The sequence below is a fragment of the Microbacterium sp. MYb54 genome, assembly GCF_002979515.1.
Taxonomy (GTDB): domain Bacteria; phylum Actinomycetota; class Actinomycetes; order Actinomycetales; family Microbacteriaceae; genus Microbacterium.
This window is the reverse complement of record NZ_PCPA01000001.1, coordinates 1-228425: the sequence shown is the minus strand read 5'-3', so window position 1 is coordinate 228425 and position 228425 is coordinate 1. Positions and strand designations below refer to the sequence as shown.

Annotated in this window: 210 protein-coding genes, 3 tRNA genes and 1 other RNA gene (1 of these 214 running past the window's edge); 71 read left to right on the top strand and 143 right to left on the bottom strand. The window is 67.4% G+C overall.

Annotated elements, in window-relative coordinates; translation table 11 throughout:
• Positions 1-2394: the 5' portion of a tetratricopeptide repeat protein gene (locus tag CQ040_RS01055; RefSeq protein ID WP_105525487.1), read on the bottom strand. It extends 108 nt beyond the left edge of the window; the window shows 2394 of its 2502 coding nt (coding positions 1-2394); the start codon lies at positions 2392-2394; its stop codon lies off the left edge, out of view.
• Between the two features lie 141 nt (positions 2395-2535).
• On the opposite strand from CQ040_RS01055, the gene CQ040_RS01050 reads away from it, so the two are divergent.
• From CQ040_RS01050 to CQ040_RS20950, 3 genes are read left to right on the top strand one after another with little or no spacing between them, the layout of a single operon-like run.
• Entirely contained in the window at positions 2536-3033 is a 498-nt protein-coding gene (locus tag CQ040_RS01050; protein WP_105525488.1) for a hypothetical protein, read from the top strand.
• 9 nt (positions 3034-3042) lie between these two features.
• Complete coding sequence (locus CQ040_RS01045; protein WP_258131198.1) at positions 3043-3699, top strand: hypothetical protein; 657 nt, start codon at positions 3043-3045, stop codon at positions 3697-3699.
• Positions 3648-4043 (top strand): hypothetical protein, encoded by a 396-nt coding sequence (locus CQ040_RS20950; protein WP_258131199.1) that lies wholly within the window; start codon positions 3648-3650, stop codon positions 4041-4043. Before CQ040_RS01045 ends, CQ040_RS20950 begins: the two co-directional genes overlap by 52 nt.
• On the opposite strand, the gene CQ040_RS01040 is transcribed toward CQ040_RS20950, so the two are convergent.
• The 3 genes from CQ040_RS01040 to CQ040_RS01030 form a co-directional block, all read right to left on the bottom strand.
• The gene (locus CQ040_RS01040; RefSeq protein ID WP_105525489.1) at positions 4009-5022 is read right to left on the bottom strand and encodes a DNA topoisomerase IB; all 1014 of its coding nucleotides are present in this window, start codon (positions 5020-5022) and stop codon (positions 4009-4011) included. The genes CQ040_RS20950 and CQ040_RS01040 overlap by 35 nt on opposite strands.
• Before the next feature lie 87 nt (positions 5023-5109).
• On the bottom strand, positions 5110-5610 hold the full coding sequence (locus CQ040_RS01035) for a hypothetical protein (protein ID WP_028502722.1): 501 nt from the start codon (positions 5608-5610) through the stop codon (positions 5110-5112).
• Positions 5611-5619: 9 nt separating this feature from the next.
• Positions 5620-6894, bottom strand: a complete 1275-nt coding sequence (locus CQ040_RS01030; RefSeq protein ID WP_105525490.1) for an MFS transporter — start codon at positions 6892-6894, stop codon at positions 5620-5622.
• A gap of 93 nt (positions 6895-6987) precedes the next feature.
• Here CQ040_RS01030 and CQ040_RS01025 point away from each other — a divergent pair, with 93 nt between their 5' ends.
• Entirely contained in the window at positions 6988-7827 is an 840-nt protein-coding gene (locus tag CQ040_RS01025; RefSeq protein ID WP_105525491.1) for a hypothetical protein, read from the top strand.
• Between the two features lie 39 nt (positions 7828-7866).
• On the opposite strand, the gene CQ040_RS01020 is transcribed toward CQ040_RS01025, so the two are convergent.
• The 4 genes from CQ040_RS01020 to CQ040_RS01005 all read right to left on the bottom strand — a co-directional run bounded on the left by CQ040_RS01020 (position 7867) and on the right by CQ040_RS01005 (position 14169).
• Positions 7867-11226, bottom strand: a complete 3360-nt coding sequence (locus tag CQ040_RS01020; RefSeq protein WP_105525492.1) for an ATP-binding protein — start codon at positions 11224-11226, stop codon at positions 7867-7869.
• The gene (locus CQ040_RS01015) at positions 11223-11885 is read right to left on the bottom strand and encodes a DUF4194 domain-containing protein (RefSeq protein ID WP_105525493.1); all 663 of its coding nucleotides are present in this window, start codon (positions 11883-11885) and stop codon (positions 11223-11225) included. The genes CQ040_RS01020 and CQ040_RS01015 overlap by 4 nt, the downstream gene beginning before the upstream one ends.
• Positions 11878-13341, bottom strand: coding sequence for a DUF3375 domain-containing protein (locus tag CQ040_RS01010; RefSeq protein ID WP_105525494.1), 1464 nt, complete (start codon positions 13339-13341; stop codon positions 11878-11880). Before CQ040_RS01010 ends, CQ040_RS01015 begins: the two co-directional genes overlap by 8 nt.
• Before the next feature lie 72 nt (positions 13342-13413).
• Entirely contained in the window at positions 13414-14169 is a 756-nt protein-coding gene (locus CQ040_RS01005; protein ID WP_258131200.1) for a GntR family transcriptional regulator, read from the bottom strand.
• Between the two features lie 166 nt (positions 14170-14335).
• Between CQ040_RS01005 and CQ040_RS01000 the strand changes: the two genes are divergently transcribed.
• Together CQ040_RS01000 and CQ040_RS00995 are read left to right on the top strand one after the other, a co-directional pair.
• Entirely contained in the window at positions 14336-15025 is a 690-nt protein-coding gene (locus CQ040_RS01000) for an HAD family phosphatase (protein ID WP_105525496.1), read from the top strand.
• Positions 15026-15078: 53 nt separating this feature from the next.
• Positions 15079-18132 carry a LamG-like jellyroll fold domain-containing protein gene (locus CQ040_RS00995; protein WP_258131201.1) on the top strand — a complete coding sequence of 1018 codons (3054 nt, stop codon included), beginning with the start codon at positions 15079-15081 and terminating at the stop codon, positions 18130-18132.
• Between the two features lie 134 nt (positions 18133-18266).
• Here the strand turns inward: CQ040_RS00995 and CQ040_RS00990 are convergent, their stop codons facing one another.
• A complete protein-coding gene (locus CQ040_RS00990) occupies positions 18267-18878 on the bottom strand; it encodes a TetR/AcrR family transcriptional regulator (protein ID WP_105525497.1) in 612 nt (203 codons plus the stop codon).
• A gap of 113 nt (positions 18879-18991) precedes the next feature.
• Here CQ040_RS00990 and pdhA point away from each other — a divergent pair, with 113 nt between their 5' ends.
• Genes pdhA through CQ040_RS00975 form a run of 3 tightly spaced genes read left to right on the top strand, consistent with a single transcriptional unit; the run spans position 18992 to position 22312 of the window.
• Positions 18992-20101 carry a pyruvate dehydrogenase (acetyl-transferring) E1 component subunit alpha gene (gene pdhA, locus CQ040_RS00985; protein ID WP_105525498.1) on the top strand — a complete coding sequence of 370 codons (1110 nt, stop codon included), beginning with the start codon at positions 18992-18994 and terminating at the stop codon, positions 20099-20101.
• Positions 20098-21090 (top strand): alpha-ketoacid dehydrogenase subunit beta, encoded by a 993-nt coding sequence (locus CQ040_RS00980; protein ID WP_105525499.1) that lies wholly within the window; start codon positions 20098-20100, stop codon positions 21088-21090. Before pdhA ends, CQ040_RS00980 begins: the two co-directional genes overlap by 4 nt.
• A gap of 16 nt (positions 21091-21106) precedes the next feature.
• Positions 21107-22312, top strand: a complete 1206-nt coding sequence (locus tag CQ040_RS00975; RefSeq protein ID WP_105525674.1) for a dihydrolipoamide acetyltransferase family protein — start codon at positions 21107-21109, stop codon at positions 22310-22312.
• 104 nt (positions 22313-22416) lie between these two features.
• Here the strand turns inward: CQ040_RS00975 and CQ040_RS00970 are convergent.
• From CQ040_RS00970 to CQ040_RS00930, 9 genes are all read right to left on the bottom strand, one after another.
• A tRNA-Gln gene (locus tag CQ040_RS00970) sits at positions 22417-22488 on the bottom strand.
• Between the two features lie 99 nt (positions 22489-22587).
• Positions 22588-24093: a glutamate--tRNA ligase gene (gene gltX, locus CQ040_RS00965; protein WP_105525500.1), complete on the bottom strand. Its 1506-nt coding sequence runs from the start codon at positions 24091-24093 to the stop codon at positions 22588-22590.
• Between the two features lie 86 nt (positions 24094-24179).
• Complete coding sequence (locus CQ040_RS00960) at positions 24180-24740, bottom strand: hypothetical protein (RefSeq protein ID WP_105525501.1); 561 nt, start codon at positions 24738-24740, stop codon at positions 24180-24182.
• Between the two features lie 42 nt (positions 24741-24782).
• Complete coding sequence (locus tag CQ040_RS00955; RefSeq protein WP_105525502.1) at positions 24783-25559, bottom strand: class I SAM-dependent methyltransferase; 777 nt, start codon at positions 25557-25559, stop codon at positions 24783-24785.
• On the bottom strand, positions 25556-26815 hold the full coding sequence (locus CQ040_RS00950; protein WP_105525503.1) for an MFS transporter: 1260 nt from the start codon (positions 26813-26815) through the stop codon (positions 25556-25558). Before CQ040_RS00950 ends, CQ040_RS00955 begins: the two co-directional genes overlap by 4 nt.
• Positions 26812-27588, bottom strand: a complete 777-nt coding sequence (locus CQ040_RS00945; protein WP_028502742.1) for a fumarylacetoacetate hydrolase family protein — start codon at positions 27586-27588, stop codon at positions 26812-26814. Before CQ040_RS00945 ends, CQ040_RS00950 begins: the two co-directional genes overlap by 4 nt.
• Positions 27589-27704: 116 nt before the next feature.
• Positions 27705-28805, bottom strand: a complete 1101-nt coding sequence (locus CQ040_RS00940; RefSeq protein ID WP_028502743.1) for a branched-chain amino acid aminotransferase — start codon at positions 28803-28805, stop codon at positions 27705-27707.
• A gap of 60 nt (positions 28806-28865) precedes the next feature.
• On the bottom strand, positions 28866-29909 hold the full coding sequence (locus CQ040_RS00935; RefSeq protein ID WP_105525504.1) for a 3-isopropylmalate dehydrogenase: 1044 nt from the start codon (positions 29907-29909) through the stop codon (positions 28866-28868).
• A gap of 82 nt (positions 29910-29991) precedes the next feature.
• On the bottom strand, positions 29992-31527 hold the full coding sequence (locus tag CQ040_RS00930) for an MFS transporter (protein WP_105525505.1): 1536 nt from the start codon (positions 31525-31527) through the stop codon (positions 29992-29994).
• A 96-nt stretch (positions 31528-31623) separates the two neighbouring features.
• On the opposite strand from CQ040_RS00930, the gene CQ040_RS00925 reads away from it, so the two are divergent.
• Complete coding sequence (locus CQ040_RS00925; protein WP_028502746.1) at positions 31624-32166, top strand: TetR/AcrR family transcriptional regulator; 543 nt, start codon at positions 31624-31626, stop codon at positions 32164-32166.
• A 63-nt stretch (positions 32167-32229) separates the two neighbouring features.
• Here CQ040_RS00925 and serA read toward each other — a convergent pair whose 3' ends face one another.
• The 3 genes from serA to CQ040_RS00910 all read right to left on the bottom strand — a co-directional run bounded on the left by serA (position 32230) and on the right by CQ040_RS00910 (position 34754).
• Positions 32230-33834: a phosphoglycerate dehydrogenase gene (gene serA, locus CQ040_RS00920; protein WP_105525506.1), complete on the bottom strand. Its 1605-nt coding sequence runs from the start codon at positions 33832-33834 to the stop codon at positions 32230-32232.
• 123 nt (positions 33835-33957) lie between these two features.
• Complete coding sequence (locus CQ040_RS00915; RefSeq protein ID WP_105525507.1) at positions 33958-34293, bottom strand: hypothetical protein; 336 nt, start codon at positions 34291-34293, stop codon at positions 33958-33960.
• The gene (locus CQ040_RS00910) at positions 34290-34754 is read right to left on the bottom strand and encodes a hypothetical protein (protein ID WP_181156688.1); all 465 of its coding nucleotides are present in this window, start codon (positions 34752-34754) and stop codon (positions 34290-34292) included. Before CQ040_RS00910 ends, CQ040_RS00915 begins: the two co-directional genes overlap by 4 nt.
• An 84-nt stretch (positions 34755-34838) precedes the next feature.
• Here CQ040_RS00910 and CQ040_RS00905 point away from each other — a divergent pair, with 84 nt between their 5' ends.
• Positions 34839-35792 carry a hypothetical protein gene (locus CQ040_RS00905; protein WP_105525509.1) on the top strand — a complete coding sequence of 318 codons (954 nt, stop codon included), beginning with the start codon at positions 34839-34841 and terminating at the stop codon, positions 35790-35792.
• A 13-nt stretch (positions 35793-35805) separates the two neighbouring features.
• On the opposite strand, the gene CQ040_RS00900 is transcribed toward CQ040_RS00905, so the two are convergent.
• Positions 35806-36468 (bottom strand): GntR family transcriptional regulator, encoded by a 663-nt coding sequence (locus CQ040_RS00900; protein WP_105525510.1) that lies wholly within the window; start codon positions 36466-36468, stop codon positions 35806-35808.
• 73 nt (positions 36469-36541) lie between these two features.
• Between CQ040_RS00900 and CQ040_RS00895 the strand changes: the two genes are divergently transcribed.
• Complete coding sequence (locus tag CQ040_RS00895) at positions 36542-39376, top strand: FAD-binding and (Fe-S)-binding domain-containing protein (protein ID WP_105525511.1); 2835 nt, start codon at positions 36542-36544, stop codon at positions 39374-39376.
• Between the two features lie 74 nt (positions 39377-39450).
• Here the strand turns inward: CQ040_RS00895 and CQ040_RS00890 are convergent, their stop codons facing one another.
• From CQ040_RS00890 to CQ040_RS00865, 6 genes are all read right to left on the bottom strand, one after another.
• On the bottom strand, positions 39451-40791 hold the full coding sequence (locus CQ040_RS00890; RefSeq protein WP_105525512.1) for an alpha-L-fucosidase: 1341 nt from the start codon (positions 40789-40791) through the stop codon (positions 39451-39453).
• Complete coding sequence (locus tag CQ040_RS00885) at positions 40788-42332, bottom strand: M81 family metallopeptidase (protein WP_308736898.1); 1545 nt, start codon at positions 42330-42332, stop codon at positions 40788-40790. Before CQ040_RS00885 ends, CQ040_RS00890 begins: the two co-directional genes overlap by 4 nt.
• Positions 42333-42398: 66 nt before the next feature.
• Positions 42399-43373, bottom strand: coding sequence for an ROK family protein (locus CQ040_RS00880; RefSeq protein WP_105525514.1), 975 nt, complete (start codon positions 43371-43373; stop codon positions 42399-42401).
• 2 nt (positions 43374-43375) lie between these two features.
• Complete coding sequence (locus CQ040_RS00875; protein WP_028502756.1) at positions 43376-44284, bottom strand: carbohydrate ABC transporter permease; 909 nt, start codon at positions 44282-44284, stop codon at positions 43376-43378.
• The gene (locus tag CQ040_RS00870; RefSeq protein WP_105525515.1) at positions 44274-45179 is read right to left on the bottom strand and encodes a carbohydrate ABC transporter permease; all 906 of its coding nucleotides are present in this window, start codon (positions 45177-45179) and stop codon (positions 44274-44276) included. The genes CQ040_RS00875 and CQ040_RS00870 overlap by 11 nt, the downstream gene beginning before the upstream one ends.
• A gap of 50 nt (positions 45180-45229) precedes the next feature.
• A complete protein-coding gene (locus CQ040_RS00865) occupies positions 45230-46489 on the bottom strand; it encodes an ABC transporter substrate-binding protein (RefSeq protein ID WP_258131203.1) in 1260 nt (419 codons plus the stop codon).
• 201 nt (positions 46490-46690) lie between these two features.
• Here CQ040_RS00865 and CQ040_RS00860 point away from each other — a divergent pair, with 201 nt between their 5' ends.
• The gene (locus tag CQ040_RS00860) at positions 46691-47842 is read left to right on the top strand and encodes an ROK family transcriptional regulator (RefSeq protein WP_105525516.1); all 1152 of its coding nucleotides are present in this window, start codon (positions 46691-46693) and stop codon (positions 47840-47842) included.
• Between the two features lie 19 nt (positions 47843-47861).
• On the opposite strand, the gene CQ040_RS00855 is transcribed toward CQ040_RS00860, so the two are convergent.
• From CQ040_RS00855 to CQ040_RS00820, 8 genes are all read right to left on the bottom strand, one after another.
• Entirely contained in the window at positions 47862-49136 is a 1275-nt protein-coding gene (locus CQ040_RS00855) for an alpha-L-fucosidase (RefSeq protein WP_181156690.1), read from the bottom strand.
• 94 nt (positions 49137-49230) lie between these two features.
• Entirely contained in the window at positions 49231-50259 is a 1029-nt protein-coding gene (gene ilvC, locus CQ040_RS00850; protein ID WP_036274380.1) for a ketol-acid reductoisomerase, read from the bottom strand.
• A 79-nt stretch (positions 50260-50338) separates the two neighbouring features.
• Entirely contained in the window at positions 50339-50848 is a 510-nt protein-coding gene (gene ilvN / locus CQ040_RS00845) for an acetolactate synthase small subunit (RefSeq protein WP_017830816.1), read from the bottom strand.
• A gap of 3 nt (positions 50849-50851) precedes the next feature.
• A complete protein-coding gene (locus tag CQ040_RS00840) occupies positions 50852-52654 on the bottom strand; it encodes an acetolactate synthase large subunit (RefSeq protein ID WP_105525518.1) in 1803 nt (600 codons plus the stop codon).
• Between the two features lie 51 nt (positions 52655-52705).
• Complete coding sequence (ilvD, locus tag CQ040_RS00835; protein WP_028502763.1) at positions 52706-54424, bottom strand: dihydroxy-acid dehydratase; 1719 nt, start codon at positions 54422-54424, stop codon at positions 52706-52708.
• A gap of 9 nt (positions 54425-54433) precedes the next feature.
• Positions 54434-55231 carry a trehalose-phosphatase gene (gene otsB / locus CQ040_RS00830; RefSeq protein WP_105525519.1) on the bottom strand — a complete coding sequence of 266 codons (798 nt, stop codon included), beginning with the start codon at positions 55229-55231 and terminating at the stop codon, positions 54434-54436.
• A 52-nt stretch (positions 55232-55283) separates the two neighbouring features.
• Positions 55284-56690, bottom strand: coding sequence for a trehalose-6-phosphate synthase (locus tag CQ040_RS00825; RefSeq protein ID WP_105525520.1), 1407 nt, complete (start codon positions 56688-56690; stop codon positions 55284-55286).
• Positions 56691-56755: 65 nt separating this feature from the next.
• Positions 56756-58012, bottom strand: a complete 1257-nt coding sequence (locus tag CQ040_RS00820) for an MFS transporter (RefSeq protein WP_105525521.1) — start codon at positions 58010-58012, stop codon at positions 56756-56758.
• A 209-nt stretch (positions 58013-58221) separates the two neighbouring features.
• Here CQ040_RS00820 and CQ040_RS00815 point away from each other — a divergent pair, with 209 nt between their 5' ends.
• Positions 58222-59427 carry a PLP-dependent aminotransferase family protein gene (locus CQ040_RS00815; protein WP_258131204.1) on the top strand — a complete coding sequence of 402 codons (1206 nt, stop codon included), beginning with the start codon at positions 58222-58224 and terminating at the stop codon, positions 59425-59427.
• Positions 59428-59436: 9 nt separating this feature from the next.
• Positions 59437-59736, top strand: a complete 300-nt coding sequence (locus tag CQ040_RS00810; protein WP_105525523.1) for a hypothetical protein — start codon at positions 59437-59439, stop codon at positions 59734-59736.
• A 12-nt stretch (positions 59737-59748) separates the two neighbouring features.
• On the opposite strand, the gene CQ040_RS00805 is transcribed toward CQ040_RS00810, so the two are convergent.
• From CQ040_RS00805 to CQ040_RS00795, 3 genes are read right to left on the bottom strand one after another with little or no spacing between them, the layout of a single operon-like run.
• Entirely contained in the window at positions 59749-60933 is a 1185-nt protein-coding gene (locus CQ040_RS00805; RefSeq protein WP_105525676.1) for an acetyl-CoA C-acetyltransferase, read from the bottom strand.
• A complete protein-coding gene (locus CQ040_RS00800; RefSeq protein ID WP_181156692.1) occupies positions 60926-61594 on the bottom strand; it encodes a 3-oxoacid CoA-transferase subunit B in 669 nt (222 codons plus the stop codon). The genes CQ040_RS00805 and CQ040_RS00800 overlap by 8 nt, the downstream gene beginning before the upstream one ends.
• Position 61595: 1 nt before the next feature.
• Positions 61596-62369: a CoA transferase subunit A gene (locus CQ040_RS00795; protein ID WP_105525678.1), complete on the bottom strand. Its 774-nt coding sequence runs from the start codon at positions 62367-62369 to the stop codon at positions 61596-61598.
• A gap of 104 nt (positions 62370-62473) precedes the next feature.
• On the opposite strand from CQ040_RS00795, the gene CQ040_RS00790 reads away from it, so the two are divergent.
• The 4 genes from CQ040_RS00790 to CQ040_RS00775 all read left to right on the top strand — a co-directional run bounded on the left by CQ040_RS00790 (position 62474) and on the right by CQ040_RS00775 (position 65523).
• Positions 62474-63262, top strand: coding sequence for an IclR family transcriptional regulator (locus tag CQ040_RS00790; RefSeq protein ID WP_105525524.1), 789 nt, complete (start codon positions 62474-62476; stop codon positions 63260-63262).
• A 37-nt stretch (positions 63263-63299) separates the two neighbouring features.
• Positions 63300-63737: a MarR family winged helix-turn-helix transcriptional regulator gene (locus CQ040_RS00785; protein ID WP_105525525.1), complete on the top strand. Its 438-nt coding sequence runs from the start codon at positions 63300-63302 to the stop codon at positions 63735-63737.
• Entirely contained in the window at positions 63734-64963 is a 1230-nt protein-coding gene (locus tag CQ040_RS00780; RefSeq protein ID WP_105525526.1) for an MFS transporter, read from the top strand. Before CQ040_RS00785 ends, CQ040_RS00780 begins: the two co-directional genes overlap by 4 nt.
• 77 nt (positions 64964-65040) lie before the next feature.
• Positions 65041-65523 carry a YbaK/EbsC family protein gene (locus CQ040_RS00775; RefSeq protein WP_105525527.1) on the top strand — a complete coding sequence of 161 codons (483 nt, stop codon included), beginning with the start codon at positions 65041-65043 and terminating at the stop codon, positions 65521-65523.
• A 101-nt stretch (positions 65524-65624) separates the two neighbouring features.
• Here the strand turns inward: CQ040_RS00775 and CQ040_RS00770 are convergent, their stop codons facing one another.
• Complete coding sequence (locus CQ040_RS00770) at positions 65625-67166, bottom strand: Ig-like domain-containing protein (protein ID WP_146113840.1); 1542 nt, start codon at positions 67164-67166, stop codon at positions 65625-65627.
• A 299-nt stretch (positions 67167-67465) separates the two neighbouring features.
• Positions 67466-67538, bottom strand: a tRNA-Lys gene (locus CQ040_RS00765).
• Between the two features lie 156 nt (positions 67539-67694).
• Between CQ040_RS00765 and CQ040_RS00760 the strand changes: the two genes are divergently transcribed.
• Together CQ040_RS00760 and CQ040_RS20945 are read left to right on the top strand one after the other, a co-directional pair.
• Positions 67695-68486, top strand: a complete 792-nt coding sequence (locus tag CQ040_RS00760) for an inositol monophosphatase family protein (protein WP_105525529.1) — start codon at positions 67695-67697, stop codon at positions 68484-68486.
• A gap of 230 nt (positions 68487-68716) precedes the next feature.
• The gene (locus CQ040_RS20945; RefSeq protein WP_258131205.1) at positions 68717-69076 is read left to right on the top strand and encodes a hypothetical protein; all 360 of its coding nucleotides are present in this window, start codon (positions 68717-68719) and stop codon (positions 69074-69076) included.
• Positions 69077-69274: 198 nt separating this feature from the next.
• Here the strand turns inward: CQ040_RS20945 and CQ040_RS00750 are convergent, their stop codons facing one another.
• Entirely contained in the window at positions 69275-72145 is a 2871-nt protein-coding gene (locus CQ040_RS00750) for an HAD-IC family P-type ATPase (RefSeq protein ID WP_105525531.1), read from the bottom strand.
• A 383-nt stretch (positions 72146-72528) separates the two neighbouring features.
• On the opposite strand from CQ040_RS00750, the gene CQ040_RS00745 reads away from it, so the two are divergent.
• Positions 72529-73266: a M23 family metallopeptidase gene (locus tag CQ040_RS00745; protein ID WP_181156693.1), complete on the top strand. Its 738-nt coding sequence runs from the start codon at positions 72529-72531 to the stop codon at positions 73264-73266.
• A gap of 235 nt (positions 73267-73501) precedes the next feature.
• Here the strand turns inward: CQ040_RS00745 and ssrA are convergent.
• Positions 73502-73871: a transfer-messenger RNA gene (gene ssrA / locus CQ040_RS00740) on the bottom strand.
• Positions 73872-74012: 141 nt separating this feature from the next.
• Here ssrA and CQ040_RS00735 point away from each other — a divergent pair.
• Positions 74013-74678 carry an SIMPL domain-containing protein gene (locus CQ040_RS00735; RefSeq protein WP_105525533.1) on the top strand — a complete coding sequence of 222 codons (666 nt, stop codon included), beginning with the start codon at positions 74013-74015 and terminating at the stop codon, positions 74676-74678.
• Between the two features lie 6 nt (positions 74679-74684).
• Here the strand turns inward: CQ040_RS00735 and hflX are convergent, their stop codons facing one another.
• A complete protein-coding gene (gene hflX, locus CQ040_RS00730) occupies positions 74685-76196 on the bottom strand; it encodes a GTPase HflX (RefSeq protein ID WP_105525534.1) in 1512 nt (503 codons plus the stop codon).
• Between the two features lie 68 nt (positions 76197-76264).
• On the opposite strand from hflX, the gene CQ040_RS00725 reads away from it, so the two are divergent.
• The gene (locus tag CQ040_RS00725) at positions 76265-76906 is read left to right on the top strand and encodes a class I SAM-dependent methyltransferase (RefSeq protein WP_105525535.1); all 642 of its coding nucleotides are present in this window, start codon (positions 76265-76267) and stop codon (positions 76904-76906) included.
• A gap of 20 nt (positions 76907-76926) precedes the next feature.
• On the opposite strand, the gene dapF is transcribed toward CQ040_RS00725, so the two are convergent.
• The 14 genes from dapF to dapA form a co-directional block, all read right to left on the bottom strand.
• Positions 76927-77799: a diaminopimelate epimerase gene (dapF, locus tag CQ040_RS00720; protein WP_105525536.1), complete on the bottom strand. Its 873-nt coding sequence runs from the start codon at positions 77797-77799 to the stop codon at positions 76927-76929.
• A 30-nt stretch (positions 77800-77829) separates the two neighbouring features.
• Entirely contained in the window at positions 77830-78357 is a 528-nt protein-coding gene (locus tag CQ040_RS00715) for a dihydrofolate reductase family protein (protein WP_105525537.1), read from the bottom strand.
• Between the two features lie 37 nt (positions 78358-78394).
• Entirely contained in the window at positions 78395-79306 is a 912-nt protein-coding gene (gene miaA / locus CQ040_RS00710) for a tRNA (adenosine(37)-N6)-dimethylallyltransferase MiaA (protein ID WP_105525538.1), read from the bottom strand.
• On the bottom strand, positions 79303-80850 hold the full coding sequence (gene miaB / locus CQ040_RS00705; RefSeq protein WP_105525539.1) for a tRNA (N6-isopentenyl adenosine(37)-C2)-methylthiotransferase MiaB: 1548 nt from the start codon (positions 80848-80850) through the stop codon (positions 79303-79305). The genes miaA and miaB overlap by 4 nt, the downstream gene beginning before the upstream one ends.
• A gap of 50 nt (positions 80851-80900) precedes the next feature.
• Positions 80901-81449: a regulatory protein RecX gene (locus tag CQ040_RS20940; RefSeq protein WP_258131206.1), complete on the bottom strand. Its 549-nt coding sequence runs from the start codon at positions 81447-81449 to the stop codon at positions 80901-80903.
• A 323-nt stretch (positions 81450-81772) separates the two neighbouring features.
• Positions 81773-82822, bottom strand: a complete 1050-nt coding sequence (gene recA / locus CQ040_RS00695; RefSeq protein ID WP_105525541.1) for a recombinase RecA — start codon at positions 82820-82822, stop codon at positions 81773-81775.
• Between the two features lie 271 nt (positions 82823-83093).
• On the bottom strand, positions 83094-83318 hold the full coding sequence (locus tag CQ040_RS00690) for a DUF3046 domain-containing protein (RefSeq protein WP_105525542.1): 225 nt from the start codon (positions 83316-83318) through the stop codon (positions 83094-83096).
• Positions 83319-83336: 18 nt separating this feature from the next.
• Positions 83337-83645 (bottom strand): helix-turn-helix domain-containing protein, encoded by a 309-nt coding sequence (locus tag CQ040_RS00685; protein ID WP_017830901.1) that lies wholly within the window; start codon positions 83643-83645, stop codon positions 83337-83339.
• A gap of 141 nt (positions 83646-83786) precedes the next feature.
• Positions 83787-84272: a CinA family protein gene (locus tag CQ040_RS00680; protein ID WP_105525543.1), complete on the bottom strand. Its 486-nt coding sequence runs from the start codon at positions 84270-84272 to the stop codon at positions 83787-83789.
• Positions 84269-84844 (bottom strand): CDP-diacylglycerol--glycerol-3-phosphate 3-phosphatidyltransferase, encoded by a 576-nt coding sequence (pgsA, locus tag CQ040_RS00675; RefSeq protein ID WP_105525544.1) that lies wholly within the window; start codon positions 84842-84844, stop codon positions 84269-84271. The genes CQ040_RS00680 and pgsA overlap by 4 nt, the downstream gene beginning before the upstream one ends.
• On the bottom strand, positions 84844-87549 hold the full coding sequence (locus CQ040_RS00670) for a DNA translocase FtsK (protein ID WP_105525545.1): 2706 nt from the start codon (positions 87547-87549) through the stop codon (positions 84844-84846). Before CQ040_RS00670 ends, pgsA begins: the two co-directional genes overlap by 1 nt.
• Positions 87550-87622: 73 nt before the next feature.
• Positions 87623-88117 (bottom strand): GNAT family N-acetyltransferase, encoded by a 495-nt coding sequence (locus CQ040_RS00665; RefSeq protein WP_105525546.1) that lies wholly within the window; start codon positions 88115-88117, stop codon positions 87623-87625.
• 72 nt (positions 88118-88189) lie between these two features.
• Positions 88190-89866 (bottom strand): ribonuclease J, encoded by a 1677-nt coding sequence (locus CQ040_RS00660; RefSeq protein ID WP_105525547.1) that lies wholly within the window; start codon positions 89864-89866, stop codon positions 88190-88192.
• Positions 89867-89919: 53 nt separating this feature from the next.
• Positions 89920-90897, bottom strand: a complete 978-nt coding sequence (dapA, locus tag CQ040_RS00655) for a 4-hydroxy-tetrahydrodipicolinate synthase (RefSeq protein ID WP_029259018.1) — start codon at positions 90895-90897, stop codon at positions 89920-89922.
• 114 nt (positions 90898-91011) lie between these two features.
• Between dapA and CQ040_RS00650 the strand changes: the two genes are divergently transcribed.
• The gene (locus CQ040_RS00650; RefSeq protein ID WP_105525548.1) at positions 91012-91563 is read left to right on the top strand and encodes an NUDIX domain-containing protein; all 552 of its coding nucleotides are present in this window, start codon (positions 91012-91014) and stop codon (positions 91561-91563) included.
• Between the two features lie 9 nt (positions 91564-91572).
• Here the strand turns inward: CQ040_RS00650 and CQ040_RS00645 are convergent, their stop codons facing one another.
• Genes CQ040_RS00645 through CQ040_RS00635 form a run of 3 tightly spaced genes read right to left on the bottom strand, consistent with a single transcriptional unit; the run spans position 91573 to position 93616 of the window.
• On the bottom strand, positions 91573-92334 hold the full coding sequence (locus CQ040_RS00645) for an SDR family oxidoreductase (RefSeq protein ID WP_105525549.1): 762 nt from the start codon (positions 92332-92334) through the stop codon (positions 91573-91575).
• Positions 92334-92810 carry a dihydrofolate reductase gene (locus CQ040_RS00640; protein WP_105525550.1) on the bottom strand — a complete coding sequence of 159 codons (477 nt, stop codon included), beginning with the start codon at positions 92808-92810 and terminating at the stop codon, positions 92334-92336. Before CQ040_RS00640 ends, CQ040_RS00645 begins: the two co-directional genes overlap by 1 nt.
• Positions 92807-93616 (bottom strand): thymidylate synthase, encoded by an 810-nt coding sequence (locus CQ040_RS00635; RefSeq protein ID WP_028502812.1) that lies wholly within the window; start codon positions 93614-93616, stop codon positions 92807-92809. The genes CQ040_RS00640 and CQ040_RS00635 overlap by 4 nt, the downstream gene beginning before the upstream one ends.
• Positions 93617-93733: 117 nt before the next feature.
• On the opposite strand from CQ040_RS00635, the gene CQ040_RS00630 reads away from it, so the two are divergent.
• The 3 genes from CQ040_RS00630 (at position 93734) to CQ040_RS00620 (ending at position 95251) form a co-directional block, all read left to right on the top strand.
• Positions 93734-94144 carry a thioredoxin family protein gene (locus CQ040_RS00630; RefSeq protein WP_105525551.1) on the top strand — a complete coding sequence of 137 codons (411 nt, stop codon included), beginning with the start codon at positions 93734-93736 and terminating at the stop codon, positions 94142-94144.
• Positions 94145-94165: 21 nt separating this feature from the next.
• Positions 94166-94744 carry a DUF4395 domain-containing protein gene (locus CQ040_RS00625; RefSeq protein ID WP_105525552.1) on the top strand — a complete coding sequence of 193 codons (579 nt, stop codon included), beginning with the start codon at positions 94166-94168 and terminating at the stop codon, positions 94742-94744.
• A gap of 81 nt (positions 94745-94825) precedes the next feature.
• Positions 94826-95251, top strand: a complete 426-nt coding sequence (locus tag CQ040_RS00620; RefSeq protein ID WP_105525553.1) for an OsmC family peroxiredoxin — start codon at positions 94826-94828, stop codon at positions 95249-95251.
• 15 nt (positions 95252-95266) lie between these two features.
• Here the strand turns inward: CQ040_RS00620 and CQ040_RS00615 are convergent, their stop codons facing one another.
• On the bottom strand, positions 95267-95701 hold the full coding sequence (locus tag CQ040_RS00615; protein WP_105525554.1) for a hypothetical protein: 435 nt from the start codon (positions 95699-95701) through the stop codon (positions 95267-95269).
• A complete protein-coding gene (dapB, locus tag CQ040_RS00610) occupies positions 95701-96441 on the bottom strand; it encodes a 4-hydroxy-tetrahydrodipicolinate reductase (protein WP_105525555.1) in 741 nt (246 codons plus the stop codon). Before dapB ends, CQ040_RS00615 begins: the two co-directional genes overlap by 1 nt.
• Before the next feature lie 243 nt (positions 96442-96684).
• Here dapB and CQ040_RS00605 point away from each other — a divergent pair, with 243 nt between their 5' ends.
• Positions 96685-97611, top strand: coding sequence for a patatin-like phospholipase family protein (locus CQ040_RS00605; protein WP_105525556.1), 927 nt, complete (start codon positions 96685-96687; stop codon positions 97609-97611).
• Position 97612: 1 nt separating this feature from the next.
• Here CQ040_RS00605 and CQ040_RS00600 read toward each other — a convergent pair whose 3' ends face one another.
• The 3 genes from CQ040_RS00600 to CQ040_RS00590 all read right to left on the bottom strand — a co-directional run bounded on the left by CQ040_RS00600 (position 97613) and on the right by CQ040_RS00590 (position 101809).
• Positions 97613-98215: a histidine phosphatase family protein gene (locus tag CQ040_RS00600; protein ID WP_105525557.1), complete on the bottom strand. Its 603-nt coding sequence runs from the start codon at positions 98213-98215 to the stop codon at positions 97613-97615.
• A 69-nt stretch (positions 98216-98284) separates the two neighbouring features.
• Positions 98285-99313: an aldo/keto reductase gene (locus CQ040_RS00595; protein ID WP_105525558.1), complete on the bottom strand. Its 1029-nt coding sequence runs from the start codon at positions 99311-99313 to the stop codon at positions 98285-98287.
• Between the two features lie 219 nt (positions 99314-99532).
• Positions 99533-101809, bottom strand: coding sequence for a polyribonucleotide nucleotidyltransferase (locus CQ040_RS00590; RefSeq protein ID WP_105525559.1), 2277 nt, complete (start codon positions 101807-101809; stop codon positions 99533-99535).
• Positions 101810-102168: 359 nt separating this feature from the next.
• Between CQ040_RS00590 and CQ040_RS00585 the strand changes: the two genes are divergently transcribed.
• The gene (locus tag CQ040_RS00585) at positions 102169-103479 is read left to right on the top strand and encodes a UDP-glucose/GDP-mannose dehydrogenase family protein (protein ID WP_105525679.1); all 1311 of its coding nucleotides are present in this window, start codon (positions 102169-102171) and stop codon (positions 103477-103479) included.
• Between the two features lie 19 nt (positions 103480-103498).
• On the opposite strand, the gene CQ040_RS00580 is transcribed toward CQ040_RS00585, so the two are convergent.
• Positions 103499-105439 (bottom strand): GDSL-type esterase/lipase family protein, encoded by a 1941-nt coding sequence (locus CQ040_RS00580; RefSeq protein WP_105525560.1) that lies wholly within the window; start codon positions 105437-105439, stop codon positions 103499-103501.
• Between the two features lie 140 nt (positions 105440-105579).
• On the opposite strand from CQ040_RS00580, the gene CQ040_RS00575 reads away from it, so the two are divergent.
• Together CQ040_RS00575 and CQ040_RS20605 are read left to right on the top strand one after the other, a co-directional pair.
• The gene (locus CQ040_RS00575) at positions 105580-106164 is read left to right on the top strand and encodes a DedA family protein (protein WP_105525561.1); all 585 of its coding nucleotides are present in this window, start codon (positions 105580-105582) and stop codon (positions 106162-106164) included.
• 31 nt (positions 106165-106195) lie between these two features.
• On the top strand, positions 106196-106372 hold the full coding sequence (locus CQ040_RS20605) for a DUF5302 domain-containing protein (RefSeq protein ID WP_181156407.1): 177 nt from the start codon (positions 106196-106198) through the stop codon (positions 106370-106372).
• Positions 106373-106432: 60 nt separating this feature from the next.
• Here the strand turns inward: CQ040_RS20605 and CQ040_RS00570 are convergent, their stop codons facing one another.
• Entirely contained in the window at positions 106433-107872 is a 1440-nt protein-coding gene (locus tag CQ040_RS00570) for a cation:dicarboxylate symporter family transporter (protein ID WP_028502824.1), read from the bottom strand.
• A 146-nt stretch (positions 107873-108018) separates the two neighbouring features.
• Between CQ040_RS00570 and CQ040_RS21165 the strand changes: the two genes are divergently transcribed.
• Together CQ040_RS21165 and CQ040_RS00560 are read left to right on the top strand one after the other, a co-directional pair.
• Positions 108019-109302: an ATP-binding protein gene (locus CQ040_RS21165; protein WP_105525562.1), complete on the top strand. Its 1284-nt coding sequence runs from the start codon at positions 108019-108021 to the stop codon at positions 109300-109302.
• Positions 109299-109988, top strand: a complete 690-nt coding sequence (locus tag CQ040_RS00560; RefSeq protein WP_105525563.1) for a response regulator — start codon at positions 109299-109301, stop codon at positions 109986-109988. The genes CQ040_RS21165 and CQ040_RS00560 overlap by 4 nt, the downstream gene beginning before the upstream one ends.
• A gap of 3 nt (positions 109989-109991) precedes the next feature.
• Here the strand turns inward: CQ040_RS00560 and CQ040_RS00555 are convergent, their stop codons facing one another.
• From CQ040_RS00555 to CQ040_RS00545, 3 genes are read right to left on the bottom strand one after another with little or no spacing between them, the layout of a single operon-like run.
• Positions 109992-111344, bottom strand: coding sequence for an FAD-binding oxidoreductase (locus CQ040_RS00555; RefSeq protein ID WP_146113841.1), 1353 nt, complete (start codon positions 111342-111344; stop codon positions 109992-109994).
• A gap of 51 nt (positions 111345-111395) precedes the next feature.
• Complete coding sequence (locus CQ040_RS00550) at positions 111396-112040, bottom strand: FMN reductase (RefSeq protein ID WP_105525565.1); 645 nt, start codon at positions 112038-112040, stop codon at positions 111396-111398.
• A gap of 1 nt (position 112041) precedes the next feature.
• The gene (locus CQ040_RS00545) at positions 112042-113268 is read right to left on the bottom strand and encodes an LLM class flavin-dependent oxidoreductase (RefSeq protein WP_105525566.1); all 1227 of its coding nucleotides are present in this window, start codon (positions 113266-113268) and stop codon (positions 112042-112044) included.
• A 111-nt stretch (positions 113269-113379) separates the two neighbouring features.
• On the opposite strand from CQ040_RS00545, the gene CQ040_RS00540 reads away from it, so the two are divergent.
• Together CQ040_RS00540 and CQ040_RS00535 are read left to right on the top strand one after the other, a co-directional pair.
• On the top strand, positions 113380-114510 hold the full coding sequence (locus tag CQ040_RS00540) for an acyltransferase family protein (RefSeq protein WP_105525567.1): 1131 nt from the start codon (positions 113380-113382) through the stop codon (positions 114508-114510).
• Between the two features lie 22 nt (positions 114511-114532).
• The gene (locus CQ040_RS00535; RefSeq protein WP_105525568.1) at positions 114533-115408 is read left to right on the top strand and encodes a serine hydrolase; all 876 of its coding nucleotides are present in this window, start codon (positions 114533-114535) and stop codon (positions 115406-115408) included.
• Between the two features lie 4 nt (positions 115409-115412).
• On the opposite strand, the gene efeB is transcribed toward CQ040_RS00535, so the two are convergent.
• The 3 genes from efeB to efeU form a co-directional block, all read right to left on the bottom strand.
• Complete coding sequence (gene efeB / locus CQ040_RS00530; protein WP_105525569.1) at positions 115413-116675, bottom strand: iron uptake transporter deferrochelatase/peroxidase subunit; 1263 nt, start codon at positions 116673-116675, stop codon at positions 115413-115415.
• Positions 116676-116755: 80 nt separating this feature from the next.
• The gene (gene efeO, locus CQ040_RS00525) at positions 116756-117988 is read right to left on the bottom strand and encodes an iron uptake system protein EfeO (protein WP_105525570.1); all 1233 of its coding nucleotides are present in this window, start codon (positions 117986-117988) and stop codon (positions 116756-116758) included.
• Positions 117985-118929 (bottom strand): iron uptake transporter permease EfeU, encoded by a 945-nt coding sequence (gene efeU, locus CQ040_RS00520; RefSeq protein ID WP_105525571.1) that lies wholly within the window; start codon positions 118927-118929, stop codon positions 117985-117987. The genes efeO and efeU overlap by 4 nt, the downstream gene beginning before the upstream one ends.
• A gap of 150 nt (positions 118930-119079) precedes the next feature.
• On the opposite strand from efeU, the gene CQ040_RS00515 reads away from it, so the two are divergent.
• Positions 119080-120084 (top strand): isopenicillin N synthase family oxygenase, encoded by a 1005-nt coding sequence (locus tag CQ040_RS00515; RefSeq protein WP_105525572.1) that lies wholly within the window; start codon positions 119080-119082, stop codon positions 120082-120084.
• Positions 120085-120090: 6 nt separating this feature from the next.
• Here CQ040_RS00515 and CQ040_RS00510 read toward each other — a convergent pair whose 3' ends face one another.
• The 3 genes from CQ040_RS00510 to rpsO form a co-directional block, all read right to left on the bottom strand.
• On the bottom strand, positions 120091-120420 hold the full coding sequence (locus tag CQ040_RS00510) for a transcriptional regulator (protein ID WP_105525573.1): 330 nt from the start codon (positions 120418-120420) through the stop codon (positions 120091-120093).
• On the bottom strand, positions 120413-121282 hold the full coding sequence (locus tag CQ040_RS00505) for a hypothetical protein (RefSeq protein WP_105525574.1): 870 nt from the start codon (positions 121280-121282) through the stop codon (positions 120413-120415). The genes CQ040_RS00510 and CQ040_RS00505 overlap by 8 nt, the downstream gene beginning before the upstream one ends.
• A gap of 155 nt (positions 121283-121437) precedes the next feature.
• Complete coding sequence (rpsO, locus tag CQ040_RS00500) at positions 121438-121707, bottom strand: 30S ribosomal protein S15 (protein ID WP_017830938.1); 270 nt, start codon at positions 121705-121707, stop codon at positions 121438-121440.
• Positions 121708-121893: 186 nt separating this feature from the next.
• On the opposite strand from rpsO, the gene CQ040_RS00495 reads away from it, so the two are divergent.
• On the top strand, positions 121894-123186 hold the full coding sequence (locus CQ040_RS00495; RefSeq protein WP_105525575.1) for an MFS transporter: 1293 nt from the start codon (positions 121894-121896) through the stop codon (positions 123184-123186).
• Positions 123187-123220: 34 nt separating this feature from the next.
• On the opposite strand, the gene CQ040_RS00490 is transcribed toward CQ040_RS00495, so the two are convergent.
• The 4 genes from CQ040_RS00490 to CQ040_RS00475 form a co-directional block, all read right to left on the bottom strand.
• On the bottom strand, positions 123221-123775 hold the full coding sequence (locus CQ040_RS00490; protein ID WP_028502838.1) for a YceI family protein: 555 nt from the start codon (positions 123773-123775) through the stop codon (positions 123221-123223).
• Between the two features lie 183 nt (positions 123776-123958).
• Positions 123959-124324, bottom strand: a complete 366-nt coding sequence (locus tag CQ040_RS00485; protein WP_028502839.1) for an FKBP-type peptidyl-prolyl cis-trans isomerase — start codon at positions 124322-124324, stop codon at positions 123959-123961.
• Positions 124325-124543: 219 nt separating this feature from the next.
• Positions 124544-125224 (bottom strand): alpha/beta hydrolase, encoded by a 681-nt coding sequence (locus CQ040_RS00480; RefSeq protein WP_105525576.1) that lies wholly within the window; start codon positions 125222-125224, stop codon positions 124544-124546.
• A gap of 46 nt (positions 125225-125270) precedes the next feature.
• On the bottom strand, positions 125271-126416 hold the full coding sequence (locus CQ040_RS00475) for a PrsW family intramembrane metalloprotease (protein ID WP_308736897.1): 1146 nt from the start codon (positions 126414-126416) through the stop codon (positions 125271-125273).
• A 230-nt stretch (positions 126417-126646) separates the two neighbouring features.
• Here CQ040_RS00475 and CQ040_RS00470 point away from each other — a divergent pair, with 230 nt between their 5' ends.
• On the top strand, positions 126647-127516 hold the full coding sequence (locus CQ040_RS00470) for a fumarylacetoacetate hydrolase family protein (RefSeq protein WP_105525578.1): 870 nt from the start codon (positions 126647-126649) through the stop codon (positions 127514-127516).
• 67 nt (positions 127517-127583) lie between these two features.
• On the opposite strand, the gene CQ040_RS00465 is transcribed toward CQ040_RS00470, so the two are convergent.
• The 4 genes from CQ040_RS00465 to CQ040_RS00450 form a co-directional block, all read right to left on the bottom strand.
• Complete coding sequence (locus tag CQ040_RS00465) at positions 127584-129044, bottom strand: aspartate ammonia-lyase (RefSeq protein ID WP_105525579.1); 1461 nt, start codon at positions 129042-129044, stop codon at positions 127584-127586.
• A 63-nt stretch (positions 129045-129107) separates the two neighbouring features.
• Entirely contained in the window at positions 129108-130028 is a 921-nt protein-coding gene (locus CQ040_RS00460; protein ID WP_105525580.1) for a phosphodiesterase, read from the bottom strand.
• A 59-nt stretch (positions 130029-130087) separates the two neighbouring features.
• Entirely contained in the window at positions 130088-130423 is a 336-nt protein-coding gene (locus tag CQ040_RS00455; RefSeq protein ID WP_105525581.1) for a peptidase, read from the bottom strand.
• The gene (locus tag CQ040_RS00450) at positions 130420-131799 is read right to left on the bottom strand and encodes an inorganic phosphate transporter (RefSeq protein ID WP_105525680.1); all 1380 of its coding nucleotides are present in this window, start codon (positions 131797-131799) and stop codon (positions 130420-130422) included. Before CQ040_RS00450 ends, CQ040_RS00455 begins: the two co-directional genes overlap by 4 nt.
• A 156-nt stretch (positions 131800-131955) precedes the next feature.
• Between CQ040_RS00450 and CQ040_RS00445 the strand changes: the two genes are divergently transcribed.
• Positions 131956-134055 carry a S9 family peptidase gene (locus CQ040_RS00445; RefSeq protein ID WP_105525582.1) on the top strand — a complete coding sequence of 700 codons (2100 nt, stop codon included), beginning with the start codon at positions 131956-131958 and terminating at the stop codon, positions 134053-134055.
• A 92-nt stretch (positions 134056-134147) separates the two neighbouring features.
• Here the strand turns inward: CQ040_RS00445 and CQ040_RS00440 are convergent, their stop codons facing one another.
• The 7 genes from CQ040_RS00440 to CQ040_RS00410 all read right to left on the bottom strand — a co-directional run bounded on the left by CQ040_RS00440 (position 134148) and on the right by CQ040_RS00410 (position 141163).
• Positions 134148-135176, bottom strand: a complete 1029-nt coding sequence (locus CQ040_RS00440) for a 6-phosphofructokinase (protein WP_028502848.1) — start codon at positions 135174-135176, stop codon at positions 134148-134150.
• 203 nt (positions 135177-135379) lie between these two features.
• Complete coding sequence (locus tag CQ040_RS00435; protein ID WP_105525583.1) at positions 135380-137524, bottom strand: DEAD/DEAH box helicase; 2145 nt, start codon at positions 137522-137524, stop codon at positions 135380-135382.
• A 240-nt stretch (positions 137525-137764) separates the two neighbouring features.
• Positions 137765-138715: a bifunctional riboflavin kinase/FAD synthetase gene (locus tag CQ040_RS00430; protein ID WP_105525584.1), complete on the bottom strand. Its 951-nt coding sequence runs from the start codon at positions 138713-138715 to the stop codon at positions 137765-137767.
• Positions 138712-139149 (bottom strand): hypothetical protein, encoded by a 438-nt coding sequence (locus tag CQ040_RS00425; protein ID WP_258131208.1) that lies wholly within the window; start codon positions 139147-139149, stop codon positions 138712-138714. The genes CQ040_RS00430 and CQ040_RS00425 overlap by 4 nt, the downstream gene beginning before the upstream one ends.
• Positions 139150-139206: 57 nt before the next feature.
• Positions 139207-139575, bottom strand: coding sequence for a hypothetical protein (locus CQ040_RS00420; RefSeq protein WP_105525586.1), 369 nt, complete (start codon positions 139573-139575; stop codon positions 139207-139209).
• On the bottom strand, positions 139572-140465 hold the full coding sequence (gene truB, locus CQ040_RS00415; protein WP_105525587.1) for a tRNA pseudouridine(55) synthase TruB: 894 nt from the start codon (positions 140463-140465) through the stop codon (positions 139572-139574). The genes CQ040_RS00420 and truB overlap by 4 nt, the downstream gene beginning before the upstream one ends.
• 44 nt (positions 140466-140509) lie before the next feature.
• Positions 140510-141163: a hypothetical protein gene (locus CQ040_RS00410; RefSeq protein ID WP_105525588.1), complete on the bottom strand. Its 654-nt coding sequence runs from the start codon at positions 141161-141163 to the stop codon at positions 140510-140512.
• Positions 141164-141209: 46 nt separating this feature from the next.
• Between CQ040_RS00410 and CQ040_RS00405 the strand changes: the two genes are divergently transcribed.
• Positions 141210-142106 carry an adenine glycosylase gene (locus CQ040_RS00405; protein WP_105525589.1) on the top strand — a complete coding sequence of 299 codons (897 nt, stop codon included), beginning with the start codon at positions 141210-141212 and terminating at the stop codon, positions 142104-142106.
• Between the two features lie 8 nt (positions 142107-142114).
• Here CQ040_RS00405 and CQ040_RS00400 read toward each other — a convergent pair whose 3' ends face one another.
• The 5 genes from CQ040_RS00400 to nusA form a co-directional block, all read right to left on the bottom strand.
• The gene (locus CQ040_RS00400; RefSeq protein ID WP_105525590.1) at positions 142115-144268 is read right to left on the bottom strand and encodes a helix-turn-helix transcriptional regulator; all 2154 of its coding nucleotides are present in this window, start codon (positions 144266-144268) and stop codon (positions 142115-142117) included.
• An 87-nt stretch (positions 144269-144355) separates the two neighbouring features.
• Positions 144356-144781 carry a 30S ribosome-binding factor RbfA gene (gene rbfA / locus CQ040_RS00395; RefSeq protein WP_028502856.1) on the bottom strand — a complete coding sequence of 142 codons (426 nt, stop codon included), beginning with the start codon at positions 144779-144781 and terminating at the stop codon, positions 144356-144358.
• Between the two features lie 93 nt (positions 144782-144874).
• The gene (gene infB, locus CQ040_RS00390; RefSeq protein ID WP_028502857.1) at positions 144875-147649 is read right to left on the bottom strand and encodes a translation initiation factor IF-2; all 2775 of its coding nucleotides are present in this window, start codon (positions 147647-147649) and stop codon (positions 144875-144877) included.
• A 94-nt stretch (positions 147650-147743) separates the two neighbouring features.
• Positions 147744-147998, bottom strand: a complete 255-nt coding sequence (locus CQ040_RS00385; RefSeq protein WP_081663123.1) for a YlxR family protein — start codon at positions 147996-147998, stop codon at positions 147744-147746.
• A 61-nt stretch (positions 147999-148059) separates the two neighbouring features.
• Positions 148060-149043, bottom strand: a complete 984-nt coding sequence (nusA, locus tag CQ040_RS00380) for a transcription termination factor NusA (RefSeq protein ID WP_028502858.1) — start codon at positions 149041-149043, stop codon at positions 148060-148062.
• A 130-nt stretch (positions 149044-149173) separates the two neighbouring features.
• Here nusA and CQ040_RS00375 point away from each other — a divergent pair, with 130 nt between their 5' ends.
• Positions 149174-150529, top strand: coding sequence for an FAD-dependent oxidoreductase (locus CQ040_RS00375; protein ID WP_105525591.1), 1356 nt, complete (start codon positions 149174-149176; stop codon positions 150527-150529).
• Here the strand turns inward: CQ040_RS00375 and CQ040_RS00370 are convergent.
• Entirely contained in the window at positions 150498-151538 is a 1041-nt protein-coding gene (locus tag CQ040_RS00370) for a TIGR00730 family Rossman fold protein (RefSeq protein ID WP_105525592.1), read from the bottom strand. The two genes, CQ040_RS00375 and CQ040_RS00370, sit on opposite strands and share 32 nt — an antisense overlap.
• 127 nt (positions 151539-151665) lie before the next feature.
• Between CQ040_RS00370 and CQ040_RS00365 the strand changes: the two genes are divergently transcribed.
• Entirely contained in the window at positions 151666-152169 is a 504-nt protein-coding gene (locus CQ040_RS00365; protein WP_105525593.1) for a pyridoxamine 5'-phosphate oxidase family protein, read from the top strand.
• Positions 152170-152187: 18 nt separating this feature from the next.
• On the opposite strand, the gene CQ040_RS00360 is transcribed toward CQ040_RS00365, so the two are convergent.
• Entirely contained in the window at positions 152188-153945 is a 1758-nt protein-coding gene (locus tag CQ040_RS00360) for a proline--tRNA ligase (RefSeq protein ID WP_105525594.1), read from the bottom strand.
• Between the two features lie 41 nt (positions 153946-153986).
• A complete protein-coding gene (locus CQ040_RS00355) occupies positions 153987-154757 on the bottom strand; it encodes an isocitrate lyase/phosphoenolpyruvate mutase family protein (RefSeq protein ID WP_105525595.1) in 771 nt (256 codons plus the stop codon).
• 80 nt (positions 154758-154837) lie between these two features.
• Here CQ040_RS00355 and CQ040_RS00350 point away from each other — a divergent pair, with 80 nt between their 5' ends.
• Positions 154838-156253 (top strand): RNB domain-containing ribonuclease, encoded by a 1416-nt coding sequence (locus CQ040_RS00350; RefSeq protein WP_105525596.1) that lies wholly within the window; start codon positions 154838-154840, stop codon positions 156251-156253.
• 50 nt (positions 156254-156303) lie between these two features.
• Here CQ040_RS00350 and CQ040_RS00345 read toward each other — a convergent pair whose 3' ends face one another.
• From CQ040_RS00345 to ispG, 3 genes are all read right to left on the bottom strand, one after another.
• Entirely contained in the window at positions 156304-157170 is an 867-nt protein-coding gene (locus CQ040_RS00345) for a hypothetical protein (RefSeq protein WP_105525597.1), read from the bottom strand.
• A 62-nt stretch (positions 157171-157232) separates the two neighbouring features.
• The gene (locus CQ040_RS00340; protein ID WP_105525598.1) at positions 157233-157565 is read right to left on the bottom strand and encodes a nuclear transport factor 2 family protein; all 333 of its coding nucleotides are present in this window, start codon (positions 157563-157565) and stop codon (positions 157233-157235) included.
• 16 nt (positions 157566-157581) lie between these two features.
• Positions 157582-158733: a flavodoxin-dependent (E)-4-hydroxy-3-methylbut-2-enyl-diphosphate synthase gene (gene ispG / locus CQ040_RS00335; protein WP_181156406.1), complete on the bottom strand. Its 1152-nt coding sequence runs from the start codon at positions 158731-158733 to the stop codon at positions 157582-157584.
• Between the two features lie 60 nt (positions 158734-158793).
• On the opposite strand from ispG, the gene CQ040_RS00330 reads away from it, so the two are divergent.
• Together CQ040_RS00330 and CQ040_RS00325 are read left to right on the top strand one after the other, a co-directional pair.
• Positions 158794-159420 carry a pyroglutamyl-peptidase I gene (locus CQ040_RS00330; RefSeq protein WP_181156901.1) on the top strand — a complete coding sequence of 209 codons (627 nt, stop codon included), beginning with the start codon at positions 158794-158796 and terminating at the stop codon, positions 159418-159420.
• Positions 159421-159592: 172 nt separating this feature from the next.
• Entirely contained in the window at positions 159593-161476 is a 1884-nt protein-coding gene (locus tag CQ040_RS00325) for a chorismate-binding protein (protein WP_105525599.1), read from the top strand.
• Positions 161477-161541: 65 nt separating this feature from the next.
• Here CQ040_RS00325 and CQ040_RS00320 read toward each other — a convergent pair whose 3' ends face one another.
• On the bottom strand, positions 161542-162855 hold the full coding sequence (locus CQ040_RS00320; RefSeq protein WP_105525600.1) for an RIP metalloprotease: 1314 nt from the start codon (positions 162853-162855) through the stop codon (positions 161542-161544).
• A 65-nt stretch (positions 162856-162920) separates the two neighbouring features.
• Here CQ040_RS00320 and CQ040_RS00315 point away from each other — a divergent pair, with 65 nt between their 5' ends.
• The 3 genes from CQ040_RS00315 (at position 162921) to CQ040_RS00305 (ending at position 166013) form a co-directional block, all read left to right on the top strand.
• Positions 162921-163502, top strand: coding sequence for a hypothetical protein (locus tag CQ040_RS00315; RefSeq protein ID WP_105525682.1), 582 nt, complete (start codon positions 162921-162923; stop codon positions 163500-163502).
• 100 nt (positions 163503-163602) lie between these two features.
• Positions 163603-164295 (top strand): YcnI family protein, encoded by a 693-nt coding sequence (locus CQ040_RS00310; RefSeq protein WP_105525601.1) that lies wholly within the window; start codon positions 163603-163605, stop codon positions 164293-164295.
• A 95-nt stretch (positions 164296-164390) separates the two neighbouring features.
• Positions 164391-166013 carry a Mur ligase family protein gene (locus tag CQ040_RS00305; protein WP_181156903.1) on the top strand — a complete coding sequence of 541 codons (1623 nt, stop codon included), beginning with the start codon at positions 164391-164393 and terminating at the stop codon, positions 166011-166013.
• Positions 166014-166052: 39 nt separating this feature from the next.
• Here the strand turns inward: CQ040_RS00305 and dxr are convergent, their stop codons facing one another.
• Positions 166053-167135, bottom strand: a complete 1083-nt coding sequence (gene dxr / locus CQ040_RS00300; RefSeq protein WP_105525603.1) for a 1-deoxy-D-xylulose-5-phosphate reductoisomerase — start codon at positions 167133-167135, stop codon at positions 166053-166055.
• A gap of 36 nt (positions 167136-167171) precedes the next feature.
• Positions 167172-168134, bottom strand: a complete 963-nt coding sequence (locus tag CQ040_RS00295) for an FKBP-type peptidyl-prolyl cis-trans isomerase (RefSeq protein WP_105525604.1) — start codon at positions 168132-168134, stop codon at positions 167172-167174.
• 123 nt (positions 168135-168257) lie between these two features.
• Here CQ040_RS00295 and CQ040_RS00290 point away from each other — a divergent pair, with 123 nt between their 5' ends.
• On the top strand, positions 168258-169055 hold the full coding sequence (locus CQ040_RS00290) for a 1-acyl-sn-glycerol-3-phosphate acyltransferase (protein ID WP_028502876.1): 798 nt from the start codon (positions 168258-168260) through the stop codon (positions 169053-169055).
• Between the two features lie 14 nt (positions 169056-169069).
• On the opposite strand, the gene CQ040_RS00285 is transcribed toward CQ040_RS00290, so the two are convergent.
• The gene (locus CQ040_RS00285) at positions 169070-169564 is read right to left on the bottom strand and encodes an OsmC family protein (RefSeq protein ID WP_028502877.1); all 495 of its coding nucleotides are present in this window, start codon (positions 169562-169564) and stop codon (positions 169070-169072) included.
• A 67-nt stretch (positions 169565-169631) separates the two neighbouring features.
• On the opposite strand from CQ040_RS00285, the gene CQ040_RS00280 reads away from it, so the two are divergent.
• On the top strand, positions 169632-170627 hold the full coding sequence (locus CQ040_RS00280; RefSeq protein ID WP_028502878.1) for an asparaginase: 996 nt from the start codon (positions 169632-169634) through the stop codon (positions 170625-170627).
• Between the two features lie 34 nt (positions 170628-170661).
• On the opposite strand, the gene CQ040_RS00275 is transcribed toward CQ040_RS00280, so the two are convergent.
• The 17 genes from CQ040_RS00275 to prmC form a co-directional block, all read right to left on the bottom strand.
• Positions 170662-173334, bottom strand: coding sequence for an FtsK/SpoIIIE domain-containing protein (locus CQ040_RS00275; RefSeq protein ID WP_105525605.1), 2673 nt, complete (start codon positions 173332-173334; stop codon positions 170662-170664).
• Between the two features lie 125 nt (positions 173335-173459).
• Positions 173460-174257: a PP2C family serine/threonine-protein phosphatase gene (locus tag CQ040_RS00270; protein ID WP_105525606.1), complete on the bottom strand. Its 798-nt coding sequence runs from the start codon at positions 174255-174257 to the stop codon at positions 173460-173462.
• 81 nt (positions 174258-174338) lie between these two features.
• Positions 174339-175322, bottom strand: a complete 984-nt coding sequence (locus CQ040_RS00265) for an aldo/keto reductase (protein ID WP_105525607.1) — start codon at positions 175320-175322, stop codon at positions 174339-174341.
• 89 nt (positions 175323-175411) lie between these two features.
• Complete coding sequence (locus CQ040_RS20600; RefSeq protein ID WP_181156905.1) at positions 175412-176197, bottom strand: large exoprotein; 786 nt, start codon at positions 176195-176197, stop codon at positions 175412-175414.
• Between the two features lie 113 nt (positions 176198-176310).
• Positions 176311-177057 carry a YaaA family protein gene (locus CQ040_RS00255; RefSeq protein ID WP_105525608.1) on the bottom strand — a complete coding sequence of 249 codons (747 nt, stop codon included), beginning with the start codon at positions 177055-177057 and terminating at the stop codon, positions 176311-176313.
• Between the two features lie 77 nt (positions 177058-177134).
• Positions 177135-177395 (bottom strand): F0F1 ATP synthase subunit epsilon, encoded by a 261-nt coding sequence (locus CQ040_RS00250; protein WP_017830988.1) that lies wholly within the window; start codon positions 177393-177395, stop codon positions 177135-177137.
• Between the two features lie 2 nt (positions 177396-177397).
• A complete protein-coding gene (atpD, locus tag CQ040_RS00245) occupies positions 177398-178852 on the bottom strand; it encodes a F0F1 ATP synthase subunit beta (RefSeq protein WP_017830989.1) in 1455 nt (484 codons plus the stop codon).
• A 21-nt stretch (positions 178853-178873) separates the two neighbouring features.
• Complete coding sequence (locus tag CQ040_RS00240; RefSeq protein ID WP_105525609.1) at positions 178874-179770, bottom strand: F0F1 ATP synthase subunit gamma; 897 nt, start codon at positions 179768-179770, stop codon at positions 178874-178876.
• A gap of 19 nt (positions 179771-179789) precedes the next feature.
• Positions 179790-181430, bottom strand: coding sequence for a F0F1 ATP synthase subunit alpha (gene atpA / locus CQ040_RS00235; protein WP_105525610.1), 1641 nt, complete (start codon positions 181428-181430; stop codon positions 179790-179792).
• 47 nt (positions 181431-181477) lie between these two features.
• Entirely contained in the window at positions 181478-182269 is a 792-nt protein-coding gene (locus CQ040_RS00230) for a F0F1 ATP synthase subunit delta (protein ID WP_105525611.1), read from the bottom strand.
• Positions 182269-182823 (bottom strand): F0F1 ATP synthase subunit B, encoded by a 555-nt coding sequence (locus CQ040_RS00225; RefSeq protein ID WP_105525612.1) that lies wholly within the window; start codon positions 182821-182823, stop codon positions 182269-182271. The genes CQ040_RS00230 and CQ040_RS00225 overlap by 1 nt, the downstream gene beginning before the upstream one ends.
• Positions 182824-182850: 27 nt before the next feature.
• Complete coding sequence (atpE, locus tag CQ040_RS00220; RefSeq protein WP_105525613.1) at positions 182851-183087, bottom strand: ATP synthase F0 subunit C; 237 nt, start codon at positions 183085-183087, stop codon at positions 182851-182853.
• A gap of 43 nt (positions 183088-183130) precedes the next feature.
• Entirely contained in the window at positions 183131-183823 is a 693-nt protein-coding gene (atpB, locus tag CQ040_RS00215) for a F0F1 ATP synthase subunit A (protein WP_258131209.1), read from the bottom strand.
• 237 nt (positions 183824-184060) lie between these two features.
• A complete protein-coding gene (locus tag CQ040_RS00210) occupies positions 184061-184579 on the bottom strand; it encodes a hypothetical protein (protein ID WP_105525615.1) in 519 nt (172 codons plus the stop codon).
• Positions 184579-185748, bottom strand: a complete 1170-nt coding sequence (locus tag CQ040_RS00205; RefSeq protein WP_105525616.1) for an MraY family glycosyltransferase — start codon at positions 185746-185748, stop codon at positions 184579-184581. The genes CQ040_RS00210 and CQ040_RS00205 overlap by 1 nt, the downstream gene beginning before the upstream one ends.
• A complete protein-coding gene (locus tag CQ040_RS00200; RefSeq protein ID WP_105525617.1) occupies positions 185745-186470 on the bottom strand; it encodes an L-threonylcarbamoyladenylate synthase in 726 nt (241 codons plus the stop codon). Before CQ040_RS00200 ends, CQ040_RS00205 begins: the two co-directional genes overlap by 4 nt.
• Before the next feature lie 52 nt (positions 186471-186522).
• Positions 186523-187383 carry a peptide chain release factor N(5)-glutamine methyltransferase gene (prmC, locus tag CQ040_RS00195; RefSeq protein WP_105525618.1) on the bottom strand — a complete coding sequence of 287 codons (861 nt, stop codon included), beginning with the start codon at positions 187381-187383 and terminating at the stop codon, positions 186523-186525.
• Between the two features lie 100 nt (positions 187384-187483).
• Here prmC and cysK point away from each other — a divergent pair, with 100 nt between their 5' ends.
• Together cysK and epsC are read left to right on the top strand one after the other, a co-directional pair.
• Positions 187484-188422 carry a cysteine synthase A gene (cysK, locus tag CQ040_RS00190; RefSeq protein WP_105525619.1) on the top strand — a complete coding sequence of 313 codons (939 nt, stop codon included), beginning with the start codon at positions 187484-187486 and terminating at the stop codon, positions 188420-188422.
• Positions 188423-188430: 8 nt separating this feature from the next.
• Positions 188431-189003: a serine O-acetyltransferase EpsC gene (epsC, locus tag CQ040_RS00185; protein WP_105525620.1), complete on the top strand. Its 573-nt coding sequence runs from the start codon at positions 188431-188433 to the stop codon at positions 189001-189003.
• A 19-nt stretch (positions 189004-189022) separates the two neighbouring features.
• Here epsC and CQ040_RS00180 read toward each other — a convergent pair whose 3' ends face one another.
• The gene (locus CQ040_RS00180; RefSeq protein ID WP_181156906.1) at positions 189023-189430 is read right to left on the bottom strand and encodes a phage holin family protein; all 408 of its coding nucleotides are present in this window, start codon (positions 189428-189430) and stop codon (positions 189023-189025) included.
• Between the two features lie 31 nt (positions 189431-189461).
• The gene (locus CQ040_RS00175; protein WP_105525621.1) at positions 189462-191006 is read right to left on the bottom strand and encodes a CitMHS family transporter; all 1545 of its coding nucleotides are present in this window, start codon (positions 191004-191006) and stop codon (positions 189462-189464) included.
• 156 nt (positions 191007-191162) lie between these two features.
• Between CQ040_RS00175 and CQ040_RS00170 the strand changes: the two genes are divergently transcribed.
• Together CQ040_RS00170 and CQ040_RS00165 are read left to right on the top strand one after the other, a co-directional pair.
• Positions 191163-192809 carry a sensor histidine kinase gene (locus CQ040_RS00170; protein ID WP_258131221.1) on the top strand — a complete coding sequence of 549 codons (1647 nt, stop codon included), beginning with the start codon at positions 191163-191165 and terminating at the stop codon, positions 192807-192809.
• Positions 192806-193459, top strand: coding sequence for a response regulator (locus CQ040_RS00165; RefSeq protein ID WP_105525623.1), 654 nt, complete (start codon positions 192806-192808; stop codon positions 193457-193459). Before CQ040_RS00170 ends, CQ040_RS00165 begins: the two co-directional genes overlap by 4 nt.
• A 21-nt stretch (positions 193460-193480) precedes the next feature.
• On the opposite strand, the gene prfA is transcribed toward CQ040_RS00165, so the two are convergent.
• The 5 genes from prfA to lysA all read right to left on the bottom strand — a co-directional run bounded on the left by prfA (position 193481) and on the right by lysA (position 200357).
• A complete protein-coding gene (prfA, locus tag CQ040_RS00160; protein WP_028502899.1) occupies positions 193481-194560 on the bottom strand; it encodes a peptide chain release factor 1 in 1080 nt (359 codons plus the stop codon).
• Between the two features lie 9 nt (positions 194561-194569).
• Positions 194570-196504, bottom strand: coding sequence for a transcription termination factor Rho (gene rho, locus CQ040_RS00155; protein ID WP_258131210.1), 1935 nt, complete (start codon positions 196502-196504; stop codon positions 194570-194572).
• A gap of 143 nt (positions 196505-196647) precedes the next feature.
• Positions 196648-197610 carry a homoserine kinase gene (thrB, locus tag CQ040_RS00150; protein ID WP_105525625.1) on the bottom strand — a complete coding sequence of 321 codons (963 nt, stop codon included), beginning with the start codon at positions 197608-197610 and terminating at the stop codon, positions 196648-196650.
• Between the two features lie 2 nt (positions 197611-197612).
• Complete coding sequence (locus CQ040_RS00145) at positions 197613-198917, bottom strand: homoserine dehydrogenase (RefSeq protein WP_105525626.1); 1305 nt, start codon at positions 198915-198917, stop codon at positions 197613-197615.
• 21 nt (positions 198918-198938) lie between these two features.
• On the bottom strand, positions 198939-200357 hold the full coding sequence (lysA, locus tag CQ040_RS00140) for a diaminopimelate decarboxylase (RefSeq protein ID WP_105525627.1): 1419 nt from the start codon (positions 200355-200357) through the stop codon (positions 198939-198941).
• A 147-nt stretch (positions 200358-200504) separates the two neighbouring features.
• Here lysA and CQ040_RS00135 point away from each other — a divergent pair, with 147 nt between their 5' ends.
• From CQ040_RS00135 to CQ040_RS00120, 4 genes are read left to right on the top strand one after another with little or no spacing between them, the layout of a single operon-like run.
• Positions 200505-201551, top strand: a complete 1047-nt coding sequence (locus tag CQ040_RS00135; RefSeq protein ID WP_105525628.1) for a YihY/virulence factor BrkB family protein — start codon at positions 200505-200507, stop codon at positions 201549-201551.
• 56 nt (positions 201552-201607) lie between these two features.
• On the top strand, positions 201608-202510 hold the full coding sequence (locus CQ040_RS00130; protein WP_105525629.1) for an alpha/beta fold hydrolase: 903 nt from the start codon (positions 201608-201610) through the stop codon (positions 202508-202510).
• A complete protein-coding gene (locus CQ040_RS00125; RefSeq protein ID WP_105525630.1) occupies positions 202488-203069 on the top strand; it encodes a TetR/AcrR family transcriptional regulator in 582 nt (193 codons plus the stop codon). Before CQ040_RS00130 ends, CQ040_RS00125 begins: the two co-directional genes overlap by 23 nt.
• A gap of 2 nt (positions 203070-203071) precedes the next feature.
• Positions 203072-203824 carry an alpha/beta fold hydrolase gene (locus CQ040_RS00120; RefSeq protein WP_105525631.1) on the top strand — a complete coding sequence of 251 codons (753 nt, stop codon included), beginning with the start codon at positions 203072-203074 and terminating at the stop codon, positions 203822-203824.
• A gap of 15 nt (positions 203825-203839) precedes the next feature.
• Here the strand turns inward: CQ040_RS00120 and CQ040_RS00115 are convergent, their stop codons facing one another.
• Complete coding sequence (locus CQ040_RS00115; RefSeq protein ID WP_105525632.1) at positions 203840-204688, bottom strand: DUF2993 domain-containing protein; 849 nt, start codon at positions 204686-204688, stop codon at positions 203840-203842.
• A 40-nt stretch (positions 204689-204728) separates the two neighbouring features.
• The gene (gene argS, locus CQ040_RS00110; RefSeq protein WP_105525633.1) at positions 204729-206393 is read right to left on the bottom strand and encodes an arginine--tRNA ligase; all 1665 of its coding nucleotides are present in this window, start codon (positions 206391-206393) and stop codon (positions 204729-204731) included.
• Between the two features lie 92 nt (positions 206394-206485).
• Here argS and CQ040_RS00105 point away from each other — a divergent pair, with 92 nt between their 5' ends.
• Together CQ040_RS00105 and CQ040_RS00100 are read left to right on the top strand one after the other, a co-directional pair.
• A complete protein-coding gene (locus CQ040_RS00105; protein ID WP_258131211.1) occupies positions 206486-207301 on the top strand; it encodes an SGNH/GDSL hydrolase family protein in 816 nt (271 codons plus the stop codon).
• A gap of 16 nt (positions 207302-207317) precedes the next feature.
• A tRNA-Arg gene (locus CQ040_RS00100) sits at positions 207318-207390 on the top strand.
• Between the two features lie 131 nt (positions 207391-207521).
• Here CQ040_RS00100 and CQ040_RS00095 read toward each other — a convergent pair.
• Entirely contained in the window at positions 207522-209261 is a 1740-nt protein-coding gene (locus CQ040_RS00095; RefSeq protein WP_105525635.1) for a CocE/NonD family hydrolase, read from the bottom strand.
• A 119-nt stretch (positions 209262-209380) separates the two neighbouring features.
• Here CQ040_RS00095 and CQ040_RS00090 point away from each other — a divergent pair, with 119 nt between their 5' ends.
• The 4 genes from CQ040_RS00090 (at position 209381) to nhaA (ending at position 212785) form a co-directional block, all read left to right on the top strand.
• On the top strand, positions 209381-210007 hold the full coding sequence (locus CQ040_RS00090) for a TetR family transcriptional regulator (protein WP_105525636.1): 627 nt from the start codon (positions 209381-209383) through the stop codon (positions 210005-210007).
• Positions 210008-210058: 51 nt separating this feature from the next.
• Positions 210059-211162, top strand: coding sequence for a magnesium and cobalt transport protein CorA (locus CQ040_RS00085; RefSeq protein WP_105525637.1), 1104 nt, complete (start codon positions 210059-210061; stop codon positions 211160-211162).
• 44 nt (positions 211163-211206) lie between these two features.
• Complete coding sequence (locus CQ040_RS20595) at positions 211207-211380, top strand: hypothetical protein (protein WP_181156908.1); 174 nt, start codon at positions 211207-211209, stop codon at positions 211378-211380.
• 67 nt (positions 211381-211447) lie between these two features.
• Positions 211448-212785, top strand: coding sequence for a Na+/H+ antiporter NhaA (gene nhaA, locus CQ040_RS00080; protein WP_258131212.1), 1338 nt, complete (start codon positions 211448-211450; stop codon positions 212783-212785).
• Between the two features lie 29 nt (positions 212786-212814).
• Here nhaA and CQ040_RS00075 read toward each other — a convergent pair whose 3' ends face one another.
• The 3 genes from CQ040_RS00075 to CQ040_RS00065 are packed head-to-tail and all read right to left on the bottom strand — an operon-like array spanning position 212815 to position 216157.
• Positions 212815-214221 carry a hypothetical protein gene (locus CQ040_RS00075; protein ID WP_105525638.1) on the bottom strand — a complete coding sequence of 469 codons (1407 nt, stop codon included), beginning with the start codon at positions 214219-214221 and terminating at the stop codon, positions 212815-212817.
• A complete protein-coding gene (locus CQ040_RS00070) occupies positions 214218-215282 on the bottom strand; it encodes an NAD(P)-dependent oxidoreductase (protein ID WP_105525639.1) in 1065 nt (354 codons plus the stop codon). The genes CQ040_RS00075 and CQ040_RS00070 overlap by 4 nt, the downstream gene beginning before the upstream one ends.
• Positions 215279-216157, bottom strand: a complete 879-nt coding sequence (locus tag CQ040_RS00065) for an MTAP family purine nucleoside phosphorylase (protein WP_105525640.1) — start codon at positions 216155-216157, stop codon at positions 215279-215281. Before CQ040_RS00065 ends, CQ040_RS00070 begins: the two co-directional genes overlap by 4 nt.
• 129 nt (positions 216158-216286) lie before the next feature.
• Here CQ040_RS00065 and CQ040_RS00060 point away from each other — a divergent pair, with 129 nt between their 5' ends.
• Together CQ040_RS00060 and CQ040_RS00055 are read left to right on the top strand one after the other, a co-directional pair.
• Positions 216287-217594, top strand: a complete 1308-nt coding sequence (locus CQ040_RS00060) for a molybdopterin-dependent oxidoreductase (protein ID WP_105525641.1) — start codon at positions 216287-216289, stop codon at positions 217592-217594.
• Positions 217594-217824, top strand: coding sequence for a hypothetical protein (locus CQ040_RS00055; RefSeq protein WP_105525642.1), 231 nt, complete (start codon positions 217594-217596; stop codon positions 217822-217824). Before CQ040_RS00060 ends, CQ040_RS00055 begins: the two co-directional genes overlap by 1 nt.
• Here the strand turns inward: CQ040_RS00055 and CQ040_RS00050 are convergent.
• From CQ040_RS00050 to CQ040_RS00040, 3 genes are read right to left on the bottom strand one after another with little or no spacing between them, the layout of a single operon-like run.
• Complete coding sequence (locus tag CQ040_RS00050) at positions 217786-218454, bottom strand: bifunctional 2-polyprenyl-6-hydroxyphenol methylase/3-demethylubiquinol 3-O-methyltransferase UbiG (protein ID WP_105525643.1); 669 nt, start codon at positions 218452-218454, stop codon at positions 217786-217788. The two genes, CQ040_RS00055 and CQ040_RS00050, sit on opposite strands and share 39 nt — an antisense overlap.
• Complete coding sequence (locus CQ040_RS00045; protein WP_105525644.1) at positions 218451-219146, bottom strand: DUF2064 domain-containing protein; 696 nt, start codon at positions 219144-219146, stop codon at positions 218451-218453. Before CQ040_RS00045 ends, CQ040_RS00050 begins: the two co-directional genes overlap by 4 nt.
• Positions 219143-219805 (bottom strand): glycosyltransferase family 2 protein, encoded by a 663-nt coding sequence (locus CQ040_RS00040; RefSeq protein WP_105525645.1) that lies wholly within the window; start codon positions 219803-219805, stop codon positions 219143-219145. The genes CQ040_RS00045 and CQ040_RS00040 overlap by 4 nt, the downstream gene beginning before the upstream one ends.
• 120 nt (positions 219806-219925) lie before the next feature.
• Between CQ040_RS00040 and CQ040_RS00035 the strand changes: the two genes are divergently transcribed.
• On the top strand, positions 219926-220645 hold the full coding sequence (locus CQ040_RS00035) for a response regulator transcription factor (protein ID WP_105525646.1): 720 nt from the start codon (positions 219926-219928) through the stop codon (positions 220643-220645).
• Complete coding sequence (locus CQ040_RS00030; RefSeq protein ID WP_258131213.1) at positions 220645-221793, top strand: cell wall metabolism sensor histidine kinase WalK; 1149 nt, start codon at positions 220645-220647, stop codon at positions 221791-221793. The genes CQ040_RS00035 and CQ040_RS00030 overlap by 1 nt, the downstream gene beginning before the upstream one ends.
• A gap of 42 nt (positions 221794-221835) precedes the next feature.
• Here CQ040_RS00030 and CQ040_RS00025 read toward each other — a convergent pair whose 3' ends face one another.
• The 3 genes from CQ040_RS00025 to CQ040_RS00015 form a co-directional block, all read right to left on the bottom strand.
• Positions 221836-223206, bottom strand: a complete 1371-nt coding sequence (locus CQ040_RS00025; protein WP_105525685.1) for a glutamate decarboxylase — start codon at positions 223204-223206, stop codon at positions 221836-221838.
• Between the two features lie 196 nt (positions 223207-223402).
• Positions 223403-224740, bottom strand: coding sequence for a DUF1254 domain-containing protein (locus CQ040_RS00020; protein WP_105525647.1), 1338 nt, complete (start codon positions 224738-224740; stop codon positions 223403-223405).
• 97 nt (positions 224741-224837) lie between these two features.
• Complete coding sequence (locus tag CQ040_RS00015) at positions 224838-226136, bottom strand: ion channel protein (RefSeq protein WP_105525648.1); 1299 nt, start codon at positions 226134-226136, stop codon at positions 224838-224840.
• 253 nt (positions 226137-226389) lie between these two features.
• Here CQ040_RS00015 and CQ040_RS00010 point away from each other — a divergent pair, with 253 nt between their 5' ends.
• Complete coding sequence (locus CQ040_RS00010; RefSeq protein ID WP_028502914.1) at positions 226390-226884, top strand: DUF1269 domain-containing protein; 495 nt, start codon at positions 226390-226392, stop codon at positions 226882-226884.
• Between the two features lie 124 nt (positions 226885-227008).
• Positions 227009-228400, top strand: a complete 1392-nt coding sequence (locus CQ040_RS00005; protein WP_105525649.1) for a DUF1254 domain-containing protein — start codon at positions 227009-227011, stop codon at positions 228398-228400.
• Positions 228401-228425 lie beyond the last annotated feature (25 nt).

Here is a 228425-nt window from a genome sequence, read left to right as displayed (position 1 = left end):
GATCGCATCGCTTCGTGCCACCTCGGCACGGTCGCCGGTCGCCTCCGCGATGCTCCGGGCCTCCTGCGCGTGCTGCTGAGCCTCCTGCAGGAACGCAGCCGCATCGTCTGCGTCCATAGCGGCTGCAGACACCAGGATCTCGGCCAGCGAATTCGCAGCCTCCGTCGCGATCAGCGGCGATCCCGCACGCTCCGCCTCCCGAAGGATTCGTTCGGCGCAGGCTCTCGCCCTCGCGAACTCCCCCGTCCTTCCGTCGATGCGTGCGTCGAGCAGCTCGAGGTCGGCGGACGTCGCGAACTCCCCTGCGATCTGCAGGGTCTGCATCGCGATCGCACACAGCTCACGAGCATGCACGTCGTCGCCCCGTGCTTCTGCGACGAGGGCGAGCGTGCGCCGAACGAAAGGCAGCGACTCGCCACCAGACTCCGCCAACAGCTCCTGCAGCTCCGCCTCCGCATCGTCGAGGCGCCCGACTGCGAGGAGTAGTAGCGGCCGGTTGCCCCGGATGACAGCCACGTTCAGCTCGTCGCCCTCTGCTCGCGCCATCGACAGGGCGATGGCGTAGCGCTCGAGCGCCTCCGGGTACCGGGCGAGGATGCGAAGGGTGTCAGCGTGGTTCCCGGTCGCGCGCCCCTCGATGACCCGGTCGCCCGCGGCTCGCGCGTGTGCGATCGCGCGCTCATACGATTCCAGGGCTTCATCCAGGTGACTCATCCAGCGCTGGACATTTCCGATCTGGTTCCAGGTGCGGGCCAGCGAGGCGCCTGTGGCTATCCGTCGCACACGATGCAGCGTGATCAGCGCCTCGTCCAGGCGCCCGAGCTTCTCTGCGCAATGCGCGACGCCGAGAGCGATGTCCGGCAGGAGGTCGAGGCCCTTCCCTCGCGCGGCGAGGTCGTGCAATCGCAGGGACTCGTTCCAGAGCGACCAGCGCGAGAGTGCGGAGTGAGCCTCGATCGCAAGCTGCTCCGCCGCGGAGTCGAGGCCGTGCTCGCGAGCTGCCGTCGCGACCGCGAGCACTGTCGACACCTCACGAGCAGCGTAGTCGGGGTCGTCGCCGATGCGGGCGAGCACCGCATCCGCAGACCTTCCCACGAATCCTCTGCGGGCAGACGAAGGTCGCAGCGACCGGGAGCGCTCCGCGGCGAACGCGAAGACGGTGTCGTGCATCCGCACGCGTCCGTCGCGCAGCTCGATCAGGTGGCGGGCGTTCAGCCGGCGCAGGTTCCGCGCGGCAGCCGATCCACCCGCGGCGACGAGCACGCTCTCGTCGACATCCCGATCGAGCAGCGCAGCATCCGCGAGCAGGTCCGCCTCACCGTTGGGCAGCGACCGCGTCGCCGCTTCGAGCACAGGACGGATACGCGCATCCCGAGGCTCGCGTTCGAAACGCGACGCGAGGTCCTGGAAGGACCAGCCCTCGTGCTCCTGCACGATTCCGGCCAGCATCACGAGGTCGAGAGGAAGACCCCCGCCGACGGCGACGATGCGTCGGAGCGCGTCCGTGCGCACGGCGAACTCTTCGGCGGTTTCGGAGGTGGAGGCTGTGCGGGGTGCGTGGGCTGTCTCGACGCTGCCGGACGAAGCGTCGCCGGCGGACAGGAGGCTGCGAAGGAGGCGCAGTGCATCATCACTCGCCATCGGAGGGACGACGATCCTCACCATGCGCGCATCCGCCGACGGTACTCGCTGCTCCAGGTCGGCGAGGTCCACGCGCGACGTGACGATGAAGCGCACACCGGGAACCAGCAGAGCGGCCAGACGCCGAGGATCCCCCGCGTCCTCGATGATCACGGTCATGCCATGTGCGACGTTCTGCAACCGCTCGCGCAGGCGGGGCAACTCGTACGGAAGCGAGCGAACGCCGAGCGCACCCAGCATTCGCCGCAGGATGTCGATCGGGTCGGCCTGCGGACGGTCCGGATCGGACTCGCGCAAGTGCACCGTGAGCACCGGCGCCGACCCCGACAGCGCCGATGCGAGGGTCGTCTTGCCCGCACCCGGCAGGCCGGTGAGGATGAGTACGTCGGCGTCAGGAACGGCGGCGAGCAGGTCTTCACGCCCGGTCTCCGCACCAGGAGTGTTCCGACGACCGAGAGTCACCTCGATATGCACTCCCGATCTCTCGCCGCTGAGCACGCGGGCGCTCTCGCGCCAACGGTCGGCCTCGGCCTCGTCGCCGCCGAGGACCCGCACGATGTCACCGATGAGACGATCGTCTACCCGTCGTCGACCGGGGCGGAAGCAATCGTAGACGGTCACCTTCGGCGGCTCTGCGCCGTCGCGCACGCGGCCTATCCGACGCGCGATCTCGGCGTACGACGGAGATCCCGCATTCGAGCGCATCCCTCCGAGCCCCAGGCAGAGCTCGTCGAGGGTGCGCGGGCCGGGCATGAGTCGAGCCTATGGCACCCGATCACAGCAATGAATGCGGGACCGTTCGGGCTCGTTCGGGCTCGGACGGGCTCACGCTGCAGGCACCTAGGCTCACTCGACGGAGAGGCCGCCCGACCTCCCGGACAAGGAGAGACACCCATGACGTCACGCGCCGAGATCGCCGCGAAACTCGACGACTTCTCATTCCAGAAGGTCAACTTCGGCGGGTTCCTGATGAACAAGCGCGCCAAGAACTCCCATGCCCTGTGGACCCGCGCCTCCGACAAGGGGGTCACCGAGCTGACGTTGCTCACCACGAGGGACTACGGCGAAGGCAACGTGTACGACGTCGCGGCCTTCACAATCGATGGGACCGTCCCCGCAGACATCCTCTCGGAACTCCGGGAGCAGGCGGACGCCCTCGCCGACCGCGTCAACCTGCGCGCGCATGGCTATGTGTACACCTGCCTCGAGCCCTGGGATGGAGGGGACGCCATCTGGATCTCGAAGAAGCCCGAGTTCCGAGCACTGAGCCGCCCCGAGCAGGGCATCTACGTCATCCCGATCCAGCGGCTGACCAGCACGGGCGTGCCGCGATGGCTCGCGTGGGTCCGGGACGCCGGCCAGCTGAACATCGCCATCGTGTACAAGCCCTGACCTGTGCCGATGCTGTCGGAGAACACGACCGCCCCGCATGCTGGGGAGCGCATGCGGGGCGGCGTGCTCCTCGTCGCCGCATCCGTGACGTTCCTCGGGATCGCGGGCCTCCTGGCCTTCTACCTGTTGCCGGTGGGATTCGGCCTGACAGGCCCCGCCCTCGGACTCGCCCAGGTGGGTGCGATACTCCTCGGAGCGGCGCTGGTCATCTCCTCGACGATCACCGTCCGCCGACATCTTCGGCGGCGCGCCGCTCTCATCTCCGTCGCCGAGGCACTCGGCTGGGCATACCGAGCGGACATCGGCGATCGCATATGGGGCGGCTCCATCGACGAGCAGATCGATCGCGGAAGCCGCACGGCCAGGGATCATCTCGATGCCTTGCAGTGCGATCTCCCCTTCGACAGCGTCGAGCGCACCTTCGTCGTCGGCGATCGCGAGGGCGCGACGATGCACACCGTGCGAGCAGTCCGGATACCGCTGCCTTCCGAGGCTCCGCGGATCACGCTCCGTTCCGGCGCGGCGGCGGAGCGCTCAGCGTGCTCCCCCGCCGTCCGAACGGCAGATCCCGGCTCCGGCTGGAGGGCGACTTCAGCGACGTCTTCGATGTCTCGGTGCCGACCGGCTACGAGACCGACGCGCTCTACGTGCTCACGCCCGACCTGATGGTCATTCTCCTCGACGAAAGCGCCGACCTCGATCTGGAGATCGTCGACAGCACCCTGCACGTGTACTTCTCAGCCGTCGACCTGACCGACGAGGCAGAGTTGCGCAGCTTCATCGCCGTGATCGCCGCGCTCTACGACCGCTTCGGTCGTCGCACCCTGTTGTACCGCGACGAGGCTGCTGAGCCTCTCGACCCTGCGACCTACCGCCGCGATGGCGACACGCTTGCCGATCGAGCGCGTCGGGTCGACACCCGCGTGCGGTGGTGGCCGGTGGTCGCCGCGGTGGCCACGCCACTCGTCCCGATGCTCATCGCCGTCGTCTGGCTGCAGCTCGCCGGCTGACCTTCCGCGAGATCTCCGGGCCACCGAGAAGCCGACGGATGGCCGTCTCCGGTGTGACGGTCAGATCGAGCGTGCGTCCGCGGGCATACTGGCCGAAGACACGCGGGTCTATGTAGCTACCGCGAGCGACCGCGGTCGTGTTGCCGAGCGCCGTCGCCGCCGCCTGCACGGCCAAGCGCTCGGCCTGGCTCCGGTGGTTGCGACTGTCGAGCTCGCCGATCCGAGCTAGAGCGTCGGCGGCGATGATCGTCCCGTGCAACGTTCGGAAGTCCTTCGCCGTGAACGATGCGCCCGTGACCTCTCCCAGATACGTGTTGACCTCCACCGGGGTGATGCGCACCCGCCGACGACCCCGGCGATAGGCGAGGAGGAATGCTCCGGACTTTCCTGCGGCGAAGTCTGCAAGTGCTTCGGCGAGTGCCGCGTCTGTGATCTCGATCGACGCCGTGCGGCCGCTCTTGGCGGGGAACGACAACGCCAGCTCATCGCCCTCCACCCGCACGTCCCGCCGTCGAAGGGTCGTGAGACCGCGACTGCCGTGCCGCACCAGATACCGCTCCGACCCGATGCGGAGCGCCGCGTCGTCGAGAAGGCGGAAGGCGATGGCGAGGGCGCGCTCCTTCGTCTGCCCCTCCTGGGCGAGTGCACGAGTGACCTGAGCCCTGGCGCGGGGAAGGGCCGCTGCGAGATCGAGTGCCCGCACGAACTTTCGACGATCACGGGACACCCGCCACAGTGGATGGTAAAGGTACTGCTTGCGCCCCGCACCGTCGATGCCCACGGCCTGGATGTGCGCGAGCGGATCCGCCGCGATCCACACATCGTGCCAGGCGGGAGGGATCACGAGGTCGTGGATCCGCTCCTGATCAGCCTCGGGTGCGGCGATCCCCTCCGGATCGACATAGCGGAAGCCCGACCCCGATCGCACGCGCCGGAAGCCCGGATCCTGCCCCGGAACTACCCGGATGAGTCTTGCCATCGTGCTGCCTCCCTCGACTGTCTTCGAAAGAGGATGCCCGGCCGCGAAGATCAGTGGAAGGGAGTGGCGCCACGGGGTACCGGCGTGCTATTCCCCGTCGGGCTCAGCGCGGGGCGCCGCGAAGGTGCTGCGCATGTGGTCGCTCGTCAGGAAGTCGGCGATGCCGATCATGATCAGGCTGAACACGATCTGCTCCGACACCATCCACAGCGGATAGAGGCCGGGGATCGCGGCCATGACGAGCGTGATGACGGGGAAGATCTGTGCGAAGAGCCGCAGACGCTGATAAGCCCACCGCCACCCGCGTTGCGCGCGCCAGGCGAAGTAGAACAGCGTGGCGGTCATCGCGAGCACGACCAGTGTGCGCATCCAGACGGCGAACGAGACCGACTCACCGTCGACCGCCAGCACCAGAGCGACGACGACGGCACCGACCCCGATGATCAGCTCGACCACGAGGAGCCAGAGGATCCAGGTGAATGCGCGGACGGTCTTGGGGTGCCTGCGGTCGGCCTCACTGATCGCGACACCCGCCTGCCGCCCGCCTGCGATCCGGTCGAGCCGTAAGAAGAGAGACTCCAATGCCATGCTCGGAGCCTATTGCGTGCGCACCGCGCCGTCCTCCCCCGTTCGATGGATGTCGGTCACACCGTTGGCGTGAGGGGTGACGACCCGCTCGAGCGCGATCGCGAGCACGCCGACGGCCAGACTGCCCGCGATCATGAGGCCGATGAACCAGGCGTCCAGTCCTCCGCCCAGCATGACACCCGCAACCAGTGGCCCCAGGATCGCACCGCCCTGGAAGGCCGCGGAGTTGATCGCGTTGTACCGGCCTCGCGTACGGTCCGAAGCGAGGTCGTTGTAGATCGCGGGGACAGTGGGCTGCAGCATCGTCTCGCCGAACGCGAAGACCCCCATATAGGCGATCACGCCGACGGCTGCGGCCAGGGTGCCCGGCAGGAAGCCCGTCGCCCCGAGCAGCACCCACGACAACGCCCAGATGAGAGCCATCACCTGCATGACTCTCGTTCGCCGCTTGCCGGAGATGAGCCTGAGGACGGCGAACTGCAAGAGCACGATCACGGCGGTGTTCACGGCGAACGAGAGGCCGACGACCTGCGTCGAGACCTCGGACACCTGCCGAGCGAAAGCCGGGAAGCCGGCCTCCATCTGCCCGTACCCGATGAACACCGACAAGAACGTGAGAAGGGTCAGCCACAACACGGCCGGGCGACGCAGGATCTCCCGGTAGCCGCCGACAGGAGGAGCATCGGCCTCGGCCTCGTGCTGGGTTCGCACGTGCCGAAGCGGGCCGAGCACCAGCGCCAACGGGATCAGACCGCTCGCGGCGTCGATCAGGAAGATCGTCGTGAAGGTCGTGGGATCCGTCACGTCGACGAAGAATCCGCCGATCACCCCGCCGACGCCGATGCCGAGGTTGACCAGAGCGAAGTTGACGCCGAAGTACTGCTGACGCACCTCACCCTCCACCACGGTGGCGATGAGGGCGTTGAACCCGGGCCAGGAGACACCGAAGTTGACGCCGATGAGCATGACGGCGACAGCGGCGACAGCGGGGTGTGTGGCGAAAGCGAGGAGCGTGCACCCGGCGATCATGGACAGCAGTCCGACGATGAGCACCCGCCGCGCGCCGAAGCGGTCGATGAGCGTTCCGCCCGGACCCGTCACGATCAGGCCGGTGATCGCGATGAGACTCATCAGCGCCCCCGAGACGCCGAGGTCGAAGCCGCGCACCTCGTGGAAGTAGATGATCGTGAAGGGCAGGGTCATGCCCCGCCCGAGCGTCTGGATCGCGACCGTCGACAGCAGCCAGCGCCCCTCGGTGGGCAGGGCGTTCCAGAAGCTCTTCATACCGATCACCTCGACATTCTTCCGGACGCCGCGGACATCGCAGGACCGGATACGGATTGTCCGACGACCCGGGTATCTGCCATCATCGCGAGCATGGCCCTGTCATTCGAAGAATTCCGTTCGTCGCTGCTCGACGCCGACTCCCGGCAGGGACTGGGCATCCAGCTCACGGATGCCGAAGCGCAGCAGGTCGCAGCCGACCAGCAGGCCACCCAGAGCTGGTACGAGTACTGGCTCGCAGTGACTGCGCAGCCAGCCCCTCCGACAGGCGTGTTCCCGGCTCCGGACGCCCTCGCAACCGCGGAGACGATGCCGCTCGGCGGACACGACTTCGCGCAGACGGCCGCCTTCGCCTCCGCTCCCCCGGCCTACGGCGGCACGCCACCAGGACCTGCACCGTACGCCGCCGCCGCCGGCGCCCCCGGCGCCCCGCAGAAGAAGAGTCGAGTCGGGCTCTGGGTGACTCTGTCGATCGTGGGAGCGCTGCTGCTGATCGCCGTCATCGTCGTGATCGTCGCGTTCACCACCGCCCGGCACTGGACGAAGGTCGATTCTCCGGAGAAGCCCGAGACGTTCCACAGCGAAGAATACGAGACCGGCCTCTACCTCGTGACGGACGACGGCGTGAGCCCGTGCGTCGTCGATCAGGACTGGGGCGACTGCATCGACGCGATGGAGGCCCAGTACGCGGGAGCCTGCGCCGGCGTCGAGCTCGTCCCTGCAGCGGCGACGCTCTGCGGTCAGCATCGCGCCGAGATCGACCGCATGCGCGCGGAGGACTCCGAAGGCTCGGTCGTCGCCTCACTCGGCGACTTCGGCCACCTCACACGCACGCCCGAGACCGCGACGCGACAGGTCTCGAACAACGACTACGAAGCCGCCGTCATGCACGAGGCCGTCTGCTACCTCGGGTTCCTCGGGGAGTGTGAGTAGCGGCGCGGAAGAGACCCCTCGACGCGAGCGGCCTCGCTTTCAGGCCGCCGTGTCGGGCAGGCCGACCTTCGCCTTCGCCCAGGAGCGCCCGCGGGTGTCCTTGAGGATGTCGTACTCGACGTCGACGTGCGGCTCGATCGCGCTGTACTTGTCGTTCGGCGCACCGATGACGAGCTGGAAGCCGAGCCCTCTCCAGGCGCCGATCGCGCGCTTGGTGAAGTGGGCATCCGCCTTGATCAGCGCCTCATCCATGAAGACCGGCGCATAGCGCGGGCGCGCGGCACCCGCATCCCCGAGCTGGTACCGAAGGGCTGCGCCCACGATGAACGCGACGAGCTCCTGCGACTCCCCTCCGGACTTCTCTCCGATGTGGTCGTAGAGCGCGACGTGCTCACGCGTCGCGGCGGTGACCCGCTCCGCGCTCACCCGCACGTGGTTGCGCACGTCGATGAGTTCGGCGAAGTCAGGGGCCGACCGCCGCATCCGTCCGATGAGGCGGCTCATCTTGCGGTAGACGGTTTCCCGTTCCGCATCGGTCGATGCCGCGTCGATCAGTCCCCGGACCTCGCGAAGCTCGCGGCGGAATCGCTTGCGTGCCTCGCTCTGGTTCTCGCGCGGGGTGATCTGGAGACGATGATCGTCGTCGTAGAACGGCAGCTCCTCCATGATCCGGTTGATGGGATCGATACGATCCTTGATCTCGCGCAGAGAACGGCTGAGCGTCGAATCGAGACTCGTCAGATCATTCCCTGACAGCTTGAGCAGGCTGTCGCGCCACTCGATCTCCAGCTCGTGCAGGCCGTTGGTCTGAAGCGCTGCCAGAATGCTCTCGAACTCCCCGACCGATGCGTCAGGATCCGGGAGGATCGTGAGGTTGTCCCAGCGCTCGAGGAACCCGGACATCAGTCGCCGCATGCTCTCGCGCTGCTGCTCGTGCGCCTCGGCGGCCTCGCGACGATCCTCGTGAAGACGCTGCGCCGCAGTCCGCAGAGCGGTGTCCAGATGTGCCAGTCGCTGAGACGCGAACGGGGTGTCCCCCGTCTCGGAGTGCAGGAACCGACCGTCCAGGAACGACGCATGCCCGTCCCCCAGCGCCACTCCGGATGCCGACGCTGAATCGATCACGGTCTGACACGTGTCGACGTCGTCGGTGACCTGTCCCCAGTGCTCCTGTGTCTGGGCGAGCTCATTGCTCAGACGCGCCTCCTCGTCGCGGAGCCTCCCTGCACGAGACCTCAGGTCTTCGGCTTGACGCTTGAGCTGAGCGATCTCGGGACTGGCCGTCGTGACCTCTGCCTCGACGGCGAGCCAGCGTTCTCGCTCGGCCTCCACCGCGGCGACATCGATCTGCTCCCAGGTGAGGTCTTCGACCTTCGCGAAGGCGGTCGACCGCGCCTCGATGCGGTCGAGGGCGGACTCGGCAGCCTGGGCGGAGGAGGCGCACTCCTCGTAGCGGTCGGCCAGCTGCAGCAGCTGATCGTCGATCTCACGCAGCCGACGGTCGTTCGTGAAGCCCAGCACATTGGCACGGCCCTGCCCGCCGTGGGCGCCTCGGCTCCCCTGAGACATCTGACCGCTGATGGTGAGGGCCTTCTGGTGCTCGCCCAGCTGCGATGACGAGTCCACGCAGACATAGCCGAAGCGATCCTGGAGCCGCTGCTGAAGCCAGCCGGTGAAGGGGGTCGGCAGATAATCGAGCCGAGCCGGGAGTGTCTTCGGGTCGGCGTTACGAGCTTCAGGGAGCCCCGTGTGCACGCCCTCGTAGTTCAACCGTTCCGGTGTGCGGATGGAGTTGATGGCGGTGCGGAACGACGAAAGGTGCTCGGCGTCGATCAGGAGCGTCCTGGCGAATCCCCCGAGCGCCAGGTTGAAGGCCTCGCGCCAGGGCTCGAACTCCGTCCGCAGCTCGATGAGCTCGCCGACGAACGGAAGATCCGACGGGTCGAGTCCGACTGCCCCCGCGAGCATGGAGCGCGATTCGTCGAGGTGCGCGGGGATGCTGCCGCGCACGCGGCTGGTCCGCTCGCGCTCGTCGCGCAGCCGCCGGATCTCGGCCTCGGCTGTCCTCCGCGCCGTCTCGGCATCGGCGAAGGCTGCACGCGCGTCACGGATGTCGGACTTCGGAGACGAGCCCCGAGCGCCGGACACGAAGGCCTCGAACTGCGCGGCAGTGTCAACGTTCTCCCCGAGATCCCGGACGATCGTGTCGAACTTCGCCCGTTCCCGAATGACATCCTCCACACGACGCTCGGCCACCCGGAGCTCACGCTGCGCCGTCTCGAGGCGGTCGCCGCCGGACTGCCGCAGCACATCGAGAAGCCCCTCGCGCTCGACATCGGCGGCATCGACGAGCGCACGCTTCTCGCGCACGGCGAGGCTCAGCGCACGGGAGCGTTCCCCCAGCTCCCCCTCGACGTCGCGCAGCAGATCCAGACGCCGCTGCGCGTTCCAGAGCGCGGCGAGCGAGGCGGGATCGGTGAACACCCCGACCTCGTCGATGACGCGCACGCGCTCGGCGGCCGACGCGATGCGGTCTTTGATACCTCGGATCGGCTCGAGTGCACTCACCTGCTGCTTCGCGGTGAGCATCCTCGTGCGCGTGCTCTCGAGCTCGTCGAAATGCGCCACGACGGCGTCAGCCGTCGCCATGGTCTCCGGCTCTTCCAGCACGAGCTTCTTGTACAGATCGTCGACCGTCGTGATCTGCTGCCCCGCCTGGATCCTGGCCAGAAGGCTAATCGCCTTGGCACCGGAACCTGCCGCCCCGATTCCGAGCACCGCCTGCAGCCGCGCCGAGAACTCACGGTCGGTGGCGAGGGTCTCAAGGCCCGTCGCCCGCACCGACGCATCGGAGAGCCGCTGCGTCGCCGCCTTCTCCAGCAGCCCCAGGTCGAAGGGCCCGCTCACGGTCGCCCGAACCCGAACCGTGTCTTCCAGGACGCGCGCATCCGCCGGGATGTACCACGCCCGCACCGCAGTGAACCGCGACCCGTCATGATCGAGCCACGTCGTCGCGATCGCACTCCAGGTGTCTTCGCCGTCTCCGCGGAGCACGCGCAGCTTCGTGCCCTCCTCTGTGCGGGACTCGTCGATCTTCCCGCGCCCGTAGGAGAGGATGTTCCGCTGCTCGTCGCCGCGAGGTCGTCCCGTCACCCCACCGTTGGATGCACCGTTGAACGGCGTCGTATGCGGCATCATCAGGGCGATGTATGCATCCATGAGGGTGGACTTGCCGGAACCCGAGCCACCGCAGAGCAGAGTCGCGTCGGGTGAGAAGCGCACGCGGTGGGGGCCTCCGTCATATCCGCCCCAGTTGATCAGCTGCAGTTCCTCCGCCACCCACTGCTGTCCCCGAGAACCCGCCGGGATGAGTCCGAAGAGCGTGTCGACCATCGTCATCGTTCCACCACTTCCTGCGACCGCAGCCAATCGCGGAGCTCTTTCAGGGTCTCCGCACTGAGGACGACCTCGACGAGCGCGCTGATCCGATAGCGCCCGCTGGTCTCCTCCTGGACGATGCCCTCGCGGTCCAACCGATCCATCGCGTTGCGGATCGCCTTCTGCTGCCGTGCTGTGCCGCCGTCGACGTCGGTGAAGTAGCTCAGCACGGTCTGCTCGAGATCTTCGATGTCGATGCGCACGGATGCCTCACCCGCCGCGGACTCGCGCTGATAGACGGTGCGCAAGTGCACGAGCACCAGGGTCTCGGCACGCGTGTACGGGGCGTCCTTGAGTAGAACCGGCATGTCGATCTCGTCGGAGCGGAGTTGCTGCTTGTAGGCGAACCCACGACCGTGGTCGACGACCAGGCGCAGGTACAGGTCGTTCAAGCGAGACTCGATCACCTGCTGATGGTCGAGCAGGAGGGTCCATTCCCGACGGTTGCGTTCCGCAGCGATGAAACGACGTTGGAGGATGTGCGCCAGCAGACGCCGGATCTCGGGGTCCAGCGTGCCGCGGTCACCCGCGAAGTGCTCCTCGATGTCGTCTTCCATCGGGACCGGGGCGATGAAGGCATCATCGGCCGGCGCTTCCGTCACGAGGCTCTCTTCAGGCATGTGCTTCTTCCTTCGGGTTGCGTGCCGTGACGGCTCCGAACGCGAAACGTCGCGTCGAGCCGTCCGGGCGCAGCGCTTCGACCACCGACACCGCATCGCTCTCGGTCATGCCGTTGCGGTGGGCGATCTCGAGCAGTCCGACGAGGTCGACGGGGCGACGGGTGTCGTCGGCACCCTCCGCGAACGCGGCGGCGAGGTCGAACTCCGGACCGAGACCTGCAACGTACTCCTCGAGCTCGGCGTAGCGCGGACCACCCCATGCGCGGGAATCGACGTCGGCGAACTCGACGTCGCCGGCATCTGCCAGAGGAGCGGGGACGGCAGGCGGGCGGATGCTGCTGACGGTCTGTCTGAGGTGACCCAGATCGACGAGCGGGAGGCTGCGCACCGGTGCAGCGCTCGCCCCCGCGCCGTCCCAGACGTGCAGCGCGGCGATGACGTCGCGAAGAAGGTCGTCGATCTGACGGTCCCGCAGCGGATCATGCGTCTTCACCTGGCCGGTGATGACGTGCGACGCCCGCCGTTGCGCGGCCAGGACCTCCTCCACGCCGAGTTCCACCCGACGCCCGATGGCGTCGAGCTCGGCGCGCTGAGTGCTGTCGAGCATGCGGGCGAACGGCTTGCGGAGCAGGCCGTGCAGCTGATCGGTGAGCGCGTCGATGCGATCCGGGTCGCCGATCAGCCGGAGGGCGCCGGCGAAGGCACGCCCTTCCGGAGTCGAGTTCATGACATCCTGCGCGCGCTGCAGATATTCGCGGAGCACCTCGCCGGTCGGCCGCTCGTCGCGCCGCAGATGGGCGACGACGTCGCGCTGCATGAGCTTGAGCGACTCGGCGACCCGGGTGAAGTCGGCCGGGAGCTCACGCGCCAGATGCAGCACGTTCTCGGCTTCTTCGAAGAGCTCCTCGTCGTCCAGCGGGTCGGCCCGCCCCGACTCCTCGATCCGGTCGATCTCGGCGTCGAGGACGGCGCGCTCCTCGCGGAGACGTGCGAGTCGCCGGACCGGATCGGCCTCGGCACTGTCCGCCAGGTGTTCCACGGCTTCGAGAAGCGTGCGCACCCGCGAGTTGGAGACACGCGTGCGACCGCCGCCGGTGCGACCCGCGATCTCCAGCGCCTCCACAGCATGCGCGGACAGCCGGTACACCTCGACGTCCTCGTCGATCTGCTGCACCAGCCAGCCCAGCCGGACCCAGTTCCTGGCGACGTCGCGGCCCGTGCCTGCCGGAACACGACGGTCGTCTTCGTCGTACCCCGCGCCGCGCAGCTCGTCGAGGATCTCGGAGAGCTCGGCCTGGGCATCGGCGATCGGGATGGATGCGCGGTCGGCCGTGAACAGGAGCGAAAGCGATGCGACGACGAAGGGCGCGAACCGACCGTGGAGCAGATCGAGGGTCGGAGTGCTGAATGCGGTGACAGCGCGGGAGAATGCCGCTTCAGCTCGTGTTCCTGTCACGTATTCACATTACTCGGCACCCTCGACTTCGTCGGACGCGACGCGGGCCGACGGCGCAGCCCGACCGAGCGCCTACCGCGAGAACTCGGTACGCGTGAGCGGAGAGCTCTCTCGCGATGCCGTGACCAGAAACGTCACGGTATCCGGCAGGTAGCGGTCCTCGCCGTACTCGATCGGCTCGCCCCCAGGGGCGTAACTCACCCGCCGCACCCGCAGCAGCGGGCTCGCACGACGGACTCCGAGCAGGTCGGCGTCGGCGCTGGAGACGGAGACGGCGTCGATGGCGTGCTCGGCGAACGCAGTCACCACCCCGAAGTCACGGGTCAGCGCGTCGACGACAGAGGCTTCGTCATCGGCGATCGCAGCGACCTGATCGGCGATCCAGTGGGGATAGCACGTGCGCTCCAGCATCACATCGCGCCCGTCGATACTGCGCGTCCTGGTCACGCGGAGTACCCGCGCCCTGGGGCTCACCCACAGTCGACGGGCCTCGGCCGCTGTCGCCTCGCCGAACTCCTTGCGACGCACTCGCCCGCCGGGCTTCATCCCTTTGGAGCGGGCCCACTGGGCGAACGACCGCAGCTCCTCGAACGACTGGCTCTGACGGCCCGAACGGACGATCCACCCCGTGCCTTGAACCGGGGACACCAGCCCTCGGTCCTCGAGCCCCGCGAGTGCGCGGCGCACGGTCCCGCGGGTAGATCCGTAGTGCAGACCCAGCTTCGTCTCGGAGGGGAGACTCGACCCGGGCACGAACTCCCCGTCGATGATCCTGGTCATCAGATCGCTCATGATCTCGCGGTGTGAGCGCGCGGTCGCCGGTGGCACGGTCTCACACTAGGCGAGCCGCACGGCCTCTGAACGCGCGAACAGGACAGCAGTTCACAGTTGTCCCGCGTGTCGCCTCCGGGAGCAGCGATCGTTCAGTGGTCGTTCATCTGCGCGCCGCACTCCGCACACCGAGGGGCGGGGTAATCGTCGAGTGAACCCCTCGATGACCTTCTCCCACCGCCACGTCGCAGAGTGGCCCTCCGCAGTGCTCTTCGACCTCGACGGCACGCTCGTCGACAGCGAAAGCGTGTGGCTCGACACGATTCGTTCCCGGCTGGAGCGCGTCGGTGCACCGGTCTCGCCGACCCAGCTCGCCGACTTCGAGGGGCTCTCGAGCATCGACGCCGCGCGCATTCTGATCGCGGCCGGGGGGCTGTCCGCTCACGCGACGGAGGTCGCCACCGAGCTCGAAGACCACACGATCGGCACCTTCGCCGGTCGCCTGCGCTGGATCCGGGGCGCAGAGGAGGCGCTCGGTGGCTTGCGTCGGGAGGGCGTCCCGCTCGCCCTGGTCACGAGCTCGTCCCGCCGCTGGGTCGCCGCGGTCGAGGAGAGCGTGCACCTCGGTGCCTTCGACGCAGTGGTCACCGCCGATGATGTCCGGCACACGAAGCCTCACCCGGAGCCCTACCAGCGGGCGGTCGGCCTACTCGGCGTCGACCCCAGCGACTGCCTCGTGTTCGAGGACTCGACGGTCGGGGCCCATGCCGCCCTCGCCGCCGGCTGCCGAGTGGTGCAGGTGCGACCTGACGAGCACGGTGTGACCGGTACGACCGACCGGATCCCCGACCTCGGTCGTGTGACGGCGCCGTGGATCGCCTCCCTGCTGACCCGCGAACCCGCACTCCCCTGACCTCTCCCGCAGCCCACCCCGTACGAACCCGACCACCCACGTGAGGAATCCCCATGTCGACCACTGAGCATCCGATGAAGACGCGCTCTCGTCCCGAGGCGACGCTGCGTCGTGCGCTGGGCGGAGGGGTGATCGCGGCGACGACCGCATTCGCCCTGCTCGTTCCCGCCCTCCCGGCAGCGGCTATCGTGCCGACGGCTCCACCCGCCGCAGAGCCGATGACCCAGCAGCGCATCGATGCAGCGAACGATGCGTACAACGGCGTGGACGCGAAACTCGAGTTCATCACGATGTCCGACACCGAGCTCGGCGGCGCCGCCACTGCCGACAAGACCTCGGAGCAGGTCGCCTATGAGGGAGCGAAGCCGCATTTCCAGGCGATCCGGTCCTGGGCGGCCGCGAAGGGCTTCGACCCCAGCGTCGTCGTCGACAACGGCGACGTCGTCGGCGCGAACGATCCCGAGTACTCCGCCCACCTGGCGGGCGACAGCGAGAAGGTCGCAGGCTGGTATCGCGCGGTCGAGCGGGTCATGCGCGAGAGCTTCCCCGAGTCGCAGGTGCTGCTCACCCAGGGCAACCACGACATCGCCGATCTGATGGGCAAGACGTTCGAGTCCGCGCGGGCGGATGCCCCCGCCGGTGCGCCGGAGTGGTTCTACCCGAACGCCGACACTGCATACGTGAGCAACTTCCACACGACGATCGAGGGCATCGACTTCATCGGCCTCGACTACAACGGCACGAGCACGTTCGGCTACGGCGGGCAGCGCACCGGATATCAGGCCTTCCTCACCAGCACGCTGCAGGGCATCGCCGCGAAGCCCGACTACGACCCCGCCAAGCCGATCTTCGTCTCGATCCACAGCGGCTATTCCGGCACCTCGCTCGGCGGACCGTTCCACGGCGACTACGACCTCGCCGGCCCCGATCTGCAGCGCATCCTCGCCTCCTATCCCCAGGTGTTGCTCGGCTCGGCGCACACGCACTTCTCATCGAACCCGGAGACGAGCATCTTCCAGAAAGACTTCACGGTCTACGAGAACGCATCGATGAACTACATCTACCAAGATGTTCCGAGCGACTTCATCGGCGGTGGGTACTTCGGTGGCAACCAGGGCGATGCCGCCGCCGGAGTACCGCAGAAGAGCGCGAACTTCGTCTCGGTGCTCGCCGACGGCAGCACCGTCATCCGCCGTTTCGATGTCACTCACCAGCGCTGGATCGGCATGCCCTGGGTGGTCGACACGGCCAAGGGCAAGAGCGGTTTCACATACACCGCCGCGCAGCGCAGTACGACCGCGCCGTGGTGGGGCGCGGCCGCTATCACTGCGACCGATGTCACCGAGGAGTCGCTCACGCTCCGCTTCGACCCGGCCAAAGACGACGAACTCGTGAACTACTACGAGGTCGAGGTTCGCGACCAAGCCGGCAATCCGGTCTCGTTCACCGCGAACCAGATGCCCGACTTCGGGAACAACCCGGCAAAGTCCGTCACCGGATCGTTCAAGGCGTACTCCCGGTTCTACATGACTCCGAACACGATGGGCTTCGACATCCGCGGCCTGAAGGCGGCCAAGAACTACACCGTCACGGTCACCGCGTACGACGACTTCCAGAACGCGTCGGAGCCGCTCACCGGCACGGTGCGCACCGCCGGTGAGCTCATCTTCCCCGACTTCCCCGAGGCGCCGGCGCCCGCTCCTGACGGCGAGTTCCTGCACCTCGCGTTCGAGGGCGATCTCGGCGACGCCGGCTCGCACGCGGGCACAGCACCCGTGGCGAAGCCGGTGGGTTCGGTCTCCTATGTCGCCTCCGACCGCCCCTGGTCTTCGGGAACGGCCGCGCGCATCGGCGGCGGCGCAGGCAGCTACATCGACCTCGGGTCGCGCCCCGAGTTCGACCTCGGCACCGACAAGGACCTGACGATCGGCTTCTGGACGAAGGTCACCGGCGTCAGCGGGTACGGCGCGATCATCAGCAACAAGAACTGGGCGAACTGGTACCGCTCCGGCATCAACCTCGCACCGGAGGGAACCAACACCGGCAAGCTCGAGTTCACGCTCGGCGACGGCACCAACGGCGTCTACGCCACCGGCGACGTCGGCGAGTACCGCGGCTCCTGGCACCACATGACGCTCACGGTCGACCGCACGCGCAACATCGCGAGCACTTACATGGACGGCGTGCTCGCGAAGGAGACGAGCATCGCGGGCATCGGCAGCATGACCAGCGGGCTGAACATGCTCGTGGGCGTCGACGGGAGCAAGAGCTACGGCATCGGTCTCGACATGGACGACCTGAAGATGTGGGACACGGCGCTGAATGCAAGCGAGGTCGCGGGGCTGTACGCCGCGGACGATTCCTCCGCCGAGACTGCCGCTCTCGCACAGGCGGTCGAGTACGCGACCGAGCTGATGAACGCGAACGATGTCGAGGCCGTGAACGGCCGGGTCTTCGATCAGACGCTCACCGATGCACTCGCCACGGCGACGGCGAACAGCTCCGCCCTACTGGCGGGGACTGCCGCCCCGGTCGACGGTGCGGTGGCCGCGGCTGCTGCCAGGGCCGCTGCCGCGACACCGACGAAGGAACAGCTGCGCACGAGCTTCGATGCGCTGAAGACCGCCGTCGACGCGGTGGAGGCGCAGCCCGTGCGATTCAGCTATCGAACCGAGGTCCGGGGCGGGGCCGTGTCGCCTGCGGAGGGCGTCGCCGATCGTGGTGGCCAGGTGCGCCTGACGCTCACCCCGGCCGCCGGCTTCCGTATCGCCGGCTCGACGGTTGCGGTCAGCGGCGTCACGAGCTTCGCCATCGAAGGCAGCGAGCTGGTGTTGACCGGCGTGGAGAGCAGGGTGCTCGCCTCGGTGGAGTTCGCCCAGGTCGATGACGGCGGCCCCGGGGAAGGCGAGAACGGCGGCCCCGGCAACGGCGGCAACGGGAACGACGGCACCGGCGGCACCGGCACGAAGCCCGGATCCGATGACGCGTCGAAGGCCCTGGCCACGACGGGTGCGGACGCAGCGATGGGCTGGGTCTGGGCGGGCCTCGCCGCGACGCTGATGGCTGCCGGCGCCTGGCTCCTCCGCCTGCGTCGACGCTCGGCCTAGCAACGCTCGATGCTGCCCCCTGCATCCGATCCCGTCCGCGGATGATCGGATGCAGGGGGCAGAATCATTCCCGGCGCGACGGGCCGCTCCCGCCGCGCGCCTGGCCTGCACCGACCGCTAAGACGGGGCACGTCTCAGCCCGCGACGGCGCCACCGTCGCCGGCCAGCCCGAGCGCTGCCAGAGCATCCCGCGCTTGTGCACCGGCGGTCGCACGATCCGGCGCAGGGCGCAGACCCAGTAGGCGCTGACGATGGGGCTCCCCGAGAAGCAGCGTGAAGAGCTCCTCGGCGCGGACGACGTCATCGTCCGGCAGCAGCGACTGCAATCTCGCGATGTACCCACGAGGGCCCTCCTCGTAGAACCGGCGAGCGAGCTCGGGGAACCGTCGAGCCTCGCCGATCATCAGTCCATGCAGGCCCACCGCCTCGTCCGACTGCAGCGTGAACACGATGTCTTCGGCGAGTTGCTCGAGACCTTCGTCCGGCTCGTGCTGCCGGAGCGTCCGCTCGCGGAGACGTTCCACCGCAGCGAGGAAGATCTCGGTGCGGTCGCCGATGTAGACGTAGATCGTCCGCTTCGTCACGTGCGCCTCGGCGACGATGTCGTCGAGCGTGACCTGTTCGAACCCGCCCTCGACGAAGAGCCGCACAGCGGCGTCGAGGATGTCGTCGCGGCGCTGAGCGCGCTCATCCGCGGTAGGCCGACCGCGCTTGCGTCGTGGCGGGCTGTCCTCGATCTCCGGCATTCGATCCTCCTCGTGCACAGAACAACTATCATCGATTCTAGAATGATCCGTAGTTAGTTTCATTACTGGCGCGACGATCGCACCGCTCACCCCAGGCGAGAAGGAGAACCCTCATGCCCCCAGCCCGCACCGCCCGAACGACGAAGACCACGGCCTCACGTCCGCGACAGTCCTCCCCCTCCGATGAACAGCTGCGCGCCCTCCATCGTCAGATGGTCCTGATCCGACGCTTCGAAGAACGAGCCGCACGCGCATACGCCGAAGCCAAGGTCGGCGGATACTGCCACCTCAACCTCGGAGAAGAAGCGACCGTCGTGGGGCTCATGGCCGCCCTCGAGAAGAGCGACTACGTCTACGCCAACTACCGGGAGCACGGCTACGCGCTCGCCAGAGGGATTTCGCCGGAACGGGCGATGGCCGAGCTCTACGGACGCACGGACGGGGTCTCGCGCGGGTGGGGCGGGTCCATGCACATGTTCGATCTCGACTCCCGATTCATGGGCGGCTACGGAATCGTCGGCGGACAGATTCCCCTCGCCACAGGCACCGCACTCGCGATCGACTATCGCGGCGGGACCGAGGCCGTCATGTGCCTCATGGGCGATGGCACGACGAACATCGGAGCCTTCCACGAATCGCTCAACATCGCGGCGCTCTGGGGACTGCCGATCGTGTACGTCGTCAACAACAACGGACTCGGGATGGGGACGACCGTGGAGCAGTCCTCGGCAGAACCTGAGCTGTACAAGCGCGCCTCCTCGTATCGCATGGCTTCCGCCCGCGTCGACGGTGGTGACCCGGTCGCCGTGCTCGATGCCGCACGTATCGCACTCGCCAGCGCCAGGGCAGGCCGGCCCTATCTCCTGGAGACGATGACCGGCCGGATGAAGGGGCACTCCGTCGTCGACCCCGCCCGCTACCGCTCCGAAGACGAGCGCGCCGCCGCCCGAGCCGCCGATCCGGTCGCGAATTTCGCCGCTTCCCTGCGCGAACGAGGCGTCCTCGGAGAGGGAGAGATCGAGAAGATCGATGCCGAGATCACAGCGGACGTCGCCGCCGCGGCGGCATTCGCCGATGCGAGCCCGGAACCCGACGTCTCCACGCTCTTCGACTACACGTACGCGACCCCCGTTCCGAATGACTCACGGCGCCTCCCCGGCCACGCTCTCTTCCCCGCACCGCCGAGACCGCACGACCTCGTATCCGCAGGGGGTGTCCGTTGAGCGTCATCAGCTACCGGCAGGCTCTGCACGATGCACTCCGCCTCGAGATGCTGCGAGACGACGACGTGTTCCTCATCGGAGAGGAGATCGGGCGCTTCGAAGGGTCTTACAAGATCACGGCCGGCCTGCTCGACGAATTCGGCCCGAAACGCGTCCGGGACACCCCCATCGCGGAAGAGGGCTTCACCGGTGCAGCGATCGGAGCGGCGATGGTGGGTCTCCGCCCGGTCGTCGAGATCATGACGATCAACTTCTCGCTGCTCGCCCTCGATCAGATCGTGAACCACGCCGCGAAGATCTACGGCATGTTCGGCGGCCAGGCCCATGTGCCCCTCGTCATCCGCACCCCCGGAGGCGGCGGGCAGCAGCTCGGCGCGACCCATTCGCAGAACATCGAGCTGTACTACGCGTTCGTCCCCGGGATGAAGGTCGTCGCCCCCGCCACTCCCGCCGACGCCAAGGCACTGATGATCGCCGCCATCCGCGATGAGGATCCCGTCCTCGTCCTCGAGAACCTGGCGCTGTACAACACCACCGGCGAGGTGCCGGACGAACTCGAGCCGGCCGAGATCGGCCGCGCCTCGGTCGCTCGTGAAGGCAGCGACATCACCGTGGTCGCCTACTCCCGGATGACGCTAGTCGCTCTGGAGGCCGCCGAGCGCCTGGCCGCCGAAGGCATCGACGTCGAGGTCGTCGACCTGCGCAGCCTGCGGCCTCTCGACCGCGAGACCATCGTCGCATCCGTGCGCAAGACGAACTGCGCCGTGACCCTGGAAGACGACTGGCTCACCTACGGCATCGGCGCGGAGATCGCCGCCACGATCAGCGACGGCGCCTTCGACTGGCTGGACGCCCCTGTCCGCCGGGTCGCCATGGCAGAGGTGCCGATGCCGTACGCCAAGTCCCTGGAAAGCGCCGCGCTGCCATCTGTCGACGACGCCGTCACCGCCATCCGTGAAACGCTCGACGCCGTCGCCCGGCGCCGATGAGAACGAAGAAGAGACCATGATCGACATCCTCATGCCCCGCCTCTCCGACACGATGACCGAGGGAGCGATCGCCGCCTGGCACAAGAAGCCGGGCGACGTCGTCGCCCCCGGCGATCTCCTGCTCGAGGTCGAGACCGACAAGGCCCTGATGGAACAGGAGGCCTATGACGCCGGCGTGCTCGCGGAGATCCTCGTGCCCGAGGGCGAGAACGTCGCCATCGGCACACCGATCGCACGGCTCGACGACGGCAGCGGCATCCCCGCCCCCTCGGCAGGAGGCGTCCCCGCCCCGAACAGCGCCATGCCTGCACCATCCGCTCCGGTGCCGACGAGCGTCGAAGACGCGACAGCGACGGCGGTTCCGGCAGCGGCGGCACGCGTGGCGGCGACGCCGCTCGTGCGCCGCATCGCCAGGGAGCACGGAATCGACCTCTCGGTGGTCACCGGCACGGGACCAGGAGGGCGCATCGTCAGGGCCGACCTCGACAGCCCGATCGTCGCGCCCGCTCCGGCGCCCGAAGACCGAGCACTCGCTGCGGACGTGGTCCCCTTCGACGCCACTCGCCGGATCATCGCCGCGCGGATGTCGGAGACCACGTCGATCCCGACCTTCACAGCGACATCCTCGGCACGGATCGACGAGCTCCTCGCGCTGCGCGCGCGTATCAACGAGACCACGGCGTCCGCGGCGCGCATCAGCATCAACGACCTCTTCGTCAAGGCGGTGGCCCTGGCCCTGCGGGCTCACCCCGGGATCAATGCCTCCTACTCCCCTGCCGGTGGCGGCGCCACGCTCCTGCACCGCGACGCCCATATCGGAGTGGCGATGGCGGCGCCCGCAGGACTGGTGGTCCCCGTGGTGCGTGCGGCGGACGCCGCGACGATGACGACCATCGCCGCTCGCACGCGGGATCTCGCGGAGCGGGCCGCTGAGCGCCGGCTCAGTGCGGCAGAGCTGAACGGTGGTACCTTCACCGTCAGCAACCTCGGCATGTTCGGGGTCGACCACTTCACGGCGATCATCAATCACCCGCAGGGAGCCATTCTCGCCGTCGGAGGAATCCGCGAGGAGCTGACACTCGTCGACGAGCGGGTGATCGCCCAGCGGCGGATCAGCTACACACTCACGGCCGATCACCGGATCATCGACGGCGCCCTGGGCGCTCAGTTCCTGGCGACGCTGACGCACCTGCTCGAAGAACCGCTGCAGCTGCTCCTGTGAGCCGGAGTGCGGGGGCTTCAGGGCTCCCGCACCTGGCGGTCGATCACTTCCACGCACGCCTCGGAAACGAAGAAACCCCCGCCTGAGCGGGGGTTTTCATCTTGCTGGGGTACCTGGACTCGAACCAAGAACAACGGAACCAGAAACCGCCGTGTTGCCAATTACACCATACCCCAAGGGCGAAACCTGAGCCTCGCACCGAGATTAAAGCTTACCCGAGCGACGGCAGAACGCCAAAACCACCGGCGTGTGCCGCCGCTCGGGCGCGTCGCGCCTCAGCTCCCAAGGAAAGCGGAGAGGGCACGTAGACGGCGCAGCGACTCGTCCTTGCCCAGCAGCTCCATCGACTCGAACAGCGGCGGCGAGATCCGCCGGCCCGTGATGGCCACGCGCGGCGGGCCGTAGGCGATGCGCGGCTTGAGCTCGAGCTTCTCGACCAGCTCTGCGGCCAGCGCCTCCTGGATCTTCTCGGGAGTGAACTCCTCCACCGGCTCGAGAGCCACGATGCACGCGTCGAGCACCTCGGCAGCGTTCGCCGGCAGGCCCTTGAGCGCATCCTCGGCGTACGACACCTCGTCGGTGAAGAGGAAGCCGACCATGCCGGGAACCTCACCCAGCAGCTGCACGCGCTCCTGGACGAGAGGTGCGACGCGGAACGCCATCACCAGCTGCTCGTGCGTGGGCTCGTCGAAGAGACCGGCTGCGGCGAGGTACGGGATCGTCCGCTCGGCGAAGTCCTTCTCCCCCAGCATCCGGATGTGGTCGCCGTTGATCGACTCGGCCTTCTTCTGGTCGAAGCGTGCCGGGTTCGGGTTGACGTTGACGATGTCGAACGCGGCGGTGAACTCGTCGAGCGAGAACACGTCGCGGTCGGGGCCGATCGACCAGCCGAGAAGCGCGAGGTAGTTGAGCAGCCCCTCGGGGATGAAACCGCGGTCGCGGTGCAGGAACAGGTCGGCCTGCGGGTCGCGCTTGGAGAGCTTCTTGTTGCCGGTCTCTCCCAGCACGAGCGGCATGTGCGCGAAGCGGGGCACGAACGTCGTGACGCCCGCGTCGATGAGGGCGGCATAGAGCGACAGCTGGCGCGCGGTCGACGGCATGAGGTCTTCGCCGCGCAGCACGTGGGTGATGCCCATGAGCGCGTCGTCGACCGGGTTCACGAACGTGTACAGCGGCACGCCGTTCGGGCGCACGACCACGAAGTCGGGGAACGAGCCGGCGGGGAACGTGACCTCGCCGCGGATGAGGTCGACGTAGGTGACGTCTTCGTCCGGCACGCGCAGGCGCAGGGCGGGCTGACGGCCCTCGTCGCGGAACGCCGCCTTCTGCTCGTCGGTCAGGTCGCGGTCGAAGTTGTCGTACCCGAGCTGCTTGGCACGACCGGCGGCCTCGTTGCGGGCGTCGATCTCCTCGGCCGTCGAGTAGCTCTCATAGAGCGCACCGGTGGCGATGAGCTTGTCGATCACCTCACGGTAGATGTCGTGGCGCTCCGACTGCCGGTACGGAGCGTGCGGTCCGCCGACCTCGACACCCTCATCCCAGTCGATCTTGAGCCACGTGAGAGCGTCGATGAGCTGACGGAAGCTCTCCTCGCTGTCGCGGGCGGCGTCGGTGTCCTCGATGCGGAACACCATCTTCCCGCCGTTGTGGCGGGCGTAGGCCCAGTTGTAGAGAGCCGTGCGGACCATGCCGACATGCGGCAGACCGGTCGGCGAGGGGCAGAAACGGACGCGGACGTCGGCACCACTGACAGTCGTGGTGAGGGGGTGAGGGGTAGCCATAGCCCTTCGATTCTACGGGGACGGCGCGTTCCGCCGTCGGCCTTCCGAACCGCTCAGTCGGGGGTGCTCACCGCCGCGGTGCAACCTCACCCTCCCGGGCAGTCACAGTCGCCTCCGCTGTGGCATTGGCAGACCGGTGGCGGGTAGTCCGCCACCGTGACCACCTCCCGTACCTGCAGGTCCCCGAAGGGTACGACTTGTTCGTAGCCGGCTGCATCCGCGTCGTCACCGCATGCGACACCCTCCACGCGGATCTCGGCGGCGGCCGTCGGGAAGACGAAATCGATGCAGGTCACGGCGTTCGACTGCTGGTACCACAGCCCTCCGCCTGTCTCCGCGCCGCCGTCCACGGCCAGGGTCAGGGTGACGCTGTCCTCGGACTCGTCCAAGGCCAACAGGGTGTACGAATGGTTGCCATCGTCAGCACCGACTCGCGCATCACCGATGAAGTCGAGTCCCGCGATGGTGGCTTCCGGGTCGCTGACGATCTGGTCGCGGTACTCCCACAACACGTCTTGGGCCCCTTCGACCGCGTCAGCGAGGCTGTCGCTGACCAGGCTCTCGATGCTCGGTGCGCAGCCTGTGGTCACGCCGATCGTCAGGGCGAGCACGACGCCCGCGGCGACTCGTCCGGCGAGGTGGGTCATGAGTATGACCGTAGCGCAGGGCCATGCCGCATCCGCGGACGCTCAGGGCAGCGCTCGCGGCCCCGCGCTCACGGCGACTGCCGCACGGTGCTCCAGGGGCAGCGAGTCACGCACACTCCGCTCCTCGACGACCACCTCGAACGCCGCGCGGAAGCGGTGCCGGTCAACAGGTTCGAGCCCCGCATAGAGGGCGCCTGCGCCGGCCACTCCCCCTTCGACCGAGCGCCACAGTGCGGCCGGATCCGCGTTCCAGATCCAGCCGACCTCTGTGACCGTGACGGACCGCAGCCCGGCTTCCTGCAGCATCCGCCCGAATCCGTCGGCCGTCCGCTCGAAATCCTCGGTGGTCGGGAGTCGATCGCCCGCTAACGGAACGATCCCGGCACGCTCGCTGATCTCGGCCCAGAGCCAGGAGGGCGAAAGCGTCCAGGTCGTCGCCACGACGGCACCCCGGCTGATCCGTCGCAGCTCCGCAGCGGACGAGCGTGGAGATGCGACATGATTCAACACGAAGTTCGCGACCGCGACGTCGAACGCTCCGTCCGCGAACGGAAGCTCAGGAAGTGCGCCGTCGATCGTCTCGATCAACGGGTGCAGCTGACGCGAGGCCGCGCGCATGGTGGGCTCGGGTTCACATGCGCTGACACCCCAGCCCTCCGCCGACCATGCCGCCGCGAGCGTGCCGTCTCCGGCGCCGACGTCGACCAGGCGGCGGCCGTTCGGTTCCCCCAGCGCATCGCGCATCGTGGGGAACGTGCCCGCGCACAGGTCGGCGTAGGACGCGGAGTAGGCCTCGCCGACACCGGCCCAGTGCTTCATCGTGCCCCGGAGCGCGCCAGTGGAGACAGCGCCACGATCGCGACGACCAGGACGAACGCGGCGATGCCGAGGCCCGAATACTGGAAGTTCGACAACACCACACCGGCCAGCACCGAGCCTGCCGCTGCCGAAAGACTCATCAGAGAGTCGCTGCGCCCCTGCCTGCGTGTGCGGAGCTCGGGTGCGGATGCCTCGGTGAGTAGAGCGGCACCAGCCACCGTCGCCGCGCTCCATCCCAGGCCCAGCAGAATGAGCGCGACCATCACCCCCCAGGCCTCCGTGCCCGTGAACACGGCGAATGCGAGGGCTCCGGCCAGCAGCACCTGTCCGAGCAGCACGACCCTGAGTCGGCCCCAGCGGTCGGCCAGCACGCCGAACACCGGCGACAGGGCGTACATCCCGCCGACATGCAGAGCGATGGTGATCCCCACCAGCGCCGACACATCAGCCGGAGTCGCGGCCATGCCACCGGCGCCGTGCGCCATGTGCGACAGGTGCACTGGCGTCATCGCCATGACCGAGGCCATGACGACGTGAGAACCGGCGATCGCGAAGATCGCATATCGCGCGACTCGCGGGCGGTCGGCCTGGGATACCCCTGTCGCGGCAGCCGCCGCCTTCGCCAGACGCTGTGCCGCGAGGAGCGGGTCCGGGCGCAGGGCGACGATGTACAGCACCAACGCCACGCACTGCGCGACGAAGGAGAACAGATAGGAGCCGGTCTGCGGCGGCATCCCGACCGCCTGCCCGACGATCTCGCCAGGACCGAGCAGAAGCGGCCCTGCGACTCCGCCGATAGTGGTCGACCAGACGACGATCGAGAGATCGCGGCCCCGATGCTGCGGCGCGGCGAGATCGGTCGCGGCGAATCGCGACTGCAGGTTCCCGGCGTTGCCCGCGCCGATCATCAGGATGCCGGCGAGCAGAAGGGGGAACACCCGCAACGAGGCGGCGAGAATCACGACGGCGATGCCCACCAACGCGAAGAGGTTGCCGAGCGTGAGAGCACGACGCCGTCCGACGCGGGCGGCGAGTCTGGCGAGCGGGATGGCACACGCCGCCGCACCCAGCGTGACGGAGGCCGTGGCGAGACCCGAGAGTGCGTCGTTCCCCGAGATGTCGGCCGCCAGGAGTGCGCCGAGCGAGACCGTGGCCCCGAAGGCGATCCCACCCAGCACCTGCCCGAACGACAGCACCAGCACGGTGCGCCGCTGGACCGCCGTCTGCTGCGCCGCCGTCAGGGCGACGTCGGTCATGGCGCGGGTACGGCGTCGCGCACGGTGTTGCGCAGGATTCCCAGCCCCGAGATCTCGACCTCGACGACGTCTCCGGCAACGAACGTGCCGACACCGGCCGGCGTACCCGTCATGATGACATCGCCGGGAAGCAGGGTGAACACCGCTGAGGCGTATTCGATGATCGCCGGCACCGAGTGGATCATGTCGGTGAGCGGCGCGTGCTGGCGCACCTCGCCGTTGACCCGTGTCTCGATCGTGGCCTTCGACGAATCGAAGTCGGTCTCGATCACGGGCCCGAGCGGACAGAACGTGTCGAAGCCCTTCGCACGCGCCCACTGGCCGTCCTTGCGCTGCAGGTCGCGCGCGGTCACGTCGTTGCCGATCGTGTAGCCGAGCACGTAGTCGAGCGCGTTCTCGGCCTTCACGTTCTTCGCGATCTTCCCGATGACCACGACGAGCTCGCCCTCGTACTCGGTGCGCTCGGACAGCGTCGGGCGCACGATCGTGTCGCCGGGGCCGATCACGGAGGTGTTCGGCTTGAGGAACAGCAGCGGCTCCTCGGGGGCCACTCCCCCCATCTCAGCTGCGTGGTCGTGGTAGTTCTTGCCGACACAGACCACCTTCGACCGCGGAATCACGGGCGCGAGCAGAGCCGCATCTGCCAAGGGCACACGTGCCCCGGTGGTCTCGTACCCGGCGAACATCGGGTCTCCGGCCAGCACCACGAGCTCACGCTCGTCGATGATCCCGTACATGATGGCTTCGTCGTGGCTGAACCGGGCGATCTTCATGGGATCCAGCCTACCGAGCGCAGTCCACCTCGCCGAGACCCACCGCAGACGCCGAGACCCACGCCCGCAAGTGGCAGCAGGCGTGGGTCTCGGTGGTGAGCGTGGGTCTCGACCGATCAGGCGTCGAGGCGCAGGAGCCAGCCGTGCTTGTCCTCGCGACGACCGTACTGGATGTCGGTGAGCTCCTCGCGCAGGGAGAGCGCGAGCTCGCCCAGCGGCTGCGGCTCGTCGAAGCCCTCGCCGACGAGCGCGCCGATCGGGGTGACGACCGCGGCCGTGCCGCACGCGAACACCTCGACGATGTCGCCGGAGGCCACGCCTTCGCGCCACTCGTCGATCGAGATCGGTCGCTTCTCGACCGTGTAGCCACGGTCCTCGGCAAGCTGCAGGAGAGAGTCGCGCGTGATGCCCTCGAGGATGCTGTCCGACTCGGGGGTGACGACACGGCCGTCCTTGAAGACGAAGACGACGTTCATGCCGCCGAGCTCTTCGACGTTGCGGTGCTCGTTCAGGAACACGACCTGGTCACAGCCCTTGGCACTCGCCTCGCTCTGTGCGAGCAGGCTCGATGCGTAGTTGCCGCCGGTCTTCGCCTTGCCCGTTCCGCCCTTGCCCGCGCGGGCGTACTCCTCGGAGAGCCAGATGCGCACCGGCTTCACACCGCCGGAGAAGTAGGCGCCTGCGGGGCTCGCGATCACGTAGTAGGCGACCTTCTGCGCGGCACGCACGCCGAGGAACGCCTCTTTGGCGAACATGAACGGGCGCAGGTACAGGCTCTGGTCGGCTCCGCCCGGCACCCAGCGTCCGTCGACGGCGACGAGCTCGCGCAGCGACTGGATGAAGTACTCGGTCGGCAGTTCAGGCAGCGCGAGGCGACGGGCACTGGCCTGCAGACGCGCGGCGTTACGGTCGGGCCGGAAGGTGTGGATCGAGCCGTCGGCGTGACGGTAGGCCTTGATGCCCTCGAAGATCTCCTGCGCATAGTGCAGGACGGAGGCCGCCGGGTCGAGCGGGATCGGACCGTAGGGCTGCACACGCGGACGGTGCCATCCGCCCTTGGCCGACCAGCAGATGTCGACCATGTGGTCGGTGAAGACCACACCGAACCCAGGATTCTCCAGCGCCTCGGCGAGCCGGGCGGGTGAGACCGCGTTCAGGTTCTTCATGACGAGGAACTCCAGTGGAGCCACGGTCGCCTCTGCATCGATGGTCGTCATCTCGTCTTCCATTCCTCGTGGGTGGGCGCATCTTCGCGCCCGTTCAGCCTACGCCTGCGGTCAGAGGCGTGCAGTGATCGCGGAGCCGATCTCCGCCGTCGTACGGGCCGCCGTGCGGGCGGCGATGTCGGCCTCGACCGCGGCGCTCACGCGTGCGGATTCCTCGGCGAGACCGAGGTGGTCGAGCAGCAGCGCGATCGAGAGGATCGCGGCGGTCGGGTCGGCCTTCTGCTGCCCCGCGATGTCGGGAGCGGAGCCGTGCACGGGCTCGAACATCGAGGGGAACGCGCCGTCGGGGTTGATGTTCCCCGATGCGGCGAGGCCGATGCCGCCGGTGACCGCGCCGGCGAGGTCGGTGAGGATGTCGCCGAACAGGTTGTCGGTCACGATCACGTCGAAGCGCGAGGGGTCTGTGACCAGGAAGATCGTGGCGGCATCGACGTGCAGGTAGTCGACGGCGACGTCGGGGTGCCCGGCTGCGACCTCGTTCACGATGCGCTGCCAGATCGCGCCGGCGTGCACGAGAACGTTGGTCTTGTGCACGAGCGTCACCTTCTTGCGACGACGCTCTGCGAGCTCGAACGCGTAGCGCACGACGCGCTCGACGCCGAATGCGGTGTTCACCGAGGTCTCGTTCGCGATCTCGTGCGGCGTGCCCTTGCGGATCGCGCCGCCGTTGCCGACGTAAGGTCCCTCCGTGCCTTCACGCACCACGACGAAGTCGATCTCGCCCGGGTCGGACAGGAGGCCGGGGGCACCGACGAAGAGCTTCGACGGACGCAGGTTCACGTAGTGGTCGAGAGTGAAGCGCAGCTTGAGCAGCAGCCCGCGCTCGATGTTGGCGTCTTTCAGGCGCGGGTCGCCGGGGGTGCCGCCGACCGCGCCGAGCAGGATCGCATCGTTCGATGCGATGGCTGCGAGGTCGTCATCCGTGAGCGTGTCGCCGGTCTCGAGGAAGCGACCGGCACCGAGCGAGAAACGTGACTTGTCGAAGACAACTCCGCTGTCGGCAGTGACGGCGTCGAGCACCTTCTCCGCCTCGGCGATGACCTCGGGTCCGATGCCGTCACCGGGGATGACGGCCAGCTTCACGACACGCGACATTGACACTCCTTGCGCACTGCACGGGGATGGACCGGCCCTGGCCCGACGAGTGTCGAGCGAGCCGGTCCTCCCAGCGTACTGGTCAGTGCGAGGGGGCCTTGCGCAGTGTGACGGCGGCGATGACGCCGGCGACGACCACAAGCCCTGCACCGATCAGCGAGGTGACCATCACACCGGAGCCGAACGCGGCAGCAGCCGCATCCCAGAGCGCCGTCCCGAGCTGCCCCGGAAGCGCCTGCGCCGCCGTGTACGCACCGGCGAGCGTCTCCCCCGCCGCATGTGCGACGTCGGCCGGCAGCCCTTCCGGGAGCACGAGCGCGCCACGGTAGAAGGCCGTGATGATGCCGCCGAGCACCGCAGTGCCGAGCACGGCGCCGAGCTCGTACGCCGTTTCGGAGACGGCACTGGCCGCGCCGGCCTTCGCCGCAGGAGCACTCGACAGGATCAGCTCATTGGAGATCGTCTCGGCCGCGCCGATTCCGATGCCGAGCACCACGAATGCGACCACGAGAGGCAGGACGCCGTGCTCATGGGTCGTGAACGCGACGATCAGGTATCCGGCGACCGAAAATGCGAGTCCGACGGGGATCACGATGTGCGGCGGCACCCGACGCGAGACCGGTACTACTGAGAGACCGGCGACGATCATCGCGAGCATTCCGGGGACGAGCGCGAAGCCGGCCATCATCGGCGACAGTCCGAGGACGAGCTGCAGATGCTGCGACACGAAGTACAGGAATCCGACCAGCGCCACCACACTGAGCAGGTTGACCAGGATCGCTCCGGAGAACGACCCACGCTTGAACAGAGCCATGTCGAGCATCGGACTCTTCACGCGCAACTGGCGACGCACGAACAGGTATCCCATGCCGAATCCGAGCAGTGCCCATGCGCCTGCCGTCAGGCTCGGCCCGTCGACGGCCAGCGACTTGATCGCGTAGACCACAGGGATCATCGTGGCCATCGACAGCGCGATGCTGACCAGGTCGATCCGGCCGGGGTTCGGGTCGCGGCTCTCCGGTACCAGCAGCGGCGCGGCGATGAGCAGCGGGATGAGCACCGGGACGGCGATCAGGAAGACGGATCCCCACGCGAAGTGCTCGAGGAGGATACCGCCCACGATCGGGCCGAGCGCGGAACCGGCGGAGAAGGCCGAGGCCCACACCGCGATGGCCATGCGGCGCTGGTCGCGGTTCTGGAAGATGGAGCGCAGGAGGGAGAGGGTCGACGGCATCAGCATGGCGCCGAAGAAGCCCAGGAGCGCACGGGCGGCGATGAGCAGTCCCGCTGTCGGTGCGAAAGCGGCGAGGGCCGAGACAGCCGCGAAGCCGGTCGCGCCGATCAGCAGCATCTTCCGGCGGCCGAAGCGGTCACCCAGCGTGCCCATGGTGACGAGGAGACCCGCGAGAACCAGCGGGTACACATCGATGATCCACAGCTGCTCAGCACCCGTCGGCGCGAGCGCGATGGAGATCTCGGGGAGCGCGAAGCTCAGCACCGTGTTGTCCACCGACACCAGCAGCACCGGCAGCATGAGGACGACGAGCGCCGCCCAGCCGCGGGCTCCGACGCGGGGAGCGTCCGTCTCTGTCGTCGGGATCGACGCAGTACGGGTCATGGAACACCTCTCAGGAATCGTGATGGCTCGGTTAGTGAACCGTCCGGATGGTATAGTAACAGAATTCCCGCCCGTCACCTGTGCAGAGGAGCCACGATGCCCCGACCTCCGCTCGCCCGCGAGAAGGTTCTCGACGCCTTCGAAGCGATCCTCATCGAAGACGGTGAGCGGGCAGCAACGCTCGACGCGACGGCCAAGGCCGCAGGCGTCTCCAAGGGTGGGCTCCTGTATCACTTCGGCTCGAAGGATGAGCTGGTGGCAGGACTCGTCGAGCGCCTCGACCGGCTCACGAACCTTGACCTCGAGCGGATGACGGCGGCCGAGGAAGGCCCCGTCGCCTACTACGTACGCACATCTGTGATGGAGGACGACGCCCTCGATCGGGTCCTGATCGCCGCGACACGGCTGGCGCAGGGCGGATCGGTCCCCGCAGCCGACATGCTCCGCGAGACGAGAGGCCGCTGGGCGGACACGATCCGCCCCCATGTGCGAGACGCCGCGAGCCTCGACCTCGTGATGCTGGTCAGCGACGGCCTCTACTTCAACAACTCGCTCGACGTGCACGGACCGGAGCGACTGGTCCCCCGCAGCCACGAACTCGCCGAGCTCATCGCTCTGGTGCTGAAGGCAACGGCCTGACCCCGGCTGCAACGAGAGAGGGCGGGAGCATCGCGCTCCCGCCCTCTCTCGTGAATCTGCCGATCAGATCTCGGTGATCTCGATCTGACGGAAGAGGTCGGCGTCGATCGCGTCGCGCACATCGTCGAGCAGCTCGTCGGAGACCGGCGAGTCCAGCGTCAGCACGCTGAGCGCCTGCGCACCGGCCGCCTGCCGAGCGATCTGCATGCCGGCGATGTTGATGCCCGCCTCACCGAACTTCTGGCCGTACACAGCCACGATGCCGGGACGGTCGGTGTACAGCATGACCACGTGGTGCTTCTCGATCGGCAGTTCGAGTGCGTGATCGTTGATCCCGATCAGCTTCTCGGCCTGCTTCGGACCGGTGAGCGTGCCCGACACGGACAGCTGCGTGCCGTCGGACAGCGCCCCGGCCAGCGTGATCACGTTGCGGTACTCGTCGCTCACGTCATCCTTGATGAGGCGCACAGCGATGCCGCGCTGGTCGGCCAGGAGCGGCGCGTTGACGTAGGACACCGTCTCGCTGACGATGTTCGTGAAGACGCCCTTGAGCGCTGCGAGCTTGAGCACGCTCACGTCATAGTCGTTGAGCTCACCGTGCACCTCGACATCGAGGCTCGTGAGCGGGGAGGTCGCCAGCGAGGCGAAGATCTGACCGAGCTTCTCGACCAGCGAGATACCAGGGCGTACGTAAGGGTCGATGACGCCACCGGCGACGTTCACCGCGTCAGGGACGAGGTCGCCACCCAGCGCCAGTCGCACGGAACGGGCGACCGAGACTCCGGCCTTCTCCTGCGCCTCTTCGGTGCTGGCGCCGAGGTGCGGTGTGACGACGACGTTCGGCAGGTCGAGGAGCGGGCGCGCGGTGCCGCCTTCCGCCGGGGGCTCCGTCGTGAAGACGTCGAGGCCCGCGCCAGCGATCTCACCGGCAACGAGCGCGGTGTGCAGCGCCTCCTCGTCGATCAGTCCGCCGCGGGCCACGTTCACGACGAAAGCGGTCGGCTTCATGGCCTTGAACTGCTCGGCGCCGATCATGCCCGTCGTCTCGGGCGTCTTCGGCATGTGGATCGTGAGGAAGTCCGACTCGGCGACGAGCTCGTCGAGCGAGAGCAGCTGCACGCCGAGCTGCTGTGCACGGGCGGAGGTGACATAGGGGTCATAGGCGACGACGCGCATGTCGAACGCCGCGAGACGCGCGGCGACGAGGGCGCCGATACGGCCGAGTCCGACGATGCCGACGGTCTTCTCGAACAGCTCGGCACCGGTGAAGGAGCTGCGCTTCCACGCACCGGCCGACAGCGAGGCGTGAGCGGCCGGGATGCGACGGGCGAGGCTCAGGATGTGGCCGACCGTGAGCTCGGCGGCCGAGACGATGTTCGAGGTCGGTGCGTTGACGACCATGACCCCGGCAGCAGTTGCCGCCTTGATGTCGACGTTGTCGAGGCCCACTCCGGCGCGGGCGACGACCTTCAGCTTCGGGGCATGCCCCAGAGCCTCTTCGTCGATGCGGGTCGCCGAGCGGACCAGCACGGCGTCGGCATCCGCGAGTGCCGCGAACAGCGCCTCGCGGTCGGTGCCATCGACGTCGAGGACGTCGAAGTCGGGACCGAGAGCGTCGATCGTGGCGGGAGAGAGTACTTCGGCGATAAGCACGACAGGCTTCGGCACAGTGGATCCTTCGGGGCAGCGCGGCAGGGGCCGATGCGCCGCACACCATGGGGGCGCGATCGCGTCAACTCTACCGGAGCAGTCACCACGCTCCGTGCCGTGTGACGCCGCGCGAACCGCGTCTCAGGCGCTCGGCATCGTGAGGCTCAGCGCGATCAGGCTCATCCAGAACACCGCGACGATGCCGAGGCCCGCAAGGAACACGAGGGCGAGCTCCCCCACTCGACGCCGCCTGCCGATGACGTACGCGAAGGCGAAGACGATGGCAGGGAAGACCACGCCGAACAGCAGCGTCGCCCACCCACCGCCGGTGAGCCCGGTCTGCGCCATCGTGATCAGATGCGCCACCGCGTTCCACACCGCATAGGCGTAGAACAATCCCGCCAATCCGATGACGAGTCCGACGAGCCAGCGCGGCGATCCTGCAGAAACCTGCTGTGCGGTCTGAGGGGTGCTCATGATCCGATCACCCCCACAGTGACGAAGGGCCAGGGAACGAGGAGGACCACTCCGGCGAGCAGCACGGCGACGCGGATCCAGGCCGCTCTCCCCCGCGTGAGCACCCAGCTCGCCAGGAACCACAGCGCGGGCGCCGCGACAGCGAGGAAGAACCACGGCAGGAACATCACGTCGGAGACGAGGAACGACGCCAGCGGCTGGAGCCGGAGTCCGCCGACGATCCAGCCGATCGTGTAGAGGAGGTAGACACCGCCCACGATGCCGACCAGCAGCAGCATCGGCGTGCTCAGCCCCGCGGGCTCGTCCGCCTGTGCGGGCGTGATCGTGCCGTCATCCTCGATGGTGCCCACGTCGTCACTGCCCTTGCCGACGGCGTTCCAGCCCTGCGGAAGCGCGCGATCCTGCGGCGGAACGGCCTCATCACCATCCCAGTTGAGGGCGTCGTCGGAATCGGAAGTCATGTCCCCAGCGTAGGACACCGATTCCACTAGGCTCGGGGTTGCCTTGAGCCGGATCGGCGGGCATCGGAGGGAAAAGGGAGCACCGTGGCTGCGAGCGACAAGGCCGAGAGCGACAAGACCAACGCCGGCGTCGAACCGTCGGTGAACGGCGCGAACTCCGAGCCGCCCGCCGGCTGGGTCCCGACCGCCACTGCAAAGGCGAAGGCCACCCGCTTCCGCTGGATCGCCGCGATCCTTTGGGCGGTGGCCATCATCGGAGAGGCCGTCGGCATCTTCTGGCTCCTGCGACAGCGTGTGTTCGTCGGAGAAGACGGCACCCTCGTGCGCAACCCCGACACCGGCCTCCTTGAGGAGCACGGCGTCACCGCGACTTTCCCTCAGTGGGCGTTCATCACCCTCCTCGTGCTGCTCGTCGTGATCGCCGCACTGTCGATCACCGGATCGGTGCTGTGGAAGAAGGCGAACCGCCTCGATCCCGCCCGCAAGGCCGACAAGACACGGTTCTTCGTACAGAACCAGCTCGGGGCGATCATCGCTATCGTCGCGTTCCTCCCCCTCGTCATCCTGATCTTCCTGAACAAGGACATGGACAAGGGGCAGAAGACCACGGCCGGCATCGTCGGCGTCGCGCTCGCCGCTCTCGCGGTCTTCATCGGCGTGGACTTCGCCCCGCCGTCGGTCGAGCAGTACACCGCCGATCAGTCCGCGGTGATCCAGCTCCTCGGCAAGGACGAGGTCGTCTGGGTCGACGGCGGCAAGGTCTACCACGTGTGCGACGAGGTCTCCGCGATCCAGACCGGCAGCGAGATCCGCACCGGCACGACCGCAGAAGCCGTCGAAGCCGGCAAGATCCGGCTGACGCTCCAGTTCGCCTCCGAACTGCGCGCCTGCGACCTTCCCGTCCCGACGAATGACGAGGAGATCGCCGAGGCGCTGCGCGAGATCCAGGCGGGCCAGGTCGACACCGTTCTTCCGCAGCCGGTCTGGGCCGACCCCTCCGAAGCGCCGATCGTGGTCGAGGAGGCCCCGGCCGAGTGACGGACCCTCGGCGCTAGTCCGCGTCGAGCGCCTCCACGAGCCTCTCCTCGGCCGAGGAGAGGTGAGCTTCGAGAAGATCGGCGGCGCGCTGCCCTTCCCCTGATGCGACGGCGTCGAGGATCTCGGCGTGCTGGGCGGCGATCACTGATGCGTCGAGCAGCCGTCGGCCCTGCACCTGCGCCATGCACAGTCGCACCTCGTCGAGGACGCTGAGATACATCCGGCCGGTGCGCTCGCTCTCGAGCGCGTCGATGAGTGCGGTATGGAAACGCAGGTCGGGGTCGACGGTCGCCGGGTCAGGCCCCGGAGGCATCCCGACGATCTCGGCGTTCGCGTCGACGGCCGCCTGCGGCACGGTCCTCGTCGTCGCGAGCTCACGCAGAGCGGCGCTCTCCAGACGTGCCCTCGTGCGATAGACGTCGCGCACGGTCTCGGGGTCGATCCCGACCACACGAGCACTCCGATGCGCAGTCCGCACCAGGAGTCCATTCGCGACGAGCTGTTCGATCGCAGCCTTCGCGCTGGGCCTCGCGACGCCGAAAGTCTGCGAGACCGCAGCTTCGGTGACGGGGGCGCCGGAACGGATCTCGCCGCTGAGGATGCGTCTGCGCAGCTGCGCGGTGACGGCATCCACGACACCGATGATCCCGAGCGGTGCCTCCGAGGTCGTGGTCATCCGGTCAGCCTATCGAAGGCATCGCGAGTCGGTACACTTGTCTGACAATCTTTCGACGGAGCAGAGGAGCACCGTGCCGACCACACTCGTCGAACCGCTCGATCCCGCCCTGCTGGGCTCGACGACGCAGGTTCACTCACGCTCCATCGACCGCTTCGCCAGGGCGCACGATGCTTCGCACTACCTCCTGATCCCCGACGCGGTCCTCTCCCCGGCAGACGCCGAGGGCGTCGCGAACGCGTTCGGAGCCGTCCGCGCCGCCGGGCGCACCATGACGTTCCGATCCGGAGGTACGAGCCTCTCCGGGCAGAGCGTGAGCGGCGACATCCTCGTCGACACCCGCAGCAACTTCCGCTCCATCCGTGTGGAGGACGACGGCGCCACGGTGTGCGTCGGCCCCGGCGCGACCGTGCGCCAGGTCAACACCAGACTCACCCGGTATCGCCGCAAGCTCGGCCCCGACCCCGCGAGCGAGATCGCCTGCACGATCGGCGGGGTCGTCGCGAACAACTCCAGCGGCATGGCGTGCGGAATCACCGAGAACTCCTACCAGACCATCGAGTCGATGACGATCGTGCTCCCGAGCGGCACGATACTCGATACCGGCCGACCGGATGCGAACGAGCTGCTGCGCGCGGCAGAACCCGCGATCGCCGACGGGCTCCTCTCCCTGCGGGCACGTCTGCTCGCCTCGCCCGAGCACGTCGCGTTCCTCCGCCAGCAGTTCTCGATGAAGAACACCATGGGGTACGGGCTCAACGCGCTGCTCGACTTCGACGACCCGGTACGTATCCTCGAGCACCTCATCATCGGCTCCGAGGGCACGCTCGCCTTCGTCGCAGAGGCTCGCTTCCGCACGATCGAGGTTCGTCCGTCGATCGCGACGGGGCTGCTCGTGTTCGAGACGCTGTCGGCCGCGATGACCGCGCTTCCCGACCTGGCTCGCCTCGGCCTCGCCACGATCGAGCTGATGGATGCGGCATCTCTGCGCGTCGCACAGGGGCTGAGCGACGTGCCGGGCGCCATCGCCGAGATCGAGGTCCGGGGTCATGCCGCGCTCCTGGTCGAGGTCCATGCCGCCGATGCGGATGCGCTCGAGGAGGCGCGTTCGGCCGCACAGACGCACTTCGAAGCCCTGCCGCTGGCCGTCGCCCCGCGCCTCACCACGGATGCAGGCGAACGTGCCGCGCTGTGGCACGTTCGCAAGGGCCTCTACACCGCGGTGGCCGGCGCCCGCCCGTCCGGCACAACCGCGCTTCTCGAAGACATCGTGGTCCCCGTGCCGCGACTGCTGCACACCTGCGAGCGTCTGATCGAGCTGTTCGCCGAGCACGGCTACGAGGGCTCCGTCATCTTCGGGCACGCCAAAGACGGCAACGTCCACTTCCTGCTCAACGAGCGCTTCGACGATGCCGACAGCGTCGCCCGCTACCGGCGCTTCACCGACGACCTGGTCGAGCTCGTGCTGTCGCAGCAGGGGTCCCTCAAGGCTGAGCACGGCACCGGACGCATCATGGCACCGTTCGTGCGTCGCCAGTACGGCGACGAGCTCACCGACATGATGTGGGAGATCAAGAGCCTCCTCGACCCCGACGGCATCCTGAACCCGGGAGTGGTCCTCTCCGACGACCCCGACTCGTACCTGCACGACCTCAAGCGGGTGCCGACGGTCGAGAAGGAGGTCGACCGCTGCGTCGAGTGCGGCTACTGCGAACCGACCTGCCCGAGCAAGAGCATCACGCTCACCCCTCGACAGCGCATCGTCATCCGCCGCGACATGGCGTGGGCCGAGGAACAGGGCGATACCGAGCTGCTGCGAGACCTGCAGAAGGACTACGACTACGACGGCGTGCAGACCTGCGCGGTCGACGGCATGTGTGGCGTGGCGTGCCCGGTCGACATCAACACCGGCGACCTCGTGCGCCGTCTTCGGGCGGAGCAGACGAATGCGGTCGAGGGCGCCGTGTGGGGCGCCGCCGCCAAGCACTGGGGCACGGTCACCCGCGCCGGAGGTGTCGCACTCACCGTCGCCGATGCCCTCCCCGCTGCGCTCGTGCGTGGGGTGACACACGTCGGCCGCGCCGTCCTGGGCGCCGACACCGTGCCTCTCTACGACGGCGGGCTCCCCCACGGCGGTTCGAAGCCGCCACGACCCGAATCGCCGCCCGATGCGCAGGCCGTCTTCTTCGGCGCCTGCATCGGCACCATGTTCGGCGCAGAAGCAGAGGGCCAGGGCTCGCGGGATGCACTGAGCGCTCTGCTGGACCGTGCAGGTATCCCGGTCGTGATCCCGGAGGAGAACGGCGGACTCTGCTGCGGCACGCCGTGGAAGTCGAAGGGCCATCTCGACGGCTATGCGCTCATGTCGGACCGGGTGCTCGACTCGCTCTGGGAGGCCAGCCGACACGGCGAGCTTCCCGTGGTGTGCGACGCCGCCTCGTGCACCGAGGGCCTCGACGTGATGCTCGCGCAGTCCGTCGCGAAGAATCCCCGCTACGCGGGCCTGCGGATCGAGGACGCGACGACCTTCGTGGCTCGCGAGGTGCTGCCGAAGCTGAGCGTGTCGGAGAAGCTCCCGACCGTCGCCGTGCACCCGACCTGCTCCACGACTGCGCTCGGGGCGACGGGAGCACTCACCGCTATCGCCGAGGCTGTCGCCGACGACGTGTTCGTCCCGGAAGGCTGGGGCTGCTGTGCGTTCGCCGGTGACCGCGGGATGCTGCATCCGGAGCTGACCGCCAGCGCGACCGCCCAGGAGTCCGCGGAGATCGCCGACGCCGAGAGCGAGCGCGGCGGTTTCGATGCGTTCGTCTCGGCCAACCGCACCTGCGAGATCGGTATGACGCGCGCCACCGGCCGGCCGTACCGCCACGTGATCGAAGTGCTCGAGGAACTCACCCGGCCCTGACGCCCCGCACACACAGTGATGGCCCTCCCGAATCCGCTCGGGAGGGCCATCACGTCGTCGCGATCCGATCCGTTTCAGCCTGCGGAAAGAACCGCGACAGCCTCGCCGCGGAGCCCTGCGGGGATCACCACGACCGTGCTGTCGTCGACAGACCGCTCCACGATGCTGCCGTCGACCCAGCGCAGGTCTGACGCCAGGAGCTCGTCGGGCAGTTCGAGCGTGCCGACGCTCGGGTCGAGAGCGTGCACGTGCACGGTCGACCCCGTGGTCGTGTAGCGACGCGGGGCGCCGTTGCGCTCCCCCATCCGGATCCACGGACGCGTGCCGTAGATCGCGCCGCCGTTCGTCTGCAACCACGCACCCAGCTCGCGCATCGCACGCCGCTGCAGCTCCGGGATCGAACCGTCGGCTGCGGGACCCACGTTGATCAGCAGATTGCCGTTCTTCGCCACGACATCGACGAGCAGCCGGATCAGCGCCGCACCGGACAGCGAGTGCCGCTCGTCCTCGGCCTGGTTGAAGCCGAACGAGTAGCCGAGGCCGCGCGTCGACTCCCACGGCTCCGGGATGATCTCGGGGATGTCCGTGTACTCCCGCGTCAGGAAGCCGTAGTAGGGCACACCCCAGCGGTCGTTGACCACACCATCGGGCACTGCGTCGAAGTATCGCTCCAGGAGTGCGGCGACCGCGAACTCGTCCCGGCCTTTGCCCCCGTCAGGCCACTCGATGTCGTTCCAGAGCACGTCCGGCGAGAATCGCGCCACGAGCTCGTCGAGCTGCGCGGCCGAGTACCGGGCGAAGTGGGCGTCGTTGCGGCGGAAGCGGAACAGATCGGTGTCGGACTCGATCGGTGGGAAATCGCTCACGTGCCAGTCGAGCGCTCCGGAGTAGTAGACGCCGAACTTCGCGCCCGCTCGACGGGTGGCGTCGTGGAACTCGGAGATCAGGTCACGGCGCGGGCCCCGAGCGGCCGCGTTGAAGCCGGTCGTTGCCGTGTCCCACAGGCAGAAGCCCTCGTGGTGCTTCGTGGTGGGGACGATGTACTTCGCGCCCGCGCCGACGAGCTCGCCGACGAACGCATCCGCGTCGAAGGACGTGGCATCCCACTGATCCGCCAGGTCCTCGTAAGAGGTGCCCGGTCCGAAGAGCTGCTGATGCCGCTCCCACGTCGGGCTGCCCGCGATCCGCACCGTGTTGCCGTACCACTCGGCGTACTGGTGCCAGGCATAGGCGTCTTCGGTGGGGATGTTCACGCCCTCACCGTGCTGCACCGCCCACGCCGGCACCGAGTAGAGCCCCCAGTGCACGAAGAAGCCGAGCTTCGCGTCGCGATACCAGTCGGGCACACCCTGCGTCGGATACACCGGAGCACTCGCCCCGAAGTCCGGGCCCGTGCGCTTCTCGAAATTCATCATGCGTTCTGCTCCTCGAAGGCTCCGCGGCGGACGACCACCGCTGTCAGGTCGGGATCCCCGTCCAGGTCGAAGGGATAGACACCGGACTGCAGGCTGTGATGCCCCAGACGCAGGAGGTCCTGGTCGACGCCGCCGGGTGTCAGGGCGAGGGTCCACCCCGCAGCGAGCTCGTACAGCTCGGGCTCGAGGTAGCCGATCTTCACCACGACGATGTCGGCGGTCGTGGGCTCGAGGCCCAGGATCCGGAAGTCCGAGAGGTGGTGGAACGGCTTGCGGCGCTCGGTGATGATGGCGCGCAGTCCGCCCACCTCGATCACGACCTGTGTTCCCGCGTCCGAATCGCCCTCGGTGATGGAGAACACGGTCCCGGTGATCGCCACAGGGCCATGCGGGCCCGCGTCGACCCCGGCGCCGGCATCGAGCGTGACGGCGGCACCGACGCCGGCGACGACCGCGTGCGCGACGGCCCTGCGATCGAAGATCGAAGCGACCAGGGTGGTGTGGCTACCGTCGGTGAGCTCCGGACGCTCGATCAGGTGCGCCAGAGTCCAGGTCACGTCGCCCGCTCCGCCGGCGGTCGGGTTGTCGCCGGAGTCCGAGATCAGATACGGGTGCGGGGCATCCGCGGCGAGGGCCTTCTCGAGCGCCTCGTCGAGCGAGCCGGTCTCGGCCACGAACACGAAGTCCTCACGAGCGTCCCAGAACATCCGCGCCACGCGCTCCGCCTCGCGCGCGATCAGGTCCTCGTCGTCTCCGGTCACCACGACGTACGCCTGGCACCGCGGTTCATCCGCCCACGCGTAGCCGATCCAGACCGAGGCGTCGACGACGCCGGGAAGCGCCTCGATGACCGGCAGCTCTGCGTAGATGCTGCGTGCGGGTTCGAGGCGGGTGCTTGTCTTCTCACCGGGCAGGAGCACCGGGACAGGCACCCACGCCGAGAACGGGCGGCGACGCAGCGGGTCGGTGCCGTACGGCCCTCGCAGCCGGGCGAGCAGATTCCACACCGCACGCTCCTTGGTGTTCATCCAGTCCTCGTGCGGCGCCATCCGGTAGCAGGTCAGCAGATCGACCGCGTCGCGCAGCACCTCGGAGACGTTGCCGTGCAAGTCCATCGAGGTCGACACCAGGGTGTCCGGGCCGAGCGCCGCACGTACCGCGAGCGCGAGGTCGCCCTCGGCGTCGTCCATCCCGACGACGCTCATCGCGCCGTGGATGTCGAAGAAGAACCCGTCGAAGGGGCCGTGCTCGCGGATGCCCGTGATGATCGCGTCCTTCATCCGCCGATAGGTGTCTGGCGCCACGGCGCCTCCGGGCAGTGAGCGACCGTGCGTGAGCGGTACCCACTCGGCAGCGGCGGCGAGCTCACGCCCGTCATCGAGGAAGGGGTAGTACGCCCGCAGCGTCTCTCCGGTGCGGACCGTGAAGGCCTCGTCCCCGGAGATGTGAGGGGAGAACGTGCTCGACTCGATCGAGATCCCTGCGATGCCGATACGGGGCCTCGAGAGCCCGCCGTCGGCGACGGTCGGAAGAGGACCCATCCAGATCTCGTGGGCTTCGGGACGTGTGGTCACGTGATGCGCTCCTTGTCAGTGCGAGGGTCGAGCTCAGTGTGCGCCGGCCGGCACGAGGGCGCGGCGGGCGGTTTCGATGGCGCCGAGTGCGACGGCATCGGAACCGAGGACAGCGGGGACGATGCGCAGCGGAATGCCCGACACCGGCGAATCCGTGCGCAGAGTGCGGGCGATCGCCGGCGCGAGGAGATCCCAGGCCGCGGTCACTCCACCGCCGACGATCGCACACGGCAGATCGAGGATCGTTGCCGCGCTGGCACAGGCGAGCGCGAGCGCGCGACCGGCGGCGTCGAACACCGCGATCGCATCTGCGTCACCACTTCGGGCACGGTCCGCGACCTCCCTGGCATCGAGCACCTGACCCGCCGTGCGCTCCTGATAGCGCAGCGCGATCGAGGTGCCGGATGCGAGGGTCTCCAGGTGTCCGGTCTGCCCGCAGGTGCACACCAGGTCGCTGTAGCCGGGCGTGTGACCGATCTCCCCCGCCGCGCCGTGCGGGCCGTGGTGCAGCTCGCCGTCGATGATGAGTGCCCCGCCGACGCCCGTGCCGAGCATGACGCCGAGCACGTCGCGGTCTGTCCTGCCATCGGCCGCCGCCTCACCGAGGAGGAAGGCGTTCACGTCGTTCTCGACGCGCACAGGAACCCCGAGGCGCGCTTCGAGCTCGTCCGCCAGCGGGAAGCCCGCCCACCCGACGAAGGTCGCCGATGCCGCCCGGATCGTTCCGGTCTCATGGTCGATGACCCCCGCGGCGCCGACCCCGGCTGCCACGAGCGTCACGTCGGCTTCAGCGACGAGGGCGCGGACAAGACCTGCCGCCGCGTCCGCCATCGCGCCTCCGCCGAGAGCGGCGGGAGCGGGAACACTCCCCCTTGCGAGCACCGCGCCCTCTTCGCTGACGAGGAGTGCGGCGATCTTGGTGCCGCCGATGTCGATCCCGACCAGTCCTGCTGCAGGCCCCGAGGAGACCGCGATGGGCATGGTGATCCCGTGTTCCTGACCGACCATGCTCAGCGTCCGCCCAGTCCTGCCATCGCGATGCCCTTGACGAGGTGCTTCTGCAGCACGATCACGAGAATCGTCGTCGGCACCATCGAGATGATCGCCGCGGCCATCTGCAGGTCCCACCGCGTGCCGGTGAGCCCGGCGAAGCTCGCCAGCCCCACCGGAAGCGTGCCGTGCGCGTTGTAGTCGACCGTCACGATCAATGGCCACAGGTAGCTGTTCCAGAAGGAGAGGAAGGTGAACACGGCCAGCACGGCCACCGCCGACTTCGACAGCGGCAGGATGATCTGCAGGAACGAGCGCACGGGGCCTGCACCGTCGACGCGGGCTGCCTCTTCGAGCTCGTACGGGATGCCTCGGAAGAACTGGCGCATCAGGAACGTTCCGAACGCGCCGAACGCGAACGGCAGGATCAGCGCTTGGTAGGTGTCGACCCAGCTGAACCACTGCATCACCTGGAACATCGGGATCACGAGCACCTCGGCCGGCACCATGAGCGTCGCGAGGAACAGCACGAAGACCGCGTCGCGGCCTTTCCATCGCAGACGCCCGAAGGCGTATCCGGCCGTGGTCGAGACGACCAGCACGACGAGCGTGCCGCCGATCGCGACGATGAAGGAGTTCATGATGTAGGTCAGGAACGGACCGTACGCGAAGACGTCGACGAAGTTGCTCCACCGCAGCTCCGACCCGATGAGGGTCGGCGGCATCGAGAACATCTCGGCGTTCGGCTTCAGCGCCGAGAAGAAGGCGTAGATCAACGGCGAGATGAAGATCAGCGCCGCGACATAGATGCCGACGTGCGCGAGGATCAGACGCACGCGGGCGGCCGGCGTCGTGGCGGCGCCGCGCGCGCGGTCGCGGTCGGAGCGGCCGGCACGACCCGTGGGGCGGACGAGGGTCTCAGTGCTCATAGTGCACCCACTTCTTCTGCGCGGCGAACTGGAGACCGGTGATCGCGATGATGATCGCGAACAGGATCCAGGCGGCTGCGGCGGCGAGGCCGAGATCACCGAAGGTGAATCCCTGCTCCCAGATGTACATGACGAGAGGCTTGGTCGCGTTGCCCGGTCCACCGCCGGTGAGCATCTGCGGCTGCACGAACACCTGCAGGGAGGTGATCATCGTCATGATGGTGGCGAAGAAGATCGAGGGCGAGATCATCGGGATGATGATGCTCCACACACGCCGGAATCCTCGGGCACCATCGATACTCGCAGCCTCGAGCACGCTCTCGGGCAGCTGCTCGAGAGCGGCGGAGAAGATCAGCATGTTGTAGCCGAGTCCCTGCCAGACACTCATCACGACGACCATGATCATGGCCCACGACGGGTCGGCGAGGAAGTTCGGCAGTTCGATCCCGAACCAGGTCTGCGAGAGACCGTTGAAGAGTCCCTGCGGCTGCAGCATCATCTTCCACACCAGTACGTTGGCGACCATCGGGGTCACGACGGGGATGAAGAAGAGCACGCGCAGGGCGCCTCGTCCGCGGATGCGCGAGCCGAGGCCGAGAGCGAGCACGAGCGAGAGAGCGACGCTCAACGGCACGTAGAGCAGTGTGTACACCGCCGAGTTGCGCAGCGCCGGCCAGAAGTCGGGGCTGCTGGTGAACAGCTTGAAGTAGTTGTCCACCCCGTTGAAGGTCCGCTCGCCGAAGGTCGGCCAGTCGAAGACGCTCATCACGATCGAGAGCCCGACGGGCACGATCGTGAACACGGCGAGCCCGATCAGGGCTGGGCTTGCGAATCCCAGCGCCTGACCGGCCTCCACCTTGGCGAGCGATCGTCGACTTCTCGTCGTGATCGTCATCTCAGTTCTTTCTCTGTTGCTGCGTTACTGCTGCGGTGGCCGGAGCCGGGTCACTCGCCGAACTGCGCCTGCGCGTTCGAGAGCAGCTCTTCCATCGTCATCTGGCCGTTGTAGACGCTGACGAGGTTGGGCTGGATGTAGCTGTCGAGCTTCTGCCAGTTCTTCGTCATGTACAGCGGGACGGTGTCGGCGAACGCCGCCTCGAAGACGGACTGCACCTGGTCGCGGTACTGCTCGTCGATCGACTCGAAGTACAGCGGCTGCGAAGACGTGCGCGCGGGGTACGAGCGGCCGGAGGAGGCGATGTAGTCCTGTGCGTCCTCACCCAGCAGCGAGCCCATGACCTTGAGTGCGGCCTCGGGGTTCTTGCAGTTCGCCGAGATGCCGTAGCCCGAGCCGAGGATCGGGCCGGGGTTGCCGTCGACACCCGCGGGCAGCGGGACCATGCCGGCGGCGAAGCCGGACTCGTTGTCGAGGTAGCTGACCGCGTTCCAGGTTCCGTCGACCGCCATGGCGGCGTTGGCGCCGGTGTACTGGTTCTCGCCCCAGCCGGTGTCGGAGGCGGATGCCACGGGGGCGGCGACCTTCTTCTCGGTGACGAGCTCGGCGTACCAGGTCGAAGCATCGACGAAGGCCTTCTCGTCGATGTGCAGCGTGCCGTCCTCGGAAGCCGGCTGCGTCGCGGAGTACGCGATCGGCATCGACATCCACTGGTAACCGCCCATGCCCATGCCGAAACCGAACTTGCCGTCCTTCGTCGCGTCGGCCGCGATGGTGTCGAAGTCGTCGAAGGTCCAACCGATCTCCGGGGTGGCAGCGCCGGTCGCGGTCAGCATGTCCTGGTTGTAGTAGACGAGCATGGTGGCCACGTCGAACGGCACTCCGTAGGTCTTGCCCTCGAAGCTGAGGATGCCGTCGGCACTGGGGTTGAACTCAGCCCAGTCGATGCCGGCCGTCTTCAGGTCGGCGTCGCTCAGCTCGCGGAATCCGCCCGTGTAGCCGCCGAGCTGCGCGCCGCTCATTCCGGTGACGCAGGCCATGTTGCCGCTGGCCATGTTCGTGGTCAGCTTCGTGAAGAAGTCGCTCCACGGCGACGTCTGCAGCTTGATCTTGATGTCGGGGTTCTGTTCCTGCGCCAGAGCGACTTGAGCCTCGAGGGCATCGACATCGGACTCACTCCCCGCCCACATGTCGACCACGATCGTGTCGCCGTCGGCGGAACCGCCCGTGCCGCTGCCGCTCGCGCAGCCGGTCATCGCGACTGCGACGCCTGCGACGGCGACCACAGCCCCTACACGCAACTTCTTCATTGAATGCCTCCTGGAAGGGAACTGGTTAGTTCGAGTCTCGAATTAACCTAGTAGGATTTCGTATGAAGTTACCGTTTCATACTTCGCAAGTGGCCGCAAGCTGAACATCCGATGTTTATCGGAGCTTGATAATTCGTAACTCCCGGGAAACACGACCATCCCCCGCTACGCTGACGATGCTCCGACCAGGAAAGTGCTCCCATGACCAACTCCGCTGACACCGCAGTCGACGATCCGCAGACGCGACGGATCCTCGACCTCGTCGCACGGGGCGAAGCCCGCTCCCGCTCAGAACTGGCCGCACTGCTCGGTGTGGCCGCATCGACGGTCGGACTCCGCGTTCAGGCGCTCCTCGATGCCGGCGTGCTCCGCGAAGCCGGAGACGGCACGTCACGCGGCGGGCGACGCCCACGGGTCCTCCAGATCGCCGCCGACGGCTTCGTGCTCACCGCCGACATCGGCGGCGGTCATGCCCGGATCGGCAGGCACTCGCTCAGCGGCGCGCTCCTGGACAGCGAGTCGATCGCCGTCGACGTGACAGAAGGCCCGGAAGCCACACTCGACCGTCTCGCCGGGGTGTTCGACCGCCTCACGACCACGGGCAAGGTGCACGCGATCGGAGTGAGCCTCCCGGGGCCCGTCGACATCGCGACAGGCTCCGTCGACCAGCCCTCACGGATGCCCGGGTGGCCCGGCTTCCGCGTCGGAGACCACCTCTCCGCGCGTTATGGCGTCCCCGTCGCGGTCGACAACGACGCCAACCTCGCTGCCCTCGGCGAGCACCGAGAACGGTTCGGGCACACAGGCCACAGCATCACGGTGAAGGCGGGAACCGCGATCGGCAGCGGAATCATCGTCGACGGCCGGGTGCATCGCGGGGCGACCTCTGCCGCCGGCGACATCACACACACCCGTATCGACGGGAGCGGAGACATCCCCTGCTCGTGCGGCAACACCGGCTGTCTCGAGACGGTGGCCAGCGGTGCGAGCCTCGTACGCCAGATGCGCGACCGCGGCATCGAGACCGTGCACACGACGACCGACGTGCTCAGCCTCGCCCGCGACGCGGACCCCCTGGCCACGACGCTGGTCCGCACTGCCGGGACTCACCTCGGACAAGCGCTCTCCGGCGTGGTCAACTTCTTCAACCCGCACGCGGTGTTCCTGACCGGCAGCATGAGCGCGTCAGAACCGTTCATCGCGGCCGTCCGCAGCCGCGTGTACGAGGCATGCCACCCGCTCGCGACCCAGCGCCTGCAGATCGAGGCAGCGACCACCGGAGCCGACGCGATCCTGCACGGCGCCGCGCGCCTCGCGCTCGAGGGCATGGACATCCCCGTGGCGACGGCCTGATCCGCCGCCACCACTCAGATCAGTCCTCGATCAGCGTCAGCTCGATCACGGGGACCAGCACGTCGGGGCGGCGCACCGGCAGATGCACGGTCAGCGTCCCCTCCGCCTCGCCGGCCGGTGTCATCAGATCCGCCTCACGGTCAGGGTCGGACACACTCGTCTTGAGCCAGGACCCGTCGTCGAGCAGCCGCGCGTAGGAGACCTTTCCGGCGAGCTCCGGCAAATGCACGAAGCCCATCGGCCAGCTGAAGAGACTCAGGTAGAGGCGATTCCCGCGTCGGGTGTACACGCCTTCACGCGGCGGCGTGAACGGAGTGTGCCCCGCGCCGACCACAGCACTGCGATGCAGGCGCATCCATTCGCCGATCTCCCCCAGCGTCTGCGCATCGCGCGGTGCGATCGCCCCGCGACCGTCCGGACCGATGTTCAGCAGCATGTTGCCGCCCATCGACACCGAGTCGACCAGCATCTGCACGAGCAGCGTGGGCGACTTCTGGTCGGTGTTGTCACGGTGGTAACCCCAGGAGCCGTTGAGGGTCTGGCAGGCTTCCCAGATCAGTGGCACGCCGTCACGCACGATCGGCGCGGTCGGCTGGTACTGCTCGGGCGTGACGAAGTCGGCCGGGATGCCGAGACGATCGTTCACGAGCATGTCCGGCTGCAGCTCACGGCACAGGGCAAGCAGTGCGGTCGCGTCCCAGTCCTCCGGCCCCTTGCCGGCCCAGCCGTCCTTCTCCTCGGGATACGTGAAGTCGAAGAACAGGTAGTCGATGTCGCCGTACTCCGTGAGGAGCTCCCGCACCTGACCATGCAGATAAGCACGATATGCAGCCATGTCGCGCCCGACGTTCAGCTCGTGCGCGCCCTCGTCATCACGACGAGGATGATTCCAATCCACCGTGAAGTCCGGGTGATGCCAGTCGATCACCGAGTGGTAGAGCCCGACCTTGATCCCCTCGGCCCGGAGCGCATCGACGTACTCGCGCACGAGGTCGCGTCCGGCGTTCGCGACGGACGTGAAGTCGGTCAGCTTCGAGTCCCACAGGCAGAAGCCGTCATGGTGCTTCGTCGTGAGCACCACGTATCCCATACCCGTCTCCTTCGCTGTGCGCGCGAGCGCTGCGGCGTCGAAGAGATCGGGGTCGAAGTGCTCGAAGTACTGCCGGTAGTCCTCGTCGGTGAGGCGCTCGTAGTTCTGCACCCATTCGTGCCGCGCGGCCCCGCTGTAGAGGCCGAAGTGGACGAACATGCCGAACCGGGCCTGATCAAACCATTCCTGTCGCATGGCTTCCATCCTGGCATAGACATCGGATGTTTAGGGCGCGCCAGAGCCCCGACAACGAAGAACGGGCGCCCCCGAGGGGACGCCCGTTGTTTCGAGAATCGAATCAGCGCGCTGCGCTGCCGTCGATGTAATCCTCGTCCTGCTGCTTCCAGGCGAAGAGCGAACGCAGCTCCTTGCCGGTGACCTCGATCGGGTGCTGCTCCTCCTTGGCGCGCAGCGCCAGGAACTCCTCCGCACCGTTGTCCTGGTCGTCGATGAAGCGCTTCGCGAAGGCGCCGGACTGGATGTCGGCGAGCACGCCCTGCATGCTCTCCTTGACGCGCTCGTCGATGACGCGGGGGCCGGAGACGTAGTCACCGAACTCAGCCGTGTCGGAGATCGACCAGCGCTGCTTGGCGATGCCGCCCTCCCACATCAGGTCGACGATGAGCTTGAGCTCGTGCAGCACCTCGAAGTAGGCGATCTGCGGCTGGTAGCCCGCCTCGGTCAGCGTCTCGAAGCCGGCCTGCACCAGGTGGCTCACGCCACCGCAGAGCACAGCCTGCTCGCCGAACAGGTCGGTCTCGGTCTCTTCGGTGAAGGTCGTCTTGATGACGCCGGCGCGGGTGCCGCCGATGGCCTTCGCGTACGAGAGCGCGAGGTCCCAGGCCTTGCCGGAAGCGTCCTGCTCGACGGCGATGATGTCCGGGATGCCGCGGCCTGCGACGAACTCGCGGCGGACCGTGTGACCCGGCGCCTTCGGGGCGACGAGGATGACGTCGACGCCCTCGGGAGCGTCGATGTAGCCGAAGCGGATGTTGAAGCCGTGTGCGAAGGCGAGCGTCTTGCCTGCCGTGAGGTTCGGCGCGATGGACTCGCTGTAGATGATGCGCTGGTGCTGGTCCGGCGCGAGGATCATGATCACGTCGGCCCACTCGGTGGCCTCGGCGACGGTCTTGACCGGGAAACCGGCCTCCTCGGCCTTGGCGGCGGACTTGGAGCCCTCCTTGAGGGCGATCGCGACCTCGACACCCGAGTCGCGCAGGTTCTGCGCGTGGGCGTGGCCCTGCGATCCGTAGCCGACGATCGCGACCTTCTTGCCCTGGATGAGGGACAGGTCTGCATCTGCGTCGTAGAAGATCTCGGTGCTCACTTTGTGTTTCTCCTTGTTCTTTGCGTTTCGTCTTGCTTCGCGTGCTCGGTGAGCGGCGAAAACTCGGTACTCAGGTTGGTCAGCCGCGCAGGACGCGTTCGGTGATGCTCTTGCCGCCGCGGCCGATCGCGAGAAGGCCGGACTGCGCGATCTCCTTGATGCCGAAGGGCTCGAGTGCGCGCAGCATCGCATCGACCTTGCCCTTGTCGCCGGTCACCTCGATCACGAGCGCATCGGAGGCGTAGTCGACCACGGATGCGCGGAAGAGGTTCACCACCTCGATCACGTTCGAGCGCGTGGCGTTGTCGGTGCGCACCTTCACGAGCATGTGCTCGCGCTGCACCGAGGTGGCGAAGTCGAGCTCGACGATCTTGATCACGTTGATCAGCTTGTTCAACTGCTTCGTGACCTGCTCGAGCGGGAGCTCATCCACGTCGACGACGACGGTGATACGGGAGATGCCCGGCACCTCCGTCACGCCGACGGCGAGGGAATCGATGTTGAAGCCGCGACGGGCGAAGAGCCCCGCGACGCGGGTGAGAAGGCCTGGGGTGTTCTCCACCAGCAGGCTCAGCACGTGGGTCGACATGGCTCAGACCTCCTCATCGAATTCGGGCGCGTGTTCGCGGGCGTACTGGACGTAGCTGTTGCTGACGCCCTGCGGCACCATCGGCCACACCATGGAGTCGGCACTCACGACGAAGTCGATCACGACGGGGCGGTCGTTCGTCTCGAGCGCGAGCTTGATGGCGGCGTCCACCTCCTCCTCCTTCTCCACGCGGATCGCGAGGCAGCCGTAGGCCTCGGCGAGCTTGACGAAGTCGGGGATGCGCACGGTGCCGTGCCCGGTGTTGAGATCGGTGTTCGAGTGGCGACCGTCGTAGAACAGCGTCTGCCACTGGCGCACCATGCCCAGCGACGAGTTGTTGATGATCGCGACCTTGATCGGGATGTTGTTGATCGTGCAGGTCGCGAGTTCCTGGTTGGTCATCTGGAAGCAGCCGTCGCCGTCGATCGCCCAGACAGGACGATCCGGTTCGGCGACCTTCGCGCCCATCGCCGCGGGGACCGAGTAGCCCATGGTGCCGGCACCACCGGAGTTCAGCCACGCGTTGGGTCGCTCGTACTTGATGAACTGCGCAGCCCACATCTGGTGCTGCCCGACGCCGGAGGCGTAGATCCCCTCGGGCCCGGTGAGCTCACCGATCCGCTGAATCACGTACTGAGGTGCGAGGAGGCCGTCGGTCGTCGGCGCGTAGCCGAGCGGGAACTCGGTGCGCAGCCCGTCGAGGTACGACCACCACTCCTCGATGTCCGGCTTGGTGTCGGCGGTCGCGCCGCGGAAGGCCGCGTCGAGATCGGTGAGCACGTCGCGCACGTCGCCGACGATCGGGACATCGGCGGTGCGGATCTTGGAGATCTCGGCAGGGTCGATGTCGACGTGAACGACCTTGGCGTTGGGGGCGAACAGCGCCGCCTTGCCGGTCACGCGGTCATCGAACCGGGCGCCGAGCGACACCAGGAGGTCGGCCTCCTGCAGCGCCAGCACGGCAGGGACCGTGCCGTGCATCCCCGGCATACCCAGGTGCTGCGGGTGCGAGTCGGGGAACGCGCCGCGGGCCATCAGCGTGGTGACCACCGGCGCACCCGTCGACTCAGCGAGCTCGAGGAGCTCGGCCGATGCCTTGCCGCGGATCACACCGCCGCCGACGTACAGAACCGGCTTCTTGGCTGTGGCCAGCAGCGCAGCGGCTGCCTGGATCTGCTTGCCGTGCGCCTTGGTCACCGGACGATAACCGGGAAGGTCGATCTTGGGCGGCCAGACGAAGGGCGCCATCGCCTGCTGAGCGTCCTTCGTGATGTCGACGAGAACAGGCCCGGGGCGACCCGTACCGGCGATCTCGTAGGCAGCAGCGATTGCGGCGGGGATGTCAGCGGCGTCCTTCACCAGGAACGAGTGCTTCGTGATCGGCATCGTGATGCCGACGATGTCGGCTTCCTGGAACGCGTCGGTTCCCATCAGCGTCGAGAACACCTGGCCGGTGATGGCCAGCATCGGCACCGAGTCCATGTATGCGTCGGCGATCGCGGTGACGAGGTTCGTGGCACCGGGGCCGGACGTCGCGATGCAGACACCCACCTTGCCGGATGCGGACGCGTAGCCCTCGGCCGCGTGGCCGGCGCCCTGCTCATGCCGCACGAGGATATGGCGCAGGTCCACGGCATCCATCAGCGGGTCATAGACCGGGAGGATCGCTCCACCCGGAAGCCCGAACACATCGGTCACGCCCAGGAGCTCGAGCGAGCGGACGACGGCTTCGGCACCCGAGATCTCCGGGGCAGAGGATTGACGGGCGGGTGGCCTCGGCACGGCCGGGGCGGAATCAGCAGTCATGAGTTTCCTTCTGATGATCTGTGGAGGACGCCGGATGCCGGAGCGTCCGGATCAGCCGGTGGTCGCTCCCTCGGCGGCGGACCGCACGAGGCGCGAATACTTGGCAAGAACGCCTCGGGTGTAGCGCGGGGGAAGTGGCTCCCAGCCAGAGCGGCGGGAGGCGAGCTCAGCTTCGTCGACGAGTAGGTCGAGAGAGCGAGCTGCGATATCGACCCGTATCAGATCACCATCGCGCACGAAGGCGATAGGACCTGCGTCCACCGCTTCGGGTGCTATGTGGCCGATGCACAGGCCGGTTGTGCCGCCTGAGAATCGTCCGTCAGTCAAGAGTAGTACATCTTTTCCGAGCCCCGCGCCCTTGATGGCCGCGGTGATGGCGAGCATCTCGCGCATGCCGGGTCCGCCCTTGGGGCCTTCGTAGCGGATGACGATGACGGTGCCGGGTTCGATCTCACCGTCTGCGACGGCATCCATCGCTGCGCGCTCGCGCTCGAACACGCGGGCCGGGCCCTCGAAGACGGCGGCATCGAAGCCGGCGGTCTTGACGACGGCGCCCTCGGGAGCGAGCGATCCGTGGAGGATCGTGAGCCCGCCGGTCGCGTGGATCGGGTTGTCGAACGTGTGGATGACCTCGCCGTCGATCGGCTGCGGGTCAAGGTCCGCGAGGTTCTCGGCGAGCGTCTTGCCCGTGACGGTGAGAGCATCGCCATGCAGCAGGCCTTCGTCCAGCATCGCCTTCATGATGACCGGGATACCACCGTGACGGTCGACGTCGTTCATGACGTACTTGCCGAAGGGCTTCATGTCGGCGACGTGCGGAACCTTGTCGCCGATGCGGTTGAAGTCGTGCAGGCTCAGCTCGACATCGGCCTCACGGGCGATCGCGAGCAGGTGCAGCACGACGTTCGTGGAGCCGCCGAGAGCCATCGCCAGCGCGATGGCGTTCTCGAACGCCTCCTTGGTGAGGATGTCGCGGGTCGTGATCCCCTGTCGCAGGAGGTTGACCACGGCCTCGCCCGAGCGGTGGGCGAAGTAGTCGCGGCGGCGATCAGCCGCGGGAGGTGCTGCCGAGCCCGGGAGGCTGAGCCCGAGGGCCTCGGCGACCGATGCCATCGTGTTGGCGGTGTACATGCCGCCGCAGGCGCCTTCGCCGGGGGCGATGGCACACTCGATGCGCTTGAGGTCTTCCTCGCTCATGAGACCCGCGCGACAGGCGCCGACGGCCTCGAACGAGTCGATGATCGTGACGTCCTTCTCAGTGCCGTCGGAGAGCTTGACCCAGCCGGGAGCGATCGATCCGGCGTACAGGAAGACGCTGGAGAGGTCGAGGCGGGCGCTGGCCATCAACATGCCGGGGATCGACTTGTCGCAGCCTGCGAGCAGGACGGAGCCGTCGAGTCGCTCGGCCATCATCACGGTCTCTACGGAGTCCGCGATGACCTCGCGCGACACGAGCGAGAAGTGCATCCCCTCGTGGCCCATGGAGATGCCGTCCGAGACGGAGATCGTGCCGAACTGCAGCGGGTATCCCCCACCCGAATGCACGCCCTCCTTCGCGCCCTGCGCGAGCCGGTCGAGGCTCAGGTTGCAGGGAGTGATCTCGTTCCAGCTGGAGGCGATGCCGATCTGCGGTTTGTCCCAGTCCGCGTCGCCCATGCCGACGGCACGGAGCATGCCTCGGGAGGTCGTAGCCTCGATGCCGTCGGTGACGACGCGGCTGCGGGGCTTGATGTCGATGGGCGCGCTGCTGGAGGGATCATGCGAGGACATGACGGAAGTCTATTGCCGCGCAGAGGTACGTTCGTCCGCCAGCGCCTCCAGAAGCGCGGCGATCTCTTGTGGAGTGTCCACACGCAGGGTCGCCACGCTCTCGCCCGGACCGACACGCACGCCGAGGTCGCCGGGCTGCAGCACCCGCATCGCATCCTCATCCGTCACGTCGTCGCCGGCGAACAGGATGCCGGTGGCGTCGAATCGCTCTCTGAGCGCCGACATCGCCGCGTCCTTGCCCTCGGTACGCGAGGAGAATTCCAGCACCCGATGCCCCGCACGCCGCCGCCAGTGCGGGAAGCGCTCGGCGACGAGTGCGTCGATCTCCGCGAAGACGCGCTCCTCGGTCTCTCGGTCGGCGCGTCGGGTGTGCACGCCCATCCCGAACGTCTTGGGCTCGAACTCGGCACCCTCGAAGCGCTCGATGATCGGCTTCGCAGCTGCCCAGAGCTCCTCGCGAGCGCCTTCCTCGGTGGCCTCGCCCGGGGCGTCGGCGTCGCCTTCTCCGGGGAACCAGTACTGAGCGCCGTGTGAGCCGGCGAGTGCGATCGCCGAGTCGTCGGTGTGCTCGGTGATCACCCTCAGGTCGTGCATGCTGCGTCCGGAGACGTAGGCGACGACCGTGTCGGGCAATGCCGCCAGGCGCTCGACCTGGGTGGCGACTTCCGGAAGTGCCCTCGCCGCCATCGGATCGGCGACCAGGGGTGAGGCGGTCCCATCGAAGTCGAGGGCCACCACCAACCGCGGCGTGGCGGCGAGCGTGGTCAGGTCGTCGTCGACTGTTCCGGGGGTCCAAGGGCGCGTCACAGATTTCTCCTATCGCAGGGGGTGGTTCTCAGTATCGCGGCCGCGCGAGCGCTCAGCGGCCACGGACCTCGGAGAGGGCGGCCAGGAAAGACGATGACCAGGCATCGACGTCGTTGTCCAGCACGCGTCGCCGAAGTGATCTCATTCGGCGCCCCTGCTCGGTCGGCGTCATCTCGACCGCCGTCATGATCGCGTCCTTGAGGCCCTCGATGTCGTGCGGGTTGACCCGCACCGCTTGCCGCAGTTCGTCGGCAGCTCCGGTGAACTCGCTGAGGACCAGTACACCGCGATCGTCGACGCGGGTCGCGACGTATTCCTTGGCGACGAGGTTCATGCCGTCGCGCAAGGCGGTCACGAGCATCACGTCGGCAGCCAGGTACAGCGCGACCATCTCCTCGCGCGGGAACCCCTGGTGCAGATAGCGGATCGCGGAGTGGCCCATCGTGTCGGTGTCGCCGTTGATGCGGCTGACGGCGAGCTCGATTTCGTCCCGCAGGTGCACGTAGGCGTCGACGCGCTCCCTGCTGGGACTTGCGACCTGGACCAGGGTGACGTCTTCGACCTTCAGACGCCCTTCCGCGAGCAGTTCGCCGTAGGCCTTGATCCGGTGGCGAATGCCCTTGGTGTAGTCGAGCCGGTCGACCCCGAGCAGGATGCGCTTGGGGTTGCCGAGGCTCGCACGGATCTCGGCTGCGCGCGCGCGGACGTCTTCCCTCGCGGCGAGCTCGAGATACGGCGTGGTGTCGATGGAGATCGGGAACGCCCGCGCCATCGCCGTGCGCACTCCATCGCCATCGGGGACGGAGACGTGAGCGCCCTTGACCTCGTAGCGCAGTCGCCGCCGCACGGCGGTGAGGAAGTACGTGGCGTCCTGCGCACGCTGGAAGCCGATGACGTCGGCACCGAGCAGTCCGCGCAGCACCTGATCACGCCAGGGCAGCTGCGCGTACAGGCCGTGGGCGGGGAACGGGATGTGGTGGAAATACCCGATCGTGACGTCCGGGCGCAGCTCCCGCACCATCTGCGGGACGAGCTGCAACTGGTAGTCATGCACCCAGACCGTGCCTTCGGGCGCTGCGGTGGCAGCCGCGGCCTCTGCGAAGCGGCGGTTCACCGTCACATACGCATCCCACCACTCTCGGTGGTACTGCGGCGGGGCGATGACATCGTGGTACAGGGGCCAGATCGTGTCATTGGCGAAGCCCTCGTAGTACTCCGCGACCTCCTCGGCGCTGAGAGCAACGGGGATCAGCCGGATCCCGCCAGCCTCGAACGGCTCGAGCTCGACGTCGGCTTGTCCTGCCCAGCCGACCCACGCACCGTTGACATTGCGCATCATCGGTTCGAGGGCAGCGACCAGTCCACCTGGCGATGTCCGCCAGATCTCCTCGCCGTCAGGCCCTTCCACCCGGTCGACGGGCAGCCGGTTGGCGACGACGACGAAATCTGCAGCTGTCAAGTGGGACTCCTCACACCAGCGGTTGTATCCAACCTACCCAGGATGGTGAGATTCCGCCCCGGCCGTCAGGCGGCGACCGGCGAACGCCGCCGACCGTCGCCGCTGAGCACCCAGTTCGCGACACCCGCCGCGAAGGCGATGAACGCTGCGACCATCGGCAGCAGAAGCGCAGCGGGCGTTCCGATGTTCTCGGCGATCTCACCGGCGACGGCGGCGCCGATCGACTGCCCGACCACGACGCCGGAGCCCAGCATCGTCATCACGGTCGCCGAGCGTCCGCGCGGACTGCGCGCCGCGCCGAAGCTGTACTGCGTCACCAGAGTGGGGCCGATGCCGATGCCCATGATCGCCAGCGCGACCATCATCGTGCCGGGCGAGTCGACGAAGCCGAGCAGGAGCGTCCCTGCCAGCAGGATGCCGGAGAACACGAGCCAACGCGCACGCATGGAGAATGCCGGGGGAAGCCAGGCGACGCCGAGCGCGAGGATGGCAGAACCGACGCCCATCACGCCGTAGAGCAGGCCTGCCTGTTCGGGAGCGCCACGGTCTGCCATGAACGAGGTCAGCGCGGTGAGCATCGTGCCGAAGAAGATCCCGACGCCCAGGATGCCGAGGACCACGATCAGCAGCTGCGGACGGAACAGTTCCGACACGGCAGAAGGAGCCTTGCCGTCGGCATCACGGTCCTGGGACACATGACGCCCGCTGGGGTGCAGCGCGAACGCGCCGACGAAGACGACCGTCAGCACCGCGGCACCCACCAGAGGCGCCCACGGGGCGAGCACGGATGCCAGGATGCCGACCAGGAAGGGACCGAAGACGAACACGGTCTCGTCGGCCGCGGACTCATACGCCATCGTGCCCGAGACGGTCTTGTCCCGCCGCTCCGTCGGCATCCGCTCGCTGATGATGGTGACCAGACGCGAGCGCGAGAGCGGGGCGACCTGTGGGGCGGTCGCGCCGATGCCGACCGCGGCGAGCAGTACGAAGCCGTCGGCAGCTGTCCCGTAGACCACGAAGGTGAAGAGCAGGAGCATCGCACCGTTCGCGAGCGCGAGCACGATGAGCACGCCTCGCTGACCGAAGCGGTCTGCTGCTGCCCCCAGCAGCGGTCCGAAACACGCGGTGCCCAGTCCGACGGCCGCCGAGGTGAGTCCGCCGAGCGACAGGGAACCTCTGGCCGAGACGACCACTGTGAGGACCCCGACGACCATCATCGCGAACGGAAGCCGAGCGATGAAGGCGATGAGGAAGTAGGGAAGGCCTGCGAGCTGGAGAAGGCTCCGCTGGGCGGGTTGCTGCGATGTCGTTGCGGGTGTCATGGCTCTCGCGCGTCGAAGACGCGATGTCGGGTGCCGCCGCTGTCCGTCGGAAAGCCGACGGCCGGTAGATACACGGTTGTGCGGCCGCGGCGAGCCGCGACACCGCCATGATAGCGCGCGCACCCGACCACTGGCAGGGAAACGAGCGGCCAGCGACGGGTCTAGTCTGGGCGGCACCCACTGCACGATGCGCTCCCGAGGAGGACCCGTTGCCCACCGCCCCGCAGGCCGCTGCCCCGTCCCTCGCCCTTCCCCCGCGGTCCCGGCGCGCGGGAAGCGCCAAGACCTCGCCGGTCCGCGACCTTCTCGCACTGACCGAGCGCCCCGAGGTCATCTCCTTCGCCGGCGGCCTTCCGGCGCCTGAGCTGTTCGACCTCGAGGGGATTCGCATGGCGTTCGACGCGGCGCTCGGCTCCCCCGGCGTGCTCCAGTACTCGACCTCGGAGGGGGACCCGATGCTGCGAGACGAGATCGCGAGGCGCTATTGCGCTGATGGGCTTCCCACGGAGCCGTCCGATCTGATCGTGACGACAGGATCGCAACAGGGCCTCGGGCTCCTCGCGACGACGCTGATCGATCCCGGCGACACGATCCTGGTCGAGGAACCCTGCTATCTGGCCGCTCTGCAGACTTTCGCCCTCGCCGGTGCCCGTGTGGTCGGTGTGCCCTACATCGGTGACGGCCTCGACCTCGAGGCGCTGGAACAGCTCGCGGCCGAGCATGCCCCGAAATTCTTCTACACCGTACCGACGTTCCAGAACCCGACGGGGCGCACCCACGGACTCGAAGCGCGCCGAGCGATCGCCACGATCGCCCAGCGTCGTGGGTTCCGCATCATCGAGGATGAGCCCTACCGTCAGCTGCGATACTCCGGTGACGCCCTGCCATCGCTGTCCGAGTTCGCGCCCGAGCATGTCATCAGCCTCGGCAGCTTCTCGAAGGTGATCGCGCCCGGCCTCCGCATCGGCTGGATCCGCACCACCGTCGACATCCGTTCCTCGGTCACGATCGCCAAGCAGGCCGCCGACCTGCACACCTCCACGATCGATCAGGCGGCGGCCGCCCACTACCTCGCCTCAGACCGAGGCGAGCCGGCGCTCGCACGCATCCGCGAGGCATACGCCGCACGTCGCGACGCGATGCTCGACGCCCTCTCCAGCGCCCTTCCCGAGGGGAGCGCGTGGAATCGACCTGACGGCGGAATGTTCATCTGGGCACGACTGCCGGAGGGGATGGACGCCGCCTCCTCGCTCACGCGGGCCCTCACGCGCGACGTCGCATACGTTCCCGGCACATCGTTCTTCTCCGGCCGGCCCGACGAGCGCACGCTCCGCCTGTCGTTCACGACCTACTCCCCTGCCAGGATCATGGAGGGCTTGTCAAGGCTCGGTACGACCTGGGGTGCGGGAAGGTAGCGTTAGGGAATGCGCTACCTCTTCAGCACCGGACTCATCGCGGCGATCACGGCGGGGGTCTCCCTGCTGCGCGGCACCCGCGAGCAGCCCATCACCTGGCGCGCCGTGTTGTCCTGGGCGAGCTGGGGCATCACCATGGCCCTGGCCGTCGGCGCCGTCATCGACATGAACCGCGAGCGCCGCGGCGTGCTGGTCGATGCGGATTCCCCCCAGTCGGTCAAGAAGGCGAAGAAGGCTCAGCGGCTCCAGTTCCGCTCTCAGAAGGCCCTCGCCGACACACAGGACCACGCGAAGGACCAGCGCTCCTGAACCCGGCGCGACTCACCGGGTGAGGATGAGCGCCTCGCCCTGACCGCCTCCGCCACACAGTCCGACGGCTGCCGTCCCGCCACCTCGGCGAACGAGCTCGTGCGCGACGTGCACGACCAGTCTGTTGCCGGACGCGCCGATCGGGTGGCCGATCGCGATGCCTCCGCCATGGATGTTCACGATGCTCTCATCCAGACCGAGCTCGACCTGAGAACGTGCCACGACAGCCCCGAAGGCCTCGTTGATCTCGACCAGGTCGAGGTCCGACGGGGTGATGCCCTGCTTCTCGCATGCGCGCTCGATCGCCCGAGCCGGCTGCGCCTGCAGGGAGTTGTCGGGTCCGGCCGTCTGGCCGCTCGCGCCGACCGTGACGAGCACAGGCCAGCCCTTGGCCTCAGCAGTGCGCCGCGTGGTGACGACCACTGCGGATGCCCCGTCGGAGATCGGCGAGGAGTTCCCGGCTGTGATCGAACCGCCCTCCACGAAGGCGGCACGAAGACCCGCGAGCGTATCGACCGTGGTGTCGGGGCGCACTCCCTCGTCTTTGGTCACGCGCACCGGCTCGCCACGACGCTGCGGAACATCGACGGCGATGATCTCTCCGTCGAACACTCCGGCCTCCTGCGCAGCTGCCGCACGCTGGTGCGACAGTGCGGCGACCTGGTCCTGCGCCCCTCTGGTCAGCTCAAAGCGAGCATTGTGCCGCTCGGTGGACGCCCCCATGCTCTCCCGGTCGTAGGCATCGGTGAGCCCGTCGTACGCCATGTGGTCGAGCACTTCGACACTCCCGTAGGTCCAGCCGTCGCGCGATCCCATAAGCAGGTGCGGTGCCCGTGTCATCGACTCCATCCCCGCGGCGACCACGACATCTGCATCGCCGGTGCGGATCATCCGTGCGGCGTCGATGATCGCTGTCAGGCCTGAGAGGCACACTTTGTTCACCGAGTGCGCGGGGACGTCCCAGCCGATGCCTGCGCCGATCGCCGCCTGGCGTGCCGCATTCTGCCCAGATCCCGCGGCGAGCACCTGACCGACGATGACGGCATCGACGTCCGCCGGGTCGATCGATGCCTGTTCCAGCGCGCCACGGATCGCGAAGGATCCGAGTTGAGGCGCGGTGAAGGAGGCCAGCTGTCCTTTGAGGCGCCCTTGCGGGGTGCGGGCAGCGGCGACGATGACGACGTCGTTCTCAGTCATGGTCATGGGTCCTTTCGGTGAGCAGGGCATCGGAGACGATGAGGGGCGGTCGGGTGGCGGCGATGATCTCCTCGACGGTGACCCCCGGTGCGGTCTCGACGAGCACGAGCCCATCGGGGGTGATGTCGATCACCGCCAGATCGGTGATGATCCGGTCGACCACGCCGCGCCCGGTCAGGGGCAGCGAGCACTCGTCGACGATCTTCGCCGATCCGTCCTTCGCCACGTGCTCCATGAGCACGATCACCCGGCCGGCGCCGTGCACGAGGTCCATGGCACCGCCTGGGCCCTTGACCATCTTGCCGGGGATCATCCAGTTCGCGAGGTCGCCCGTCGCGGAGACCTGCATGGCACCGAGGATCGCAGCATCGATCTTGCCGCCACGGATCATCCCGAAGCTCGTCGCCGAGTCGAAGAACGCAGCTCCTGGGAGCGTGGTGACCGTCTCCTTGCCCGCATTGATGAGGTCCGGGTCGACGGCATCCTCGCGGGGATAGGGACCGACGCCGAGGATTCCGTTCTCCGATTGCAGGACGACCGTGATGTCGCTCGCCACGTGGTTCGGAACGAGAGTCGGCAGGCCGATGCCGAGGTTGACGTACGCGCCGTCCGCGAGCTCCGCAGCTGCACGAGCCGCCATCTGGTCTCGGGTGAGTGCCATCTCAGGCTCCTTCCGCAGCGACGGTGCGCCGCTCGATGCGCTTCGGGGCGTCGGTGCCGACCTCGACGATGCGGTGCACGAAGACTCCGGGGAGGTGGACGCTGTCCGGGTCGAGTTCCCCCGGTTCGACGAGTTGCTCGACCTGGGCGATGCAGATGCGGCCGGCCATGGCGGCCAGCGGATTGAAGTTGCGGGCCGCTTTGTTGAAGACGAGGTTGCCGTGGCGGTCACCGCGGGCGGCATGGACGAGCGAGAAGTCGGTGGCGATCGCCTCCTCCAGTACGAACTCCCTGGGCTCACCGTTCACATCGAAGGTGCGCACGTCCTTGATCGGCGAGGCGACCGCGATCGTGCCGTCCGGGTTGTACCTGCGGGGTAGTCCGCCTTCCGCGACCTGGGTGCCCACACCCGTCTGCGTGAAGAACGCGGCGATCCCCGAGCCGCCGGCCCGCAGCTTCTCGGCCAGGGTTCCCTGCGGGGTGAGCTCGAGCTCGAGTTCGCCACTCAGGAACTGGCGTTCGAACTCCTTGTTCTCCCCCACGTACGACGACGTCATCTTGCGGATGCGCTGCGCGGCGAGAAGCACCCCGAGACCCCAGTCGTCGACGCCGCAGTTGTTGCTCACCACGCTCAGATCCTTCGTGCCCTGTGCGAGCAGGGCTTCGATCAGAGCGATCGGGTTTCCCGACAACCCGAACCCGCCGACCGCGAGCGACGATCCGTCCTCGATGTCGGCGACCGCGGCGCGCGCTGATTCCCATTGCTTGTCGATCACGTCGGCTCCTTCGATCACGTGCTCCCTCCAGCATCCGCCCACGACCCCCGCGTCCGGTAGTCAGGTCTTGCGATGTGGCCGATCGCGGAGGTAGCGTCCACATTATGGAACCGCTTGGACCCGCCGTCCCCGGAGCGCAGGCGATCGCGCGCGCGGCGCGCCTCTTGCGCCTGGTCACCGCTGCGGGGACCGACGGCGCCGCGCTGCACGACCTCGCCCGCGAAGCCGACCTGACGCGATCGACCGCCCACCGTCTGCTGAGCGCCCTCAAGCTCGAAGGACTCATCGATCGCGACGACGAGAGCGCTCGCTGGATGCCGGGACCGGAGCTCTACCTCATGGGTTCGGTGGCCGCGGCGCGATACGACGTGACCGCACTCGCTCGAGACATCGTGCGGTCACTGGCCGTCAAGACCGAGGAGAGCGCGTTCTTCTCGGTGCGGCGCGCGGATGAGACGGTGTGCCTCCTGCGCGAGGAAGGAGCGTTCCCCATCCGCTCCTTCGTCTTGAGCGAGGGCGTGCGTTTCCCCCTCGGCGTCGCCAGCGCCGGGCTCGCGATCCTCGCATTCCTTCCCGACCACGATGTGGACGCGTACTTGGAGCGACACCCCGAGCTCGAGACCGGGTGGGGTCGTCCGCACGGCCGTCGGGCACTGCTCACGCGCCTCGCCGAGACCAAGGAGCGAGGATACGCGGTGAACCCGGGCCTGATCGTGGAAGGCAGCTGGGGCATCGGCGCCGCGGTCTTCGATCGCTCGGGGCGCCCGGAGTGGGCTCTGAGCCTGACCGGGGTCGAGTTCCGCTTCGGCCCGGATCGGATGGCGGAACTCGGCCGCACGCTCCTCGCACACGCGCACCAGCTTTCCGCACGGATCGCGAGCACCCGACGATAGAACGGCAATACATACCAATGGGTATATACTTGCTGGTATGAATCGTTCGGACGTGATCCCCTCCCTGGTGCTCTCCGGGTACGCGCTGGGACGCATCGCAGCCCAGGATGCCGGCAACGACGCACCCGCCGCACAGTGGCGCGTGCTCAGCCTCCTGGAACAGGCGGGCTCTCGACGGGTGGGAGAGCTCGCAGCGGCCGCGCGCACCACGCAGCCGGGCATGACCCGTCTCCTGGGTGGGTTGGAGCGCGACGGACTTGTCCTCCGCTCCCCCGATCCCGACGATTCACGAGCCACCGTCGTGGACATCACCCCACACGGCACCGCAGCGCTCACGTCCTGGCGCGCGGAGTTCCGTGAGACGCTCGCGCCGCGATTCGCCGCTCTCAACGACGAAGAATGGTCCGCTCTCACCCGCGCCGCCGAGATCCTCGCCGCGCACACCGCCACTGAACGAAAAGGAGAATCTCGGTGAACACCAGCACCACCCCCTCGGTGTGGAAGCAGCCGGCGCAAGTATGGGCGGTCGCATTCGCGTGCGTCGTCGCCTTCATGGGCATCGGACTCGTCGACCCGATCCTTCCTGCGATCGCCGAATCGCTCCAGGCATCGCCGGTAGAGACCGAGCTGCTGTTCACCAGCTACCTCCTCGTGACCGGGCTGGCGATGCTCGTGACCAGTTGGATCTCCAGTCGCATCGGGGCGAAGGCCACGCTGCTCATCGGACTCGCACTCATCGTCGTCTTCGCACTCCTGTGCGCGCTGAGCGGCAGCGTCGACGCCGTCATCGGGTTCCGTGCCGGCTGGGGCCTCGGGAACGCCCTGTTCATCTCCACAGCCCTCGCGACGATCGTCGGCGCCGCCTCCGGCGGCAGCAGTGCGGCGATCATCCTCTACGAAGCGGCTCTGGGTCTCGGTATCGCCGTGGGTCCCCTCCTGGGCGGCCTTCTCGGCGAACAGAGCTGGCGCGGACCGTTCTTCGGCGTCGTCGTGCTGATGGCCATCGCGTTCGTCGCCGTGCTCGTACTGCTGCGCGGTCCCGGCGAGAAGCGCGTGCCGGTGCCGTTCTCGGCCCCGTTCACCGCTCTGCGGCGTCCGGCACTGGCGGTTCTCGCGATCGCGGCGCTCTTCTACAACATCGGCTTCTTCGTGCTGCTGGCGTTCTCGCCGTTCCCTCTCGGGTTCGGGGCGATGGGCATCGGGTTCACGTTCTTCGGCTGGGGCGTCGCCCTCGCTGTCACGAGCGTCTGGGTGGCACCGGTCCTCATGCGCCGGATGCCGCGAACCCGCATCATCCTCATCGTCCTGCCGCTGCTCGCACTCGATCTCGTCGCCGCGGGTTTCCTCGTGGGTAACGCCGCAGCCCTGGTCGCCTGCATCGTCGCGGGTGGGCTCTTGCTCGGTGTGATGAACACCGTGCTGACCGAGGCCGTCATGGAGGCGACCGACCTGCCCCGTTCGGTCGCATCGTCGGCCTACTCGGCCGTCCGGTTCCTCGGTGGTGCGATGGCGCCTCCGATCGCAGCGCTCCTGTGGCACGCGTTCAACGCGACGGTGCCCTACCTGTTCGCCGCCGCGTCCGTCTTGCTCGCCGCGCTCACCGTGTTCCTGGGTCGCCGGGTGCTCGCCCACATCGACGACCAGCCGGCGGACGCCGCCGTGGAGGATGCTGCCGCGATCCTCGTGGGCGACGCCGCCTGAGCAAGACTGCAGCGTCGGACCGGGCATCGGCGCCCGATCCGACGCTGCTGCATCCGGCCCTTGGATATCGTGGGGCGATGAAAGAACCCTCTCATCTCCCTGAACGCAGCAGGCTGGTGCATCGACACTTGACGCATGCCGGTGTCGAGACGGAGATCCGGGTGCTTCCCGACTCGGCCCGCACCGCCCAGGAGGCGGCATCCGCAATCGGGTGTGACGTAGCGGCGATCGCGAACAGCCTGATCTTCCTGGCCGACGGTGAGCCCGTACTCGTGATGACCAGCGGCGGACACAGGGCCGACCTCGAGGCTCTGAGACTGCACATCGGCGCTGCAGAGGTGGTGATGGCGCCCGCATCGGTAGTGCGCTCCGCCACCGGCCAGGCCATCGGCGGCGTCGCTCCCGTCGGACACCCCGCTCCGATCCGGACGTTCATCGACGAAGCATTGCAGGACCACGAGGAGCTCTGGGCAGCCGCAGGTCACCCGCACACCGTCATGCCGTTGACGTTCGATCAACTCTGTCGTGTCACCGACGGAGCGGTCATCGCCGTCGTCTGAGTCTCTCGGTCCCGACAGCACTCCGGCATCCTTGGACGGCGAGACGACGAAGCCGGCGCCGGGGAGCACGAAGCTTCCCGGCACCGGCCGTGTCCGATCGATCAGTCCTGGGTCAGGCGTGAACGCGCGCGCACGGCGCCGAGGACGGTGAGCGCGAGGCCGAGCACCACGGCGGCGCCACCGGCCCAGAGAATTCCGGCAGGCATGTCCGCGCCCGTGGTCGCGAGCGACGAGCCACCGGTCAGGGGCAGCTCGGTCGGCGGCGTGACGGCGGCGGGCGGCGTCGGGGGCGTGGTCGGCGGGATCACCGGAGGCTTCGATGCAGCGGTGTTGGTCAAGGTGACCGCCAACGTCGCCCCCTCGCCGACCGTGAGCTGCGCACCGCCATCGGCAAGAGCGCGCACGCCGGTGCCGGAGAACACGGGCGTGCCCCATTCGATGCCATCGACGGCTGGCGGGGTCAGCTCCCCCAGCGTGACGACGGTTCCAGCGGGAAGCTGGATGAGGGGCGACGTGGCTCCGGCCGTGACGGCGACGGTTCGCTCGACCGCCGGGTCGCCATAGCTGTAACGCACCGTGTACACCGCGTCCGTCGGCACGGCAGACGCACCCGAACCTGCGACGGCCTTGGTCACCGTGAAGGCACCCGAGGCATCGCCGTCACCGGTTCCACCGCCCGTGACGGTCCAGACGGCCTTCTCCTGGAGCTTGACCCCGTTGACGTCCGCGACATTGCCGTAGGTGGCTCCGTCGACCTGGGCGCTGGGCACCGTGAAGTACTTGACGAGATATGTCCGCGCCGGATCGATCGGGCCCGGGATCTCGAGGTGGAACGACGTTCCCTCCGCGTTCCAGGAGCCGGTCCAGTTCGTGATCGTCTGCGGGTCCTTGTCCTGTTTGTCGGTGCTCCAGACGACGAGCTGCCGGTCTTCGTTGTGGTGCTCGGCGACCCCGTCGCCCGCGCCCGTCAGAGTGTCGTCGATGATCATCGATTCCGCGCCGTCGAAGCTCGCGCCGGGCAGCACCAGCTGCCAGGCGATCCGTCCGTCGGCCGTCTGCCACGACCACTTCTGCGGTTCCGTCGGCAGCGGGGCGGACGGACCGATACCGCCACCGGGCACCTCGACCGGGGTGATCTTGCCATCGACCGTGAATCCCACCGTGGTCTCCGTGGTCTGCTCGTCGGCGCTCGCGACGAACCAGAGCGAGCCGGTGACTCCGGTGCGGCCGTTCACGTAGTCGGTGAGCGTGCACGTCACCACGGGTGCAGCGTCGCTGCTCACGGTGCACTCGGCGATCGACTTGCTCGGGTCTTCCGCCGACGGAACCGAGAACGTCGTACCGGCGCCGGCGAACTCCTTCGGGAGCGTGAACCCGAAGGTCTGACCGCCCACCGCGCCATCCGGAACCGCCCAGTCAGCGTCGACTCGCACGTGGTCCCACTGCGACACCGTGCCGCCGCCACCGACTGTCGTCACGGTGATCGACGAAGGGTCGATGGCTGCCGGATAGTCGTACTCGGCTGCCGAAGCGGCCCCCGCGCCGGCGAGCGTGATCCCGGCGGTGAGAGCTGCCACAGCGGCAGCGATGATCGTTGTTGTCGTCTTGCGGCGCGCGCGGGCGCGCCCGATGCTTCTGTACAAGGTGTTCCCCAGTTTCTTGATGAAGCCCCACCCCGTCGGTCATGCGTCGCTCAGCGACGCATCCGATCGAGGTGACGCGGATGTCCCCATATGAGAGACGTACTCAGGGGGATTCCATTACGTGATACATGGGGATTCAGTCAGAACAGGGAAAAGCACTGGGTGGTTCCGGGGGCGCTCCAACGCTCAGAAGGAGCGGTTCGCCGTGGCAGAATCTGGCGCCGGCACGTCCACCGCGCTCCCCCAAGGCGCAGAAAAGCCCTGTCGACACTGGCGAGAGTGTCTACAGGGCTGTTCCGTGCACCCCCTCGGACTTGAACCGAGAACCCACTGATTAAGAGTCAGTTGCTCTGCCGATTGAGCTAGAGGTGCGTGGCCCGGGATAACCCCGACCGAGGAATTACATTACCAGTCGACCGGGTCCATGTGAAATCGAGCTCGGACCCCGGGCGTGCCGCCCCCGCGAGGGCGCCGAAATGTGGCCTTTCGACACTCGGGCCCCGCCGATCCGGCCAGTATTCTTAGACCGTGACCACCTCCCCCGATAGCCTCCGCAGCGACCTCGAACTCGCGCTGCGCCTCGCCGACGCTGCAGATGCCCAGTCGCTCCCCCGGTTCGATGCCGACGACCTCGAGATCTCGACCAAGGCCGACAACTCGCACGTCACCGACGCCGATCTCGCAACCGAACGCGCGATCCGCAGCATCTTGGAGACCGAGCGTCCCGAAGACGGGATCTTCGGCGAGGAGTTCGGCGCTCAGGGCGGCACGCACCGTCAGTGGATCATCGACCCGATCGACGGGACGGCCAACTTCCTTCGCGGGGTGCCGTTGTGGGGAACGATGATCGCCCTCGCGATCGACGGCGTGCCACAGGTGGGCGTCGTCAGCATGCCTGCACTCGGACGACGCTGGTGGGCATCGGCCGGAGAAGGCGCCTGGACCGCCACCGAAGGCGAGCCGCGTCAGCTCCAGACCTCCTCGGTCTCGTCTCTCGACGATGCCAGCGTGAGTTTCCAGAGCATCGCGCAGTGGTCGGATGCAGGCCGCCTGAACACCCTGTTGAAGATGGCCGCGCGCGTCTGGCGCGACCGCGCCTACGGCGACGTCTACGCGTACATGCTCCTTGCAGAAGGTCGCATCGACATGGTCGCCGAGTTCGGAGTCAAGGAGTACGACATCGCGGCCGCCGTCCCGATCGTGCGCGAGGCCGGAGGACGGATGACGGCTGTCGACGGCGCGGAGACGATCTCCGCGCGCTCGACACTCGCTACCAACGGCACCCTGCACGAAGACTTCCTGACGCTGCTGCAAGACTGATCCGAAGGACGAGGGCCGCGATGACTCCCCGCATAATGTCTGCCACTGCGGGCGTCTTGCTGCTGCTCGCGGCCCTCACCGCATGCGCTGGGCCTTCGGAGCCTCGGTCCTCGCCGACCGCGGAGCCTGCCCCTCCCACACCCACCGCGAGCACAGCGCCCGTCGGCTCGCCCGCTCCGGAATCACCGGCCGCGGAAGTCACTTGCGAGTCGATGATCTCGGACGGCACGGTGGCAGCGCTGGCAGATGCCGGCTGGACGGCCGAGACGAAGGAGTTCGTGGTCGGCGGGGTCGAGTTCACCGATGGCCTGCTCTGCTTCTGGGCGGACTACACGGTCGGGTCCGACCACGGTCAGCTCTACGGCTGGGCAGCGGTGGACGAGGCAGACGCCGCAGCCGCGCAGGCAGGTCTTCTCGAGGAAGGCTGGAAGCGCGAGGACGGTCCGGACGGAATCTATTACACCGAGGACCCGCGTTACGCGATGGGCACCGATGAAGACGGCTACGGGATGACGTACCTCTTCGGCGACGGCTGGGTGCGGCTCGCCGACACCCGCCAGGGACTGATTCTGATCGAATGGCCGGCCTGACCGCCGAGGATCGATCACCCCTTTCGGGGCACGCCACCACCACCGGATTCATCAAAGCGTTCAGAGAAACTGTTCGGGGGCACCGCCGCCGCGTACGCCCGCGCAAGACGAGGGCATCGGCCCACGCACCCGACGTCGATCAGTACGCTGACGCCCGCCTTCGGAACTCAGGGCGGTACGGTGAGGAGAAGCGAACCCTCACGGTCCCGCCGCGCCCATCGAACTCTCGAGGATCCGGCCGAAACCACGCGCGACCGGCGGAGTCCACAGCAGCACGATGATGGCGGTGGCGATCGCAGCGGTGATGGCCGCTCCCCAGTCCCAGCGGTCGCCGAAGATGAGTACGACGGCGCTGAGCGCGATGGCGATCCCGAGGAAGATCGTGAGCATGAGCCGCGAGAGTCCGCTGCCACGGCGCACGCCGGCGGCGACGGCGAGTACCAGCAGCCCGAACAGGGCGATCGCCGCACCCGCGACCGAGAACACCGAGGTCGCCACATCCGCGTCGTACCGTCCGAGGAAGACCAGGATGCCGAAGCCCGTCGCGAGCACTCCGAAGGCGTAGGCGAGCACCGCCACCACCGTGGTGATGATCGAGGCCACGACGGGGGAATCAGACGGGGAGGGCGCAGTCGCCGCTGGCGCCCCACTCATCGCGCTGTCCGACGGCGCCGAGAGGACGAGACGACGGTGCAGCAGCCGCACCACCTCGATGGCGGCGACCATCACGATCGTGATCCCGGTGAGCGCGATCGCAAGGTCTTCGCCCGGGTCCACCAAGACGAAGAACTGCCGGGCCAGCGGGATCGTGAAGACGGCGATGAGCAGAATGAACATCGCACCGACGACCAGCACCTTGAAGCGGTTGAGGGGGCGGGCGAGCACAGCCAGCACCCAGATGCCGACGACCGCGAGGATCACGGTGGCGCCGGTGCGCAGCTGTTCTTCGTGGACCCCGAACCCTCGTGCGACGAACGTGTACCAGGTCAGACCGAGCGCGACGACGATCCCAGACGGAATCGCGAAGCTCAACGACCGCCGGAGGAACCCCGGCACATACCGTGCCGCGTTCGGCATGAGCGCGAGGAAGAACGCCGGGATGCCGATCGTGAGGCCGTCGGTGATGGACAGTTGGCGAGGCAGGAACGGGAACTCGAGCACGAAGACCCCGAAGATGATCGCGAGCAGAGTCGCGTAGACCGTCTTGTTCAGGAACAGCATCGACACCCGCTCGATGTTCGCGATGACCTGACGGCCTTCCGCGACGACATCCGGCAGGTGGGAGAATTGGCCGTCGAGCAGGACCAGACGCGCGACAGCCTTGGTGGCGGGTGAGCCGGAGTTCATCGCGATCCCGATGTCTGCAGCCTTGATCGCCAGCGCGTCGTTCACTCCGTCGCCCGTCATCGCGACGGTGTGCCCGTGACTCTGCAGCGCGGTGACCATGCGCTTCTTCTGCTCTGGCGTGACCCGCCCGAACACCGCATGCTGGTCGAGCACGTCTGCGAGTTCGGCATCGTCCTGCGGAAGTCGTCGCGCATCGAAGCCTTCGGAGACGTCGAGACCGACCTCACGAGCGATCGCGGCCACCGTTCGCGGGTTGTCTCCCGAGATGATGCGGATTCCGACCTGCTGGCGCGCGAAGTACGCGAGCGTCTGCGCCGCGTCCGGGCGCACCTGTTCGCGGAAGGTGAGGACCAGGATCGCGGCGAGGCCATCGGGGAGGCGCTCGGAATCGACGTCGTCTTCGGACAGTGTGGAGTCCGAGTATCCGATCACCAGCGTGCGGCGGCCGGTCTCGGCGTGTTCGGTGACCGTGCGGCCGAGTTCCGTCTCGGTCGATGTCGCGGCGTCGCCGAACACCATCTCCGGCGCTCCCATCACCCAGGTTCCGGTGCTCTCCGCGAACGAGACCGCGCTCCATTTGCGCGCTGACGAGAAGGGGATGTACCCCGCCACGACGAGCGGCGCAGCGACCGGATACGCCGTTCGCATCGACCGTGCCGTCGCATTCGCGTCCGGAGATGCGGCATACCAAGCAAGCGCCGCCGCCACGGCATCCTCCCGTTCGGGAGTGAGCCCGGTGAGACCGTGGGCTTGGTCGAATCCGATCTCGCCGACCGTGAGGGTGCCGGTCTTGTCGAGGCAGACGACGTCGACCCTCGCGAGTCCTTCGACTGCGGGTAGCTCATTGACCAGCACTTGTCTGCGCGCCAGCCTCGATGCACCGACGGCAAAAGCGATGCTCGTCATGAGCACGAGGCCGAGGGGTATCATCGCCGTCAGCGAGGCGATGGTGTTCACGACGGCCTGCACCCAGGCACCGTTCGAGAACACGTTGGCATACCCGCCGAGGACAACGATCTGAGCGTTCAGGACCAACAGGCCGACGGGCCCGATGATCCAACTCACCCACTTCAGGACCCGATTGACCGAGGTGCGAAGCTCGCTGGAGACGAGGGAGAAGCGCTTGGCCTCACCGGCGAAGTGGTTCGCATACGAGTCGGCACCCACCCTGGTCGTTCGGGCGGTGCCCTCCCCCGCGACGACGACCGCGCCGGAGAGAGCTTCGTCCCCCGGCTGCTTCTCCACCGGGTCGGACTCCCCGGTGAGCATCGACTCATCGATCTGCAGACCGCGCGCGGTCATGACGTCGGCGTCAGCAGGCACCTGTTCCCCGGCACGAAGCACGAGAACGTCATCGAGGACGACCTCGCCTGGCGCGATCTCCGCCTCGGTTCCGTCTCGCAGCACCAGTGCTCGCGGTGCATTCATCAGAGCGAGACGGTCGAGTGCGGACTTCGCACGGAACTCCTGAACGCACCCGATGATCGCGTTCGCGAACGCCGCGAGCCCGAAGAGCGCATCCTGCCAGCGCCCGACGAGGAACAGCACGAGGAAGCAGGCGAAGACGATGCCGTTGAAGAGCGTGAAGACGTTCGCCCGCACGATGCTCCACGCGCTCCGACTCGTATCGGCGACGAAGGCGTTCGTCTTCCCCGCAGCGACACGCTCGGAGACCTGAGCTCTCGTGAGACCGGTCGAGACGTCTGCGGGGGTCGTGTCCACAGACTTCAATATAGGTCCACGACGACGACATCCAGGCGTCTGATTTGACGGCGACCCGGTCGCGCAGGAGAGGAAATCGAACTGCTCACGCTGCGATGCGCAAATGGATTCTGTACGAGCAGGCTTTCCTCGTGCGCGAATGCGGCTTGTCGATCATCAATCCAGGAACAGGAATGTCTTCGATTTCAGTCGGGCACAAGCGGACGGCCCGCCCCGGTCTGAACACTAGTGCTGGCCTCGCGCCCGTATCAGTTCTAAGCGTGCGCGTATGTAGGCCAAACGGGGGACAGCGAGAAGGACAGCGCGGACGCTACTGTCTTTATATGCACCCGAATGAACCGGAACCTCCGTCAGCGCTGCCCGGTGTACGCCGGAGGACTTTCATGACGGCAGCGGCGATCACTGCTGCCGTCGCTGCTGCCGGCGTAGGTGCTCTAGCTCGCCCGCAGTCAGCAGCGGCGGCCATGACATGGGGTTACCCGTTCACATTTCGCTCCGGACGCTCACGCGGCTTCGTCGGGCCATACCCGAAACACGCCGGGATTGACTACACGCCGGGCCTCGGCACGCCGATCCACGCGGTTGCCGATGGAACCATCATCGTTAGCGGTATCAGCGGAAATGATGGCGCCTATGGAGAGAGCATCCATATTCAACACGCCGATGGATACCGGACGGTCTACGCGCACATGATCGAAGGCACGCGTGTTGGACTCGGCCCTGTGGTTCGGGGGCAGTTCATCGGAAGAGTCGGCAGCTCGGGCAAATCCACCGGACCGCATCTGCACATTGAAGTCCAGCGCAATGGCGTCGCGCTTGACCCCGACCCGTACATCAACGACGCACCGCTTGCAGGTAGCGCACCGGAAACACCCCAACAGGAGAGAAACATGGAAGCGATCGTAAAGGTTCCCAACGGAACCATCGTGCACTTGCGGCAGGGCGGCAAGACAGACTTCTCCAGCGTGGAGCAGTACAACATTTTCCGTCAGCAGGTAGATACTCTGCGCAGCCTTGGAGCGACGGACATCCTGCCGCTGCCCGAGCTTTCGAAAGTACCCGGCGTTGCGTGGGATACTTTCGCATTCCTCGCCGGGTATATCGGAGCGCCCACGGCGTAGGCAGGAAAAGGTTCAAAGACCCTCACCCGGCCCAGGCCAGATGGGGGTCTTTATGTTCAGTTGCCGGGGCGATCGTCGTGTTGGGAGGTCACGGTACGGTCATCCGTCATGTTCACGGCACCAGATGTGAGCAAAGTGTGAACAGGTTCACCGGCTGATGAGCTATCCGTAGTGAAAAGGCCCGCCTCCCCAGTTCTCACTGGGGAGGCGGGCCTCAATTCCTGTGACAGCGACCTGGTGGAGCTGGGGGGAATCGAACCCCCGTCCAACGCTGAGTCTCCACGCCTTCTCCGGGCGCAGTCTGTGAAGACGTTCTACTCGGCTCCGACCTTTGTCACAGACACCTAAGTCGACAAGCCCAGCCTGGGAAGAGTCCCACGTGACGTCCAGACGCCATCACGCAGCAAGATTCCTAAATAACGCCAGGATCCGTATCGGAATCACATACGGCCTGACGGACTATCGGGCTCGCTTATGCAGCGAGGGCGAAGTCGTTGCGCTTGGTTTCGGCAACTATTTTTTTGCAGAGAGCGTTTACGAGATAACTCTGCATCCTCGGCCCGCTTCTCGTGGATTCACAGGCGCTGTCGAAACCGATCAGCCCCGTGGTCCTTCTCTCGAAGGAGCCGCTGTCACACTGTGGAATTGCCAACTCGGGAGACAAGCACCCGAGCCCTAAAGTCTACAACGTTCGCGGCCGCTCCGCCATTCCGCTGACGTTCTGTCCCCTGGCGTAGAGTCGCCCCATGAGCGAAGTCACCGTCACCGTCCGCGGCGAGCATGAGGCGCGCATCGCGCCCGAACGCGCCACCATCCGCGTCGGAGTGCGCGCTGAAGGCCCCGAGCGCACCACGGTGGTCGAGCATGTGATGCGCCTCGCCGAGCCCGTCCGCAGCAGCATCACGGAACGGGTCGAGGCCGGCACTGTCGTCGACTGGACCAGCAAGCGGCTCTCCGTCCGGGCGGAACGACCCTGGAACAACGAGGGCAAACGCCTCGCACCGGTCTACTACGCGAGCATCGACTTCACGGCGACGTTCCCGGAGGCCTCAGAGCTCTCCATCTGGGTATCCGACATCTCCCCCTGGGACGGGGTCGAGGTGGGCTGGGTCGACTGGCACCTCACTCCGGTGACGCGGGCCCAGGTCGAACGCGATGTCGCGGCCGAGGCGGTGAGCGTCGCCGTCACCCGCGCCAAGGCATACGCCGGTGCCCTCGGCCTGGACGAGGTGACGCCGTCAGAGATCGCCGATGTCGGCCTGATGTCCAGCGGACAGCCGGCACCTGGAGCCCAGATGCTGAAGGCACGCGGTGGCGTCGCATTCGCCGCCGACACGGCTCCGCCAATGGAGTACGAGCCGGAGGAGATCATCATCTCCGCAACGGTCGAGGCACGCTTCCTCGCCCGCTGAGCGGGATCAGCCCCCGGTGATGAACGGGGCGAGTTCGGCCGCGAGGCGCTCAGAGACACGAGCGTGCACGGCGGTGCCGTTCTCGCCGTGCTCCACCGAGAGAAGCATCCCGGTCTCATGGATCGCCGCCACCAGATCGCCGCGATCGTAAGGAATCACGGCGTGGACCTCGACAGCAGGCTTCGGAAGCGCCGCTTCCACGACGGCCCGCAACTCGGCGATGCCCTCGCCCGACCTCGAAGACACGAAGTGCGCATGGGGCTGAAGGCCGCGGAGCACCAGCCTCTCGTCTTCAGAGATCAGATCGGCTTTGTTGAAGACGACGATCTCCGGCAGGTCACGAACACCGACATCACCCAGAACGTCGCGCACGGTCTGCAGCTGACCGGCAGGATCCGGGTGCGAGCCGTCGACGATGTGGAGCACGACGTCGGCTTCTCCCACCTCCTCCAGCGTCGAGCGGAAGGCCTCGACGAGCTGGGGCGGGAGGTTGCGGACGAATCCGACGGTGTCGGTCAGCGTGTAGACACGGCCGTCTTCCGTCTCAGCGCGACGAACAGTCGCATCCAACGTCGCGAAGAGTGCGTTCTCGACCAGGACCCCTGCGCTGGTGAGCGCATTGAGCAGACTGGACTTGCCGGCGTTCGTGTAACCGGCGATCGCGACCGAGGGGATCGTGTTGCGCTTGCGCTCGGCACGCTTCGCCTCTCGGGCAGGGCCGAAGTCACGAATCTGCCGACGCAACAGTGCCATCTTGGTGCGGATGCGACGACGATCGAGCTCGATCTTCGTCTCACCCGGACCGCGCGAACCCATACCCGCGCCACCGGCACCGACCTGGCCACCGGCCTGACGGCTCATCGAGTCGCCCCAGCCACGAAGACGAGGAAGCAGGTACTCGAGCTGAGCCAGCTCGACCTGAGCTTTGCCCTCCCGGCTCTTGGCATGCTGGCTGAAGATGTCGAGGATCACCGTGGTGCGGTCGATGACCTTGACCTTGACGACGTCTTCGAGTGCACGACGCTGGCTCGGCGCGAGTTCCGTATCGGCGATGACGGTGTCGGCACCGACGGCGGCGACGATGTCCTTGAGCTCCTGAGCCTTGCCTCGGCCGAGATAGGTCGCAGCATCAGGGTGCGGACGACGTTGCAAGACGCCGTCGAGCACGACGGCACCGGCGGTCTCGGCAAGTGCCGCGAGTTCCCGCAGAGAATTTTCCGCATCTTCCTGCGCACCCTGGGGGTAGACGCCGACGAGGACGACGTTCTCCAGGCGCAACTGACGGTACTCGACCTCGGTGACATCCTCGAGCTCTGTCGAGAGTCCCCCGACGCGGCGAAGCGCGTGCCGGTCCTCGAGATCCCACTGCGCGCCGTCCATGCTCGTATGCGATGCCGTCGAATCATCCTGCAGCGCCTGGGCGGCGCCGAAGACATGGACGTCCGAGCGCTTCTCTGCATTCGCGAGCACACGATCGACCGTGTGGTCGTCGGTGGAGGGGGTTGTGGTCTCCGTCATCCGTTCCTTGTCTCTGGGTTTTGTTGCGAGCCTTAACCTTAGCCCGCGCTGTCCGGTACGCTCACCGTATGGGGTCAGATCACTACTTCACTGCGGCCCCGGCAAGCCCCGAGAATCTGCGTAAGATCCGCGTATCGCTCGCAGGTCGAGAGCTGGAAGTCACCACCGCTGGTGGAGTCTTCAGCCCGGATCGTCTGGATGCCGGCACTGCAGTGCTCCTCGCCAACATGCCCCCGGTTCCCCCGGGTGGCGATCTTCTCGACCTCGGCAGCGGTTGGGGTCCTGTGACCCTGTCGATGGCCTTGGCTGCTCCCCACGCGACGGTGTGGGCCGTCGACGTGAACGAGCGTGCCCTCGATCTCGTGCGTCGGAACGCCGCAGCTCTCGGGCTCACTAACGTCAACGCATCACTGCCCGACGATGTTCCCGAGCACGTCTCGTTCCGCACGATTCGCTCGAATCCGCCCATCCGTGTCGGCAAGAACGAACTCCACGGACTGCTGGAGCGCTGGATCCCTCGCCTCGATGAGCGCAGCGACGCCTGGCTCGTGGTCCAGCGCAACCTCGGCGCCGATTCGCTCCAGCGATGGATCGGGTCGACGTTCCATCCCGGTTACAGCGTCTTCCGCACCGCTACGGGCAAGGGGTACCGGATCCTCAAGGTGCGCAAGCACGGAAATCCGCCGACCGAGCCGATCATCCTCGGCTGAGTCGCTCGCGGGTCACTCGCTCAAGCGAGATCGACCTCGCCCTGGAAGACGAGCTGCGCCGGACCGGAAAGAGCGACATGCTCGCCATCTTCCGCGGGGAACATGCGAACGCCGAGGGTCCCGCCCGGAACCTCCACCTGCCAGTTGTTCGGAGCCTTCTCGCCAGCCCAGTAGCGAACAGCGAGCGCGGTCGCCGCGACCCCCGTGCCGCAGCTGAGGGTCTCACCGACGCCCCGCTCATAGACACGCATGCTCACGTGTCCGACTCCATCGCGCACCAGGGGTTCTCCAGGAACCACGAACTCGATGTTCGCACCCGCCGGCAACGCGGGCTCCAAGTCGGGCGCGCGGTGCAACTCGAGCGATGCGAGCTCGGCCTCCGAAGCGAGAGCGACGACGACGTGGGGGTTTCCGACGTCGATGCCGACTCCGGGACGAGTGACGGAGAGGCCGTCTACACGTACGAGCGGATCGTCGCCCGGGAGCTTCCATCGGCCGAGATCGACCTGATATCCCGTGGCGCTCCGGGTCACATCACGAACGCCCGCCCTGGTGCCGATCGGCAGCGTCGATCCGGGGTCGATGGTCGCGAGGCCGGAACGGACGAGGTAATGAGCGAACACCCGGATGCCGTTGCCACACATCTCTGCGATGGATCCGTCGGCATTGCGGTAGTCCATGAACCACTCGGCGCCCGGCTCTTCTTCGAGCGATGCCGCGCCCTCCGCGATCGCGGAAGACCTGACGACACGAAGAATGCCGTCGGCACCGATCCCGAAGTGACGATCGCACAGCACCGCAACCTGCTCGACCGTCAGATCAAGCTCGCCATCGGGATCAGCGATGATGATGAAGTCGTTGCCCGTGCCGTGCCCCTTGGTGAATGCGACCATGAGATCAGTCTAGATATCGCGGAGGTGCGCTCAGACCCGCGTGACCCGGTAACGGCCGCAGAGGAAGTTCCGATTGCGCGCCACCTCGATGAGCTCCAGGTCGAGCCTTCGTGGAAGCAGTGGGGCGCCGGAGCCGAGTGTCACCGGTGCGTACTGCACCCACACCTCGTCAAGCAGCCCGGCATCTGCGAACTGGCCGGCGAGGTCTCCACCACCGACGACCCAAAGGTCTTTCCCGCCGGCTGCCGCCACCATCTCGGAGTGCACGGTGCTGATGTCGGCCTGTGTCAGCCGCACGTCTGCGTCTACCGGAAGGTCGAGCTGACGGTGCGAGAAGACCCAGGTGGGCTGGGTGTAGCCCCACCGCCCCTCTTCATGACGCATCACCCATTCGTACGTCGAAGCTCCCATGGCCAGTGCGCCGATGTTCCGCTCGAAGCCCGTGTACGCCATCGGGCCGTCTTGATCGATGTCCTGCGTGAGCAGCCAGTCCAGCGAGTGCTCCTCGGTCGCGATGAACCCGTCGAGGCTGGATGCGGTGTAGAAGTGGGTCGTCATGCGATCAGCCTTGCATGGGCCTCCGACACCGATCGGTTCAGGATTGGAGCAGTGCGTCGGCGTCCACCGGGGCGTCTCGCCACTCCAAGTCGGGATACCGCTTGAACCACGACACCTGGCGGCGGGCGTAGCGACGGGTGAGCGCCTGGGTCTGAGCGATGGCCTCGCGCTCGGTGAGAGTCCCGTCGAGCTGTGCGAGCGCTTGTGCGTAGCCGATGGCCCGCGGTGCAGTCGCTCCGTGTTCGAGCCCTCGGCCTCGGAGCTCGGCGACTTCGGCGAGGAGTCCGCCCTCCCACATCCGCTCGACTCTGGCGTCGAGTCGCTCGACAAGCGCGGCTCGGTCGACGTGGAGGCCCAACAGTCGGGTGCGCGGATGCCACAGGATCGGTTGATCAGGAAGCGCGGCACCGTGCGTGGCGCTCCCCTGCTCCCGGACTTCGAGTGCGCGGACGATGCGCCGTGGGTTGCGCGGATCGACGCGGGCTGCGGCCTCGGGATCGAGCACACGCAGCCTTTCGAGCAGTCGCGCGGGCCCTTCGGTCTCGAGTTCTCGTTCGAGTCGCTCGCGCAGCTCCGGGTCGCGCGGAGGGAACCTGAAGTCATACACGACGCTCGAGACGTAGAGACCCGAACCACCCACGAGGATCGCATCCCCGCCGCGACGATGGACCTCCTCCACTGCGGCACGAGCCCGTGGCTGATACCACGCGACCGCAGCGTCCTCGTCGACTGGGAGGACGTCGAAGAGGTGGTGCGGGATGCCACGGCGCTCCGAGATCGAGACCTTCGCCGTCCCGACGTCCATTCCGCGATAGAGCTGCATCGCGTCGGCGTTGACGATCTCGGCCGGGTTGCCGCGGGACCGCAGCCGTTCAGCCAGATCTATCGCGAGATCACTCTTGCCGGTGCCGGTTGCCCCGACGATCGCCCACAGGCGTGGTCCGGTCACACGCCGACACGCAGAGTGGGCAGCCCGAGCGAGACGGCCTTCGGCCCACTGTCGCTGCTGGGGGTGGGAACCGCGCACGATTCCGACTGCGAGCGGTCCCAGGCGTCTCCCCCGCGAGTGCGACGGATCTCGAGCGGTGCGCCTGTGGGGTCGTCGGCCAGCAGGTGGAACGGGGCCCCATGTGTGACCGTCACGGTGACGACATCGCCAGGGCGCGGGAGGTCGGATCCCGGCGTCACTTCGAAGTGCACCAGCCTGTTGTCTTCGGCCCGCCCGGTGAGCCGGTGGGTCGCGGTGTCCTTCTTGCCTTCGCCGGACGAGACGAGCACTTCGATCCGACGGCCGACCTGCTGTTGGTTCTCCTCCAGGGAGATGCGCTCCTGGAGCGCGAGCAGACGGTTGTACCTCGCCTGGACGATCTCCTTGGGGACCTGGTCCTGCATGGTCGCAGCGGGGGTTCCCTCGCGGATGGAGTACTGGAACGTGAAGGCGCTCGAGAAGCGGGCCTGTTCCACCACTCGCATCGTGTCTTCGAAGTCTTCCTCGGTCTCTCCGGGGAAGCCGACGATGATGTCGGTGGTGATCGCGGCGTTCGGGATGCGAGCACGAACACGGTCGAGGATGCCGAGGAACCGCTCGCTGCGGTACGAACGTCGCATCGCCTTGAGGATGCGATCGCTCCCCGACTGCAGCGGCATGTGCAGCTGCGGCATCACATTCGGTGTCTCGGCCATGGCGTCGATCACGTCGTCTGTGAAGGCCGCGGGGTGCGGGCTCGTGAACCGGATGCGCTCCAGTCCCTCGATCTCGCCGGCAGCACGCAGCAGCTTGCCGAACGCCTGACGGTCGCCGAACTCGACTCCGTAGGAGTTCACGTTCTGTCCGAGGAGGGTGACCTCGATCGCACCGTCTTCGACCAGGAGTCTGATCTCGTTCAGGATGTCGCCGGGACGACGGTCTTTCTCCTTGCCCCGCAGGCTCGGCACGATGCAGAACGTGCAGGTGTTGTTGCAGCCCACCGAGATCGACACCCACCCGCTGTGTGCGGAGTCACGCTTGGTCGGCAGCGTAGAGGGGAACACTTCGAGCGATTCGAGGATCTCGAGTTCGGCGTCGCCGTTGTGCCGCGCACGCTCCAGCAATCCCGGCAGCGAGCCCATGTTGTGGGTACCGAACACCACGTCGACCCAGGGGGCCTTGTCGAGGACAGCCTGCTTGTCCATCTGAGCCAGGCAGCCGCCGACCGCGATCTGCATGCCTTCTTTGCGGCGCTTGACCGATGCGAGATGCCCCAACGTGCCATACAGCTTGCCGGCAGCATTGTCTCGGACCGCGCAGGTGTTGATGATCACCACATCGGCTTCTGCGCCGTCGATCGCCCGCACGTAGCCGGCGCTCTCCAGCGAGCCGGAGAGCCGTTCGGAGTCGTGCACGTTCATCTGGCACCCGAAGGTGCGCACTTCGTACGATCGGTGTCGTCCGTCTTCGTCGACGGCTGCCGACGATGCGCTGATGATCGTCGGTTCGCTGCGCGGGATAGTCATGATGGATCCATTGTACGAGCCGTTACCTAGCCCGGTGCTGCGCCGAGATCTCAGTCCGATTCGACGAAATGAACTCCGGAGGTCGGGCCCCCGGATGCCTCTTCCCGCAACGCGGCCTTCGCCGCCTTCATCGAGACCGCTCCGTTGTACCCGCGCCTGGAAAGCTGACCCACCAGGCGTCGCAGGGCCGTGTCATGGTCGAGGCGACTCAATGATCGGGCCTTGTTGCGGGCGAAATCGAGCGCACGCTCATCGTCGTCATCCGGCAGCTCATCGAGTGCGCTGTCGATGACATCGCGCGGGATGCCTCGCTGTGCAAGCGCACGCGACAGCGCGACTCGTCCCTGGCCCTTCCGCTGCACGCCGGAGATCACGAGAACCCCGGCGAGGGCGGCATCGTCGAGATAGCCGCGGCGGCAGAAGTCGTCGATCACGTCGTCGACCGCACCGCCGTCGAGCCCGTTCCCTCTCAGGGCCTGTCGAGCCTCCGAGATCGACAACGACCGAGTCCGCAACTTGCGAACGAGGGATTCTTCGGCCGCGACGCGGATCTCGTCCGGCGTCGCGATCTCTTCCTCGCCGCTCTCGTCGCTCTGCACATTTCCGAGGGCTCGGAGACGAGGAGCAGACTTCGCAGGGTGTGATCCCCGCGAGCCCGAAGCGGACGCAGCCCCCCGGGCCGGATGATTACCGCTGGGAGTGCCCGCCTCGATCGGTTCGACGGCTGTTCTCGAGCCGGACGGTGCATCCCAGGTCGAACGCCAAAGCGCTCGCTCATCTGCGCTACTCGGCACGTCCTTTGGGGCTTGATCGCCTTCGCCACTTGCGAAGGCCGGTGCAGCCTGCGCCCTTTTGGGCGTGCCACCGAAGAGGGGGATGATGGGGGCGATCCGATCAGGATCGCCCCCACGAGTGTCGTTCATCAGGCCGGACGACGCTCAGCGAGCTCGTCTGCAGCGGCAGGCACAGCGGCCGGGCCGCCGATGCCGAGCTTCTGCTTGATCTGCGTCTCGATCGCCAAGGCGATATCGGGGTTGTTGAGCAGGAACGTCCGCGCGTTCTCTTTGCCCTGTCCCAGCTGATCGCCGTCGTAGGTGTACCACGACCCGGACTTCTTCACGATCGCGTGCTCGACGCCGAAGTCGATCAGGCTGCCTTCGCGAGAGATGCCGATGCCGTAGAGGATGTCGAACTCGGCCTGCTTGAAGGGCGGAGCCATCTTGTTCTTCACGACCTTCACTCTGGTGCGGTTTCCGACCGCATCGGTACCGTCCTTCAGAGTCTCGATACGACGGATGTCCATACGGACGGACGCATAGAACTTCAGTGCCTTTCCACCGGCGGTGGTCTCAGGCGAGCCGAAGAAGACGCCGATCTTCTCGCGAAGCTGGTTGATGAAGATCATCGTGGTGTTGGTCTGGCTCAGGCCACCGGTGAGCTTTCGCAGCGCCTGCGACATGAGTCGAGCCTGCAGACCCACGTGAGAATCGCCCATCTCGCCCTCGATCTCGGCACGCGGCACGAGCGCGGCGACGGAGTCGATGACGATGAGGTCGATGGCACCGGATCGGACGAGCATGTCGGCGATCTCGAGCGCCTGCTCACCGGTGTCGGGCTGCGACACCAGAAGCGCATCGATATCGACACCGAGCTTCGCCGCGTAGTCGGGGTCGAGCGCGTGCTCAGCATCGATGAACGCCGCGATACCACCGCCGCGCTGCGCATTCGCGATCGCATGCAGGGTCAGCGTGGTCTTACCCGAGGACTCCGGGCCGTAGATCTCGACGATTCGACCACGCGGGAGACCTCCGACGCCGAGAGCGACGTCGAGGGCGATGGAGCCGGTGGGAATGACGGCCACGGGGGCGCGCTCATCGCTGCCCAGCCGCATGACCGAGCCCTTTCCGAACTGGCGGTCGATCTGAGCGAGTGCGGTCTCGAGGGACTTCTCGCGGTCGGCGGGTGATGGCATGGTCTGCTCCTTCTGCGCGCGTGGTGCCGCCTGTAGGCTGTCGCGGCTCTCCCGGTTGGGAGGAACTCTCCGACAAGGCGTAATGGCTCTTCGGCTTGTTTTCCACCGTAGGAGAGACCACCGACATCGACTTGGCGAACGCATCCATCGTGGAGAACAGAATCCCTGAACCACTTGTGCAGAAGATTACGCCGGTTTCGAACAGATCTTCGACGACACGCCGAATATCGACAAGCGTGTCCCGTACGCTCCGGACATCGCCCGGGGACGATCAGCGCCCGCGAGGCTCCTGCCGACCGACGCCATGCCGTCGACTGTCCGGCACGTCCATCTCGGCGCACAAGGCGAGCCAGATCTGCCGCGGCGGCGTACCATCAGCCAACGCTTCGACCGCGGTACGCCCGTGAAGGGCCGTGAGCCCGAGGTCATTCACCAACGACGACGCCCTCGCGTCGAATTCGGTGTCGACGGCGCGGAGAAACTCGCTACGACGCATCGGTCACCTCGCCGCGGATCAGTGCAGCGAGAGCTGGGGCTCGATCGACGCCACGAGGTCGTCAGGGACGACATCAGGGAAGACCTGGATGCCCTCGAGTACGGAGATACGGTCTCCGACCTCGCGCATGATCGTCGAGATGGGAACGTCGAGAGCGTCTGCGACTGATGCGAGGATCTCGCTCGACGCTTCTTTCTGCCCGCGTTCGACCTCGCTGAGGTAGCCGAGCGCAACCGAAGCCTTGCTTGCGACCTGCCGGAGCGTGCGCCCCTTCTGCAGGCGGAAGTCCCTCAGCACATCGCCGATTTCCTGTCGTACAAGAATCATCGGAACCTCCTCCCCATGTGATCGTTCGAGGTTACCCCCGATGAGACAGCCAGTCTATTACTCCTGACCTCTTCAAAATCTACCCTTGCACTCTGTGGTTTGAATGTGAGCACATCTTCAATAACCAGCGCGCCGCCGTCACTATTCCGCGAGCATCTTGAGCAATGCGTCGAGCGCCGCAGCCACCGTCTGTTCCTGAATCGAGGCACGATCACCATGGAAACGGAATGACGTGGCACTCGAGGTGTCCGGTGTCACGATCCCCACGTGCACCGTTCCCACCGGCTGTCCATCAGGAGAATCCGGGCCGGCGATACCCGTTGTCGAGATGCCGACCTCGGCTGCCTTTCCGCCGACGCTCAGCACTTGCCGCACACCGTCGGCCATCTGCACGGCGACCTGCGGATGCACGGGACCATGCTCGGCGAGGAGATCGGCATCGACGCCGAGAACCGTCGTCTTGACCGGTGTCGCGTACGCGACCACTCCCCCACGCAGCACGGCAGACGCGCCGGCAACCGAGACGAGTTCTGCGCACAGCGCCCCTCCGGTGAGGGACTCGGCGACACCCAGAGTCCATCCCCTTCGACCCAACGCGGATAAGACCGCTGCAGCCGCCGCGCTCACTGCTTTCGCCGGGATCCTCGCACCTGGGCCACGATGTAGTCGATCCCGCTCGCCACCGTGAGCACCAAGACGATGAGAATCAGGACGAAGGTGATCAACGTCCAGGCATCGAGTCCGATGAGGTAGTGGAGGGGAAGCAACGCCCAGCCGAGTGCTACTCCTTGGAACGCGGTCTTGATCTTGCCCATCCACGCTGCGGCGACGACGTGCTCGCTGGCGACCATGAGCCGATGGATCGTGATCCCCCACTCGCGCACCAGGATGATCGCGACGATCCACCAATCGACCTCACCGAGGATGGCAAGTCCGACGAACCCGGCCCCGGTGAGCAGCTTGTCGGCGATCGGATCCCAGAGTTTGCCGAAGTCGCTGACGATGTCGTATTTACGGGCGAGATAGCCGTCGACCCAGTCCGTGGAGATCCCGACGATGAAGAGGATCGCCGCTGTCCAGCGGAGCGCCGGCTCAGGAAGGCCGTAGGTTCCGCCGAGCAGAAGCAGGACGAAGAAGATGACCGCGAGCGGGATACGCGCGACGGTGATGGCGTTGGGCAGTTGCCGAGGAATCGCCATCAGTCGCGCCCCGTCAGGCCCCAGGCGTCTTCGTCGCCCTCAGCTTCCACCTCGGGGAGTCCCTCGTACTGAGCGGCGATCGGGTCATGCGTCTGCGGCATCGGCGGGACCGGAGGCGCCACCGGAGCCGAAGCCGCCGGAGCATCGTCTCCGCGCAGTTTCGCCATCACCTGAGGAAGCTGTTCCGCCGTGGCCAACACGTCTCGGGCCTTGGAGCCCTCGGACGGCCCGACGATCTCGCGGGATTCCAACAGGTCCATGAGGCGGCCGGCCTTCGCGAAGCCGACGCGCAGCTTGCGCTGGAGCATCGATGTCGAACCGAACTGGGAAGACACGATGAGCTCTGCGGCGGCGAGCAGCAGCTCGAGATCGTCGCCGATGTCCTCGTCGACCTCTTTCTTCTTGGTCGGCTCCATCGCCTCCTGCACATCGGGACGATAGTCCGGTCGTGCCTGGCGGGTGACGTGCTTGACGACCGCGTCGATCTCCTTCTCGTCGACCCACGCTCCCTGCAGACGGAACGGCTTCGACGAGCCCATCGGCGAGAACAGCGCATCACCCTGACCGATGAGCTTGTCGGCGCCGGGGCTGTCGAGGATGACCCGGCTGTCGGTGACGCTCGTGACGGCGAAGGCGAGTCGAGAGGGGACGTTGGCCTTGATGAGACCGGTGACCACGTCGACGCTCGGACGTTGCGTCGCGAGCACGAGGTGGATGCCGGACGCTCGCGCCAGCTGCGTGATGCGAACGATCGAATCCTCGACATCACGAGGGGCGACCATCATCAGGTCGGCCAGCTCATCGACCACGACCAGAAGGTACGGGTAGGGCTTGAGCACCCGCTCGCTGCCCACGGGCAGTTCGACCTCGCCGGCACGCACCGCACGGTTGAAGTCGTCGATGTGGCGGAACCCGAAAGAGGCGAGGTCGTCGTACCGCATGTCCATCTCCTTCACGACCCACTGCAGCGCTTCGGCCGCCTTCTTCGGGTTCGTGATGATGGGCGTGATCAGGTGCGGGACGCCGGCGTAGCTGGTGAGCTCGACGCGCTTCGGGTCGATCAGGACCATCCGCACATCAGCGGGACGAGCCCGCATCAGCAGGCTCGTGATCATCGAGTTCACGAAGCTCGACTTACCGGAGCCTGTGGAACCCGCCACGAGCAGGTGAGGCATCTTGGCGAGGTTCGCGATCACGATGTTGCCGCCGACATCCTTGCCGACGCCGATCGTCATCGGGTGCGTGCTCTTCTGCGCCGCGGGCGACCGCAGCACGTCGCCGAGAGCGACCATCTCTTTGTCGGCGTTGGGGATCTCGATACCGATGGCGCTCTTGCCGGGGATCGGCGAGAGGATGCGCACGTCGTTCGACGCCACGGCGTAGGCGAAGTTGTTGCTCAGCTGCAGGATCTTCTCGACCTTGACGCCGTGTCCGACCTCGACCTCGTACTGGGTCACCGTCGGGCCGCGAGAGAAACCGGTGACCTTCGCGTCGACCTTGAACTGGGAAAGGACGCTCGTGATCTGCTCGATCACCTTGTCTGTCGCCTCGGAACGCAGGACCGGAGCGGGGCCCTCGACCAGGATGCCGGGAGAGGGCAGGATGTACGGCGTCACGGGAGCTTGCGGCCCACGGTCGCCCGGGCCCTCGGTGCCGAAACCGTCGAGACCGGGAAGCTCCGGCACCTCGCCGGTGTCGGAAGTGTCATCGAGGAGCGCGGTGGTCTGCTGCTCTGCGAGCGAATCGGCGACCGAGCGAACTTCTGACAACACTTCGGTGGCCGCGTCGTAGGGGTTCTCGACGACGACGGCCTGATCGTAGGCGGGCGTCGGGTCGGATGTCGTGAGCAGCGCAGTGATGTCGTCGGACCCGAGGGTGCCCTCATCGGGATCTTCTTCACGACCGGTCCTGTTGCGCCGCCACCACGGCAGGACGTCGGGGTCGTCGACCTTGTCGGCCTCGTCGATCGCGGCAGTGTCCTTCGCTGGCTTCTCAGTGCGCTCCGCGTCGAACATCCACGCGTACAGATCCCCGAGACGCGCGCCGATGCGATTCGGCGGGGTCTTCGTGAGGATCAGGAGGCTCAGCACCATCAGGAGCGACAGCACGATGTACGCGGGGATGTCGGTCAGATAGGTGAGAGGTTGCCCGACCAGCCAACCGAGCAGTCCGCCGGATTCGCTGAGCGCGGGCATCCCCTGATTCGGATGCGGACGCGGGCCGGCGACATGGAAGATACCCGCGAGCGCGAGCACGAACATGCCGAAGCCGATGCCGATGCGTCCGTTGTCATGGACGGAAGAGGGGTGGCGGAACAGCCAGCCGGCGAGCAGCAGAAGCAGTACCGGCATGATGAAGGCCACACGACCGACGAAGAGACCGACCGAGTACGCGCTGATGTTGGCCGCGACCTCGTTGCCGATGAAGAACCACTCGTTCACCGCGCCGAGCACGGCGAGCAGCACGAGGAAGAACGGGAAACCGTCGCGGCGGTCGTCCTTCTCGAGGGTCTCAGGTCCGAAGGCGCGGAAGAGTCCGCCGACGCCGTGCGCCAGCCCGACCCAGGCACGGACGGCCACTGGAGGCTTGTCGGCCTCGTCGATGTACTTCTTGGGAGCGGGCTGGGCCTTGGGAGCCGTCTGCCGCTTCGGGCGCGACGGTGCGCTGGTCGACGCGCGCTCTGTCTTCGTGGTACTCCTGGCCATGCTCTCACGTTACGACCAACAGCCGACATCTCCGCGTAATGACGCGGCTTTCTGCGGATCCGAGACTGTTCGACTACGTAGTGCGCCGCACCATCGTGTCGCGGGTCGCGCCCTCCCCCACGACGGCGAATCCCTCGGCGCGATACAGGTTGCGGGCGAAGTTGTCTCGTTCGACGCTCAAGCTGATGCGTGCGTGGCCCTGCGCGCCAGCGAGCCGCACGACGCCACGCAACAGCGATCGTCCGACCCCACGCGCCCGCCAGAGCGGATGCACGCCGATGATGAGCTCGGGAACCGCGACCCCGATGAAGCCGAACCCCGGATCATCCTGCGGGAGAACCCGATACCACGCGGCGCCGACCGGTAGATCATCCTCACCCGTCGCCACCAGCCCGTCATCGGACGAACGCTTCCACCCCGCGAGGTAGCGTCGATGATCGACGGACGTCAGCACCTCATGGCGCGGGCGTACGCCCCCGGCACGCCAGTTTGCCGCCTCGACGAGCATGTCGCCGAGGAACATCGCATCCGTCTGCGCCGCCCTGCGAAGGGAGAATCCCCTGTACATGACGCGAGCATAGGACGCGGGTGTTACGTCGGGATGACGGACAGCCGTGAACGAGCGGAGGTCGCCCTGCCGTCACGCCTCGATGACGAGAGGGACGATCATCGGACGGCGACGCAGACGCTGGTTCACCCAGCGACCGATCGTGCGCCGCACGACCTGGGAGAGCGAATGGGTGTCTCGCACTCCGTTGCCCGCCGCTTCCTTGAGGGCGGCCACGATCTTCGGTGCGACGTCGTCGAAGACCGAATCGTCCTCCGCGACGCCGCGTGCGTGGATCTCGGGGCCGGAGATGATCCGGCCGGTCGCTGCATCGACCACGACGATCACCGAGATGAAGCCCTCTTCTGCGAGGATGCGTCGATCCTTGAGGTCCGCGTCGGTGATCTCCCCGACCGTGGACCCGTCGACGTAGACGAAACCGAGATCCAGCTGTCCGACGACATTGGCGACGCCGCCCTTGAGGTCGATCACGGTGCCGTTGGAGGCGATGATCGTGTTCGACTCGGGGACACCGGTCTCCTGCGCGAGCTTCGCGTTCGCGATGAGGTGACGGTACTCGCCGTGCACCGGGAGCACGTTCTTCGGCTTCAGGATGTTGTAGCAGTAGATCAGCTCGCCGGCGGCGGCATGGCCGGAGACGTGCACCTTCGCGTTCGCCTTGTGCACGACGTGCGCGCCGAGCTTCGTCAGACCGTCGATCACGCGGTACACCGCGTTCTCGTTGCCCGGGATGAGGCTGGAGGCGAGGATGACCGTGTCCCCCTCGCTCACCTCGATGGCGTGGTCCATGTTCGCCATGCGGCTGAGCACGGCCATCGGCTCGCCCTGCGATCCGGTCGACATGTAGACGATCTGCTCGTCGGGGAGATCGCGGGCCTTCTTGAAGTCGATGAGGACCCCGTCCGGCACCTTCAGGTAGCCGAGCTGCTCGGCGATGGTCATGTTGCGCACCATGCTGCGACCGAGGAACGCGACGCGGCGTCCGTTGGCATACGCGGCGTCGATGACCTGCTGCACGCGGTGGACGTGGCTGGAGAAGCTCGCGACGATGACGCGACGCGGCGCCTTGGCGATCACTTGGTCGAGGACCGGCCCGATGGAGCGCTCAGTCGGCGTGAAGCCGGGAACGTCGGCGTTGGTCGAGTCGACGAGGAACAGGTCGACACCCTCTTCACCGAGGCGGGCGAACGCCCGCAGGTCGGTGATGCGGCCGTCCAGCGGCAGCTGGTCCATCTTGAAGTCGCCCGTCGCGAGCACCATGCCGGCTGGGGTGCGGATGGCGACGGCCAGCGCATCCGGGATCGAGTGGTTAACCGCGACGAATTCGAGGTCGAAGGGACCGACCTTCTCCTGCTGCCCCTCCTTCACCGTCAGGGTGAAGGCCTTGATGCGGTGCTCCTTGAGTTTCGCTTCGACCAACGCCAGGGTGAGCCCGGAGCCGATCAGTGGGATGTCGCTCTTCAGACGCAGCAGGTACGGGACCGCCCCGATGTGGTCTTCGTGGCCGTGCGTGAGCACAACGCCGACGATGTCGTCGAGACGATCGCGGATCGGCTCGAAGTCGGGGAGGATCAGATCGACGCCGGGCTGGTGCTCTTCGGGGAAGAGCACGCCGCAGTCGACGATCAGGATCTTGCCGTCGTACTCGAACATCGTCATGTTGCGACCGATCTCGCCGAGGCCGCCGATCGGGATGACCCGCAGCGTTCCTTGGTCGAGAGCGGACGGTTCTGCCAGGGGAATGGACATGCTGTCTCCTCAGTCGGACACTCCACGCGTCCGTTCGTTCATGGGGACGCGACTCAGCGCGTCGTGCCGTGCACCTTCGGCAGGGCACCGCCCGCAGCCGCATTGCGGTCGGGTCGGAAGTTCGAGAAGTCGGCGCCGGGGACGTTCTGGACGAGGTCGAGCTCATCTTCGATCAGCGCGGCCTCCCATTCCTCGGGGCCGACCAGGGGAAGACGCACACGCGGGCTCGAGATGCGGCCGAGCCCGTGCAGGATGTACTTCGCTGCAACGGTGCCGGGGACATGCGTCATCACCGCACGCACGAGTGGCTCGAGGCGCTTGTGTTCAGCGGTCGCCGTGGCGAGGTCGCCCGCGTTCACGGCGTCGATGATCGTGCGGTAGGGCGCAGCAGCGACGTTCGCCGTGACACCGATGAGTCCGGTGGCTCCGATCGCGAGGTGCGGCAGCACGTTCGCGTCGTCGCCGGAGAAGTACATCAGGTCGGTCTGATTGAGCACGCGGCTCACCTCGGAGAAGTCCCCCTTGGCGTCCTTCACGGCGAGGATGTTCGGGTGCTTCGCAAGGCGCAGGATCGTCTCGTACTTGATCGGCACACCGGTGCGGCCGGGGATGTCGTAGAGGATCACCGGCAGGTCGGTCGCATCTGCGACCAGACGGAAGTGCGTGAGGATGCCGGCCTGCGTCGGCTTGTTGTAGTACGGCGTGACGATCATGATGCCGTCGGCGCCGGCCTTCTCGCTGGCCTTGTACAGCTCGATCGCGTGGGCGGTCTCGTTGGAGCCACCGCCGGTGATGATCTTGGCGCGGCCGGCGGAGACGGACTTGCCGACCTCGACGAGCTTGAGCTTCTCGGGGTCGGTCAGCGTTGAGGTCTCGCCAGTCGTTCCCGTCACGACGATGCCGTCCGCGCCTGCGGTGATCACGTCATCGATGTGCTTCTCGACGGCGGGCCAATCGACTTCACCGTCGGCCGTCATCGGAGTGACGAGCGCGACGAGAACCTGTCCGAAAGGGTTGCCCGAGTGCGTCATGCACCCAGCGTATCGGTTCGAATGCCGCTCATGCTGACGCGGTGACGCGGATGAGGCCTGCGCTCGTGGGGCCGATCCCGCGGTTCCAATCCGCCCGGCCCCTACGCTCGACACATGGCATGGGTGACGCGAGGATCAGAGACGAAGTACGAGAACGCCTGGATCAGCGTGCGTGAAGACCGTGTCACAGGTCCCGGTGGGGGTGATGGCATCTACGGCGTGGTCGCGATGCGGCATCCCGCAGTGTTCATCGTCGCGCTCGACGACGAGGACCGGATATGCCTCGTCACGATCGACCGTTACACCGTCGGGGTCTCCACCGAGATTCCCGCCGGCGGCAGCGATGGTGAGGATCCGCTGCAGGCTGCGCAGCGGGAGCTCCGCGAGGAGACCGGGTTCGAGGCGGGCGACTGGACCTCCCTCGGCAGCATGAGCGCTCTGAACGGCGTGGCCGAGGCGATCGAATACGTCTTCCTCGCCCGGGATCTCCGGGCGGCCGTGACCGACGAGGATGCTGCCGAGACTCAGGCGGAAGAGGGCATCCAAGCCGTCTCCTGGGTCCCGTTCGACGAGGTGCTGGCGATGATCGCCCAAGGCACCATCACCGACGGAGAGACCATCGCCGCGATCGCAAAAGCCGCAATCCTTCTCGGCAGGTTCCGCTGAGCCCGAGGATCAGACGCGGCCGCGACGCGCGACGCCGGAGGTGAGCGAGCTCGGCAAGACGCGCGTCAGAGCCACGATCACCTTGTACCGCAACGACGGAACGGAGACTGACCTGCCGCGAGCGGCGTCACGCAGACCGGTACGCACGACATCGCGCGCATTCAGCCACATGATCCCTGGCACGCCCTCCTCGCCGACGGTGAGCCCCATGCGCTCGTGGAACGACGTATGCGTGAATCCGGGGCACAACGCCGTCACGGAAACGCCGTCCCTGGCATACTCCGCATTCGCCCAGCGGCTGAAGCCGATGAGCCAGGCCTTGCAGGCGGAGTATGTCGACCTCGAGATGAAGCCGGCGACGGACGCCACGTTGATGATGCGTCCTCCGCGTCCGCGCATGGACTGCAGGGCCGCGTGCATGAGACGCATCGAAGCTTCTACGTGCAGGCGCAGGTGACGCACCTCGTCGTCGATGTCGTTGTCGGCGAACTGCAGGGGAAGCCCGAACCCGGCGTTGTTCACCAGGAGATCGATGGGGTCCGCCTTGTCGCGCAGTCGCTCGGCGACCTTCTCGACTCCGGCTTCCACCGCCAGATCGGCGGAGATGATCTCGACCGCGACGCCGTACTCACTTCGCAGCTCCGCGCCCAGAGTCTCGAGCGCATCCTCGGAGCGCGAAACCAGGACGAGATCGGCGCGACGACGCGCGAGCTGGCGGGCGAATTCGGCGCCCAGTCCGGCGCTGGCTCCGGTGATGAGTGCGGTGGGCATCAGCGCTCGTATCCGAGGAAGCGGTAGCGGATGCCGGTGCGCGAGGTATGCCACTCCCCCTCGTCGACGAGGCGCCATCCGGTCTTGGCCGGAGCGTAGGCATCGCCGGCGACTTCGAGATCGAGCTCGGTGACCTCGAGCCGATCAGCATCCCCGATCACCTGTCGGAAGATCTCCGCACCGCCGATGATCCAGACCCTCTCGAGTCCGCGCACGGCTTCGGCGACGGTGGCCGCTCGGCGCGCGCCCTCCTCGGACCAGTCCTGCTGTCGGGTCACGACGATGTTGTCGCGGCCGGCGAGCGGCCGGAAGCGCTCCGGGAGGGAGTCCCAGGTCTTGCGCCCCATCACGACGGGAGCGCCGAGGGTGACCTCTTTGAAATGAGCCAGGTCTTCCGGCACGTGCCAGGGCATCCCGCCCTCGGCACCGATCACGCCACCGTCCGCCTCGGCCCAGATCAACCCGACCCAGGTCATACCGCCACCGCCGCCCTGATCGGCGCGTGATGCTGATAGTTCTCCACGACGAAGTCCTCGTAGCGGTAGTCGAGGATCGATTCCGGCTTCCGTGCGAAACGCAGCGTCGGGTACTCGTACGGCTCGCGGCTGAGCTGCTCACGCACCTGCTCGACGTGATTGTCGTACACGTGGCAGTCGCCGCCCGTCCAGACGAAGTCTCCGGGCTCGAGACCGACCTGTTGGGCGATCATCATCGTGAGCAGCGCATACGAGGCGATGTTGAACGGCACCCCGAGGAACATGTCGGCGCTTCGCTGGTAAAGCTGGCAGGAGAGCTTGCCGTCGGCGACGTAGAACTGGAACAGGGCATGACAAGGGGCGAGGGCCATGTCGGGGATATCGGCCGGATTCCAGGCCGAGACGATGAGCCGTCGGGAGTCGGGCGAGCGCCGGATCTGCTCGATCACCTCGGACAGCTGGTCGATGCTCCCGCCATCCGGCTTCGGCCACGACCGCCACTGCACCCCGTAGACGGGGCCGAGATCGCCGGACTCGTCTGCCCACTCGTCCCAGATCGTCACGCCGTTCTCGCGAAGCCAGCCCACGTTGGAGTCGCCCTGCAGGAACCAGAGGAGCTCGTACGCGATCGACTTGAAGTGCACGCGCTTCGTGGTGATGAGCGGGAATCCCTTCGACAGGTCGAAGCGGATCTGGCGCCCGAAGACACTCGTCGTGCCGGTCCCGGTGCGATCGGACTTGTGCGTGCCGGTCTCCAGCACGTCACGGAGCAGGTCTTCATAAGGAGTCGGGACGGCTGCGCTCATGACAGCCACGATACCTTCCCCACCCGCGCCAGGGGCGATGCCCCTCCCGCACGGACAGGTTCGTCATGGTCGGAAACATCGGCCCGCACGCCCCGTCGGGCGACGTACTCTCGACCCATGTCACCCGTGCTCGCCCTCGGGATCGCCGCAGCGCTCCTCGCGCTCGCCACGGTCGTCGGCGTCGTGCTGCGCCGCCGCGATGGACGCCGACGCTCCGGCGGAACACTCCGGTTCGATCCACTGGATGCCGCCACAGAACTCGGTTCGCATGCGACCCTGGTGCAGTTCAGCACCGAGATGTGCGCGCGGTGCCCGCAGGTGAGGCGCTTGCTCGGCGACTATGCGGCGGACCACGACGGGCTCCGACACGTGGAGGTGGATCTCACTCACCGTCCTGATCTCTCGACGCGCTACAAGGTGCTGCAGACTCCGACGACCTTCGTCGTCGACGGGGCGGGAGCCGTCCGCGCCCGATTCCACGGCGTTCCACACCGGCACGCCCTCACCGAAGCCATCGCCGCCATCTGAGGCGCGAGATCTGGAGCACGCATGAGCACTCCCGCAGGCATCGATCCGCGCGGCCCCCGCTTCGCGGCCACCATCACGGCAGTCCTGCTGCTGGTGGCGACATTCCTGGCGCTGACCGGCATCTCGACCGAGCGGGCCGGCACCGCCACCTTCGGCTGGTTCGCCTATCAACCTCTGGCGGATGCCTCCTTCACGCCCACCGGGTGGGCGATCTCATCGGCTTCTGTCGGTCAGCGGGCCCTCGACCCGGGCTTCCTGCTCACGGTCGTCATCGCTCTCCTGTTCCTGTGGGGCGTCGCCGCACCGCGGACAGCTCCCTGGGCCGTGGCCTTCCGCACGCTCGTGCGCCCGCGCCTCGCACCGCCGTCGGAGCTCGAGGACCCCCGTCCGCCACGGTTCTCCCAGGGCGTCGGGCTGTTCGTCGTCGGCATCGGACTCGTGCTGCACCTCCTGGGCGTGCCGTGGGCACTCCCGATCGCCACGGCTGCCGCGTTCATCGCCGCGTTCCTCAACGCCGCTTTCGCGTTCTGCCTGGGCTGCCAGCTCTACCTCCTGCTGCAGCGCGCCGGCGTCGTCGGTCGTGAGGCCACCGTGTCCTGAGCACTGTTCCCCCACCTGCGGGCGCTCGCTAGGCTGGCCGGGAGTCGCCGCTGCACCCGCAGAGCGAGAACCGGAGGAATCATGCCCGTCACCAGCGAAGCCGCCAGCACCTGGACCGGATCGCTCATGGAGGGATCCGGCACCGTCGCGTTCTCGTCGTCGAAACTCGGCACCTTCCCGATCAACTGGAAGGCTCGCAGCGAGGGCAGCGACACGACGACCACGCCGGAAGAGCTCATCGCAGCTGCGCACGCATCCTGCTTCAGCATGGCTCTCTCGCACGCGCTCGCCGAGAACGGGACCCCGCCGGAACGTGTGAACACGACGGCATCGGTCACTTTCAAGCCCGGCGTCGGCATCACCGGCAGTCACCTCAACGTCAACGCGACCATCCCGAACCTGACGCCCGAGGCGTTCCAGGAGATCGCGAACGGCGCCAAGACCGGTTGCCCGGTCTCGCAGGCGCTCGCCGGTATCGAGATCACCCTCGAGGCGACCCTCGCCTGAACACTCCTGTCAGGGTCAGCGGCGCGAGAGGCTGATGGCCTCGCGGATGCTGGCCCTGGCGTCTTTGCGGCGTCCGGCGGCGTCTTGGACGACGCCCAATCGATAGCGCGCGCGCCAGTCATCGCCCGCTGATTCAGCTTCAGCCGTGTACCGCGCGATGAGTGCATCCGCATCAGCGCGAGCGATGCGTCCGCTCGGCGTCAGCTCCGTCTCGACCGGGGGCATCCCGCCCTCCGCATCGAGCAGGCGTCCGAGACGATCCGCTCCGAAGCCGAACATCATCTCCCGTACCAGTGCCCAGGCCCCGATCGGAGCGAGCACGACGAGGGTGATCCCCATACCGATGGAGATGGGCGAGCCGACCGAGATGAACATCACCGCGAGCCAGATCGCGACGGCGAGATAGACGAGCAGAGCCGCGGCCATCAGGCCGACGCCGATACGCGACATCACGACCGGATGCCGATGTCGATCATGTGCTCGAGGCCGACGACCACGCCGGTGGCCTTCAATGCGAACGGCACGGAGAGCCGGATGCCCGGCGCATAGGCGAGCGCCGAGTCGGTCGTGTCGTGCGTGAACGTGAGCGACTCGCCGGGTCCCGAGAGGATGACCTCCTGCTTGGCAACGACCCCGGGACGACGCAGCGAGTGGATCGGAACGCTGCCGACCTGCTGGCCTCGGGCGCGCTGATCCGCGTGCGGTGCGCTGACCGGTCCCTGCTCCGCACGGGCCGCCGCGATCAGCTCCGCGGTGCGAACCGCCGTACCACTGGGAGAGTCGATCTTCGTCTCGCGGTGTGCTTCGACGATCTCGGCGGAGCCGAAGAACGGTGCCGCCGCCGCCGCCAGCGCAGAGCCGAGAACAGAGCCGAGCGAGAAGTTGGGGATGAAGACCGCTCCGGTACCCGCTGCTTCGACGAGAGGACGCACCAGGGCGATCCGCTCCGCTGACCACCCCGACGTCGCGACCAGCACATTGATGCCACGCTCCACGGCGGCGCGGACGACCTCGATGCTCACCTGAGGGGTCGAAGCATCGACCACGAGATCTGCGCCTTGAAGTTCGGAGAGGTCGCTTGACGAGGTCAGCACACGGGTCACCTCGAACCCCTCGAGCTCATCGATCACCGCACCGATGATCGTGCCGAGCTTCCCGGTTCCGCCGACGAGTGCTACCTGCGTAGTCATGCGTCCAGTCTATTTCGCGGGCAGCCGGGTCTGGCCCGGGGCGCGCGGGCCTGACGTAGTCCGGAACCTCCCTCGATCCTCGACGTCATGCGACGTGATACCGTTCCGAGGTCGCGATCCATCGTCTGGAGGTGAGTCCCATGAACGCAGTATCCCTGATGGGTGCTCCCTCTCTTCACACTCTCGCGCGACGCCGGTAGTCGAGATCGGGAGCCCCGCCACGCATTCGCGAAAGGCACTCCCATGAACAACACCTTCTCTCCCTCCTCTTCCACGAATGAGGGAAACACGACACAGCGCGCGCTCGTCCTCGGCGGAGGCGGCTCAGCGGGCAACGCCTGGCTGATCGGCGTGGTCGCCGGCCTCGCGGATGCCGGACTCGACGCGAACGCCGCCGATCTGATCGTCGGCACGTCTGCCGGAGCGACCGCAGCGGCCCAGATCACCGGTACTTCACCGGCTCAGTTGTTCGACGACGTCATCTCCAGCGCTGTGAGTCCACACGCGACCCCGAGCGGACGTGCGACGGCGCGCGGCCAGAGCGGTTCGGCCGCAGCTCATCTGGAGCGGACTCAACGAATCATCGACGCCTCACGAGACGTCGAGGATATGCGCCGCAGGATGGGGGCGGCGGCGATCGAGCTGGCCACCACGTCGGCAGGCGCCGGTCAGCGATGGCGGGAGACCGTCGCGGCGCGGCTGCCACGCCCCGAGTGGCCGGAGCAGCGGATACTCCTCACCGCGGTCGATGCGTCAACCGGTGAGCCCGTCGTGTTCGACCGGTTCAGCGGTGTCGCTCTCGTTGACGCCGTGGCCGCCAGTTGCGCCAGCGGTTTCGCCTACGACGTCGGTGCGTCACGGTACATCGACGGTGGCTACCGCGCCAATGCCGAGAATGCCGACCTCGCGCTCGGATACACGAAGGTCCTCATATTGGCACCCTTCGGAGGGGCGTCGAGGATGCCCGTCACGTGGGGCACCCATCTGTCCGCTCAGATCGACCGTCTGCGCTCGCAGGGCAGCAGTGTGCGGACCATCTTTCCGGACGACGAATCACGCGGCGCATTCGGTGAGAACGTGATGGATCCGTCGACGCGCGTGCCTGCCGCTCAAGCGGGCTTCCGCCAAGGTCGAGCCGCGGCGGTGGCACTCACCGACTTCTGGGAGTGACTCAGACCAGAAGCGCGTCGGGGATTCCGGTACGCAGCTCCACCGGAAGGTGACCGGTGTCATTGTGGGTGAGGAGCGTCCACGGACGCCCCTGCTTCTGAGCGATGACCGTCAGCCCGCAGTGCGACTGGTTCAGGGTCATCCACCGCCATTCCGGAGCAGCGAGCACCTCGCGGACGAACCAGGAGATCACGAAGTTGTGCGTGATCAGCACCTCGTGCACGTCGCCGGTCTTGCGCACGAGGAACTCGTTGACGGCGTCAGACATCTGCGCGCGTCCTGCTTCGATCTCGGCCTCGGTCACCGAACCGAAGAACGGCTCGAACACCGCGGGAGTCTCCTCTGTCATCCCGGTGGGCACGCAGTCGAAGAGGAGCGCGGTCGGCTCGGGGTCGACGGACGGCAGGCGTGCAGCGATCGCGCGGGCCGTCTCGTTGGCACGCAGCAACGGCGAATGCCAGACGGCGTCGAGCGGGAGCCCGGAGAGCCGGTCGGCGATCAGCTCGGCCTGACGCTGTCCTCGCGGCGAGAGGGGTCCGTCGGCGAGACCGTGCTCTGCATCCTGATGTTCACCATGTCTGACCAGATATATGTAGTGCGTCACAACTCGCTCGCTTCATCGCCAGCATCCGCCGGGCCTCCCTTCCACCCTATGTCACAGGTGGAAGGATGCTCAGTTGCCTGCCCGGGTCAGCTCAGCGACTTGGCTTCGCGAGAGCGAGACGCCCGCGCCCTGCATGAGCTCGTCGACATGATCGGTTGCGAAAGTGTTCACGATGGGCGCTGCGACCGTGCGCTGAGCGAGCAGCCAGGCCACGGATACGGCGGCCACGGGAACCGCGAGCTCTTCAGCAACCTGATCGAGTGCACGAAGGATCTTGATGCCGCGCCTGTTCAGGTGGCCGCGCAACTGCTCGCCACGAACGCCGCGGGATGTGAGCGCCTTGTTGCGGTGGCGACCGGACAGGAACCCGTGCTCGAGCGCGTGCGACGGCGTGACCGCCAAGTGCTGCGCACCGGCCACGAGACGAAGGTCACCTTCGAAGGGCTGGCGCCTGATGAGGTTGTACGGCGCGTCGATCACCTGGATGCGCGGATAACCGGCCGCGGCGAGGATCCGCGCCTCGACGAGACGCTCCGGCGCGAAACCGAATGCTCCCAGGGCGCCGATCTTGCCGGCGTCGGTGAGCCATTCTACAGTCGCCAGCGTGTCTTCGAGATTCGTGGTCGCGTCGAGGGTGGCGTCGAGGTACAGGACATCGATGCGGTCGACGCCGAGCCTCGTCAACGAGCCCTCCACGGCACGGACGAGGTTGACCGAGCCGAGGCCCGGATTGTCGGCATGAGCTCCGATGCGGACGCTCAGAAGCGCTCGATCGCGACGACCGCGGGAACGTAGCCACTGTCCGATGATGTGCTCGCTGCGCCCGCCGGAGAATCCGTCGGCCGTGTGGATCGCGTTGCCGCCGAACTCCACGTAGCGATCGAGGATGCCGTGACTCGTCTCGAGGTCGACGTTCCAGCCGAACTCCGCGGCACCCAGCATCAGCGGGAATGTCTCGAATCCGGTCTCGCCGAGCGAGACGCGGATGGTTTCTCCTATGCCGGGCCCGACGATCGGAATCGGCGCGGACGGATGCTCCGCACCCTCGTGCTGGGCGCGTTCTGCGGACGCCCCTGCGCCTACGCTGAACAACCGCATACTCTCTCACCCCCGCGTCGGTCGGTGCGTACCGACCTGCGTACCTGCTGGATCTTGCACCCCCCGGTGCGTACTTCGAGGGTAAGCGACATCTGAGAACCTCCCGACCATTCCAGGGAACGGCGCGGAAACGTCCGATAACGATTCGGTCACATCGAAGACGACAGAACCCGGGCCCGCCCTGTGCGGACGGACCCGGGTTCGGTTGGAGCGTCGCGCTTACTCGGCCGCAGCGTCTTCTGCGGGAGCTGCGTCAGCGGCAGCCGCGTCATCGAGCACAGGCTCGAGGGACAGCTTGCCGCGGTCGTCGATCTTCGTGATCTTCACGAGGATCTTCTGGCCGACCGAGAGAACGTCGTCGACGTTCTCGACACGCTTGCCACCGGCGAGCTTGCGCACCTCGGTGACGTGCAGCAGGCCGTCCTTGCCCGGAAGCAGCGAGACGAACGCACCGAAGGTGGCGATCTTCACGACGGTGCCGAGGAACTGCTCCCCGACCTCCGGGTTGGTGGGGTTGGCGATCGCGTTGACCTGGGCACGGGCGGCCTCAGCCGAAGGGCCGTCGGTCGCGCCGATGTAGACGGTGCCGTCCTCCTCGATGGAGATCTGTGCACCGGTCTCGTCCTGGATCGCGTTGATCGTCTTGCCCTTCGGGCCGATCAGCTCGCCGATCTTGTCGACCGGGATCTGCACGCTGATGACGCGAGGCGCGGTCGGCGCCATCTCGTCAGGAGCGTCGATCGCGGCGTTCAGCACGTTGAGGATCGTCAGACGAGCATCGCGGGCCTGGGTGAGCGCACCGGCGAGAACCGAGGTCGGGATGCCGTCGAGCTTCGTGTCGAGCTGGATGGCGGTGATGAACTCACCGGTTCCGGCGACCTTGAAGTCCATGTCGCCCAGTGCATCTTCTGCACCGAGGATGTCGGTGAGCGCCGCGTAGCGGGTCTCACCGTTGACCTCATCGGACACGAGTCCCATCGCGATACCGGCGACGGGAGCGCGCAGCGGCACACCCGCGTTCAGCAGCGACAGGGTCGACGCGCAGACGGAGCCCATCGACGTGGAGCCGTTGGAGCTCAGCGCCTCGGAGACCTGACGGATCGCGTACGGGAACTCCTCGCGGCTCGGCAGCACCGGCACGAGCGCGCGCTCGGCGAGGAAGCCGTGCCCGATCTCGCGACGCTTCGGCGAACCGACACGGCCGGTCTCACCGGTCGAGTAGGGCGGGAAGTTGTAGTGGTGCATGTAGCGCTTGCTCGTCGTGGGCGACAGCGAGTCGATCTGCTGCTCCATCTTGAGCATGTTCAGCGTGGTGATACCCAGGATCTGAGTCTCGCCGCGCTGGAAGATCGCGGAACCGTGCACGCGCGGGATGACCTGCACCTCGGCGTCGAGCGGACGGATGTCCGCAAGGCCACGACCGTCGATACGAGCGCCCTCGGTGAGGATGCGTCCGCGGACGATCCTCTTCGTGACGGACTTGTACGCGGCGGAGAACTCGAGCGGAGCCGCGGCCGGGAGCGAACCCGCCTCGGTGGCCTCGATGAGCTCCGCCTTGACACGGTCCTTGATCGCATCGTCAGCGGTCTGACGCTCGACCTTGTCGGCGATCTGGTAGACATCGCTGAGCTCGGCGAACGCGCGCTCGGAGACGAAGCTGTAGACCTCTTCCGAGTACGGCAGGAAGACCGGGTACACACCCGGCTCCTTCGACGACGTCGCTGCGAGCTCGGCCTGAGCCTTGACGAGCTGGGCGATGAACGGCTTCGAGGCCTCGAGGCCCTGGGCCACGATCTCCTCGTTCGGCTTGGTGGCGCCGGCCTTGATCAGGTTCCAGCTTCCCTCGGTGGCCTCGGCCTCGACCATCATGATCGCGACGTCTTCCGTGCCATCGGCCTTCGTGACGACGCGACCGGCGACGATCAGGTCGAACACGGCCTCTGCGACCTGCTCGGCCGTGGGGAACGCGACCCACTGGTCGGCGTGCTCGCCGTGACCCGGGATGAACGCGAGGCGCACACCGGCGACGGGGCCCGAGAACGGCAGACCCGAGATCTGGGTCGACGCGGACGCGGCGTTGATCGCGAGAGCGTCGTAGAACTCGCCCGGAGCGATCGAGAGGACCGTGATGACGATCTGGACCTCGTTGCGCAGGCCGTCGACGAACGACGGACGCAGCGGACGGTCGATCAGACGGCAGACGAGGATCGCCTCGGTGGAGGGGCGGCCCTCACGACGGAAGAACGAGCCGGGGATCTTGCCGGCAGCGTAGGAGCGCTCCTCGACGTCGACCGTCAGCGGGAAGAAGTCGAAGCCCTCGCGCGGGTGCTTGCCTGCGCTGGTGGCCGAGAGGAGCATGGTCTCGCCGTCGAGGTACGCGGCGACTGCGCCCTGAGCCTGCTGCGCGAGGCGGCCGGTCTCGAAGCGGATGGTGCGGGTGCCGAAGCGGCCGTTGTCGAGAACGGCCTCGGTGGCGGTGATTTCAGGACCTTCCAAGAGGTCTCTCCTTCTTTGTTTAGACTCGCGAATCCATGTGACGCGCGAGCGTGTTCAAAGGAGCTGATCGGAAGGGTTCGGGCGCGCGGGCACTCCCGCGAATCTCGCCTGCGCTGGCCACCAGTAGAAAGCCACCCGACATCCGCCGAGGAACCCACCACAGGGGACCAGCTTCTCCGCCGATCGCTCCATGAGTCGATATGAAGTTGTGCAGTTGACACACGTCAACCTCATCCACCCTACCAGCGCAGACCTCGAATCCTGCGTGTCCGCGCACTCCGCGGATCGGACATGCGCCGGTCACGGCCCGTTCACGCAACGGATGCCGCATGGTGAGGGGCATCCGCTGTCCTGAGTCCATGCGCATGTCTGTGATCGGCTGCGGGTACCTCGGTGCCGTGCACGCCGCAGCAATGGCCTCGATCGGACACGACGTCATCGGCATCGATGTTGATGAACAGAAGGTCGCGATGCTGGCAACAGGCACGGCGCCGTTCTTCGAGCCTCAGCTGTCGGAACTGCTCTCGGACGGTCTGAGAAAGGGACGACTGCAGTTCAGCAGCGTGATGGCGGATGCCGTCGGCTGTGACGTGCACTTCGTCGCGGTCGGCACGCCGCAGGTGCCCGGCGGTCACGCCGCAGATCTGAGATATGTCGACGCCGCGATCGACGCGCTGCTGCCTCACCTCCGCCCCGGTGATGTGATCGCCGGGAAGTCCACCGTGCCGGTCGGCACCGCTGCGCGAATCGCTGGGCGACTGGTCGACACCGGAGCGACGCTCGTCTGGAACCCCGAGTTCCTTCGCGAGGGATGGGCGGTGCACGACACTCTGACGCCGGATCGACTCGTGGTGGGCGCGGAATCCGACGCGGCGGGCGAGCGCGCCGTCGGCGTGCTCCGTCAGGTGTACGCGTCGGCCGTCGAGTCGGGAACACCTTTCCTGGTGACCGACCTCGCAACGGCTGAGCTCGTCAAGGGCGCAGCGAACGCATTCCTCGCCACCAAGATCTCGTTCATCAACGCGATGGCGGAGATCGCTGAGGCCTCGGGCGCGGATGTCGCACTTCTCGCCGATGCGCTCGGCCACGACACGCGGATCGGACGACGCTACCTCGGCGCGGGCATCGGTTTCGGCGGGGGCTGCCTTCCGAAGGACATCAGGGCGTTCGCCGCACGAGCAGAGGAGCTCGGGCGCGGTGAGGCGGTCGGCTTCCTCCGCGAGGTCGACACGATCAACCTCCGGCGCCGCGACCGCGCCGTCCAACTGGTGGTCGATGCACTGGGCGGCCTCGTGTTCGGACGCCGGATCGCGGTCCTGGGCGCGGCGTTCAAACCCTTCAGTGACGACATCAGAGACTCCCCCGCGCTAGATGTCGCCGTTCGCCTGCGCGGACTGGGGGCGGACGTCGTCGTCACCGATCCGGCCGCGATCGACAACGCCGCAGCCGCCCACCCGCAGCTCGGCTACGCGCGCGACCGTGACGACGCGCTGCGTGAGGCCGATGCGGTCGTCGTGGTCACGGAATGGGACGAGTACCGGCGCGACCTCTCCCCGGAACATGCCGGTGGTCTCGTGCGAGGACGCATCATCATCGACGGACGCAACTGCCTCGACTCCGCGGCATGGCGCGCGGCCGGCTGGCAGTACCACGGCATGGGTCGACGCTGACGGCTCCAACCCGAAGGCGTCAGCGGGCGAGCGCGCCCCTGGCCGCCGCCGAGCGACCGAGGTAGACGTAGTCGTCATGCTTCGCCGTGCGGCCATCCCCTGCTGCACGACCGTTCAGGCGACGCCAGACCCACGGCAGCGCGTGTCGGCGCCACCACACCCCTGCACCGATCGACTCGTGCTCGTGCATGGCGGCATCCAAGGCTCCGAGCGCGTCGGCGTCCGGCACCCCGAGCATCTCTCCCGCCCGATAGGCCAGGAACCGGTGGCCCCGGCTGCTCAGGTGCACGAGATCTTCTCCCCAGTTCGGCCGTTCGGCCAGGGACGGATGCAGATCCGTGTCGATCAGGAAGGCTCCGGTACGCGCGGCGATGCCCGTCAGCGCGGTGGCGAAAGCGGCGAACCGCCGCGTGTAGATGAAGGCAGCACGGCGCCCCGGGAGGAACGGCGTCACCAGGAGCACGTCGGCGCCGATCCCCCGCAACGTCCGCACCGTGCCTTCCAGCTCCGCGGCGAGCACCGCGACGTCGACCCGGCGTTTGACCAGGTCGTTGGCCCCGATCAGGATCGACACGAGGTCGGGACGCAGCTCGATGGCCCGCTCCAGCTGGACGCCCGACACGTCACGCACGCGCTTCGATCGGATCGCGAGGTTCGCATAGTGCAGCCCTCCCCGCGCGGCGAGAAGCAACGCGAGACGATCGGCCCAGCCACGCAGCGCCCCGTCCGGCGCCGGATCGCAGAGCCCTTCGGTGAGTGAGTCTCCCATCGCGACGTAGCGGTGCCACCGGCGGGCGGCGACCGGAGCGGACGGTTCCGGACGGACGACGCGGCGAGCGCGGGCACCGGAATCCGCCCGATGCAGGATCCGCGCCTCCTCGAAATGATCGAGGAGCTGGTCGCACACGCTCTCCCAGCTGCGGCCCTGGACTGCTTCGCGGCCGGCTTCGCCGAAAGCTCGCCGCTTGCGGGCATCGCCCGCGAGATCTGTGACCCGCATTCGCAGGTCTTCGAGGTCACCCGGCTTGTACAGCCATCCGTCGATCCCCATCCGTACGAGGTCGAGGGGGCCGCCCCGCCCGGTCGCGATCACAGGCACCCCGCTGGCGTGTGCTTCCTGAAGGGTCTGTCCGAAGGTCTCGCTCTCCCCCGGGTGCACGAACAGATCGAACGATGCCATCGCTGCGGCGAGCGCCGTGCCGTCGAGGTGACCGAGGAACAGGGCGTCTGGAAGCAGGCTCTCGAGTCTGGCCCTGCTGGGTCCGTCGCCGACGATGACCAGGCGTGTTCCCGGGACGTTCCGCAAGGCTGCGAGGTCTTCGACCTGCTTCTCGGGGGCGAGGCGTCCTACGTACCCGATCACGACGTCAGTACCCCACTCGGAGCGGAGCAGGGGATCGTGACGGGACGGTTGGAAGCGTTCGGCGTCGACACCTCTCCCCCAGCGTCGCACCCTGTCCACACCGAGCAGGGCCAGTTGCTGAGCCGCGTCGGCGGATGGGGCCAGCGTCATCGTGGCGCGCCGGTGAAGACGGGCGATATGGGTCTGGGCGATGCCGGTCGTCGCGGCGATCCGATAGCGCTCCGTATACGCGGCCACGTCGGTCTGGTAGGCGGCGACCGAGGGGAGGTCGAGCCGCTCGGCTGCCAGCACGCCCCGCCATCCCAACGCGAAGGGCGAGGCGAGATGCACGACGTCGGGCTGGAACCGACCGAGGGAGGCGGCGATGCGGTGGGCGCTCGACGTGCCCACTCGCACGTGCCGGTATCCCGGCAGCGCGAGACTCGGGATGGCCTCGATGCGTGCGCCGCTGATCTCTGCCGGGGCGCCGGTCGCGGCTGGGGCGATGACGTGCGCCTCGTGCCCCCGTCGTTCGAGGTGTCGCAGGATCTGCAGCACCGAACCGGTGACGCCGTTCATGTGCGGAAGGAAGGACTCGGTGACGATCGCTACTCTCACAGCCTCAGGATGACGGTGGCAGGAGTCTCTGTTCGCCGTAAACGGCCTCCGGCACCGGATGTTCACCTGATGCTGGATCGCGGGTCACCGGCTATCCGTTCGTTGGTTCCCGTTCATCCTCTGCAGGCACTGTGGAGGGTGTGCCGACCGATCTGCTGACCGAATCGCTCACGAGCCCGTGGAGCCTGGTACTGATGAGCGTGTTGGTGGTCGGCGACGCGTTCTTCGTCGTGGTGCCGGGCGAAGTCGCGGTGACCGCCCTCGGCGCTCTCTCGGTGACATCGGGCTCACCGCCGCTCTGGGCTGTCGTCGCCTGCGCAGCGGCAGCCGCGACTGTCGGAGACGCCTGCTGCTACCTGATCGGACGGCTGGTAGGCACCGAGCGCTGGCGGTGGATGCGTACCCCTCGGGTGCAGCAGGCTCTGGGGTGGGCGCGAAACCGGTTGGACGGCGGCATGGCCACCGTGCTGTTCACTGCCAGGTTCGTGCCGTTCGCGCGGCTCGCGATCAACCTGGTCGCCGGAGCCTCGCGCATCCACCCGCCGCGCTATCTCGCCCTGGTCGCCATCGCAGCTACCGGATGGGCGCTTTATCAGGCGGCCGTCGGCGCCACGGTCGCGGCGATCCTCCCGGGTGGCCCTCTCGTCGCCGTGCCGGTGTCGATCCTCCTCGCCGTCGGGCTCGGCGTGCTGATCGACCTGTGTGTACGCCGCACCAGAGGGTGACCCGCCCCACGACGTGCTCTAGGCTCGGGACATGAGCACCGAAGAAGGCGCCACCTCCTCCGAGGAGATGAAGCGCAAGTTCAAGGAAGCGCTCGAGAAGAAGAACGCGCACCACCGGCAGGGCGAGGCACACCTCGACGGCGACTCCGCCGTGCACAGTGCCAACGCCCCGCAGACCCGGCGCGAGTTCCGACGCAAGAGCGGTTGACCGCGTGGATGCGGGAGCCGGCTTCACCGGACTCCCGCATCCCTCTTTCGCCCTTCCTCGTCAGACGCGATCCGCGCGGGCTCGTGCCCGCTGCTCCTTGGCCGCCATCTCGGTGACGGCCGCCTCCCGAAGCTCCTGGACGTCGGCGGCCTGCGGAGCGTCTGCCGTTCCGTGCGCGTCGACCCCATCCAGCAGCGACTCGTCGAACGGCAGCTCCCCGCTGAGCACCCGGCGCACCCGATCCCTGTCGATCTGCTTCGTCCAGGTGCCGATCAGCAGAGTGGCCACGGCGTTTCCGGTGAAGTTGGTGAGGGCACGCCCCTCAGACATGAAGCGGTCGATCCCCACGATCACGCCGACGCCGTCGACCAGATCGGGGCGGTAGGCCTGGAGCCCGCCGGCCAGGGTGGCAAGGCCTGCACCCGTGACACCGGCCGCCCCCTTGCTCGCGATGATCATGAAGACCAGCAGACCGATCTGCTCGCCGATCGACATCGGCTGCCCCATTCCCGTGGCGATGAACAGCGACGCCATCGTCAGGTAGATCGCCGTGCCGTCGAGGTTGAACGAGTACCCGGTCGGAACGGTGATGCCGACGACAGGCTTGGAGACGCCGACGAACTCCATCTTCGCGATCAAGCGCGGGAGGGCGGATTCCGAGGAGGACGTGCCGACGATCAGCAGGTACTCCCGCGCCAGGTACTTCATGAGAGCGAAGATGTTCACCCTCGTCACCGTCCACAGCAGCACCCCCAGGATCACCACGATGAACAGGATGCAGGTGATGTAGAAGGCGACCATCAGAGTGCCGAGGCTCCAGATCGCCGCGATGCCCGTCTTCCCGACCACCGCTGCGATCGCACCGAACGCACCGATCGGCGCAAGCCACAGGATCATGCCGAGGATGCGGAACACCAGCTTCTGCAGCTGCTTGACCGCTTCCATGATCGGTGCGCCGCGCTCGCCGAGTCCCTGCAGCGCGAAGCCGACGAGGAGCGCGATGAACAGCACCTGCAGCACGCTCTCGCCGGTGAAGGCCGAGAAGAACGTGGTCGGGATGATGCCGAGGATGAACTCCTGTGTCGTCTTGGCCTCCGCCTCGACCGCGTCATACGTCGACGAGGCCATGTCCAGCCCCGCACCCGGGTGGATGATGTTGCCTACGACGAGGCCGATCGCGAGCGCGAAGGTCGACATCACCATGAAGTACAGCAGCGCGAGTCCGCCGATCTTGCCGACAGTGGCCGCTTTGGCGATCGATCCCACCCCCACCACGATCGTGCAGAAGATGATCGGCGCGATCATCATCTTGATCAGCGCGACGAAGCCCTTGCCCAGCGGCTCGAAGGCCTGGCCGACCTCCGGCCACACGAGCCCGACCACAGCGCCCAGCACGACCGCCAGCAACACCGACACATACAGCCAGGTGTGCCGGTCCCACGATTGCTTCCCTCGCCGCCAGTTGAACTTCGGCAGTGAGAATCCTGTTGTGAGCGCCATCGCGTCCTCCTCGATCATCGACGTCTTCGTCTTGGTGGGCGGCTCCCGTGCCGCCGATCGGATCTCACGTTCTCCGACTTCACGCATCGAGGCGAGTTGTGGTCGTATTGGTCACGACACCTCACCAATGACGATCGGAGGAGGCGATGGCGCACACCTCCCGCACCCGCAGTACCGCTTCTCGAGTCTTCGTGGTGCTGCTCGTCGCGGCCGTCGTGATCGGTGCCCTCGTGGCGGTCTTCCTCGTCGTCGAAGCGCAGCGATCGATCCGCGCGGAGGCGGAGCGGGTGACGGCGGCCACCGCGACCTCGTTCGCCTCCTCACCCCTCATCATCGACGGCCTGCGCTCGAGCGACCAGGATGCGGCCACGCAGGTCCTCGAGCCCTACTCCCTCGCGGTGATCACCGGCGCAGGGCTCGACTTCATCACGGTCATGACCACGGACGGCACACGGCTCACCCATCCCGACACCGACCAGATCGGCGGTATCTACCTGGGCACGATCCCCGCGTCACCCCAGGCCCTGACCGAGGAGTTCACCGGTACCCTCGGGCCCTCCGTGCGGACGATCGCGCCGGTCACCGCACCGGGCGGGGAGCTGATCGGCTGGGTCGCCGCCGGAGTGACGACCGAGTCCATCACCGACACCCTGGTCCGCCGCCTGCCACTCACGCTCGGCATCACGGTCGGCCTCGTCGCGATCGGTGCGGGCGGTGCCGTCATCGCCCGCCGGGTGACCCGCCGCATCGCGGGCGATCTGCCGCCCGGTCAGGTGCGCGATGCCGTGTCGTCGTACGAATCGATCCGTACGCTGGGTGAGGCCCTGCGCGCGCAGACCCACGAGCATGGGAATCGGATGCACGCCGCCGTCGCCCTGCTCGAGCTCGGACGCCCCGACGAGGCGATCGAGATCCTCACGGAGACGTCGCGACAGAGCCAGTCTCTGGTGGACCAGGTCACCGCGCGCCGTCACGGAGACCCGGCCGTCGGAGCACTGCTCCTGGGCAAGGCTTCACAGGCGAAGGAGCGCGGCATCGACTGGCGCGTGCACATCGAGCCCGACACACCCCGCACGCCGCTCTCCCCCGTGGACGCCGTCTCGGTGCTCGGAAATCTCGTGGACAACGCGATGGATGCCGCCGTCGATTCCGAGGATCGCTGGGTGCAGGTCTCGCTCCGTCCGAATGCGGACGCGGGGATCGTGCTCGAGGTGTCGGACAGTGGGCCCGGGATCCCCCCGGACCTCCGTGGGCGGATTTTCGATCAGGGCTTCTCCACGAAGCCCGCCGATGCGCACGGACGCGGTGTCGGACTCGCGCTCGTGCGCTCGGTCGTTACCGGAGCCGGCGGTTCCGTGACGGTGAGCGGGGAACCGACGACATTCCGCGTCGTTCTCCCGGCAGCAGGAACACGAAGGACACAGCGATGATCCGCACACTCATCGTCGACGACGACGCTCTGACGCTCGAGCTGCATCGCGACTACGTGGAGCGCCTCGACGGGTTCGTCGTCGGTGCCGAATGCGCAGGGGCGCGCGCGGCCATGACCGCCGTGCTCGATCACCCCGATGCTTTCGATCTCGTGCTGCTCGACATCACGATGCCGGACGGCTCCGGCATCGACGTGCTGCGAGCGCTCCGCTCACGCTCGGCATCGGTCGATGTGATCGCGATCACCAGTGTGCGCGACGCTGACACCGTGCGACAGATGGCGGCACTCGGCGTGTTCCAGTACCTCGTCAAGCCATTCCCCTTCGCGGTGTTCCGCGAGCGGATGGAGCAGTACCGGACGCATCGGGAGCAGGCACGGACCACCGACGGCGAAGCGACGCAGGCGGAGATCGACGCACTGCTCGGGCGCACCACTGGCACCATCGCCCTTCCCAAAGGGCTCTCTGCCGCATCTCTCGAGAGGGTCACGGCGGAGCTGCGGACCGATGGGCCTTTGTCGGCGAGCGAAGCCGCGGAGCGACTCGGTATGTCTCGGGTCGCCGTACGCCGGTACCTCGAGCACCTCGTGGTCGAGGGCGTAGTCACCCGGGCTGCGCGCTACGGCACCCGCGGACGGCCCGAGACCGAGTACGACTGGAAGCGACGAACCGAGCCTGAGGCCTGAGCGTCAGCGCGGGAGCCGAGCTTCGTGCAGCACGCCATCGGGATCGAACCGGGCCCGAAGCTCTCTAAGCCGCGCGACGTCGGCGGCGGAGCCGCAGCGATCCAGCGTCTGGTCCGGCTCGAGGAACGTCGTCACCGTCTGCGACGCTTCGTTCGGTGCCAACAGCTCCCGGAACGCCACGAGACTGGCTTCTCCTGGTGCGGCAGGCACTCCAGGGATCACCGGCACGAGCGCGTGGAGCAACCAGCCGACGGACTCCAACGACGCGAACCCGGAACGTCGCGGAGCGTCGAGTGCCCCACCGAGCATCCGGATATCGATGCCCATGATCGGCCACTGCTCCGGCAGCTCGCGGAACTCGAGGAGTGCGTCGATGGTCGCGTCGTCGAGAACGGTGAGCGCCATCGATGCTCCGCCGCCCGGTGTCGGGTCGGTCGGCTCGTTCGACGCGGCGGCGAGTGCACCCGGCGACGTCGGCCCGGTGATCTCCCTGCGCACGGTGCCCGCACGACGCACCGCGTCGATCGATTCCTCGTGGGGTCCGTCGGTGGACAACGCCTGCACGGTGAGGAAGCTGCGTCCCCTGATCTCTTCGGGGAGCTGCGGTGCATCCGGCATCCGCATCGAGTTCAGGAAGATGTTCAACGTCGAGGGAGCAGAGGCTCCGAGGTCACGGACGGCACGGACCACTGCCGGTGCATCCGCGACGTCGAACGTGAGGTTCGCACCCCATACCGAGGGGGCGGCGACCAGGTCGATCTCGAGTGCGGTGACGATGCCCACGAGGCCGCCCGCGCCTCGCAGCGCCCACATGAGGTCGGGATCGGTGTCGTCATCGACCCGTTCGTGGGTGCCGTCGGTGCGCAAAACCCAGGCGGCTCGCAGGTTGTCGGAGCCGAGACCGGCCGTCCGACTGAACCACGAATGGCCGCCGCCCAACGTGTACCCGGCGACGCTCACGACCGGGCTGGTACCGGCCGGAGCCACCCAACCGGTGCCTTCCAGCGCCTCTACGACCGCACCCCAGCGCACGCCGCTTCCGACCAGGACGGTGCCGCGATCGTGGTCGACCTCGAGGTCATCGAACGCGCTCATCCGCACCAGCACAGCACCGGCAAGGGAACTTGAGGCTCCATGACCGCTCGGCTGCACAGCCAGTCGTACACCGGACTGCCGCGCCGCTGCCAACAGAGCCCGGAGGTCATCGACGTCGGCAGGCACCGCGACAGCTTCTGGCCGCTGCTCGATCGCGAGATTCCATGGCTGTCGAGCCGCTTCGTAGCCGACATCGTGCGGAAAGAGGAAGGTGCCGGTCAACTGTTCCTGGAGCGCACTGAGCGCGGCGTGTGTGGGCATGACGCCACCGTACGATGCCCCTCGGACATTGTCGATGGCGTCATGCGCCACTCACTCTCCCGCGAGACCGCCCAGCATGTGACCGAAGGAGCGGCCCGCACCCAGGTAGGTCGCGGGGTCGTACGGGTCGGCGACCGCAGCCGCCTCTCGACGCGCGATCGCGTCTGCGAGCTCTTTCGCGCCCTTCTCCACGCGCTTGGCGAGCGGGGCGACGTCGTCGCCTGCTCCACCCCAGTCGCTCGACGCCGCGAACACGCCGGTCGAGACGGGCTCGGCATGCAGGTAGGCGAAGAGCGGACGGATCGCATAGTCGATCGCGAGCGAATGCCTCGCCGTGCCGGCGTTCGCACCGATCAGCACCGGCGTGCCGGTGAGCGCATCGGGGTCGAGCACATCGATGAACGACTTGAAAAGACCCGAATAGCTCGTCGAGAAGATCGGGGTCACCGCGATCAGCGCGTCGGCGGACACGACCGTGTTGATCGCGGTCTCGAGCGCCGGCGGCGCGAACCCCGTGAGCAGGTTGTTCGTGATGTCGTGCGCGTAGTCGCGCAGCTCGATCACGTCGACGCTCGCCTCGATGTCGTGCGTGGCGAGAGCCTTCACGGTCTCGGCCGCCAGACGATCCGCGAGCATCCTCGTGGACGACGGGTTCGACAGGCCGGCCGACACCACGGCGATACGACGCGTGGTCATCTCAGGCCTCCTTCCGGCCGAGCCCGAAAGCCGCACCGGCGGGAGCGGGGCTGTCCTGGTACGGCGAATCACCGGTCAGGTTGTCCCCGCGGTTCGCACCGGGGCGTGCCTGGCGGGTCGGGCCGTCGCCGAACTCGGCAGCGACGCGGGCTGCGTGGGTCGGAGCATCCGGCACGTTCGCCGGACGATCTTTCGCGAGCTCCTTGCGGAGCACGGGGACCACCTCGGCGCCCAGGATGTCGAGCTGCTCCAGCACCATCTTCAACGGCAGACCCGCGTGATCGATGAGGAACAGCTGACGCTGGTAGTCGCCGTAGTGCTCACGCATACCGGCGTAGCGGTCGATCACCTGCTGCGGTGAACCCACCGTGAGCGGCGTCATCTCCGTGAAGTCCTCCATGCTCGGACCGTGACCGTAGACCGGCGCGTTGTCGAAGTACGGACGGAACTGGTTCACCGCGTCCTGCGACTTCGCGGCCATGAAGACCTGTCCACCCAGACCCACGATCGCCTGCTCCGGCGTGCCGTGGCCGTAGTGCTCGAAGCGCTGGCGGTACAGCTCGATGAGGCGCTGATAGTGCTCCTTCGGCCAGAAGATGTTGTTCGCGAAGAAGCCGTCGCCGTAGTAGGCGGCCTGCTCGGCGATCTCGGGCGTGCGGATCGACCCGTGCCACACGAAGGGTGCGATGCCGTCGAGCGGACGCGGCGTGGACGTGAACCCCTGCAGCGGCGTGCGGAACTTCCCTTCCCAGTCGACGACGTCTTCGCGCCACAGCTTGTGCAGCAGCGCGTAGTTCTCGATCGCGAGCGGGAGCCCCTGGCGGATGTCCTGACCGAACCACGGATACACCGGGCCGGTGTTGCCGCGACCGAGCATGAGGTCCATGCGTCCGTCGGAGACGTGCTGGAGCATCGCGTACTCCTCGGCGATGCGCACCGGGTCGTTCGTGGTGATGAGCGTCGTCGAGGTGGAGACGATCAGGCGCTCGGTCTGGGCGGCAAGCGCCGCCAGGAAGGTTGTGGGGCTGGAGGACCAGAACGGCGGGTTGTGGTGCTCGCCGATCGCGAAGACGTCGAGACCGACCTCTTCGGCGTGCACGGCGATGGCCGTCGTCGCCTTGATGCGCTCCTGCTCGCTGGGGGTGATCCCGGTGGTGGGATCGCGCGTGATGTCGCTGACCGACATGATGCCGAACTGCATCGCCTGCGCGCCTGACTGCTCGCTCATGATTGCTCCGTGTCTCCGAATCGGATGACTCGCATCCGTTTCTATTCATTTGAATGTATATGTGTCAACGCGCTCAGAGCAACTTTATTCCCGGCCTTGTAGCCTCGAACGATGAGCAGTACCGGGGCGGACATCTCAGGGCCCACCACAGGATCGGTTCCCCGCAAGCGACGGCGCGTGCCGTTCTGGGACAACGCGCGTTACATCTGCATAGTCCTCGTCGTCCTCGGCCATGCGATCCAGCGACTCATCTACGACTCCGACATCGCATTCGCCTTCTACCTGGCGCTGTATGCGTTCCACATGCCTGCCTTCGCGATCATCTCCGGGTACTTCTCCAAATCCGGCTCCCCGACCAAGACGCAGATGGCTCGGGTGATCACCGACATCATCCTCCCGTACGTCATCTTCGAGACGCTCTGGACCCTCACCAAGTGGCTCGTCGAGGGCCAGGCCAACCCGAACATCACCCAGCCGAGCTGGACGCTGTGGTTCCTGCTCGCCCTCGGCATCTTCCGGCTCGTGCTCCCTTACCTCGCCCTGCTGCGCTGGCCGCTGCTGTGGACCGTCGTGATCTCGGTCGGCGTGGGCTACCTGCCGAACATCGACAGCACCTTCTCGCTCTCGCGCACGCTCGGACTGCTGCCGTTCTTCACCCTGGGCTGGTGGCTGCGTGAACACGACATCGTCGACCGTCTCCGACTCCTCGACTTCCGGCCGTGGTGGCTGCGCGCCGGAGCCGTGGCGATCTTCGCGGCCACCGGTTGGGCAGCCTGGAACTGGCTCCCCGTCTGGCAGGCCACCGATCTGCGTCACTGGCTCTTCTACGAGGATTCCTACGCCGATCTCGGCGGGGAGCAGTGGTGGGCCGGCGGCATCCGGATCGTCCTGATGCTGCTCGCGGTCGTTCTCAGCGCTGCCTTCTTCGCCCTCATCCCGCGCGGCGCGCATTGGTGGACGACCTTCGGCCAGTACACGATGTACGTGTTCCTGCTGCACTCGTTCGTGCTGTATCCGTTCCGCGAGAGCGGAGTCCTGCGCGACCTCGAACCCACCTGGATCTGGCTCCCGATCGTGACCGTGCTGTCGGTCGTGATCGCGCTCGTCCTGGCGACCAAGCCGGTCAGATGGGTGTTTCGCCCCCTGGTCGAGCCGCGGCCCGGCTGGCTGTTCGCCGATCCGGAACTCGCCTCCAAGGAAGGCCGCCGGAACGACCCGACCGGGTCTCGACGGCCTCGATAGAGGCAGGCGATAGCCTCGAGGTGTGACCCGAGCGCAGACCGTCCGAGACCGCATCGTCGATCAGGTGGAGGCGTCGGGGTTCGTCGCCCACGGCCTGCACGTCCGCCTGGGTGCGGACACTGCGGAGTATCGCTGGACCGCCGACGTCCGCGAAGACGTGCACTCGGTCGCGAAAGGGGTCTGCGTACTCGCCGCAGGAATCGCCGCGGATGAAGGGATGGTGTCGCTCGATGAGCCGGTGTCGACCTACCTGCCCGACCACGACCTGGGCCCCGGTGTCGACGAGGTCACTCTGCGCCACCTCCTGATGATGTCGAGCGGCGTCGACCTGCCGTGGTCCGACACCCTGATGACCGACTGGCCGGATCTGGCACGCGAGTTCCTGCGACGCCCCTCGAGCGGACGGACCTTCCAGTATTCGAACGCGAGCACGTATACCGCGATGGCCGCGCTGGCCGCACGTGTCGGCGACGTCGGCGACTATTTCGTCACCCGTCTGTTCGGCCCGCTCGGCATCGACGACGTGGAGTGGGAGCGCAGCCCCCAGGGGCGCATCGAGGCTGGAGGCGGGCTCTTCCTCCGCACCGAAGAGCTGTCCCGCCTCGGCCTCCTCATCCGCGATCGCGGGATGTGGCAGGGACGACCGCTCATCTCATCCGAGTGGATCGACTCGATGCATGCGAATTGGGTCGTCGCCGGGGAGAGCCCTGCCTATGACCGCTACGCGCTTGCCGGTTGGGGCGGCCCCGGTCCGGCCTGGCGACTGCACGGCGCCCACGGTCAGCTGCTAATATTCCTCGACGATGCCGTGGTCACGATCACTGCAGACGACCATTCCGGCGCTGACGCCATCGCTGGCTTCGCCGTCGAGACGCTCATCGCCGCCAGCGAGTCCTGACGGGTCAGGCGAAAAGCGCGGCTCCCACATAGGAACCGGGCTTCACCCCGGCAGGCACCGCCCAGATGCCGGATCCGACGTGTTTGATGTACTCGTTCATGAGATCCGTCGACAGCCGCCGCTGGAGCGAGATGAACTGCGCGGGATCACGCTGGTACGAGAGGAAGAAGAGTCCGGCGTCGAGGCGACCGAGGGCGTTGTTCCCGTCGACGTAGTTGTACCCGCGTCGCAGGATGCGGATGCCGTCGTTCTGCTCGGGATGGGCGAGACTCACGTGGCTGTTCGCATCGATCGTCTTGCTGTGGAAATCCGGCGCCGTGAACTCGTCTCCACCGGAGAGCGGCGCCCCCTCCCCCTTGTCGCGGCCGATGATCGTGTCCTGCTCGGACAAGCGCACCCGATCCCAGGTCTCGATCAGCATCGCGATCTTGCGGGCCACGAGGTACGAGCCCCCGGCGAGCCACGCCGGCTCATCCTTCGCCGACACCCACACGTGATCGGTGAGCGCAGTCGTGTCGTCGGCCAGGATGTTCGCGGTGCCGTCCTTGAAACCGAAGAGGTTTCGCGGAGTGGCCTGCGTCGCCGTGGTGCGAGAGGTCTTACCGAAGCCCAGCTGCGACCAGCGCAGGCGCGCCCGCCCGAAGGCGATGCGACTGAGGTTGCGGATGGCATGCACCGCGACCTGCGGGTCATCGGCGCACGCCTGGATGCAGAGATCGCCGTGAGAGGTCTGCGGATCGAGATCGTCGCCGAGGAAGGCCGGCAGGCGTTCCAGCCCTGCGGGGCGCTGCGCGGCGATGCCGTAGCGGTCGCCGTCCTCATTCTCGAAGAGTCCCGGCCCGAAGCCGAACGTGATCGTGAGCCCGGCGGCGGGGAGTCCGAGCGCCTCCCCGGTGTCATCCGGCGGCGCTTCGGCCGGGCCACCGACCGCACCCGTCGCGCTGACCTCGAGGCCCTGCACCATGCGTGAGGACGCGTACGTCCAGTCCTGCAGAAGCGAGATGAGATCCTCGCGGTCGGTGCGCGGCATCATGTCGAAACTGGCGAAGTGCAGGTGATCCTGCACCGGCGTGGTGATGCCGCTCTGATGCGCTCCGAAGAACTCGTACGCGGAATGCGCGTCATCCGCAGCCCGCGCTCGCCCGATCGCCACGCCCCCGGTGAGGCCTGCCCCCGCACCGACGGCGAGTCCTGCCACTCCGCCGCCGATCGCGAGACCGAGCAGGCCGCGCCTGCTCAGACCGGCAGGAGCGGATGCCTCGCCCATCGATGACTCGTCGGGCGAGGCATCCGCTTCTGGTTCATTCACGTCCGTGATGGTACCGGTTCAGGTCAGCACGAAGCTGATCAGTCGAGGACCGTGCTGGTGAGCTGCGAGAGCGGCTCGGCGAGCGCGTTGATCAGGTCGGTGAACTCGCGCTTGTCGGCCTCGGTCAGCTCCGAGTACCCCACGAACCCGTCGGCCAGCGAACCGTGGGCGGCGAGAGAGTCCTCGAGCGCCGTGTAGCCCGGCTCGATCTCGGCGACGAGCGCCTTGCCGTCGTCACCCTGCGCGACGGCGAAGTCCTGCACGAGCGAGAACGCCATCTTCGAGCCTTCGACATTCGCCGCGAAGTCGTAGAGGTCGGTTCCCGACCACCAGTCCTCCTCGCCGGAGATCTTGCCGGTCGCGACCTCGTCGAGCAGCGCGATCGCGCCGTTCGAGATGCCGCCGATGCCCTGGTCGTCGAGGGCGGTGGTGAAGTCGTCGGAGTGCACGTAGTCGTACAGTTCCTGCACGTCGGCGAGCAGCAGGTCGCCGTAGTCGGCACGCTCCTCGGGGGTCGACGGCGCCCAGTCCTGCCAGGCGGGGGTCTCACCGTCGGCGTTCAGCGCATCCTGAGCCGGCACCCACAGGTCTTTCTCGATGCGATGGAATCCTGTCCAGTCCAGCCCCTCAGCCACGGCGTCGACCTCGCGGTAGTCGATGCGCGGGTCGAGGTCGCCCAGCGCCTCGGCGACGGGCTCGATGCGCTCGTAGAATGCGCGGGTCTGCGGGAAGAGCGTGCGTGCGGTCTCGTCGTCACCGGACTCGTAGGCGGCGACGAAGTCCTCGACAGCGGGGACGAGCTGGCCGACCTGGTCCTTGACGAACGCGGCGTAGAGGTCGACGGCCTTCTGCTTCTGCTCGGCGTCAGGACCGTCGACCGCGACGCGATCTCCGGTGACCGTGAACGCGGTCTTGCCGACGCCCTCGCCGATCATGCCCGGCTTGCAGAGCGTGAAGTAGTCGCCCGGCTGCGCGACCACGGTGAGCGTTCGAGATGCCGACGGGGCGATGTTCTCGACCTCGCCGACGATCCGCAGACCATCCTCGGCCAGCAGATAGAACTCGGAGACCTGCTCGGTGTCGTTCTTGACGTTGAAGGTCAGCGTCCCGCTCTTCGCTGTCACCGCGGAGACGGCGCAGTCGCCGGCAGTGGACGAGACGTCGAAGGCCGCGGTGGCCCCCGCATCGCTTTTCGCGACGCAGCCGCTCAAGACGAGGGCGGCGGCGCCGGTGGCGGCGAGCACCCCCAGGAACCGGTGCGTGGTGGTCATGCTGCTCCTTGTTGTGTGAGGGAGGGAGATTCAGAGGCGGGCGCGGCCGGAGCCTGCGGCTTCGACGGGCGCTTCATGCGGAGTCCGCGGATGTACAGCCATCCGACGAGCGAGATGTAGAGAGCCCAGGCGACGACCTGCAGCCAGGTCATGGCGGGCATGAACCCGACCGTCGCCTGCAGGATGGAGGCGAGCGGTCCGCCGGGGGCGATCGTCGCCGAGACGTCGAAAGCCCAGCCGAACGGGAAGGCAGCCCAGCCCACGGCCACGCCACCTGTCACGGCGTCGATCGGAGCCAGGGCGGTGAACGGGCCGGGGAGCAGGCCCGCCTCCTGCAGATCCATCAGCGCATAGGCGAGGACCCCTGCGGCGACGATCACGAGGAAACCGCCCGTCCAGGCGAAGAAGCGACGCAGGTCGAGCCGCACCGCACCGCGCGAGATCAGCCAGCCGATGATCACAGCCGCGATGAGACCCAACAATGCACCCAGCAGTGCAGAGGGCGCGTCGCCGAACGACTGCACCATCGACCACAGCAGCAGGGTCGTCTCTATGCCCTCGCGGGCGACCGATACGAAGCCGATGGCGATGAGCGCCCACAGCCCGCCCGCAGTGAGGGCACGGTCGATGCCGCCCTCGAGTGTCGCCTTCATGGTGCGCCCCGCGCGCTGCATCCAGAAGATCATCCACGTGACCATCGCCACGGCGAGGAGCGAGAGTCCCCCGCCGATCAGCTCCTGAGCCTGGAACGTGAGCTCGTAGGCGCCGAAGGTGAGCACGGCGCCGATGCCGAGCGCCAGGATGATCGCGAGACCGACGCCCGCCCACATCTTCGGAAGCGCGTCCTGACGATCGAGGCGACGGAGGTAGGCGACGAGGATGCCGACGACGAGTGCGGCTTCAAGCCCCTCGCGGAGCCCGATGAGATAGGTGGCGAGCACGGAAGAACACTCTCTGGCGTTGAATGAGGTAAGGCAGCCCTTACCGAAGGAGACTCTAGCACCGCGATCAACGCGCGCTGAACACGCGGACCGGAAGTAATGGAGCGCAACACAGGATCACGCCCCCGCGGCGCGACGTAGCCTCAGTCCATGGCTGAACTCTCGCTCCCCATCCTGGACCTGTCCCAGCTCGACGAAGGCCCCGAGGCCGCGGCACGATTCCGCGATGAACTCCGGGCGGCGACGCACGACGTCGGCTTCTTCTACCTCACCGGCACGGGGATCTCCCCAGAGCTCGAGGCCCGGCTCCATCAGGCGGCCCTCGGCTTCTTCGCCCTGCCCGAAGCGGACAAGCTCGCGATCGAGAACGTGAACAGCCCGCACTTCCGCGGGTACACCCGCGTCGGCGGCGAGCGGACGCAGGGGAAGGTCGACTGGCGCGAGCAGATCGACATCGGCCCCGAGCGCGAACCCGTCGACGGCGGCCCCGCCTTCAACCGTCTCACCGGCCCCAATCTCTGGCCTGCAGCACAACCGGAGCTGAAGGAAATCGTCACGGAGTGGCACGACACCCTGACAGAGATCGCCCGCAAGCTCCTGCGCGCCTGGGCTGTCACTCTCGGCGCCGACGAGACCTACTTCGACGAGCCGTTCCGCGATCCTTCGACCCTGATCAAGATCGTGCGATACCCGGGCACGGACGAGCCCGAACCGCAGCAGGGCGTCGGAGCGCACAAGGACTCCGGTGTGCTGACGCTGCTGTGGGTCGAGCCCGGCAAGGGCGGACTCCAGGTCGAGCGTGACGGAGAGTGGGTGTCGGCTCCCCCGGTGTCCGGCGCCTTCGTCGTCAACATCGGCGAGCTGCTGGAGTATGCCACCGGCGGATACCTCAAGGCCACGAACCACCGTGTGATCTCACCACGAGCACCGGAGGAGCGCATCTCGATCCCGTTCTTCTTCAACCCCGCGCTCGATCAGCAACTGCCGCTGATCGAGCTCCCCGCTGACCTCGCTGATCAAGCGACCGGAGTCACCGAGGACCCCGGCAATCCGATCCATGCGACCTACGGCGAGAACGCGCTCAAGTCTCGGCTTCGTGCGCACCCCGATGTCGCGGCGATCCACCACCCAGACCTCGTCAGCGCGACCGCCTGACGGGCATCACAATTGTGGCCCGGCGGTGAGGGCCACGATCTCCCGTAACGCCTGGAGATGGGCCGCGAAGGCATCGCGGCCCATCTTCGTCGAACGCACCCAGGTGCGCGAGCGACCGCCGACGACACCCTTGCGCGCGAGAACATACTCAGCCGCCTGCAGGTGCGTGATGGCCTTGCTCAGAGGAGAGTCACCGCACTGGAGGATCTCGCGGAGGGCCTGGAAGTCGAGTTCCATGCCGTCGCCCAGCGCCGCCATGAGCGAGAACCGGATGGGCGAGGCGAAGTTGTCGTCCAGCTGCGTGCGCGGGTGCGGCCGGAACGCCGCCTCAGCCACGGCGCTCCCGCCCTGGGACGAAGGACACCACTGCGAAGAGCACGATCACGACGGTGCCACCGAGGACGCCGGCGAGCCCCTGGCCGCCGAATGCCCCTCCCCCCACCGTGAGAGTGACGGGGATGCCGACCGCGAGGAAGAAGATCGCGACATGCGGCCACCGCCAGGAAGCGCCGATGGCGGGGAGCCCCACGGGAGTGTTGAAGGCGACGATCCAGGCGAGGAGCACCAGCATCACCAGCAGAGTGATCACGCTGCGCAATGCGTCATCCGGCGCTCCCGCGAGCATGGTCAGCACGCCGAGAGCGACTCCGACGAGCACGGTCCCCCACCGGATCGGGGCGGGCAGGGCGATCCGCGAAGGCTGCGGAGGTCGCGGATCGCCGGCAGCACGCAGAAGCTGGACCACGCCGTAGCCTCCGCTGCCCAGCAGGACCATGCCCGCCGGGATGAGCACCACGACAGCCGGGAGCCTGGTGTCCAATGCGACGAGTCCGAACACGATGACGGCCCCGACGAGCACGACTCCTCCGCCGAGCAGGAGCGGCCACCGCGCGGAGCTCCAGCGCCACTGCATCCCGCTCCGCTGCGCCATCCCGCTCGCCAGCTGTCCCCACACCAGGAGGGTGAACAGAACCACCTGGGAAGCGACGACGTCCCCCTGGCGCAGGATGAGCGCGAACGTGGCGAGGTATCCGGCCGTGACGGCCGCATTGACGATCTGGAGCCAGGCAAGCGCGCGCCTGTCGACAGTGCGGTCACGCCGCTCCATCACCGCATCCGCCGCAGCCAGGTACTGCCGAGCGACGTCGGCATCGGGCGGCACGAGAGCACTCTGACCGGGAATCGGCTTCTGCTTCACGACGAACCTCCTCCACTTTCCGAACGGAAAGCCTTCTACTTTCCTATCGGAAAGCGCGAGGAGGATCAACCCCGAGACATGACGAAGGCCGCCCCACACCGTGGGGCGGCCTTCTCAAGAATGTTCTGCGCGATTGTACGCAGGCCTGCAGTGCCTTAGCGGCGGAGTCCGAGACGCTCGATCAGCGAGCGGTAGCGCGCGATGTCGATGTCCTGGAGGTAGCCGAGCAGACGACGGCGCTGACCCACGAGCAGGAACAGCCCACGACGCGAGTGGTGGTCGTGCTTGTGCTCCTTGAGGTGCTCGGTGAGGTCCTTGATGCGCTGCGTCAGCATTGCGACCTGCACCTCGGGGGATCCGGTGTCACCGGGGTGCGTCGCGTACTCTTCGATGATCGCCTTCTTGACGTCTGCTTCCAGTGCCATAGATTCGATCCCCTTTCAGCTTGTTGCGCGGCGCCCGACGCCTGATGCGTGGGCTCTCTTTATCCGCGGCCGATCGAACGGCAACCTCGAAAGTCTACCAGCCGACGACTCCCCTGGGTGACACCGGCGGAGAGGGCCCTCCGCTGGCGTCAACTAGGCTCGGAAGGTGCAGAAGAAGTTCGACGAGTGAGCGCCCGGCGCGGTCATCTGATCGACCTCACCCCGCTGAAGACCAGCCCAGCATTCGCCCGAATGTGGATCGGCTCGACCCTCGCAGGCATCGGGGGTCAGCTCACCATCGTCACGGTGATGCTGCATGTGTTCGCACTGACGCAGAGCACCTTCGCCGTCTCGATGATCGCCGTCGCCGGCCTCGTGCCGATGATCCTCGCCGGCCTGTACGGCGGCATGCTCGCGGATGCCTTCGACCGACGTCGCGTCGCCCTGATCGCGGCGACGATCACGTTCGCCTCCACCGCTCTGCTCGCAGCCCTCACCTGGACCGGCATGGAGACCATCTGGTGGCTGTATGTGCTGAGCATCATCAACTCTGCGGCGAACTCGGTGGGCATGGCGACGCGCACAGCGATCGTGCCGCGCCTCATCCCACGGGCACAGCTGGCCGCCGCATCCGCCCTCAACGGCGTCGCCTTCGGGCTGACGGTGATGGCGGGACCTGCACTGGCAGGTCTCCTCGTCGCGCTCACCGGATACGGCTGGACCTACACGATCGACGTCGTGTTGATGCTGTCGATGTTCCTCGGACTGTGGACGCTGCCGTCGCTGCGGCCGGAGGGAGAGACGGTCCGCCCCGGTCTCGAGTCTCTCGTCGACGGCTGGCGATTCCTTCGCAAAGCGGGCAACATCCGGATGCAGTACATCATCGACATCATCGCGATGACCTTCGGGCAGCCCCTCGTCCTCTTCCCCGCCCTCGGCACCGTCCTCCTCGGCGGCGGAGCACTCACTACCGGCATCCTCACCGCCGCCGTCGCGGTCGGCACCTTCACGTCGAGCCTGTTCTCGGGCCGCGTGGTGCAGTACCGCTGGCACGGTCGTGGAATCGCACGGGCCGTCGAGGCCTATGGCGCATCGATCCTGCTGTTCAGCGTCGTGCTGCTCGTCGGCGCCTTCTCATCTCCGGCCAGCGAGACGGCTCCGCACATCGGACTGATCGTCGCCGCCTGCGTCGCGCTGGCTTTGTCCGGCGCCTCGGACAACGTCAGTTCGATCTACCGCAACACGATGATGCAGGCAGCAGTGCCCGATGCCATGCGGGGCCGTCTCCAGGGACTGTTCGTCGTGGTGGTGGCCGGAGGCCCGCGCGTCGGAGCACTGTACGCCGGCACCCTCGCGACCCTGACGACCCTGTGGTTCCCGCCGCTGCTGGGCGGAGTCCTGGTGATCGCCCTCGTGGCGATGCTCGCCCGCCGCAACCGCCGGTTCCACGACTACGACGCAGAGAACCCCGAGCCCTGACGGGCCCGGGGTTCATGGAAACTGCCTGACGGGATCAGTCCTGCTGCAGAGCGCCCTGCAGGTCGAGGTTGATCGTGATGTCCTTGCCGACGAGAACGCCACCGGTCTCGAGAGCTGCGTTCCACGTGAGACCGAAGTCCTCACGGTTGATGACGGCCTTGGCGGAGGCACCGGCCTTGTAGTTGCCGTACGGGTCGGTGCCGAAGCCGCCGAAGTCGAGCTCGAAGCTCACCGGCTTGGTGATGCCACGGATCGTGAGGTCGCCGTCGACGAACAGGTCATCGCCCTTGACGCGTGCGCCCGTCGACACGAACTCCATGGTGGGGAAGTTCTCGGTGTCGAAGAAGTCGGCCGAACGCAGGTGCGCGTCGCGGCCCTCGTCATTGGTGTCGACCGAAGTGACGTCGACGGTCGCCTCGACCTTGGTCTCGAGAGGGTTCTCGGGAGCGATCAGCGTCGCGTTCTTGACACCGAAGGTGCCGCGCACCTTGGAGATCATCATGTGGCGGACGCTGAAGGTGACCTCACTGTGGGCCGGGTCAAGTACCCAGGTGCCGGGACGGTAGCCGGGAATCTCGATGCTGGTCATAGTTTCTCCTCCGGAGACTTCAGCCGCTGCTGCGGCAAGGGACAAGGGCCGCGTTCACCGCGACCCCTGTGACAACTTACATTCACTCGCATATATTCCCCTGAATGAAGATTCTTTTCCGACACAGAACGAGGCGCCCCTCTTCGGAAGAAGAGGGGCGCCTCGTTGCAGGTCAGACGGGGGTCAGACCGCGATGAGATCGATGATGAAGATCAGCGTCTTACCGGAGAGGAAGTGCCCTCCTCCGGCCGGACCGTAGGCGAGGTGCGGCGGAACGATGAGCTCGCGGCGACCGCCGACCTTCATGCCGGGGATTCCTTCCTGCCACCCCTGAACCAGAGCGGCCAACGGGAACTGGATGGTCTCGCCGCGTCCCCACGAGGAGTCGAACTCCTCGCCGGACTCGAACTCGACGCCGGCGTAGTGGACGGTCACGGTGTCGCCCCGCTGGGCCTCCGCGCCGTCACCCACGATGATGTCGCGGATGACGAGCTCCGCGGGAGCGGGCCCGCTGGGGGCGTCGAACTCAGGCTTTGTGCGATCAGTCATGCTTCCATCAAACCCGAGCATCGCGGGCGCGGTCAACGCGAACGCACCTGCTCACAGCGAACACCTCGACACCGGGGTCGTGGTCGGCGGACAAGAAGCTCTTGACACTCACGACGGGTCGGGTGCACCCTGATTACAGATCAACTCAGCGCCCGGGAGACTCGCAGGCATCGCCGCAGCGTCGGGCGCTGAGTCTTGCCAGGGGCGAGTTCCTCGACTTCAGCCGACGTATCCGTCGAGCATCTCGGCGATCTCGGCCGGCCGGCTCAACATCGCGCAATGCCCGCCCGGCACTTCGTCCGCGCGCACTCCCAGACGCTCGAGGGCGAGGTCGCGGAGGAAGGCCGCAGGGAAGAAGCGATCGTCGCTGAACACGATGACCTTCGTCGGCACGGCAGGCCACTCCGACAGCGGCCACGGCCCCTCCATCGCCGCCTGCGACGGATGCGCCCGCTCTCGTCGCAGTGCCTCTTCGGCCAGGTCGCGCGGGACATCGTTGTAAAAGCTCACATACGGATCGTCGTTGCCCGTCAGCCCACCATCCAGAGCGGCCTGCGCCTGCGACGCTGCGAGGTATCCGGAGTTCGCCCACCACCGCTCCGGCGGCTCGCCCGGTGCCGGGATCATCCCCGCGATCAGGACGAGGAGATCGGCCGAGAGTCGCTCGGCGACCAGTGGCGCCGTGAAGGCTCCGAAGGAATGTCCGACCACGACCACCCCTGGCCGCGCACCGACGTGCGCCACGACCGCGTCGGCATAGTCGTCGAGAGTGAGCGCGTCGTCATCGGCGGGCAAGTCGGGAGTGAAGACCACGTGCCCGCGCGCTCTCAGCTCGGCAGCGACGAGATGCCAGGACCAGCCCACGTCTCCGCCACCATGAACCACGACGAATGTACTCATGCTCCACCGCCTTCCTCCCGAGCAGGGTACTCCGCCAGGATCTGCCTCAGTAGGCCAGCAGCGCCGCCCTGGTGGCGCGGGTGCGGATCAGCAGCGCACGCTCATCCTCCACCGCCATCGGATCGCGACCGGTGATGGCGCGCTGGCGGACTGCAGCGAGCTCGGTGGCGTCCTTGATGAACGCTCGCATCAGAGGACGACGATCTCCGCGAAGCCCGGCAGCCCATGCGAGGCCCACCTTGCGACCGCTGGGAGTCGCGAGCATCGTGACCTCCTCCGGCGTGAACCATCCTGCCGCCGCATAGTCCTCGAGTCGGGCTCTGGTGAGCCTGGCCTCTTCTCTGCGCAGCGCGATGATGCCGAGGATGAAGCCGATGAAGAGTGGCACCTGGAGGGTGAAGTAGAGCCCGAAGAAGTCCGCGAAGGTGGCGGAGCCGTTCCACAGGGCATGCAGCAGCACTGCTCCGACGAAGCCGAGCAGACCGACGCCGAGTGCCGACTGCGCCGACCCGTGACGGCGCGCGACGAGGCCGATCGCGAAGCCTGTCACAGCCGTGAACATCGCATGCGCGAACGGCGAGAGGATGGCACGGACCCCGAACGTGACCGTCAGCTGCTCACCCCCGCCCTCGATCAGGCTGAGCGCGAAGTACTGGATGTTCTCGGTGAAGGCGAAACCCGCGCCGACGAGCGCTCCGTATACGACGCCGTCGACCGGCCCATCGAATGCGCGTCGAGCGAGCAGGAAGATCAGGAAGACACCGAGACCCTTCCAGAACTCCTCGACGATCGGCGCCTGCACCACGGCGGAGAACGCATCGCTGGTCGGGCCGATCAAGACCTTCAGCCCGACATCGACGAGCAGTGAGAGCCCGGCTGCTGCCACCGCTCCCCAGGCGATCGCGAAGATCACCAGACGCTTCGGCTCGGGCTCCCAGCGGTCGATGATCCGCACACCGAGGAACACGACGGTGAGTGGAATGAGCGCCAGCACCAGACCGACGACGGAGGCGACGGCGCCGAGAGCCCATCCGAAGTAGCCGATCAGCGCGAGGAGCAGGAAGCCGAGGAATCCGAACAGCCAGAGCGAGACCGAGCGCCCTTTCCGCGTCGGCACCGGCAGTGCCGGCAGCGACTCGGCCGGCGACGGAGCGACGGGAGCCGGCGGCGTGTACGGCGTCGGCTGCGCCAACGAAGACGCGTACCCCTGCTGCGGCAGCGAGGGTGCCGGCGCCGCGTACCGCCCCTCGGGAGAGCCCTGTCGACCCACCGGCTGTGCTGGTGGCGGCGAATAGGGCGGTGGCTGCGACGGGGGTGGTCCTCCGAAACTCATAGCCAAAGCTTATGCGGCACAAGAGTAAGGGCCCGGGTATGGCCGAGTCCTCCACCCGCTCACGGCCCGCCACCCGGTAGCGTAGTAGCATGCGGTTCGCTCATCTGCGCCGTCCTGACTCCCCTGGTGCGGTTCTCGCCGTGGTGCAGGACTCGGACGCCATCCTCGTCTCTGATCTCCTGACCGACGCTCCAGCCACGCTGCAGCAGCTGATCGAGGGCGGCGAGGCAGCGCTCGAGCGGTTGCGCGACGCCCTGGCCGACGACACCGCCGCGCGGCATCCGCTCGGCGACTGGGAGTACGCGTCCGCAGTGCTCGCTCCCCCTGCGGTGCTGGCCGTCGGCCTCAACTACGCCGCACACTCGAGCGAGCTCGGGCTGAAGACCGATGCCGCCCCCACGGTGTTCACGCTGTGGCCGAACTCGCTCACGGGGCACGACCAGACCACCTCGTGGCCACGGAGCCTGAGCGAAGCCGTCGACTACGAGGCCGAGCTCGGTGTGCTCATCGGCTCCCCCGCGAAGGACGTCACCGAGTCGGATGCCCTCTCCCACGTGTGGGGCTACACCGTCGTCAACGACATCACCGCCAGGAACATCCAGTTCTCCGAGGCGCAGTGGTCCCGCTGCAAGTCTTTCGACGGCTTCACTCCCACCGGACCGTTCGCGGTGACGGCAGACGAGATCGCCGACCCGCAGGACCTGCACATCTGGACCGTCGTCGACGGCCACACGGTGCAGGACGCCAGCACCGATCAGATGGTGCGCTCGGTCGCGAAGCTGATCGCGCACCTCTCGCAGTCGCTCACACTGCTGCCCGGTACCCTCATCTCGACCGGCAGCCCCGGCGGCGCGGGTTACTCGCGCGACCCGCAGATCTTCCTTCGCGATCACTCGACCGTCACGGTCGGCATCGACGGCATCGGCGAACTCACGACCCACTGCCGCATCACCGACTGAGACTGCCAGACGCAGAACGAGGGGGATGGATGCCACGGCATCCATCCCCCTCGTTCTTTGGAGTCGATCAGATCTCGATGAGATCCTCCGGCGAGATCACGGGGATCGCGGCCGTGATGGTCTCGAGTCCCGACAGACGCGCGGGTGACAGCTGCTTGACGACCTCGTCGCGCGACATCAGGCCGGCCTCGACGACCAGGTCGGCCACGCTGCGGTTGGTCAGGAGTGCGGTCTTCGCGAGCGCCGCGGCCGCCGCGTAGCCGATGAACGGAGTCAGGGCCGTGATGACACCGACCGAGGCGCCGACCATCGCACCCAGACGATCGCGGTTGGCCGTGATGCCGTCGACGCAGTTGACGCGCAGGGTCCACATCGCCTGACGCATCCAGGTGATGGACTGGAAGATCGAGTGCGCGATGACAGGCTCGAAGGCGTTCAGCTGCAGCTGTCCGGCTTCCGCAGCCATCGTGACCGTCATGTCGGCACCGGCGACGGCGAACGCGACCTGGTTCACGACCTCGGGGATGACGGGGTTGACCTTGCCGGGCATGATGCTGGAGCCCGCCTGCATCGCGGGAAGGTTGATCTCGCCGAACCCGGCCTGCGGTCCGGAGGAGAGAAGACGCAGGTCGTTGCAGATCTTCGACAGCTTCATCGCGTTGCGCTTGAGCGTCGAGGAGAACGACATGAACGAGCCGGTGTCGCTGGTCGCCTCGACCAGGTCGCCGGCGGTGCGCAGATCGAGCTCGGTGATCTGACGCAGGTGCTTGAGCACAGCAGGCGCGTAGCCCGAGTGCGTCGTGATACCCGTGCCGATCGCGGTGGCGCCCATGTTGATCTCGAACATCAACGAGGCGTTCTCAGTGAGGCGCGTGTGGTCGTAGCCGAGCGTCGTGGCGAAGCCGTTGAACTCCTGACCGAGCGTCATGGGCACGGCATCCTGCAGCTGGGTGCGCCCGACCTTCAGGACATCATGGAACTCCCGCGACTTGCCCAGGAACGAGAGGCGCAGCAGGTCGAGCTCCTCGAGCAGCGAGCGCAGCGTCAGCGAGAGGCCGATCTTCACCGCGGTCGGGTAGACATCGTTCGTGGACTGGCTGCGGTTGGTGTGGTCGATCGGCGACAGGAAGGCGTAATCGCCCTTCTCGCGGCCGGCGAGCTCGAGCGCGATGTTGGTGATGACCTCGTTCGCGTTCATGTTGGTCGAGGTGCCAGCACCGCCCTGGATGACGCCGACTGTGAACTGCTCGTGGAACTCGCCGTCGATCACGCGCTGCGCTGCGCGGTCGATCAGGTCCGCCCGCTCGGGATCGAGCACACCGATCTCGCGGTTGGCACGGGCACTCGCCTGCTTGACCATCGCAAGCCCCACCACCAGGTCGGGATACACCGAGATGGGTCGCTTCGTGATCGGGAAGTTCGCGTCGGCGCGGGCGGTATGGATCCCCCAGTACGCGTCGACGGGAATCTCCATGCTCCCGAGCGAATCGGTCTCGGTACGGGTCAGGGTAGGCGCGGCAGAAGCCATGTCACATCCTCGTGGGTCGTGGCGGGTGAAAAGGGGTGGGGGATGCCCACCAGTCTACGCCGCTCAGCGTCCGGGTTTGCGGGAGAAGGCCTCGAGTCGCCCTTCCGGTGTGAGCTTCGACATGCGCTCCAGCCATGCTTCGGAGAAGTAGTCGCCGGTCGCCGCATCGGTCACCGGAACCACGGTGTGCGTGATCGTGTCGGGATATACATGGACCAACTGGAAGGCCTGCGCGGCTTCCATGCCGTTCACCTCGGCCGAGGGGCGCGCCACGTTCATCGTGTAGCAGGTCGCCGACGCCACGCTCACCGGGACCCCCGCGAACAGCCCGTGCGAGGAGTAGTGCAGGTGACCGGCGAGGATGCCCCGGACATCGCTGTCACGGATGACGGCGGCGAGCTCGTCCTGATGACGCAGCTCCAGGATGTCGAAGAGAGGCAGATGACTCGGTACCGGCGGGTGGTGCATCGCCAGCAGCGTGCCGTGAGGAGCGGGCTCGGCGAGCACGTCGGCGAGCCAGGACAGCTGCCCCCGGTCGAGATCTCCGTGATGCCAACCCGGAACGCTGGTGTCCAGCGCGATGAGGCGGAGTCCCTCGAGGTCCCAGACGCCGGTGACTGGCTCCTCCGTCGGGTCCAGCCCCAGCAGTCCCGCTCGCAGAGCAGGGCGCTCGTCATGGTTGCCTGCGACCCAGACGACCGGTGCGCTCAGCTCTTCCGCGACCGGTTCGACAGCCGCGCGAAGGCGCTGATAGGCGTCGGGCTCGCCCAGATCGGCCAGGTCACCCGTGATGACTATCGCGGCCGGATGCGGATGGACCGTTCGGATCGCTTCGAGAGTCCGCGCGAAATTCGCCGCGACGTCGTAGCGGCCGCCCAGATGCGCTCCCCCGGCGAGGAAGTGCGGATCGCTGACGTGGATGAGCACGTGCGACGCCGGTTCGTGCCGACCGAAGACATACGAAGCGCCGGTTCCTGCAGACATGGCATCAGCCTATGCGGCGGTGCCGACCTCGACGACCGGAACCTTCCGGCCTCGCGGCCTCAGTGGCCGACGACGAGGAACAGGATGCCACCGACCACCGCGGCGGCGCAGAGCGCGAAGCATCCATAGGCTCCGACGAGCGCGAGCGACTTCTGTCCTTCGGTCAACGGGCTCTTGCGCGCGGCCTTCGCCGCTTGCTTCTCAGCGCGCTTGAGCTCCTTCTCGGTGATCACCGTGATCGCATCGGTGAACTCCGCAGGACTCACCACCGGGGCACGGCCGCTTCGCACGAGCAGACGCAGACCGAGCGAGTAGAAGGTGACGATGGCGGTGGCGCCGACGAGCGCGGCCAGGAACACCTGCAGGAACGCGACCCAGTCGATGACGACGTTCATTTCGACTCCCCGTTCCGGTCAGAGTCCGACTTCTTCGACGACGCCGCGGACTTCGACGCTCCGGCACCGGCCTTCGCCTGAGCCTTCTTCTTCGCCTTGGCCTCGGCATCCTTCTTCGCCTGAGCCTTCGCCTTCTCGCGCGCTTCGGCGCGCGCCCTGGCCTCGGCCTTGGCGTGCTCGATTCGCTGCTGCCGGCGCGTCGGGGGCGGAGTGTCCGGATGCTCGATGGCCCGCCCCGACTCGGCGACGTCGCTCATCGCGTTCGCGGGGGTGACGGCGTTCCGGCGAGAACGCATGAACAGGCCGAGGATGATCAGGACGGCGATGACCGCATCGATTGCGACGCCCCAGTTGCCGAGCCAGACGACCAGCAGAGCGGCGAGTGCGCCGACTCCACCCGCCGCGGGAAGCGTGAGCAGCCAACCGATGCCGATGCGACCCGCGGTCCGCCAGCGCACCGTGGAGCCGCGGCGACCGAGTCCGGAGCCGATGACCGAACCCGAGGCGACCTGCGTCGTCGAGAGAGCGAAACCGAGGGCGCTGGAGGCGAGGATGGTCGCCGCCGTCGAGCTCTCGGCCGCGAAGCCCTGCGCGGGCTTGACGTCGGTCAGCCCCTTGCCGAGGGTGCGGATGATGCGCCAGCCGCCGAGGTAGGTGCCGAGCGCGATCGTGAACGCGCAGGCGATGATGACCCAGAGCTCGGGCTCGTGGTGCGCTCCGGACTGCCAGCCGATCGTGATCATCGCGAGCGTGATCACACCCATGGTCTTCTGCGCGTCATTGGTGCCGTGGGCGAGGGCGACCAGGGACGACGTGAAGATCTGCCCCCAGCGGAACCCATCGCGGCCGTCGGGCTTGCCGTCGTAGCGACGGGTGACTGAGTAGGCGATCTTGGTCGCTGCGAAGGCGATCAGACCCGCTGTGACGGGGGCGATCAGGGCAGGGAGCACGATCTTCGAGAGCACCATGCCGAAGTCGATGCCACCGAGGCCCGAGCCGACGAGCGTCGCGCCGATGAGTCCGCCGAAGAGCGCGTGCGAGGAACTCGAGGGGAGCCCCAGGAGCCAGGTCAGCATGTTCCAGGTGATCGCGCCGATCAGGCCGGCGAAGATCAATGAAAGGAAGAGATCGGCTCCAGCGGAGATGATCGCGTCTTCACGGATGATGCCGCCGGAGATGGTCTTTGAGACCTCGGTCGACAAGAACGCGCCGACGAGGTTTAGCACTGCGGCGAGCAGGACGGCCGTCTTGGGTTTCAGCGCGCCGGTGGCGATCGGCGTCGCCATGGCATTCGCCGTGTCGTGAAAGCCGTTGGTGAAGTCGAAGAAGAGTGCCAGCGCGATGACAAGCACGACGATGAGGGCTGCGGTTTCCACCGTTCGCTTTCGGTCGTTTGAGGAGGAAGGAGATGCCGACGTGATCGACGTGATGAACGAAGAGTTCACCGTGGGTTTGACTTCCGTTAACCGGCCCCGGTAGATCCTCCCACCCTCCCCCGTGCCGGTCAACTCGACCTGGGATAGCGTGAGACGGTGACTGACGCTCCTGCCGCCGACCGACGCTCGACACTCCGCACCCACCACGGTGACACGTTCGACGATCCCTACGAGTGGCTTCGAGCCAAGGAGTCGGACGAGGTCATCGCCCATCTCAAGGCGGAGAACGCCCACACCGATGCGGAGACCGCCCACCTCGCGGACCTGCGGGAGCGGCTGTTCGAGGAGATCAAGGGCCGTGTGCAGGAGACAGATCTCTCCGTCCCCACCCGCCGTGGCGACTGGTGGTACTACAGCCGCACCGAAGAAGGCGCGCAGTACGGCATTCACTGCCGCGCCGCCGCCGAGCCCGACGACTGGACTCCCCCGCGTCTCGAACCCGGCGTCCCGGTTCCCGGTGAGGTCGTCCTCCTCGACGGGAACATCGAATCGGAAGGACACGAGTTCTTCTCGCTCGGCGCATTCGACACCTCTGACGATGCGACGAAGCTGCTCTGGTCGACCGACTTCGAGGGCGACGAGCTGTACACCGTCCGTGTGCGCAACCTCGCCACGGGCACGACCCTCGAGGACGAGATCCCGAACACGGGCGGCTCCTTCTTCACCCCGGACGGCACCGGGGTGATCTACACGACCCGCGACGAGGCCTGGCGCCCCGACACCCTGTGGCTGCATCGCCTCGGCACTGCGGTGTCGGACGACATCAAGCTCTTCCACGAGCCTGACGAGAAGTTCTGGCTCGGCGCCGGGATCACCCGCAGCCGCCGATACCTGGTCATCGGCGTCGGCTCGAGCATCACGAGCGAGGAGTACCTCGTCGACCTGACGGGCGACCTCACAGCGGAACCCCGACTCGTCTGGCCACGCCGCGAGGGCATCGAGTACTCGATCGAACATGCCGTCGTGGACGGCGAAGACCGGCTGCTCGTGCTGCACAACGACGAGGCGCTCGATTTCGAGCTCGTCTCGGTGTCGGCATCCGACCCGCAGGGCGAACGGCACGTGGTGCTCGCCCACGAGCAGGGGAGGCGTCTGCTCGGCGTGGACGCGTTCCGCGACTTCGCGACCGTGGAGTACCGCAGTGAAGGGCTGGAGCGCGTGGGGCTGCTCGACTACGCCTCCGACGCCGTCGATGAGATCGCCTTCGCTGAGCCGCTGTACTCGGCCGGGGTGAGCGGGAACCCGGAGTGGCACTCCCCGTTCCTGCGTCTCGGCTACACCTCGTTCGTCACACCGGGGACCGTGTACGACCTCGACCTCGCCAGCCGCGAGCTGGTGCTGCGCAAGCAGGTTCCCGTCCTGGGCGGCTACGACCCGGCAGAGTACGACCAGCGACGCGAGTGGGCGACCGCGTCCGACGGCGTTCAGGTCCCGATCTCGCTGGTCTGGAAGCGCTCGTTCGGTGAGCCTGGTGCGGAAGCGCGCCCGGTGCACCTGTACGGATACGGCTCGTACGAGCACTCGATCGATCCGGGGTTCTCGGTCGCTCGCCTCTCCGAGTTGGACCGGGGCGTGATCTTCGCCGTCGCGCACGTGCGCGGAGGCGGCGAGATGGGCCGCCAGTGGTACGAGGACGGCAAGCTCCTCAACAAGCGCAACACCTTCACCGACTTCGTCTCCTGCGGCGAGCACCTGGTCGCCGCAGGCGTGACGACGCCGTCCCGGATGGTGGCCGAGGGCGGGAGCGCGGGTGGCCTGCTGATGGGGGCTGTGGCGAACCTCGCCCCCGAGCTCTTCGCGGGCATCCTCGCCGGCGTGCCGTTCGTGGATGCGCTGACGACGATCCTCGATCCGTCGCTGCCGTTGACGGTGATCGAGTGGGATGAGTGGGGCGATCCTCTCCACGACGCGGATGTCTACGCGTACATGAAGTCATACACCCCGTATGAGAATGTGCGAGACGGCGTCGAGTACCCGCGGATCCTCGCCGTGACGTCGCTCAACGACACTCGCGTCCTGTATGTCGAGCCGGCGAAGTGGGTCGCGCGCCTGCGCGAGGCCGGAGCATCTGACGTGCTCCTCAAGTGCGAGATGGTCGCGGGGCACGGCGGTGTGAGCGGACGTTACAACTCCTGGAAGGAGCGGGCTTTCGAGCTCGCCTGGCTGCTCGACACGCTCGGCCTCGCCGCGGAGTGATCGCGCGGCGTGAGCCGCGCGCCGGATCAGGCGGTCTCGCCATGAGATCGCCTGATCCTGCGTGATCGCCTGAACCCGGCGAGACGGCAGGCTCAGCCGAAGAGCGCAGCGGCCTCGTCGTAGCGGTAGCGCGGCACGGTGTTCAGCTCGCCGAGCGCGTCTGCGAACGGCACCCGGACGATATCGGTCCCCTGCATCGCCACCATCTGGCCCCACGCGCCGTCGACGATCGCGTCTGCCGCGTGCAGACCCAGTCGCGTCGCGAGAACCCGGTCGAACGCTGAGGGGGAGCCTCCGCGCTGAATGTGTCCGAGGATGGTCGCCCGCGTCTCGATGCCGGTGATGCGCTCGATCTCCGGAGCCAACAGGTCGCCGATCCCGCCGAGGCGAGGCCGGTTGAAGGCGTCGAGACCCTTGTCGCTGTATGCCTCGTCCATTCCGAGGAGCTTGAACCCCTCGGAGACGACGACCAGAGGCGCGCGGCCGCGGTCATGAGCGCTGGTGACGAGCTCTGTGATGTCACCGATCGACATCGGCACCTCGGGGATGCAGATGACATGCGCGCCGGCAGCCATTCCGGCATGCAGCGCGATCCAGCCGACGTGTCGGCCCATGACCTCGGCCACCATGCAACGCTGATGGGAGTCGCCGGTCGTGCGGAGTCGATCCATCGCGTCCGTTGCGATGTTCACTGCAGTGTCGAAGCCGAACGAGTAGTCCGTCGCCTGCAGGTCGTTGTCGATCGTCTTGGGGACGCCGATGACGTTGATGCCGTCCTTCGCGAGGCGGTCTGCCGCTGCGAGAGTGCCCTCGCCGCCGATCGCGATGATGCCGTCGATCTTGTGCCCGTAGAGGGTCTTGGCGATGTTCTCCGCTCCCCCGCGCGCACCCTCATACGGGTTCGTGCGGCTGGTGCCGAGGATCGTGCCGCCGACCTTCGACAGCCCCTTCACCTCGTGGCGGGTCAGCGGCATGAAGTCGCCGTCGACGAGGCCCCGCCATCCGTCGCGGATGCCGACGAACTCCAGGTCGTATGCCGTCGTGCCCTTGAGCACGATGCCGCGGATGACCGCGTTGAGGCCGGGGCAGTCGCCGCCGCTCGTCAGGATGCCGATCTTCATGCTGGTGCCTTCAGACGTTCGGGAGATGGGGGGAAAAGGCGACGCTGCCTTCGATCGACACTAGTGCCCCGGCGTACCCGGGCGCCATTCGAAGCAGACGAAAACCCTCGATCTTGACGACTCGGATCACCCATGTCGACGAACTTCCCGATCTCGCACGACACTGCGCCGATCTGGCCGTTAAGAACCTCGGTTCTTGACGGCTATGCCGCGCCCAGCGCCTGGCGCAGCAGATGCATGAGCGCCGCCAGCTGCACCGGCTCCGCTGCCGAATCCTCGACCGCTTCGCCGTCGAGAGCCCGCGCCGCGAGGCCCTGCTTCTGGTCGATCAGCTCCGCGATCTTGGTGTCGATCGTGTGCGCGGCGATGATGCGCCATGCGGTGACCGGCTCATCCTGACCGATACGGTGCACGCGGTCGATCGCCTGGGTCTGCTCGGCAGCGGTCCACGACAGCTCCGCGAGCACGACGTTCGAGGCGGCCTGCAGGTTGAGGCCGACACCTGCCGCTGTGAGCGAGCAGACGGCGATTCCGACCGAGGGATCGCTGTTGAAGTCGTCGATGGCCTGCTGGCGGGTCGTGGACGTCTGGTCGCCTCGGATCGACACCGAGCGGATGCCCGCGGCCGCGAAATGCGCCTCGGCCTGGTCCATGACGTCGATGTGCTTCGCGAAGAAGACGACCTTGCCGACCGAGCGCTGCAGCTGGGCGGCGTAGTCTGCGGCCAACGGCGCCTTGGCCTGACCGATGCGACGGACCATGGTGAAGACGTTGTCTCCCCCGGTGCCGGCGGCCTTCGACTCCTCGAGCTCATTCTGGGCGACGAGACGCACGATGTCCTCGTCGATCTCGCCCGAAGCGAGCCCGCGATCTCCGCGCGCCTCGATGATGCGACGGTAGCGCGCGGCGAGCCGCTCGCCCAGCTCGCGCTCGGCCTGACGGATGCTGCGCCCGAACTCGTCGTCGAGCTGCACCGGAAGATCGGCGATCAGCTTGTCGGGGAGGTCTGCGGCGACGTCCTTCTTCTTGCGTCGGACGATACCCATCGAGATCACGGCATCGCGCGCCTCAGGGTAGAACGCCTTGTCCGCAGGCGTGAAGCCGGTCGCGTCGAGCTTCTCCATGAGCTCGGGGCCCGGCTTCTCACCGGTCGTCCAGCCGAGGAACCGCCAGATCGCGTCGAAGTCCTCGACGTCGTTGATCAGAGGCGTACCGGTGAGAGCGAGCATCAGGGGATCGTGTCCCGGAGTGCGCTCTCGCACCTGTGCGGCGAGGGACAGCACGTTCTGCGAACGCTGCGACGAGAGGTTTTTGATGAAGTGCGCCTCGTCGACGACCATTCCGCGCAGTCCGATCGAGGCGAGCCACGACATGTGCCGGTCGAGGATCTCGTAGTTCACGATGAACACGTCGGCGAAAGCGTCGATGTCGGTGCCGTCGCCTTGGATGACGGTCGCGCGACGCTGCGGTGTCCAACGCTCGACCTCGCGCGCCCAGTTCATCTTCACGACGTTGGGCACGACGACGAGCAGCGGATAGGCCCCTGCGACGGAGGCGGCGAGCACGGACTGGGCCGTCTTGCCGAGGCCCGGCTCATCGGCGAGGAGGAAACTGCGGTGTCCCGCCTTCACTGCCTCGAGGAACCGAGACTGATGCACCATGACCTCGAGGCCCTTGGGCGAGAGGTGGTCGTACTCCGGTGCGGGCGGCAGGTCCATCGATGCGGCGGATCCGCCGGCCCCCGTCTCGAAGGCTTTGTAAAGGGGGCCCATGAGCTCCCAGCCGTCGAGGCGACGACGGGGGGTGACCGTCGAGCGCGGTGTCAGGTCTGGTGGGAGGAACGGGTTGGCCAGCTGCCGCGACTCGACGGACGGCGGAGTGACCTGCCGCTCGGCGATCGCGGCGGGAACCGTGGAGATCTGCACGGGAGCCGCGTCCGCGATGATGAGCTCTTCCGGGGCCAGTTCCGCACCGGATTCGAGCAGCCAGTCGCGGCGCATGCGCTTCGCCACAGGCGAAGTGGCCTGATCCGCCTCGAGCAGCTGGATGAGCGACGTGTCGCGCGCGGCCGTCTTCGCGAGGATCGTGGCCACGCCGTCGAGCCGCTTGAGCAGCTCGGCGCGGGCAGGATCGCCGATCTCGGCATCGGCCTTCACCCTGGCGCGCTCTTCGCGAACCAGGAAGGCGATCACCTGGAACTTCACCCTGTTCGTCGGGCCGAGCTTCCCCCGCTGCGACTTCGCCTCGATCTCACGCACCTTGCGAGCGAGGATCGGGATCAGGGGTGCCTCGTCGTCACGACGGGACGTCTTCTTGCGCCGCGTGGCGGCGGTTGCCGTAGTCGGCATGCTCCTCCTGAGCGTGAAGGCCGCGGGATCATCATGAAGCCGCCGGCCGTTCTCGTTGTTCGCGTGTGGCGTGAGCCAGGACCGTACGAACAGTGGATCTTCTTCCCACCGGAGCACGCGGGACGCGCGAGGACCGGCGGGAGCCGGTTTCCATTCTATGCCATTGCACGCGCCTCGAGGATATCGCCCACGCCGAGCCGCCGATCCGGATCGGGGAATCGTCTTCGTGCGAGGGAATCGCTAGGAGGGCAGCCCGAGCGCCCGGGCGGCATCCGTGACGTCTGCCCCCATCTGCACCATGAGCTTGTCGATGCCCTCGAAGGCGACCATGCCCCGCAGCCGCTCCACGAACTCGACCGTGACATCGTGCCCGTACAGATCGAGGCCGGTCTCCCCCAGCACATGTGCTTCGACCTGCCGCACGAGGACATCGTCGAAGGTGGGGTTCGTGCCGACCGAGATCGCCGACGGGTGTCGGATCCCGGTGTCGTGGTCGACGAGCCATCCCGCGTAGACGCCGTCTGCCGGGACGAAGGCATCGACGATGGTCGAGAGGTTCGCGGTGGGGAACCCCAGTTCCCGGCCGCGCTTCAGACCGTGCACGACCTCGCCACGCACGTCGGGGAGGCGACCGAGCGCCTTCGCCGCGGCCGCGACATCGCCCTCCATCAACAGCTCGCGAATCCAGCTCGACGACACGCGTCGCGTGGAGCCGGGGAGATAGACCTCGTCGACGACCTCGACCGAGAAGCCGTAGCGTGGGGCGAGTTCGCGTAGGAGCTCCGGAGTGCCCGCTCCTCTGTGGCCGAAGCGGAAGTCCTCGCCCACGAGGACCGTCGAGACCTGGAGCGCGCCGACGAGGATGTCGACCACGAAGTCTTCCGCGCTGCGGGCCGCGAGCTCCTCATCGAAGGTCAGTACCAGCGTCGCGTCGAGACCGAGCTCGCCGAGGAGCTCGAGCTTGCGGTCGACCGTGACGACGTTCTCTGGGCACCGGTCCGGGCGGATGACCGCCAGCGGGTTGCGGTCGAACGTGACGGCCACCGATCGGCTGCCGGTGGCCGTGGCGGCCTGCCGCAGTCGCTCGATGACGGCGCGGTGACCCGCGTGTACGCCGTCGAACTTGCCGATCGCGACCGCAGTAGGTCCGAAGTCGCCGGGCACCTCCTCCGGGCTGCGGAAGACGATCACGCGTCGACCCCGACCGGCTGCGCGACCTCAACCGGCCGATGCGTACGCAGCCACCAGATTCCGAACACCGGGAGGACCAGCGGGATGAACAGGTATCCGCGGCCGAACAGCGACCACACCGTCTCGTGCTGGAACAGATCGGGCATCACGATGCTCAGCAGTCCGACGACCAGTACTCCGGTGAGTTCGAAGACGATCGCGACCCAGGCGACCGTGTACCAACCACGACGACGAGCCAGCACGAGTGCGAGCGTGGCGAGGATGTAGACGACGGCCGCGAGTGCGGAGAGCGAGTACGCGAGTGGCGCCTCGTCGAACCGACGAACGATCTGCACGAAGCTGCGCCCCGTGGCGGCCAGCGCCATGACGGCGTAGACGATCACGAGGACGCGACCGATTCCGGTCATCCGAGTGGAGGGGGCGGTGGAGCTCATAGCGCATTCCATCCTAGAGCCGTGGGAGAGCGTCGGACTCCGCTCCGACCTCTCGCGTCACGCGATCTGGACGGACCAGATGACCTGCATCCGCCACAGCATGATCGCGATGGCGAGGGCAGCGACCCCGAGGATGACGGTGCTCCATCGACTGCGCTCCATGAGCGCCCACAGCACGGCGCCGACCGGCAGGAGCACGGCCGAGATCAGATAGACCCAGTACTCGAGCAGGTCGCCGGTCGGAGGGTTGCCTGCCAACGGCGCGATGATCGCGGCGATCACCTGAACCACGAGCAGAGCCTCGACCAGTGCGAGGGCGCCGACCGAGAAGTCGCTCGGCCGACGACCGATCAGACCTGCGATGAGGCAGAAGAGTCCGGCGGAGACGGCGATCGCGATCTGCGCGATCGAGAACCAGAGGATCATCGTTCGACCCCCGGCATGTTCATGGCGCTCTTGAGGTCGACGCCGCGCTTCTCGACGATGCCGATCAGGATTCCGTCGGGGTCGACCGCCGCAGCCATCGGACCTTCGAGACGGGCGGCCTGCCCACCCAGTCGCTTGCCGTGGCGGAGGTCGCGCGCGTCGTCACTCGACATGTCCAGCGCCGGAAGAATGCGTCCAGCCGCTTCGGCCGGGGTCAGTGTGGTCGCGCCTTCGAGCGCATCGAGGCCGACAGCATCCGCCACGTCGAACGGACCGACCCTGGTTCGCCGCAGCGCACTCAGGTGACCGCCGACGCCGAGAGCCGCCCCGAGGTCGCGGGCGAGCGAGCGGATGTAGGTTCCGGAAGAGCAGTCGACGATGACGTCGAGGTCGAGATATCCCGCAACCCTGCGGCTTTCGAGAAGGTCGAACCGGGAGATGACGACGTCCCGCGCGGCGAGCACGACCTCTTCTCCGGCTCGCACGCGGTCGTAGGCGCGGCGCCCATCGACCTTGATGGCGGAGACGGCGCTCGGCACCTGAGAGATCTCGCCCGTGAGCGCGGCGATCCCCGCCGACACCGCGTCATCGGTGACGGCATCCCATGCCTCGGGGGCGGCGGTTGTGAGGGTCTCGCCCTCAGCATCGTCGGTGCCCGTGGTCTGGCCGAGACGAATCGTCGCCTCGTAGGTCTTGTCCGCACCCACGATGTACGTCAGCAGCCTGGTCGCCCCCTCGATGCCGATGACCAGCAGGCCGGTCGCCATCGGATCGAGTGTTCCGGCATGGCCGACCTTGCGGGTGCCGAACGCGCGGCGCGTGCGGGCGACGACGTCGTGACTGGTCAGTCCTGAGGGCTTGTCGACGAGAAGGATGCCGGGCGAGACCATCCCCCCAGCCTACCGAGGACGACGCGTTCTGCCGGTCGCAAGCCTCACCCGCAGACTTCGTACGAGGGTTCGGTGCCCGTCGTCACGGTGACGTCCCAGGCTGTATCGCTGCCTTCCCGGAAAGCGAAGAAGACGTGCGCCGCGGCGTCGCCGGGAAGCATGATCCAGGTGTCGCTTCCGATCGTCGCCGCCCCCTCCTGCGCGTCGGGATACGCTGCGAGCACCTCGGTCTTGGTCGCTCCTACCCCCAGCCCGTCCTCGGTCAGCGGACCCGTGACCGCGGCCGGAACCTCGGCTGCGGAATATACGGAGATCTCACGAATGGGCGCCGTATCGCTTTCCGTTCCGCGAACGAACGAGATGGAGTAGCTCGAGTCGGCAGCCGTCCACCATGCCGACCACGAACAGTTCACGGTGTCGTTGTTCCATGCGCCGGTGAGGCCACCGAGTGTCGAGGCGAAATCGCCGCCGACGTCTATGGGACCAACGCCGGCCCCGTCGATGATCCATGTGCCGGGGTCCGCCGGGTCCTCGACGCGCGCCTCCGGCGCCGGGGTGGGAGTGCTCGTCGGTGTTGCGCTCGGCGAGAGCCCACTGCTCGGCGTCGACGTGGGCGACGATGGTCCTGCACAGCCGACCAGGCTGCCGACGGCGAAGAGCGTGATGAAGACAAGGGCGCTCGTGCGTGTGCTGTTCATGGATACGTGTCCCCGTCTCGAATGTGTGCTCGCGTAGGCTTGAGCGATGCCCGATTCGCAGGCCCTCTCCGACATCACGTCGCGCCTGTCGAAATGGTATCGGGCGACCGCCCGTGACCTGCCATGGCGCCGGTCTGCGTTTCATAACGAATTCGGCGCCTGGGGTGTTCTCGTGAGCGAGTTCATGCTGCAGCAGACGCCGGTCATGCGGGTCATTCCGCACCTGGATGCGTGGCTCGACCGGTGGCCGACACCTGCCGCGATGGCCACGGCGACCACGGCCGAGGTGGTGCAGCAGTGGGCCAACCTGGGGTACCCCCGACGCGCCCTCTGGCTGCACCGTGCCGCGGTGGAGATCACCGACCGGCATGGCGGGGTCGTTCCGCGTGATGTGGATGCCCTGCTCGCGCTCTCCGGCATCGGCGAATACACCGCACGCGCCGTCGCGGTGTTCGCCTACGGAGACCGGCACCCCGTCGTCGACACGAACACCAGGAGGGTGCTCGCGAGGGCGGTGACAGGCCGTTCCCAACCCGGGCCGCCTTCGCGCCGGGACCTCGATCTGATGGCCTCGCTGCTGCCGGATGACGAGGAAGAGGCGGCTGCGTTCAACGCGGCGGCCATGGAGCTCGGCGCCACGGTGTGCACCTCGCGCGCCCCGCGGTGCGAGGTGTGCCCTCTCGCCGGCAGTTGCGCGTGGCTGGGCGCCGGCAAGCCCGATACGGGTGACGAGCGCCGACGCCAGGCCACCTACGAGGGCTCGGATCGTCAGGCTCGCGGTGCGGTTCTGCGCCTGCTGCGCAGCGCGTCGCCGAGCGCAGTTCCCCTCGTCGCGGTGCTCCCCGACTGGCCGGACGCGCGGCAGCGAGATCGGGCGATCGACTCGCTCATCGCCGACGGGCTCGCCGAAGCGGACGGCGAAGCCCTCTCGCTGCCCCGCTGACCTCAGGTTCAGAGGTGCTGATTGGTCCGGTGGGCGAGCACCGTGAGCTCGACCCGGCTCCGCACATCGAGCTTGCCGAACACCCGTCCGAGGTGAACCTCCACTGTGCGGACCGAGACGTTCAGAGCCTCGCCGATGTCGCGGTTCGCCGCGCCGCCGACCGCCTGCATCGCCACCTCCAGCTCGCGCGCCGTGAGCTGGAGCGACCAGGCAGCACGGCACGCCGCCAGTGGATCGACCGTGGGGACGATGCTCCCCTCTCTCGCATCGAGTCGGTCGATGCGGCTGCGGATCGCCCGCGCCCACGCCGTCGCACCCGCGAGCTCGAACAACCGCTCCGCGTACTGGAAATGGATCCGCGCCGACGGGTGATCGTCGCGGATCGCATACTGGGTGCCGAGCATCGTCTCGACCCGAGCCCGCGCGAACGGTGAGTTCAGCGTCCGCGCAGCCTCACGGATGTCGTCGCGCTCCGAACGCCATCGTCCGTCGCCTGCCGTGGCGATCCGATCCCTCAGCTGCTGCGCGCGGGCTATGTCGGGAGGCTGGATGGAAGTCGTAGACGCCGACCTGTCGTTCGAAACGAGCGAGAGCTCATCGAGCCCCGGCACCGCCATCGCAGTCTGCGGCGATCCCAGATCGGACCACAGGCGAACGGTCGCCGCGGCATCGTCGAACGCACCGGCCAGGAACGACCGGATGCCACGGTCGACGAGGAGATCGATCTTCACTCCTGACGGGAGCGCGGCCGTGAGCGAGCGGGAGAACGGACCGAGTTCGCCGAGCACAGCGAGGTCGAGGCGTCGCGCGAGCACCACACCCAGTCCCGCGAAAGGCATCGTGACCGGCAGCGCGAGCGCAGCTTGGATCAGACGTTCCCGTGCCAGCCCGATATCGCCACGCCAGACGAGAAGCAGCACCTCGACGACGGCGCGGTACGCCTGGACGGCAGGACTGCTTTCGTATCCGGGAACGAATGGATCGGATTCGCCTGACATCGCGGACTCATCGTTCGCGAGCTGACGCAGCGCCTGATCGATGTCTCCGCGCATCGCAGCGCGCAACGTACGGAGCATTCCTCCGCTCACGGGGCCCGACGCGGTCACCTCATCGATGTCACGCTCCCCCGCGATGAGCCAGCTCAAGGCCACGACGGGATCTCTCAGCTCCCGCTCTGCGCCGATCCGGGCGGCACCATCACGGAGGGCGTCGAGCCAGGAGCGCATCCTGGGGCGGTCCCCGCGCTCGGCGCACATGACCGCGGCGAGGGCGGCGGCTCTGGTCCAGTTGCGCCAGTCTTCTTGGTCGTCCGTGGCGGGACGCAGCGTACACGGATCCACCTCCGGGACCGCGCCCTGCAGGCACGCCTGCGCGACCAGCAGAGCCCCGAGCCCCCGCAGTCGAAAGCTCTCCGCACCGTGTGGGTAGAGACCCCCCAACCACGTGGCCGCGTCGGCAGCGAATCCGGCTCCTACCGCCGAGGCTCCCGCGACCAGAAAGGCGTCATCCAGGTCTGCACCCGTCGCGTGCTCTGCGGCCTCACGCGCGAGCAGCAGCGCGCGATCCGGATATCCTGCCTCGGTCAGCTGCCGAGCGATGTGCGTGAGTTCGGGCGCAGCCTCCGGATCGCCCTCGAGCGACGCGCGCGCCCTGTGCCAGTCAGCGCTCACCCGATCACAACGGCGTCGGAAGATGGCGCTCAGCCGCTCGTGAACCGTCGACATGGCCGCGGCGCAGGTGGTCGCCCGCACCCAGATCGACAGCCGGGCATCGACGAAACGCACTCGACCGGCATGCAGTACGAGGCGGCTGCCGACCGCGGACGCGGCGATCTCGGCGGCTGATCGCCCGTCGAATTCGAGGATCGGATCGAGAGCGTCATCCAGGCACACCGAGAGGGCCAGGAGCAGCTCCCGATCGCGAGGGTCGAGTTGCACCCCCTCGAATCGCCGTGCGATCGCCGGCACGAAGGGCAACGGGACCGGCAGCGGACCCAGACCATGTCGCTGGGTCGGCGTCAACCGCGCGACGACCTCACGGATCGTCGTCGGGTCCGAGTTCAGATCGGCAGCGAGCCTGGCGACGACGTGCGGCGCACAGCCGAGATCAAGATCGAGGAGTTCATCGAGGATCAGACCGACGGCTGCGGGCGCTATGAACAAGGCCCCAGACGTACTCGTACCCTCGATGCCGATCCCCCTCAGCTTCGCGGGAGGCGCTCCCGCGAAGCCGAGCGTATCAAACGGCGCTCACTCCGAGTCGTCGTCCGTGCGGTACGGGTCCGCATCGCCGGCGTGCGACGCCGAGGATGCGAGCTTCGCCACGTCGGCATCACGCTGCTGCGCCTCGCGGAGCAGCGCGCCGATGTGGTCGGCGTTCTCCGGAAGAGCATCCGGGATGAACTCGAGCGTCGGCACCAACCTGGTGCTGAGCTGTCGTCCGACCTCACTCCGCAGCATGCCCGTAGCCGACGTGAGCGCGGCGCCGCTGGCGATGCGCTCCTCCTCCGTGCCCAGCACCGTGTAGAACACGGATGCATGCTGGAGGTCTCCGCTCACGCGGACGTCGGTGATGGTCACGAAGCCGAGGCGCGGGTCACGCAGCCCCTTCTCCAGTCGCTCGGCGAGGATCACGCGGATGCGATCCGCGAGACGAGCCTGTCGTTCGCCTGCCATTGTTCTCTCCCTGTCCAGGAAACCTCAGGGCGTCCTTCCTCTCCACGCTCCGAGGAGCGGGAGCGAAGGACGCCCGAAGGTGTTTCGAATTGATCAGCCGCGAGGCTTCTCGATGAGCTCGGTCGTCTCGATCTCATCACCGATCTGGATGTCGTTGTACTTTCCGAGACCGATACCGGCCTCGTAATCGGTACGGACCTCGGTGACATCGTCCTTGAAGCGACGCAGCGACTCGATGGCGAGACCATCGGCCAGTACGACGCCGTCGCGGATGACGCGAGCCTTGGCGTTGCGCGTGATCGTTCCCGATCGCACGATGACACCGGCGATGTTGCCGAACTTCGAGGAGCGGAACACCTCACGGATCTCGGCGACGCCCGACTGGACCTCTTCGTACTCCGGCTTGAGCATGCCCTTGAGCGAGCTCTCGACCTCATCGATGGCGTTGTAGATCACCGAGTAGAACCGGATGTCCACGCCTTCACGAGCAGCGCGCTCGCGCGCCTTCGTGTCGGGGCGGACGTTGAAGCCCACGATGATCGCGTTGTCGATCGTCGCCAGGTTCACATCGGACTCGGTGATCGCACCGACACCGCGGTGGATGATGCGCAGCTGCACCGAGTCGTCGACCTCGATCTTGAGGAGCGATTCCTCGAGCGCCTCGACGGCACCGGAGACGTCACCCTTGATGATGAGGTTGAGGGATTCGACCTTGCCCTCCTGGAGAGCACGGGTGAAGTCCTCGAGCGAGATGCGCTTGCGGGCCTTGGCCAGCTGGGCGTTGCGCTCGACGGCTTCGCGCTTCTCAGCGATCTGACGCGCCAGACGGTCTTCTTCTGTGACGAGGAAGACGTCGCCGGCTCGCGGCACCGAGTTGAGTCCCTGCACCTGGACCGGACGCGACGGGTAGGCCTCGAGAACAGCATCGCCGTTCTCGTCGACCATCGCACGCACGCGGCCGTAGGCCGTACCTGCAACGATCGGGTCACCGATCCGGAGCGTTCCGGACTGGATCAGCACCGTCGCGATCGAACCACGGCCCTTGTCGAGCTTCGCCTCGATGGCGACACCACGAGCGGCCTTGTTCGGGTTGGCGGTGAGGTCCAGACCTGCGTCGGCAGTGAGAAGCACGGCGTCCAGGAGTTCCTGGATACCCGTGTTCGCACGAGCGGAGACATCGACGAACATGACGTCGCCACCGAACTCCTCGGCGACCAGACCGTATTCGGTCAGCTGCTGACGAACCTTCGACGGGTTGGCGTCGGGCTTGTCGACCTTGTTCACCGCGACCACGATCGGCACGTTCGCCGCCTGGGCGTGGTTCAGCGCCTCGACCGTCTGCGGCATGATGCCGTCGTCGGCCGCGACCACGAGGATCGCAAGGTCGGTCACCTGCGCACCACGGGCACGCATGGCGGTGAACGCCTCGTGACCCGGGGTGTCGATGAACGTGATGGCGCGCTCGATGCCGTCGTGCTCGGTCCAGACCTGGTACGCACCGATGTGCTGGGTGATGCCACCGGCTTCACCCTCGATGACGTTGGTCTGACGGATCGCGTCGAGGAGACGGGTCTTACCGTGGTCGACGTGACCCATGACGGTGACGACCGGCGGACGGATCTCGAGGTCGTCCTCGTCCTCTTCCTCGAGCTCCTGCTCGAGGTTGAGACCGAAGCCCTCGAGGAGCTCCTTGTCCTCGTCCTCGGGCGAGACCATCTGGATCTTGTAGCCGAGCTCGGCACCGAGGACCTCGAAGGTCGCCTCATCCAGCGACTCGGTGGCCGTGGCCATCTCGCCGAGGTTGAAGAGGATGGTGACGAGGGTTCCCGGCTGGACCGTGTAACCGGTCAGCGTCTCGATCTTGTCGGCGAAGTCCGCGATAGATGCGCCACGGCGCATGCGGATGATCTCTCCGTTGCCGCGGGTGACGTTGACGCCACCGACGACCGGAGCACTCCGCATCTCGAACTCTTGCCGCTTCGCCCGCCGCGACTTGCGCTGCTTGCTCTTGCCGCCGCCCTTGCCGAAGGCACCTGCGGTACCACCGCCGGGACCACGGCCACGACCGCCACCGCCACCGGGACGACCGGCGAAACCGCCGCCACCACCGGGACGAGCACCGGGACCACCTGCACCACCGGGGCCGCCAGCACCACCGGGACGACCGGGGCCGCCTGGACGCTGCTGGAAGGGAGCGCCACCGGGACGACCACCCTGACCGCCGCGCGGGGCGCCGGGACGGGGGGAACCGGGACGGGGCGCACCCGGACGCGGGGCGCCGGGACGCGGCGCCTGCGGGCGCGGGATGTTTCCGGGAGTCGGGCTGGGACGCTGTCCCATGCCCTGCGCCGAGGCGAAGGGGTTGTTGCCCGGACGAGGACCTGCGGGACGCTGCCCCATGCCCTGTGCCGTCGAGAAAGGATTGTTGCCGGGGCGCGGAGCGCCCGGCTTGGGAGCTGAGCCGTCAGCCGGCTTCGCATCAGCCGAAGCCTCTGAGGCCTCTGCTGCGGGAGCCTTCTCGGCCGGTGCGGCCTCGACGGGTGCAGCCTCGACCGGTGCCGGTTCTGCGGGAGCCGGTGCAGGCTTCGGACCCGGCTTGGGTCCGGGAGTCGGTGCCGACGAGCCACCGGGCTTGGGAGCCGAGGTGGTCGACTTCGCAGCGGGCTTCGCTGCGGGCGCTGCCGGAGCCGCGGCCTTCAGTGAGCCGTCTGCTTCGATCGCCGCGCGCAGCTTGCGCGCAACCGGCGGTTCGATGGTGGAAGACGGGCTCTTGACGAACTCGCCGAGTTCCTTGAGCTTTGCAAGTGCGATCTTGCTGTCGACGCCGAGTTCGGCGGCGATCTCATGTACGCGTGGTTTACCAGCCACAATTCTCCTGTCTGAGTTGGTCTACCCAGACAGGGCAGACCACTAGTCGCGGACGGGTCTCATTTCGAGCCGTTCACTTTGTTTCCATAGCTGTTCAGCCTTTGTTTCTTGGTGGGTGCTGTTCGAAGGTCCGTGTGTCCAGCTGAGTGGTCACACGCAGTGCCCGTCCGAATGCGCGACGCCGCAGAGCAGCTTCCATGCATTCAGGTGTCGGATGCACCCACGCGCCACGCCCCGGCAGAACAGCGCGCTCATCGGGGATGAGGGTGTCGTTCTGGTTCACCACCCTGAGAAGAGTGGAGCGGGGAGCACGCGTGCGGCAACCGACGCACGTTCGTACGGGTTCCATCTTACACCTGCGTTTCACCACGCCTTGCCCGCACTCGGGCGCGGCGGAAGGCCGGAGCCGATCAGTCGAGGACGCTGTCCGGCTGGATGTCGATCTTGGCGCCCGTGAGCTTGGCGGCCAGACGCGCGTTCTGGCCCTCCTTGCCGATGGCGAGCGACAGCTGGTAGTCGGGGACCAGGGCGCGCACGGCCTTGGTGTTCGCATCGAGCACGAACGAACTCGTCACCTTCGCCGGCGAGAGCGCATGAGCGACGAACGTCGGGAGGTCGGCGTCGTAGTCCACGATGTCGATCTTCTCGCCCGCGAGCTCTTCGGTCACCGCACGCACACGACGTCCGAGTTCACCGATGCACGCACCCTTCGCATTGATCGACGGGTCGTTGGCCCGCACGGCGATCTTGGTGCGGTGTCCGGCTTCACGAGCAAGAGCGACGATCTCCACGAGTCCGGCTGCGATCTCCGGCACCTCGAGGGCGAAGAGTCGCCGGACGAGCCCTGGATGTGTGCGGGACACCGTGATCTGCGGACCCTTGAGCCCCTTGGCGACGCTGGTGACATACACGCGCAGACGCGCGCCGTGCGTGTACTCCTCACCGGGCACCTGCTCCTCGGGGGGCAGGATCGCCTCGACGACGCCGAGATCGACGTGGATCATGCGCGGGTTCGGACCCTGCTGGATCACACCGGCGACGATGTCGCCCTCTTTGTCCTTGAAATCGCCCAGCACCACGTCGTCCGCGATGTCGCGCAGACGCTGGCTGATGACCTGCTTGGCCGCGAAGGCCGCGATCCGACCGAAGTCGTCGGGTGTGGCATCCTCTTCGCCGATGATCGCGCCCTCGTCGTCCTTGACGACCTGGAGCACGGCGACGTGGCCGGTCTTGCGGTCGAGATCGACGCGGACGCCCTCGGGTGTGACCCCATCCGGGGAGACATGCTTGGAGTACGCGGTCAGGATCGCCTGCTCGATGATGGCGACGAGCTCATCGAAGGGAATCGCCTTCTCCTTCTCGATCCCTCGCAGCAGACTCAGTTCGATGTCCATGACGGCCTCTCTATTCAGCTCTCGTCGCGCCTGTTCGCACGCGCGACATCCGTACCACGATACCCTGTGCCAACCGGCTCCCGCGCGGCGGCAGCGGTGTCGGATCAGGGAGCCGCTCGAGGAGGAGCACGTGAGCACATTCGACACGATCGTGATCGGCGCGGGGATGTCGGGGCTCACGAGCGCCCGGATGCTCGTCGATGCGGGTCAGCGCGTCGTCGTCCTCGAGGGACGCGACCGTATCGGCGGTCGGATGCACACGGACCGGAGCGCCGGATTCCCCGTCGATCTCGGTGCGTCGTGGATCCACGGGATCGAAGGCTCGCCATTGTGGAACCTCGTCCACGCTCTCAGGATTCCCGCGATCGAGTACACGGTCGGCAGCTTCCAGGTCGGTGGCCGTCCGATCGAGAACTTCGACGGCGACGGCAACGCGATGGATACCGCGGCCACCGCTCAGTGGATCGCCGACGTCGACACCGCAGATCGGCTCCTCGTCGAAGAGATCGCCGCGTCCTCCCCCGGCGACACATACCTCGATGTCACCGAGCGGGCGCTGGACCGGTCCGGGATCGAGCCCGAGCGCATCGACGACATCCGTGAGTTCTTCCGCCACCGGGTCGAGGAGCAGTGCGGAGCGTGGATCGGCGATCTCGACGCGCACGGTCTCGACGAGGATGCGATCGACGGCGACGAGGTGATCTTCCCGCGCGGGTACGACGAGCTCCCCCGCCGAATCGGCGCCGAACTCGACATCCGCCTCGGGACAACCGTCACCCGCGTGGTCCGCTCATCCGACGGCGTCATGGTGCACGCGGGCGACACGGAGTACGAGGCAGACCGCGTGATCGTCACCGTGCCCCTCGGCATCCTCAAGGCCGACACGATCGCGTTCGAGCCGGCCCTGCCCGACGCGGTGGCCGGACCCATCTCGCGGCTCGGGATGGGCGTCTTCAACAAGGTGTTCGTGCAGTTCCCCGAGCGCTTCTGGGACGAGGAGAGCTACGTACTGCGCGCGCTCGGCGAAGCCGGTGAGCACTGGCACTCCTGGTACGACGTCTCCGCCGTGAGCGGCATCCCCACGCTGCTGACGTTCGCGGCCGGGCCGTTCGGTCGTCGGATGCAGGAGCTTTCGGACGAAGACATCGTCGCCGACGCCGTCAGCGCGCTGCGCCTGCTCTACCCAGACACCGTGGGCGACCCCATCGCCCACTGGATCACGCGCTGGGGCCACGACCAGTTCTCGAACGGCTCATACTCCCACCTGGCGGTGGGCTCGACCCATCACGACCACGACGCCCTCGCAGGGCCCGTAGACGGGGTGCTGCACTTCGCGGGTGAGGCCACCTGGGGCGATGAGCCCGCGACCGTCGGCGCCGCCTTCTACTCCGGGCGTCGGGCCGCCGAGCGCATCCTCGATCGTCCGGTCGACCTGGACGACTTCGCGTCGCGCATCATCGAGCGGGAGCGGACCCCAGCGCGTTGATCGCGCCGATCAGACGGAAGAGGTTCCCGACCTGACGCTGATCCAGGTGCAGGATCAGGCGTGGTAGATCCAGTACGTCGTCATCGGCGACCTCGGCCTGTCGCGGGGCGGTCCGCTCGATCCGCCCCGAAGAGAGCATCGGGGCGAACTGCTCGTTGAGCGCTTCGATCTCGGCATCCGTCGGCTCGGCCTTGAGTCGCAGCACCAGTGCGTCGCCGACCCACCGCAGCGAGTCGTAGTTGTGCCAGAATCCGGTGATCTCCGCCCTGGCGGCCTCGATGGAATCCGTGATCACCACGCGATCGAAGTCGCCCACCGAGATGACGCCGGTCGGGGCGAGGTGGTCGTCGATGAAGCTGCGGAGCCCCTGCCAGAAGGTTCCCCCCGGCTGATCGAGCAGAACGATCGGCGTCGGCTCCGCCTTTCCGGTCTGCTGCAGCGTGAGCAGCTCGAACATCTCGTCCAGGGTGCCGAATCCACCCGGCAGGCAGATGAAGCCGAGCGACTCCTTGATGAGCATCAGCTTGCGCGTGAAGAAGTACTTCATCGCCACGACGTGGTCTTGCCCTGCCACGAAACCGTTCGGCTTCTCCTCGAAGGGGAGCCGGATCGATACGCCGAGCGAGAGAGCGGGCCCTGCACCCTCCGAGGCCGCCTGCATGATCCCTGGACCCGCACCCGTCACGACCATCCAGCCGTCGCCGGCCAACGCTGCCGCGACGTCGCGGGCGGTGAGATAGAGCGGATCGTCCTGTCTGGTGCGCGCTGATCCGAAGACCGTCACCTTGGGAACCCCGCGGAACGGCGCGAACAGGCGGAACGCGTCACGCATCTCGGCCAGCGCCGCTGACGCGATCTTCAGGTCGAGACGATCGGCACCATCCTCGCCCAGCAGGATCGCGGTGCGCAGCATCCGCATCACCAGCCGCCGGTCGGTGTGCACTCCCGCATCGTCGAGGACGGCGTTGATCTCGGAGCTGAGGGACTCAGGCAGTGATTCGTCGATCATGAGACCAGCGTGTCATGCGCCGCAGCCACAACGCTCCGCAACGCCGAGCCTCTCGTCGACATGAGCACGGAGCAGCCGCAGTGTCAACGCCCGTGCTCTCGCTCGCGCTGCACGTCAGGCTGACATCATGACCGAGATCACAGGACCCGAATCCCTCGCCCGCGTCGCCGAGCTCGTGGAGGACATCGACATCGCGATGCTCACGACCACCGACGATGACGGCAACCTCGTGAGTCGACCGATGTCGACCAGGCAGATGGACGAAGCCGGAGACATCTGGTTCTTCACCGCCGAGGACACGGAGAAGGTCGAGGAGGCACAACGGCATCACGACGTCGGCCTGGCATACTGCGACGCCAAGGGGATGCGGTACGTATCCGTCGCCGGCACCGCAGTGCTCGTGCACGACCGAGCCAAGATGGAAGAGCTCTACTCGCCCTCGCTGGAGATCTGGTTCGCTGACGGCCTGGACACCCCCGGCATCGCCCTGCTCAAGGTGACGCCGAAGGTGACGGAGTTCTGGGAGCCGGCAAAGGGGAAGCTCGCGCTGGCGGCGGGCGCACTCAAGGCGCTGGTCACCCGCGACACTCCTGATGACGACACCATGAACCACGGCCGCATCGTCTGCTGACGACGCGGCCGTGGTTGCTCAGCGGCGCGAGAGCCGGCTCACGACCTCGTCGACCGACACGGTGTCACGCTCGCCTGTGGCACGATCCCACAGTTCGAGCTGTCCTTCGGCGGCACCGCGGCCGACGATGACGATCTTCGGCACGCCGACGAGCTCGGCGTCGCCGAACTTCACGCCGGGCGATACCTTGGGGCGGTCGTCGTAGAGCACGTCGAGACCAGCGGCTTCGAGCTGCGCGGACAGCGTCGTCGCGACGTCGAACGCCACCTGATCGCGACCGGCTGCGACGACCTGCACGTCGAACGGTGCGACGGATGCCGGCCAGATGAGACCCTTGTCGTCGTTGTTGAGCTCGGCGATGATCGCCAGGATGCGGGTCACGCCGATGCCATACGAGCCCATCGTGACGGTGACGAGCTTGCCGTTCTCGTTCAGCACCTTCAGCCCGAGGGCCTCGGCGTATTTGCGACCGAGCTGGAAGACGTGTCCGATCTCCATGCCGCGCGCGAGCTCGACAGGGCCCGAGCCGTCGGGGGCGGGGTCGCCCGCACGAACGTTCGCGATCTCCACGACGCCGTCGGCCTCGAAGTCGCGCCCGGCGACGACCGAGTGCGCGTGCTTCTGGTCGATGTTGGCGCCGGTGATCCAGCTCGTGCCCTCGCTGACACGCGGGTCGACCAGGTAGCGGATGCCGGTGGCGGACTCTTCACCCAGAACGGCTCCGGTGGGCGACCAGGGACCGATGTAGCCCTTGACCAGCAGCGGGTTGTTCTCGAAGTCGTCTGCCGTTGCGGTCTCGACCTCGGCGGGCGCGAAGGCGACCTCCGCGCGCTTCTCGTCGACCTCGCGGTCACCGGGAACACCCACGATGACCAGCTCGCGGGTTCCGTCGAGGTGGGTGAGCGCCAGAACGACGTTCTTGAGCGTGTCTGCCGCCGTGTACTCGCCGCCGAGCTCGCGGTTCGCATGCGCGACGAGAGTCTCGATGGTGGGAGTGTCCGGGGAGTCGAAGATCACGGGAGACGCGTCCGCGTCGAAGGCGATGGCATCGGGAACCGCCGTCGTGAACGCCTCGACGTTGGCCGCGTAGCCACCGGCACTGCGCACGAACGTGTCTTCGCCGACGGGTGTCGGGTGCAGGAACTCCTCACTGCGTGAGCCCCCCATCGCGCCGGCGTCCGCCTGGACGATGACGTACTCGAGGCCGAGACGCTGGAAGATCCGCTCATACGCGTCACGCTGCGCCTGGTAGCTCACATCGAGCCCCTCGTCGGAGGAGTCGAACGAGTAGGCATCCTTCATCGTGAACTCACGTCCGCGGAGCAGGCCAGCGCGCGGACGGGCCTCGTCGCGGTACTTGTCCTGGATCTGGTAGATCGTGAGAGGCAGGTCCTTGTACGACGAGTACAGGTCTTTCACGAGCAGCGTGAAGGCCTCTTCGTGCGTGGGGGCCAGGAGATAGTCGCCACCCTTGCGGTCCTGCAGACGGAACAGCAGATCGCCGTACTCGTCCCACCGACCGCTCGCTTCGTAGGCCTCGCGAGGCATGAGAGCCGGGAAGTGCACCTCTTGCGCGCCCGCTGCGGCCATCTCTTCGCGGACGGCGGTCTCGATCTTCGCCTTGACGCGCAGACCGAGTGGCAGCCACGCGAAGATGCCGGCGGCCTGCGGTCGGATGTACCCGGCCCGGATCAGCAGCTTGTGACTGGCGACCTCTGCACCTGCAGGGTCTTCACGGAGTGTGCGGAGGAAGAAGTTCGATAGACGAGTGACCACGGAGCAAGTCTAGTGAGCCGCGGTCACTCGTCTTCGCGGTCTCAGTTGAGCGCCGGAAGGTTGGCCGGCATGACGCCGCCGGCGTAGAGATCTGCCGCGAGCTCCTGCAGCGCTGTCAGGGCCGCACGCTGCGGAAGCGGGCCGTAGGAGATGCGGGCGACGCCGAGCTTCTCGTACTCGGAGGCGGCGAGTGCGCCGGGGAGTCCGATCACACTGACCTTGCGCTCACCGATTCCCTCGACGAGCTGACGGGTGACGTTCATATCGAGGATGCCTGGTACGAAGATCGCGGTCGCTCCGGCGTCGAGGTAGGCACGGCCGCGCTGGATGGCATCGGCGATGCTCTCGGCGACGGGGCGCGATCCGCCGCGCACGAAGGCGTCGGTGCGAGCGTTGAGGGCGAAGGGAACGCCCTCCGCCTCTGCGGCTTTCACGATCGCCTCGACGGCGGTGATGGATTCGTCGAGCGGCTTGAGCCGATCCTCGACGTTCGCACCGACGACACCTGCGGCGATGGCGAGGCGGGTGGTCTCCCCCGCGTCTCCGTATCCGTCGTCGAGGTCGGCGCTGACGGGCACCTGCACGGCCGCGGCGATGCGCCCGACCATGTCGATCATGATGTCGCGAGGGGTGGCGCCGTCGTCGTACCCGAACGATGCGGCGATGCCGTGTCCGGCCGTGGCGATCGCTTTCGTCTCGGGGAGGGCGGCGACCGCCCGTGCGGAGACGACGTCCCACACATTCACGACGCGGAGGATCTCCGGCGCGTCATAGAGTCCGACAAGGGTCTGTGCCTTGGCTGCAGTGGTCATGACTCCACGCTAACGCGGGATGACATGCGCTGGGCCGGTTCGGCATGCTCGGGGCGAGTTCTCCCGCCTAGTGTGGAGCCATGCCTCAGCGCCGATCTCACGTCGCCCCATCCGCCGCTCAGACCGAACTGGCCTCGGCGCTGGCTGCCCTGCGAGAGTCGTCGGAGGCGCCGATCGACTTCCCGGCCGACGTCATCGCCGAGGCGGAAGCGTCGGCTGCGACCGTGCCGGCGCTCGACCTTCGTGACCTCCCTTTCGCGACCCTGGACCCGGAGGGGTCCCGTGACCTCGATCAGGCGTTCCACCTGGAGCGCGCGGGGACCGGCTACACGGTGCGTTACGCGATCGCCGATGTTCCGGGTTTCGTCTTACCCGGCGGGGCGGTGGATACCGAAGCCCGACGCCGTGGGCAGACGCTGTACGCGGCTGACGGCACGATCCCCCTGCATCCGCGTGTCCTGAGCGAGGACCGCGCCTCGCTGCTCGCCGATGTCGACCGGCCAGCACTGGTGTGGACCTTCTCGCTCGACTCCGCCGGCGTCGTCGCGGAGTTCCGCCTGGAGCGCGCGCTCATCCGCTCGCGCGCGCAGCTCGACTACGAGACGACACAGCGATCGCTCGATCGCGGCGAGGACGGCCCCGCCGCGCTGCTGCCCGAGATCGGCGCCCTGCGCATGGAACAGGAGCGTCTACGCGGAGGGGCGAGCCTGAATCTCCCGGATGAGGAGGTCGTGCGCGCCGAGGACGGCACCTACGCGATCGAGCGCCGAAGCCCGCTTCCGGTCGAGGAGTGGAACGCCCAGCTCTCGCTCATGACGGGAATGGCGGCCGCATCTCTGATGCTCGATGCCGGAGTGGGAATCCTGCGAACGATGCCGGAGCCCGACGACGCCGCCTTCGCGGCGTTCCGGCATCAGACCGAGGCCCTCGGACGCCCCTGGACGACCGGGACGTACGGCGAGTACCTGCGCGGCCTCGACCGCGCCGATCCGATGTCGCTCCCCGTGCTCGAAGCCGCGGCAACCCTGTTCCGCGGGGCGGGTTATCTGGTGTTCGACGGCGAGGCTCCGCACGATGCCGTGCAGGCCGCCATCGCCGCGCCCTACGCTCACGCGACCGCTCCCCTGCGCCGATTGGTCGATCGCTGGGTCCTCGCCATCTGCCTCGCTGCGTCGAACGGCGATCCGGCACCTGAGTGGGCACGTGCGTCGCTCAGCGAGCTGCCGTCCCTCATGCAGGAGTCCGGTCAGCGCGCCTCCCGGTTGAACTCGGCGACGGTGAACTGCGTCGAAGCCGCGCTCCTCACGCCCTTGATCGGCACCACGATCGACGCGACCGTGATCGAGCTGCGCGGAGAGCGTGCGGCGGTGCAGATCGCCGATCCCGCGGTGACCGCGACCGCACCGATACCCGCGGGCGCGAAGCCAGGCGACGTCGTGCGCCTGCGCGTGATCCGGGCAGACATCGCCAAGGGCGAGGTCGAGTTCTCACTCTGAGCGGCTCGTCAGCTGGAGTCCCGAAGCCGGGTCGAACCCGTACGTCGCAGTCACCCCACAGGCGTCGCGACGGTCGTCATCACCAGGAGCTGAGGATCGCTCAGGTCCAGCGCCACCGTGATCGATGCGAACTCGGCGAGGGACTCGACGTGGGTTCCACCGCACAGGATCACGGCTTCCCCCTCCGGGAGTGCGCAATGCCAGCGTCGGCGATCCACGATCGTCGGCCCCTCCGTCTCGATGCTGCTGCGGGCACCGGAGGCGACCCAGGCCGCGAGCTGCTCGTTGACCTTTGCCTCACGATCGGCGAGTGTCGCAGCGAACGTCTCGGTGTCGAAGCCCGCCCTGCGCAGACTCTTGCCGAGCCGATACTCATCGACGGCGCCGTCCTCGTGGATACGGCTGGACTGATTCGCACGGGCTTCGAAGTCGGGGTTTCCGAGTGCGTCTTCGCCCGGCTCCTTGCGCCACAGATCGGCGAGAGCCAGATCGAGGGCAAGAGATGCGACGTGGCACGCGGTGTGGCCGCGGCTGAGACCAGCACGACGCGCGCCGTCGACCGAGAGAGTCACTCGTGCGCCCTCGGCGAGAGACGCCGGGGCGGCCCCCTCGATCCGGTGTCCGACGAGCCAGGTCCATCCCTCGGCTCCGCGCTTCACGGGGATGTCGCTCCCGACGGCTAATTCGCCCCCGTCCGAGACAGCGGCCATCACGGCCTCCGTCACCTGGACGGTGTCGTCCCCGACGCTGATGATCCCGCCGTCGCCCGGCTGATCGGGCCAGGTGTGGTCGACAGGGTGGAAGGGCGTGGAGTCGACGACGACCACGGTCCCTTCAGGACCGGTCTGCACGCGAGTCACGAGGGCGTCTCCGGTGACAGCCCCTCCCGCGAAGGTCACGATTGTGGGCGTCGACATAGGGCTCCTCGGATTCGACGGTGGCGCGGTCGGTCTGCTGGTGCGGAGGTCGGTCCGCTGCGTCAGTGCGACGGCGGGATGGTGAAGCTGGCGAGCTTGTCGCCCGCGACGACGAAGATGCCGTCTGATTCGCCGTTGAAGACGCGGCTCGACCACCCGAAACGGATGCGCGTGGTGTCTCCCTCGGTCGCGGCCGAGAGCACGGTCATCTGCGCACCGGCACCGATCGCGTCGCTGCCCGCCCAGCTGCGGATGCCTGTGGGACCCGCCTTGACCGTCCCCCAGTCACTGACGAACCCGTCATCGGTGAAGGCGGCGACGAATGCGTCGGTATCGGCCGCGTTGATCGCGTCGACCATCGCCTGGACGGGAGCGGGCACGGTGGTATCGGACATCTCGTTCTCCTCCGGTTCAGACCGTGACGACCTGTGCGGTGCCGAGCGGCGCTTCCGGCCCCATCTCAGCGGCGATCCTGTTGGCCTCTTCGATCAGGGTCGCGACGATGTCCGCCTCGGGCACGGTCTTGATGACCTCGCCCTTCACGAAGATCTGCCCCTTGCCGTTGCCGGACGCAACGCCGAGGTCGGCTTCGCGGGCTTCGCCTGGGCCGTTCACGACACAGCCCATGACGGCCACGCGCAGCGGCACCGTCATGTCCTTGAGACCCTCGGTGACGTCTTCAGCGAGCGTGTACACGTCGACCTGGGCGCGACCGCATGACGGGCACGAGACGATCTCGAGCTTGCGCTCGCGAAGGTTGAGCGACTGCAGGATCTGGTGGCCGACCTTGACCTCTTCGGCCGGCGGTGCGGAAAGCGAGACACGGATCGTGTCGCCGATGCCCTCGCCCAGCAGGATGCCGAAGGCCGTGGCGCTCTTGATCGTGCCCTGGAACGCGGGCCCCGCCTCGGTCACGCCGAGGTGCAGCGGCCAGTCGCCCCGCTCGGCGAGCTGGCGATAGGCCTTGACCATCACGATGGGGTCGTTGTGCTTGACGGAGATCTTGAAGTCGTGGAAGTCATGCTCCTCGAATAGCGACGCCTCCCAGACGGCGCTCTCGACCAGCGCCTCGGCCGTCGCCTTGCCGTACTTGGTGAGGATGCGACGATCCAGCGAGCCCGCGTTGACGCCGATGCGCAGGGAGACACCGGCGGCCTTGGCAGCTTCGGCGATCTTGCCGACGTTGCCGTCGAACTCACGGATATTGCCGGGGTTCACGCGAACCGCCCCACATCCCGCATCGATCGCGGTGTAGATGTAGCGCGGCTGGAAGTGGATGTCAGCGATGACCGGGATCTGGCTCTTCATCGCGATGATCTTGAGGGCATCGGCATCGTCCTGATGCGGCACCGCGACACGCACGATCTCGCAGCCCGACGCCGTGAGTTCGGCGATCTGCTGCAACGTGCCGTTGATGTCGGTCGTCTTCGTCGTCGTCATCGACTGCACGCTGACGGGAGCGTCTCCGCCCACGAGCACCTTGCCCACCTTGATCTGGCGAGTCTTGCGGCGCGGGGCGAGGACTTCCGGGATCTTCGGCATTCCGAGGTTCACTGCTGGCACCCTCCAAGCCTACGCCGCCAGGATGCATGAGGGCTGGATGGCCGCACCTACGCTGGGAGCATGGCGGTCATCCTTCTCACCGGATTCGAGCCGTTCGACGGCGCCGAGCGCAATCCTTCCGCGGAGGCGGTGGCTGCCGCAGCTGCTCGCCATACCGGCCCGCACGACCTTCGTGTCGCGACCCTGCCGGTGTCTTTCGCCGGTGCCGCGGATCGACTGCGGCTCGAGATCGCGCAGCATCGCCCCGACGCCGTGATCTGCGCCGGCCTTGCAGGAGGCAGCGATCGTGTCGCCATCGAGCGCATCGGAGTCAATCTGATGGATGCGCGCATTCCCGACAACGACGGAATGCAGCCCATAGACGAACCCAGTGAGCCGGGCGGGCCCGCAGCGCGGTTCGCGACCCTGCCCGTCAAGAGGCTCGTGCGCGTGCTGACCGACGCTGCGATCCCCGCGAGGTCTTCGCTCTCCGCGGGCTCCTACGTGTGCAACCACGTGCTCTACACCGCTCTCGCCGCTGTCGACTACGGAGTCCGCGCCGGGTTCGTGCACCTCCCCTGGTCTCGCAGCAGCGCTCCCGCGGGAGCAGCGCACCTCGACGACGACACCCTCACGCAGGCTCTCGCGCTCGTCGTAGATCACTGTCTCGATGATGAAGACCGCGAGACCGGCGGGAGCATCTGGTGATGTCACCGCGCTCAGCACCCCACCCTCGATGTGGTAGTTTCGGCCCCATGCTCGCGAACTTCACCTGGTGGCCCGCCTTCTAGGCGGTGTGTTCGCGTTCCCACGAATCCAGACCGCCGACCTCGGCGGTCTTTTCGTTGCGCCGAGCCGGAGCACTGCACAGGAGACATCGATGACCCTCTCACGACTCGCCGAGCTCAGCGCGGATCCGACCGCATCCTTCGTTCTGATCGCCCGCGACGGGGCAGACAGCGTCGAACTTCTCAGCGGCGAGGTCGTCGACGTGGACCTGCTCGCCGACATCCCGCTGACGATCGACGGCATCCCGCGCGAAGTCTTCGCCATGGTCCCCTATCGCCAGGTGCGTGAGCGCGGATTCGTCGCTCAGGATGACGGAGCGCCGCTGCGCTGCGTGATCGTCGAAGAGCATCTTCAACTCCCCACTGCAGAACTCCTCGACGCACTCCCGAGCGCCCCGGTTCCCCTGCACGACGACGGCTTCGACATCGCGGACGCCGAATACGCGGGGATCGTCGAGAAAGTCATCGCCGACGAGATCGGCCGCGGTGAAGGGGCGAACTTCGTCATCCGACGCGATTTCACCGCGAGCATCGACGTCGATGACCGCACGGCCGCCCTCACCTGGTTCCGTGCGCTGCTCACGCACGAACGTGGCGCCTATTGGACGTTCGCCGTCTTCACCCCCGGCCACATCGCCGTCGGAGCGAGCCCCGAAGCCCACGTGGTCGCCCGTGAAGGCGTCGTCACGATGAATCCGATCTCCGGAACCTTCCGCCACCCGGCCGGAGGGGCGACGAAGGAGACACTGGTCGACTTCCTCGCCTCCACCAAGGAGACCGAGGAACTGTTCATGGTCGTGGACGAAGAGCTCAAGATGATGAGTGCGGTCTGCTCAGACGGCGGTCGGATCACCGGACCGCACCTCAAGGAGATGTCGCGGCTGACACACACGGAGTACATGCTCCGCGGACGCAGCGCACTCGACCCGCGCGACATCCTGCGCGAGACGATGTTCGCGCCGACCGTCACCGGTTCGCCCATGCAGAATGCCTGCGCCGTGATCCGTCGCCACGAGCGGAAGCCCCGTGGCTATTACTCCGGGGTCGCCGCGCTGTTCACTCCGAACACCCATGGCGGCCACGACCTGGACGCACCCATCCTCATCCGCACCGTGTACCTCCAGGACGGAAGGCTGAGTGTTCCCGTCGGCGCCACGCTCGTACGACACTCCGACCCGCTGGGTGAGGTGTCGGAGACGCACGGAAAGGCCGCGGGTGTGCTCGGTGCCATCGGCGCGATCGACCGTGACAGTGTGGCCGAGGCTCGTAGCGACGCGGATGCTCCCGGCGACGCGCTCCCACTCGCCGAAGACCCCGCGATCGCAGCGCTGCTGTCTTCACGCAATGCCCGCCTGGCTGAGTTCTGGCTCAACCCGCAGGGCGAAGATTTCACCGGTCCGTTCGCCGGACGTACCGCTCTCGTCGTGGATGCAGAGGATCGGTTCACCACGATGCTCGCCCACCAACTCCGCCACCTCGGTCTCGCGGTGACCATCGCGCCGTGGAGCGAGGTGGATGACGCGGCGCTCGGTGCCGCAGACCTTGTCGTCGCTGGCCCAGGCCCCGGTGACCCTCGGGACACCTCGAACGCGCGCATCTCCCGGATGCGCGAAGTGGTCGCCCGCCGGCTCGAGGCCGAAGCCCCGTTGCTCGCCGTGTGCCTCAGCCATCAGATCCTCGCAGACCGACTCGGCATCGCACTGACGCCTCTCGATGCCCCCCATCAGGGCCTGCAGAAGTACGTTCCGGTGTTCGGAGAGGACGCCTCGATCGGTTTCTACAACACCTTCACGGCACGCGTCGCCCCTGGAACGACCGCGGCCGGAGCTGCAGAAGTCTCCGCGGACGGAGATTCCGGTGATGTGTACGCGCTCCGCGGCGCGCACTTCGCCTCGGTGCAGGGACACCTCGAGTCGATCCTGTCGCGTGACGGGATCCGCACGCTCGAACGTCTCGTCGGCGACGCCTTCGCGTGAGCTGACCTACTCAGCTCCTGGCGCGAAGTTCCCACGGGAGCGGAGCAGAAGTCGTTCGGCGTCGTTCAGCCGAGGAGATTCACCGGATTGAACAGGTCGGCGACCAGGAGCAGCGCCCCCATCCCGATCAGCAGCACGGCGACGACCACGGTCAACGGCACGAGCTTCGTAGCGTCGACGGGAGCAGGAGGGGGTCGGCGGAAGAGCTTGGCCCACGCTCGCTTGATGCCGTCCCACAGTGCGACCACGATGTGACCGCCGTCGAGCGGGAGCAGGGGGATGAGGTTGAAGACGAACAGGGCGATGTTCAGTGAGCCCAGGAGTCCGAGCAGGACCGCGAACCGGTTGAGGACCGGCGCATCGGTCGCGGCGACCTCTCCGGCGAGGCGTCCTACGCCGACCACGCTCAGCGGTCCGTTCGGGTCACGTTCGCCGCCGGTCACTAGGGAGACGCCCACGTCCCACAACCGCACCGGGAGGGTGACGATCAGAGATGCGACCCTCGCGACGTTGTCGGCAGCCATCTCCGGCCCTGCGGTGAGCGGCTGTTGCACGTACCCCATCTGGGCGCCCATGCCGACGTAGCCGACTTCCTTGACGACGGGTTCTCCGGCGTCATCGAGGACGGGCTGGCCGCTGGCATCGGTGATCGCCCGTTCTGCGGCGATCGGGGTGATGGTCAGCGCTTTCTCCGCGTCGTCCCGGAGCACGACCATGTCGAGCGTGTCACCGGGAGCGGCCTGCACGATCGCCGTCGCCTCGGCGAACGTGGAAACCGGCTGCCCGTCGATCGAGACGATGACGTCGCCCGGCTTGATCCCGGCTTCCGCCGCGGGCGACTCGGGATCGTCGGCGGTGCATTCGGTGGCCTCGGAACCCGCCGGCACGACGCACTGGGTGACAGAGGCGATCGTCGTGGTGCCCTGCTGCACGCCGATACCGGACACCAGCACCGTGAAGATGACGGTGGCGAGGATCAGGTTCATCAGCGGGCCGCCGAGCATCACGACGACGCGCTTCCACACCGGGAGCCGGTAGAAGACGCGGTCCTCTGCCCCTTCGGCGATCGTCTCGTCGTTGGCGCTGCGCGCATCCTGGATCAGCGAACGGAAGACGCCGGACGCTGGTCCGGTCTTCTTCGAGGGCGGGTACATCCCCGACATCGAGATGAAGCCGCCGAGCGGCAGGAGCTTGAATCCGTACTCCGTCTCGCCTATCCGCTTCGACCACAGTCGCGGCCCGAAACCGATCATGTACTGGCCGACGCGCACGCCGAAGAGCTTCGCAGGGAGGAGATGGCCGACCTCATGCAGGCCGATCGACAGCCCGAGGCCGATCAACATGAAGAGGATGCCAGCCAGATAGAGCAGGAATTCCACGTGCCAACGTTAGTGCCCCCAGCTAGGAATCCGCCCGGCCCTCTCGGCGCAGCTAGGCTGTGACCGTGAATGCCCGGCAGCTGCGACTCGTGCGTGCTGCCGCCGTCTCCTCCGTGGCGACACTGATCGCGGCTCTTTCTCACACGATCGGCGGTGGGGCCGCCCCGCATCCGCTGCTCATTCTCGCGGTCGCGACGCTGATCATGCCGCTGTCGGCGCTGCTGGTCGGGGTTCGACAGTCGAGAACTCGTGCGGCCGTCGCCGTGTTCCTCGGGCAAGCCGCCTTCCACCTCGTGTTCCAGGCGCTCGGGGCGCCTACCGGCGCCCAGGTCGGTGGCGGCGGACACTCTCACCACATCGACCTCGCTCTGCTCGGGTCAGCGTCGCCTTTGGCGGCCCCCAGCACGATGATGCTGTTCGCTCACGCCGTCGCAGCAGTTCTCACCACCCTCCTCGTATGGCACGGCGAGACTGTCGTGCGGGTCGTGGCCCTCTGGGTCGAGGCACTGTTCCGACGTGCTGACGCAGTTGTACCTGCCGCACATCGCCGACCGCCCCGTCTTCGTTCGATCCTCTTCCCGTCGTTCGACGCCGCGGTCTCGTCCGCGGTGCCACGCCGCGGCCCTCCTGCGCTCATCTGCGACTGATCCGTCGCACCGCAGTCCGCCGCCCGTCGTGGGCGGAAACAGCATTCGCGGAGCCGCGTCATAGTGGCGCGCCCGCATTTCGAGCACCAGGAGATCACTCATGTCCCGAATCACCCGTACCCGTACCCGCCGCAACGCCCTCGCCACCGCCGGCATCCTCGGCGGAGCAATCCTCGCCCTGGCCGTTCCCTCGATGGCCAGCGCCCATGTGGGTGTCAGCCCCGATGAGCTCGTCGCAGGCGATCACGGCGTCCTCACCTTCTCGTTCTCACACGGCTGCGAGAACTCCCCCACCACTGCACTGCGCATCACGATGCCGGAAGGACTCGCCTCCGTCGCACCGACGATGGACAGCGACTGGAACATCCAGGTGGAGCGCGGTGAGGACGGCCTCGTCAGCGCCGTCACGTACACCGCGGTCGCCCCGGTGCCGACCGACCTTCGTGGTGCGGTGAGCATGGGGGTCGGCCTGGACGAGAGCACACCGGACACCCTGGCCTTCCCCGTCGTGCAGCAGTGCGTGGAGGGGGCGACCGAGTGGACGCAGATCGCCGAGAACGGTGAGGACCCGCACAGCCTCGACGCGCCGGCTCCGGTCGTGTCGGTCACAGCAGCAGCCGCGGGTGGCCACGGCGAGCATGCAGCGACGGAGGCCGCGGCGGACGACTCGGCGGACGACTCAGCCCCGTCTTCCGCGACCGATCCGGTGGGGGTAGCCCTCGGCGCCGGAGGGCTCGTCGCCGGAATCGCGGCACTCGTCGTCGCGATCCTGGCCTACCGCCGCAAGGCCTGACGCCACGCACGACTCCTCGCGCGCTGCACCGCGGCGCGCGAGGAGTCGTGCCGCACGAGGTGTTCGCACCGCCGTCGTGAGATCATGGATCCGTCATGTCGATTGAACAACAACCGAGCCTGCCTCCCGTGCTCCGCCCCGCGAACCCGCCCCGGCGTGAGCTGTCCGAACTCGCTTCCCGATTCGCCCGCACGATCCGCGGCGATGTCGACGGGATCGCCCTTTCCGGCATCACCCTCGCCACTGCGGATCTCCGCCCCGGTGAGGCGTTCGTCGCGATCCAGGGCGTCAACCGGCACGGTGCCGACTTCGCCGTCACCGCCGCCGAGAAGGGCGCCGTCGCTGTCATCACCGATGAGGCCGGCGCAGCCATCGCTGAGCCGGCGGGACTGCCGATCATCGTGGTCGACGACCCTCGCGGCGTACTCGGCGATCTCAGCGCCTGGGTCTACGGGACGGGCGCCGAGGATCCTCTGCCCCTGCTGTTCGCGACGACCGGGACGAACGGGAAGACCAGCGTCTCCCATCTGCTGGAGGGGATCCTCGATCAGATCGGGGTCGTCACCGGTCTCTCCTCCACCGCAGAGCGCCACATCGCCGGCGACGTCATCGTCTCCCGCCTGACCACCCCCGAAGCCTCCGAGATGCACGCGCTTCTCGCCCTGATGCGTGAGCGCGACGTCGAGGCAGTGGCCGTCGAAGTCAGCGCACAAGCCCTTTCGCGCCACCGGGTCGACGGCATCCGCTTCGATGTCGCCGGGTTCACCAACCTGAGCCACGATCACCTCGACGACTACGCCGACATGGAGGAGTACTTCGAGGCGAAGCTTCCGCTCTTCCGTCCGGATCGGGCAAAGCGCGGTGTCATCTGCCTCGACTCTCCCTCAGGTGCGATCGTGGTCGAACGCTCCGAGATCCCGGTCGTCACGGTCGGAACCCCCTCGATCGCCGCTGACCCCGCAGCCGCAGCCGCAGCGGACTGGGTCGTCATCATCGATGAGGAGCGAGCAGCCGGCACGACCTTCACGATGACCGGCCCTGGCGGCTCACTCACCACCACGGTCCCGGTCATCGGCCCCCACATGGCCGCGAATGCCGCGCTGGCGATCGTGATGCTCCTCGAGGGCGGCTACACGTGGGAGCGCATCGTCGACGCGCTGAACCGCGACGGCGGCATCCGCGCCTACCTTCCCGGTCGCACCCAACTCGTATCCGGACAGCGTGGACCGGCGGTCTTCGTCGACTTCGGGCACTCCCCGGATGCGTTCGAGAAGACCCTTGCCGCTGTCCGCCGAGTGACTCCCGGGCGGGTGCTGATGCTGTTCGGCGCCGACGGCGATCGCGATGCGAGCAAACGTTTCGACATGGCCCGCACCGCCGTGGAGGGCAGCGACATCCTCGTCGTGACAGACCACCACCCACGTTTCGAGGATCCTGCTTCCATCCGTGCGACCTTGGTCGAGAGCGCCCGCAAGGTACGCCCGGACGCCGAGATCCACGAGGCTTCACCGCCCGAGAACGCGATCGTGACCGCGGTCGGACTCGTGGGCGACGGCGACGCGATCCTGTGGGCGGGACCTGGGCATCAGGATTACCGCGACATTCGCGGGATGCGCACGCCGTATTCGGCCCGTGAGCTCGCCCGCCGAGCGCTGCGTGCTGCCGGCTGGCCGGTACCGGACTCGCGCTGGCCGGTCCCTTACCCCGAAGAGCACTGACTCCGACGACCAGGGTGGAGACCCCACCCTGGTCCCGGCTCAGAGCGCCGCGATCATCCGATCGGCGGTCGTGCGAGCCCAGGACTCGGCTGCGGCGAGACTCTCGACCGTGAGCACGTCGGGCGCATCGTGCGCGTCGACGACACGCGCGATCGTGTCGACGATACCGAGGAACGAGAGCCGACCTTCGTGGAACGCATCGACCGCCTGCTCGTTCGCCGCGTTGTACACGGCGGGGAACGTACCCCCTGCGCGTCCGACCGCTTTCGCGAGCGCGACGGAGGGGAAAGCCTGGCTGTCCAGCGGCTCGAACGTCCAGGACGTTGCAGAAGACCAGTCAAGCGGTCGTCCGACGCCGCCGACGCGGTTCGGCCAGTCCAGGCCCAGCGAGATGGGCAGCCGCATGTCGGGCGGCGAAGCCTGTGCGATCGTCGAGCCGTCGATGAACTCAACCATGGAGTGCACGATCGACTGAGGATGCACGACCACCTCGATGTCGTCGTACGCGACGTCGAACAGCAGGTGCGCCTCGATGACTTCGAGCCCCTTGTTGACGAGCGTCGCCGAGTTGGTCGTGACCATCCGCCCCATGTCCCAGGTCGGGTGGGCGAGCGCCTCGGCGGGGGTGACCTCGGTCAGTTCCGTTCGGCTGCGACCGCGGAACGGGCCGCCGGATGCCGTCACCACCAGTCGTCTCACCTCGGCATGAGTGCCGGCGAGCAGTGCCTGCGCGAGCGCCGAGTGCTCGGAGTCGACCGGCACGATCTGACCGGGCGCTGCGGCGGCGAGCACCAGGTCTCCGCCGACGATCAAGGATTCCTTGTTCGCGAGTGCGAGCGTTCGGCCCGCCTTGAGCGCTGCCAGGGTCGAGCCGAGGCCGATCGAGCCGGTGATGGCGTTGAGCACCACGTCAGCTTCGACATCGCGGACGAGCTGCTCGGCCTCTACCGCTCCCAGAGCGGTGTCGTCGACCTGGAACTGCGCGGCCTGCTCCGCCAGCATCTCGGCATTCGAACCGGCGGCGAGACCGACCAGTTCGAATCGTCGAGGGTTGGCGCGGATGACATCCAGTGCCTGGGTGCCGATGGAGCCGGTGGAGCCGAGGACGATGACGCGACGCATACCGTCAGCCTAGGTCACGCCCTCGGCACCCAGCGGTTACTGCTGCGCCTGGACCGGAGTCGTCGCGAGGATGTCGACGACGAACACGAGGCTCTCCTTCTGGAGTTCGTGTCCCTCGCTCGCGCCGTATCCGTCTGACGGCGGCATCACCACGACGACCTGCGAGCCGACCTTCTGGCCCTCGAGGGCCTTCTGGAACCCTGCGACGACGCCGGTGGTCTGGAACTGCGTCGGAGCGGCGTCGCGGCTCCAGCTGGAGTCGAACTCCTTGCCGTCTGACCACTTGACGCCCAGGTACTGCACGACCACGAGGTCGCCCGACGCGACAGTCGCGCCATCGCCCTGCTTGAGGACGGCGACCTTGGTCTCGGTCGGCGCGTCGCCGTCCGGGATCGTCACGGTCGGAGCGCCCTTGTCGTCGAGCTTGACGGTCGGCATACCGGGAGTCGGGTCGACCGGCGTACCCGTCGCCACCTCAGGGAGCTGCTCGACGGCCTCGGCGTAGACGACCACGTTGTTGGCTCCCTCGCCGAGAACCTTGCCCGGGAGGGTGAGCACGATCCGCGAGCCGGCCGGCTTGCACTCGAGAGCCGCGACGAAGAGGGAAGACTGGTTCGTGTCGAGGAGCACCGGCAGCACGCCACCCTCACCGCGAGCGGAAGAGTCGAGAACCTGGTTGGTCGTCGCATCGACGATCTGGTAGTCGACCGACACCAGGTCGTTGACTACGACGTCTTCGCCATCGCCCTCGGAGATGACGGTCCTTTCAACACCGGCGAACGCGGCATCGGCCGGAACGGTCACCTTGGTGTCCGCTCCTTCACCCTCCACTACGACGGCATCGGACGTCGCACCGGCCTTGGCGTCGAGCTGGCACGCGCTCGAAGCGGTCGGCGAAGGCGTGCCGGAACTCGCCGGGGCACCGCCACCGGCGCAACCGGCGAGCAGGAGGGTCGCCGCGGCGACGGTGGACAGGACGATGAGCGGACGCTTGCGCACAGTGAGACCTCAGGATCGCGGGCGGGAACCTCCATCCTGCCTCATACCCCTTTGCCCTCGCTGGGAGGCGCGGCGCGAGTCTCCATTCCCACGGCGGCATGGATCCGGGAGTAACCTGCTCTGATGACCTCTGAGCAGTCCGTCGAGCCCGAATCCTCGTCAGAAGAGGAATCCTCGTCAGAAGAGACTGCCAAGCCTCGTCATGCCGGATTCGCCTATTCACTCGGTCGCGGCCTGATCACGCCCCTCGCCCGGTTCGTGTATCGGCCACGCATCGAGGGTCGCGAGAACGTCCCGCTGAGCGGCCCTGTGATCTTCGCCAGCAACCACCTCTCGTTCATCGACTCGATCGCCATCCCCGTCGCGGCTCCCCGTCCGGTTCACTTCCTCGCGAAGTCGACCTACTTCGAGGGCGCGGGTTTCAAGGGCTGGATGAGCAAGACGTTCTTCGAGTCGATCGGGGCGATCCCGGTGCGCCGCGGTGCCGGGCAAGCTGCCCTGGATGCCCTCGAGCTGCAGCGCCAGCTCCTCGACGACGGCCTCGCGGTCGCCCTCTACCCGGAAGGTACCCGTTCGACCGATGGACGGCTGTACAAAGGGCGGACGGGAGTCGCGTTCCTTGCGCTGCAGACGGGGGCACCTGTGGTGCCGGTCGGCATCATCGGCACGGACAAGGTGATGCCGGTGGGAGCGAAGGTGCCGACGCTCAAGGAGCGCATCACGGTGCGCTTCGGCGAACCTCTCGACCTGTCCCCGCACGGCCCGGCGACGAGCGGACGAGCACGTCGCCTCGCCACGGACCAGATCATGGCCGCTATTCACAGCCTTTCTGGCCAGGAGCTCGCGGGGACCTATAACGAAGCCCCCGCTCAGGGCACCATCGAGAAGATCAAGCAGGCGCTTCCTCACGAACGCCGCTGACGCGTCGACGGGGCCTAGGCGAGCGCGGAGACCGTCGCCAGGTGACGGACCGGGAAGTTCATCGAGTTCGCGATGAAGCACCATTCGTTGGCCTGCGCGTGCGCACGCTCTGCCGCTTCGATCATCGAGGCTTCGGCGACGACGACGACGGGACGCAGCATCACCTCGACGAACGAACCGCCCCCCGCACCGTCTTCGCGCATCATGCCGCTCGCCTCGTCACGGTAGGAGACGACGACCACGCCGGCTGTGACACATGCATGCAGGTAGGAGAGCAGGTGACATTCGGAGAGCGATGCCAGCAGGAGGTCTTCCGGGTTCCACCGCGACGGATCCCCGCGGAACGGCTTGTCCGCCGAGGCGAGCAGCTCGGGCTTTCCGCTGACCTCGATGGTCACGTCGCGGCGGTAGTCGCGGTAGCCGCTGGTGCCGGAGCCGGTGTTCCCCATCCAGGTGGACGTGAGTGCGTAGCGATGCTCGCCGAGGGCGCGGGTGGTCGACTCTGCCATGCCACCAGTCTGCCAGGCACCTCGGACACGGTGCGAGAGCTCTAACGCCCCGAGCTAGAGTTGACGGGTGCTGGAGACTCTCACCGTTCAGGATTCCGTGGAACTCGCCGTCGTCGAGCGGAGCGGATTCGTCGAATCCCGCCATGCCGGCGCGGCCGTCGTGCTCTCCCCCGACGGCGAGATCGTCGCCCGACACGGCAACGCCGACGCGCTGATCCTGCCGCGCTCCAGCCTCAAGCCTCTCCAGGCGATCGCCTGCATCACCGCAGGTGCGGTACTTGAAGGCGAGCAGCTGGCGCTCTCGACAGCGAGCCACGTCGGCACCGACCGACACGCATCGGTGGTGCGCGACATGCTCACCGAGGGAGGGCTCACGGAAGACGACCTGGGCTGCCCTGCCTCGTGGCCGAGCGACTCCGCGACACGCGACGATCTCGTCCGGGAGCACGGAGAGCCGACGCGCGTGCGCATGAACTGCTCCGGCAAGCACGCCGCCATGCTGCGTGCGTGCGTGGCCACCGGGTGGCCCACTGCGGGCTACCTCGATCCCGCTCACCCGCTGCAGCAGCACATCAGAGACGTCATCGAGCGGCTCACCGGCGAGAAGATCGCGCACACCGCGATCGACGGTTGCGGGGCCCCCGTCTACGCCATGACGCTGACCGGTCTCGCGCGCTCGGTCCATCGCATCGGCACCGCTTCTGACCGTTCGCCCTTCGCCCTCCACCGCGTCGCCGGCTCGCTGGTCCGCGCGGTGCGCGAGCACCCATGGACGATCGAGGGTCCCGGACGCCCCGACACGATTGCGATCGAGAAGCTCGGCGTGTTCACGAAGCACGGCGCAGAGGGTGTCATGGTGATGGTCGCCCCCAACGGCACGACCGTGGCCCTCAAGATGCTCGACGGGGCCACTCGCGCCTCGACGATCGTTGCAGCGACCCTGCTCGCTCGTGCCGGAGGGCTGAACGACGCCGATGTGGCGACGCTCGCAGATGCCCTTCCGCTCCGGGTGCTCGGGGGCGGAGTCGACGTCGGCGTCATCCGTCCCGGCATCGGAATCTGACGCGCCGAGAATCACGTACCGAGCGATGAGCTACTCATCGCGAAGAAAGCTCAGCGAGTACGACTCGCCGCGGTGATCCCGCACCGATCACCGACCATGCTCGTCCTGCATGCGGGCGAGCGTACGGAGGGAGCTCTCGGGCGCCGACGAGCTGTCGGAGGTCTGCAGGCCGCTCCGCTCGGATCAGAACTTCGCCCGCGGCCCTGATGCGTTGCCAAGACGACCAGTTGCGTTGCCACGTCTCCGCATCTGCGACCACGATGCAGGGTCTTCCGGGTGACACCGGCTCTGCCCCGGCGAGGATCACCTCGCAGTCCGGACGCGCTTCGCGCATCTGATCGACGATCGCGTCAGCCCCGGCTGTGACGACCGCCGTGATCGCGCAAGACGGTCTCCATGCTGCCGCTGGTGCCTGCGTAGAGCGCTTGAGCGCGTCTTCTGCGACCCAGGCGAGCTGAACCTCCCGGTCGCCGATGCGGGCGCGGCCGGGAACGCGATCGCGCACGTACCCCGCCGCCTCTCCCCCGGCAGCCAGATGCTCCAACCGCGTCGGCATCCGCAGCAGCGCTCGTCGTGGCAGCAGATCGAGCACCCGCCCCAGTGCGCCGTTCGCCCTCGCCGCCGTGAGAATGAAGGTCGTTCCGGGGCACGCACGAAGTATCTGCTCCCAGCGTTGGATGAATTGCTGAGCGTACTCCGGCGGCAGGCCGCTGAGGAGCGCGTCCACGTCGTCACACAGCACGACAGAAGGAGGATGTTGGCTGCCGTCCGCCCAGGCATCGAGCAGATCCCCCGCTTCCTCAGCTTCACTCGGCATCCAGAAGGCGTCAGACCTCTGGGCCGACACCGCTCGCAGCGCCGCGGTGCGGCCTGAGCCGGGCGCACCGAGAACCACGAGCCCTCGATCGTGTCCGCAGCGCAGCACCTCTGGCGGCTGGGACTGATGACGGGGGTCATCGGCGCGGCCGAGGGCGATCGTGTCAGGCTCGAGGACATGTTCTCCGAGAATCTCGGCGATCGGAACGCAACCGGAAAGTGCAGGCAGCCACGGGCTGCGCGGCGGTGCCTCTGCCGCCCAGCGCATCCCGACCGCTCGCAGATCCGCTGCTTCGGTCAAGGCGACGCGCAGCACCACCGGCTCGTGATCTGATGGCCTTCGCACCAGCGCGACGCCGCGTCCCCCCGCATCGCCCGGGAGCACAGACGCGCCATCCGTGCCGATCATGAACCTGCTGTCGGCCGCATCCCCGACGCGCAGGCTGATGCGGAGCGGGCAGTTGGCTGCCAGCGCATCTCGCACGACACCCGCGGCGCGCTGGGTGCCGAGGATGAGATGCATGCCCAGCGCCCGACCACGGGCTGCGACATCGGTGAAGACTGCGCCGAGATCGGGATGCTCGGCCAGCAGGGCAGCGAACTCGTCGACGACGATGATCAGCCTGGGCATCGACACCTCTCGCACGTCACGGACGCCCGCAGAGGCCAGCACCCCCTCCCGGCGCCGCAGCTCGGCCGTGAGGCTGGAGACTCCTCGGCGCGCGCCGTCTTCGTCGAGGTCGGTGATGACAGCGGCCACCTGGCGCAGCGCGCGCAGCGGTTCGAAGGCGGTGCCGCCTTTGAAGTCGGCCAATATGAATGTCACGCGGTCAGGGCCGTTGGTCGCGGCGATGGCGGTGACCCAGCTGACGAGCAACTCGCTCTTGCCTGTCCCCGTCGTTCCGGTGACGATGGCGTGCGGTCCGTCGCCGACGATATCGACGGTGACGTCTCCGCGCTCTCCCCTGCCGATCGTCGCCGACAGTCCGTCGTCTGCTCGTGGCTGTTCCAGTTCACGCAGGGACACCCCCTCGGGCAGCGCATCGGCGTCGTCGCCACGATGGACGAGTTCGCGTGCCATCGCGCTCGCCTGTTCGAAGGAGATGCATTCGACAGCGAGTTCGGACGTGCTGGTCGGCGTGCGCAACACCGCTTGGCAGGGTTCGACGATGTCGATGACCGTCGTGATCCCCTCCGGCACCTCCGAGCCGGTCGTGGTCTGCCAGATCGTGGCGTCCGCATCGACCCGACCGCCCGTCAGGGAACCTATCCCCACCTTGAATCCGCCGTTGCGCGCCCTCAGCACATGCGGAAGCGCGTCGAGACCGTAGTCACCGAGGTTCGCGCCGACAACCGACAGCTGCGCGGCTCCGAAGCGCAGACACATCTGCAGGACCAGAGCCCGCAGGACGGCGTCGGTCAACGGCCGCGCACCCCTGAGACAGATACCGCCTCCGATCGGCACGACGATCGGGGCATCGTCGACCACCCGGCAGCGCTCACGAAAGCTGCGGCCACGAGAATCATCTCCACCGCTGCACCGGATGTCGCTCACTGTGCCCCCGGCACCGATCACCACAGAGGTCGTCGCGTCGGGCGGCCGAGCATCCCGAAGAGGTGGCTGTGCAAGGCAAGTAGCGGTGTCGGGGCTACGCCGCCACAACGCCTCACGCTCCGCACGGTGCAGACGTACGAGCTCTGCCTCTGCCGCGGCCCACTCCCGTTCGGCCTGCGCCTGCGCCTGTCGACGCTCGCGACGCCGGGTACGGGCCGAATCCACCAGCGAGGCCACGATCATCAGAGGCCCGAGGGCCGCGAAACCGAGCGCGAGGATAGAACCCGAGACCAACCACAGCACCACACCCGCGGCGATCGGGACCACAGCCGCCATGAATGGCAATGGAGCCCGCCGAGAGGGAGACGGAGTCGTCGGGAGCACGATCGGGAGGGATTCCATGCACCCCAGTGGATCGCATCTGAGCCGTGGAATCAGCGCTGTCCACAGCCCCGGAACGGCTACTCCGTGGTGTTCTCGATTGGGGAGGACGAGTCGCTCTCATCCGCGACCTGGACGATGATGAGGGTCACATTGTCCCTGCCACCGTTCTCCAACGCCGCAGCGAGCATCGCATCGGCGGCCTCACCCGGGTCACCGTGCTCCCGCAGGAAGTGCTGGATGCCGTAGTCGGTGAGCTCCTTGGTCAGCCCGTCGGAGCAGATGACGAATCGGTCACCAGGGCGCACATCGATCGACACGTAGTCGGGCGCCGTGAGCTCGCTCGCCCCAACGGCCCGGGTGATGACGTTGCTGTAGGGGTGCCCTTCAGCCTCTTCTGGACTGAGCTTGCCTGCCGTGATCAGCTCCTGCACTACGGAGTGATCCGTCGTGATCTGAACCAGTCGATCGTCGCGGAGCAGGTACACGCGGGAGTCGCCGATGTTCAGAGCGGTCCAATGCGCCTCCTCACCGACGGTGTCGAAATAGACACCGGTGAGCGTCGTCCCCGTGCCCTCGTCGGTCGTCTCCGGATGGTCCGCGATGTCACCGACCGCCAGCTCGAGCGCATTCTCGATCACTGAGTGGTTGACCTCGCCCGCGGAGACCACGGCCTGGAGCCTCGCAACCGTGCTCTGGCTCGCGATCTCGCCACCGGCATGGCCGCCCATACCGTCTGCGACGATGAACAGAGGATACTCGGCAAGGAAAGCGTCCTGGTTCGTCTCTCTGCGGCGCCCTTGATCGGTGATACCCGACCAGGACAGCAACAGCGGGCGCTGCGCAACCGTGATGCGGTGCGTCTTCGTCTCAGCCACGTGCTGCCTCCGATGGACCTGCGACGGATCGGGCGGTTGCAGGATACTCACACATCGTAGTAGAAGTCGCTCCCACCGCGGTCACACTCGCGCGCCGGGATCGACAGGAAGCGGAAACAGATCGTCGATGATCGCGAGCTCGAGAGCATCCGGACGCCAGGCGTCGCCTGCCGCCGCGTTTGCTTCGACCTGTGCAGCCGAGGTCGCTCCAGCGATGACGCTCGAGACAGCCGAGTGAGACAGCAGCCAGCCGAAAGACGCCTCCACCATGCTGATGCCGCGCTCATCGCAGAAGCTGCGGAACGCGTCGAGAGCATCCCAGGGTGCGCTCTCCCAGACATGGCGACGCGCCGACATGATCCGGCTGGACTCCGGCCCTCCCTCACGACTGAACTTTCCTGTGAGCAGGCCATTGTGCAGAGGGAAGTAGGGGAAGAACCCGAGCTGGTACCGCTCCACCGCAGGCAGCACTTCCCGCTCAGCAGCTCGCGCGAGCAGGGAGTAGTGGTTCTGCGCGGAGATGAATCTGCCGGTCGAGCGCTCCCTCGTCGTGAACTCCGCCTCAGCAATCTGCCAACCCGTGAAATTGGAATGCCCGAAGTAGCGGATCTTGCCCTCGCGCACGAGGTCATCGAGCGCATCGGTGGTCTCTGCGATCGGCGTCTCCGGGTCGGGAAGATGCAGCTGATAGAGATCGATCCAGTCCGTGCGCAGCCGCCTCAAGGACTCATCGACGGCGCGCCGTACATATCGCCGCGAGCCGCGCGCCGCGGGGAACGCATAGCCCATGTCGCGTTCCTGACCGAACTTCGTCGCGAGCACCACACGCTCGCGACGTCCCTCGAGGGCTTCTCCCATCAAAGTCTCGCTCGCGCCGGGCACTGCCCCGTACATGTCGGCGGTGTCGAAGAAGGTGACACCGTTGGCGAGAGCCGCGTCGATCACCTCACGCGTGCCTGCCAGGGTCTCAGTCGCTGTTCCGGCCCGCCCGAAGTTGTTGCAGCCGAGGCCGGTGGATGAGACGAGAAGACCAGAGGCACCGACACGGCGCTGTGACAAGACCATGCATCCCACGTTAGTGGCCCCTGCCGATCCAAGGCCGTCCAGAACAGCACAGAGCCCCCGACCGAAGTCGAGGGCTCTGTTTCAGACGATCACGCCGGAGGCTGCGTGGGATCTGTCGGCGGTGCCGGCGGAGCTGCGGGCGGTGCCGGCGGAGCTGCAGGCGGCGCGGTGGGAGGTGCCGGCGGAGCCGTCGGCGGCGCTGCCGGAGGAGCCGGCGGTGTCGTCGGCGGCACCGGGGGCACGGGAGCACCTGTCGCGGGGGCCGCAGGACCAGCCGGCGGCGCGTATCCGGGCTGCGCGGGCGGTGCATAGCCCGGCTGCGCGGGAGGGGCGTAGCCCTGAGGCGCACCGTATCCGGGGGCCGCTGCAGGAGCGGGCTTGGGCTGGACCGGGATTCCCTGCCAGACCGTGTTGTCACCGAGGAAGCCATTGTTCGCCCACGGAGCGGGCGCGACATTCGGGTTCCAGCGCGACTTGTCGAAGGCGTTGATACCCAGCCAGATCAGCACGCCGACGCCGGGGATCAGACCGAACAGGATCCAGACGGCATCCTTCTGCAGCTTGAGGCCCACACGCCATCCGACGACGACGAGGACCGCGATGTAGGCGATCCACGAGATGTAGTTGAGAATCGGGATGACGTTGATGACGATGGCACCCAGCATCACCCACGGTGAGACGTCACCGAGCTTGGCGAGGACCATCGCGTTGTAGACGGGCACCCACGCCCGCCACTTGCCTTCGACTCCGGCCTTCTCGAAGATCTTCATGAGGAAGAGCGACGAGAGAATGTAACCCGCTGCCGCGAAGATGAGGCCGAGGACCATCAGGATGCCGAAAACGGCCAACGAGCCTGTGTCGTAATAGTCGTACATGATCCCCTCCGGATCCGGTGTGCGGCACAGATCGCGCCGCGTGACAACCATAGCGGGACATCACAAGCGGGCAAAGGGCCCACGCGGAGTGATTCACACGCGGACATCCGCGGTCACTCTTCGACGACCAGCTCCAGAACACCCGGCTGCTCGCCGTCGCGGAGGACGATCCCCTTCTTCGTCGCCCACGAGTGGAACCCGCGTAGGGAACCGACGCGCGGTCGGTCCTCGGCGATCGCACGCATGAGCAGACCTTTGGACTTCTTGTTGAAGTGGTTGAGGGCACGTCCGTGCGCGGTAACGACCCGGACATAGGCCGACGACACAGCCAGCGGCACAGGTCCGAGAGCCACATAGGCTTCGCTCCGCAGGTCGAGCACGAACGAAGGCGCCTCCTCCTCGATCGCCGCAGATGTGACTTCCGCCCAATGCCGACGCAGCGCAGGGATCCCCGGGAGCGAGATGCCGGCAGCGAGCCGATAGGTCGGCACCGCATCGAGCGCCCCGACGGGTCCCAGCGGAGCACTGTGGATCCAGACGTGCTCCCCCAACCACCGACGGGATGCGGTGGAGAGGGTACGGGCATCGAGAGCGTCGAAGAGCACGCCCGTGTAACGGTCGATCGCGGGCATGGTGGGCGCGGACTTCACCTCGCGATTGTGCACGACGTCGCCTCGCTGCCGCTCGCTCAGTTTGAGCACTCGACGCGCAGCAGCCTCATCTGCGGCGAGATCGATCAGGGCCTCGAGAACCGCGGAGCGATGTTCATTCAAAGACGGAAGTGCGAGCGCGTCGAGGTCGAGCGGTGAGCCGTCGCCGCCTTCGCGTTTCGTCTCCGACGGAGGGAGCAGGATCTTCATGACACCTCGGTGATGCAGACACGTCCGCCTCGGAACCCACGAAGGGTGCCGAGGCGGACGCGACGAAACGGTAGTTGCTAGGCGATGAGAGCCGCGTTGCCGGCAACGATCGTCAGGGTGTCGCCCTCCATGGAGAGGAACCCGTCCTGTGCGTTGGCCAGCACCTTGGTGCCATCCGACTGGGTGATGCGGACCTGGCCTTCGGCGAGGATGGCCAGCACCGGCTCATGGCCGGTCATGAAGCCGATCTCACCCTCGACGGTCTTGGCGACCACGAGGCTCGCCTCTCCCGTCCAGACCTCCGCGTCTGCGGAGACGAGGCTGACATGCAACGCCATGGTCAGCCGTTCTCCTTCTGGATCTTCGCCCACTGCTCTTCGACGTCGGAGATGCCACCGACGTTGAAGAAGGCCTGCTCGGCCACGTGGTCGAAGTCACCGCGGGTGATCGCGTCGAACGACTCGATGGTCTCCTTCAGCGGGACGGTCGAACCCTCGACGCCCGTGAACTTCTTGGCCATGTAGGTGTTCTGCGAGAGGAACTGCTGGATACGACGTGCACGCGACACGACGATCTTGTCTTCCTCGGAGAGCTCGTCGACACCGAGGATCGCGATGATCTCCTGCAGCTCCTTGTTCTTCTGGAGGATCTGCTTGACCGTCGTGGCGACGCGGTAGTGGTCCTCGCCCAAGTAGCGGGGGTCCATGATGCGCGACGTCGAGGTCAGCGGGTCGATGGCCGGGTACAGACCCTTCGATGCGATCTCACGAGAGAGCTCGGTCGTCGCGTCGAGGTGGGCGAACGTGGTCGCCGGAGCCGGGTCGGTGTAGTCATCGGCGGGAACGTAGATCGCCTGCAGCGAGGTGATCGAGTGACCGCGCGTCGAGGTGATGCGCTCCTGGAGCACACCCATCTCATCGGCCAGGTTCGGCTGGTAACCCACGGCGGAGGGCATGCGGCCCAGCAGCGTGGAGACCTCGGAACCGGCCTGCGTGAAGCGGAAGATGTTGTCGATGAAGAGCAGCACGTCCTGCTTCTGCACGTCACGGAAGTACTCCGCCATCGTCAGAGCCGAGAGGGCGACGCGCAGACGCGTTCCCGGCGGCTCGTCCATCTGGCCGAAGACGAGGGCCGTCTTGTCGAAGACACCCGCCTCTTCCATCTCGTGGATCAGGTCGTTGCCCTCACGGGTGCGCTCACCGACACCGGCGAACACCGACACACCACCGTGGTCCTGCGCGACGCGCTGGATCATCTCCTGGATGAGGACGGTCTTGCCGACACCAGCTCCACCGAACAGACCGATCTTTCCACCCAGCACGTACGGCGTCAGGAGGTCGATCGACTTGATGCCGGTCTCGAACATCTGAGTCTTGGACTCGAGCTGGTCGAAGTTCGGCGCCTTGCGGTGGATCGGCCAGCGCTCGGTGACCTCGATCGTCTCGCCGGGCTCGAGGTTGAGCACCTCGCCGATGACGTTGAAGACCTTGCCCTTGGTCACGTCGCCGACGGGGACCGAGATGGCCTCGCCGGTGTCGCGGACTTCCTGGCCACGGACGATGCCGTCGGTCGGGTTCAGTGCGATGGCGCGGACGAGGTCGTCGCCGAGGTGCTGAGCGACCTCGAGCGTGATCTCGGTGGACTCTTCGCCCATCGCGATCGTGGTCTTCAGCGCGTTGTAGATGTCGGGGATCGAGTCATGAGGGAACTCGATGTCGACAACCGGACCGTTGACGCGTGCGACGCGCCCGACGACCGCGGTCGCCGGCTGGTCAGCCGGAGCGGTGAGGGTCATTTTCGTCTCTTTCCTGATGGTCTATTTGCTCGAGAGGGCGTCGGCGCCGCCGACGATCTCGGCGATCTGCTGCGTGATCTCCGCCTGACGCGCGTTGTTGCGCAGGCGGGTGTAGTCGGTGATGAGCTTGTCGGCGTTGTCGCTGGCCGACTTCATCGCCTTCTGCGTCGCCGCCTGCTTTGCGGCAGACGACTGCAGGAGAGCGTTGAAGACACGGCTCTGGATGTACACCGGCAGGATGGCGTCGAGAACGGTCTCGGCATCCGGCTCGAACTCGTACAGCGGGTAAACGGTGTTACCGGCTTCCGACTCATCGGCTTCCGTGATCTCCAGCGGGAGCAGACGCACGGACTCGGGCGACTGCGTCATCATGCTGACGAAACGGTTGTACACGAGGTGGATCTCATCCACGCCGCCGTCCAGTCCCCCATGGGAGAATGCTTCGAGCAGCGTGGCCGAGATCTCCTCGGCGGTGTGGAACGTCGGGGTGTCGGTGTCACCTGTCCACTCCGCAGCGGCGGCGAGGCGACGGAACTGGAAGTATCCGACCGCCTTGCGACCGACGAGGTAAAAGACGGGCTCCTTGCCCTGCCCACGCAGGAGCTCAGCCACCTCGAGACCCTCACGGAGGATCTGCGAGTTGAAGGCTCCGGCGAGACCGCGGTCCGAGGAGAAGATCACGACCGCAGAGCGGGTGATGTTCTCGGACTCGCGGGTCAGCGGGTGATCCACGTTCGAGTGCGTCGCGACGGCCGACACGGCCCTCGTCACGGCTCGCGCGAAGGGTGTGGACGCTTTGACGCGTGCCATCGCCTTCTGGATGCGCGAAGCCGCGATGAGTTCCATCGCCTTCGTGATCTTCTTGGTCGTCTGAGCAGAAGAGATCTTCTGCTTGTAGACCCTGAGTTGAGCGCCCATATGTCAGTACCTCACGCGGTTACGCGCGACGACCCTTGACGATCTTCTCCTGGTTGACGTCCTCAGCCTCGGCTGCAGCGTGCTCCTCGTGGCCCGGAGCGCCGATGCCGGCGCCCTTGCCACCCTGGAACTCCAGGATGAACGCGTCGGTGTGCTTCTCGAGCTCTGCGACCGTGTCGTCGTCGAGGACGTTGGTCTCGCGCAGGGTGTCGAGCACCTTGGTGTTGCGACGCAGGTAGTCCAGCAGCTCGCGCTCGAAGCGCAGAACATCGGAGACCTCGAGCGAGTCGAGCTTGCCCTTGGTTCCGGCCCAGATCGAGACGACCTGCTCTTCGACGGGGTACGGCGAGTACTGCGGCTGCTTGAGCAGCTCGGTCAGGCGCGCACCGCGGGAGAGCTGACGACGCGAAGTCGCGTCGAGGTCGGATGCGAACATCGCGAAGGCTTCGAGGGAGCGGTACTGCGCGAGCTCCAGCTTCAACGTGCCCGAGACCTTCTTGATCGACTTGACCTGTGCGTCACCACCGACTCGCGAGACCGAGATACCCACGTCGACGGCCGGACGCTGGTTGGCGTTGAAGAGGTCGGACTGAAGGAAGATCTGGCCGTCGGTGATCGAGATCACGTTGGTCGGGATGTACGCCGAGACGTCGTTCGCCTTGGTCTCGATGATCGGAAGACCCGTCATGGAACCGGCGCCGAGCTCGTCGGACAGCTTCGCGCAACGCTCCAGCAGACGCGAGTGCAGGTAGAAGACGTCACCCGGGTAAGCCTCGCGGCCCGGCGGGCGGCGCAGGAGGAGGGAGACGGCACGGTAGGCCTCAGCCTGCTTCGACAGGTCGTCGAAGATGATGAGGACGTGCTTGCCGCCGTACATCCAGTGCTGACCGATGGCGGAACCCGTGTAGGGAGCCAGGTACTTGAAGCCGGCGGGGTCGGATGCCGGAGCTGCCACGATCGTGGTGTACTCCAGGGCACCGGCCTCTTCGAGCGCACCCTTCACCGAAGCGATGGTGGAGCCCTTCTGACCGATGGCGACGTAGATGCAGCGAACCTGCTTGTTGACGTCGCCCGACTCCCAGTTGGCCTTCTGGTTGATGATCGTGTCGATCGCGATCGCCGTCTTGCCGGTCTGGCGGTCGCCGATGATCAACTGACGCTGGCCACGACCGACCGGGATCATGGCGTCGATGGCCTTGATGCCGGTCTGCATCGGCTCGTGCACCGACTTGCGCTGCATGACGCCGGGCGCCTGCAGCTCGAGTGCGCGGACGCTCTCGGTCTCGATCGCGCCGAGTCCGTCGATCGGGTTGCCGAGCGGGTCGACCACGCGGCCGAGGTAGCCGTCGCCGACCGGAACCGAGAGGACCTCGCCGGTACGGGTGACTTCCTGACCTGCCTGGACACCGGTGAACTCGCCGAGGACGACGACACCGATCTCGTGCTCGTTGAGGCTCTGTGCGAGACCCTTGGTGCCGTCCGCGAAGATCACGAGCTCGTTCGCCATGACGCCCGGGAGTCCCTCGACGTGCGCGATGCCGTCGGCGGCGTCGATGACGGTGCCGACCTCGGTCGCCCCGGCCCCGGAGGGCTCGTATGCTGCGGCGAAGTCCTTCAGCGCGTCACGGATGACGTCGGGGCTGATCGATAGTTCTGCCATTGTCTTCCCTTTGTATCTGGGTGCGCGGTTCCCCGCGCGAAGTCGTGTTAGCCCGCGAGCTTCTGGCGAAGGTCTGCGAGTCGTGCGGAGATGCTGCCGTCGATGACGTCATCGGCGATCTGCACTCGCAGACCTCCGACGACAGCAGGGTCGATGACGACGTTGAGGGATACCTGACCGGCGTAGCGACGCGAGAGCGAGTCGCTGAGACGGGCGCGCTGCGCGTCGCTGAGGGCTGCCGCGGTGTGCACCGTGGCGACCACGCGGCCGCGCTGGGTCGAGACGATGCTCATCGCCCGATTCAGAAGTCGCCGAACACGGCGCCCGCGCGGCTGGCGCACGAGAGACGTGATGATCAACTTCGAGGCCGCACCGGTGGAGCCTGCGGCCAGCAGACGCTCTACGAGCGCGACCTTCGCTTCTTCTCCCCCGAGGCGGCTGCCCAGGGCGAGCTCGAGCTCGGGATTGGTCGCGATCACGCGAGAGAAGCTGAACAGCTCTCCCTCGATGTCCGTGCCCGGCTCCGCGATCGCTGCGGCGCTGATCGCGAGTTCCTCGATACCGTCCACCAGCTCACCGGCGTTCGACCAGTGCTCAGCGACAGCAGCCTTGAGAACACTCAGAGCGTCTGCAGAGAACCCGCCGAACACCGCGGCGACGACGGACTGTCGTGCCGCGGCGGGAGCGGAAGGATCAGCAAGCGCGCCGCTCAGCTGGGACGACCCGCTCACGGCACCGGCGGCAGCGAAGAGCTCCCGCGCGGTGTCGAGGGAGACGTCCTTCGCTGCGGCAAGCGTCTTGATGGATGCCGCGAGTGCCTGAGTGGTCGCGCTGCCCATTACTGAGCCGCCTTCTCGGATGCCTCGAGCTCGGCGAGGAAGCGGTCGACGACAGCCGTCGCACGTGCGTCGTCGGACAGCGTCTCACCGACCACGCCACCGGCGAGGTCGATCGCGAGCGTTCCGACCTCGCTGCGCAGCGACACCAGAGCGGTCTGACGCTCTGCCTCGATCTGCGTGTGCGCGGTGGCGGTGATGCGTGCAGCCTCGGTGGATGCGGCATCCTTCGCCTCGGCGACGATCTTCTTGCCGTCCTCGCGGGCGGCCTCACGGATCTCGCCGGCCTCGGTACGCGCCTCAGCGAGCTGACGCGTGTACTCCTCGAGTGCCGCCTCCGCCTGCTTCTGCGCCTCGTCGGCCTTGGCGATGTTGCCCTCGATGGCGGCGGACCGCTCATCGAGCATCTTCGTCAGCTTGGGAAGGGCGACCTTCCACACGACGAGGAGGATGACGATGAACCAGAGGCCCGACCAGATGATGTCGTACCACGCAGGGATGAGAGGGTTGTTCGGCTCACCCTCTGCTGCGAGGTTCGTGACAAGAGCGTTCAGCATCCTGTCTCCTTCAGAAGTCGGTGAGGATTACGGGAAGGGGATGAATGCGACGGCGATGCCGACGAACGCAAGCGCCTCGGTGAAGGCGATACCGATCCACATGAGGACCTGGAGACGGCCGGCCAGCTCGGGCTGACGGGCGACGCCCTCGATGGTCTTGCCGACGACGATGCCGACGCCGATGGCCGGGCCGATGGCTGCGAGACCGTAGCCGACAGTTCCGAGGTGACCGTTGATTTCAGCGAGAACCGTAGTAGCGTCCACGGGTTTTTCCTTTCGTTGGGTGGGAAGGCTGATGCCTACCCGCTCAGTGCTCTTCTGCGACCGCGAGCTGGATGTAGACCGCGGTGAGGACGGTGAAGACGTATGCCTGGAGAACGGCGACCAGAATCTCGAAGAGAGTGAAGGCGCCGCCGAAGGCGAGGGTTCCGACACCGAGTGCGGCCCAGCCGCCGCCTGCGGTGAAGAAGAAGAACTGGGTCGCGGAGAACGCGAGGACCAGGATCATGTGCCCGACGACCAGGTTCATGAGAAGACGCAGCGTCAATGTGACGGGGCGCAGGATGAACGTCGAGATGAGCTCGATGATCGCCACGATCGGCAGCGCTGCCGCAGGAACACCCTGGGGGAACAGCGAGTTCTTGAAGAACTTGAAACCGTGGCGCTTCATGCCGGCGTAGATGAAGGTCACGTAGCTGACGACTGCGAGCGTGAGCGGAACGGCGACGATGGCCGTTCCCGGCATGTTCAGGAACGGGATGATCCCCGTGATGTTCATGAACAGGACCATGAAGAAGATCGTGGTCAGGATCGGCAGGAAGCGGTCGCCGTCCTTGCGCCCGAGCATGTCGTGGGCGACATTGGTCCGGACGAAGCCGAGCCCCATCTCGGTCAGGCTCTGGAAACGCCCCGGCACCACCTTCATGCGGCGGGTGCCGAGCCAGAGGAACAGCACCACGGCGATCACCGCGAGCAGCTGCACCAGATGGATCCGGTTCACAGGGATGGGTCCGACGTGGAAGAGGATCTCAGGGAAGAAATCGTCGATCGAAGGGCCGTGGAACTCGCCGTCGGAGGCGAGTCGGGGGGTCAGGGTCGCAGCAAGATTGAACAGCGCGGGCTCCAGCTTCGGGGCACCGGTCTAAACCGGGGCGACGATGGTCGGTGTGCTACACAGCGCAAGCGCTCGCGGGCGAGCGGCGGGCACGTTTCAACAGTATCAGAATCTGAGGGTCCCCTAAGACCGCGGGCCGCCGTCGACGGGTCCTTCTTCGATGTGATTCGCCGCACCGGGTGCCCGGTCTTCGGGAACCTCGGTCGGGAGCGAGATGTCGCTGACGTTCGGCAGGCGCATGCTGGTGAGCACGATCACATCGATTGCGAGCGACATCAGCACGCCCGCGACGATCGAGAGGAAGAACACCATCGGCTGCAGCCACGGCTGCCCGGCGAGCAGGATCATCGCGACGACGAAAAGCCCGAGCTTGAGCAGCCAGCCTCCGAGGACGATGGCGAAGAACAGCTGCACGTAGATCGGATCGCCGTACCAGCGATTGGCGATCAAGATGCTGGCGCCTGTGATGGAGAGGAAGAGTGCAGCCAGCAGCACGCCGAGCAGCCCGCTCACGAGCCCCTCACCCTGAGCGACGAGGAAGCCGATGCCACCGGCGACGACCGCGAGCACCACGGTGGCGACTCCGGACCAGATGAGGGTGCGGCGGAGGATCGGTGTACTGGAAACGGGGCTCGGGCTCATCAGGACTCCACGGGTGTCGGATCGGGTTCGGCATCCGCTGCGCTCTTACTGCGGCGGGTGGGGCTCAGCGTGACGACGAGGCAGGCGGCGATGCCCACGACCCCGAAGCCGACTCCCGGCAGATACTGACCGGGCCAGTCCTCCCGAGCACCGACATACATGAGCAGGACGGCAAGCGAGACGACCGCAGTCCAGGCGTAGAAGATGAGCACGGCGTCACGGTCGCGGTGTCCGAGATCGAGCATCCGGTGATGCAGGTGCTTCCGGTCGGGCGAGAACGGGGATCGTCCGGCGCTCATCCGTCGCAGCACTGCGAGCCCGAAGTCGAGAAGGGGCAGCAAGACGACGAGCAGGGGAAGCAGGATCGGCAGGAACGCACCCACCAGCTGCGAACGCCCGAGACGCTCGGGATCGAGGGCAGACGGGTCCATCTGCCCGGTGATCGCGATCGCCGACGTCGCCATCAGCAGACCGATCACCAGTGCTCCGGAGTCGCCCATGAACAGCTTCGCCGGGCTCCAGTTCAACGGGAGGAAACCGAGGCATGCCCCGATGAGGACGGCCGCGATGAACGTGGAGAGATTGAAGTAGCTGGAGGCGCCCGAGTCGCGCGTGAAGATGTAGGAGTACGCGAAGAAGACGCCGTTCGAGATCAGGCACACCCCCGCGACGAGTCCGTCGAGGCCGTCGATGAAATTCACCGCGTTCATCACGATGACGATCGCGAACATGGTGATGGTGATGCTCAGCCAGCTCGAGACCACGATCAGGTCACCGAACGGCAGCGACAGGATCTGCAGTCCGCCGCCGACCGTGATGATCCCGGCGGCAAGGAACTGGGCGCCCAGCTTGATCATCCAGTCGATGTCCCAGAGATCGTCCACCACGCCGATGATCGCGATCAGCAGTGAGGCTCCGAGGATCGACCACATGGTCTGCGGCGGGATCCAGATGCTCTGGAAGAAAGGGTTCAGGGCGGAGAACCCGAATGCTGCGGCGATGCCGAGGAAGATCGCGACACCGCCGAGGCGAGGCTTGGGAGTGGTGTGCACATCACGATCACGGATCGCGGGGTACAGCTTGAACCGGAGGCTCAGCTTCCACACCGCCCAGGTCAGCGCGAACGTGATCGCAGCGGTGAGGAGGATCGTGAAGAGATACTGCTTCACGAATCCCCGTCCTGCTCCTGCGCATGCTCGTGATCCGAGTGCTGCTCCTCGGGCTCGAGCAGATCGCCGAGCACCTCCTGCAGCTGTTCACGGGTCACTGCGCCTTCTCGGAGAATGCGCACGACCCCGGGTTCGGAATCCGCGCCCCGACGTACCAGAGAGGTCGCGTCGACGATGGTGGAGGCGATGCCGTCCTTGCTCAGACCGTCGGCGAGGTAGACCGCGACGCTGTCGCCCAGCATCTTCTCGGCGTCCAGGGCCGAGATGGCGGCGGCCTGGCCGGTGAGGTTCGCACTGGAGACGGCGAGCGGACCGGTCTCGGCCAGCAGTTCGAGGGCGACGCGTCCTTCCGGCATCCGGACCGCCACGGTTCCGAGGGTCTCCCCGAGGTCCCACACCAGCGAGGGCTGCGCGGGAACCACGATCGTGAGTCCGCCCGGCCAGAACGCCTCTACGAGACGCTCCACCGGCTCGGGAACGGACTCGGCCAGGGCAGCGAGCGTCTCCTTCGTGCCGATCAGCACGGGCGGCGGCTGATCGCGACCTCGGCCCTTCGCGTCCAGCAGCCGCTGGACGGCGGTCGCGGAGAAGGCGTCGGCAGCGACGCCGTACACCGTGTCTGTGGGGATGACGATGAGGTCGCCACGGCCGATCGCCTGGCGCGCGTGGCGCATGCCGGCGAGCAGCTGCGACTCGTCGCTGCAGTCGAAGATGGTTGACATGACGGTTCGATTCTATGCGGCACGGATGATGCGGATGCTCTGAGTCAGCTGATCAGGGTCGGAGCGCGGTGGTGGTGCGATCCCGCGAGGTCAGGTCGCGATGCGTCGACGCCGCACGCCAGCCGTCTGCGGTGAGGATCTCCCTGATCGATTCCCCCTGCAGTTCGCCGTGCTCGATGACGAGCAGACCACCGGAGCGCAGCAAGCGCAGAGCCCGCGAACTGAGGACCCGCACGATGTCGAGGCCGTCCTCTCCCCCGTACAGCGCCATGGCCGGGTCGAAGAGCCGCACCTCGGGATCGCGCGGGATGGCGGCATCCGGCACGTACGGCGGATTCGAGATGACCACGGATGCCGTGCCGTCGAGCTCGGGGAATGCCTCGCCGAGGTCCGAAAGGATGAGCGTGAGGTTCTCGACCCCCTCGACGTTCCGGCTGGCCCAGGCATGAGCGTCTTCGGAGAGTTCAGCGGCGAAGATGCGCGCGTGCGGCACCTCGGTGGCCATCGCGAGGGCTATCGCGCCACTCCCGGTGCCGAGATCGACGCCGATCGGTGCGGGTTCGGCCGAGTTCAGCAGTTCGTCGATCGCGTACTGCACGACGGTCTCGGTCTCGGGCCGCGGCACGAAGACTCCGGGACCCACCGACAGCTCGAGATGCCGGAACGGTGCGGTGCCGGTGATGTGCTGCAACGGCTCTCGCGCCGCCCGCCTGTCCACCAGGGCGTCCAGTGTCGCAGCAGCCTCGTCGTCGATGCCGTCGCCGCGGATGATCGCCGCTTGAATCTCGCCCCGACGGTGGCCGAGCACGTGACCTGCGAGAAGTTCGGCGTCGACGAGTGGATCCGGGACTCCGGCGTCAGCCAGGCGCTGCGCCGTCGAGCGGACGACCGCGGCGAGGGAGTTGTCAGACATGGGTTCAAGCGTAGAGTGCGAGCAGCCGTCACAAAGCCTCCTCCATAGGTCCCCTCCCCTAGGCTGGTCCGGCAGCGACCCCCGCACAGGAAGGCTCCTCATGCCCGGTATCCACTCCGACATCACGACCGCTTTCGGCAACACGCCGCTCGTTCGCCTGAACCGGGTGACCGAGGGCCTCGGGGCCACCGTTCTCGCCAAGCTCGAGTACTACAACCCGGCCTCGAGCGTGAAGGACCGAATCGGCATCGCGATGATCAATGCCGCCGAGGCATCGGGCGAGCTCCTCCCCGGGGGAACGATCGTGGAGTCGACCAGCGGCAACACCGGAATCGCCCTCGCGATGGTCGGCGCCGCACGCGGCTACCGGGTCATCCTGACGATGCCCGCCTCGATGTCGAAGGAGCGTCGGATCCTGCTGAAGGCGTTCGGCGCGGAGATCGTGCTCACCGACCCCACCAAGGGCATGAGCGGGGCGATCGAGGAGACCAAGCGCATCGTCGCCGAGACTCCTGGTGCGATCTGGATCCGCCAGTTCGAGAACGCAGCGAACCCCCAGATCCACCGCGAGACCACGGCGCAGGAGATCCTCCGCGACACCGACGGCGCCGTCGACATCCTCGTGGCCGGCGTCGGCACCGGCGGAACCGTGACAGGCACCGGCCAGGCGCTCAAGGCCGCGAAGCCCGGCGTCCAGGTGATCGCCGTGGAGCCCAAGGACTCCCCCGTCCTCACCGAGGGACACCCCGGCCCGCACAAGATCCAGGGCATCGGCCCGAACTTCGTCCCCGACGTGCTCGACCGCGAGGTGCTCGACGAGATCCTCACCGCCGAGTTCGACGAGTCCATCCGTGTCGCGCGTGAGCTCGCAGCCAAGGAGGGCCTGCTCGTCGGCATGTCGTCCGGTGCGGCCGTCGCCGCCGCGCTGAAGGTCGCGGCCCGTCCCGAGAACGCCGGCAAGACGATCGTCGTCATCATCCCCGACACCGGTGAGCGCTACCTCTCCACCGCGCTGTTCGAGGACCTGCGCGAAAGCTGAGACCGTCGATGGGCATGATCGGGCGAATGCGCGAGGACATCGCGGCGGCTCGCCTCAGGGATCCGGCCGCGCGCAGCGGCGTCGAGGTCGCTCTGCTGTACCCCGGACTGCACGCCATCTGGGCGCACCGCATCTCGCACGCGCTCTGGCGCCGTCGCCTGCGCCTGCTCGCACGTGCGGGGTCGCAGGTCTCGCGCTGGCTGACCGGGATCGAGATCCACCCCGGCGCGCGGATCGGCCGACGCTTCTTCATCGACCACGGCATGGGCGTGGTTATCGGCGAGACCGCAGTGGTGGGTGACGACGTGATGCTCTACCACGGCGTCACGCTCGGCGGACGCACACGAACGTCGGGCAAACGGCATCCCACGCTCGGAAACGGGGTGGCCGTGGGCGCCGGCGCGAAGATCCTCGGCCCCATCACGATCGGGGCAGGCTCCGTGGTCGGTGCGAATGCGGTGGTCACTCGTGATGCCCCGGCCGACAGCATCCTCGTCGGAGTCCCGGCGAAGCCGCGTCATCGCACGGTCGGCGAGGACACCAGGGCCCTGCTCACCGCGCCGGACCACTACGCGATCTGAGCAGGCCGGAGCCAGAGGCCTACTTGCGTGCGGCCTTGACCGACTCGACCTTCTTGCGAAGGAAGATGAGCGGGAGAAGGACGCTGCCGAGGGCCGTGATCAGCCACACGATGACCGACCCGAGCAGCCAGCCGGTCAGGTCGGTGATCCGCAGTCCTCCGATGGGCAGCAGCACGACGATGATGAGGGAGATGAGCGTCGAGAAGATCCCGATGCCGCCCATCAGCACCGGTGCGTAGCGAGTGGCGATCTTGCCCACCCAGGGCGAGAGCACGCTCTGCAGGATCGCGAAGATCAGGATGCAGATGACGAAGCCCCACCACTTGTCCCACTCGATCTCGAAACCATCGAGCAGGAGGTCTGCGGCGATCAGGCCGAGACCGGCGGACACGACGTACATCAGGCCGCGGAACAGAAGTGTGATCACGGGCTGAGCATATCGCCCCGCATGCCGAGACTCACTGCGCCACGAAGAACGGGACGGCGCCGGTCAGGATGCCGACGGCGAGCATGACCAGCGACACGATCACCGCACGCCACAGCACCTTGCGGTGGTGGTCACCCAGGTTCACGCTCGCAAGCGAGACCAGGAGCAGGATCGCCGGGACGAGCGGACTCTGCAGATGCACCGGCTGACCGGTGATCGATGCCCTCGCCATCTCGACCGGGTCGATGCCGAAGCTCGCCGCACTCTGCGCGAGCACGGGGAGGATGCCGAAGTAGAACGCGTCGTTCGACATGAAGAAGGTGAACGGGATCGACAGGACACCCGTGATCGGGGCGAGGAACGGGCCGAGCGCCGGCGGGAGCACGTTCGTGATCCAGGTCGCCATCGCATCGACCATCCCCGTACCGGTGAGCACGCCGACGAGAACTCCGGCTGCGATGACCATGGAGACGACACCCACGATGCTCGGTGCGTGCGCAACGATCTCCGACGCCTGATCCTTGATGCCCCGGAAGTTGATGACCAGCGCGATGCCGGCACCCACCATGAACACGTAGGGCAGCGGGAGGATGTCGAGCACCAGGAGCACCATCACTGCGACCGTGAGCACCAGGTTGAACCAGATGAGCTTCGGGCGGAGGGTAGGGCGAGCAGGATCCAGCATCGTGTCTGCCATCGCGGTGTCGGCGGGATCGACGTTCGCCGCTGAGACCGGAGCGTGTCCACCGGCGACGACCACGAGGTTGCCCGTGCGCAGCGAGGCACGCGCGCCCGGCTTGGGCTCAGCGCCCCGGAAGATCTTCGGCACCGTCGACAGGGAGCCGCCGTCGGCACCCGCGAGCAGCCCATCGGATCCGAGGCGACCGAGTCGACGGCGCTCCTGGAGTCCCAGAATCCACGCGAAGCCGAGCGTCACGATGAGACCTGCCCCGAGTGCAGGCAGCATCGGCACGAAGATGTCGGTCGGCTGCAACCCGAGAGCGGTCGCTGCGCGCACGGTGGGACCGCCCCAGGGCACGATGTTCAACGTGCCGTTCATGAGGCCGGCCACACACGTGAGCACGACCGGGCTCATGCCCAGACGGAGGTAGATGGGCAGCATCGCCGAGGTGGTGATGATGAACGTCGTCGAACCGTCACCGTCGAGCGAGACGGCACCGGCGAGGATCGCCGTTCCGAGCACGACCTTCGCCGGATCGTCTCCGAGCAGACGGGTGATCAACCTGATGAGCGGGTCGAACAGCCCGACGTCGATCATGATGCCGAAGAACATGATCGCGAACATCAGCAACGCCGCGGTCGGCGCCATCGTGCCGATCGAGTCGAGGATCATGTCACCGAGGCCGAGGCCTGCCCCGGCGAAGAGTCCGAACGCGGTCGGAACGAGGATCAGGGCGACCATGGGCGTGAGGCGCTTCGTCATGATGAGCGTCATGAACGCGAGGACCATCGTGAACCCGAGGAGCACCAGCACCCACTCTGGCGGCACGAACGCCACATCGTACGTCGGCGCCTCTTCGGCGGCCGCGAACAGGCCTGTGAGTGCAGCGGGCATGCATTGACTCCTTCGTCATCGCTCCGTCGTCGACGACGGATCCCGATGAGACTAGGCAATCCACGAGCTCCGGGTGCGGTATCCCGCATTCACGGCGCTTGTGCGCGTAGCGTGAGTTCTGCGCATATTGCGCACGGAAGGAGCACGGTGTCAGAGATGACCACGACCAGGCCGCGGTTCGCCACGCGCGCGCTGCTGCTGCACCTCGCCACCGTCGCACTCGTCGTCGCGCTCTGCACCGGCGTCTATCTGCTGCTCACCGTCCAGCAGTTGCGGGCCGAGGCAGAATCCACCGCTCTGGGCATCGCCAGAACCGTGGCGGAGGACCCACAGGTGCGCGCCGAAGTCACCCGCATCTCCGCCTCGGACAGCGAGCCCGATGCCGATGCACTCCGCGACGGCAGCCTGCAACGCATCTCCACCGATGTCACCTCGCGCACGGGGGCGCTTTTCGTCGTGATCACCGACGACAACGGCATCCGCCTCTCCCATCCCACACCTTCACGCATCGGCGAGGAGGTGAGCACCCCGTACGAGGAGGTGCTCGCAGGCGCCGAGGTCGTCGACTGGCAGACCGGCACGCTCGGCGAGTCCGCACGGGCGAAGGTCCCGGTCCGCGACGACGCGGGGACTCCGGTCGGCGAGGTCAGTGTCGGGTTCGAACGGGCCGGAGTCTTCGATGACCTCCCGCCTCTGCTCGCCGTGATCGGCTGCACGGCGATCGGCGCGCTGGGGCTGGCTTTCCTTGCGTTCCTCCTGCTGCGGCGTCGCTGGGAGCGGCTGACTCTCGGAGTCCAACCGGAAGAGCTCGTGGCACTGGTGCAGAACCAGACCGCGGTGCTCGACGGAGTGGACGACGGAGTGATCGCCATCGACACGCAAGGGGTGGTGCGGGTGAGCAATGCCGCCGCCGATCGCCTGCTCGGCCTCGACGACCCCGTGGGCCGCCCCCTCGACGCCCTCAGTCTTCCCGCGGCCGTGCTCGCTGCCGCGCGTGGAGCGATCACGCGCTCCAATGCAATCGTCGGCGACCGGATGCTCTATCTCGACTCGCGTCCTGTGGTGCGCCAGGGCCTCGCGCTCGGTGATGTGCTGATCGTGCGAGATCGCACCGACCTCGTCGCTCTGACGGAGCGCCTGGAGACCGTCCGGACCATGACCGCGGCGTTGCGCGTGCAGCGGCACGAGTTCGCGAACCGCATGCATGTCGCGGCCGGACTCATCGATGCCGACCGGATATCGGATGCTCGCGCCTTCCTCGGCGAGCTCGTGGAACGCGGCTCAGTCGCCTTTCCGGTCTCGGGTCTCCACCTCCTCGGCGATCCGTTCCTGCACTCCTTCCTCGGTGCCAAGGGTGTGGAGGCGAGTGAGCGAGGGGTCGCGCTGCGGATCGCGGAGGACACCCAGCTGATCGGGAGTGTGATCGAAGCGGAAGACGTCGCGGCCGTTCTCGGCAATCTCGTCGACAATGCCGTCACTGCGGCCGTATCGGGTGGCCGAGAACCGCGCTGGGTGGAGGTCGCGGTGCTGGACGACGGAGATGCGCTCGTGTTCACCGTCTCCGACTCGGGAGCCGGTCTCGGTGAGACCGACCAGGCAGCAACCGGACGAGCGGATGACGATACCGCTGATCGCGTGCACGGGCATGGGATCGGCCTGCCCCTCGCCACGGAGATCGCCCGCCGGAGCGGAGGCGATCTCTGGGTGATCGATCCGGGCGGTGACGACCATGGCGCTGTCTTCGCCGCCCGGATCGGCGGAGCCGTCGACCTGTCTCACCGCGAGAAGAAGGAGAAGAAATGACCGAGCCCCTCCGCGCGCTCATCCTCGACGATGATTTCCGCGTCGCGCAACTGCACCAGGACATCGTCGACGATCACCCTGGCTTCACGGTGACCGAGACGGTGCGCTCGCTGGCCGAGGCTCGGGAGAGCATCCGCTCCTCGCGTCCCGACCTCCTCATCGCGGATGTCTTCCTCCCTGACGGGGACGGCATCGCACTGGTGCGTGACTCCGGAGTCGACGCGATCCTCATCTCGGCGGCCGACGATGCCCCGACAGTGCGCCGAGCGCTGAGGTCCGGTGCGGTGGGCTATCTCGTGAAGCCGTTCGAGCGGAGAGCTCTGTCAGGACTCCTCGACCGGTATTCGCGCTATCGCAACCTCCTCGCCGGCGACCGTCCTCTCCACCAGGAAGACGTCGACAGGGCGCTCGCGATCCTGCACGGTGCGGGCGAGCCGGTATCGATGTCGCGCTCGGCGACGGAGCAGCTCGTGCTCGCCGCGCTCGGCGACGGGGAGGCCTCGGCGGCAGAGGTCGGCGAACGCGTCGGCATCTCGCGGGCGACTGCACAGCGGCATCTGGCCGCGTTGGCGGCCAGGACCATCGTGGAGGTACGGCTCAACTACGGCGCGACCGGACGCCCCGAGCATCGGTACGCAGCGCGCACCTGAGCCGAAGCGACGACGTCCTCGTCAGGAATCGGACCCGACCGCGGCGAGACGTGCTTCCTCGTCGGTCGTGATCGCGCTCTCGATCAGCGGATCGAGTGCCCCGTCCATAACCTGGTCGAGGTTGTAGGCCTTGAAGCCGGTGCGGTGATCCGCGATCCGATTCTCCGGGAAGTTGTAGGTGCGGATGCGCTCGGAGCGATCCATGCCGCGGATCTGCGACCGACGAGCGTCGGATGCCGCAGCGTCGAGTTCCTCCTGCTGCCTCGCGAGCAGGCGGGCACGCAGCACGCGCATACCGGCTTCACGGTTCTGCAGCTGAGACTTCTCGTTCTGCATGGAGACCACGATGCCGGTGGGCACGTGCGTGATGCGCACGGCGGAGTCGGTCGTGTTCACCGACTGGCCGCCGGGCCCGGACGAGCGGAAGACGTCGATCTTGAGATCGTTCTGGTCGATCTGGATCTCTTCCGGCTCATCGACCTCGGGGAACACCAGTACACCGGTGGTGGACGTGTGGATGCGGCCCTGCGACTCCGTGGCCGGCACACGCTGCACGCGGTGCACTCCGCCTTCGTACTTCAGGTGCGCCCAGACTCCTTGGGCCGGGTCGGACGACGAGCCCTTGATCGCGACCTGTACATCCTTGTAGCCGCCGAGGTCGGACTCGTTGCGCTCCAGCAGCTCGGTCTTCCAGCCCTTGGAGGCTGCGTACTGGATGTACATGCGCAGCAGATCGGCGGCGAACAGTGCGGACTCCGCACCGCCCTCCCCCGCCTTGATCTCCATGATCACGTCACGGGCATCATCCGGGTCGCGAGGGATCAGCAGACGGCGCAGACGCTCCTGAGAGTGCTGCAGCTCCTCCTCCATCGCCGGGATCTCCGCGGCGATCGACTCATCCTCGCGAGCGAACTCGCGCGCCGTCTCGAGGTCATCGGTCGCGGCGACCCAGGCCTCGTACGCGGCGACGATCCGCGACAGCTCGGCGTAGCGACGATTGACGCGCTTCGCTCGGGCGGCGTCGGCGTGCACCGCCGGGTCGGAGAGTTCCTCCTGCACCCGGCGATGCTCGTCGATCAGAGTCTGGACGGACTCGAACACGTCAGCGGCTCAGCGGATGTTGTTGTCGTGCCCGTGCGCGCCCGAGGGGAGCGTGGGGATCGACTTCTGCATCTGCACGAGGAACTCGACGTTCGAGTTGGTCTCCTTGAGCTTGCCGAGCACGACCTCGAGGGCCTGCTGCTGGTCGAGGCCGGCGAGGGCGCGACGCAGCTTCCACGTGATCTTGACCTCGTCGGCCGAGAGCAGCATCTCTTCGCGGCGGGTGCTGGACGCGTTCACGTCGACCGCCGGGAAGATGCGCTTGTCGGCGAGGGCACGGGACAGGCGAAGCTCGCTGTTACCGGTGCCCTTGAACTCCTCGAAGATGACCTCGTCCATCTTGGAGCCGGTCTCGACCAGCGCCGTGGCGAGGATCGTGAGGGATCCGCCGTTCTCGATGTTGCGCGCAGCACCGAAGAAGCGCTTGGGCGGATACAGCGCCGAAGCGTCGACTCCACCGCTGAGCACGCGGCCGGAAGCGGGAGCCGCGAGGTTGTATGCCCGGCCGAGACGCGTGATCGAGTCGAGCAGCACGACGACGTCGCGACCGAGCTCGACGAGACGCTTCGCGCGCTCGATGGCGAGCTCGGCGACCGTGGTGTGGTCTTCTGCCGGACGGTCGAATGTCGAGGCGATGACCTCGCCCTTGACCGAGCGCTCCATGTCGGTGACCTCTTCGGGGCGCTCGTCGACGAGCACGACCATGAGGTGGACCTCGGGGTTGTTCTGGGCGATCGCGTTGGCGATCTGCTGCAGGACGATGGTCTTGCCGGCCTTGGGCGGCGCGACGATGAGACCGCGCTGGCCCTTGCCGACCGGGGCGACCAGATCGATGATGCGCTGCGTCAGCTTCTCGGGCGCCGTCTCCATGCGCAGGCGCTCCTGCGGGTAGAGCGGGGTGAGCTTGCCGAACTCCACGCGGGTGGCCGCGTCGTCGATCGAGAGGCCGTTGATCGAGTCGACCTTGACGAGGGCGTTGTACTTCTGGCGGCCCTGCTGCTCGCCCTCACGGGGCTGCTTGATGGAGCCGACGACCGCGTCGCCCTTGCGGAGGTTGTACTTCTTGACCTGTCCGAGCGAGACGTAGACGTCGCTGGGGCCGGCGAGGTAGCCGGTCGTGCGGACGAAGGCGTAGTTGTCGAGGACGTCGAGGATGCCGGCGATCGGGATCAGGACATCGTCCTCGCCGATCTCGGTGTCGAACTCGTCGGTCGGAACCCCGGTGCGGCGCTTGTTGCGCTGACGGTTGCGGTTGTTGCCACCGGCCTGGTCGTCGTCGGCTGCGGGCTGAGCCTGCTGCTGCTCCTGCGCCGCGCCGTTCTGTCCGCGTCCGCGGTTGCGGCTGCGGCTGCGGTTGCGACCGCGGCCACCCTGCTCCTCGCCACCTTCGGACGAGTCGGAGTCACCGCTCTGCTGAGCCTCGGCGGGCGCGGCGTCTGAGGTGGACTCCGCGGCCGGCTCGGCGGCGGGCGCCTCGGCGTCTGCCGCAGGCTTCTGTGCACCACGACGGCCACGGCCGGTCGACTTGGGGGCGGTTTCCGCCGGAGCTTCGGTCACGGCCTCGGCTGCAGGCGCTTCCGCGGGAGCGGCCTCAGCGGCAGGAGCCTCGGCATCCGCCTTCTTCGCACGGCTGCGACGAGGGGCCTTCGCCTTCGGGGCGGCTTCCGTCGCCTCAGCGCCCGCCGGAGCGGACGCGGGGGCTGCCGTTTCAGGTGCGGCGTCGGACTTCGGCGCTGCCTTCTCAGCCTTGTCGGCCTTCGCGGCCTCGGCTTTCTCGGCCTTCGCCGCCGCCGTTGCGGTGCTCGCACGACGCGGTGCGCGCTTGCGCGGCGGGGCGGCCTCGGTCGTCGATGCTGCAGCTGACGCAGGCGCTTCGGCTGCAGGAGCCGACTGGTCGTTCTGGGTCTCGGAGAGGTTCTCCACGAGTACTCCCTTATATGTCATGGGGAATGAGCGTTGAACGCACACAACGGGTGCTGCGCGCGATCGCACGGGCTGACGCTCTGCGCCAGCCAGCCTTGGCACGTGTGCCACAGGGATTTGCGTGCGGGTCTTGCAAGAGTTGCAATGGGGCCAGATTCACGTAGTTACGTGGAGCCCTCCGCTCGAGTCCCCACTGTACCACCACGGACGTCGACTGCGAGCAGGAGCGCCTCCCACGGGGTGTCGGTGACTCGATCGGCAAGCTCGACCGCATCCTGGCGGCTGCCAGGACCGTCGGCGAGTACGAGCACGCTGGGGCCGGCGCCGGAGACGACCGCTGCGAAGCCCGCCGCGCGCAGCGCCTGAACGAGTCGCTGCGTCTCGGGCATGGCACCTGCCCGGTAGTCCTGGTGAAGCCGGTCGGCGGTCGCATCGAGCAGAAGCTCGGGGCTCTGCATCAGGGCCGCGATCAGCAGTGCGGAGCGGGACACGTTGAACACCGCATCAGCGGTCGAGACCTGCGGCGGCTGCAGCGACCGCGCCTGCGACGTCGACATCGTGTACGCAGGGACGAGCACCAGCGGCGACACGCCACGGTGCACGAGGAGCTTCTTGTGCTGCGCTCCGCGTTCTGACATCCAGGCGATGGTCAGGCCGCCGAACAGGGCAGGTGCCACGTTGTCGGGGTGCCCTTCGAGCTCAGTCGCGAGGCGGAGAAGGTCGGTGTCGCCGATCTCCACGTCGCCTTCGAGCAGGCCCTTCGCCGCGAGGACTCCAGCCGCCACGGCAGCCCCCGACGAGCCGAGACCGCGACCGTGCGGCACGCCGTTCTCGGCGACGATCCGCAGACCGGGAACCGGGCGCCCCACGTCGGCGAAGACGTGGGCGATCGTACGGACGATCAGGTTCGAGCCGTCGCGCGGGATCTCGGTCGCGCCGGAACCGGTCACCTCGATCTCGAGTTCTCCCGGAGGCAGTGCCGTGACCTGAAGAGTGTCGTAGATGCTGAGCGCCAGGCCGAGCGTGTCGAACCCCGGACCGAGATTCGCGCTCGTCGCGGGGACTCGCACCTCGACGGTTCGTCCTTCGACGGCACGGCCCTCGGCAGGGACGAGAGCCGCTGTCATCGTCACTCGCCTTCCACCCGGAGCACCGAGACCACGCGGGCGACGACCGCGCTGTCGGCCAGTGCCTCGACGGTGGCGCTGAGCGCCTGCTCGGTCGCGCGGTGGGTGCCGATGATCAGGCGGGCCGTCGGCTCGTCCTCACCTTCGACGGTCTGCACGACGGTCGCAACCGAGACGCCGCCATCGCTGAGGGTCCCGGCGACGGTGGCGAGCACGCCGGGCGCATCCGCGACCTCGAGCGTGATCTGGTAGCGCGTGGTGACGTGCCCGATCGGCACGACCGGGAGGTTCGCCCTGGTGGACTCCCCCACCCCGACGCCGCCGGCGATGTGGCGACGAGCGGCCGAGACCACGTCGCCGAGCACGGCGGATGCGGTCTGCACGCCACCGGCGCCTGCACCGTAGAACATCAGAGAACCGGCGGCCTCGGCTTCGACGAAGACGGCGTTGTTGGCGCCGTGCACGGATGCGAGAGGATGCGACGTCGGCACCAGCGCCGGGTACACCCGCACCGAGATCGACTCGGCACCGTTCGCCTCGATGCGCTCGCACACGGCGAGCAGCTTGATCACGAAGCCCGCGGCGCGCGCCTCCTCGATCATGGATGCCGTGATCGAGGTGATGCCCTCGCGGTACACGGCCTCGAGCGGCACGGCGGTGTGGAAGGCGAGGCTCGCGAGGATCGCCGCCTTCTGCGCGGCGTCATAGCCCTCGACATCGGCGGTCGGGTCGGCCTCGGCATAGCCGAGCCGCTGGGCATCGGCGAGCACATCGGCGAAGTCGGCGCCCTCGGTGTCCATCCGGTCGAGGATGTAGTTCGTCGTGCCGTTCACGATGCCCATGATGCGCACCACCCGGTCGCCGGCGAGCGAGTCGCGCAGCGGGCGGATGATCGGGATCGCCCCCGCGGCAGCGGCTTCGTAATAGACGGACGCGCCAACACGATCTGCGGCCTCGAACAGCTCGGGGCCGTGCGTCGCCAGCAGCGCCTTGTTGGCCGTGACGACGTCGGCGCCGGAGCCGATCGCCTGCAGGATGCTCGTACGCGCCGGCTCGATGCCACCGATGAGCTCGATCACGATGTCGGCACCCAGGATCAGCGACTCGGCGTCGGTGGTGAAGAGCTCCTTGGGCAGGTCGACGTCACGCGGAGCATCGACGTCGCGCACAGCGATGCCGGCGAGTTCCAGTTCAGCGCCGGCACGGTCGGCGAGTTCGTCACCGTGTCGCAGCAGGAGCGCCGCGACCTGAGAGCCGACCGCTCCGGCACCCAGCAGTGCCACGCGAAGTCGTCGGTAATCAGTCATGGTTGCTCCTTCGGAGGTGGGTCATTGGTCTCCCTCAGGGGCATACGCCCCGTCGATGCCCGCGTCACGGGCCAGCACGTCGTCGATGGTCTCGCCACGGACGATGACCGCCGAGCGTCCGTTGCGGACGGCGACGACTGGCGGACGCGGAACGTGGTTGTAGTTGCTGGACAGCGAGACGCAGTACGCGCCGGTCGCCGGTACGGCGAGCAGATCGCCGGGCACGAGGTCTTCCGGCAGGTACTCGTGGTCGACCACGATGTCGCCGGACTCGCAGTGCTTGCCGACCACACGGCTGAGACGAGGCTCGCCCCCTCCGACGCGCGAAGCGAGTCGTGCGGAGTACTGCGCGCCGTACAGAGCCGGGCGCGCGTTGTCACTCATTCCGCCGTCGACGCTGATGTAGCGGCGCACTGCGCCGGAATCGATCGTCACGTCCTTGGTGGTGCCGACCTCGTAGATCGTGACACCGGCCGTGCCGACGATGGCGCGACCGGGCTCGAACGACAGCGCGGGAACGGGGATGCCCCGGGCGGCGCAGTCCTCCGCCACCGCGGTGATGATCGCGCCCGCGAGTTCCTCGATCGGTGTCGGGTCGTCGACGCGCGTGTAGGCGATGCCGAATCCGCCGCCGAGGTTGAGCTGCGGCACGGGACCGCCTTCGAGCAGCGACGCGTGCAGGTCGAGCACGCGGGAGGCTGATTCTCGGAAGCCGGCGACACCGAAGATCTGTGAGCCGATGTGGCAGTGCAGACCGGCGAACACCAGGTCGGGGATCTCGCGGATGCGTGCGACCGCCTTCTCGGCCTCCGGAAGGGGGAAGCCGAACTTCTGGTCTTCGTGAGCGGTGGCGAGGAAGTCGTGGGTCTCGGCATGGACACCACTGATCACGCGCACCATCACGCGCTGCGTGGCTCCGGTGCGGGCTGTGATCGCCGCGAGCCGCTCGATCTCGATGGCGCTGTCGACGATGATCGTGCCGACGCCGACCTCGACAGCCCGCTCCAGCTCGGTGACCGACTTGTTGTTGCCGTGGAAGCCGATGGAGTCCGCTGCGACTCCGGCTGCGAGGGCGACGGCGAGTTCTCCCCCGGTGCAGACGTCGACGCGCAGACCCTCATCGACCACCCAGCGCGCGACCGTCGTGCAGAGGAACGCCTTGCCCGCGTAGTACACCTGGGCCGTGGTGCCGTTCTCTGCCGCGGCCCTGTCGAAAGCGAGCCGGAACTGCCGCGCGCGACAACGCACCTCGTCTTCGTCGAGTACGAGCAGCGGCGTGCCGTAGGTGCGTGCGAGCGTGGCGGCACTGACACCTGCGATGTCGAGAGCGCCGTCGGCGTCGCGCACCGCGGAGGCGGGCCAGACGCCGTCGGCGAGATCGTTCGCGTCATCGGGGACGGCGAGCCATTCCGGAGCGAGCGAATCGGCAGGGAGAAGCACTGATCACCAATCGTGGGAAGGACCTCGGGCGGGGCGTGCACATCGAGGCTGACCCGATTCTAGGGCACCACCCGGATCACCTTGGCCAGGGTGACGCGCGGCGTCAAGCCCCTGCATCCGTCGGCGCACGCCTCCTAGGGTGGGGGCGTGGCGAACACCGAAACACCGACAGACTCCCCCGCACGTCCCGGGCTCGTTCCGCGCATCACCGGACCGGTCATCGCATGGGCCCTCGCGCGACGCCCGGTACGCTCTGCCCTGCTGTACACCGAACGACGCGGCCCCATGCTCGCCGACAGCGTCACCTACCGCGCGCTCTTCAGCGTCTTCGCCGGCGTGCTGCTGGGCTTCTCCATCGCCGCGCTGTGGCTCGCCGGGAACCCGGTCGCGTGGCAGGCGATCATCGACGCCGTGCAGTCTGCGGTGCCTGGACTCATCGGCGAGGGCGGAGTGATCGATACGAAAGACCTCCGTGCGCCGGCGTCGCTGTCGATCGCCGGGATCGTGTCGCTCATCGCCCTCGTGGGGTCGGCCCTCGGCGCCATCGGCTCTCTGCGCACAGCGGTGCGCGTGCTCGCCGGCACCGTGCAGGACGACATCCTGTGGATCTGGGTGATCGTCCGCAACCTCGCTCTCGCCCTCGGTATCGGCCTCGCTTTCGTGGCCTCGGCCTTCCTCACCTTCGCCGGGCAGCTCGGTGTCGCCTGGATCACCGACCTGCTCGGTCTTCCCGCCGACTCCCCCGCCGCGGCGTGGACCGTGCGTCTACTGTCGCTCGTCGTCGTGTTCGCGCTCGATACCGTGATCATCATCGGCGTGTTCCGCCTTCTCTCCGGCCTGCGCCCCTCGACGCGTTCTCTGTGGTCGGGCGCGCTGCTCGGCGCCCTCGGGCTTCTGGCGCTGCAGGAGCTGTCCGGTCTGTTCGTGGGCGGCGCGACGAGCAACCCGCTTCTCGCGTCGTTCGCGTCGCTGCTCGCGCTGCTGATCTGGCTGAACTTCTCAGCTCAGGTGATGCTGTTCGCCTGCGCCTACATAGTGACTGCCGAGGAGGAGAAGTCAGATCGGGTGCACGCCCGTTTCGCGGCGACGACGTTCCCGCAGCGCCGGCTGCAGCGCGCCGAGGTCGAGGTGCGGATCGCGACGGCGGAGCTCCGTGCCGCGCAGAAGGCGGCGTCAACCGAAGGCTCGCCCTGACCCACCCACTCCCGTTATGACCGAATCGGGTATTCTGGTCATAACGAGAGGATGCCATGAACGCACGACGCACGCGGATCGAGCTCCCGCACGCCGTGGTCTCTGCCCTGGAGTGGCTCCCGCAGACGGAGACCGGAGCGCCGGTGCTGCTCCTGCACGGCGGCGGTGCTGACAGCGCCGAACTCTCCTGGGGCGAGGTCGGCCCCGCCCTCGCCGAAGCCGGACACCGCGTCATCGCGCCCGACCACCCCGGTTTCGGACGCAGCCCTCATGCAACCTGGCCCCTCACTCAGGAAGGGCTCGTCCGACACGTCGGCGAGCTCGTCGACGGTTTCGGTCTCGTCGACTACGCGATCGCCGGTCTCTCGCTGGGCGGCGGAATGACACTCGGACATCTCCTCGATCAACCGGGCCGCGCGCGGACCGCCGTGCTGCTCGGCTGCTACGGACTCATGCCTCGCCTGTCCGACGGACTCATCGGCTCGATCACCCACTTCAGCACCTTCCTCCTGCTGCGTTCGGGGGTGCTGGGTGCGATGACCCGCTCCTACGCGCGCAACAGCCGTGCGATGGAACGCGGCCTCCGCGACCTCGTACGCACGGAGCAGGCGCGTACACCGCAGCTGGTCGACGCAGTGCTGGCGGAAGCGGCCACGGGCACCGGTCTGGAGACCTTCGCGGAATGGCAACGCGACCAGGTGCTCTGGAATCGGCTGCGCACCGACTACACGCCCCGGTTGTCGTCGATTCGCACGCCCACACTCCTGGTGCACGGTGATCACGACTCGGGGGTTCCTCTCGCACGCATCGAGACCGCCGCGGAGCTGCTGCCTGCCGGGTCGCTGCGGATCGCCCCCGGGGCCGGCCACTGGGTGCAGCGCGATCGCCCCGACCTCGTCATCCCCGCGATGTTCGAACACCTGAACAGGAGCGACGATGCCGCGCCCCCGCGTCCCTGACCGCCGCGACCGCATCCTCGATGCCGCGGAGCAACTCGTGCTCTCCCACGGCTTCGACTCGATGAGTGTGGCCTCGATCGCCGACGATGCCGGGATCGGCAAGGGAGCGGTGTATCTGGAGTTCGCCGGCAAGCGGGAGATCCTCGACGCCCTGCTGCAGCGCGGGACCGCACGCATGAACGAGCGCGTAAGTCGTGAACTGGGCGACCACCCGCGTCTGAGTTCCGCGTATCGTGCCTCCGCGCGTGCTCTGAGTGACGACGCGCTGATGACGGCGGCGTTCCTCGACGACCGCGGCGTCCTCGGCGCGCACGTCGCCGAAGTCACAGACGGCAGGTATCGCGAGCGGCAGCGGCGCGTCATCGAATGGCTCCGCGGCCTGCAGGACCAGGGCGAGATCGTGGCGGACGTCGACGTGGAAGCGCTCGCCCTCGCGCTCTCGAGCGCATCGATCGGGCTGCTCTCTGCGGCGCGACTGCTCGGCCCGTTCGAGCCCGCACAGCTCGAACGGGCGATCGACACGATCGGTCGCATGGCCGAGACCTTCGAGAGGAACTGACGATGCATGTGGAGGCATTCGGCGCACGCGGCGGACGGCCGTTGCTGCTCCTGCACGGAGGAGGCGTCGCCGGATGGATGTGGGACCCGTTGCGCGCCCACCTCGACAGGGGACGCCGTATCGTCATCCCCGATCTGCCCGGTCACGGCCGCAGCGCGGGAGAGACGTACGTGTCCCACGCGGCGACGACGGCCGCGCTCACCCGCGTTCTGGATGACGAGGCCCGGCCGGCAACCGTCGTCGGGTTCTCGCTCGGTGCGCAGTTGGCGGTGCTGCTCGCCGCGGAGCGCCCCGATCTGGTGGGCAGCGTCGTCGTCGTCAGCGCACAGGCCGTGCCGATGCGGGCCACTCGTCCGACCCTCGCACTCCTCGGCGCGACGGCAGGACTTGCGAAGAAGGAGTCGTTCGCGCGATTGCAGGCTCGGCAGTTGTTCGTCCCGGATGAGCTCCTGGACGACTATGTGCAGACGTCGGCGGCCATCTCGCGGGAGACACTCCTCCGATCCGTCGAGGAGAACCTGAGGTTCATCCCGCCCACAGCATGGAAGTCGTTCCCCGGAGCAGCCTCCATCCTCGTCGGCTCCGAAGAGAAGTCGCTGATGAAGCGTTCGTCCGAAACGCTCCACGCGGCGCTCTCCCACAGCACGTCGGAGGTCGTCGACGGCTGCGGTCACGGTATCCCGCTGCAGCGACCCGCATGGCTCGCCGAGCACATCGAAGCTCTCGACGCTCGATCCGGAACCTCCGAGAACTGACAGCTGCCGCCGGGGTCAGCTCGGGCAGACGCCCTTGTCCTGCAGCGAAGCATCGGTGACGATGGCTCCGTTCACGTCGATGTCGATCACTGCCGCGCCATCGACGATCTCGAGTCCGGTGAGCGTGAGGCCCGCCGGGAGCCGATCGGCGATGCACACCCGTTGCGGCTGCGTGAATCGCTGACCGAGCGGGCCCAGGATAGAGCCGGCCTTGTCGAGATCGATGTCGAGTCCGCCGACGCTCGCCGCGACCGGTGTGAGTTCGAGGTCGCCGTCGACAGCGCCGGGGGTGAACGTGAGCGAGAGCGGCACGGCCGCCCCGAGCAGGTCGATCGATCCGCTCACCGTCGCGTTCGGGGCATCGAACTCGACGGATTCGACCGGCAGATCCGTGCCGGCGAGCAAGGGGGCGAACTCGGCCTGATCGATGCGGATGGTGCCGGCGGCGCCGCCGAGGTCACCGCCGCGCAGCGGAACGTCGGTCGCAGTCACGTCGGCGGCACCGGTGATGCCCTCGAGCGTGACGGAGTCGGTGGACAGGTGCAGCGTGTCGAGCGTGCCGCCGATCAGCTGGGGCAGCAGGATCCCCTCCGTCTCGACGTCGAGCTGCTGGTCGGACGGAAGATCGAGCTTCTCGACGACGATCGAGCGAACGACTCCAGGCAGTACCGCGCGAGCGATGAGTTCCGCTGCGACCGCGAGCAGGGCGACCACGACCACAACGATCAGCAGAACCCACGGCCAACGGCGACGCTTGTTCGGCGCGGCCTCCGTCGCTTCTTCGGAAGCGGAGCCCGGGATCACCAGCGTCGGATGCTCGGCCCCTGCGTCCGGATACGGCAGGGTGTGGTTGTCGTCGCTCATGCCTGCCATCCTGCCGTACCGGGAAGCACGGCAGCGCCCACTACATGCGCTCGGGCGCGGACACGCCGAGGAGGTCGAGTCCGTTGCGGAGCACCTGGCCGGCAGCATCGTTCAGCCAGAGACGGGTACGGTGCACGCTCTCGATCGGGCCGTCGCTGAGCGGGATCACGCGGCAGTTGTCGTACCAGCGGTGGTAGAGACCCGCCAGTTCTTCGAGATAGCGCGCCACACGGTGCGGTTCGCGCACCTCGGCAGCGAACGCGACGATGCGCGGGAACTCCTGCAGCACGCCGAGAAGGGCTGCCTCGCTCTCGTGCGTGAGCGTCTGCGGAGCGAACTCCGAACGGTCAACGCCCGAATCCGCGGCATTGCGTGCGACATTGTGCGTGCGCGCGTGGGCGTACTGCACATAGAAGACCGGGTTGTCGTTGGTGCGCTTCTGCAGCAGCTCGGGGTCGAGGTCGAGCGGCGAGTCGGCGGGCGAGCGCTCCAAGGAGTAGCGCAGCGCATCGGTGCCGAGCCAGTCGAGCAGGTCGTCCATCTCGATGATGTTGCCGGCGCGCTTGCTGAGACGGGCGCCGTTGATCGACACCATCTGGCCGATCAGCACTTCGACGTTCTTCTCGGGGTCTTCTCCTGCAGCGCCCGCGACCGCCTTGAGGCGGTGCACGTAACCGTGGTGATCAGCGCCGAGCAGGTAGATCTTGTTCTGGAAGCCGCGGTCGCCCTTGTTCAGGTAGTACGCGGCATCGGCGGCGAAGTACGTGTACTCGCCGTTCGAGCGGCGGATGACGCGGTCCTTGTCGTCGCCGAAGTCGGTCGTTCGCACCCAGACGGCACCGTCCTCGTCGAACACATGGCCCTGCTCGCGGAGGCGATCGACGGCCTGATCGATCAGGCTCACGCCCGAGGCGTCCTTCTCGTGCAGCGTGCGCTCCGAGAACCAGACGTCGAACGGCACGTTGAAGCGCTCGAGAGAGCTCTTGATCTCGGCGAGCTGGAACTCGTAGGCGAGCTCCATCGCGACTCCCAGCTGCTCGTCTTCGGGAAGCTGCAGCAGGTCGGGGCGCGCTTCGAGCACGCGGCCGGCGAGCGTCGTGACGTACGCGCCGGGGTAGCCGCCTTCGGGCGTCGGCTCGCCCTTCGCCGCCGCGAGCACCGAGAGGGAGAAGCGATCCATCTGAGCGCCGGCGTCGTTGATGTAGTACTCGCGGACCGCGTGCGCGCCGCTCGCGAGGAGCAGACGCACGATCGAGTCGCCGAGGGCAGCCCAGCGCGTGTGTGCGATGTGCAGCGGGCCGGTCGGGTTGGCCGACACGAACTCGACGTTCACGCTGACGCCCGACTGCGACGTGTTCGTGCCGTACGTCGCTCCGGCGTCGACGATGACCTTCGCGAGTGCGCCGGCAGCAGCAGCGTCGAGACGGATGTTGATGAACCCGGGACCTGCGACCTCGGTGCTCGCGATGCCTTCGACCTCGGCGAGGCCATCGGCGATCTGCTGCGCGAGCTCTCGCGGGTTGGTGCCGAACGGCTTGGCCAGACGCATCGCGATGTTCGAGGCCCAGTCGCCGTGGTCGCGGTTGCGCGGACGGTCGAGCACGATGTCGGATGCGGCGAGCTCGAACGGCTCGCCGGGACGTCGTTCCTCGGCGATCGGTGCGAGGACGGCGAGGAAGGCTTCGGCGAGGGTTTCGGGATTCATAGCCTCCCCAGTTTACGGGGCCGGGAGGCCGCATCCGACGGTCTGGAACGCGCGGAGTTTGCGTTCTGCTCCCGGTGATCTACTCTCATGCCATGAAGCCCGCTGCCGCCCGACGTCGAATGGGCGTCGTCGGCATCGTCATCGCCGTGCTCCTCGCCATCGCGGCAGTCGTTCTGGGGGCGTGGCGACCATGGACTCCTGCCCCCTCCGCCGCCCCGATCGGCGCCGCGGCCGAAGGCGCGACCGGAGCCTCGTCGGTCATAGCCCCTGCCCCGCTCGTGCTCCCGGATCGCCCCACCGTCCTGGTCTTCGGCGACTCGTGGACGTATGGGTCCGCGGCAAGCGTTCCCACCCTCGGATACGCGTATCTCCTGGCAGATCTGCTCGGCGGCGAGACGATCGTTGACGGTGTCCGCGGAAGCGGCTACCTCAAGCCCGGGCTCGACGGCCCGACCTTCGGGGAACGGATCGCCGCACTCGATCCTGCACTCTCGCCGGACCTCGTGATCATCCAGGGCTCCATCAACGACCGTGCGCAGGGAGTGGCCGGATACCGCGAGGCCGTCACCGCAGCCTGGGACGCGATGGCCGCGACTTATCCGGATGCCACGATCGTGGTGCTCGGCCCGGCACCGCATGAGCTTCCGGTGGGAGCGGCGACAGCGCGCATCGACACGGATCTGTCCGCACTCGCCGCCGCGCGGGGCTGGTGGTACATCTCCCCCATCGCCCAGGACTGGATCACCGAGCAGAACTACCTCGACGTCATCGACGTGGAGGTGGGACGCAAGCACCCATCGACCGAAGGACACCGCTATCTGGCCGAAAAGCTGGCGGCGGCGCTCGAGGAGTTGCGCGCCGCGCCGGTCACGGTGGCCGGTGGGTCGGAGACCACGCCCGACGAGTGATATTGTCGATCGGTACGCCTCCGTAGCTCAGTGGATAGAGCGCCGGTTTCCGGTACCGTAGGTCGCTGGTTCGATTCCAGTCGGGGGCACACACGCTGCATGACCTCAGAAAACCCCGCCCGAATGGGCGGGGTTTTCTGCGTCTGGCACGGCGCCCCATCACGGCGCGGAGCCTCCCTCACTGCACCGCGGCGTAAGGAAGTCCCGCGACCGCGTGGGGTCAGGAGGTCGCGAGCGGCAGCTGCAGGTAGGAGGCGCTTTCGCCGCCGGTGTGGATGACGTGCTCACCGTTGTTCGCGCCGACATACTCTCGGATGCCGGGCATCATCGTGCCCATCAGGTTCCGCGCACTGACGATGAACCGCAGCTGCTCCCCCGGGTGGAAGACGAGACCGACCGGAAGCAAGTCGATGTCGATCTCGACGACCTCGCCGGCCGAGAGCTTCTCGACGCGGTCGAAAGAGTGCGCCGGCACGTCGTCGGACGTCAGGGATTCATCGAGGTGGCGAGCGGAGACGCGGAGCCGACCGTCGGACCCCTTGTACTTGAGGATCGTGGCGCCGTGGTCGGTCAGGTCGTGGATGGCAGCGCTGCGGTTAGGGACGGTGAAGGCCTCGAGCGGAGTGCCGTGGGCGTCGAGCTTCTGCACGAGCACGAAGAGATCCATGTCGTCGGAGCCGCGGGCCTCGACCCAGAGGTGTGCCTTGGGGTACCCGACCAACACGGTCTCCTCGTCGAACCGCGTCAGGAACGAGACGGCGTTCGGGTTCGAGTCGGTGAGATACGAGACGGCCACCTCGTTCGTCGGCGCACCCGCGGTGAGGGTGCGCGTGCGGCCGTCGAGGTAGAACTTCACGGAGGAGACGTCGGCCGGCGGGAACTGATCGGCGGGGAGGTCGACGACGTCGCCGCCTTCCAGATCGAGGACCGAGTAGCGCACGCGCGGTGTCTGCTCCCATCCGTTGTCGTGCCCCTTGAGGTAGTGGTCGAAGAAGCGACGGAGGTCGTCCGTGTGGTCTTCGTCGTAGTAGTCCGGCCATTCCTGCGTGTTGTGGATGCGCAGCCACTTCTCCTCCGAGGCGATCCGACGCCAGGCGCGGAAGGTGCCGGCGGTGTGCAACGTGTTGGAGTAGCTCGCGACGATGTAGGCCGGCACCGTGATCTTGTCGAACGCGGGGATCTTGTTCTCCCACAGTTCGTTCATGAGCGGGTACTCGTCGACCTCGGCGAGGATGTCCTCCTTCCGACTCTTGCCGAAGAAGCTGCCCTCCTGAAGCTGGCGGGCGAATCCGGTGTCTGGCATCCCGCCGCGCAGGGCGAGGTCGCGGTAGACGTCGCTCACACCCTCCCAGGGGTTGATGGCAGCCAGGTGCGGCGGCTGTTCGGCCGCGGCGAACCACTGGGAGACGGCGAGGTATGACGTGCCGGTCATCCCGACCTTGCCGCTGCACCACTCCTGCGCCGCCAACCACTCGATCAGGTCGTAGGCGTCGCGGCCGTCCTGCCGATCCCACAGCACGCTGTCGCCGTCGGAGTCCACGACGCCGCGGATGTCCGGATTGCAGACCGCATAGCCGTGCGCGCACCAGTAGGCGGGGTCCGCTCCCTCGAACTTCTCCAGCCCCGAGACGATGGCGTTGCTCAGCCCGACAAGTCCGAACACTCCCATGACGCTGCCCGATGTGCCCTGCGCCTTGCCATAGGGGCTCCAGCCGAAGATCACCGGCACCTTCTCGGTCCCGACCGGACGGAACACATCGACGTAGATCGTCGTGCCGTCCCGCAGCTCGACAGGCGTGTCCTTCTCGAAGACGATGTCGACCGGGAGCGGCATGAACGGCGGCGCAACGCGGAATCCTGCCTCGAGCGTGCGGGTCCCGGGTTCGAACGGTGTCAGCACGCCGGTGCGCGCCGGAGGGAGCGGTTGGGAGGGAACGAAGATGTGCTGATCACTGGTCATGACGAATCCTTTGCTGTGATTCCCGGGACCGACTCTCGGGTCGCAGCGAGCGTACGTCCGATTCGATCAAAACTCAACACTCGTTGAGAAAAAGGAGCGATGGAGCTATCGTTGCTCTCGTGGAAGACCAGAATCAGGAGCAGCCCATCGCGCGCGTCCGTGGACGACGGCCCGGACCAGGAAGCACGAGGCAAGCCGTGCTCGACGCCGCGCGCTCGCGGTTCGCGGTGAACGGTTTCGCCGCCACGACGATCCGCCTCGTCGCAGCGGATGCCAGGGTCGACGCCTCGCAGGTCATGCAGTTCTTCCGCTCGAAGGACGATCTCTTCGCCGCCGTCATGGCGATACCTCGCTCGGCGTTGGACCGGTTCGACACTGCGTTCGAGGGCCCGAGTGAGCACCTGGGCGAGCGGGTGGTCCGCGCCTACCTCGATGCCTGGGAGGGGCCGGCAGAAGAATCCGAGCCACTCATGGCGATGCTCCGGGGGTCGATCGTCAACGAGCAGGCGAACGAGCAGCTGCGGGAGTTCATCCAATCGCGCCTGATCGAGCACGCGGGCGTCCCCGCCGCGGACGATGTGGTCCTGCGCGCCGGACTGGCGTCGGCGATGCTGGTCGGTGTCGTCACCAGTCGCCGGATCATCGGAGTGCCGATGCTCGCCGAGGCCGAGTCGGAGGAGATCGTCCGCCTCGTGGCACCCGCCATCCAGGCCATCCTCGCACCCAAGATCTCCATCGGGATCTAGCGCCCGTCGCCCGACTGCGGGAGCATCTCGATAAAGGAAAGGACCACCGACATGGTGTCACCCTCGCGCGACGACTCGACACAGCGCCGCAACAGCGTCTTCCGTCGACAGCGTCCTGCCGAGAACACGACAACCACGGCGACGACGAGGCGGACACGCTACGTCGATGCCGGGCACCTCGTGCGAGCCCCACGTGACACCACCGTGGGCGACGCGCAGACCTTCACCGAGGGAGATGCCGAGCGCACCGCCCTCCTCCTCTATCCGCACCCGACCCCGGCGGACATCGCCGAGCTCGCCGAGTCCTGGCACTTGCACCCGCTCCTCGTGGAAGACCTGCTGCATGCCGGGCAGCGCCCGAAGCTGGAACGCTACGAGGACACGCTCTTCCTCGTCGTGCGCTCCGCCTGGTACGTCGATTCCGCCGAGGATGTCGACTTCGCCGAGTTCCATATCCTCGTGCGCCCGCAGGCCGTAGCGATCTTCTGCCAGGACCGCCGCTGGATCGACGGCCTCGATGCCGACGATGCCTCCGGTGCGGCCGACCGCGGCGACCACACCCTCCTCGACGACGAGCGCCTTCTCGAGCACGGGCCGGAAGCGGTGCTGTACCGCCTGCTCGACGCCATCGTCGACGGCTACGCCCCGGTGCTCCGCGGACTCGAAGTCGACAAGGAGCAGATCGAGCGGCAGGTCTTCAGCGGCGACGCGACCGTGACCGAGCGCATCTACCGCCTGAGCCAGGAAGTAATCGACCTGCGGCAGGCGACGTCAGGACTCACCGAGGTGCTGCACGCCCTGCGCAAGGGCTTCGACCGCTACGGCATCCCCGAAGCACTACAGACCTACCTCCAAGACGTCGCCGATCATCTCAGCCGCGTCGACACGCAGGTCGCGGAACTCCGCGAATCGCTGTCGCAGATCCTCACCGTCAACGGCACGCTCGTCGCCCAGCGGCAGAACGAGGACATGAAGAAGATCTCCGGCTGGGCTGCCATCCTGTTCGCCCCGACGCTGATCGGCGCGATCTACGGCATGAACTTCGACAACATGCCGGAGCTGCACTGGACCTTCGGGTATCCCCTGGCGATCGGCGGCATGATCGCCTTCGCATTGGTACTGTTCCTGATCTTCAAACGCCAGAAATGGATGTGATGCGAGGGGGACGGACTCCCAGCCCATCCCGATAGGCTGGTTGGGTGCCCCTCCTCTCGATCGCCGGCTCGACGCGTGCTCCGCACCGTCTGCGCTCGGCGACCCCGATGAAGGAGTGGATGCGGGTCGTCCTGCACCCGGGCACGAACGGATGGACCAGCGTCTGGGGCACCCTCTCGCACGGTGAGATCGCCGGCTGCCCGCCGCCACGGAACTAGACCACGCCTCGAACGGGGCGGTGGTCTTCCTGCGCCATTCACCCCTTCTCCCGCGTGAGGTCTTTCCGTGTCCCCGAATCCTTCCCCTGCCCGTTTCTCTCTTGCTCCGCACGCCCTGTGGCAGGGCATCCGCTCCAATGCCCGCAGCGATGTCCTCGGCGGGTCTCTCCTTCTCGCCGCGACATTCGCCGCGCTCATCCTCGCCAATAGTCCTGGCGCCTCCTGGTACGAATCGGTGCGGGACTTCACGTTCGGCATCCCTGAACTGCACCTCGAGCTCAGCATCGGCGCGTGGGCGTCGGACGGACTCCTGGCGATCTTCTTCTTCGTCGTCGGCCTCGAGCTGAAGGAGGAGTTCGTCGCCGGGCGTCTGCGCGACCCGCGCCGGGCGGCCCTGCCGATCGCGGCGGCCGTGGGTGGCGTCGTGGTCCCGGCGGTGATCTTCGCCCTGCTCAATGCCGGCAGTGGAGCGGATGCGCTGCGCGGCTGGGCGATTCCCACGGCGACGGACATCGCCTTCGCCGTCGCCGTGATCGCGGTGGTCGGCAAATTCCTCCCGCCGGCGCTCCGTGTGTTCCTGCTGACACTCGCGATCATCGACGACCTCATCGCGATCACCATCATCGCCACGTTCTACACCGACACCATCCGGTTCCCATGGCTGATCCTCGCGCTCCTGCCGCTGGCCGGTTTCGCTGCCCTCGTGGCGAAGGGCGTGCGAGCGTGGTGGCTCCTGCTCCCGCTCGCCGTCGCGGTGTGGGTATGCATCCATGCCTCCGGTATCCACGCGACCGTCGCCGGCGTGCTGCTCGGCTTCGTCGTTCCCGTCAGGGCGAGCGAACGCGCCAGAGTGCGCACGGGCACCGACGACGCAGGGCGACCGATCTACGACGGCATGGCCGCACATTTCGCCGACCGCTGGGGCGTCGTGGCATCGCTGTTCGCCGTCCCCGTCTTCGCCTTCTTCGCGGCCGGCGTCACCATCGGCGGATTCGAGGGGCTCGCGTCCGCGTTCGCCGACCCGATCACGATCGGCATCATCGTCGGACTCGTCATCGGCAAGCCCATCGGCATCCTGGCCACGACGTTCCTGTTGAGTCGCCTCCCGGCACTGCGGCTGGATGAGACGCTGCGCTGGCCCGACCTGACCGGCATGGCGTTCCTCGCGGGCATCGGCTTCACGGTCTCCCTGCTCGTCGGGGAACTCGCCTACGGATCGAGCTCGGTGGCCGACGAGCACGTGAAGATCGGGGTGCTCGTCGGCTCGTTCGTCGCCGCCGTCCTCGGCGGGATCGTCCTCGCGGCCCGCAACGCCCGCGCACGGCAACGGCACGCGCCGCATCCATCACCGTCGAGTGAGGAAGGGACCGACGCGAACGAGGCGACGCGCACACGAGGCGCCTGATCCGCAGCAGGTACGCGTGCGGTCGCTGCTCACCACCCGGTGCTGAGCAGCGACTGCACGACGATCGCGAAACCGATCTGCAGACCCAGCAGCCACCGACGCGTCGACGGCCCGAAGAGTGCGAGACCGAGCGTCGCCCACGGCACGAACGGCAACCAGATGCGTTCGACCTCCGCCCGGCTCATGTTCGACAGGTCGGCGGCGAGCACCATCAGCCACCCGGCTGCGGCCAGCATCAGCAGCACGACGCGCGGATCCCACTTCGCTCTCCCGCGCCCGTCCGCCACGGCGTCCCCCGCGACGAACTCGCTCCGGCGCTCGCGTGTGCGCCCGCCGAGCATCCCGACCGCTGCAGCGCCGACCGCGGCTATCGAGGCACCGATGGCGGGGCCTGCGCTCACGCCGAATGCGGCGAGATTGCCCCACAGCCAATACCCCGGCGGTCGCCGCGATGCCACGCCATCCCAGTAGCGCTGCTGCAGCACGGGGAATGCCTCCCACCAGGCGAACCCGTTGATCGCGAACAGTCCGACGACCCCCAGAGCCGCAGCAGCGGCGATCGGCAACGGAACCCACGACTTTCCCGCCCACAGGACCGCGACGGCCAGGAAGCCCAGCAACGGCAGGCCATACGACATCATCACGCAGTATCCGAGCAGCACGCCCGCCGTGAGCGACCAGACGACCCGTCTCGCGCCGGTGGTCGCCGTGGCCAGGGCGAGTGCGCAGATCCCCCACGCCGCGACCGCCATGAACAGGCCGTCGCCCGACACCGCGATCCAGATCGCGGCGGGCGTGAACACCAGGAAGAGCACCGCCCTTCGCGCGTACTCCTCCGCCCCCAGCGCCCGCAGCGCGATCATGACCGCCATCACGGTGGTGGCCCCCAGCACCAGAACGGCGAACCCCGCGGCGAGCGCACTGCCGAGCCCTAGCCGGACCAGCGCGACGAAGAACAGCAGCGCTCCCGGTGGGTGACCGGCGATGTGCACCGGCCAGTTGTCCTCGTGCGCGTAGGGTATGCGTTCGACGTATTCGCGCAGGGTGGTGCCGACGTCGTCGATCTCCCGCGCAGTGCCCAGATACTCGTAGCGGTGGTCGAGGATCGTGCCGATCCCGTCGAGGCCGTCGACTGTGGCGAGCGCGAACAGCCACAACGCTGACACGCCGAAGGCGATCAGCAGCAGGTGCCCCCACCGTGCCGACGATGCGACGCGGGGACCCCAGACGATCGCTGCGATGCCGAGAAGGACCGCCAGCGGTGTGCCGGGCCCCAGCCGCGGCATCCATTCCGCGTGCAGCGGCGGGAACGAGTTCACCCGTACGTTCCAGCCCGTCAGAGCGGGGACGGCGATGGCGGCGGCGATCAGGAGGAGCGCCCCCACGACGCCCCAGACCGCCAGCCGCGAACCGGCGCGGGATCTCACCTCGCTCACCCCGCGGCCCTGTCGCGCAACGGTTCGTGCGCGAACTCCCGCACGCCCTCCTCGAACCCGACCCGAGGATTCCATCCCAGCTCTGCCCTGATGCGGTCGGCGGATGCGGTGATATGTCGCACGTCGCCCATCCGGAACTCGCCAGTGCGCGGTGGCCGCTCGCTGCCGAACGCGGCGGCCAGCCCATCGGCGAACTCGCCGATGGTGTGCGGCACGCCGGTGGCGACGTTGAACGCCCTCGCCGTCTCCGCCTCGGCCGTCTCGGTCCACGCGAGCGCGGCGATGTTGGCGCCGGCGACGTCGCGGACGTGGATGAAGTCCCGTCGCTGCTCCCCGTCTTCGAAGACCCGTGGCGTCTCGCCGCGTTCCAGCGCCGAGCGGAACAGCGATGCCACACCCGCATACGGGGTGCCCTGCGGCATCGCCGGCCCGTAGACGTTGTGGTACCGGAGCAGGGCGGCCCTTCCACCGCTCTGCGCCCAGGAGCGGGCGAGCAGCTCCTGCTCCAGCTTGGTCGCCGCATAGACGTTGCGCGGATCGCACGGCTGGTTCTCGGAGATCGACAGCGGTCGCAGCGCTGCGCCGGTCCGTGCCGACAGCGGGTCGAAGTGTCCGGCCTCCAGGTCGGCCCTCGTGCGCGGCGGCGGCTGCACGACACGGTCGTCGTCGAGATACAGCCCCTCTCCGTAGACGACCATCGACGAGGCGAGCACGAGCCTGTCCACGCCGGCCTCCGCCATCGCCGCGAGCAGCGTCGCCGTGCCGAGCGAGTTCGATGAGACGTAGTCGGGAGCGTCACGGATGCCGAGGCCCAGACCGACCTTGGCCGCCTGGTGGCACACCGCGTCGACGTCGATCAGTGCCCGGGCGACAGCATCCTCGTCACGCACGTCCGCGCGCACGAACTCGACCTCACCGTGCGGAGGGCGCTGTGCCGCCGCGTGCACATCGGGACGCAGCGAGTCGAGGACCCGCACCCGCCATCCGGCGTTCAGCGCTGCGTCGACGACCGCGGAGCCGATGAAGCCCGCCCCACCGGTGATGAGGAGCCGCCCCGTCATACCCGCTCCCCCTGCTCATGCTCCCCGCGACGGAGGAGCGCATCGACGACGTCGGGTGCGAGTCGGGGAACGACCGCGCGTCCGGTCGGGATCGCGTCGATGATCGCCGCGACCGCCGCGCTGAGGCGAGGCTGCGCTGCCGCCATCACGGCGAAGACCCGTTCCGCAGTCGCCGAGGTGTCGGCATCCGCCCCTCCCCGCTCGGTGTCGGTGTCCGTCACGATCGCGAGATTCACGTGGGCGAGACCCACCTCCGCGGCGAGCGCGGCTTCCGGCAGCTGTGTCATGTTGACCAGCCGCGCTCCCATCGCACGGTGCCAGTCGGCTTCCGCAGCGGTCGAGAAGCGCGGCCCCTGGATCACGACGCTCGTGCCGCTCGCGTGCACCCGCTCCCCCAGCGCCTGCAGGGCCGTGAATGCGATCCGGCGCAGGTCGGCGTCGTACGGCTCAGCGAACGGCAGATGCTGCACCCCCGACACCCCTCCGACGCCGTCGAAGTAGGTGTCGGCTCTGCCGTTCGTGCGATCGATCAGCTGATCGGTGAGCACGAAGTCACCCGGACGAAGCGAGGCATCCAGACCGCCGACGGCGTTCGTCGACAGCAGCACCCGCGCTCCCCTGCGCCGCAGCCCCCACAGCAGCGGCCGCGGATCGACCAGATGCGGCGGCACGCGGTGCCCGACACCATGGCGCGGCGCGAATCCCACCCGTCGCCCGTTCAGCAGCCCGGTCACGATCTCCGGAACCGTGCCCCACGGTGATCCGCTCGGCGCGATCACGACCCGGTCGGCCAGATCGAGCTTCTCGAAACCTGATCCCCCGATCACCGCGAACTCGATCTCGACGTCGCTGACGCCCTGCTGTGCATCACTCATCACCCCAGAGTGCGCGAGCGGCGGCCCTCCAGTGTCCCGATTTCCTTACATCGCGATGACATCTGACCCGTCATCACTCTGTAAGGGGATCGGCGACTCCGCGCCGCGTCTGCTTCGCATACTGGGGCCATGGGCACTCCCCGCACGAGAGACTCCGTCACCGAGCGCCTCTCGAACGCGCTCCAAGAGAGGTCCGAACGGGCGCGCGCCGCTCTCGGGTCCCCGTTGCGCACCACCAGGACGACGGTCGTCATAGGCCGTCTACTCGGGGCAGCGTTCCTCATCTGCTTCCTCACCGGGATCTACAGCAATCTGCTACAGAGTCCGCTGCCATGGCTGTCTCCGCCGCCGGGGCCCGCCCACCTCTACGCGTGGACGCAGGGGACGCACGTGGTCGTCGGTGCGATGCTCATCCCCCTGCTGTTGGCCAAGCTCTGGGTCGTGTTCCCCAAGCTCTTCACGTGGCCTCCGGTTCGGAGCCTCCCGCACCTTCTGGAGCGTGCGAGCCTGGCTATCCTCGTCGCCACCGCCCTGATGGAGCCGATCACCGGAGTGCTCAACGCTCTGAAGTGGTACCCGTGGGACTTCTCGTTCCGCCGCACGCACTTCGCTCTCGCGTGGGTGCTCATCGGCGCGATGATCGTCCACATCGCCGTGCACCTGCCGGCGATCGTCCGCGCCTGGCGGAGCGGCGGTCCCGAGGACGCCGGGGAACCGGAGCACGCTCAGCCCCCGGAGGAGAAGCAGAGACCTGAGGAAGCGCAGAGCCCGGAACAGGATCCGACCGAGAGCAGAGACCAGGATGCGGACGGCGACCAGGCCGACGGCTCGCCGAAGACGACCGCCGTCTCCCGGCGCCGGTTCCTCGGAGTCGTCGGGGGCGCCTCGGCGCTGACCGGTGCTGCCGCGCTCGCACACGCGGTCACCCCGATCGGCCCGTTCAGCCTGAAGGCACCCCGGGCCCGCGTGTATGCCGCACAAGGGGTCACCGTCAACCGTTCGGCCCGACAGGCGGAGGTGACCGAGCTCGCGAGCGACCCCGGATGGATGCTGCGACTCGGAACCGGCGACGGTGCGCTCGCCCTGAAGCGCGCTGACCTCGAGGCCTTGCCACAGCGGAGCGAGGTGCTGCCCATCGCCTGCGTCGAGGGATGGACGATCGATGCGACCTGGACCGGCGTGCGACTCCGCGATCTGCTCGACCTCGTCGGCATGCCAGAGGATGCGACGATCCGCCTGCGCAGCATGCAGCGCCGCGGTGCGTTCCGGGAGACGACCATGCCGGCCGCGTACGCACGTGATCCGCGCACCCTGATCGCCCTGCGCCTGAACGGGGAGCCGCTGGACCTCGACCACGGGTATCCCGCACGGGTCATCGCTCCTGGACGACCAGGGGTACTCCAGACGAAGTGGCTCGAGTCCATCGAGGTGGCCTGATGCGTTACATCCGCCCTGCACTGCTCATCGTCGGAGGTCTCTTGCTCGTCTGGGGAGGATGGCTCCTCCTCTCGGCGCAGTCCGTCGACCAGCTGTTCAGCGTCGCGGTCTGGCTCGTCGCCGTGGTCGTGGTGCACGACGGGCTTCTGGCCGCGATCAGCGCCGCGCACCATAGGCTCGTCGGGCGGCGCTCAGACGTGGCGGCGGAGCCGGACGAACGCGCGCCCTGACACGGTCCAGCTCTCGACGAGGTCGAGAGCGGAGCCGTGCAGCCGACGCCGCAGCGCCGCGGCCCCGATGTCGTACCAGGGGAAGGCGGAGCTTGATCGTCCGTCGTCGTCGACCACGGTGGCCACGAACCCGCGGTCGACTTCCGGGTCGGGATCGACCTCGACGAGGATGCTGCCGAGAGGGGTGATGATCTCGGCGCAGCGTTCGAGCAGCACCGCCGGTGACCCGCCGATGCCGATGTTGCCGTCGAGGAGGAGCAGCGACTCCCACGCACCCTCCTGCGGAAGCGCGTCGAAGACCGACAACTGCAGTGCCGGCAGTCCTCGTTCCCGCGCGTGCTCGACGGCGGTCCGCGAGACGTCGACGCCGAGACTGAGCTGCCCGGAGCGGATCGCCGCATGCAGGATCCGCCCCGGTCCGCAGCCCACGTCGAGCACCGGGCCCCTGATCCTCGAGATCACCGAGTCGTCGGCAGCGTCGGCAGCGGCGAGGAAACGGCCGATCTCGACGCGTCGCTCACCCCCCGCCGCCACCTCGACCAACCGCAGCACACCGCCTCCGTTGCGCAGAGCGACGTCGTACGGAGCGTCTCCGCCCGCACCGAAGTGCGCCGTCGCCGGGGCGCTCATGAGGCACCGCCCTCGAGATCGACGCGCAGTTGGGGCAACAGGCGGGCGAGGTGTCCACCCGCCGGCAGCACCGACGACACCTCGCGCAGGGAGGCGAGGTCGTCGATGTCCGTCAGAGGCGGTGCGGAGCCGATCCTGAGCCAGGCGTCGATCAGGCGCTCGCGCTGGAGCAGTCCCGTGTCCGGCGCCGACATCGGAACCCCGCGCACCAGATCGCCACGCGGGCGGCCACCGAGTCGCTCGCGCGGCAGGTCGTCGAGGCCCAGCAGCCAGAATCCACCGTCCTTGGCCGGACCGAACCAGGCGTCGACATCGTCCGGCCAGTCGTCGGCGAAGGCGCGCAGGAGCAACGGATCCACCTGAGGCGTGTCCATGCCGATCAGCAGGACACGGCCGGTGCAGGAATCCAGTGCCGCGGCGATCCGATCGTCCAAGCCTCCCGCGACCTGCGGGATCGAGTCGAAGCCGGCGGGGAGTGCGATCTCGCCCTGGGCGCAGACGACGACCGGCAGTCCGGTCGTGCCGACGGCGTCGAGAGTATCCGCGAGGCTCGCCGCCGCGATCCTCGCCGCGTCTTCCAGTGTGAACGGCGGGTGCAGGCGCGTCTTCACCCGCCCGGGCACGCACTCCTTGGCCATCACGACGATCGTCGTCGTCTTCGTGTTCGTGTTCGTGTTCGTCGTCGTGCTCATGCGAACCTCCGCAGGGCGCTGCGCATGTCGATGACGGCGGTGATGGTGCCGCGGACGGTGCCGGTGACCTTCGATCGTCCGAGTCGCGGCCGGTAGTCCACGTCGACCTCGTCGATCCGCAGCCCCTCCTTCCACGCCCGGAGCAGCAGTTCGAGGGGGTAGCCGCTGCGGCGGTCCTCCAGGCCTAAGGCGAGAAGCTGCTCGCGTCGCCCGGCACGGAACGGCCCGAGGTCCTGCAGGGTGAGGCCGGTGCGACGGCGCACCATCGCGAGCAGGGCCGCATTCGCGAAGCGGGCGTGCACAGGCCACGACGCCGAGCTCGTGACCCTGCGCCGACCGAAGACGAGGTCGCTCACCCCCCGGTGGACGGGCTCGGCGACCCGATCGAGCTGGCCGAGGTCGAAAGAGCCATCGGCGTCGCAGAATGCGACTACCGGGGCGGTGGCGGCGCAGAGTCCCGCGTGCACCGCGGCGCCGTAGCCGCGCTGGTGCGCCTCGATGACCAGGGCACCGGCGGCGCGTGCGACCTCAGCCGAACCGTCGGTCGAGCCGTTGTCCACCACGATCGCCCTCGCGCCCCTTGGGAGCGCGGCGAGAACGCCCGGCAGTGCCGCCGCCTCGTCGAGGCACGGCAGGACGACGTCGGTGCGGAATCTCATACACCGACGCTAGGGATCGCGGTCTTCTCCGACCCCGCCAACTCCTTACGAACCGAGGAAGGATGCCGGGAACGGCCGGATTCCCGCGAGGAAGAGCACCCTCGAACCTACGATGGGAGCATGGTCCAGCCGCTGTCCGACTCCCCCGAGCTCGCGGATCGTCGCGTCCTCGTGATCGAAGACGATGCGACCGTCTCCGAGATCGTGCGTACCTACCTGCAGGCCGCCTCGTACATCGTCGACATCGCCAGAGACAGTTTCGCCGGACTCGCCGCCGTCTCCGCCGGTGCACCGGATCTCGTCGTCCTCGACCGGATGCTGCCGGGCATCGACGGCGCCGAGGTGTGCCGTCGCATCCGCGCCGACTCCTCCGTGCCGATCATCATGCTCACAGCGCTCGGCTCCGAGGACGACCGCATCGACGGCCTGGAGGCGGGAGCGGACGACTACGTCGTCAAGCCGTTCTCCCCCAAGGAGCTGGTGTTGCGCGTCAACTCGGCACTGCGCAGGAGCCTCCCGGAGTTCGCGCGCGAGGCGCCGTTCCAGATCGGCCCCTTCCATCTCGATCCCTCTGCCCGCATCGCGACCAAGCATGGTGCTCCGCTCGAGCTGTCGGTGCGTGAGTTCGATCTCTTCGCGTTCCTCCTCAAGCACCCTCGGCAGACTTTCGACCGGCCGACTCTGCTGCGAAGTGTCTGGGGCTGGGAGATCGGCGATCTGTCGACGGTGACCGTCACGACGCGTCGCCTGCGCGAGAAGATCGAGGAGGACCCTGGCAACCCGACGGTACTCGTCACCGTGTGGGGCGTCGGCTACCGCCTCGAACTGGGGTCCGTCTGATGCCCGCCGCCGACGTCGCGGCGATCGCCGGTATCGCCCTGATCTGCGCGCTGCTGGTCGGTGTGATCGGTGTGATCGCACTGTGGCTGCTTCGCCGCCGCTCGCTCGTGGTGCAGCTGTGCGTCGTCATCCTGGCGGTGGTTCTCGCCTTCGCTACCGGAGTGCTCGCTGTCGCCGAGGCCATGTACATCTCCCGCCACGACCTCCTCGTGGTCGTGGTGGTGACCGTGATCTCAGCCGTCGTGGCGCTCGGCGTGGCCGTGCTGCTCGCCATGCAGCTGCTGCGGGGCGTTCACTCGCTCCAGAAGCTGTCGCACTCGGTGGGCGACGGCGAACGCCTCGACACGACCGGCTCGGTCGCCGTGAATGCCGACTTCGCCCGCGTGGCCGAAGAACTCGTCACCACCAGCGACCGACTCGCCGCCGCGAGGGACGAGGTGCAGCTCCTCGACCGGTCCCGGCGCGAGCTGATCGCCTGGATCTCGCACGACCTGCGCAGCCCGCTCGCCGGTCTGCGGGCGATGACGGAGGCCCTCGACGACGGGATGGCCGATGATCCGGCGAGATTCCATCGCCAGATGCGCCGTCAGGTCGACCACATGACCGATCTGGTGGACAGCCTCTTCCAGCTCTCCAAGATCACCTCCGGCACTCTCGTGCTCCACCCAGAGCCGATGTCGCTCCACGACCTGGTCAGCGACGCCGTCGCCGAGCTGGCACCCGTCGCCCATGCGCGGCGCATCGCGCTGGTCGAGCTCACGAGCCCCGATCACACGATCGTCGGCGATGCCAGGGAGCTCGCGCGCGTGATGATGAACCTCCTCGCGAACGCGATCGAGCACACCCCGAGCGGTGGGACGATCCGCATCAGCACTGCACGCGAGAACGAGGTGATGCTGCTGTCGGTGGAGGACTCGGGAACCGGCATCGCCCAGGCCGACCTCGACCGTGTGTTCGAACCCGGATGGCGCGGCACCGACGCCAGGACCCCTGGCACCGGCATCCATGGCGCGAGCGGTGCAGGACTCGGCCTCGCGATCGCCCGCGGCATCGTGGAGGCGCACGACGGCGTGATCAGCGCCCACCAGGCGAACGTAGGCTCACGCTTCGACATCCGCCTGCCCGCCGCAGGAATGGTGACCGCATAGAGCGCCCTCTTTTGGCTGTATCCGAGGCAGACATCGTCGAACTCAGTGGTGGAACGCCGATTGGGGCTTCTCGGCGGGCATGGGCGATTCGAGCGCGTCGAGGTACGCGACCTCTGTCTCGATCGCCTGCAGCAGGTCGGCCGCGAGATCCATGCTCAGCCCGTTGCGTACGACGATGCGCTGCACCGTGATCTGCTCGAGGTCGGCCGGCATCGGGTAGGCGGGGATGAGCCAGCCCTTCATCCGCAGCCGATCCTGCAGGTCGTAGAGCGTCCAATTCTTCGTATGCCCCTCGGTGAGCCGCCAGGCGAACACCGGGATGTCGCTGCCGTCGTTCCACAGCTCGAAGGCGTCGAGCCTGTCGATTCCCGCGGAGAGGAACTTCGCGACGTCCTGCGACGTCTGCTGCACGGCCCGGTACCCCTCGAACCCCAGCCGCAGGAACAGGTAGTACTGGAGCACCACCTGCGCGCCGGGACGGGAGAAGTTCAGGGCGAACGTGGGCATCTCGCCACCGAGATAGCTCACCTTGAACACCAGGTCGTCCGGCAGCCACTGCTCGTCGCGCCAGACCACCCACCCGAGCCCGGGGTACACGAGCCCGTACTTGTGCCCCGACGTGCTGATCGAATGCACCCGCTCGAGCCGGAAGTCCCACACCACGTCGGGCTGCAGGAACGGCGCGATCATTGCTCCGGAGGCGCCGTCGACGTGGATGGGGATGTCGAGGCCCGTGGTCTTCTGGATCTCGTCCAGAGCTGCGGCGATCTCGGCCACCGGCTCGTACATGCCGGTATAGGTCACTCCCATGATCGCGACCACACCGATGGTGTTCTCATCGACGTACTTCGCCAGATCGTGGCCGTCGAGCGTCTTGTGCTCCGCACTGATCGGCACGTACCGCGGCTCGACGTCGAAGTAGTTGCAGAACTTCTCCCAGCACACCTGCACCGCAGACGACATCACGAGGTTCGGTCTCGAGGTGTCCTTCCCCGCCGCACGCCTCGCTTGCTGCCAACGCCGCTTGAACGCGAGGCCACCCAGCATGCACGCCTCCGAGGAGCCGATCGTCGAGGTGCCGATGCTCTTCTCCGCATCCGGCGCGTTCCAGAGGTTCGCCAGCATGTGCCAGCAGTTGTCCTCGATCGCCGCCGTTTGCGGGTACTCGTCCTTGTCGATCATGTTCTTGTCGAACGATGCGGCATAGACCTGCTTGGCGTCGTCGTCCATCCAGGTGCTCACGAACGTCGCGAGGTTCAACCGCGCGTTGCCGTCGAGGATCGTCTCGTCCTCCACGATCTGCTTCGCCGTATCCGGAAGCGACTCGCCGGCGGGGATCACATGACGCGAGGTGAGCGTCGCCTCCCCCGCCCTCGTGAAGATCGGCTGCTCGTCGGAATCAGGTGTGCTCATGTGCAGAACCTCTCGCTTCACTTATCGCGTCACATCGACAACACGTTCATTCTCCGATGCCGGTCGCGTGCCGCTCACTCTCCCAACCGAGACGACACCGCGCCACCCACTTTCGGCCAGATCGACGTCTACCCGGGCGCTGAATCGCCTCCGTCCACCGCGACAGATGCTTCGAAGCGATCGGCCACCTTGCTCCTCAGCTGCGGATGATGGCCGGCACGGTGTAGCCGCCGCTCAGAACCTCGGGATCGGGCTCGTACATGCGCAGCACCGGCCGGAAAGGGCCATCTGGGGCCGGAAGCCAGTTCGCGAATGCCTTCTCATCCGCCGGCCGCTCGTGACTGATCGTGATGGTGAGGGCTCCGTCGTCGTCGAACTGGATTCCGGGCGTGCGATCGCCGATGGAGTATCGATCGATGGGGTTGTCGACCAGGAAGAAATCAGGCACCGAGTACATCGTGACCGACCAGAACGCACCAACGGGCGGCAGCGGATCGAACTTCAGGGTGTAGTGGCGTGATCCGGAGAGCTGCTCGCCGTGCTCGTCGACGTAGGTCATTATGTACGCGGCTTCGTACGCGTGATTCCCCCAGAGACCTGCTTTCGCAGCGCCAGCACGCTCGAGAATGCGAGTGCGGGGGTCCGCGAGTGTGAACTGGGCATCATCGATGGTGCCGACCTCGAAGTAGTCGAGGTTGTAGTCGAAGACGTGGTAGGTGAGCGTCCACCCGTTGACGACCGGGCTGGAACTCGCATGAAGAACCTGCTGGATCGCGTGTTCGCCTGCCTGAAGCCCCTCGGCGAGCGCGACTATCTCCTGAGACGACAGATCGCGATAGGGAGACCTCCCGACCTCCGTCACTCCGATCCCCGCGTACGAACTCTGCAACTCGACATCGCGCGGCGCAGGAGGGAACTGGTGCGACCAGACCCTGAGCTTCTCCCAGAAGAGCACTTCACCCGGAACGGCGGAGTCGGGCTCCACGAGTCCTTTCGGTATCGCGTCGGAATCGAGGGGCGTGAGCGTCATCTCATCCTGAAGCGCGTGCACGGCGGGAAGATCGTCGTCGGATGACACCGCCCACCGTCCGACGATCGACGCGACAGTCGTCGGAAAGCGGATCACCGTCGTGTCGTGCGGAGCGTCGCCTGTCCAGTCGGAAGGAACCAGCAGATAGTCCCCCGCACCCGTCCCGGTCGCCCGATGCCCCACATACGCGAAGTTGTCGGTCCACGCGTCGACGAACTGCAGCACGTAGTACCGTCCGTCCGCGTCGGGGACATGCAGGAGGATCGGACCGACGCTGACGTCGATCGCGGCCATGGAGTACACGGTGTCGTTGTTGATCGTGACGAACGTGTCCTGGGGGCCCGCCAACGAACGCCCGTGGGCGAAGGAGTTGAACGGGGCCGACGGCATCGCACCGATACCGTCGGTGATGAGACGGCTCACCTGCTCGAGGTTGAACACGAGTGGAAAACCATAGAGGTATGCCTGAGTGAGCGTGTCTTCATCGAAGGTGAATGTCGTCATGCGGTTATCTTCTCGTGCCGGTCAGGTGGAGGGCGGACTGCATCGAAATCTCCCCCTGGTGAGTTCCCGCCGATGCCGTGGGACCGGCGTCAGCCCGTCACGCCTTCTCCGCCGGATGCGCCCGATCGGGAGAAAGGGCGGCCGCCCGCACGAGCATCTCGGGCGCTCGGGAGACGAGGAGCCAGGTGGGGAGGATCGCGATACAGAGCACGGCCAGCACCGTCACGCTTCCCGTCACCGCGACCGCGATGAACAGGGCGATCCACCCGTCGCGGGAGATCGCGAGCACCATGCCGAGCACCCCTCCCGCGATCGCCACGACGATGGGGATGCCAGGGACGAGGGCATTGGCGAGAACGCCGATCGCCGTGCCGATGAACACAGCGGGGAAGATCCGGCCACCTCGGAAGCCCGCTGCCGCCGCGATGACAAGGGCGACGATCTTCACCGCGACGATGACGAAGAGCTGCCCCGAGTCGTAGTCGTCGCGGTCGATGACGAGGGTGGCCGTCTGCTCCAACCCCTTGAACAGGGTGATCGGACCGCCGATGATCCCGAGCACCCCGAGGACCATGCCACCCAGAGTCACGTACAGCACCGGGTTCCGCAGCAGCCGGAACGTCCGATGCACGAGCGGGAAGACGGCAGCAGCACCGATCCCGAGAAGCGCGGCGAAGACCGCGATGACCGTGGCACTGAGCAGGTCGATGGCGGCGATGCTGTCGTACGACGGCATCGGTACCGCGAACGACGGTTGGGTCAGCAGAGACATCGTGACCGCACCGGCGCCGGCGGCGAGCAGCGGGAGGAAGAGCTTGTCCCAGAGAGCCTGACCACCGGCCATCGCCCCCACGACACCGGTGAACACGAGGGCGGCGGCGACAGGCGTGCCGAACAGCGCGCCGATCGTCGCTGCCGCGGTGATGAGCACGATCAGCTGCCCGGAGACTCCCGGCCAGAACCTGGCGAAAACGGCGACGAGGATGCCGGTGTTGATCGCGATGATCGGGCTCTCCGGTCCCAGGCTCACCCCTCCGGCGAGCGCGAGCACGGCGACCAGGGCGAGAGAGGGCAGTGCGCTCAGCGGCAGGGGCGGCGCGATGAGCTCGGTGAGGGCCGAGTCCCGCCCGCCGTGGCCCGGAAGCAACCAGATCGCGAGCCCCACGGCGAGTCCGGTGAGCGTGAGAACCGTGAATATCCACCACGCCGAGTCGGGATCGAAGCCAGCCGCGTGCGGGAGTCCCTCCCACAGCGCATTCTGGAGGACCAGCGCCAGTTCCTCGACCATGAACAGGATCAGCGCGGAGACGACCCCGATGATGACCGCTGGCAGCGAGAGGACGACGAGCCGCCGAACGGTCGTCGCCGAAGTCAGTTCGCTCTCATCAGTGGCCATCGCGCCTCTTCCGCTGCTTGTGCTTCACAAGCGCAACGGCGCAGTGATCACCGCATTATCTCCACAGGTCGGCCCTGGCATCAATTCCCGCGTGGTGGCGGACGAAGGTACCCCGGGTGAATTCCTGATCGCACCTGCGTTTCCCTGGAGCGCCGCGGTTAGCCTGGCCTGAAGCGGGAGCCACCGTGGAGTGGCCTCCTGTCGCAAACGGCTGAGGGTGGTCGACTCAGCCCTGAACAAGGGAAGTCGCCCCATGGCCGAACTGATCGTCATCTCCTTCGACACCGAGCCTCAGGCAGAAGGCGCCTACGACGAGATCCTGTCCCTGCAGAACGACCTCGTCGTCGAACTCGCAGGCCTCGCGCTCGTCAAGGTCGATGAGAAGGGCAAGACGAAGGTCGAGTACCCCGGTGCCGCGGGAAACGTCGGCGTTGGCGCCGCAGGCGGAGCGCTCTTCGGCGTGCTCATCGGCCTGCTGTTCTTCGTGCCGATCGCGGGTCTCCTCTTCGGCGGCCTCTTCGGAGCACTGTTCGCCGGGCTCGACAAGTCCGGCATCGATGCGGAGTTCCGTGACCGCGTGAAGAGCACGGTCTCCGCCGGGAAGTCGGCCGTCGTCGTGTACGCGACGAAGATCACAGAGGACAAGTTCGCCGCCGCGCTCGCGCCGTTCAACGGCACCGTGGTGCAGACCTCCCTCTCCGCCGAAGACGAGAAGGAGCTCATCCACGACCTCGGCGGGGCACAGTAACCAGCGCACTTCGATGCCGGGCACCGGGCAGGGAACGATCCGATCCCCGTGCCCGGCATCGGTGCATCCGTGACACCCCTCCGATGGCACCGAAGTCACGGAGATTGCTGCAAAGGACCCTCGAATGACCGCTGAACTCCCCGGACGCCTCTCCGATGTCGCGCGCGACGGAGATCTCCCTGCCCGTACCGCACTGCCGCTGATCTTCGACGAGCTGGACTACCAGCTCGCCTGCCAGACGTACCTGTGGGCGTTGCCGTTGGTGTCCTATGCCCAGTGGAAGACCCAGCACTATGACGTCTTCGGCGCGACCAGCAGCGATCTCGTGCGCTACCTGACCTACCGAGATCGTCTCGGCCTCATCACCGCCAATGCGACGACTCCTTACATCCTCAATTTCTTCGATCTCTCCGAGACCGGACCGCTGGTCATCGAGCTTCCGGCCGGACCGACGGCAGGCGGGGTGTCCGACTTCTGGCAGCGCGAGATCGGGGCGATGGGCGAGATGGGCCCGGACCGCGGGCAGGGAGGGAAGTACGTCCTCCTGGCTCCGGGCACCGACGAACCCGACGCGCTCGGCGACGACTACCGCGTGCTGCGATGCTCCGGAGTGAACGTCATGTTCGGGTTCCGCACCCTCGACCCCGATCCGGCTCAGGCAGACGCACTCGTGACGTCGGTGCGCATCTACCCTTACGCCGACCGCGAGGCCCCAGCCCCGACTCGGATCGTCTCCCCGGACGGTCGTACCTGGACCGGTGATCAGCCGAACGGCCTCGAGTACTGGAAGCGTCTGCACGCGATCTACCAGACCGAAGTCATCGACGAGCGCGACCGGTTCTACCTCGCCATGCTCAAGCAGCTGGGCATAGAGAAGGGAAAGCCGTTCCAGCCGGATGCTCGACTCATACGCATCCTCGAACAGGGGGCAGCTGCCGGGGAGCTCATGGCGCAGGCGAACACGTTCGCGAAGCGCTTCGCGCAGGGGACCTACTGGCCCGATCGAGCATGGGAACTCGCGATCGTGCTCGACAACTCCGCCCAGCGCGCCGATCACTACGACGAGCTGTTCGAGCGGGCGTCCTGGTTCTACGAAGCGGTGTCATTCTCCGAGGCGATGAAGAGCACGACGCCGGGCGCGGGGCAGGCCTATCTCGGGTCCTACACCGACCGCGACGGCCAGTGGTTGGATGGCGGCCGCGACTACACCCTCCATGTGCCGGCCGATGTGCCAGCCAAGCTCTTCTGGTCGGCGACCGTCTACGACGTCACCACACGGTGTCTGATCGACACGCCCCAGCAGCGCGGCGACCGCGGATCCAGGGACGCCGAGCTCGAAGTGAACGACGATGGATCGGTCGACCTGTACTTCGGCCCGAGGGAACCGGCCTCCGGCCAGACGAACTGGGTCCAGACGATCCCCGGAAAGCACTGGTTCTCCTACTTCCGCTTCTACGGGCCGACCGAGCCGTACTTCGATCGGTCGTGGAAACTCGGCGACATCACACCGAGCTGACCCCCCGAGTCAGGGCCCTCCCACC

What these genes read in the sequence shown, in the direction of transcription:
- CQ040_RS01050 (WP_105525488.1), top strand. Translation starts at nt 2,536, where the DNA reads ATGACGTCACGCGCCGAGATCGCCGCGAAACTCGACGACTTCTCATTC.
- CQ040_RS01045 (WP_258131198.1), top strand. Translation starts at nt 3,043, where the DNA reads ATGCTGTCGGAGAACACGACCGCCCCGCATGCTGGGGAGCGCATGCGG.
- CQ040_RS01040 (WP_105525489.1), bottom strand. Translation starts at nt 5,022, where the DNA reads ATGGCAAGACTCATCCGGGTAGTTCCGGGGCAGGATCCGGGCTTCCGG.
- CQ040_RS01035 (WP_028502722.1), bottom strand. Translation starts at nt 5,610, where the DNA reads ATGGCATTGGAGTCTCTCTTCTTACGGCTCGACCGGATCGCAGGCGGG.
- CQ040_RS01030 (WP_105525490.1), bottom strand. Translation starts at nt 6,894, where the DNA reads ATGAAGAGCTTCTGGAACGCCCTGCCCACCGAGGGGCGCTGGCTGCTG.
- CQ040_RS01025 (WP_105525491.1), top strand. Translation starts at nt 6,988, where the DNA reads ATGGCCCTGTCATTCGAAGAATTCCGTTCGTCGCTGCTCGACGCCGAC.
- CQ040_RS01020 (WP_105525492.1), bottom strand. Translation starts at nt 11,226, where the DNA reads ATGACGATGGTCGACACGCTCTTCGGACTCATCCCGGCGGGTTCTCGG.
- CQ040_RS01015 (WP_105525493.1), bottom strand. Translation starts at nt 11,885, where the DNA reads ATGCCTGAAGAGAGCCTCGTGACGGAAGCGCCGGCCGATGATGCCTTC.
- CQ040_RS01000 (WP_105525496.1), top strand. Translation starts at nt 14,336, where the DNA reads ATGACCTTCTCCCACCGCCACGTCGCAGAGTGGCCCTCCGCAGTGCTC.
- CQ040_RS00995 (WP_258131201.1), top strand. Translation starts at nt 15,079, where the DNA reads ATGTCGACCACTGAGCATCCGATGAAGACGCGCTCTCGTCCCGAGGCG.
- CQ040_RS00990 (WP_105525497.1), bottom strand. Translation starts at nt 18,878, where the DNA reads ATGCCGGAGATCGAGGACAGCCCGCCACGACGCAAGCGCGGTCGGCCT.
- pdhA (WP_105525498.1), top strand. Translation starts at nt 18,992, where the DNA reads ATGCCCCCAGCCCGCACCGCCCGAACGACGAAGACCACGGCCTCACGT.
- CQ040_RS00975 (WP_105525674.1), top strand. Translation starts at nt 21,107, where the DNA reads ATGATCGACATCCTCATGCCCCGCCTCTCCGACACGATGACCGAGGGA.
- gltX (WP_105525500.1), bottom strand. Translation starts at nt 24,093, where the DNA reads ATGGCTACCCCTCACCCCCTCACCACGACTGTCAGTGGTGCCGACGTC.
- CQ040_RS00960 (WP_105525501.1), bottom strand. Translation starts at nt 24,740, where the DNA reads ATGACCCACCTCGCCGGACGAGTCGCCGCGGGCGTCGTGCTCGCCCTG.
- CQ040_RS00955 (WP_105525502.1), bottom strand. Translation starts at nt 25,559, where the DNA reads ATGAAGCACTGGGCCGGTGTCGGCGAGGCCTACTCCGCGTCCTACGCC.
- CQ040_RS00950 (WP_105525503.1), bottom strand. Translation starts at nt 26,815, where the DNA reads ATGACCGACGTCGCCCTGACGGCGGCGCAGCAGACGGCGGTCCAGCGG.
- CQ040_RS00945 (WP_028502742.1), bottom strand. Translation starts at nt 27,588, where the DNA reads ATGAAGATCGCCCGGTTCAGCCACGACGAAGCCATCATGTACGGGATC.
- CQ040_RS00940 (WP_028502743.1), bottom strand. Translation starts at nt 28,805, where the DNA reads ATGACGACCATCGATGCAGAGGCGACCGTGGCTCCACTGGAGTTCCTC.
- CQ040_RS00935 (WP_105525504.1), bottom strand. Translation starts at nt 29,909, where the DNA reads ATGTCGCGTGTCGTGAAGCTGGCCGTCATCCCCGGTGACGGCATCGGA.
- CQ040_RS00930 (WP_105525505.1), bottom strand. Translation starts at nt 31,527, where the DNA reads ATGACCCGTACTGCGTCGATCCCGACGACAGAGACGGACGCTCCCCGC.
- CQ040_RS00925 (WP_028502746.1), top strand. Translation starts at nt 31,624, where the DNA reads ATGCCCCGACCTCCGCTCGCCCGCGAGAAGGTTCTCGACGCCTTCGAA.
- CQ040_RS00915 (WP_105525507.1), bottom strand. Translation starts at nt 34,293, where the DNA reads ATGAGCACCCCTCAGACCGCACAGCAGGTTTCTGCAGGATCGCCGCGC.
- CQ040_RS00910 (WP_181156688.1), bottom strand. Translation starts at nt 34,754, where the DNA reads ATGACTTCCGATTCCGACGACGCCCTCAACTGGGATGGTGATGAGGCC.
- CQ040_RS00900 (WP_105525510.1), bottom strand. Translation starts at nt 36,468, where the DNA reads ATGACCACGACCTCGGAGGCACCGCTCGGGATCATCGGTGTCGTGGAT.
- CQ040_RS00890 (WP_105525512.1), bottom strand. Translation starts at nt 40,791, where the DNA reads ATGATGAATTTCGAGAAGCGCACGGGCCCGGACTTCGGGGCGAGTGCT.
- CQ040_RS00885 (WP_308736898.1), bottom strand. Translation starts at nt 42,332, where the DNA reads ATGGGTCCTCTTCCGACCGTCGCCGACGGCGGGCTCTCGAGGCCCCGT.
- CQ040_RS00880 (WP_105525514.1), bottom strand. Translation starts at nt 43,373, where the DNA reads ATGGTCGGTCAGGAACACGGGATCACCATGCCCATCGCGGTCTCCTCG.
- CQ040_RS00875 (WP_028502756.1), bottom strand. Translation starts at nt 44,284, where the DNA reads ATGAGCACTGAGACCCTCGTCCGCCCCACGGGTCGTGCCGGCCGCTCC.
- CQ040_RS00870 (WP_105525515.1), bottom strand. Translation starts at nt 45,179, where the DNA reads ATGACGATCACGACGAGAAGTCGACGATCGCTCGCCAAGGTGGAGGCC.
- CQ040_RS00865 (WP_258131203.1), bottom strand. Translation starts at nt 46,489, where the DNA reads ATGAAGAAGTTGCGTGTAGGGGCTGTGGTCGCCGTCGCAGGCGTCGCA.
- CQ040_RS00860 (WP_105525516.1), top strand. Translation starts at nt 46,691, where the DNA reads ATGACCAACTCCGCTGACACCGCAGTCGACGATCCGCAGACGCGACGG.
- CQ040_RS00855 (WP_181156690.1), bottom strand. Translation starts at nt 49,136, where the DNA reads ATGGAAGCCATGCGACAGGAATGGTTTGATCAGGCCCGGTTCGGCATG.
- ilvN (WP_017830816.1), bottom strand. Translation starts at nt 50,848, where the DNA reads ATGTCGACCCACGTGCTGAGCCTGCTGGTGGAGAACACCCCAGGCCTT.
- CQ040_RS00840 (WP_105525518.1), bottom strand. Translation starts at nt 52,654, where the DNA reads ATGACTGCTGATTCCGCCCCGGCCGTGCCGAGGCCACCCGCCCGTCAA.
- ilvD (WP_028502763.1), bottom strand. Translation starts at nt 54,424, where the DNA reads ATGTCCTCGCATGATCCCTCCAGCAGCGCGCCCATCGACATCAAGCCC.
- CQ040_RS00820 (WP_105525521.1), bottom strand. Translation starts at nt 58,012, where the DNA reads ATGACACCCGCAACGACATCGCAGCAACCCGCCCAGCGGAGCCTTCTC.
- CQ040_RS00810 (WP_105525523.1), top strand. Translation starts at nt 59,437, where the DNA reads ATGCGCTACCTCTTCAGCACCGGACTCATCGCGGCGATCACGGCGGGG.
- CQ040_RS00805 (WP_105525676.1), bottom strand. Translation starts at nt 60,933, where the DNA reads ATGACTGAGAACGACGTCGTCATCGTCGCCGCTGCCCGCACCCCGCAA.
- CQ040_RS00800 (WP_181156692.1), bottom strand. Translation starts at nt 61,594, where the DNA reads ATGGCACTCACCCGAGACCAGATGGCGGCTCGTGCAGCTGCGGAGCTC.
- CQ040_RS00790 (WP_105525524.1), top strand. Translation starts at nt 62,474, where the DNA reads ATGGAACCGCTTGGACCCGCCGTCCCCGGAGCGCAGGCGATCGCGCGC.
- CQ040_RS00785 (WP_105525525.1), top strand. Translation starts at nt 63,300, where the DNA reads ATGAATCGTTCGGACGTGATCCCCTCCCTGGTGCTCTCCGGGTACGCG.
- CQ040_RS00775 (WP_105525527.1), top strand. Translation starts at nt 65,041, where the DNA reads ATGAAAGAACCCTCTCATCTCCCTGAACGCAGCAGGCTGGTGCATCGA.
- CQ040_RS00745 (WP_181156693.1), top strand. Translation starts at nt 72,529, where the DNA reads ATGACGGCAGCGGCGATCACTGCTGCCGTCGCTGCTGCCGGCGTAGGT.
- CQ040_RS00735 (WP_105525533.1), top strand. Translation starts at nt 74,013, where the DNA reads ATGAGCGAAGTCACCGTCACCGTCCGCGGCGAGCATGAGGCGCGCATC.
- hflX (WP_105525534.1), bottom strand. Translation starts at nt 76,196, where the DNA reads ATGACGGAGACCACAACCCCCTCCACCGACGACCACACGGTCGATCGT.
- CQ040_RS00725 (WP_105525535.1), top strand. Translation starts at nt 76,265, where the DNA reads ATGGGGTCAGATCACTACTTCACTGCGGCCCCGGCAAGCCCCGAGAAT.
- dapF (WP_105525536.1), bottom strand. Translation starts at nt 77,799, where the DNA reads ATGGTCGCATTCACCAAGGGGCACGGCACGGGCAACGACTTCATCATC.
- CQ040_RS00715 (WP_105525537.1), bottom strand. Translation starts at nt 78,357, where the DNA reads ATGACGACCCACTTCTACACCGCATCCAGCCTCGACGGGTTCATCGCG.
- miaB (WP_105525539.1), bottom strand. Translation starts at nt 80,850, where the DNA reads ATGACTATCCCGCGCAGCGAACCGACGATCATCAGCGCATCGTCGGCA.
- recA (WP_105525541.1), bottom strand. Translation starts at nt 82,822, where the DNA reads ATGCCATCACCCGCCGACCGCGAGAAGTCCCTCGAGACCGCACTCGCT.
- CQ040_RS00690 (WP_105525542.1), bottom strand. Translation starts at nt 83,318, where the DNA reads ATGCGTCGTAGCGAGTTTCTCCGCGCCGTCGACACCGAATTCGACGCG.
- CQ040_RS00685 (WP_017830901.1), bottom strand. Translation starts at nt 83,645, where the DNA reads ATGATTCTTGTACGACAGGAAATCGGCGATGTGCTGAGGGACTTCCGC.
- pgsA (WP_105525544.1), bottom strand. Translation starts at nt 84,844, where the DNA reads ATGGCGATTCCTCGGCAACTGCCCAACGCCATCACCGTCGCGCGTATC.
- CQ040_RS00670 (WP_105525545.1), bottom strand. Translation starts at nt 87,549, where the DNA reads ATGGCCAGGAGTACCACGAAGACAGAGCGCGCGTCGACCAGCGCACCG.
- CQ040_RS00665 (WP_105525546.1), bottom strand. Translation starts at nt 88,117, where the DNA reads ATGTACAGGGGATTCTCCCTTCGCAGGGCGGCGCAGACGGATGCGATG.
- CQ040_RS00660 (WP_105525547.1), bottom strand. Translation starts at nt 89,866, where the DNA reads ATGTCCATTCCCCTGGCAGAACCGTCCGCTCTCGACCAAGGAACGCTG.
- dapA (WP_029259018.1), bottom strand. Translation starts at nt 90,897, where the DNA reads ATGACGCACTCGGGCAACCCTTTCGGACAGGTTCTCGTCGCGCTCGTC.
- CQ040_RS00650 (WP_105525548.1), top strand. Translation starts at nt 91,012, where the DNA reads ATGGCATGGGTGACGCGAGGATCAGAGACGAAGTACGAGAACGCCTGG.
- CQ040_RS00645 (WP_105525549.1), bottom strand. Translation starts at nt 92,334, where the DNA reads ATGCCCACCGCACTCATCACCGGAGCCAGCGCCGGACTGGGCGCCGAA.
- CQ040_RS00640 (WP_105525550.1), bottom strand. Translation starts at nt 92,810, where the DNA reads ATGACCTGGGTCGGGTTGATCTGGGCCGAGGCGGACGGTGGCGTGATC.
- CQ040_RS00635 (WP_028502812.1), bottom strand. Translation starts at nt 93,616, where the DNA reads ATGAGCGCAGCCGTCCCGACTCCTTATGAAGACCTGCTCCGTGACGTG.
- CQ040_RS00630 (WP_105525551.1), top strand. Translation starts at nt 93,734, where the DNA reads ATGTCACCCGTGCTCGCCCTCGGGATCGCCGCAGCGCTCCTCGCGCTC.
- CQ040_RS00625 (WP_105525552.1), top strand. Translation starts at nt 94,166, where the DNA reads ATGAGCACTCCCGCAGGCATCGATCCGCGCGGCCCCCGCTTCGCGGCC.
- CQ040_RS00620 (WP_105525553.1), top strand. Translation starts at nt 94,826, where the DNA reads ATGCCCGTCACCAGCGAAGCCGCCAGCACCTGGACCGGATCGCTCATG.
- CQ040_RS00615 (WP_105525554.1), bottom strand. Translation starts at nt 95,701, where the DNA reads ATGTCGCGTATCGGCGTCGGCCTGATGGCCGCGGCTCTGCTCGTCTAT.
- dapB (WP_105525555.1), bottom strand. Translation starts at nt 96,441, where the DNA reads ATGACTACGCAGGTAGCACTCGTCGGCGGAACCGGGAAGCTCGGCACG.
- CQ040_RS00605 (WP_105525556.1), top strand. Translation starts at nt 96,685, where the DNA reads ATGAACAACACCTTCTCTCCCTCCTCTTCCACGAATGAGGGAAACACG.
- CQ040_RS00595 (WP_105525558.1), bottom strand. Translation starts at nt 99,313, where the DNA reads ATGCGGTTGTTCAGCGTAGGCGCAGGGGCGTCCGCAGAACGCGCCCAG.
- CQ040_RS00585 (WP_105525679.1), top strand. Translation starts at nt 102,169, where the DNA reads ATGCGCATGTCTGTGATCGGCTGCGGGTACCTCGGTGCCGTGCACGCC.
- CQ040_RS20605 (WP_181156407.1), top strand. Translation starts at nt 106,196, where the DNA reads ATGAGCACCGAAGAAGGCGCCACCTCCTCCGAGGAGATGAAGCGCAAG.
- CQ040_RS00570 (WP_028502824.1), bottom strand. Translation starts at nt 107,872, where the DNA reads ATGGCGCTCACAACAGGATTCTCACTGCCGAAGTTCAACTGGCGGCGA.
- CQ040_RS21165 (WP_105525562.1), top strand. Translation starts at nt 108,019, where the DNA reads ATGGCGCACACCTCCCGCACCCGCAGTACCGCTTCTCGAGTCTTCGTG.
- CQ040_RS00560 (WP_105525563.1), top strand. Translation starts at nt 109,299, where the DNA reads ATGATCCGCACACTCATCGTCGACGACGACGCTCTGACGCTCGAGCTG.
- CQ040_RS00555 (WP_146113841.1), bottom strand. Translation starts at nt 111,344, where the DNA reads ATGCCCACACACGCCGCGCTCAGTGCGCTCCAGGAACAGTTGACCGGC.
- CQ040_RS00550 (WP_105525565.1), bottom strand. Translation starts at nt 112,040, where the DNA reads ATGACCACGCGTCGTATCGCCGTGGTGTCGGCCGGCCTGTCGAACCCG.
- CQ040_RS00545 (WP_105525566.1), bottom strand. Translation starts at nt 113,268, where the DNA reads ATGAGCGAGCAGTCAGGCGCGCAGGCGATGCAGTTCGGCATCATGTCG.
- CQ040_RS00540 (WP_105525567.1), top strand. Translation starts at nt 113,380, where the DNA reads ATGAGCAGTACCGGGGCGGACATCTCAGGGCCCACCACAGGATCGGTT.
- efeB (WP_105525569.1), bottom strand. Translation starts at nt 116,675, where the DNA reads ATGGGCGAGGCATCCGCTCCTGCCGGTCTGAGCAGGCGCGGCCTGCTC.
- efeO (WP_105525570.1), bottom strand. Translation starts at nt 117,988, where the DNA reads ATGACCACCACGCACCGGTTCCTGGGGGTGCTCGCCGCCACCGGCGCC.
- CQ040_RS00515 (WP_105525572.1), top strand. Translation starts at nt 119,080, where the DNA reads ATGGCTGAACTCTCGCTCCCCATCCTGGACCTGTCCCAGCTCGACGAA.
- rpsO (WP_017830938.1), bottom strand. Translation starts at nt 121,707, where the DNA reads ATGGCACTGGAAGCAGACGTCAAGAAGGCGATCATCGAAGAGTACGCG.
- CQ040_RS00490 (WP_028502838.1), bottom strand. Translation starts at nt 123,775, where the DNA reads ATGACCAGCATCGAGATTCCCGGCTACCGTCCCGGCACCTGGGTACTT.
- CQ040_RS00485 (WP_028502839.1), bottom strand. Translation starts at nt 124,324, where the DNA reads ATGACTGATCGCACAAAGCCTGAGTTCGACGCCCCCAGCGGGCCCGCT.
- CQ040_RS00480 (WP_105525576.1), bottom strand. Translation starts at nt 125,224, where the DNA reads ATGAGTACATTCGTCGTGGTTCATGGTGGCGGAGACGTGGGCTGGTCC.
- CQ040_RS00470 (WP_105525578.1), top strand. Translation starts at nt 126,647, where the DNA reads ATGCGGTTCGCTCATCTGCGCCGTCCTGACTCCCCTGGTGCGGTTCTC.
- CQ040_RS00465 (WP_105525579.1), bottom strand. Translation starts at nt 129,044, where the DNA reads ATGGCTTCTGCCGCGCCTACCCTGACCCGTACCGAGACCGATTCGCTC.
- CQ040_RS00460 (WP_105525580.1), bottom strand. Translation starts at nt 130,028, where the DNA reads ATGTCTGCAGGAACCGGCGCTTCGTATGTCTTCGGTCGGCACGAACCG.
- CQ040_RS00455 (WP_105525581.1), bottom strand. Translation starts at nt 130,423, where the DNA reads ATGAACGTCGTCATCGACTGGGTCGCGTTCCTGCAGGTGTTCCTGGCC.
- CQ040_RS00440 (WP_028502848.1), bottom strand. Translation starts at nt 135,176, where the DNA reads ATGAAGATCGGCATCCTGACGAGCGGCGGCGACTGCCCCGGCCTCAAC.
- CQ040_RS00435 (WP_105525583.1), bottom strand. Translation starts at nt 137,524, where the DNA reads ATGCCGACTACGGCAACCGCCGCCACGCGGCGCAAGAAGACGTCCCGT.
- CQ040_RS00425 (WP_258131208.1), bottom strand. Translation starts at nt 139,149, where the DNA reads ATGAGCTCCACCGCCCCCTCCACTCGGATGACCGGAATCGGTCGCGTC.
- CQ040_RS00420 (WP_105525586.1), bottom strand. Translation starts at nt 139,575, where the DNA reads ATGATCCTCTGGTTCTCGATCGCGCAGATCGCGATCGCCGTCTCCGCC.
- truB (WP_105525587.1), bottom strand. Translation starts at nt 140,465, where the DNA reads ATGGTCTCGCCCGGCATCCTTCTCGTCGACAAGCCCTCAGGACTGACC.
- CQ040_RS00410 (WP_105525588.1), bottom strand. Translation starts at nt 141,163, where the DNA reads ATGAACAGCACACGCACGAGCGCCCTTGTCTTCATCACGCTCTTCGCC.
- CQ040_RS00405 (WP_105525589.1), top strand. Translation starts at nt 141,210, where the DNA reads ATGCCCGATTCGCAGGCCCTCTCCGACATCACGTCGCGCCTGTCGAAA.
- rbfA (WP_028502856.1), bottom strand. Translation starts at nt 144,781, where the DNA reads ATGGCAGGCGAACGACAGGCTCGTCTCGCGGATCGCATCCGCGTGATC.
- CQ040_RS00385 (WP_081663123.1), bottom strand. Translation starts at nt 147,998, where the DNA reads ATGGAACCCGTACGAACGTGCGTCGGTTGCCGCACGCGTGCTCCCCGC.
- nusA (WP_028502858.1), bottom strand. Translation starts at nt 149,043, where the DNA reads ATGGACATCGAACTGAGTCTGCTGCGAGGGATCGAGAAGGAGAAGGCG.
- CQ040_RS00370 (WP_105525592.1), bottom strand. Translation starts at nt 151,538, where the DNA reads ATGATCGACGAATCACTGCCTGAGTCCCTCAGCTCCGAGATCAACGCC.
- CQ040_RS00365 (WP_105525593.1), top strand. Translation starts at nt 151,666, where the DNA reads ATGACCGAGATCACAGGACCCGAATCCCTCGCCCGCGTCGCCGAGCTC.
- CQ040_RS00355 (WP_105525595.1), bottom strand. Translation starts at nt 154,757, where the DNA reads ATGACCACTGCAGCCAAGGCACAGACCCTTGTCGGACTCTATGACGCG.
- CQ040_RS00350 (WP_105525596.1), top strand. Translation starts at nt 154,838, where the DNA reads ATGCCTCAGCGCCGATCTCACGTCGCCCCATCCGCCGCTCAGACCGAA.
- CQ040_RS00345 (WP_105525597.1), bottom strand. Translation starts at nt 157,170, where the DNA reads ATGTCGACGCCCACAATCGTGACCTTCGCGGGAGGGGCTGTCACCGGA.
- CQ040_RS00340 (WP_105525598.1), bottom strand. Translation starts at nt 157,565, where the DNA reads ATGTCCGATACCACCGTGCCCGCTCCCGTCCAGGCGATGGTCGACGCG.
- CQ040_RS00330 (WP_181156901.1), top strand. Translation starts at nt 158,794, where the DNA reads ATGGCGGTCATCCTTCTCACCGGATTCGAGCCGTTCGACGGCGCCGAG.
- CQ040_RS00325 (WP_105525599.1), top strand. Translation starts at nt 159,593, where the DNA reads ATGACCCTCTCACGACTCGCCGAGCTCAGCGCGGATCCGACCGCATCC.
- CQ040_RS00310 (WP_105525601.1), top strand. Translation starts at nt 163,603, where the DNA reads ATGTCCCGAATCACCCGTACCCGTACCCGCCGCAACGCCCTCGCCACC.
- CQ040_RS00305 (WP_181156903.1), top strand. Translation starts at nt 164,391, where the DNA reads ATGTCGATTGAACAACAACCGAGCCTGCCTCCCGTGCTCCGCCCCGCG.
- dxr (WP_105525603.1), bottom strand. Translation starts at nt 167,135, where the DNA reads ATGCGTCGCGTCATCGTCCTCGGCTCCACCGGCTCCATCGGCACCCAG.
- CQ040_RS00290 (WP_028502876.1), top strand. Translation starts at nt 168,258, where the DNA reads ATGACCTCTGAGCAGTCCGTCGAGCCCGAATCCTCGTCAGAAGAGGAA.
- CQ040_RS00285 (WP_028502877.1), bottom strand. Translation starts at nt 169,564, where the DNA reads ATGGCAGAGTCGACCACCCGCGCCCTCGGCGAGCATCGCTACGCACTC.
- CQ040_RS00275 (WP_105525605.1), bottom strand. Translation starts at nt 173,334, where the DNA reads ATGGCGGCTGTGGTCCCGATCGCCGCGGGTGTGGTGCTGTGGTTGGTC.
- CQ040_RS00265 (WP_105525607.1), bottom strand. Translation starts at nt 175,322, where the DNA reads ATGGTCTTGTCACAGCGCCGTGTCGGTGCCTCTGGTCTTCTCGTCTCA.
- CQ040_RS20600 (WP_181156905.1), bottom strand. Translation starts at nt 176,197, where the DNA reads ATGTACGACTATTACGACACAGGCTCGTTGGCCGTTTTCGGCATCCTG.
- CQ040_RS00255 (WP_105525608.1), bottom strand. Translation starts at nt 177,057, where the DNA reads ATGAAGATCCTGCTCCCTCCGTCGGAGACGAAACGCGAAGGCGGCGAC.
- CQ040_RS00250 (WP_017830988.1), bottom strand. Translation starts at nt 177,395, where the DNA reads ATGGCGTTGCATGTCAGCCTCGTCTCCGCAGACGCGGAGGTCTGGACG.
- atpD (WP_017830989.1), bottom strand. Translation starts at nt 178,852, where the DNA reads ATGACCCTCACCGCTCCGGCTGACCAGCCGGCGACCGCGGTCGTCGGG.
- CQ040_RS00240 (WP_105525609.1), bottom strand. Translation starts at nt 179,770, where the DNA reads ATGGGCGCTCAACTCAGGGTCTACAAGCAGAAGATCTCTTCTGCTCAG.
- atpA (WP_105525610.1), bottom strand. Translation starts at nt 181,430, where the DNA reads ATGGCAGAACTATCGATCAGCCCCGACGTCATCCGTGACGCGCTGAAG.
- CQ040_RS00230 (WP_105525611.1), bottom strand. Translation starts at nt 182,269, where the DNA reads ATGGGCAGCGCGACCACTCAGGCACTCGCGGCATCCATCAAGACGCTT.
- CQ040_RS00225 (WP_105525612.1), bottom strand. Translation starts at nt 182,823, where the DNA reads ATGCTGAACGCTCTTGTCACGAACCTCGCAGCAGAGGGTGAGCCGAAC.
- CQ040_RS00210 (WP_105525615.1), bottom strand. Translation starts at nt 184,579, where the DNA reads ATGAGCCCGAGCCCCGTTTCCAGTACACCGATCCTCCGCCGCACCCTC.
- CQ040_RS00200 (WP_105525617.1), bottom strand. Translation starts at nt 186,470, where the DNA reads ATGTCAACCATCTTCGACTGCAGCGACGAGTCGCAGCTGCTCGCCGGC.
- prmC (WP_105525618.1), bottom strand. Translation starts at nt 187,383, where the DNA reads ATGTCTGACAACTCCCTCGCCGCGGTCGTCCGCTCGACGGCGCAGCGC.
- cysK (WP_105525619.1), top strand. Translation starts at nt 187,484, where the DNA reads ATGCCCGGTATCCACTCCGACATCACGACCGCTTTCGGCAACACGCCG.
- epsC (WP_105525620.1), top strand. Translation starts at nt 188,431, where the DNA reads ATGGGCATGATCGGGCGAATGCGCGAGGACATCGCGGCGGCTCGCCTC.
- CQ040_RS00175 (WP_105525621.1), bottom strand. Translation starts at nt 191,006, where the DNA reads ATGCCCGCTGCACTCACAGGCCTGTTCGCGGCCGCCGAAGAGGCGCCG.
- CQ040_RS00170 (WP_258131221.1), top strand. Translation starts at nt 191,163, where the DNA reads ATGACCACGACCAGGCCGCGGTTCGCCACGCGCGCGCTGCTGCTGCAC.
- CQ040_RS00165 (WP_105525623.1), top strand. Translation starts at nt 192,806, where the DNA reads ATGACCGAGCCCCTCCGCGCGCTCATCCTCGACGATGATTTCCGCGTC.
- rho (WP_258131210.1), bottom strand. Translation starts at nt 196,504, where the DNA reads ATGACATATAAGGGAGTACTCGTGGAGAACCTCTCCGAGACCCAGAAC.
- thrB (WP_105525625.1), bottom strand. Translation starts at nt 197,610, where the DNA reads ATGACAGCGGCTCTCGTCCCTGCCGAGGGCCGTGCCGTCGAAGGACGA.
- CQ040_RS00145 (WP_105525626.1), bottom strand. Translation starts at nt 198,917, where the DNA reads ATGACTGATTACCGACGACTTCGCGTGGCACTGCTGGGTGCCGGAGCG.
- CQ040_RS00130 (WP_105525629.1), top strand. Translation starts at nt 201,608, where the DNA reads ATGAACGCACGACGCACGCGGATCGAGCTCCCGCACGCCGTGGTCTCT.
- CQ040_RS00125 (WP_105525630.1), top strand. Translation starts at nt 202,488, where the DNA reads ATGCCGCGCCCCCGCGTCCCTGACCGCCGCGACCGCATCCTCGATGCC.
- CQ040_RS00120 (WP_105525631.1), top strand. Translation starts at nt 203,072, where the DNA reads ATGCATGTGGAGGCATTCGGCGCACGCGGCGGACGGCCGTTGCTGCTC.
- CQ040_RS00115 (WP_105525632.1), bottom strand. Translation starts at nt 204,688, where the DNA reads ATGAGCGACGACAACCACACCCTGCCGTATCCGGACGCAGGGGCCGAG.
- argS (WP_105525633.1), bottom strand. Translation starts at nt 206,393, where the DNA reads ATGAATCCCGAAACCCTCGCCGAAGCCTTCCTCGCCGTCCTCGCACCG.
- CQ040_RS00105 (WP_258131211.1), top strand. Translation starts at nt 206,486, where the DNA reads ATGAAGCCCGCTGCCGCCCGACGTCGAATGGGCGTCGTCGGCATCGTC.
- CQ040_RS00095 (WP_105525635.1), bottom strand. Translation starts at nt 209,261, where the DNA reads ATGACCAGTGATCAGCACATCTTCGTTCCCTCCCAACCGCTCCCTCCG.
- CQ040_RS00085 (WP_105525637.1), top strand. Translation starts at nt 210,059, where the DNA reads ATGGTGTCACCCTCGCGCGACGACTCGACACAGCGCCGCAACAGCGTC.
- CQ040_RS00070 (WP_105525639.1), bottom strand. Translation starts at nt 215,282, where the DNA reads ATGACGGGGCGGCTCCTCATCACCGGTGGGGCGGGCTTCATCGGCTCC.
- CQ040_RS00065 (WP_105525640.1), bottom strand. Translation starts at nt 216,157, where the DNA reads ATGAGTGATGCACAGCAGGGCGTCAGCGACGTCGAGATCGAGTTCGCG.
- CQ040_RS00060 (WP_105525641.1), top strand. Translation starts at nt 216,287, where the DNA reads ATGGGCACTCCCCGCACGAGAGACTCCGTCACCGAGCGCCTCTCGAAC.
- CQ040_RS00055 (WP_105525642.1), top strand. Translation starts at nt 217,594, where the DNA reads ATGCGTTACATCCGCCCTGCACTGCTCATCGTCGGAGGTCTCTTGCTC.
- CQ040_RS00050 (WP_105525643.1), bottom strand. Translation starts at nt 218,454, where the DNA reads ATGAGCGCCCCGGCGACGGCGCACTTCGGTGCGGGCGGAGACGCTCCG.
- CQ040_RS00045 (WP_105525644.1), bottom strand. Translation starts at nt 219,146, where the DNA reads ATGAGCACGACGACGAACACGAACACGAACACGAAGACGACGACGATC.
- CQ040_RS00040 (WP_105525645.1), bottom strand. Translation starts at nt 219,805, where the DNA reads ATGAGATTCCGCACCGACGTCGTCCTGCCGTGCCTCGACGAGGCGGCG.
- CQ040_RS00035 (WP_105525646.1), top strand. Translation starts at nt 219,926, where the DNA reads ATGGTCCAGCCGCTGTCCGACTCCCCCGAGCTCGCGGATCGTCGCGTC.
- CQ040_RS00030 (WP_258131213.1), top strand. Translation starts at nt 220,645, where the DNA reads ATGCCCGCCGCCGACGTCGCGGCGATCGCCGGTATCGCCCTGATCTGC.
- CQ040_RS00025 (WP_105525685.1), bottom strand. Translation starts at nt 223,206, where the DNA reads ATGAGCACACCTGATTCCGACGAGCAGCCGATCTTCACGAGGGCGGGG.
- CQ040_RS00020 (WP_105525647.1), bottom strand. Translation starts at nt 224,740, where the DNA reads ATGACGACATTCACCTTCGATGAAGACACGCTCACTCAGGCATACCTC.
- CQ040_RS00015 (WP_105525648.1), bottom strand. Translation starts at nt 226,136, where the DNA reads ATGGCCACTGATGAGAGCGAACTGACTTCGGCGACGACCGTTCGGCGG.
- CQ040_RS00010 (WP_028502914.1), top strand. Translation starts at nt 226,390, where the DNA reads ATGGCCGAACTGATCGTCATCTCCTTCGACACCGAGCCTCAGGCAGAA.
- CQ040_RS00005 (WP_105525649.1), top strand. Translation starts at nt 227,009, where the DNA reads ATGACCGCTGAACTCCCCGGACGCCTCTCCGATGTCGCGCGCGACGGA.